The organism is Janthinobacterium sp. GL_088, from assembly GCF_057837845.1.
In genome coordinates this window covers 5478196-5708881 of the sequence record NZ_CM174453.1, presented here as the reverse complement: position 1 = coordinate 5708881, position 230686 = coordinate 5478196, and the positions used below count along the sequence as shown (strand labels likewise).

The following is a 230686-nucleotide window of genomic DNA, read 5'->3' as shown; positions in this document are numbered from 1 at the left end:
CAGTCGCTGGACGCCTTATCGGATGCGCAGCGCATCGACATGGTGGTCAACCTGGCCGGCGCGCGCATCGTCGGAAAGCGCTGGACGGACGCGCGCAAGGCGGCCCTGCGCCGCAGCAGAGTGGCGCTGACGCAGGACCTGGTGGCGTGGATCGCCCGCGCGCAGCACAAGCCACGGGTGCTGCTGTCGGCATCGGCCATCGGCTATTACGGCGTGCAGCCGCAGGACGATCCGACGCAATTGGCTGAAGACAGCGCGCCGCAGCCTATCTTCATGTCGCAGCTGTGCCAGGAGTGGGAAGCGGCCGCGCGCCAGGCGGAGCAATTTGGCGTGCAGGTGGGCTGCATGCGCTTTGGCCTCGTTTTCGGCCACCAGGGTTCGCTGCCGCAGATGCTGCTGCCGATACGCTTCGGCGTGGGCGGCCCGCTGGGCAGCGGCAAGCAGTGGGTCACGTGGGTGCATGTGCGCGACGTGATCCGCGGCATCGCCCACCTGGCGCGCCGCAGCGAAGCACAGGCAGTGGGCGGCGCGTATAACTTCTGCGCGCCGGAAGCCATCGCGCAGCGTCGCTTCGCCCAGGTGGCGGGCGCCGTGCTGCACCGCCCCAGCGTCATGCCCACGCCGGCCTTCCTCATGCGCGCCTTGCTGGGCGAGCAGGCGGACTTGCTGGTGGAAGGCCAAAGGGTCGCGCCGCGCCGTTTGCTGGCCGACGGCTTTGTCTTCCGCTATCCGCAGCTGGAAGGCGCGCTGCGCAGCCTGTAGCCTGGCGTAGAATGGGCCATTGGGATGCCTTGGAGCACAATCTATGCCCCGCTTCAGCCATACGATAGACAGCCATGTTTACCAGTTCGCCAGCCTGAAAGAGCTGCTGGCGAAGGCCACGCCGCCCCGTTCGGGCGATGTGCTGGCCGGTATGGCGGCATCGAACGCGCGCGAGCGGGTGGCGGCGCAGCTGGCGTTGGCGGACGTGCCGCTGTTGACCTTTCTCAATGAGGCGCTGGTACCGTACGAGGACGATGAAGTCACGCGCCTGATCATCGATAGCCATGATCGCGCCGCGTTTTCCCCCATCGCGCACCTGTGCGTGGGCGACTTTCGCGACTGGCTGCTCGATGACGCGACGGATACGCAAACACTGTCCCAGGTCGCCGCCGGCATCACGCCGGAAATGGCAGCCGCCGTCTCAAAAATCATGCGCCTGCAGGATCTGGTGCTGGTGGCCCGCAAGTGCCAGGTCGTCACGGCCTTTCGCAATACCCAGGGCCTGGCGAGCCGTCTGTCCACGCGACTGCAGCCGAATCATCCGACGGACGACGCCACGGGGATTGCCGCCTCCATCCTCGATGGCCTGCTGCTGGGCAGCGGCGACGCCGTGATCGGCATCAATCCGGCCACCGACAATGTGGCGCAGGTGGTCTCGCTGCTGCACCTGCTCGACGCCGTCATTGATCAATATCAGATTCCCACCCAGTCATGCGTGCTCACGCACATCACCAATACCATCGAGGCGATACGCCGCGGCGCGCCCGTCGACCTGGTGTTCCAGTCGGTGGCGGGCACGCAGGCGGCCAACCGCAGCTTCGGCATCGACCTGGCGCTGCTGGCTGAGGGCCAGGCGGCGGCGCTGTCGCTGGGGCGCGGCACGGTGGGCAACAACGTCATGTATTTCGAGACGGGGCAGGGCAGCGCGCTGTCGGCCGGCGCCCACCACGGCATGGACCAGCAGACGTGCGAGGCGCGCGCGTATGCGGTGGCGCGCGCGCATCAGCCGCTGCTGGTCAATTCCGTCGTCGGTTTCATCGGCCCCGAGTACCTGTATGACGGCAAGCAGATCATGCGCGCGGGGCTGGAAGACCATTTCTGCGCCAAGCTGCTTGGGCTGCCCATGGGCTGCGACGTGTGCTACACCAACCATGCGGAAGCGGACCAGGACGACATGGATGCCTTGCTGACCATGCTGGGCGTGGCCGGATGCAATTTCATCATGGGCGTGCCGGGCGCGGACGACATCATGCTTGGCTACCAGAGCACTTCGTTTCACGACGCGCTGTATGCGCGCCGCGTGCTGGGCCTGCGCCCGGCGCCCGAATTCGAAGCCTGGCTGGCGCGCATGCGGATCACGGATGCGCAGGGCCGCTTGAGCGAAGCGCTGGCGCCGGCCTTCCAGGCGGCCCTGCTGCGCCTGGACGACTAGGAGGACGCATGGACGGGAACCATCCTTGGCAGGCGCTGCGCGCGCATACGGCAGCGCGCATCGCGCTCGGGCGCCGCGGCGTCAGCGTGCCGACCAGCGCGCAACTGGCGTTCCAGCTGGCCCACGCGCAGGCGCGCGACGCCGTGCACCTGGAACTCGATGGCGAGGTCCTGGCGCGCGCCTTGGCCGCGCAGGGGCAAGGCTGCGTGCCGCTGCACAGCGAGGCCGCCACGCGCGCCGAGTATCTGCAACGGCCCGACCTTGGGCGCCGGCTGGACGACGCTTCACGCGCGCGGCTGGCCGGAGGTAGCAAGGGAGTCGACCTGGCGCTGGTGGCGGCCGATGGCCTGTCGGCGCTGGCCGTGCAGCGCCACGCGGCGCCGTTCCTGGCCGCCTTGCGCGAGCGACTGGCGCGGGAAGCGTGGACGCTGTCGCCGCTGCACATCGTGGCGCAGGGACGGGTGGCCATCGGTGACGAGGTGGGGCAATTGCTGCAGGCGAAGGCCGTGCTGGTGCTGATCGGCGAGCGGCCGGGCCTCAGTTCTCCGGACAGCCTGGGCCTGTACCTGACGTGGGCGCCCAAGGTGGGGCTGCTGGACGAGCGCCGCAACTGCATTTCGAATGTGCGCCCCGAGGGGCTGGCGTATGCGCAGGCGGCATACCGGCTGCACTACCTGCTGTCGCAGGCGTTCAGCCGGCAGTTGTCGGGCGTGGCATTGAAGGATGAAACGGTGGAAGAGGGCGCGGCCCTGGCGGGGGCGCGCAATTTCCTGCTGGAGTGATCAGACTTCGCGGATTTCGTCCAGCGGCCAGCGCGGGCGCACATTGAACGAGTAATCGTGCTTGGCGGCGTCGGGATTGATCTGCAGGCGCATGGCGCCGGCAAAGGCGATCATGGCGCCGTTATCGGTACAGAATTCCAGCTCCGGGTAATACACTTTAAAACGCTTCTTGGCGGCCGCCGCGTTGAGCGAGGCGCGCAGTTGCGCGTTGGCGCCCACGCCGCCGGCGATCACCAGGCGTTTCAGGCCCGTGTGCTTGAGGGCAGCCACGCATTTGGCCGTCAGCACGTCGACGATGGCGTCGACGAAGCCGCGCGCGATATTCGCCTTGTCCTGTTCGCAGATGTTCGCGATGACTTTTTCTTCATGGTTCTTGACCACCGTCAGCACGGCCGTCTTCAAACCGGAGAAACTGAAATTGAAATCCTTCGAGTGCAGCATCGGGCGTGGCAGTTTATACGCGAGCGGGTCGCCGAATTCGGCCAGGCGCGAAATGGCGGGGCCGCCAGGATAACCGAGTCCCAGCAGCTTGGCCGACTTGTCGAACGCTTCGCCGGCCGCATCATCGAGGGTTTCGCCCAGCATCGTGTACTGGCCCACGCCATCGACGCGCATCAGCTGCGTATGGCCGCCCGACACCAGCAGGGCGATGAAGGGGAATTCCGGCGGCTCGGACGCCAGCAATGGCGACAGCAGATGGCCTTCCAGGTGATGGATGCCCAGCACCGGCTTGTTGATGGCCAGGCCCAGGCTGCAGGCGACCGAGGAACCGACCAGCAGCGCGCCGGCAAGGCCCGGGCCTTGCGTGTAGGCGATGGCGTCGATTTCGGGCAGGGTGATGCCGGCCTTGGTCAGCGTTTCTTCCAGCAGCGGGATGGCGCGGCGGATATGGTCGCGCGACGCCAGTTCCGGCACCACGCCGCCATATTGCTCGTGCATGGCGACTTGCGAATAGAGGGCGTGCGACAGCAGGCCGCGTTGCGTGTCGTACAAGGCCAGGCCGGTTTCGTCACAGGAGGATTCGACGCCAAGAACAATCATGAAGGTGCTAAATAGGGAGGAGTAATCCGCCATTGTAAAGGAAAGCCGGCCAGTCCACCGTGCGGCCGGCGCACCATTTCGGCGGCAGTGTGCACTTGCGCAGTGCGCCGCGGTGCCGTTTTTCCCGGATGTCGGCCATTTTTCGCCTGCATCGGCACTGGCACCGCTCTTGCTTAGACAGGCGTGTGCCTTTCTCAAGGGAGCTAGCGATGTCGGAACAATGGAAAATGATTTGCCGCCTGAAGGATATGCCGCTGGCGGGCGCGCGCATGGTGCAGCGGGGACTGGCGTGGCAGGACTTGCCGGGCGTGGCGCTGTTCCGCGCGACGGACGATACGGTGTACGCGCTGCTCGACACGGTGCCTTGCCTGGGCGGCCCGCTGGCGCAAGGGGTGCTGATGGAGAAAAACCTGATGGGGCCGAAGAACAGCTGGATCATCGAGCTCGATTCGGGCCGTCTGGTGGCGCCCGTGCAGGGCATGGCGCGCACGTACGCCGTGCGCATCCTGGACGGGCGCATCTACCTGGACGTCAATGAACTCAATATCCCGGCCAGCAAGGCGGAACAGGCGCTGGCGGGATCGTACGCCGTGCTGCCGCATGTGCAGATGGCATAGGTGTTTGGGGTCAGACCCTCAATGCCGCTAACGCCAGGTTCAGCGCCAACGCAAGAGGGGGTCTGACCCCAGCTGTTTACTTCGGGCGGTTCAGCAGGTGCGCATGCGCGTCGCGCAGCATGGTGGCCGTCGTGTCCCAGTCGATGCAGCCGTCGGTGACGGAGCAGCCGTAGGTCAGTTGCGACAGGTCTTGCGGGATCTTCTGGTTGCCGCTGACGATGTTCGATTCGATCATCACGCCCACCAGCGAGCGGTTGCCCTGGCGGATCTGATTGACCACGTCGGCCATCACCAGCGGTTGCAGTTCCGGCTTCTTGTAGCTGTTCGCGTGCGAGCAGTCGACCACCAGGTTGGCGGGCAGCTTGGCCTTGGCCAGCGCCTGTTCGGCGATGGCGATCGAGACCGAATCGTAGTTCGGACGGCCGTCGCCGCCGCGCAGCACGACGTGGCCATACGCGTTGCCGCGCGTGCGCACGATGGCGACGTTGCCTTCGCCGTTGATGCCCAGGAAAGAGTGCGGGTGCGCCGACGACAGGATGGCGTTGACGGCGATGCTGATGTCGCCATCGGTGCCGTTCTTGAAGCCGACTGGCGTCGACAGGCCCGACGACATTTCGCGGTGCGTCTGCGATTCCGTCGTGCGTGCGCCGATGGCGGTCCAGGCGATCAGGTCGCCCAGGTACTGCGGCGAGATCGGGTCCAGCGCTTCGGTGGCGGTGGGCAGGCCCAGTTCGCACACGTCGAGCAGGAACTGGCGCGCCTTTTCCATGCCTTCGTTGACCTTGAACGAGTCGTCCATGTACGGGTCGTTGATATAGCCCTTCCAGCCCGTGGTGGTACGCGGTTTTTCGAAATACACGCGCATCACCAGCAGTATCGTGTCCTTGACTTCCTCTTGCAGCGCTTTCAGGCGGCGCGCGTAATCGAGGCCGGCGACGGGGTCGTGGATCGAGCACGGACCGACGACGACGAACAGGCGCTGGTCCTTGCGGTCGATGATGTTGCGCAGCGCTTCGCGGCCGCGGCTGACGGTGTCGAAGGCGCTTTCCGACAGGGGCAGCTTGGCGTGCAGTTCGGCCGGTGTCGGCATGGGCGCGAAGGAGGTGACGTTGATATTTTCGATGTCTGGCGTATTCATGATTCTGGCTCGGCTTTCGCTATTGCGTTCTTTAAGAGGCAATAGTGTAGCGGAAATGCGGCCTGGCGGCGGGGATGGGGCCAAAACGGGAATGCATCAGTTGTTTTTATGGCAGTGCCGGCGCGCCACCGGCCCCTTGCTGCCGGACGCTCAATGACCGCCGCCCAGGCTGGCGCCAACGCCGTAGCGGGCGATGCGCTGGTCGTTGCCAGCCAGCTCGGGCGGCCGGGGGAGGCCGGGATTGCGCCGCACGTGCGCGAGGATGGCGCTTTCGTGCTGGCGTATCTGTGCGTCCAGGCAGGCGATTTGCCGGCCCAGCAGGGCGTGCAGCGCCTGCTGGCCAGCCCGCAAGTGCGCATCGAGGCGCGCCGATTCCTGCTGGCGCACGCCTTGCATGGCGTGCAGGCGGCGCAGCCACAGGCGCAGTTCCACGTAGGCGGGCGAAGGCGGCGTCCACCGTGCGGGGCGCCTGTGCTGGCAGTAGTTGGCCAGCACCACGGCGCTGTGCGCCGCGTCTCCGGGCAAGCCATGGCCACGCAGATAGTCTTCCAGCTGCGCGGGCTGGGCGTCGCAGACCAGCATGCCCATCTCGGCCAGCATGCGGGCCGGCGCCTCGCTGTACGGCATATCGAGGCGCATGCAGACGCGTAAGCCCATGACGGGCACGTCGTTCCTTTGCAGCCAGCTGCGCAGCCAGCGGTAGCCGGCCACGTCGTTTTCCAGCACCTTGCACAGCATTTCGCCGCCCGAAAGCAGCACGGCTTTCAGCTGCAGCTTGCTCGTTTCGATGCCGACGAAGGCAGTTTCCTGTTTGACCGCGTGTTCCATGATGAGTTCCCCCTGTGCAGTCTTATACGCAGCGGTGGCGCCTTTGGATGCAGGCGCGCAGCAAATTCGTGAAAATAGCTGGAAAGATTGTTGCATCGGCGCCTATGGCATCCGCCAGCCCCTCTGCAAGGGGAAAATTCCGTGTAAGCTGGCGCCATGACGACTGTATCCATCCCCCATACCGATGTGGCCGGTGAGCCATTCCCCGCAGCACGTTTCATCAAAGAAATAGGACGCGGCAAGAACGGCGCGCGCAGCATGACGCGTGATGATGCCCGCGCCCTGTACCGCGCCATGCTCGAGGGCCGCGTGTCGGACTTGGAACTGGGCGGTATTTTGTTGTCGATGCGCATCAAGGGCGAATCGGTCGACGAAATCGCCGGCTTCCTCGACGCCGCCGAAGCATCGTTCAGCCCGCTGGCCGCGCCGGCCGGCGAATTTGCCCCGATCATCATTCCCAGCTACAACGGCGCCCGCAAGATGGCCAACCTGACGGCCTTGCTGGCGCTGCTGCTGGCGCGCGCCGGGGCACCCGTGCTCGTGCATGGCGTGACCAGCGATCCGGGCCGCATCACGACGGCCGAAGTGCTGGCCGCGCTGGATGTGCCCGCTTCGCTCGACCATGCGCAAGCCGAGGCCGCCATGGCGCGCGGGCAAGCGGCCTTCCTGCCTATCGAAGCGCTGGCGCCGCGCCTGGCGCACATGCTGTCGTTGCGGCGCGTGCTGGGCGTGCGCAATTCCACGCATACCCTGGTGAAAATCATGCAGCCGTTCGCCGGTCCCGCCCTGCGCCTGGTGTCGTATACGCATCCGGAATATCTGGAAATGCTCGGCGAATATTTCCTGACGGCATCTCCGGCAGGGCGCGGCGCCGCTTTCCTGATGCGCGGCACGGAGGGCGAAACGGTGGCCAACGCCAACAAGGCGCAGCAGATCGACTGGTTCCACGGGAGCGAACGCACGGTGCTGGTGGAAAAACAGTTGCTTGTCGAAGAGTTGCCGCATTTGCCGGCCGAGCGCGATGCGGCCACCACGGCGGCCTGGATCGCCGCCGTGCTGCGCGGCGAGGTGCCCGTGCCGCCATCGATCGCCGAACAGGTGGCGCAATGCCTGATGGCATCGCGGCAGATTGCAGCACGGCCGCGCTAGCCGCGTCGCCGCAGTTTACAATGGCGTCTTTGTAATCAGCGGTGACCGGAATTCTTATGGCAAAACAATTTGATGTGGCAGTGATCGGCGCGGGCGCGGCCGGCATGATGTGTGCGGCTGTTGCCGCCCAGCAAGGCAAGCGCGTGGTGTTGATCGATCACGCGGCCAAACTGGCCGAAAAGATCCGCATCTCCGGTGGTGGACGGTGTAATTTTACCAATATTAACGCCACCCCGCAAAATTTCCTCTCGGAAAACCCGCATTTCTGCAAGAGCGCATTGTCGCGCTACACGCCGCAGGATTTCCTCGCGCTGGTGAAAAAATACCGGATCGGCTACCACGAGAAGCACAAGGGCCAGCAATTCTGCAATGAGTCGGCCGAGCAGATCATCGAGATGCTCAAGGACGAGTGCGCCGCTGGGGGCGTGCACTGGCGCATGCCGTGCAAGATCGACAATGTTGTCCAGCAAGATGACGGTGGCTTCGTGCTGCAGACCGATAGCGGCGACATCGAGACGGCCAGCATCGTCATCGCCACGGGCGGCCTGTCGATCCCGAAGATCGGCGCCACAGATTTTGCCTACCGCATCGCCAAACAATTCGACTTGACGATGGTCGAACCGCGTCCGGCCCTGGTGCCGCTGACGTTCGATGCGACCAGCTGGGCGCCGTTCGCGGAATTGTCCGGCATCGCGCTGGAAGTGGATGTGGAAACGGGCAGCCTGAAAGGCCGCAAGACAACGGGCGCGCGTTTCCGCGAAGATTTGCTGTTCACGCATCGCGGCCTGTCGGGTCCGGCAATTTTGCAGATTTCCAGCTACTGGCTGCCGGGCGAACCCATCGTCATCAATCTGCTGCCGGAAGTGGACGTGGCGCAGACCTTGATTGAAGGCAAGGGCACCCTGAAGAAGCAGCTGGGCAATATCGTCGCGCAATGGCTGCCGCAGCGCCTGGCCGACTGCCTGCTGGCCGTCAACGGCCTGGCGCCGGACGCGCGCATCGCCGATATGCCGGACGCGCAGCTGCGCAAGCTGGGGCTGGCCATCAATGCCTGGTCCATCGTGCCGAACGGTTCCGAAGGCTACCGCAAGGCCGAAGTGACGCGCGGCGGCATCGACACGCGCGAGCTGTCGCAGCAGACCATGATGGCCAACAAGGTGCCTGGCCTGTATTTCATCGGTGAAGCGGTTGACGTGACGGGCTGGCTGGGCGGCTACAACTTCCAGTGGGCCTGGGCTTCCGGCGTGGCGGCAGGTATTGCCTTGCAGTAAGCAAGTCTGTAGGATGGGGTTCTGGCGCCCGGTGCGCCGGTCCCGGTGCGTGGTTTACGCCACATTCCGGCAGCGACCGCAGGCTGCATGCCGCACGCAAGTGGGGGAGGGGCTTCCCTTTCCGAATAAAAGCTGCTACTATCTATCTCTTCCTATACACCACCTCAACGGTTTGAATTTTACATGACCACTATTCGCCTTAAAGAAAACGAGCCGTTCGAAGTCGCAATGCGTCGCTTCAAACGCACCATCGAAAAAACGGGTCTGCTGACCGAATTGCGCGCACGCGAATTCTACGAAAAGCCAACAGCTGAGCGCAAGCGCAAGCTGGCAGCTGCTGTAAAGCGTCATTACAAACGCATCCGCAGCCAACAACTGCCGAAAAAATTATTCTAAGACTGTTCAGTCAGAACCAACCCGGGTAGTTCGGCGCATTGTTCGCCACGGGTTTTGTTTTGATTCGCCTGGAGTGATACTTCAGATGAGTCGCATACCCGCTCCGGTTCGCCGCAGCGGGTTTTCGCTTTTGTGGCCCGCTGATGCTAGCCGCGCACGAGCACCCACCTACTGACCAACGAGGATTGCCATGAGCTTGAAAGAACAAATTACCGAAGACATGAAAAACGCCATGCGCGCCAAGGAAGCGGGCAAGCTGGGTACGATTCGCCTGTTGCTGGCGGAAATCAAGCGCAAGGAAGTCGACGAGCGCATCGAATTGACGGATGCCCAAGTGACGGCCATCGTGGAAAAGATGATCAAGCAGCGCAAGGATTCGATCACCCAGTTCGAAGCCGGTGGCCGTGCCGACCTGGCCGACATCGAAAAAGCCGAACTGGTGCACCTGGCGGGCTACATGCCTGCCGGCCTGTCGGACGAAGAAGTGGCGGCCGAAGTGGCTGCCGCCGTGGCCGCCTCGGGCGCCGCCGGTCCGCAAGACATGGGCAAGGTCATGGCCATCGTCAAGCCGAAGCTGGCTGGCCGCGCCGACATGACGGTGGTGTCCGCTCTGGTCAAGAAAGCCTTGACGCCGGCAGCGTAAGCATACAATAGTAGCAAGGGCTGCCCGCCGTCGCGCTGGCAGCCTGTTAACAGCCCACACGTTGACCTGGCTCAACCTCAGGCCACGTGCGGTAGTATAGTCTGACCTATAACAAGACCCGCCCTAGCCAGTGATACCTCAATCCTTCATTTCCGATTTGCTCAACCGCGTCGATATCGTCGATGTCGTGGGCCGCTATGTGCAACTGAAAAAAGGTGGCGCCAATTTCATGGGCTTGTGCCCGTTCCACAGTGAAAAATCGCCTAGCTTTACCGTCAGCCCCACCAAGCAGTTCTATCACTGCTTCGGCTGTGGCGCGCATGGCACCTCGATCGGCTTCCTGATCGAGTACTCGGGCATGGGTTTTGTCGACGCCGTCAAGGACCTGGCGCAGAACGTGGGCATGGTCGTGCCGGAAGCGGACGACAAGATCCCGCCGGCCCAGCGCGCGCAGATCCAGGCGCAAAGCATGGCCCTGTCCGACGCCATGACGCAGGCCTGCGATTATTATCGTGGGCAATTGCGCCACGCGCCGGAAGCCATCGCCTACCTGAAGAACCGGGGCTTGACGGGCGAAGTGGCCGCTCGCTTCGGCATGGGTTTCGCGCCCGGCGGCTGGGACAATCTGCGTTCCGTCTTCCCCGATTACGACGTGGTGGCCCTGGCCGAAGCTGGTCTCGTGATCGACAAGGTCGATGAAGAGGGCAATAACCGCAAGCGCTACGACCGTTTCCGCGAACGCATCATGTTCCCGATTCGCAATACCAAGGGGCAAGTGATCGCCTTTGGCGGCCGCGTGCTCGACCATGGCGAACCGAAATACCTGAACTCGCCGGAAACCCCCTTGTTTTCCAAGGGTTTTGAACTATATGGGCTGTTCGAGGCGCGCCAGGCCATCCGCGACGCCGGCTACGTGCTGGTGACGGAGGGTTATATGGATGTGGTTGCCTTGGCGCAAATGGGTTTCCCGCAAGCAGTAGCCACCTTGGGCACGGCGTGCACGCCCACCCACGTGCAAAAACTGCTGCGCCAGACGGATAACGTGATTTTCAGCTTCGACGGCGACAAGGCCGGCCGCCGCGCCGCCCGCCGCGCGCTGGAAGCGAGCCTGGCCCACGTGTCGGACAATAAAACCATCAAATTCCTGTTCCTGCCGTCGGAACACGATCCGGACAGCTATATCCGCGAATTCGGCGCCGAAGGGTTTGAACAGCAAGTGCATGAAGCCATGCCGCTGTCGCAGTTCTTGCTGAAGGAAGTGTCGGGCGAGCATGATCTGTCGGAACCGGAAGGGCGCGCCCGCGTGCAGTTCGACGCCAAGCCGCTGCTGCAACTGATGGCGCCGTCGTCTTTGCGCCTGCAGATCGTGCGCGGGCTGGCCCAGCTGACGCAGTCCACGCCGGCCGAGATCGAAGCCCTGTTCGAGCTGGCGAAACCGGTTGCCGTGGCGCGCCGCGCGCCGCCGAAGTCGGGCCGCCCCGTGCCTGTCGGCCTGGAGTTGAAGATCATGCGCATGCTGGTGGCGCATCCGCCGCTGACGATGCGCATCGACGAGGCCGCCTTGGCCGCCTTCCAGCACCTGGGGCCGGATGCCGCGCACAGCCTGGGGCAGCTGGTGGCTGTGGGCCAGGCCTTGGGCGAGCACGGCAGTTTTGCCGCGCTGGCGCAGCAGTTGAAGGAGCTGGGCAGCGAATACGACGAGATCATCGGCGAGATAGCGGCCGGCACGGAATCCGATTACGACAGCGAATTGTCGTGGCTGGTGAGCACCATCCGCGAGATCAAATTGAATGCCTTGAAGGCGGAATTGCAGCAATTGTTTGCGTCGGGTTTGCCATCCGAGAAAATTGGTGTACGCTACCGCGAAATCATGCAGGAGCAGGGGGCGCTGGAACGCGAGCGCGATGCCGAGTTGGTGAATCGCTAACCTTGTCTTGAGGGTATGGCGCGCACTGGAAAAACATTTTTCGCGTGCTATAATTAAATGCTAAGTATTGTGTGCTTTGGCAAGCTAGTTCTGTTTCGTAAATAGTATTTGTTTTCAGTAAGTTAGGCTCTTGATCGGCGCGGTGGATCGTGTCGGCAGCCAGGGCCAACTGGCGTTTTCGGCGTTGCGGGCAAGGCTCGCAGACGCTGGCAAGCCGCGCCAGGCTCTCGCTCCCAACGCGGTCGATGCAGGAATTTTTGCCGAGACGGCTGGCAACAGCCGGTGGACAGGAATTGCTGCGCTTCCCGCGGATCGTGGCCGATGAGGTGTAAGTAACGTAACAGTGTCGAATTTGCGTAGTCGGCAGGTTCGAAGATGGTGGTTCCCGCAGGTAGACAGGGAACTGGCAGCAAACTTTATCCTAATCCACCGTAAAGCAAGTCGTTGTGTAATCGAAAGCGCCTGTGCCAATCAAGAAACCCGAATCCAAAGCGGCTGTAAAGCCCACTAAAGTTACCACGAAAGCCGAAAAGGCGCTCGACCGGCCAGAAGCGCGCGTCACCAGCGCGCCTGTGGTCAGCCAGACCACCGACGCTGCCACCCTGGCCGCGATCGATACGTCCGGTTATGTCTTGCCGTCGGTAAAAGTGCCAGGCCGCCGCGGCCGCAAGCCAAAAGAATTCCAGCCAGAAAATGATGAAGTCGCCGCCCTGAACGCCGTCGAGCGGGCCGAACTGAAGGCCGTCGACAAGGCCAAGGCCAAGGACCGCAAGGCGAAAGAGCGCGCGCTGCTGAAGGATGCGTTCTCGTCCGACACGGAAGCGAGCGAGGAAGAACTCGAGCGCCGGCGCCAGAAACTCAAGACACTGATCAAGTTCGGCAAGGAACGCGGTTTCCTGACCTACGCGGAAATCAACGATCACTTGCCCGAAAACATCGTCGATCCGGAAGCCATCGAAGGCATCATCGGTACCTTCAATGACATGGGTATCGCCGTCTACGAGCACGCGCCCGATGCGGAAACGTTGTTGCTGTCCGATAACGTTGCCGTCGTCACCAGCGATGACGAGGCGGAAGCGGCAGCCGAGGCGGCATTGTCGACCGTCGACTCCGATTTCGGCCGCACCACCGATCCCGTGCGCATGTACATGCGCGAAATGGGCTCGGTCGAGTTGCTGACGCGCGAAGGCGAGATCGAGATTGCCAAGCGCATCGAAGATGGCTTGAAAGACATGATCCAGGCCATTTCCGCCTGTCCCGTGACGATCGCCGAGATCATCGCCGCCGCCGACCGCATCGCCAACGAAGAGATCAAGATCGACGAAATCGTCGACGGCCTCGTCGATGAAAACGAGCCGGTCGCCGCAGCCCCTGTCGTGGCCGCACCCGTCGAAGAAGACGAGGAAGAAGGCGAAGCGGAAGAGGAGGAAGTCGAAGAAGAGGAAGAGGCGAGCGCTTCCGGTGCGGCCGGTTTCTCGGCTGAACAGCTGGAAACCCTGAAACGCACGGCGCTGGAAAAATTCGCCATCATTTCGCAGCAATTCGACAAGATGCGCCGCGCCTTCGAGAAAGAAGGCTACAACTCGAAACCCTATGCCAAGGCGCAGGAAGCCATTTCGCAAGAGTTGCTGGGCATCCGCTTCACGGCCAAGGTCGTGGAAAAGCTGTGCGACACCCTGCGCGGCCAGGTCGACGAAGTGCGCCATATCGAGAAGCAGATCCTCGACGTGGCCGTGAACCGCTGCGGCATGCCGCGCGCCCACTTCATCAAGGTCTTCCCGGGCAATGAAACCAACCTCGACTGGGTCGATGGCGAAGTCAACGCAGGACACGCGTACAGTGCCATCCTGGGCCGCAACATTCCGACCGTCAAGGAACTGCAGCAGCGCCTGATCGACCTGCAGGCGAGGGTCGTCTTGCCGCTGCCGGACTTGCGCAACATCAACCGCCAGATGGCGGCCGGTGAAATGAAGGCGCGCAAGGCCAAGCGTGAAATGACGGAGGCCAACTTGCGCCTGGTCATTTCGATCGCCAAGAAATACACGAACCGCGGCCTGCAATTCCTCGATTTGATCCAGGAAGGCAATATCGGCCTGATGAAGGCCGTCGACAAGTTTGAGTACCGCCGCGGCTACAAGTTCTCGACGTATGCCACCTGGTGGATACGCCAGGCCATCACGCGCTCGATCGCCGACCAGGCGCGCACGATCCGCATTCCCGTGCACATGATCGAGACGATCAACAAGATGAACCGCATCTCTCGCCAGATCCTGCAGGAAACGGGCGCGGAACCCGATCCGGCCACCCTGGCGATCAAGATGGAAATGCCCGAGGATAAGATCCGCAAGATCATGAAAATCGCCAAGGAACCGATCTCGATGGAAACGCCGATCGGCGACGACGACGATTCCCACCTGGGCGACTTCATCGAGGACAACAACACCCTGGCACCGGCCGACGCGGCCCTGCACGCGTCCATGCGCGGCGTGGTCAAGGACGTGCTCGATTCCCTGACACCACGCGAAGCGAAAGTGCTGCGCATGCGTTTCGGCATTGAGATGTCCACCGACCACACGCTGGAAGAAGTGGGCAAGCAATTTGACGTGACGCGCGAGCGCATCCGCCAGATCGAAGCCAAGGCGCTGCGCAAGCTGCGCCACCCATCGCGCTCCGACAAGCTCAAAAGCTTCTTGGAAGGCAACTAGAAGCCAATAGGGCTTGACGTGCGCCCCTGATACCCCTATCCTCGCGTGTCCGTTTCCAAAACGGCCGCGCGAGGCGGGCATCAACAGCGCCGCCACGCCGCAGTCCCCCGGGCCTCTAGCTCATGCTTGGTTAGAGCAGCGGACTCATAATCCGTTGGTGCCGTGTTCGACTCACGGGAGGCCCACCAGAATTTGCAGCAATAGATCAAGCCCCGGCGGGCCACTGCCGGGGCTTTTTTCGTGCTGTCGTACAATCGCGGCATTGCGATTGATGAGGGATGGAACGAGATGACGGCTGAAGTGAAGATTGACGATATCGTCGTCGGTGATGGCAAGGCGGCGGTGCGTGGTGCGCTGATCACGGCCCACTACCGGGGCTGGCTGGAAGATGGCACGGAGTTTGACTCGTCGCACAAGCGGGGTGAGCCTTTCCGCTGTGTGTTGAGCAATAACAAGGTCATCCAGGGCTGGATTCTGGGTTTGCACGGCATGCAGGTGGGTGGCACGCGCAAGTTGTGGGTGCCGGCGCATCTGGCGTATGGCGAGCGGCAAATGGGTTTGATACCGCCACATTCCAATTTGATCTTCGAGATTGAGTTGCTGGAAGTGCTGACGCGCGATTGATGTTTGGATGGTGTCATCAGGCCGATACGACGCCGGCTTTTTTCAGCAGCAATTGCTCGACATCGGCGCGCAGCGCCTGCTGCGTAGGGAAGTTCGCATAGCGCAAGGTGACGTAGCCGGCCAGCCTGAGCATCGCGTCGCGCTCCCTGTCCTGGCGCTCGCGGCCGTTGTGGCTGCTGTCGTCGAGCTCGATGACGGCGAGCACATTCAGTTGCTTGCTGCACAGAACAAAATCGGCCACCTTGCGGTCGAAACGGTTTCTGTTGGCCCATCCTTTCGCCGTCACCAGCGCGGAAAACGCCACTTGCGCCAGCACCGTGCATTCCGGCAATGCCGTCTGCAGCAAGTGGTACATCTGCTGTTCGCGCGCCGTCATCACGGGTTTTCTGTGCAGGCGCAGCGGCCTGCGCGACTTGGCCGTCTGGCGCGTGGCCAGCATGGCAAAGAACAGGATCAAGGCCGCGATGGCGAGCAGGACTGTGAAGGGCGGCATGGGCTGGCATCAGGATGGACGAGTCCTGATGGTACGCGAACAGCGGCATGTTTCGTGCCGCTGCCAGCGTATTTCAGGTGGTGCGCTTGTGGAAGATCAAGCCTGTTTCAAGTTCACCTGCATCACGTCCAGTGCAGGCACGATATCGTGCAGGCTGCTCACTTCACAGGTGGGGATGGCGGCCGAGGTATTGGCCATGCTGTCCGGGTTGAACCAGCAGCTGGCTATGCCGTAGCGGTTGGCGCCGAGGATGTCGGCGTCCAGGCGGTCGCCGATGATGATGGTTGTATCCTTGCTGAATGCGCGCGCCATGTTGGCGGCATATTCGAAGAAGCGCACGTCCGGCTTGGCGTGGCCGCACGCTTCGGAAGTGGCGACGAAGGAGATGTAGTCGCTCAGGCCGGAGGCGGCGATGCGGCGGTTCTGGATGGACTCGACGCCGTTGGTGATGATGCCCACTTCGCCGATGCGCGACAGCGTTTCGCACACTTGTTTGGCGCCATCGATGAGCACGACCGTGTCCGGCAGCGATTCCAGATACAGACGGCTGGCCAGTTCCGAATCGATGGCGATGCCGTTCAGCGCAAACGTCTTGCGGAAGCGTTCCACTTTCAGGAAATCCTTGGTGACGTCACCCGTCTCGAAACGTCTCCACAGGTCGACGTTGATCGCCTGGTATTGGGAAAACAGCGCGTCGATGCCGTCGCGCAAGCCCAGTTCGTGCATGGTGTGCAGGAAGGAGCGTTTTTCGGACGCCCGGAAGTCGAGCAGGGTATCGTCCAGGTCAAACAGGAATAGCTGGTAGGTCATGGTATGTATTGAAAGGAACTTGTCTTGCATCGTAGCACGTAGCGATGAGTTCGGTTGGCCGTGCCCTGCGCGGGCGATCCGCTACAATCGCTGCCAGACTCGTCACTTTCACTTCGCCCTCCCATGACCCAGCTTTCCGTCAACGTCAATAAAATCGCCCTGCTGCGCAATTCGCGCGGCCGCAACTTCCCCGATTTGCTGGCATTTTCCACGCGCTTTCTCGACTTGGGCGCCGCCGGCATCACCTTGCACCCGCGTCCGGACCAGCGCCATGCGCGCTACGATGATGTTGCCCCGTTGCAGCGCCTGTGTGCGGAGCGGGGACGCGAGCTGAATGTGGAGGGCTATCCGGCGGCGGAATTTCTGCAAGTCGTAAAAAGCGCGCGCCCCGCGCAATGCACCCTGGTGCCTGACATGCCGGGGCAATTGACTTCCGATCACGGCTGGGACATTGAACAGCACGCAACGCTGTTGCGTCCCGTCATTGCGGAATTGAACGACCTGGGCATCCGCGTCAGTCTGTTTGTCGATGCCGATTACCCGGCGCTGGAATGGGCGCGCGAGGTGGGGGCGGCACGGGTTGAGCTGTACACGGAGCGGTTTGCGGAGAGTTATGGCGGCGCGCAGGCCGATGCCGTGTTTGATACATATCTGCAGGCGGCGCGGCGGGCGCAGGCGCTGGGACTGGGCGTGAATGCGGGGCATGACCTCGATTTGCACAACCTGGCGCGCTTCCTGGACATTCCCGGCATCCTGGAAGTGTCGATCGGCCATGCGCTGGTGGTCGAATGCATCGAACTGGGCATGGACAAGGTGCTGGGCCGCTACCTTGAGATATGTCAATCGTAGGGGACTTGGGTGGCGCCGCTGGCCGGCCGCTGCAGCCTGAGCCGGACTGGCCCTTCTTCGATGCCGACTTTGCCGTCACGGCACAGACGCTGGCGCAGGTGCAAGCGCTGACGTCCGATGCGGCGGCGCAACTGTGGACGCGCCATGTGTCGGCCCATCCCGACGAGACGCACCCCATGCAGTTGCGTGAGGGGCATCGCCTGCAGACTACGGTGTCGGGGCCGGACTGGCTGGCCGAGTTCGATGCCGTTTCCAGCGAACACTTGGCACAGGATGGATGCGTGGCAAGGTTTCTCTCTTCCCATTTTCACGCTGCCGAGGCGGCGCCCGTCTTTTTCATGGCCAGCCGGGCGCGCGCCTATGCGCTGACATCGGCCGCGCTTGCCGCATGCTGGCCTTGCTTGCTGGCCATTTCTGACGAGGGCCCCTTGCTGTACCAGCCTGTCACGGGCAAGTTCGCTTATTTCTCGCCACAGGGGGCGCTGGCGGGTGGTGAGGAAGGTTTGCAGCCTGTTTAACGGGATGCGCCCATCCTGTGGCGATAAGCGCTACGGATGAATGCCAGCCGCGTTGCTTATTTGCACTGAAACCTGACTATTTTTGTTCGCTGTTTAACGGTTGCGACGCACTGTTTGACTCCTGGCAAATCCATGCGCAGGTAGCGCTCGGTAGTGGCATACAGGCAATCCACCTGAAACAGATAGCGTGGGGCATCGAAATTGATATCCCAGCGTTGATACAAGGTACCGGCACTTGTCCACTCCCTGATCGGGGCCAGGATGGGCAAGGCCTCGCCGTCCACCGGCGGCCGATCCGCCGGATAGGACAGCACGCGCACGCTGTCGAGCCTGGCGGCTGGCAGGTTCCAGGTAGAGGGAGCCGCTTGTGGGCAAGAAACGGAGACAACGGGGGCTGCGGCAGCGTACTGCATCGCCATGCCCGCGATGGAAAATGCCAGCAGTGCGAGCGGCTTCATTCGAAAGAGTTCGGAGCGATCAAAGCGAAGAGTCAGTGGCGCCGGTAAGGTGCCTGACCAGAGTGACGCACTCGCCATTTCCTACGATCTCTTTTTGCTTTGCATAGTCGGCACTCGCGATGTAGGGCATGGCATTTCTCTCTGTGGCTGAAGGTAGAGAGAGCGTACGCAAGATGTGGGCAGGTATCTTGATGTGCGCCAGGGCAATACGGGGCATTGACACGTGTCATGGCCCCGTCTGGCGCACGGGCAACCTTACATATCCACCCACCAGTTAAGCAAGGTTTCATCATCATCGTCATCGAGGTTGACGTAGATATTGGCGAAGTACCATTCCACGCCCGTCGCCGCGCGGAAGGCGTCAAAGGGACCGTTGACGTTGTAGATGCCGTGGTGTCCCGGCACGCTGAAGGTGAGGTTGCCCTTGTACTGGCCATCCAGGGTGCCGCCCAGCTGGCTTTGCACGTCGCGTTCGAGTTGCTCCACCGCTTCTTGCGACACATCGTCGGCATAGATCTGGATGCAGAAGTTGCCGCCGCGCTTTAAGACTTCGGCGGGGGCCAGCGGGTCGGCGATGTTGACGATGTCGCCGCGCGCCAGGTTCAGGGTCAGGCCGGGCGAGGCCAGCAGTTCGTAGACGTGCTCGTCGATCTGGCGCGCGGGCAGGGTTTCATACACGGGGCCGTCGGTGTTTTTGCCTGCCAGTACGCGGATATGCGGCAAGCCTTCGCAATTGATGTCTTCCATTCATTCTTTCATAGTGCCGGCGCGATGCGCTATGGGTCGCGCCAGGTTGGGGGTTATGGCAATATTGTACCGGGTACGTGCCAGCTGGCGGGGTACGCAACGGTGCAAACGAGGAGAGGCAATGGAGAATGTGGTGCAAACAGGTGGCTGTTTATGTGGCGTGGTGCGCTTTGAAGTGACAGGCGAGGGCGGCAATCCGCACAGCTGTTCTTGCCGAAATTGCCAACAGCACACGGGCGCGCCGACGGTAGCGTGGGTGGAGTTTGCGCGCGATCAAGTGCGCTGGACGGGTGCGGCCGGTGCGCCGGCCACCTACCGTTCTTCCGAGTATTCCAGCCGGGCCTTTTGCACCGCCTGTGGCAGTTCCATCGGCGCCATCGACGATGCGCCCACGGTGGCTTTGCTGGTCGGCAGTTTTGATGATCCCACCCAGGCGGCCTTTGCGCCCGAATACCACTCGTTTGAAGATGGCAGGCCAGGCTGGTGGCTGGCCGCCGGTGCGGATGTTGAGGCGGCGCGTCCGGTTTGCAGCGGAGCCAACATCCCGGAATGAAAAAAGCACGCCGAAGCGTGCTTGCGCGGATGACTTGGCGCTGAGTACTTAATTGTGTGCGCTGATGCCGCTACGGAACTGTTCGAAACCGGCGCGGGCTGCCTTGTAGCAATTGCCGGCGGCCGCTTCCAGGCCTTCGCGGTCGAGCACTTCGACGGTGCCGCGGCGGTACTGGATCAAGCCTTCGTCCTGCAGCTTGCGGGCCGTGACGGTGACACTTTCGCGGCGCACGCCCAGCATGTTGGCCATGGTGTCTTGCGTCACCTTCAGCTCGTTCGACAGCGAACGGTCGAGGCGGTCAAGCAGCCAGCGGCACAGCTTTTGTTCTATGCTGCAATGGCGGCCGCCCACCACGTTCTGTGCCATTTGCGCAAACATGGCGCTGGTGTAGCGCATCAGCAATTGTGCCAGCGCGCCGCCTTCATTGAACACTTCGCGCAGGAAGGCTGTTTTCAGGCGATAGCCGTAACCGGCCGTTTGCACGATGGCCGTGCAGGTGGCGCGCTCGGCTTCGTACAGCACCACGCCGGCCACGCCTTCGCGGCCGATGACGGCGATCTCGGTGGTGGCGCCGTCTTCCATCACATACAGCAGGGAAACGATGGCGTTGGTGGGGAAGTACGTGTATTCAATCTTGCCGCCACAATCGAACAGGTGCTTGCCGGTAGGCAATGCGACCAGTTCCAGTTGGCAGAACAGGCGCTCCAGGTCGGCGCGCGACAAGGCGCGCAGCAATTCGTTCTGTTGCGCGCCCGTGATGCTGATCATGGGCGTGGCGGGAGCGGCTTGCCAGTTGTGCTGGGCGGCGGCGTGGGTATGCGTGGCTGGTGTCAGGTTGCTATAAGCTTTGTACATGGTAGGGCCTCGTCTTCTGATTTTGTTGGATGGCGCTGCTTTTCTGGCTTGCTAGCGTTGTGCTGAATCTTGTATCCACTATAGAACCAGGGGCCGCGGACGGGCATCGGATGAGCCGACGCGCTTATGTAGGCTAGGAACATTGCCTCGTGTCATCCGACTCCTACGCCTGTTCCTTCATTTTTCCCAGTGGAAACAGCCATGCTTGAATAAAAAAATACGCCACGCTGCCCGCTACCCGCGAACTTTGGCTGAATGCCTTGATCAAACCACTCTGTGTCGTCTTACGACGGTGATAAAATGTTGCATTGCGGAAATTTGACTCGTGTGTCGGGATGAGCCGTTGCCCTTGCTCTCCCTCACTGCTTCCTTCCGCTGCTGCCTGCGATGCCTTCCTTGGTCGCCCCACTGCCCGCGCCGTACCTTTGACTGCGCGTGGCTGTCTTGTCCCGTTGACCCGTTTAATGAAGGAAAGCAACGCATGAAATGGTTTTTTGATCTGAAAATTGCCACCAAGCTGATCTTGTCGTTTGGCGCCGTGCTGCTGTTGACGGCCGCGCTGGGCGTGTCGGCGATCTTTTCCATGGCGCGCATCAATACCGCGTCGACCGACTTGTCTGACAATTGGATGCCCAGCGTGCTGGCGGCTATGTCCATGCGCAGCGACGTCAGCGATTTCCGTCGCTGGGAACTGGCGCACATGCTGGCCGCGCAGGATGCCGACATGGCGCAGAATGAAACGCGCATGACGGAAACCCAGGCCAAGCTGAAGGTAGACGGCGACAAGTATCGCAGCCTGATTTCCGAACCGGGTGAGAAGGAAGTGTTCGAGCGCTTCCTGGCGCTCAACGATGAATTCATGCGCCTGCATGCAGCCATGCTGAGCCTGTCGCGCGACATGAAAAAAGAAGAGGCGCGCGCACTGGCCGTGGGGCCGTCCGCCAAGGTCATGGCGGACATGATGGTGCTCCTCGATAAACTGGTGTCGATTAATACGGATGGCGGCGTGCGCTCGAGCGCCAGCGCCGACGCAACGTATGCGGCCTCGCGCGCCAGCCTGATCGGCTTGGTGGTGGGCATCGTCGTCGTTGGCATGCTGCTGGCGCTGTGGGTGGCACGCAGCGTGGCGCGTCCGCTGATCGCGGCCGTCGGCGTGGCGCGCCAGGTGGCGGCCGGCGATTTGACGGCGCATATTGTTGTGCAATCGCAAGACGAAACGGGGCAATTGATGCAGGCCCTGAAAGACATGAATGCCAGCCTGCAGACGCTGGTGGGCCAGGTGCGCAGCGGCACCGATACCATCGCCACGGCGTCGAGCCAGATTGCCGCCGGCAACCAGGACTTGTCGTCGCGCACGGAAGAGCAGGCCAGTTCGCTGGAAGAAACGGCCTCGTCAATGGAAGAGCTGACGTCGACCGTGAAGCAGAATGCGGACAATGCGCGCCAGGCCAACACCATGGCGCTGACCTCGTCGAGCATCGCCATCGAGGGCGGCAAGGTGGTCGGTGAGGTGGTGGGCACGATGGCGTCGATCAATGCCTCGTCGCGCAAGATCGTCGACATCATCGCCGTCATCGACGGCATTGCCTTCCAGACCAATATCCTGGCCCTGAATGCGGCCGTCGAGGCGGCGCGTGCAGGCGAACAGGGACGCGGCTTTGCCGTCGTGGCCACGGAAGTGCGCAACCTGGCGCAACGTTCGGCCGCGGCGGCCAAGGACATCAAGATCCTGATCGGTGATTCGGTCGAGAAAGTCGAGGCGGGATCGAAACTGGTGGATCAGGCGGGCCGCACGATGGATGACATCGTTGCCAGCATCACCCGCGTGACGGACATCATGAGCGAGATCACGGCCGCCAGCAGCGAGCAGAGCGCCGGTATCGAACAAGTTAACCAGGCCATCGCCCAGATGGACCAGGTGACGCAGCAAAATGCAGCCTTGGTGGAAGAGGCGGCCGCGGCGGCCGAATCGATGCAAGAGCAGGCTGCCAGCCTGAGCGAAGTGGTCAGCATCTTCAAGCTCGACGTTGCCAGCGCCGCAGCAAACCGGCCGCGTGCGCCTGTCAAGGCGGTCAAGGCGCCGGCAGCCGTGACGCCGGCAGCTGCGCCACGTCAACTGGCCGGCACGGCGCGTCGCGCAGCGTCAGTGGATGAGTGGGAAAGCTTTTAATTAGGCGCGCTTACGCGGTTTCTTGACGCCCTGGGTGACGGGCGCGGCAGCGGCTTGCTGGCGCTGCTGCCAGGCTCTCAGGGCGTCTTCGTAAGCGGCCAGGTCTTCCTGGTACATTTCCAGCACGCAAAAGGTGCAGCCGCTGTGGCAGCACTCGTCATTGCCCGGTTTGTTGGGCGGCTGCGGTTGCGGATCGTGGGGCAAGGGCGGGGTGGGCATGGTGAGGGCAGGGGACGGCGGAGCTGGCATCGGAGCACGCATGATACGGCATCCCGGCGTGCCGTTGCTGGAACGCTTTTTGCTCAAAAATCACGGTTTCCGTGTACAGTTGCGGTGAATTAGGGTATCGTTTACAGCACTGATATTGTATCTTCTGCGCGCGATGTTCCGCCGGCGCGATCTCCGCCGCCATCGCAGCACATCTCTTCGACGCTCCCGCATACGCCCTACAGCATGTCCCGGAGCACGGAGGTGCCGCAAGAACAATGATCCATGGCTTGCAAGACGGAGCTGCCTGTGCCCCGAAATGTTGTTTATTGAGAAAGCATGGCTTCCGCAGTGCGGAGGCACACCAGAAAATTTATGTCTGAAACCGAATCGACTCCTACGCCCAGCCCGGCGATTGCCCCTGACGCGGCGCCCGTCGCCGCTGCGCCTGCACCAGTACCTGCCGCACCCGCTGCCCCCAGCCTGACTTTTGCCGACTTTGGCCTCGCGCCTGAAATCCAGCGCGCACTGACCGACCAGGGTTACACCCATCCGACACCGATCCAGGAACAAGCGATTCCCGTCGTGCTGCAAGGCCGCGATGTGATGGGTGCTGCACAAACGGGTACCGGCAAGACGGCCGGTTTTTCCTTGCCGATCATCCAGTTGCTGATGGCGCATGCCAGCAGCAGCATGTCGCCGGCACGCCATCCGGTGCGCGCACTGATCCTGACGCCGACGCGTGAACTGGCGGTGCAGGTGGCCGAAAACGTCAAGGCTTACGCCAAGCATACGCCGCTGCGCTCGACCGTCGTCTTTGGCGGCATGGACATGAAGCCGCAAACCGTCATCCTGCGTGGTGGCGTGGAAATCGTCATCGCTACGCCGGGCCGCTTGCTCGACCATATCGAGCAAAAGAACATCAGCCTGAGCCAGGTGCAGATGCTGGTGATGGATGAAGCCGACCGCATGCTGGACATGGGCTTCCTGCCAGACTTGCAACGCATCATCAACTTGCTGCCTAAGCAACGCCAGAACCTGATGTTCTCGGCCACGTTCTCGCCAGAAATCAAGAAGCTGGCCGCCACCTTCCTCAACGATCCGCTGACGATCGAAGTGGCGCGCAGCAACCAGACGGCCGACAAGGTCACGCAAGTGGTCTACAAGGTGACGGAAGACCAGAAGCATGCCCTGGTCGCCCATCTGTTGCGCCAGCGCGACCTGAAGCAGGTCATCGTGTTTTCGAACACCAAGATTGGCGCCTCGCGCCTGGCCCGCGTGCTGGAACAGGAAGGCATGAGCGCCACGGCGATTCACGGCGACAAGAGCCAGCAGGAACGCATGGCGGCGCTGGAGTCGTTCAAGAAAGGCGAGATCGACGTGCTGGTGGCCACCGACGTGGCGGCGCGCGGCCTGGACATTTCCGACTTGCCTTGCGTCATCAACTTCGACTTGCCGTACAACGCGGAAGACTATGTGCACCGCATCGGCCGCACGGGCCGCGCCGGCGCCTCGGGCGACGCCATTTCGATCTACTCGGATAAAGATGAGCGCTTGCTGGCCGATATCGAGAAACTCATCAAGCAAAGCATCAAGCGCGGCGAATTGACGGGTTTCAACCCGGCTCCTGCTCGCAGCAATGACAGCGAGCGCCGCCCGCCGCGCCGCAGCGAAGGTGGCGAGGCGCGTCCCGCGCGCGCTCCCGAGAGCCGCCATGCCGGCGAGAGCCGCGACAGCCGCTCCGCCGAGCGCGGTGCGCGTCCCGCCTTTGGTCCGGGCGCCCGCCGCGAAAAGGCCGATCCCTGGTTCCTGAAGCCATATGAGCCCGCCAAGGCAGCAGCCCCGGCTGCCGCCAGCATGGCGCCTGCCGCGGCCAAGCCGAAGCAAAAGGTGGCCGCGTTGCTGGGTGGCTTGTTGAAGCAATAGTGGATGACTGATGGTGCCTGTACGCCGGGCATTAACAATATCCTGTATGAAAATGCCGGATATTGTTGAACGGAAATAACCCGATGCAGGGTAACGTTGAACGGCCTGATCGCCTTGTGCGATCAGGCCGTTTTTCATTCTGCAGCACATGCAGCATTCTGGTGCTGCAGTGTGCGAGGAGCGTAATGCCGGCGCGGTGCGCGCTCAATGCCAGCTATGTCGCCGTGCACGTCAGGGAACGGTGCTGGAGAAGGGGCATGGCATCGCCAGGGGCAGGAACACTGCGAGCACGAGCGAGTGAAGTCGTGGCGTAGAGTGGTTGCTGGCAAAAAAATGCCGCTGAGTTATTACTGAGCGGCATCTCGGAAGGCTGGTCGGGCAGATTGATGCCAGACTCAGGTCTTGTTAAACATTTTGCGTCCGAAGATGACGGCCAGGGACAGGATGAAGCCGGCAAACAGGCTGAACAAAATGGTGACCGACAGACGCAAGGACAGATTTTCTGGCAAGCTAGGACCTGCAATGAAGCGGCTTTTTTCCAGGTACTGGCTGATGGCTGTTTGATTGTCGATAGTGATCTGATTAAAGACCTCCTTGACTGTGTCGTCTTCCATGTTCTTGTTTTTGAAGACTTCAACCTTTACCGGTTCCAGGCCGCGCAAGATATCTTCGCCGGATTTCGTATTGTCGACCAAGATTTTTGCCTTGTCGTAATACTCGCGCAACAGCACGTTCTGCTGCTGTTCGCGGCGTGCCTTATGGATTTTTTCGGTCGCTTCCGATGCCAGTACTTCTGTGGTCATCAATTGCGTGACTGGCGGCAGATAGCGCGCTGTTTCATCATTGACCGAAACGATCTGTCGCGAAGCCTGGCCAGCTATTTCTGGATAGCGCGATACAATTTTCTTTAAATCATCACCGCTGCGACGGAAGTACGCAAGGCGCTCATTATTGACAATAATTTCATTTTCCAACGCCGTGATCTTGGCTGTCATTTCGACATGCTTGAAGCGCAGGATATCCGTGTAAATGATATACACAATGGTATCCATCGTGTAGCGGCCCAGCAGTCCAACGATGTTTTGTGCTACTTTCGGATCCTTATCGTCATAGCTGATGCGTAAGCCAATGACGTTGTTGTTGCCGTCCTTGGGATCTTCCAGTAATTCCTTGGCATCAAGTTTGGTAAACGGGAATACCGGATCGATCCACTTTGAAATGCCTTCGCGCGAGGCAAAGGACCGGCGCAATGATTCGGTGCTGGTGCCTTGTTCCAGTTTGTGCTGAGCCAGGAAGTCCGTAAAGCGCTCGTTCGATTTGAACGCCGCAGCATAGCGTTTGTAGTCAGCCAGTTTGATGCCAGGGCTTGGCTCCTTTTCCTTTTCTTTTTCCTTGTCAGTGGTTTTCTTGACCATGGGAATAGCCCCGCCAAACTGGAAGAAGCCTTCACTCTTGTATTCGGAAAATAACATCCGGCCTGCCAGGCCTGCGGCCACAGCAAGCAAGGTAATTGCCAGCAAAGTGCGGCGTCCTTGCCATACGGTCGTCAGCAAATCGGTGACGGGAAGAATATTTTCATCGATCTCATCCCCTTCAATCATTTTTACTTCTTTATGCATAATTTCTCATTTTAATAAATGCTTGCGGCAGGAGTTTCAAGTATGTGGTTTATATTTGGGGCGAGGCCCATGGTGCTGATTCCACCTGAGCTTGCCTTTGTTATGTCGATGCCTGACAGGCAGAGAGTAACGTTGTCATGATGGCTAAACAACGCGCAATTCTCTACATTATAGCGTTTCAATTCTGCTGGGCCGTGCCAAATTGTGACAGTTTGTACAGACTCACTGTCTGGCGCGATCCGGAGTTTGCGCCAGCCAGCCTCGCCAGTGTTACAGCATGACGGATGCGCCAGGGGTCTCCAGCAGTGGACGAGATTGTTGCGTACGCTGCTCCAGCCAGATGAAGTCTTCAATGCCACATTGCGGGGTGTATTCCTTGATGATGGTGCGTAATGAGGCACGTACCCCTTCGTAGTCGAACTGGCTGCAGGCGCGATCCATTTCTTGCAGCATGCCGTGCAATTCGGCCCAGGCAATTTCTGACTCCTGGGCACGCATGATCAGGGGGTGGCTGGTCCCTTCGACATTGTCGCCGATCAGCAATTCCTCATATAGTTTTTCACCTGGGCGCAAACCTACATGTTCAATGGCAATACCATCCGGCGCCGTCTTGCTGCGCACTTCCATGCCGCTGAGATGTATCATCCGTTCCGCAAGGTCGATGATCTTGACCGGTTCGCCCATGTCCAGCACGAAGACATCGCCGCCTTCTCCCATGGCGCCCGCCTGCAATACCAGCTGCGCCGCTTCAGGGATGGTCATGAAGTAGCGCGTGATTTCAGGATGCGTCAAGGTAATGGGGCCGCCCGCCTCGATCTGTTTGCGGAAGAGGGGCACGACGGAGCCGGACGATCCCAGGACGTTGCCGAAACGAACCATGCAGAAGCGGGTGTGCTTCTGGTTGCGGGCGAATGCCTGCAAAATCAGTTCGGCCAGGCGCTTGGTCGAGCCCATGACATTGGTCGGCCGCACAGCCTTGTCGGTGGAAATGAGCACAAAGCATTTGACGCCGCTGGCAATGGCCGCATTGGCGATGCTCAAGGTCCCGAACACATTGTTGCGTACGCCTTCGATCGGGTTGTGCTCGACCAGCGGCACGTGTTTGTAGGCGGCCGCGTGGTACACCGTATCGACGACGTAGGTCGTCATGATTCTCTTGCATTTCTCGGTATCGAGCACGCTACCAAGAAACGGCAGCAAATCAAAATGCAATCCATGGGCCGACTTTATGCCCAGCAATTCCTGTTTGATGGAATACAGGGCAAATTCTGACATTTCCAGCAGGATCAGGCGCGTCGGTCGCAGGGTAACGATCTGACGGCACAGCTCGGAACCGATCGAGCCCCCCGCGCCGCTCACCATGACGCATTTGCCGGTAATGCAGGCGGCGATCAGTGCGGCGTCGGGCGTGACCTGGTCGCGTCCCAACAAGTCTTCAATCTCGATGTTGCGGATATCCTGCAAGCGCAGCTCACCGCTGACCAGGCTTTCCACCGGAGGCGTGACCTTGATATGCACTTTTAAAGGTTCGAGCTTGTCGAGGATGCGCTTTTGCCGGCTTTTCGAAATGGATGGCATGGCCAGCAGAATTTCGCTGATGCTGGTGCGGGCGATCACATCAGCCAAGTCGGAGGTGCCGTACACTTTCATGCCAGAAATGGTAATGCCATTCAGTTCGCTATTGTCGTCAATGAAGGCCACCGGCAGGTAGTCATGGCCAGCACGCAAGGCGCTGGCCAGTTGTGTGCCAGCCCGGCCGGCGCCATAGATGGCCACCCGCACCATGCCTTGGCGTTTGCTTGGATGCAACAGGAAGCCGCGCGCCAGGAAGCGGCTGGCTACCACGTAAGCGATGGCACTGATCCAGTAAATGCCGAACACGCCGCGCGACATGCCGACCATGTGGGTCATGAAGGCCGCCAGTGCGACCAGCAGGGCTACTGAAATCGTGACGCCGAGAATGACCGAGAAAATGATTTTCTGATCGATGAAGCGTATCACCGCGCGGTACAGTCCCAGTCGTATGAATATGGGCAGGGAAACGAGCGGCACGGCGACGATCAGGTAAAGATAACTCATGAACAGAGCCGTATTGACCGAATCGTAGCGCAGCAGGATGGCGATGCAGAACGTAATCGGCAGAAGAATTAAATCTGCCGTTGCCGCAATCATCTGCTTATGGAACCGAGATAAATCAAGAATGGATTTCATTGTTTGGCTAATAATTATTGTGATTCGACTCGATAAGCCTGATTTCTTCTGCGCAATACCTGCACATGGCATATGTCAGAAGTATTATCGATGTAAACATCAAGGTAAGAAAGGGGCGATTCAATTCTCTTGATGTTAAAAAACTTTCAATGAATATTCTTCACCGAATAAATTCAAAAAAAGTATGGTGATTGCAACCAGGCAAGGAAAAATTCTTGCGGCATGTGCAATCACACTGGCGTGCATGTTAATGGAATAGCCGAGGAGATGGCGCGCCTGACTGCTAGCCTGGCGCCTGGCTGCGCACCTTGGCCAGCAACTTGGAGGTCGAGCGGTCATGCTGGAAATCGATCGCCACCGCCTGCCCGCCATAGGCGAGTACTGCCTGCCCTTCGGGAATGGCATCCATCTGGTAATCCCCGCCCTTGACGTAAATATCCGGATGGGCCTCGCAGACGACTTGTAGCGCGGTATCGTCATCGAATGCCACGACCAGGCTGACCGATTCGAGCGCTGCCAGCACCGCCATGCGGTCCGGGCAGGCATTCAGCGGGCGGTCATCTCCCTTGTTCAGGCGCTTGACGGAAGCGTCGGTATTCGCCGCCACGACCAGCGAACCACCCAGGGCCCGTGCCTGCGCCAGATAGGTTACATGTCCGCGGTGCAGGATGTCGAACACACCGTTGGTCATGACGACTGGCTTGGGAAGGGCCGCAACGCGCTGTTTCAGCTGTTCCAGGGAGGCAATTTTATTTTCGAATTCAGGCATGGTAGACAGAGAGCTAAGTTAAAGACACCTGCCGCGCGGAGGCGCAGCAGGTCGTGTCAATGTGTGACGCCGTCGCGTTTGATCACTTTCAGGAACGTCAAAAAGATGATTTTGATATCCAATGCCAGGGACTGCTGTTTCAGGTATGCCACATCGAGTTGCACTTTTTGCGGGATGGGCAAGTCGTCGCGGCCATTGATCTGGGCCCAGCCCGTCAAGCCCGGCAGCAACTGGTCGACGCCGTGCTCCGTGCGCAAGGCGATCAGGTCATCCTGATTGAACAGGGCAGGCCGCGGTCCGACAAAACTCATGTCGTTGACCAGGATGCTCCACAGTTGCGGCAGTTCATCGAGGCTCGACTTGCGCAGGAAGGAACCGACGGGCGTGAGAAATTGCGCAGGATTCTGCAACAGGTGGGTGGCGACGGCCGGTGTGCCGATACGCATCGTGCGAAATTTCGGCATCTTGAAAATACGGTTGCGTTGGCCCACGCGATCCGACCAGTACAGGACGGGACCGGGGGAGGTCAGGCGTACCGTCAGGGCGACGATGAGCAACGGCAATGCGAGGATGACGGTCGCAATCAGGGCCAGCAGGAGGTCGAATAGTCGTTTCATGATGTGTGTGTGTATTCTTTACCAGTTTTAATCAAGGCCTCGGCCGTTGTATAGGGTGCTTGCCATGCCAGCTGCTGCTGTGCCTTGGCGATATCGACAGTCAATCCGGCATCGAGCTTGTCAAGCATCTGGCGCTTGCCAACCAAGGTGCAGGCCAGCGCAAGCAGTGACCTGGGAATGGCCGGCAGGCGCGCGGTCTTGCCCATGCCGATGGCCAGATGGCGGAAAATCTCGGGCAGGGTCACCGTTTGCGCATCCGCTGCCAGAAAAACGTCGTGCAGCGCTTGCGGGCAAGTTGCGCAGGTGCGCAGGAAATCGGCCAGGTTCCACACGCTGATCAGGCTGCGTTTCGACTGCAGGCGCCCGAACGGCAGCGGCCAGCCTTTTGCGGCCAGCTTGAGCAGAGTGCCGAAGTTGCCGGGGGCTTCCGGTCCAAAGACGAGTACTGGCCGTACGATGGCATACTCCATGCCGCATTGTTGCGCCATGTCCTGCACCAGCTGTTCGGCTTCCAGCTTGCTGACGGCATACAGGTCATGCGGCGCTGGCGTGTCCTGTTCCGAAAATGGCGTGATATTGCTGTTGCCGTTGACGCCGATCGAACTGACAAAGACAAAGCGCTTGACGCGCGCATCGGCTGCGCGTTCCAGCAAGCTCCTGGTCAGCCCGACATTCACGCGGCGAAATTCGCCAAGCGGATCGGCGGCGGTGTCGCGCATCACGTGGGCGCGGCCAGCCAGGTGGATCACTGCATCGCACTGTGGCAGCAGCGTATCGAGCGCGTCGAGGCGGGTGAAATCGGCAATGCACACTTCCTGCGCCACGCCAGGGATGGCGCGGCCGCCGGCACGCACCAGGGCGATTACACGGTGGCCATGCCCGGCCAGGTGGCTGCAGAGCCGGCGTCCCACAAAACCCGTGGCGCCGGTCACCAGGATGGTCTGGCTGGCGCTCATGGCGCCACCGAAAAAACGTCGCGCAGCCAGCCATCGATCGAGTATTTGTCATACAGCGCGGCAGGCAGGTCGACATACGGCGTGGTCAGGAATGCCGGATCGACCAGCGGCGTTTCCCTGTCGATCACGGCGATGTTTTCCGGCCGATAAAAATCGTACTTCCTGACATTTTGATTCGTCGTGATCAATTTCTTCCGGGCGCCCACCATTTCGATGGTGCGCATAGTCAGGCCGATCTGATTCGGATGCTGGAAATCAAGAATGACATTCGACTTGGCGATGGCTGCCATCACCTGCGCCTTGTTCATCGGCGTAAAGGAAAATTCGGAGATTTTCGATTTGAAGAAGGCTGGCACGAACAGCTTTTTCAAGCGGTAGATCACGACGCTGGGAATGAACAGGAAAAAGAAATTCGGCTTGTCATTGGGTGGCAGCGCGGCGCTGATCTTCTTCACCAGCGCATAGCGGTCGCTGTGCGCCGTGCCGATAAAGGTGACGTTATAGCCGATGTCCGTGCGCGGCAGATCGCGGTATTCGTTCAGGAAGAACAGCGGCCGCAGGCGGATGCCGGGAATCGTCTGGGCATCCTGGTCATCGAAGGTAAACGCGCTGTCGAACTGCCCCACGGATTGCCTGAAATTGCCATTGTTTTTCAGCGAGTCATACGAATAGTAAATGAACTTGGCTTTCGCATTTTTTTCGCGCAAGGCTTGCAGGATATCGGCCGGCATGCATTCCATCTTGATGATGAACACAAAGTCGTAATTGCCGTGGTTGCTATCGAGCAGAACGGAAAAATAGCGGTGAATCGCCTGCTGTTGCGTACGGGGCATGACACGGATGGCGAACTTCGACCAGGCGCTGGTGGACGGACGATCGTCGTGATAGTCGACGTGCGCGCCCAGCTCTTCGAGGCGTTTCTTTATTTCGCGTTCATACCCAAAGAAAGCCGGGGCGATAAACAGGATTTTTTTCCCGTTAAAAAAATTTTCCACTGTACTTAATCAATCAATTATTTAGATGGGTGCGGCGGGAATGCCGACCACGGTCAAGCCAGATGCCACATCCTTGAGGACCACAGCGTTGGCGCCGACGCGTACGTTGTCACCGAGGACGACGGCGCCGAGCACCTTGGCGCCGGAACCGACGATCACATTGTCGCCGACCACCGGACGCGAAGCGTCGTGGTAGCCAATATCGATTTCCCGGGCGCCAAACGTGACGTTATGGTAAATCGTTGCATTCATGCCGATGCGCAGGGCGCCGATGACCGTGCCCTGCGTATGCGGGAAATACAGGCCTGGACCGATTTCGCAACGGACGGCGATTTCCAGGCCGAAGACGACGAAATTAATCAGGGACACCAGCTTTGCCAGCGGCGACAAACGCTTCTGGAAAAACCAGTGAGACAGGCGAAACAGCACCACCGGCATGAAACGCGGCGAGAAAGACGTCAGCAGCAGGCGTCCGAAAGTCGGTTGCCGGTCCGGCTGGCCGGCATAAAAATATTGCCTGGCCAGATCGGCATACAAGGTGGTGCGCAGACTCATGACATCATCTTACGTTTTTTCAGCTCTTCATTTGCTTTGTCCAGGCCGTCTTCCGGCAAGGGCTGGGAGCTGACCCAGGCAGCGAATTCCTCGATACCGCGCGTCAGCGACACCTGCGGCGTGAAGTTCAAGGTCGCCTTGATCTGGCTCAGATCGGCGTAGCAATGGCGGATGTCGCCCAGGCGATACTGGCCGGTCACTTCCGGACGGACGGTGCCGCCCAGGGCATCGACGAGCAGATTGGCGATGTCGAGCACCGAGGTCGGCTCACCGGCGCCAACGTTGAGCGTGGCGCCGCTGGCGGCGTCGCTTTCCATGGCCAGCTGAATCGCTTGCACGATGTCGTTGACGTGCACGAAATCGCGGCTTTCCAGGCCGTCCTCGAAAATCGGCAAGCTCATGCCGCGGCGGATGCGGGTCGAGAAAATGGACAGGATGCCGGTGTACGGATTGTTCAGCGACTGGCCTGCGCCGTAGACGTTCTGGAAGCGCAGGATGGCGGTGCTGATGCCGAGCGAGTCGCCAGCGATGCGGATCAGGTCTTCCTGTGCGTACTTGGTTGCGGCATAGATGGATGCCGGGCTTGGGCGCGCTGTTTCCGGCGTAGGAATGGCGCGCAATGGGCCATTGCAGGCGGGGCAGAGCGGATCCCACTGGTGGTTTTTCAGCTGTGCCGCACTGCGGGCGCCCGGATAGACCGTGCCATGGGTCGGGCAGGCATACGCGCCTTCGCCATAGATCGAGCGCGACGAAGCGAGGACGATCTTTTTCACCGTATTGGGTTTGTTCGCCAGGATGTCGAGCAATTGCGCGGTCGCCTGCGTATTGACTTCATTGTAGTGGGCGATCTGGTACATCGATTGCGCGGTGCCGGTTTCGGCCGCCAGATGGACGACCGTGTCGACCGTTTGCAAGGCTTGCTCGAGCACGCCGGACTGGCGCACATCGGCGCGAATGAAATGGATGCGGCCGTCGCGCAGCATGGCCTCATCGAGTTGCGGATAGGCGCCGTGAATTTGCGGCGACAGATTGTCCAGCACGGAGATACGATAGCCGTCGGCCAGCAATTTGCGGCTGAGATTGGTGCCAATAAAACCGGCGCCACCGGTGATCAAGATATGTTTGTTCATGCGGACTCCCATTTGCCGTAACCCAGGTTTTTTTCGATCATGGCACAGATGGTGTGCCCGATGAAGATATGTGCTTCTTGAATGCGTGCCGTGACATTGCTTGGCACGATCATCGGAATATCGACCATGCTGGCCAGTTTGCCGCCATCTTTGCCAAGCCAGCCGACGGTTTCAATGCCCATCGACTTTGCCATGTCGACTGCATTCATAACGTTTTGCGAATTACCCGACGTGGAAATACCGATCAGCACATCACCGGGCTGGCCCACGCCGGCCAGTTGCCGCGAAAATACGTGATCATAGCCATAGTCGTTGGCGATACAAGTGAGGGCAGAGGTATCCGTCGTCAGCGAAATTGCCGCCAGCGCACGGCGGTCGTCCACCAGACGTCCGACCAGCTCGGCGGAAATGTGCTGCGCGTCGGCAGCAGAACCACCGTTGCCACAGAAAATGACCTTGCGCTTATTGCTGATGGCCGTGCTGCATACGTCGGCAATCTTGATAATTTCATTCTCAATTTGCGGCAGGCGCTGGAAGAGTTCGATATGTTGTGTTATGAATTTTTGTAACATTTTATTTGAAAAATTTCTTTTGAATTGAATAAAGAATAAAAGGAATCAGGAAAGAATTTTCGAAAATATTCTTCACGATGGATACGGAAAATGGATCGCGGTTGAACGTGAATGTCATGCAGGCACAGATCAAGCTATAGATTACGATTTTCTGAATACTGACGGTTTTCCTGTAATTTCCCATCAAATAGCCAACCGCCGCAAAAAATACGGCGGCGCCTGCGATGCCAAAATTGATCAGTAGTGATACGAAAACATGCAGGCCGCCGAGCGGCATGGCAAAGTCATAGCCAAAATCCAGAGGATTGAGCAGATAGTTAATCTTCCCCGGAAAAATGACCGAAGGAATCAGGTTAATGAAATCACTGATCAGAAACGAGGGGAAATTGATTAATGGAAGCTTTCCGCTGGTTAAGAATGAAAAGGATGAAATAGAGGTGAGCAGCGGTTCTTGCGCAAGATTCAACGCCATGTTGAACAGCGAAAAATCACTGCCTGCCCTCAATACCCCCCACATTGCTGCGCTGCCGATACCTGCCAGCCCCAGCACGAAAAATTCGCTGAGCTTTACTCGCCAGGAAAAATAGGTCGAGAAGAAGATAATTACAGTGAGCATATTGGTTGCAAAATACAGGCGTCCTCCCAGGGAGAGCGCCAGGATGGCAAAGAAATAGTACGCCAGCATGAATGGATCGGTCAGTACAGGCAATATTTTTTGCAAATGCCCATGCTTCATGACAGCGCGCATGAAGGCCATGGAAAACAGAATCGAGGTGGAGGCGATGAATGTTCCACGTGGCAAAGCGTCCTGCACCACACCGTCCTGATAGTTTTCAAATAATGCAGCGTCATAGCCAGTAAAGAAATAATGCTTGATCGGGATGGCCATCAACACTGCCAGGCCAATACCAAGGCAGCTCATGATGGACCAAAAATGTATCGCCCGTTCCGATTTTTGGCTGATCGGCTTGCGCGACGACTTGCCATTGAAGCTTACATAATAAAAAAACAAGAAAATGGCATAAAACAGGAAGGACAATAGCAAGTATATCAGGCTGGTTTCATCGGTAATCGAAACAAAGCGCTCAATGACTATCTGTAATTCTTCCGGCGCCGTCGAACCTAACAAAGACGATAGGAAATAAGGCGTCAGCCAATAGTAGGCATAGCCGACGGAAAAGAAGAAAAATCCGTTCAGGCTGATGGTCCCATTTTTTACGCAAAAAATATAAACTGAAAACAGGATCAATAGATAATTTATCAGGCACAGGACTATGATCATTTGTATATCGCCTTCATGATCGTCGGTGGCAATAAATCATCCATGCATTTTGGTGACGCATAAATGCAGGTATTGCAACGATCTATTATGTGGCCACGCCCGCAGGGACCGCACGCCAGTTCCAGCGAGACTGACTGGCAGCGTTGCCCCCACGCACTGAAACGATGATGGCAGCTGGAGCCAAATATGCCCGTGACATTGATGTTCGACGCTGCCGCGATGTGCATGGCGCCAGAATCATTGCCAATGAAGCGATCACAGTGCCTGAGCAGGGCCGCCATCTGCGCGATGCTCGTCTTGCCGATCATATTGATGACTTTACCGGGGAAATTCGCTTCGAATTGCGCGCCTAAAGCCGTGTCGTCCTTGCCGCCGACGAGCAAAATGGTGAGTTCCCGGTCCTTGTGCTTTTCTTGTAACAGGCAGGCCAGCTCCACATAATACTGCAGTGGCCAGCGCTTCAGGATGGAATAGCCGCCGGACAAGCCCAGGCCGATGAGCATGCTGCCTACGGGGACGTGCTCGTTGAGGAGCTGTTGCGCATAGGCCTCATCCGGCGCGGCACCCCAGAATTCCAGTGCCGTATCGGCCGGCTGAAAGCCCAGGTGGCGCACGATATCGAGATTGCGCTCGACCTCATGCTTCAGGCCAAGCGCAGGCAGGATTTCAGTGTACAGCATGTCAAAGCCGGCATTGAACACCTGCTTGCGTTGCGTCGCTTTTTCCGTATAGGCAATACGCCGCTTTGCCCCGCTGAAGAGGGCGATAAAGCCCGCATGATGATCTTCGTCAAAGCGCGGGACGATGGCAATATCCGGCTGTTGCAAACGGAAGTGGGTCCAGCCGAACTTGAGGCTCAACCAGTGCCGTACCAGCAAGCTTTTCGGCAGCGAACTGCCCCAGTCGTACGTCGCGATATGGTTGACGTACGGGCAATGCTGGACCATCGCCTGGATGCGCGGATGCACGACCAGCGTGATGTCGGCGTCCGGATAGGCATGCCTCAGTTCGCGCAGCAATGGCGAATTCATGGCGCTGTCTCCCAAGGTCTGGTCCAGGCGCACGACGAGCAGACGCAAGCCGGCATGGGGCTGCCGGCGCACCAGCAGCGCCAGGATGCGCGCGCAGAGCAGGCCCAGGAGGACGCTCAAGACCATGAAAGTACGGATAGCGGTATTTTTAATCATCTTTATTGTTGCTCTTCTGCAATTTTCTTAAAAGAATATTTTGAATAAGAAAATTAAGCGATTCCATTGCCAGTATCGAAAACAAGGCGCCATAAGCACCGAAGCGGGGTACCAGCAGCACCATGGCAACGGACAGGAAGGTAAAGTTCCAGACCGCGACCGAGGTGATGAATTTATATTTCCCATGTGCCTGGATGGCAGCGGTACTGATCAAGTTGCCGCACTTGAAAATCAAGATACATCCGGTCACATTCAGCATCGCTTGCGCGGCAGCATATTGTTTAAACGTGTACACCAACAGGACATTCGCCAACACCAGTACCGTCAACAGGGCCAAGCCGGCGTACAGGGCCATGACTTTGCGGTAACGGGCATTCACTGCCGATGCCGCCGCCACCGACGTTTTTAACGATGTGGCGATATGGCCATAGGCATTGACGGCCAATGCACCCGCAATAAATTGAAACGGTTCCACCAGGCGTACGGCAAACGCATAGAGTCCCAGTTCTTCAGCGCTACGGAATTTCTCCAGGAAAAACACATCCATGCGTCCATAGGTAATGCCCAGAATGGTCGCGGCGGCAATCGGCAAGGTCATTTTCAGCAGCTTGAGCATGCCCGGGAAATTCAGGCAGGCCAGGCTGCCGCGCATGACGGGAACCTTGGCAATCAGGAACAGGCCAACCAGGGCTTCGGCCGCAGGAATGGAAAAGAATGCCAGCGCCGGATTGCTGGCAAACGTGAACAAGCCATAAAAAACACCGAGTGACAACAATCCTGCCATGGCCACGAAAGGCGCGATATGGCGCCCACGCATCTTGGCGATAAAAAAATTGATCGGCAAGTTCATCAGCAGCGGCGACATGACCATGAGCGCAAAGGGCAAGGTCGAGCCAAGCTCGCCAGGGCGCAAATGCAGCATGACTGCCATGCTTGCGATGGCCACTAGCAAGCCCAGCACCAGCTTGGCGCTCATCGCCGCACCTATCGTCTGACGCAGCACCGCCTTGTTGCGATGCGATGCGTACTCGCGCATGGTGTACGTGTCGATGCCGAAGTCGGCCAGCAGGCGTCCAATTTCGGCAACCGTAAAGAACAGGGCAATAGTGGCAAAATATGCCGGTTCCGAATAGCGTGCCGCAATCAGGAGAGCGAATATCCGCACGCCGAATGAGGCACCCCGTATTAATGCTGTGAGTATCGAGTTTTTTAGTATATTCTTTAGCAAGATAATCTCATCGGGCGTGCAGCCAGTTCCGGATGTACCGGCTCACTCCCTCCGAGACGGAGTAGAACGGCGCGTCATAGCCGGCTGCCCGCAGGCGCGAGATATCTGCCTGGGTAAAGGATTGATACTTGCCGATCAATGCATCGGGAAACTTGATGTATTCCAGCATGCCTTGTGCGACCATTTCCTCACGGGTCAGTGGTGCCAGCGCATCGAGTTCGCGGCAAGTGTTGACAGCCGCGACGGCGATGTCGTTGAACGGTTGCGATTGGCCGGTACCCAGATTGAAAATGCCCGACTGTTGCGGATGGTCCAGGAACCACAGATTCACCTTGACGACATCCTCGACGGAGACGAAGTCGCGCAACTGCCCGCCATCGGCATAGCCATCGCGGCCTTCAAACAGCTTGACCTTGCCATGTTCGCGGTATTGATGGTAATGGTGGAATGCCACCGATGCCATGCGTTGCTTGTGCTCCTCGCGGGGGCCATAGACGTTAAAGTAGCGGAATCCGACCACCTGGGAAGTCAGGCTGGCCATGCGTTCACGTACGATCTGGTCAAACAGGAATTTCGAATAGCCATAGATATTCAACGGCTTTTCAAACTCGCGCTCTTCCTTGAAGATGCTGCCCGTACCATACACCGAGGCGCTGGAGGCATACAGGAAGGGAACTTTATTTTCCTGGCAATAATCGAGCAGGGCCAGCGAATAACGGAAATTGTTTTCCATCATGTATTTGCCGTCGGTCTCCATGGTGTCGGAACACGCACCCTGGTGAAAGACGGCGCTGATCTTTCCTGCGTACTCAGGGCTGGCCAGCTTGCTCAAGAACTCGGTCTTGTCGATGTAGTCGCTGATATCGCAATCGACCAGATTGCGGAATTTATCGCCGCGCGTCAAGTTATCGACCGCGATGATCTGGCGATGGCCACGCGCATTGAGCGCTTTGACGATATTGGAACCAATGAGTCCTGCGGCACCTGTTACAACGATATACATACTTTCTCCTAGCAGAACAGTTCTTCTTGGCTTACCACTGCCGTGCCCAGCTTGCCGACGACGATGCCGGCCGCGCGGTTGGCGATGCTGATAGCTTCTTCATAGTCATACCCGGCCGCCAGCATCAGGCCGAGCGTGCCGATCACGGTATCTCCGGCGCCGGAAACGTCAAAGACCTGGCGCGCAACCGTGGGCTGGTGCAAGACCTCGTCCTTCTGGTAGAGGGACATGCCTTCTTCGCTGCGCGTCACCAGCAGCGCATCGAGCTGGAGCTCCTGGCGCAGCGCCTGGGCTTTTTGGGTCAGCGCGGCTTCGTCGGACCAGCTGCCCGCCACGGCCTGGAATTCCATGCGGTTAGGCGTGAGCAGTGTCGCTCCCTTGTAATGGCTATAGTCGCTACCCTTGGGGTCGACGAGGACCGGCTTGCCCAGCGCACGCGCGGCAACAATCATTTTTTCCGCATAGCGCAGGCATCCCTTGCCATAGTCGGACAGAATCACCAGATCATGTTCGCTAACCAGCTTGGAGTAGATTTCGAGCTTGTTCGTCAAAATCTCGTCCGTAGGAATTTCCTCGAAATCAATGCGCAGCAATTGCTGTTGACGAGACAGCACGCGCAATTTCACGGTTGTGGAAATATTGCTATCCCGATATAGCTGTGTATTAACGCCATTTTCTTTGAGTAAGCTTTCCAAGGCGTCGCCTGCCTCGTCCTGGCCAATGACTGAAAGTAACGTTGCCTGGCCGCCCAGGCTGGAAATATTACGCGCCACGTTGGCCGCGCCGCCCGCACGGTCTTCGCGATGGGAAATCTTCGCGATGGGAACCGGTGCTTCCGGGGAAATGCGATTGACTTGTCCAAACCAGTAGCGGTCGAGCATGACATCGCCGACGACTAGAATCTTTGCTTTGGATAAATTGTCTTTATAGCTATGGTTAACCATGATATGAGTAATTGGAGTATGCGATGCCGGAGGCCGCTGAGCCGACGAGCGGCAGGCAGGGGCAGAATCAGGATTGACACAACCTTAAAGCGGCATCCCATTGCGGTAAGGGGCCAAAGCGGTCGATCAGCTTGGCGCAAGAGAGCAAGGAATACATGGGGCGCTTGGCGGGCAAGGGATAATCGGCCGTGGCGATGGCTTGAACGTGTACGGGGGTGGCTGGCGGGGTGTTGCGCAGGATTTCTTCCGTGAAGCCGGCCCAGGAGGTGCTGCCTTGCGACGTTAGGTGATACAGTCCGCCATTGTCGCGCCACCAGCCATGGTCGCCGGTACGCGACTGGCTGACGATGTGCGCAGTCACGTCGGCAATCGTGCGGCACCAGGTGGGCGAACCGGTTTGGTCGCCGACAATGCGCAGTTCGCTGCGGTCCTGCGCCAGACGTTGAACGGTCAACAGGAAGTTCTTGCCGCGCATGCCATATACCCAGCTGGTACGCAAGATCAGGTGCGCTGCGCCCGAGGCGGCGATGGCTTGTTCGCCTGCTAACTTGCTCTTGCCATAGACGTTGAGCGGATTGGTGGCAGCCGTTTCGACATAGGGTGTCGTGGCCGTGCCGTCAAACACATAGTCGGTACTGTAATGGATGAGGGCTGCACCCAGCCGTGCGGCTTCCTCCGCCATGATGCCTGGCGCCTGCGCGTTCACGCGCATGGCCAATTCCTCGTCGGTCTCGGCCTTGTCGACAGCCGTGTAGGCGGCAGGATTGATGATCAGGTCTGGCTGGATTTTGCGGATCACGTCGCGTACCTGATCCAGGTCGCTCAAATCCATCTCGCTGCGGTCGACAGCGATAATATGACCGATGCCCTGCAGACTGCGTTCCAGTTCATAGCCGACCTGGCCATTTTTTCCGGTGATGAGGATTTTCACGCGAATACCTCGGCGTCCGCCAGCAGTTTGCCCAGCTGGTCTTTGCCCGACAGCATGGGTTCACCTTCGCCTGGCCAAGTGATGCCCAGGGCCGGATCGTTCCAGAGTATGCTGCGTTCGAATTCAGGTGCCCAGTAATCGGTGGTTTTATAGAGAAACTCGGCCGACTCGCTCAGGACGATGAAACCATGCGCAAAGCCTTCCGGAATCCAGAGCTGGCGCTTGTTCTCGGCCGACAGCGTGACACCGACCCATTGCCCGAATGTGGCCGAGCTGGCGCGCAAGTCCACCGCGACGTCAAAGACTTCGCCTGCGGTAACGCGCACCAGCTTGCCTTGCGGTTGCTGGATCTGATAGTGCAGGCCGCGCAGGACATTCTTGCTGGACTTGGAGTGGTTATCCTGGACGAAATTAGCCGTAATGCCCGTCAAGTCGGCAAAACGCTGCTGGTTGAAGCTTTCGTAAAAAAAGCCCCGGTCATCGCCAAATACTTTGGGTTCGAGGATCAATACGTCGGGAATGGCAGTGGTTTGAATATGCATGGCTTAAAAAATCTTATCATTCAACAGGCGTAATAAATATTGTCCGTAACCGTTCTTTTTCAGCGGTTGGGCCAGTTGTTCCAGCTGGGCGGCAGTGATGTAGCCTTTGCGGTAAGCAATTTCCTCAGGGCAGGCAACTTTCAAGCCCTGGCGGTGTTCGATGGTGGCAATAAATTGGCCGGCTTCGAGCAGCGACTCGTGCGTACCCGTATCGAGCCAGGCCATGCCGCGGCCCATGCGTTCCACCTTCAGCGTGCCGCGGTTCAGATAGACGCGGTTGACATCGGTAATTTCCAGTTCGCCCCGTTCGGACGGCTTGATCGATGCGGCGATGTCGGCAATGTCCTTGTCGTAAAAATACAGACCGGTGACGGCATAATTCGACTTTGGCTGCAAGGGTTTTTCTTCGATGCTGATGGCTTGCTGATTCGCGTCGAATTCCACCACGCCATAGCGCTCCGGATCTTGCACATGATAGGCAAACACGGTCGCGCCTTCCGTGCGCTCGGAAGCGGCAGACAGGCTCGATTCGAAATCATGGCCATAATAAATATTGTCGCCGAGGATTAATGCCGAGGGCGCATCGCCCAGGAACTCGCGGCCTATGAGGAACGCCTGTGCCAGACCATCGGGTGACGGCTGTACCGCATAGCTCAGGTTAATCCCCCATTGGCTGCCGTCACCGAGCAACTCCCGGAAACGGGGCGTATCGGCGGGCGTGGAAATGATCAGGATGTCGCGCATTCCCGCCAGCATCAACGTTGTCAGCGGATAGTAAATCATCGGCTTGTCGTACACGGGCAGCAGTTGCTTCGAGACCGACATGGTCACGGGATACAGTCGTGTGCCCGAACCCCCGGCCAGGATAATGCCCTTGCGGGCCAGTTTGGCTTCCATCAAGCCTCCGTTTTCTGTTCGGCGCGGGCCGTATAGTTTTTTTCCAGCCATGTCATGTAGGCACCGGATTGGACGTCGCGCACCCATGCATCGTTGTCCAGATACCACTGCACCGTCTTGCGGATGCCCGTATCAAAGGTTTCTGCCGGCTTCCAGCCCAGTTCGCGCTCAATTTTGCGCGCATCGATGGCATAGCGCCGATCATGGCCTGGCCTATCGGCAACATAGCTGATTTGTTCGCGATAGCTGCCGCCAGTTGCCTTCGGTTGCAGCTCATCGAGAATATCGCACAGGGTATGGACGACGTCGAGATTGGCTTTTTCGTTCCAGCCGCCGATATTGTAGGTTTCTCCGGTGCGTCCGCTTTCCAGTACCCGGCGAATGGCCGTGCAGTGATCGCTGACATACAACCAGTCGCGCACCTGCTGGCCATCGCCATAGATCGGCAAGGACTTGCCTGCGCGCGCGTTGGCAATAATCAGGGGAATCAGCTTTTCCGGGAAGTGGTACGAGCCATAATTATTCGAGCAATTGGTGGTCAGCGTCGGCAAGCCATACGTGTGATGATAGGAGCGCACCAAATGGTCCGACGCTGCCTTTGTTGCCGAGTAAGGGCTGTTGGGCGCATAAGGCGTGGTTTCTGTAAATGGCGCATCGTCCGGTCCCAGTGTTCCGTACACCTCATCGGTCGAGACATGCAGGAAGCGGAATGCTGCGCGTTCTGCTTCAGGCAGTGCTTGCCAATGGGCGCGCACCGCTTCCAGCAGGCTGAAGGTGCCATTGATATTGGTGCTGATGAATTCTGCTGGCCCATGAATCGAACGATCGACATGGCTCTCCGCCGCGAAATGCACGATGGCGCGTGGCTTATGCTGTGCCAATAACTGTGCCAGCAAGGCGCCGTCATTAATGTCGCCTTTGACAAACAGGTGGCGTGGATCGTTCTGTACTGTCAGCAAGTTATTCAGATTTCCTGCATACGTCAGCTTATCCAGATTAATTACCGGTTCATTACTTTGCGCGAGCCAATCCAGAACGAAATTCGATCCGATAAAGCCTGCGCCACCTGTCACTAAAATCATCTGAGCTTCCTGTGCAAAAAAAATACAAATAAGAGATGCTGCTTAATTCATTTCTTTAATAATAATAGTAGGCAACGAGAATCTGTCTATCCAAGATGCGTATATTTCATGATGTTAATAACTGAAAACATCAATCAATCCTTAACTCTTGATTATAATTCAGAACCCCTTAAATTGCCATGTTTGCAGCAGTTTTGGCGCGTCCTGGTCAACGCTTTCCGCAAGGTATGTTGTTCTTTTCCCATAGGCAAGCGGCATGTGGGCAGGTCGGCATGAAGCCGCCGCCGGTTGAATTTTCCGCATGACTCACTGAGCCAGGGAAAGCTAGTGTTTATGAGAATGGCAAACAAATCCAATATTGTTACATTTGTTTGCTTTTTGAGCCGCCTGGACACTGCCAAGCCTGGCAGAGAAAATGCTGATCAATTGCCAATGTGCAATTGATTTTTTTGAAAGATGTCGCCGGGGAAATGGCGACATCGTAAGCGCATCAAGGCATCGTCTTATCGTAGCAGTTTGGGCAAGACACCTCATACACATATTCCGGCGCCAATTGCTGGCGCGGCGTGACGACGGCGCGGCAGACGAAGCATTGCACGGTTTCCGTCGGTTCCAGTTTCGGGTTCAGCGCCGTGCGGTAGTCGAAGACGAAGCAGTCGCCCGTGTAGTGCTCGCCGCCCACTTCTTCGAAATACTTCAGGATGCCGCCGTCAAGCTGGTACACGCTGTCGTAGCCGATTTCCTTCATGTGGATGGCGGCCTTTTCGCAGCGGATGCCGCCCGTGCAGAAGGTCACGACGGTCTTGCCTTCCAGTTCATCCTTGTGGGCGGCCGCCACGGCCGGGAACTCCGTGAACTTGTCGATGCGGTAATCGAGCGTATTGTTGAACGTACCCACGTCCACTTCAAAAGCGTTGCGCGTTTCCATCATGACCACGGATTTGCCCGCATCGTCGACGCCGGCATCTAACCAGCGCTTGAGCGTGTGCGCGTCGACGGACGGGGCGCGGCCCAGTTCCGGCTTGATCAGCGGCATGCGCATGGTGATGATTTCTTTTTTCAGCTTGACCAGCATGCGCTTGTGCGATTGCTCGTTCGACAAGCTTTCTTTCCACTCGAGGTCGGCCAGACGCTCGTCGCTGCGCACCCAGGCGAGAAAGGCATCGATATGCTCGCGCGTGCCGGACAGGAACATGTTGATGCCTTCCGGCGTCAGCAGGATCGTACCCTTCAGGTCCAGCGCCAGGCATTGCTCCTGATACAAGGGGCGCATGGCTTCCGTATCGGCTAGCGTAATGAATTTATACGCGGCGATATTGACAAACGTGGCGGCGAGCGGGCTGACGGCGGCGGAAACGGCGGGTGTTGCTGGGGTGATGGCTTGCATGATGGCGATCGGGTTAGACTGAACAGCCGATATTATAAGCCCGACAGGCCAGGCGGGATACCCGGCCAGCCACGTTTTGCCGTGCCGGCGGGCTGTGCACGGCAGGAATTTCTTGCCCGCAACCGAGGGCCGCACCGCCGGTCCGCACCCGCGACGCGGTAGAATAGACCCCATTGAATTTTGCACGAAACGGTACACAGGATGGAAATGGTAATGCAAGAGGCCGGCGCTCCGGCAGGTTCACAGCAAGCGATGCAGCCCGGTCCTGCCTTCGTCCACTTGCGCGTGCACTCGGAGTACTCGATCGTCGATGGCCTGGTGCGCATCGACGACGTGGTCAAGGCGGCGGCGAAGGACAAGCAGGTGGCGCTGGCCGTCACCGACCTGTCGAACCTGTTCGGCATGGTCAAGTTCTACAAGGAGGCGCGCGGCAAGGGCATCAAGCCCATCGTCGGCGTCGACGTGTGGATCACGAATGACGACAACCGCGAAAAACCATCGCGCCTGCTGTTGCTGGCGAAGAACCGCATGGGCTATCTGCAACTGTGCGAACTGCTGTCGACGGCCTGGCTGACGAACCAGTACAAGGGGCGCGCCGAGCTGCGCATCGAGTGGCTGCAGGCCCTGGCGACGAATACCTACGACTTGTACCCGGGCGAAAGCGCGGCGAATGGCTTGATCGTGCTGTCGGGCGCGCACTTTGGCGATGTCGGCATCGCTATCGAGAATGGCAACCTGGCCCTGGCCGAGCGCAACGCCCAGCGCTGGGCCGAGATTTTCCCTGGCCATTTCTATGTCGAGATCCAGCGCGGCGGCCAGGCCAACCAGGAAGCGCAGGTGCGCCATGCGGTGGCCCTGGCGGCCAAGCTGGGTTTGCCCGTGGTGGCCACGCATCCCGTGCAATTTATTTCTCCAGAAGAATTTATTGCCCACGAAGCCCGCACCTGTATCGCCGAAGGCGAAATGCTGGCCAACGCCAAGCGCGTGAAACGCTTTAACGACAGTCAGCGCTTCCTGTCGCAGGCTGACATGGCGGAACTGTTCGCCGACTTGCCGGCCGCGCTGGCCAATTCCGTGGAAATCGCCAAGCGTTGCAACTTGACCCTGACCCTGGGCAAGCCGCAGTTGCCGAATTTCCCCACCCCGCCCGGCATGACGATCGACCAGTTCCTCGTCGCCGAATCGCAGGCCGGCCTGGAAAAACGCTTATTGCAGCTGTATCCCGATGCCGAGCGCCGTGAAAAGGAGCGCCCGCGCTACGAGTCCCGCCTGAAGTTCGAGACGGACACGATTTGCAACATGAAGTTCCCCGGCTACTTCCTGATCGTGGCCGAGTTTATCCAGTGGGCCAAGGAAAACGGCGTGCCTGTCGGTCCGGGCCGCGGTTCGGGTGCGGGTTCGCTGGTGGCGTATTCGCTGCTGATTACCGACCTTGACCCATTGCAGTACAACCTGCTGTTCGAGCGCTTTTTGAATCCCGAGCGCGTCTCGATGCCCGACTTCGATATTGACTTTTGCCAGGAAGGGCGCGACCGCGTCATTCAGCACGTCAAGGATTTGTATGGCAAGGAGGCGGTCTCGCAGATCGCCACCTTCGGTACCATGGCGGCCAAGGGCGCGATCCGCGACGTGGGCCGCGTGATGGACTTCGGCTACAACTTCTGCGACGGCATCTCCAAGCTGATTCCGTTCAAGCCGGGCAAGCCCGTGTCGATCGCCGATGCCATCGAAGAGGAACCATTGCTCAAGGAGCGCCTGGAAAACGAGGAAGAGGTCAAGCAGCTGCTGGACCTGGCGCAGCAGGTCGAAGGCATCACGCGCAATATCGGCATGCACGCGGGGGGCGTCCTGATTGCCCCGGGCAAGCTGACGGATTTCTGCCCGCTGTACACGCAGGGTGGTGACTCGGGCGTCGTGTCGCAGTACGACAAGGATGACGTGGAAGCCGTCGGCCTCGTGAAGTTCGACTTTTTGGGTCTGACGACCCTGACGATTCTCGACCGCGCCGTGCGCTACATCAAGCAGCTCGATCCGGCGCAAGCCAATTTCGATCTGGCAACGTTGCCGCTGAACGATAAGCCATCGTATGACTTGCTGACCAAGGCCAAGACCGTGGCCGTGTTCCAGCTCGAGTCGCGCGGCATGCAGGGCATGCTGAAAGATGCGCGTCCCGACCGCTTTGAAGATATTATCGCGCTGGTGGCCTTGTACCGTCCGGGCCCGATGGACCTGATTCCCGACTTCTGCAAGCGCAAGCACGGCGAACGTTTCGATTATCCCGATCCGCGCACGGAATCGATTCTGTCCGAAACCTACGGCATCATGGTGTATCAGGAGCAGGTGATGCAGATGGCGCAGATCGTCGGCGGCTACTCGCTGGGCGGCGCCGACATGCTGCGCCGCGCCATGGGTAAAAAGAAGGCCGAAGAGATGGCCGAGCACCGCGAAATCTTCCGCGCCGGTGCGGCGAAAGATGGCTTGACGGCGGAAAAGGCCGACGAGATCTTCGACTTGATGGAAAAGTTCGCCGGCTACGGTTTTAATAAATCGCACGCCGCCGCCTACGCCTTGCTGTCGTACCACACGGCTTACCTGAAAGCGCACCATACGGCCGCCTTCATGGCCGCCAACTTGTCGCTGGCCATGGACGACACGGACAAAATCAAGATCCTGGTGGAAGACTCGCTGGAAATCTGCAAGCTGACCTTGTTGCCGCCGGATATCAATGAATCCGATTACCGCTTCATGCCGAGCGGCGCGGCGCCGTCCGTGAGCGGCAAGAAAGTCACGCAGATCCGCTATGGTCTGGGCGCCGTGAAAGGCTCGGGCCAGAACGCCATCGAAGCCATCATCGCCGCGCGCGAGGCGGGCGGGCCATTTACGAGCCTGTTCGATTTCTGCAAGCGCGTGGATAAAAAGCAGATCAACCGCCGCACCATCGAATCCCTGATCCGCAGCGGTGCCTTCGATTGCCTGAAGGTCGACCGCGCCATCCTGCTCGCGTCCGTGGCGTTCGCCATGGAATGCGCCGACCAGGCGGCCAAGGCCGCCAACCAGGTGAGCCTGTTTGGCGGCGACGACAGCGACATGGTGGCGCCGCCCGAGTACGTCAAGGTGCCCGTGTGGAGCGACAAGCAGCGATTGACGGAAGAAAAGATTGCGCTGGGCTTTTACCTGTCCGGCCACCTGTTCGATTCGTATGCGCCCGAGGCGCGCCGTTTTGCGCGCACGAAACTGTCGGAACTGTCGCCGTCGCGCGAACCGCGCATGATGGCTGGCGTCATCACGGGCTTGCGCACGCAGATGACGCAGCGCGGCAAGATCCTCATCGTCACGCTGGACGACAAGAGCGGCACGGTGGAAGTGACGGTGTACGGCGAACTGTTCGACTCGAACCGGAAAATCTTCAAGGAAGATGAATTCCTGGCCGTCGTGGGCAAGGTGTCGGAAGACCGTTTTTCGGGCGGCTTGCGCATCACGGCCGAGAGCGCCTTTGACATCATCTCCGCGCGCGTGCAATATGGCCGCCAGCTGGGCTTGACCTTGCCCACGACGCTGGACATGAAACGCATCAGCGACGTGATCATGCCGCACCGGGCGGCGGACGGACTGCCGATCGCCGCCAAGGTCAGCCCGCAAGGCGTCAGCTGCGTGCTGCAGTTTGGCGACGAATGGAAAGTGGCGCCATCGGATGAATTGCAGATGGCGCTGGAGCAGATGCTGGGCGCGCAAGAAGTGGCGGTCGAATACTGACCGGCACCGCCCGGCGCAGGCAACAAAGCCAAACCGCAGACATGCTGGTTTGGCTTTTTTCGTTTACATGTCTTTCAGGCCTGTGATCGCATAGCCTTTGGCGGCGATCTGCTGGTGCGGCTGTTCGATATGGTAGCTGGGCAAGATCTCGGCATCGTCGGCCACTTCGCTGGCGCGTACTTCCAGCTGCCAGTCAGTATTGGTAACTTCTTCCGGAATGAGCTTTCCTTCCGGCACGGCGAGATAGGAAAAAATGCCGTCGTGCTCGGCCCGGCGGTAGATGTCTACGCGCATGAGTGCCTCCTAGTAAGCGTTGGGGGAACCGGCGCACCGCAGGGCATGCCGATAGTGCTAGCGTAACAGGATTGCGCCGCGCATGGGTTGAAGCGTGTGCCGCAGGAGCGCCATCGCGCGGTGGCCAGGGGACTCAGGCGACAGCGGAGGCGTAGTCGTCGTCATCCAGATCGACCGCTTGCCGTACCTCGTTGGCGGCTGTCGCAGCGCCTGCCGTGGCGACCTGCACCGGGCTGCGATGGGTATCGAGGCCGCTACGCAGGCTGCTGATCATGGCCAGCGTCAGTTCGTGGCGTTTGCGTGCTTCCGAGCGCTTTTTCGAGGGTATGTCTTCCAGGACAGGCAGGGGCAGGTTTTCGCATGGCAGCTCAAAATCGCCATCCTTGCGTGCCTGCGCGCCAAGTTCTTGCCAAAGGGAATTGTAATCGGCGAACAGCCGGCCCTTTTTTGCGGAATGGTGGACGGCGCGGTTGGCGTTGCCTACAAGCACCATATTGCGGCAGCCATGTTCATGTCCCAGCTGGCGCACCAGGCGCACCATCAGGGCCTTGGGGCGCATGCCATGCAGGTCGCGGGTTGCCTCGCGTACGCGGCGCAAGCCTTCCGCGCCGCGCGGACCCTGGATGCAGCCTATGCCCACGCCCATGCTGGCGCGCGCGCGGGAACCGAAAAAGGAAAACGCGACCGAGTAGATCACGTCATCGCCATGCGCCAGTTGCAGGACCATCTCGCCTTCGCGGTCCATCGGTTGTAGCGAACACAGCTGCAGGTGGTAGGGCGCGCCCGATTTTCCCGGTACGGTACCCAGCCGCACGGGCGCGCGCGCCGCCTGCGTCATCAACTTGCCCCAGCCTTGTTGCAGGATGAAATGATAGTGCTCGACCAGCAAGGCGACGCGCTGGCGGCATGACAGGTTCGTGCTCAGGTAAGGGCGGTACACCTTGTGCATCAGGCGCGGGTAGGCTTGCAGCAAGTCCTGGAACACGGGGTGGGAATTGAGCAACTGCAGCCAGATGCGCGTCTGCCTGCGCTGCAGCTGTGCCCGCAATTGCAGCTTGAGCAGCTCGCGTACGCGGGAAATGCCTGGTGGCATATTGCTCAGGCCCGCGTGCAGGGTAATAGCTTGTTTCATCAAAGAGTTTTCATGTGGATGTGGATGGGCCTGGCGCAGGGTGCTGGCTGCGCTTCAGGCCGGCGGCGGCCCGCTCATGCCGTCGGTGTCGGCCAGCAATACCGTGGCGCTGCGCGTGGCGCGCGCCAGTTTGCGCGCCAGCGCACCGGAAAAACGGCGCTGCCAGGGACTATGGCGCAGGGCTGGCAGGACGATTTCGTGGCAACCGAGCAGTTCGGCCGTATCGAGGATCGTAAACAGCAGCTCGCCGGCAAAAATATGCGTGCTGAAGGCGAGTTGAGAGCGGCTCAGATACAGTCCCGCCTCGTGCATCATCTGCTGCGTGGCCAGGTCCAGCGCATGGCATGCGCCGGCGCTGTGCTGGGGCAAGCCATCTGTCCGGCGCGCTGGCGCCGGTGTCACGTGCAGCAGGCTGACGCTGACCTGGATGCCCCATTCCTGCAGGCGCCTGGCGTAGCGCGCACCGTAGATGATGTCGCTGGCGCGCTTGACGGGCAAGAGCAGCAGCAAGGTATCCTGGCCCGGCTTGCCGCAGGCGCCCGCGGCGCTGTCCGGGGCGCGGTGGCGTTGCGGGGCAAGGCGCGATGCATGCATGGAAGGAGTGGCCGTGGTGGAAAAACCAGTTCATCTTATCCATGCCCCCGCGCCCTGTAAATTGGCGAAACAGCGTACGGGTTCCCCTTATGCCGCGCTTGTTTTAATAGCGGTAGGTGACATACACGGCACCGATCGGGGAGGTCTTGCGCTGCACGATGGGGCTCTTGGCCGCGTCACCCAGGCGGCTCTCGACGCCGACCAGGGTATTGATGCCCCAGCGCGCATCGAAGCGGTGCTCCCAGTTGACGGTGGCCTGGGCTTCATAGAAACCACCCTTGGGCGTGTATTGCTTGAACGAGGTATTCGCAGCCTGGGTGGCCGTCACGCCATACATGGTCTGCACGTACTTGCGCTCGCCCCAGCCCAGCTGGCCGCCGATGCTCACGCTGTCCTTTTGCATGCCCTTGGCATCGGACCTGCCGTAGACCTGGCCCGTCGCGCCGAAATGCACATTCGCGCCATTTTCGCGATTCGACAGGGGAATGTCGCTCGACACGCTCAGCGACAGGCCCGGCAAGGGCGAATAGCCCGCGCTGAGCAGGGCGCTGGCGTTGCCCTTGACTTCGCCCATGCCCTTCAGATAATCGCTGCCGCCGAAGCCGTTGATGCCCGTGCGCTTGTGGTCTTCGCGCTTGCCGCGGTAGCCCAGCGCGGCGCTGTAGCTGAAGGGCCCGGCCTGGCCGCCATAACCGAGGCCGCGCGAGGTGCTGATGAACAAGCCATTGGCCATGGCGTAATCAAGGATGATCAGGGGCGAGGCCGACAGCTTGTCGGCACCGGAATAGCTGGACACGGCAGCGACGCCGCCGCCGATGGTGAAGACATTTTCCGCGGCGGGTTCGGCCGCCGCGGCGGCCAGCGGGTTGAGGATCATGCCGCTGGCGAGTGCCAGCGCGGTCAGCAGGGTTGTGGGTGCGTGCATGGTGTTTTCCGTCAGGTGGAGAACCGAGGCCGGAGTGGCTCGATTGACTGCCGACAGTATCCATCCTTGCCATGAAGGAAAAATGAGCCTTTTATTAAGATTGCATGAAGAGCGCTTCTTTACCCATTCTTCAGCTTGCGGTGGTTTAATACTCACCATGAAGATACTGCTGATTGAAGACGATATGGACCTGGGCAATGGCGTGCGGATCGCCCTGCGCGACCAGGGCATGCAAGTGGTCTGGGTGCGCAGCCTGGAGGATGCGGCGCGCAGCATCGAGCACGACAGTTGTGAGCTGGTGTTGCTGGACCTGGGCTTGCCCGACGGCGATGGCCTTGATTTGCTGGCCCGGCTGCGCGCGGCGCGCCTGCCGGTGCTGATCCTCAGCGCCCGCGATACGCTGGAACAGCGCTTGCGGGGCCTGGACGGCGGCGCCGACGATTACCTGGTGAAGCCCTTCGTGCTGGCCGAGCTGTTGTCGCGCGTGCGCGCCCTGGCACGCCGCAGCTATGGCTTCGATGGCGACACCATCGAATTGCGCGGCCTGCTGCTGCAGGTGCCCACGCGCCGGGTCAGCGTGCATGGACGGCCCGTGGAGTTGACGGCCAGTGAATATGCCCTGCTGAAGACCTTGCTGATGCGCGCCAATCGCGTCATCACGCGCCGCGTGCTGGAAGAGCATATCTTGCCCGGCGGGCTGGCGAATGCCAGCAATACCCTGGATGTGCATATGGGCAACCTGCGCCGCAAGATCGGCGAGGGATATATCCGTACCGTGCGCGGTGTCGGCTATGTCATCGACCAGCAGGGCGAGACATCCACTTCGCCCGGTGCCGGCGCATGATGGGGCGTTTCTGGGCCATGCTGCGCCGGCCCACCCTGGTGCGCCGCCTGATGATGGCGCAAATGCTGATGCTGACCGTGCTGTGGAGCCTGGCCGTGGCGTATGTGCTGTTCGAGGGAACGAGCGAAGCGAGTACTGTGAGCCGCGGCGTCTTGCACGCCATTATCAGCGTGGCCGATAACCTGGCGGAGCAGCCGCAGCGCCAGGAACAAAGCTTGCGCGCCATCGACGAAGCCTTGCGCGAGGAATTTGAAATGGGGCAGGTGCCGGAGCTGGCGCCGCGTATCCTCGTCTGGCGCGAAGGCAAGCTGGTCTACAAGTCCCCCGCAGCGCCCAGCGGCATCCGCAGCGCCGGGCCCGAGCAGATGGAGGTGGTGTATATCAAGGGCCAGGCCTGGCGCAGCCGCAGCCTGTCCGAAGGGGCCACGCGCGTGACGGTGCTGGAGGTGGGCGGCGCCTGGCAATTTTTCATCACGATCAATTCACGCGGCTACTACCTGTTGCCGCTGCTGATCAGCCTGCCGTTCCTGCTGGTGCCGGCCTGGCTGTCGATTCGCCTGGCCATGCGCCCATGGCGCAAGGTGGCGCAGGAAGTGGCGGCGCGCGGACCGCAGGATTTGCGGCCGCTGGCCTTCAAGCCGCCGCATGGCGAACTGGCGGCGCTGGTCGACAATATCAATGCCCTGCTGCAGCGGGTCGATGCCAGTGCGGCGCGCGAACGCAGCTTCATCGCCGACGCCACGCATGAGCTGCGCACGCCGCTGGCGGCCATGCGCGTGAATGTCGAAGCCTTGCAGGGGCAGGCGCACGATGCACGCCAGCAAGAGCTGCTGGACGGTATCTTGAACAGCGGCAACCGCGCCACCCGTCTGGTAGGCCAGCTGCTGCAGCTCACGCGCAGCGAAGTGCAGGCGGGCGGGGGAGAGTTGCCGCGGCGGCAGGCGCTCGATACTTTGCTGCAAGACCGCCTGGCGGCTCTGTCCGGCCTGGCCCAGGCGGGCGATATCGAGCTCGAATTGCAAGCCAGCGTCTCGCTCAGCGTAGCCGGACAGCGCGAGAGCCTGGTCTCGCTGATCGACAACCTGGTGGAGAACGCCATCAAGTACAGCCCGCGCGGCAGCAGCGTGACGGTGTCGCTGCATGCGGAGCGGGGCCAGGCCGTGTTGCATGTGGCCGATCAGGGACCGGGCATCGCGCCGGCGCTGTATGAACGCGTATTCGACCGTTTTTTCCGCGCGCCGCAGCAGGCGCAGCCGGGTAGCGGCCTGGGCTTGTCCATTGTCGCGTCCGTCGTGCGCCAGCACGGCGGCACGATTCAGTTGCACAGAGGCAATGGCGGTCTGGGCTTGCTGGTGGAGGTGCGCTTGCCGCTGGCCGAGGCCTGACTGCGCTGGCGCCCCTTGCGGCATTGCATGAAGATTATTTCATGTGCTTATAACGCAAGATGGCATGGCGTGGCGCACGCTTGCGATGCATAATGCGGGACAGTTAAAAAACACCGTTATGCGCCCATTCCTGTCCCGCTACCTGCCGTATCCCGCCTTTGTCGGCCTGTATCTGCTATTTGACTGGGCCACGTATATCGATCCGATGTACGGGCTGAACATTACCCCCTGGAATCCGGATCCCGCGCTGGGCTTGGTATTTTGGCTGATCCACGGCCGCAAGGCGGCGCTGCCGTGGTTTATCGCCCTAGTGGCCGGCGAGGTGCTGGTGCGCGGCATGCCGGCAGGCCTGCCCCTGACCTTGCTCTGTTCGGCGTGGCTGGTGCTCGGCTATGGCGGTATGGGCGCAGTCTTGCGCCGCAGTTTCAGCAGCAGCGACATCTTCGACAACCGGCGCCGCCTGAGCGCCTGGGTTGCCATCGTGCTGCTTGGCACCGTGCTCAATGCGCTCGGCTACATTTCCCTGCTGTCGCTGACGGGACGCATCCCGGCCGGCGAATGGGGGACGGCAGTCTGGCGCTTCGGCATCGGCGACATGGTCGGCATGCTGGTATCGATGCCGCTGATCTGGGTGCTGTTCAGCGAACGGGGGCGTGAGCGCCTGCATGCCGCCGTGTGGCGCTGGGAAACCCTGGCGTATCTGGCCCTCGCCAGTTTCGTGCTGTGGAGCCTTTTCGGTTCCATCGTGCGTTCCGAATACAAGCATTTCTATTTCCTGTTTCTCCCCGTGATCTGGGCCGCCTCGCGCCAGGGCTTGCATGGCGCCGTGCTGGCCGTGTTTGTATTGCAACTGTGCATCATCACCCTGGTGAAATGGACGCATGCGGTCGATATCCAGTTTTATGAATTGCAGCTGCTCGATGCCGTGCTGGCGCTGGTGGGATTTTTTATCGGCATCGTCGTCGATGAAATGCGCCAGGTGGCCGACGAACTGAAACACACGATGCGCCTGGCGGCCGCCGGCGAGATGGCGGCCGCGCTCGCGCATGAGCTGAACCAGCCGCTGACGGCCTTGTCGACCTATGGCAAAGCGTGCGAATACTTGCTGGAACGGGGAGAGACGGGCGCCTTGCTGCAGGGCGCAGTGGGGCACATGATCGTGGAATCGGGACGCGCCGCGGACGTGGTGCGCCGCCTGCGCGACTTTTTCCGCACGGGCGCGATGCAGCTCGAAGCGGTGGAGGCGGGCGCCTTGATCGAGGGCATGGCGCGCCAGTTCACGCCGCTGTTCCATGAGCATGGCATCGAGCTGATGCTGGCGCCGCCGTCGCCGCTGGCCGTCAATGCCGACCGCCTGCAAATCGAGCTGGTGTTGCGTAATTTACTGGCCAATGCGCAGGATGCGGTGATGGGCCAGCCGCGCGGCCGGCGCCGCATCACGGTCTCGGCCGAGCGGCTCGAAGGCGGGCGGCTGCGCCTGTCCGTGGAGGATAGCGGGCCCGGCATTTCCAACAGCCTGGCGGCACGCCTGTTCGAACCGTTTGTCTCGACCAAGGCCAGCGGCCTGGGGTTGGGGCTTGTGCTCAGCCGCAGCATCGTCGAAGCGCATGGCGGCCAGCTATGGGCCGAAGTGGGCAAGCATGGCATTTTTCGTTTTGTCCTGCCCCTGGCGCGCGCCAGTGCGGCCGCTACAGGAGAGTATGGTGACAAGTAATTTGACGGTGTTTATCGTGGATGACGATCCCGCCGTGCGCGATGCGCTGGGTTTGCTGCTGGGCATACGCGGTTACCGCACAGCCCTGTTTTCCTGCGGCGAGGATTTCCTGCACAGCTGGCGGCCAGAGTGGGCCGGCTGCCTGCTGGTCGATATCCGCATGTCGGGCATGGATGGCCTGAGCCTGCAGCGCCGCTTGCTGGAGCTTAAATGCATGCTGCCCGTCATTATTATCACGGGACATGGCGACGTCACTTTGGCGCGCCAGGCTTTCAAGGCGCAGGCCAGCGATTTCCTGGAAAAACCGTTTGACCACGACAAGCTGCTGGCAGCCATTGAGGAAGCGTTTTCGCGCGAGGCGCATGCGCGCGGCCAATTGCTGCGCCAGGTGGAGGGGCAAGCCTTGCTGCGCGCTCTGACGCCACGCGAGCGGGAAGTGATGCAACTGGTGGTGACGGGGCAGCACAACCGCGATATCGCCCCTGCACTGGGCATTTCCGTGCGCACGGTGGAAGTGCACAAGGCGCGCCTGATGGACAAGCTCGGTGTCGATAATGTGGCCGACCTGGTGCGCATCAGCATGCTGGGCAGCGGCTAGCCGCTGCGGCGTGGTCTAGGCGATGGTCTGCAATACCTGATCGACCGAGATCGCCTTGACCCAGTCGCTACGTCGCGCCACCGTGATGACGGTGCTGTTGGCGCTGTCGAACGGCGCCCATTCCGGATTCTTCTTGCGCATCAACGCCACCACGGGCACATGCACGGCGTTCGCCAGGTGCATGATCGACGTTTCCACTGAAATGATCAGGTCGCATTGCGCCAGCATGGCTGGCAGCTGGAAAAAGTTGTCGACAGCGCTGAAAGCTTGCGTGCGCGGCAAGCCATGCGCCTGCACGATGGCATCCACCTTGGCCAGTTCCTGCGGCATGGCATTGATCAGGAAACAGGCATTTGCCCACTTCGGCATCGCCTGCATGCGCGCGATCAGCTCGACGATGCGCTCCAGCGGCCAGCCGCGCTTGTGCGACTTGGCAAATGGGTTCAGGAGTACGAGCGGACCCTGGCGCGGGGCAAAGTTCCAGGCGGCCAGCTGCTCTTGCGCCTGCTGCAGCGCGTGCTCGGGAATATGCACGAAGGGATAGCGTTCGGCCACGGGAATGTCGAGTCCCGTCAATTGATGGAACCAGTCCGCATACACGCTGCTGATATGGTGCTCGCCCGCATCCTGTCCTGCATACGAGGCCAGTACGGCATCGATCTTGCGGTAGGCCAGGTAATGCCAGGGACGTAGCGGGCTGAACGGTTTGCGCGTGCCGATCACCAGCCCGTGCGGGCTGATCGCGCGGGCAAGATCCGCGTACTGCTGTGGCCGTACGTGGGCCAGCGACACGACGACGGGATAGTGTTCCGCCTTGGCTTCGCGCAGTGACTCTTCGTACAGCGCCGGGCTGTAGGTCTTGCGGTATACCTTGGCGAACAGACCCGATTGCTCTACCCAGTCGTACAGCGAATAGGTGCGCAAGCCTTCCCATTGCTTGGCGTCGGACGTGCGGCGGACTTCGTCGACCCACAGGTGGATCTGGATATGCGGATAGGCCGCGGCAAAGGCGCGGAAACCGTTTTGCAGGTAGGTAAAGTCTCCCAGCGCCAGATGGGCGATGAAAAGAATTTTGTCCGACTTTTGTAGAAGTTCGGCGGGAATCAAAGGCGTCATGTATCAGTACGATTTCAGGTATTCATTCGATGGTGTCAAACCACTTGCTGGGAAAATTGCAGGCGATGCAGATTGGCATACGCGCCGTTGGCATCCAATAATTGCTGGTGACTGCCGGTTTCCATTATTTTCCCGTGTGACAATACCACGATACGGTCCGCACGTTCAATTGTTGATAGTCGATGAGCAATAACTAAGGTGGTTTTACCTTGCATCAGGTGCTCCAGTGCCGCCTGCACGGCCCGTTCCGCCTCCGTATCCAGTGCCGAGGTGGCTTCATCGAGGATCAGGATGGGCGCATCCTTGTAGATGGCGCGGGCGATGGCCACGCGCTGGCGCTGGCCGCCGGACAGGCGCGAGCCGTTGTCGCCCAAACGCGTTTCCAGGCCATCGGGCAAGCCGTCGATGACGTCCGACAGGAAGGCGGCCGCGGCGGCCGCTTCGATGCGCTGCCGGTCCGGCGTCGCATCGCCATATGCGATATTCGCGGCCAGGGTATCGTCGAACAGCACCACCTGCTGGCTGACCATGGCGATCTGGCTGCGCAGGCTGGTCAGGGCGATGGCGTCGATATTCTGCCCATCGAGCAAGATTTCGCCACTGCTGGCCGAGTAAAATCCGGGCAGCAGGCTGACCAGGGTCGATTTGCCGCCGCCGGACATGCCGACAAAGGCGATCGTTTGTCCTGGCGCGATGCTCAGATCGATATGCAGCAGGGCCGGCTCCTGATGTCCTGGGTAGGCAAAGCTCACGTCCCTGAATTCGATGCGGCCACTGCAGCGGCCAGCGAGCGGCTTGCCGCCCGTGCGTTCCGGCGTCTTGTCGATCAGCTGGAAGACTTCCTCGGCGGCGGCCATGCCGCGCTGCAGGGGGCCGTTGACTTCGGCCAGCTGTTTTAACGGTGTCAGCAGCATGAGCATGGCCGTGATGAAGGAGACGAAGCCGCCGACCGTGATTTGGCCCTGCTCCGACTGGAACAGGGCCATCACGATGACCAGGGCCACGGCGGCGGCCGTGATTACCTGGGTGATGGGCACGGTGGCGGAAAAGGTCGTGGTCATGCGCATGCTGTAGCGGCGCAATTGCTCGGCACGCTCTTCGAAGCGCGATTTCTCGTAGTCCTGGCCGCCGAAGATCTTGATTACTTGCTGGGCGCGCGTGGTTTCCTCGATGACCTGGGTCAGCTCGGCATTGACGGCCAGCGAGTCGCGGTTGAGTTTTTTCAGGCGCTTGCCCGTGGTGCGCACGACGATGGTCAGCACGGGCAGCAGCACCAGGGTGACCAGGGTCAGCGCCCAGTTCAGATACAGCAGCCATGCCAGCAGGCCCAGCACGGTCAGCGAGGAGCGCACGATCGAAGTGAACACCTTGGTCACCATTTCGATGATCTGCTGCACTTCAAACATGATGGAGTTGATGACTTTGCCCACCGTGTGCGTGTTGTAGAAGTCGATGGGCAGGTTCAGCATGCTGGCGAACATCCTGCGCCGCAACTCGTTGAGAATGCGCGTGGAGACATAGCTCATCAGGTAGCTGCTGGCAAAGGTGGACACGCCGCGCATGGCAAAGATGCCGATGACGATCAGTGGCACCAGCCAGAAGGAAAAATTCACCTTGCCGCCAAAACCATTGTCGAGCAGTAGCTTGAGCGCATATGGCAGCAGCGGTTCCGTGGCCGCCGTGACGACCATCGCCAGCAAGGCCAGGGCCAGGTGTTTCTTATAGGGCGCGTGCAGCGCGGTGAGGCGCTTCAGGTCGGGCGTGAGCATCGGTATGGTTCCTTGCAGGGACAGCAAAAACGGTCAGGCGAAAAACGAGTTCAGGCAATGCGTTCCTGCTGACGCAGCATGGCCCACAGTATCACCATCGGGAAGACCAGCATGATGATGCCGATATTCAGGGTGAGAGAGCTCGTCGTCAGGCCGAAAATCATGTAGCACGTGCATAGCACCACGCCGGCCAGCGCATAGGGCTGGGCCGCAGCGCCACCGCGCCGCAGGGCCCGCGCGAAAAGCGCCAGCGGCACCAGGAACAGGGCCAGCAGGGCCAGTACGCCGGTGATGCCGCGCTTGATCAGCACATCCAGATAATCGTTATGGGCATTCGTGTAGTTACGGATCACGGCGGTCATTTTCCCCTCGTCTGCCAGCGCATATTTTCGCGCCAGGTAGCCCGTGCGTCCCATGCCTGCCCACATATTATGCGCGTCGACCATTTGCACGGTCATGCGCCACATTTCCATGCGTTCCCCGACGGAAGTGTTGATCGTGTCATTGTCGTCGAACTTTTCCAGCTCGCTCATGGCGGTGGTCGCGCGTTCGCGTAATGTCGAGTTCGGCATGAGATACGCTGCGGCCCCCAGGGCAAGCACGAGCGCCAAGGCGCCGCCAAGGTAACGTTGTCCATGTGCCTTGACGTAGTGGACGGTGATGAAGCAGATACAGATGGGCAGGGCGAGCCAGCCGCTACGGCTGCCGCTGATAAGGGAGCCAAGGATGCCTGCCAGGCCGCCAGCGAGCAATAGAAGCGTCCAGACCGTGCGCTGGCTCTGCGCGCGCGCCCAGCCAAGGCCGCATAGTGCAAGCATACCGAACAGCATGCTGACATTCCCGTAATGGATGGCATTGCTGGTGGCGGCCAGAGGACGTTCCATCTGCAGCGCGAACAGCTGCCAGGTCGCCAGCATGACGCCAGCGATGGCACCGATGGACAGGCCGCCCCACCAGGCAGCGGGCGCGGGTGGATAGGCCAGCAGCAGCAGCAGGACCGGCACGGCCAGCAGCGCCCTCAATGGTATGTCGAATTCGCGTCCAGGATCGCCGTGGTACAGCATATTGGCGGTGAAAATAAGGAAGTAGGCCAGCAGGACACCCATCAGCAAATAGTCCTTGCGCTGCAATGCCGAGTTCGGGCGTTTCCACAGCAAGGAGATGCTGGAAAGCAGCAGCACCAGCGCGCCAAGGGAATACCCGCTGTTGACAGCCAGCGCCAATGCCGAAAAGAGAAAAACACAAACAGTGGTCAGGCCGAGCATGTATATCCTTGGTAACGCATGTCGTCGCCATTATGGCAACTGTAGCAACATAAAGTAGGCGTCATTGTAATCGAAGGTGGCAACAAAAACGTTCCAGGAAATTTACTCTTTGATAACTGTATTGGCGATCTCAAGGGGGAAATGAAAAAAACCATGGTTTTTAGTCATGGTTTTTTTGTAAGCAATGGTAACTTGCTGTTATTTTGCCAAGACCGGCAGGCCGGTCATGCGTCTCAGGCGTTGGCTGGCACGCGGGTGGCCACGCCGGTGGCGATGGCCGCTTGCGACACGGCTGGCGCGACCCAGCTGCGCAGGCGCTCGTCGAATGGCGATGGAATCAGTTGCAGCGGCGTCAGCGCGCTGGTGGTATGGCCCGGCAATGGTTCCTTGGCCAGCGCGGCGATGGCGCGCACGCAGGCCAGCTTCATCTCCTCGTTGATGGTGGTGGCGCCCACGTCGAGCGCGCCGCGGAAGATGTACGGGAAGCACAGCACGTTGTTGATCTGGTTCGGATAGTCCGAGCGGCCCGTGGCCACGATGGCGTCGTCGCGCACGGCATGCACTTTTTCCGGGGCGATTTCCGGATGCGGATTGGCCAGGGCGAAGATCAAAGGCTTGGCGGCCATCGATTCGACCATCTGCGCGCTGACCACGCCGCCCTTCGAGACACCGATGAAGATGTCGGCGCCAACCATCGCGTCGGCCAGGTCGCGGTCGCTGGTGTCGTTCGCGTAGCGTGCCTTGTTCTCTTCCATGCTGGCATCGCGGCCCGGGTAGATCACGCCCTGGCTGTCGCATACTTTCAGCAGCGACTTGTTCAGGCCCAGCGAGACGAGCAAGTCCAGGCAGGCGATCGACGCCGCGCCGGCACCCGAGACGGCCACTTTCACATTGCCGATATCCTTGCCCACCAGTTCCAGGCCGTTCAGGATGCCGGCCGCGACGATGATGGCCGTGCCATGCTGGTCGTCGTGGAAGACGGGAATGTTCATGCGCTTGCGCAATTGCTGTTCGATATAGAAGCAGTCCGGCGCCTTGATGTCTTCCAGGTTGATGCCGCCGAAGGTCGGCTCCATGCGCACCACGGTGTCGATAAACAGGTCGGGATCGTTCTCGGCCAGTTCGATGTCGAACACATCGACATCGGCAAATTGCTTGAACAGGCAAGCCTTGCCTTCCATTACCGGTTTGCTGGCCAGCGGACCGATATCGCCCAGGCCCAGCACGGCGGTGCCATTGGTGATCACGGCCACCAGATTGCTGCGCGACGTGTAGATGCCGGCTGTGCGCGGATCTTCCACTATCGCTTCGCAGGCGAAGGCCACGCCTGGCGAGTACGCGAGGGTCAGCGCGCGCGCGTCGCCCAGCGGTTTGGTTGGCGTGACGGAAATCTTGCCTGCACGAGGTTCGGCGTGATAGGCGAGGGCGGCTTCTTTCAGGTTGAAAGTTTCGCCGTTCTGTTCGGCGTGCTTGCTGTGCGAAGTAGACATAAGAATTCTGGGAAGGGCAACCAGGCCCGAGTGGTCAATCCGGGCCATGTTATGCAAGCGTTTGCACGCTGTCAAGGCTGGATTGTACTTAAGAGTCTCAAAACCGCTTTGGGCGACGGTATTATTTCAATGCAAGCGTTTGCTCGGTTTTTGACGGGAAGAGGAATTTTTACGATAAAATCACCACATTGCGATCCGGGAAGCCCATGACAAACAAGAACCCCACCTTAAGCGACGTCGCGCGGGCCAGCGGCGTGCACTTTTCCACCGTCTCGCGTGTGATGAACCCGGCAACGCGGCAAATGGTCAGCGTCGAGGTGGCCGCGCGCGTGCTGGCCGAAGCGGGTCGGCTCGGCTACCGGCCGAATCGCGCCGCCTCCACCCTCGTCACGCGCAAGTCGCGCATCATCGGCGTGGTCTTGCCCGATATTACCAACGCGGTGTTCCCGCCTATCCTGCTGGGCATCGAGGAAGGCTTGCGCAAGCATGGCTACCTGGCCATCGTCGCCAATGTGGGCGCCGACGAGGAAGAGCAGCTGTTCGTCATCAACCGCCTGCTGGGGCAGCAGGTTGATGGCCTGATCCTGGCGACGGCGCGCCGCGACGATCCCGTCATCAAGATGTGCATCGACCAGAACGTGCCCGTCGTCACCGTCAACCGCAGCGACGAGACGGGCGTCGCTTCCTGCGTCGTCAGCGACGACGTGGTCGGCATGCGTTTGGCCGTGGAACACTTGCTGGCGCTGGGCCACCGCCATATCGCGCACATTGCCGGCCCGGAAAACCTGTCCACGGGCCACGTGCGCCGCCTCGGCTTCCTGGCCGCCATCCAGGCCAGCGAACTCGATCCCTCGCAAGCGTTCGTGTTTGAAAGCAGCGGCTATTCGCGCGAATGCGGCAAGGCGGCCCTGCTGGAACTGCTGCGCCAGTCGCCGCGGACGACGGCCGTGGTGACGGGCAGCGACCTGGTGGCCCTCGGCTGCTATGACGCCATCCGCGAACTGGGCATGAGCTGCCCCGAAGATATTTCCGTGGTGGGCCATAACGACATGCCCTACATGGACATGATCCGCCCACCCCTGACCACCATCCGCATCCGCCACCACGGCATCGGCACGGAAGCGGCCAGGCTGATCCTGCAAACCATCGACTCGCCCGATTCCCCGGTGCTCGACGTGCGCCTGAAACCTGAACTGGTGGTGCGCGAATCGACGGCCGTTCCCCGGGGCTGAGGCCGCGCCTGGGGCCGCGCCGCTGCAAGGTGGTACACTGGCGCCCCTCAACGTATTTTGCCCCTCTATCGCCATGACCAAAACCAACACGCCTTCCCCGAAACGCCGCGAAGAGGGCGTCGCCAAGCTGACCGTCAATCCCTTCCTCGACGCCGAGTTTTACGCGCGCATGCGCGACTACACGGAACGCGATGCGGCCATCATCAAGGAACTGAAGGCGATCGCTGAAATTCGCGCCGGCAACAAGCAGCCCGATCCCCGCCTGGCGCCGTCGCTGGAGGCCCTGCGCAGCACCGTCAAGAAAGGCTTGAGCTTTGGCGAGATGCTCGAGCGCATGGCGGCCGGCAAGGAAAAGGGATTGTGGGAGCCGTGGATGACGACCTTCGGCATCGAGATCCGCGCCGTCAACTACGGGGCCGGTCCGCGCAACGCCTGCCTGGTGCTGGACCTGGCCGCGAATGCCCCCGCGCACGCGATGTTCGCCAAGGCGGGCATCCAGAACTGGCGCAGCCTGGCTGCCGACGACTGCTCCGTGGTGCGCTCGGAAAAAGCGACGGAAACGACGCCCCTGAAAGTGTATGCCGTGTTTTACCTGGACCCGCTGCCAGCCTGAACTTCCAGTCCCCGTGCTGCCAATCCGGCCATGTTCCTGGTCTGATTTGCCGCGCAGGGGCGCAGCACCTTCGTCAGCCCATGCGCGCGGCGTCCGCGGTGCTGGCGCCCGACAGGAATAGCTGGTCTACCATGGCCGGGATGCCGACCGTGGCAATCTCGCCTTTTTGCGCCGACTCGGCCGCCGCATACAGCAGGAAGTCATACGCTTTCGCCAGCCATTTGGCCGACATGTCGACGCGAAACACCCCCACCTTCTGGCCATTCAGGAAGTACGCTTCCAGCGCCGCACTGTAGAACGACGGCGTGTAGCCCGTCACTTCATCGTTTTTCGCATCGTGCAAATCGCTCCATAGCGACGCGCTCCAGAACAGATACAACTCCTTGCCTTGCATGACGCCTTCGGTCAGCCTCTGCAGCGCCGCCGCGAAAGGGGCTTCGTCCAGCCTGGCTTTTTCCAGCGCGCTGCGCATATGGTCGCTGGCACGCGTCGCCAGCAGTGCGACGACAGCTTCGCGCGTGGGAGCGATGCGGTACAAGGTGGCCTTGCTGATGCCCGCCAGCGCGGCGAGTTGTTGCAGATTGGCTCGGGGGTGCCGTGCCACCGCCAGCGCCAGGGCGTTGGCCAGTTTGTCGTCGATCACGCCCTGCATGGGCAGGCTTTCCATGGACAAGCTTGATTCATCCTACCGTCCTCCGCTCAAATAGCCATTGTCGCCCAAGACAGACGAAGTCGCAATGCGCCGGAGAATCCAATGCAATCAAAATGAATCGATATTGACTCATTTTGATTTTTATAGGATCATTCATTTCCTGTGCACGCGCAAAGACGCGCGATGTGGGCGTGAATCTTTTGGGAGAAAACAATGATCTGTGTGACGGGAGCGACAGGGCAACTGGGCCGGCTGGTAATAGGGGAGTTGCTCAAAAGTGTGCCTGCAGGCCAAATCGTGGCCGCCGTACGGCGTCCCGCGGCGGCCCGGAACCTGCGGCAACTGGGCATCGTCGTGCACCAAGCCGATTATGCCCAGCCGGGCCATTGGCCGCTGGCGCGCCATGGATTTCCGCCGGCAGTCGCGGCCACTCTGGCCAGTGCCGATGCGGGCGTGGCGCACGGCGATATCCTTGGCGACAGCCGCGATTTGAGCGCATTGATCGGCAGGCCTAGCACCTCGCTGCAGTCCCTAGTGGCGGCAGCGTTGGCGGGCGGAAAGGGGGATGCATGAACAGCTATGTGTATCTGATCCTGGCCATCCTGGGCGAGGTGGGCGCCACCAGCGCCCTGAAGGCATCGCATGGCTTCAGCAAACCGTGGCCATCGCTGGCCTGTGTGCTCGGTTATGGCATCTCATTCTATTTTCTATCACTGACCTTGAAGACCCTGCCGATAGGCATCGCCTATGCCATCTGGGCCGGCGTGGGCATCGTACTGACTGCCGCCATCGGTTATGTTGTCTTTGGCCAGAAACTCGATGTGGCGGCCATGCTGGGTATCGCGCTGATCGTCGCGGGCGTGCTGACGATTCAGCTGTTTTCCGGCGCCGGATCGCACTAGCGGTCTGCGGGGGCGCGGCGCTCAGGCTGCGCTTCTGCCCAGATCAACCAGCAGCGCTGCCGCCAGAACGATCAGCATCACGCCCGATAGCCGTTCCAGTGACGGCAGCGCGCGCGCAAAGCGCTGCCGCAGGGCGCTGCTGCCGATGGCCAGCGCCACCGCCATATCCCACGCCAGCACGGCAAACACCATCCACGCGCCATACGCCGCCATCGCAGCGGGACTCGTCTGCCTGGCGGCCAGCACGGTGGCCAGGCTGACATAGAACAGCGCATTCTTCGGGTTCAGGATGGCCGAGACAAATCCCACCAGCACACCGCCGCGCCAGCGCGCCTTGCCGCTGGAAGGCGCCGCTTCCAGGCTGGTCTTGCCCGCATGGCGCAGGAACAGCCAGCCCAGATACAGCAGATAGGCGCATCCTGCCAGCCGCACCACCATGAATGCCGTACTGCCCGCCCGCAGCACCGACAGTCCGCCAAACGCCGCCACGATGAACACCGCATTGGCTGCGGTAATGCCCATGCACGTGCCGGCGGCACCGCGCCAGCCGTGGGCCAGCGAGGTGCGCGCGATCAGGAAAAAATCGGGACCGGGCGATAGCAGGGAAAGAAAGTGGGCGGCGGCGATGAATAAAAAGTCCTGCATGGCTTGCGCTCCTGAACGATATGGAGGCGAGTATGCAATGGTGCCGCTGGCGCGTATTGAAGAAAATTGCAGGCTAGCGATAGCGTCCCGGCGTGATGCCAGCATGCGCCTTGAAGACGCGTTGCAAATGGCTCTGGTCGGCAAAGCCCAGCTCATGCGCCAGCTGGGCCAGCGCCGTCCCCGCCTGCAAGCGGCTGCGCGCGCGGTTGACGTGGGCATTCAACTGGTAGGCGTGCGGCGTCAGGCCCGTGGCGGCGCGAAAGGCGCGGATCAATTGATAAGGACTCAGGCCTGCCGCTTGCGCCAGTTGTCGCAGGCTGGCCGAGGGCTGCGCCTGCAGCGTTTCGAGCACGGGCGCCAGTTGCTGCGGCAGCGGCTTGCGTTCCGACGGCAGCGGGTCTGCACAGGCGCTGAAGCAAGCGCGCAGAAACGCCAGCAGCGCCGCATTTTTCTCTGCCGCGCCGGCCGTTGAAAACAGCAGCGCATTCATGGTGCAAAACTGCGCGTACAGCAGCGGGCAGTGCAGTACCGCCGCCGTATCGCCATCGAGCCCCGGCGCGTGTGCTTGCAGCCACTGCGCATCGAGATGCAGCATCTGGTAGCTCCACAGGGTGTCGGGCAGGGGATTGCAAGCGTGTACGCAGCCGGCCGGCACCAGCACCAGGCTGCCATTGCCGAGGGCGACCTTGCCGTCTTTGCTGCCCGTAAAGATGCTGCCGCCAGCGTCGACGGCGCCGATGGAAAACGTGGGATGGCTGTGCGGCTTGTAGCACGCCCGGCTGTGGCAGGCGCGCCGGCTCTCCACGTGGGGCATGGCTGGATCGCGCCAGAAGGCAGTGGTGTTATTGCTTGCGTACATAGGCGTCAAGCAGCCGGCGCGGGCGGGCGCAAATACAGCATTTGATGCTGCAGGTCGAACAGCACAGGCATTTGCCTGAAGAAATCCGTGCCCAATATGCCATCTGCCTTGAATTCATCCGGCAACGCCATCAACAGGGGCGAGATGCTTTTTCCTCCCGGCAGCGGCAGTGTGATCGTGCGGCAGGGAAGCCCGGGCCCCAGCTTGAAAGCGCATTTTTCCACGCGAGAAAACGCTTCGGCTGCCGAACTTTTTATAATGGAAATGGAGGCGGCCGTGTCGAGCACCAGGCGATAGGTTTTCTTGCCGTCGGCCAGATGCAGCAGCAAACCTTCATCGATGCGCTCATATGGCACTGCCATCCATCCGGCAGGTGGCGCGGCGCCATCGCTGGCGCTGATCTGCAGAGTGCCTGCTGGCAGGTCGAACACGACCCGCTTGCCAGCAAAAAAATTCAATCCCAGCACGGACATATTTGCCGGCAAGCCCTTTTGCTCGCCCAGCGACAAGCCCCATGGCGTCAGAATGACGCCTTGCATGGCAGCGAATGGCAAGCCGTTGACGGTCAGCGCGGGGACGAGAAATTCGTCCGATGCATGAACCTTGCCAGCCAGGTCGATGCTTTTGCGTTGCCGGCCCGTGTAGGCCAGCCCCGGCAGCGATTGCGCGACCTCCGGCGTCAGGTGCAGGCTGGTGCTTGCACCCGTGTCGAGCACGAACGGCAGCGTCTTGCCGTTCAGGTCCAGTTGCACCACGGGCGTACCCTTGGCGAGGGTGACGGGGAGCGTGGCGTTGGCAGCGGCCAGGGCCGCCGATGCGCACAGCAGCAACAGGCACAGGGCAGCGTTTGTTTTCATGGTCAGCGTGCGCAATGGACTACATCAAAATCACGTCGTATTGCTCCTGGTGGTAGGCATTCTCCACCTGCAGCGAGATTTTCTTGCCGATGAAGTCACCGAGCATGGCCAGGTGCTGCGATTCTTCTTCCAGGAACAGATCCACAACTTCCTGCGAGGCGAGGATGCGGAATTCGCGCGGGTTGAACTGTTTTGCTTCGCGCAGCAGTTCGCGCAGGATTTCATAGCAGATCGTGCGCGAAGTCTTGACCTGTCCTTTGCCGGCGCAGGCGGGGCACGGTTCGCACAGGATGTGGGCCAGCGATTCGCGCGTGCGCTTGCGCGTCATTTCCACCAGGCCCAGTGGCGAGAAATTGCTCACCGAAACCTTGGTGCGGTCGCGCGACAAGGTGCGTTTCAGTTCGGCCAGCACGGCGTTGCGGTGCTCGGCGTTGTCCATGTCGATGAAGTCGAGGATGATGATGCCGCCCAGGTTGCGCAGGCGCAGCTGGCGGGCGATGGCGTGCGCCGCTTCCAGGTTGGTCTTGAAAATCGTGTCGGCGAAATTGCGCCCGCCCACAAAGCCGCCCGTGTTGACGTCGATGGTGGTCATTGCTTCCGTCTGGTCGACGATCAGGTAACCGCCCGATTTCAGGTCGACCCGGCGGCCCAGCGCGCGCAGGATCTCTTCTTCCACGCCATACAGGTCGAACAGCGGGCGCTCGCCCGTGTAGTGCTGCAAGCGCGTCAGCTCGCTGGGCGTGTAGATTTCCGCGAATTCGCGCAATTTCACATAGTTTTCGCGCGAGTCGACCTGGATGGTGGCCGTTTCATCGCCGACGAAGTCGCGCAGCACGCGCTGCGCCAGGCTCAAGTCCTGGTGCAGCAGGCTGGTGGCGGGACGCGTGCGCGCGCCGTGCGTGATGGTGCTCCAGGTTTTTCTCAGGTAGTCGACGTCCGCCTTCAGGTCCGCGTCAGATGCATCCTCGGCCATGGTGCGCACGATGTAGCCGCCCTTTTCGTCGGGCGGCAGCAGGCTTTGCAGGCGCACGCGCAACTGCTCGCGCTCCGCTTCCTTTTCGATTTTCTGTGAGATGCCGATGTGCTTGTCCTGCGGCAGGTACACCAGCATGCGCCCGGCGATGGAAATCTGCGTCGACAAGCGCGCGCCTTTCGTGCCGATCGGGTCCTTGATCACCTGCACCGTCAGCACCTGGCCATCGAAGAGGATTTTTTCGATCGGCGCTGGCGTGGCGTTCTGGCCGTCGTGGCCGCGCGCTTCCCAGATGTCGGCCACGTGCAAAAAGGCGGCGCGTTCCAGGCCGATGTCGATGAAGGCCGACTGCATGCCCGGCAATACGCGCACCACCTTGCCGGAATACACATTGCCGGCCAAGCCGCGCGTGAGCGTGCGCTCGATGTGCAATTCCTGCACGGCGCCCTGCAGGATGAGGGCGACGCGCGTTTCTTGCGGCGTGATATTGATCAGGATGTCTTCGTTCATGGAGGCGCGGGAGTGGAGGCAACGAATGACATCATACTCGGGATCAGGGCAGGGGCAAACCTGCTTCACGCAGCAATTGCGCCGTCTCGTACAGGGGCAGGCCCATGATGCCGGAATGGCTGCCTTCGATGTGCTCGACGAACAGCGCGGCGCTGCCCTGGATGCCGTAGGCGCCGGCCTTGTCGTACGGCTCGGGCGTGGCGCAGTAGGCGGCGATCGAGGCGGGCGAGAGCACGCCGAAGCGCACTTGCGACACCTGCGTGCGCTGCTCGGCGAAATCCTTGTAGTGGACGGCGATCGAGGTGAGCACCTCGTGCGTGCGGCCCGACAGCTGCTGCAGCATCGCCACTGCTTCCGCCCGGTCGGCCGGTTTGCCGAGGATGACGCCGTCGATGGTGACGGTGGTGTCGGCCGCCAGCACGGGGCGCGGGGTCAGGTGGCGGCGGCGCACCAGGTCCCAGGCGAAAGCGGCCTTTTCATTCGATACGCGGGCAACATAGTCGAGCGCCGATTCGCCGGGCAGGACTTCCTCGGTGACGTCGGCGCCGCGCGGGCCGTCGCTGCGCAGCAGCAGCAATTCGAAATCGACGCCGATCTGGCGCAGCAGTTCGCGCCGGCGCGGACTTTTGGAGGCGAGGTAGATCTTGTGATCAGCCGTTTTCATGGGGGAGTTCAGACGCGGTGATAGGGGTGGTTTTGCGTGATCGACCAGGCACGATACAGCTGCTCGGCGAGGATCACGCGCACCACGCCGTGCGGCAGGGTCATGCTGGAAATGCGCAGCATGCCTTCGGCACGTGCCTTGAGTTGCGGATCGAGGCCGTCGGCGCCGCCGATCAGAAATGCGGTGTCGCGGCCATCCTGCTGCCACGTCATCAACTGCTGCGACAGGCCGACACTGGTCAGGTCCTTGCCGCGTTCGTCGAGGGCGATGATGCGCACGCCCTTGGGCAGGACGGCTTCGATGCGTTCGCGTTCCAGCGCCATCGCCGTGGCGGCGGTCTTGCTGCCAGAACGCTCCACCGGCTTGATTTCTTTCAGCACGATGCGCAATTCCGGCGGCATGCGCTTCGCGTATTCCGCGAAGCCCGTCTCTATCCAGGCCGGCATTTTATGGCCGACCGCAGCGATGATGAGCTGCATCGAGGCTTACGCTTCGACTTTTTTGATACGCTTGATCACGGTTTTTGCCGGTGCAGCATCGGCTGCCGGCTTGGCCGCGCGTGGGGCGCGCACTTTTTTCTCTGGCAGCGCTTTCAAGGCTTTGACGGCAGCCGCTTCGGTCTTGGTTGGCGCGACTTTCACGGTCTTGCCGACGGCTTTGGAAGCGGTGGTTTTCTTCGCCGGGGCTTTCTTGGCGGCGGTGGCTGCCGTGGCTTTCTTGGCCGGTGTCTTTTTCTCGATCACGGGCGAAGCTTCCACATTGGCCTTGCTCGCTGCCAGATGGCCGCTGACCTTTTTCGGCTCGTCGCCGGCCGCTTTTTTCGGCGCGCGCTTGGCGGCACCCAGTTTGATCGGGGTGTCGCCCCAGATTTCTTCCAGGCGGTAGTAGGCGCGGATCGGTGCTTGCATGATGTGGACGATCATGTCGCCCAGATCGACCAGCACCCATTCACCGGTGTCCTCGCCTTCCATGCCGATGATGTCGCCGCCGGCGTCCTTGACCTTGTTGCGCACCGAGGCGGCCAGCGCCTTGGTTTGACGGTTCGAGGTACCGGAGACGATCGCGATGCGGTCGAACAGGCTGGTCAGGTGACTCGTTTCGAAGACGGCGATGTCTTGGCCTTTGACGTCTTCAAGGGCGTCAACGACGAGGGTTTGCAGTTTTTTGATGTCCATTTAGCTTTTGTATAAATTATGTTGTTCAATATAGTCTAGCACTAGCGGGGAAACAAGCGAGTTTGCCCGATTCCCCCGTTGTAATGCCGCACGTATTTCGGTGGCGGAGATATCCACCGCGAAGTCCTGTGCCAGATAAGTCAGACCGTGCGGCGTGTTGCGGATGCTGTCCAGTGACCCCAGGCGGCGCGAAAATTCTTCGGCGACCACTTGCGGCACTGCGGTGTCATTCAGCGCGAAGCCGGGGCGGGCCGCGACGCAGATATGCGCGTATTCAAATAATTGCTGCCATTCGCGCCATGTCGCGAGCCGCTGCAGCTGGTCGGCACCCATCAGGAAAACGATGGAAGCGCGCGCTCCCAGCTCGGCGCGTACCTGGCGCAAGGTATCGATGGTGTAGCTGGCCTGGCCAAGTTCGCTGCGCTCGATTTCCTGGCGGTCGATCACGACCGGCAAGGGCAGGCCCGTAAACGCCAGGCCGGCCATCTCGGCGCGCTGCTGGCCGGTGGCGCCCAGATTGCCCTTTTGCCAGGGCGCGCCGGCCGGAATCACGCGCAGTTCATCGGCGTGCAGCAGGCTGGAAAAATGCGTGCCCAGCGCGACATGGCCCATATGCACCGGATCGTAGCTGCCGCCCAGCAGCGCCACGCATGCCCTGCTGCCTGGGTTCACGCCTGAAGCCAGTCGCGATGCACGAGGAAGTCAGTATACAACGCCGCTTCGGGACTGCCCGCTTCCGGGTGCCAGTCGTAGCGCCACTTGACCACGGGCGGCATCGACATCAGGATCGCCTCGGTGCGTCCGCCCGACTGCAGGCCGAACAGGGTGCCGCGGTCGAACACCAGGTTGAACTCGACATAACGTCCGCGCCGGTAGCACTGGAAATCGCGTTCGCGTTCGCCGTAGGGCGTATCCTTGCGGCGCGCCAGGATCGGTACATACGCGTCGATGAAGGCGTCGCCGGCGCTGCGCATCATCGCAAAGCTGTCGTCAAAGCCCAGGGCATTGAAATCGTCGAAGAAAATGCCACCGGCGCCGCGCGCTTCGCGCCGGTGCTTCAGGTAGAAATAATCGTCGCACCACTGCTTGAACTTCGGATGCAGCTCCTCGCCAAATGGCGCCAGCGCATCATGGCACACCTGGTGAAAGTGCTTCACGTCGTCCGCGTCGCCATAATACGGCGTCAGGTCCATGCCGCCACCGAACCACCATACGGGTGCGCCATCGGCATTCACGGTGGTGAAGAACCGTACATTCATGTGCACCGTGGGCGCATACGGATTACGCGGATGCAGCACCAGCGACACGCCCATCGCTTCCCACGCCTTGCCACCCAGTTCAGGGCGCGCGGCCGCTGCCGATGGCGGCAATGCGGCGCCGGTGACGTGCGAAAAATTCACGCCGCCACGCTCGAACACATTGCCTTCCTCGATCAGCCGCGAAATGCCGCCGCCGCCTTCGGGGCGCTGCCAGGCATCGGTCAGGAAGGGCTTGCCGTCCTGCGCTTCGAGCGCCTGCACGATACGGCTTTGCAAATCGAGAAAATAGGCCTTGACGGCCGAAGGAGAGGGAGTTGACGACATCGCGTGGGCCGACGAGGCCGAAATAAAAAAGTAAGGACGGATTGTACCCTGTTACGCGTTTTTGTGATAGGGCGGCGCTTGCGCTGTGCGTTTGTGTTGTGGTTCAGCGCGCGGGCGGCGTGGCGTCGTCCTGCACCACCGTGATGGACAGGTCCGCGCTGGCGCCGGGCAAGCGCGCACTTTCCACTGCGTGCGCGGCGCGCTGCTGCAAGTCGGGCCGCTCTACGCCTTGCCCGGTGACAGGGGCTGCGGCGGGAGAGGGCGCTTGCCTGGCCACGATGGCGCGGCCGGTAAAGGCCAGTACCAGCACCAGCAGCGCGGCCATCACCCACGTTCCCGGACGCGCATAGGCGGGGCGCTCCCGGCGCGCCTGGCGCGCGGCGCCATCGACGATGATGCGTCCCAGCTCCGAGCCGTGCTGGCGCGTGCGCAGTACTTCGAATTGCTGCGCCGTCATGGTACCTTGCCGGAGCATCTCGCGCAGGGCGGCGATCGGCGAGGCAAGCAGGCGGTCCGCGGGCAGGCTGGCGTGGGCGGCGTCGCGCTGCCACTGGTTGATCAGGTCTTCGTCGTACAGGGTGTCGATGGCCTGGCGATTGACCATATTGAGCGCGTCGGCGGCCAGTTGCTGGCGTTCGAGCAGGGCCGCGCCGCCATGTCGGCGCGGCAGATCCTGTACGCGCCGCAGGAAGTCGTCCTGTGGCAGAAGGTCGGTGCGCAGCAGCCATGCCAGTGCCTCGGCGGGACCTGCGCCGGCGGCCAGCCGCGGCATGTCGACGTCGTCTTCCTCGTCCAAGGCGAGGATCTCCAGTTCGTCGGTGGCGTCGTCGAGCTCATTGCCCGTGATCAGGCTGAGTCGGCGCAGTTCGGCGAGGGCAGGATGGAGGTGACCGGTCATGGGCTGAAACTTTGTCTGAAAGGCAAAATCTTAGCGCAAGGTCCGTTTTCCCGGCGCGCCAATCAAAAACAGGGCCGGGGCGGATGTATTCCGCGCCGGCCCTGCCGTTTGCCACCAAGGGGCGTGCTTAGTGCTTCAGGCCGCGCCAGCCGATGTCGCGGCGGTACTGCGCGCCGTCGAAATGGATTTTTTCCACGGTTTCATATGCCTGCTTCTGCGCCATCTTGATGCTGTCGCCCAGGCCCACCACGCACAGCACGCGGCCGCCGTTGGTGACCAGGCGCTCGCCCTCGATGCGGGTGCCCGCATGGAAGGTGACGGAGTCCGGCGTTTCGGCCGGGATGTCGCCGATGGACGTGCCCTTGACGGGATCGTCCGGGTAGCCGGCGGCGGCCATGACGACGCCAACGGCCGTGCGGCGGTCCCATTCCAGTTCCACGGCGTCGAGGGTGCCGTTGACGGCGTGCTCCATGACAGTCACCAGGTCGGTTTTCAGGCGCGCCATGATCGGCTGCGTTTCCGGGTCGCCCATGCGGCAGTTGAATTCCAGCGTCTTCGGCGTGCCCTTGTCGTCGATCATCAGGCCCGCATACAGGAAGCCCGTGAACGTGATGCCATCCTTGGCCATGCCCTGGATGGTCGGCACGATGATTTCGCGCATGACGCGCGCATGCATGGCCGGCGTGACGATCGGCGCCGGCGAATACGCGCCCATGCCGCCCGTGTTCGGGCCCTGGTCGTGATCCTTCAGGCGCTTATGATCCTGGCTGGTGGCCAGCGGCAGGATGTTCTTGCCGTCGCACATGACGATGAAGCTCGCTTCTTCGCCGGCGAGGAATTCCTCGATGACGATGCGCGCGCCAGCGTCGCCAAACTGGTTATCGGCCAGCATATTGTCGACCGCCTGGTGCGCTTCTTCCAGGGTCATGGCGACGACGACACCCTTGCCGGCGGCCAGGCCGTCGGCCTTGATGACGATCGGCGCGCCCATGGCATCGACATAGGCGTGCGCGGGAGCGACGTCGGAAAACGTCTGGTAGGCGGCCGTCGGGATGCCGTGGCGCTGCATGAAGGCCTTGGCGAAGTCCTTCGACGATTCCAGCTGCGCCGCTTCTTTCGTCGGGCCGAAGATTTTCAGGCCGCGCGAGCGGAACAGGTTGACGATGCCCGCTGCCAGTGGCACTTCCGGGCCGACGACGGTCAGGCCGATGTGTTCCTGTTGAACGAAGTCGGCCAGCAATTGCGGGTCGCTGATGTCGAGATTGACCAGGCGCGCATCGCGCGCGGTGCCGCCGTTGCCCGGCGCGACATACACCATCTGTATGCGTTCGGACTGGGCCAGTTTCCAGGCCAAGGCGTGTTCGCGGCCGCCAGAGCCGACTACCAGAATTTTCATAGGGACCGTTCGTTCAATGTGGGTTGCAGGGCGGCGGTGCCGCCCTTGTTTAACATATTGCCTGGCACGCGGTAAAAATGTTCAGGGCAAGGCGCATGGCCGAAGACAGTACGGCTAGTACGGCGAGGCCATGCAACGCCGCCATGGACTTTTTTACCCCGTGCCTAGTTCTCGATCAGGGCGTTGGTAAATACTTCCTGGACATCGTCCAGCAGTTCCAGCGCATCGATCAGCTTTTGCATCTTGATGGCGTCGTCGCCCGAGTACACCGTTTCCGTCGCCGGCTTCATGATGACTTCGGCCACTTCGGCCTTGAATCCTGCCGCTTCCAGCGCTTCCTTGACGGTGGCGAAATCGTGCACGGGAGTGAGCACTTCGAAGCCGCCTTCCTCATCGGCGATGACGTCGTCGGCGCCCGCTTCCAGGGCCGCTTCCATCAGTTTGTCTTCGTCGGTGCCCGGCGCGAACAGCAGCTGGCCGCAGTGCTGGAACATGAAGGCGACCGAGCCTTCGTTGCCCATGTTGCCGCCATTCTTGTTGAAGGCGTTGCGCACCTCGGCCACCGTGCGCACCTTGTTGTCGGTCATGCATTCGACGATGACGGCCGCGCCGCCTACGCCGTAGCCTTCGTAGCGCACTTCTTCATAGTTGGCGCCATCGACGCCGCCGCTGCCGCGGTTGATCGCGCGCTGGACGTTGTCTTTTGGCATGTTCGCATCGGCCGCCTTGTCAACCGCCAGGCGCAGGCGCGGATTGGTGATGGCGTCGGCGCCGCCCATGCGGGCCGCGACCGTGATTTCCTTGATCAGGCGCGTCCAGATTTTGCCGCGCTTGGCATCGGTGGCAGCCTTTTTATGCTTGATATTGGCCCATTTGCTATGTCCTGCCATGTCGAATCTTCCTTAGACGGGTGTTCAATTGTGGCCGACATTTTAGCATATCGGCCCCCTGCGAAGCGGCATGGCCCCGTCATCAGGATGACACAATCTGTTGCTAAAGTGACGCGCTTTCACCATATCGAGGGCGCGACATCATGGCAAGTCAAATGGACAGGCGGCAATTTCTGAAATTGGGCGGCTTTATTACCGTGTCGGTGGCCACCGTCGGCCTCGCCGCGTGCGGCAGCACCGATTACAGCGATCCCGGCGTGCCGCTGGCCTCGGGCAGCGACTGGAAATTCCCGCAAAGCGTGGCCTCGGGCGATCCGCGCGCCGACAGCGCCATGCTGTGGACGCGCGTCGTGCCCGCCAGTTTTGACGCCGTCGCGCCTGCCGTGGCCAGCAAGTCGGACGTGGCCGTGCGCCTGATTGTCAGCGCCAGCGACAATACGGCCGCCCTGGGCGGCAATACGGCCCTGGCCGGCACACCCATCGTCGATGCGAAATTGCCCCTGAAAGCCGATTTCGACAATACCCTGCGCCACAAGGTGACGGGCCTGCAGCCGGGCCAGGTGTATTTTTACCAGTTCATCGCCGGCGACGTGCGCTCGAACGTGGGGCGCTTCAAGACGGCGCCTGCCGCGACCAGCGACGTGTCGCAGCTGCAGTTTGCCTACCTGACGTGCCAGGACTGGAGCATCAACCACTGGGGTGCGCTGTCGCACATCGCCGCCAACGAATCGCTCGATTTCATCGTCCACCTGGGCGATTACATCTATGAAACGGTGGGCGAGGCGTTCCAGAGCGGCGCCGTGGAAAGCCGCCACGACCAGCTGAAATTGCCCGACGGCACGTTCAAAAGCGGCACATCCGGCGCGAAATACGCGACCACCGTGGCCGACTACCGCTACCTGTACAAGAAATACCGCACCGATGCGCGCCTGCAAGCCGTGCACGAGCGCTTTGCCTTCATCGCCGTCTGGGATGACCACGAATTCACGGACGACGCCTGGCAGGACGCTTCCACCTATGAAGGCATCGTGGCGACGGACGGCAGCGATTTGCACCAGCCAGCCCGCCGCCGCAGCGCCAACCAGGCGTGGTTCGAATACATGCCGGCCGACGTCACGTTCGATAGCGCCGCGACGACGTTCCAGAACATCCAGATTTACCGCGATTTCCAGTTCGGCAAACTGATGCAGCTGGTGATGACGGACGAGCGCCTGTACCGCGCCGACCATGCGATCGCCGAGTCGACCATCAATCCTGCCACGGGCAAGCCGCTGGGCAGCATCGGCAGCCGCTACCTGGTGCCGCAAGCGCTGTTCGACAGCGTGGAAGGACAGAAAATGGCGGCCGCCACCAAGGCCGGCGCCGATCCGCTGGCGGCCGTCGGCATGCTGGGCACGACCCAGCGCGACTGGTGGAAAAGCAAGATGAAGGCGGCGACCTCGACCTGGAAGCTGTGGGGCAATGAAGTGTCCCTGCTGCGCATGGGTCTCAATGGCACGGATGCGATCGCCACCTTGCTGGCGCTGAGCGCTATGGCCAACGTGGGCAAGGCCATCGCCAGCACCTTGCCGTTGGTGGGCGGCAGCGTGCCGCTGGCCTCAGGCATCGTGGCCGCTTCGACGGCGGGCGCATCGACGACCGTGGCGCAAGCGGCGGCGATGGCCATTGCCGGCGCCGCAGCCAATGCCGGCGCGCAGGGCGCCGCTGCCGTGGGCGCCGGCTTGAGCGCGGCCCAGGCCGGCATCACGGTGGCTGCCTACAACAGCGGCTCGCCGGCCGCCGCCGCGCAAGTGATCGCCTTCGGCTGGATCAAGCCCGACGTGCAGGCCAAGGGCGCCGCATCGAGTTTTGTCGCCGCTTCCGGCCAGCAGGCGGCACTGGCACCATTCTTTACACGTTTCCTGCTCAATTGCGACCAGTGGGATGGTTACAACAGCGAGCGCAAGAACCTGATGGCGCACCTGAAAACCAATGCCATCGGCAACGTGGTGGCGCTGACCGGCGATATCCACTCGTTTTTTGCGGGTACCGTCAGCGACGACTTTGACGCAGCCGGCGGCGGCACGCCCGTCATGGTCGACCTGGTGTCGGCTGGCGTCAGCTCCGATTCCTTCTTCAGCTACCTGAAGTCGGCTGCCGGCGCCATGGGCGATATCGGCACCCTCGTCAGCTATCCGCTGGCCATCCCCGTCACGGGCCTGGGCACGGTCAATCTCGACGTCAACTTGCTCGACTACACCATGGGTAAGGCGGCGCCCACCGTCGACAGCCTGCTGGAGCAATTGCGGGTGCAGTTGCGCGGCGCCCTGGCCGCCAAGGGCGTGCCGGAAGCGCAACTCGATGCGACGGTAGCAGCCGTGCAGGCTGGCTTGAAAGCGAGCACCGACTTCAGCGTGACCCTGCTGGGCTTGGCGCAGCAATTGTCCGGCCTGGGCAACAACCCTTGGATCAAGCATTTGAATACGGATGCGCAGGGCTACACAGTGGTCACCTTGACGCCGGGCAAGCTGGTGGCGCAGTTCAAGCAGGTGAATAAACTGGTCGGCACGGCCGCGCCGGCGAACGTGATTGCGCGGGTGACGACGGCGACAGTGACGGCGGGTGCGGCGGCGGTGGCGGTCTCGTAATCCGCCGTCGGTTTTATGTGGGGTCGGACGGGGACGCCGGGTCCCGCCGGGTCTGACCCCGGCTTTTGCCTTACAATCTGGGCATGAGCTCCAGTTCCCCGCAAGCCACCCCTCCATCTATTCCCCGTTCCGTCTACCTCGGTGGCCTGGCCATCGCCGTGGGCGGGGCGGTGCTGTTTTCCACCAAGGCCATCGTCGCCAAGCTGCTGTACCGCTACCAGATCGACGCCGTCACTCTGATCGCCTTCAGGATGATCTTTTCGCTGCCCGTGTTCGCCGTCATCGCCTGGTGGAAGATGCGCACGGAGCCGCCGCTATCAAACCGCGACCGCTGGCGCCTCGTCGGGCTGGGGCTCGTCGGCTACTATCTGTCCAGCTATCTGGACTTTCTTGGGCTGCAATACATTTCCGTGGGGCTGGAGCGCTTGATCCTGTTCCTCACACCCACCTTCGTGCTCCTGATTACCACCGTGTACTTCAAGCAGAGCATCAGCCGCTTGCAGTGGCTGGCCTTGCTTACCTCGTATTGCGGCATCGTACTGGTGTTCGTGCACGACTTGCAGGGCGGCGCCAGCAATGTGGCGCTGGGGTCGACGCTCGTGCTGGGCTCGGCCTGTGCGTATGCCGTGTATCTGCTGGGTTCGGGCGAATTGGTGAAACGCATCGGTTCGATGCGGCTCGTTTCCTACGCGATGTGCGTGGCCAGCTTTGCCTGTATCGCCCAATTCTTCATCCTGCGTCCCGTCGAGCTGCTGATCCAGCCCATGCCCGTGTATGGCTTGTCCTTGCTCAATGGTATCTTTTGCACGGTGATGCCCGTCTTCATGACGATGATCGCCGTCGAGCGCATCGGCGCGCCCGTCGCTTCGCAGGCTGGCATGATCGGCCCCGTGTCGACCCTGTTCTTGGGCGCCATGATTCTCGATGAACCGATCACCAACTGGCAACTGGCTGGCACCAGCCTGGTATTGGCCGGGATTTACTTGCTGTCGAAAAAGAAATAATTCCTCCACCTACTGAAAACGTCCTCACCATGAAAACACGCATCGCCCTGATTGCCCACGACAAGAAAAAAGATGACATGATTACCCTGGCGGGCGAATACCTGGACTTTTTGAAGGGTTGCGAACTGTCGGCCACGGGCACCACGGGCGGCCGCCTGATCAATGAGCTGGGCTTGCAGGTGGAACGCAAGCATTCCGGTCCGTTCGGCGGCGACTTGCAGATCGGCTCGCTGCTGGTGGAAGGCTTGATCGATTGCGTGATCTTCCTGCGCGACCCGATGACGCCGCAGCCGCACGAGCCGGACATCAATGCCCTGGTGCGGGCCTGCGACGTGCACAACGTGGCGTGCGCGACAAATCTGTCATCGGCGCACCTGGTGCTGTCGCAACTGCAGGCGCAGGCCAACGCTGCCGCCTGATTCACCGAGACAAGGAGATGAGCATGAGCGCAACGATTACCACCAAGGCCATCCGCGTACAGCGCGTGGGCGGCCCGGAAGTGATGGAGTATGTGGACGTGGAACTGCCGCCGCCCGGCCCCGGCGAGGCGCGCGTCAAACACGAGGCCATCGGCCTCAATTTCATCGACGTGTATTTTCGCACGGGCTTGTATCCGCAGCCGCTGCCCAGTGGCCTCGGTGTCGAGGGGGCGGGCATCGTCGAGGCGGTGGGCGAGGGCGTCACGGAAGTGAAAATCGGTGACCGGGTGGCGTATGCGGCGCGCATCAATGGCGCGTATGCGCAGCAGCGCAACCTGCCAGCGGCCCTGCTGCTGGTGTTGCCCGAGCGCATAGCTTTCGACACGGCCGCCGCCATGATGCTGCAAGGCTTGACGGTGCAATACCTGTTCCACCGCACGGTGGCCCTGAAGGCGGGCGATACCATTCTGTTCCACGCGGCCGCGGGCGGCGTGGGCCTGATCGCCTGCCAGTGGGCGAAAGTGCTGGGCGTGAACCTGATCGGCACGGCCGGTTCCGATGAAAAGGCGGCGCTGGCCAAGGCGCATGGCGCCACCCACGTCATCAACTACAACACGGAAAACTTCGTCGAGCGCGTGCGCGAGATCACGGGCGGCAAGGGCGTCTCCGTCGTCTACGATTCCATCGGCAAGGATACGTTTACGGGTTCGCTCGACTGCCTGGCGCCGCTGGGCATGATGGTCAGCTTCGGCAACGCCTCCGGTCCCGTGCCGGCCTTCACCCTCAGCGAACTGGCCTCGCGCGGTTCCCTGTTCATCACGCGCCCGGCCCTGTTCAGCTATGCGTCGAACCGCGCCAACCTGGAAGAGATGGCGGCCTCGCTGTTCGGCGTCGTCAGCAGCGGCGAAGTGCAGATCGAGATCAACCAGCGCTACAGTCTGGCCCATATCGCCCAGGCGCATGCGGACCTGGAAGGGCGCAAGACGACCGGTTCGACCATCATCGTGCCATGAGCGGCGGCAATGACGGCACGCCGAAGTTCGGCCGCCTGCTGATCGTGCTGTTATTGGCCGTGGCCCTGATCGGCGCGCTCACCTTTGCCGCCGAGGCGTATTATTCGTAGGTGAAAAAAACCGGCTGGTGCATTGCTGCACCAGCCGGTTTTTTTGTATTGCCACCTGATTATTCGATTTTGACTTCGACTTTCCGGGGCACGCCGCTCTGGCCGGGGAAATCGGCAAACGCGCTGGCCACCATGGCCGGCATCACTTGCGACGTGGCGCGCTTGTTGCTCGTCGATTGCACGGTCACGTCGTACAGTTTCTTGCCGTTGCGGTCATTGATCGTCACGCGCAATTCGCGTTCATATTTATGGCGCACGCTTTCTTCCACGTCCATCGGGCCATACCAGTAGGGGTTGTAGCCAAAGCGGCCATAGCCTGGCCATGCGCCGTAGCGGTAGCCGTAGCGGCCAGGCCAGTAGCCAGGGCCATACCAGAATGGATCGGACGCCTGCAGCACGCGCTCAGGATAGTCGACGGTGGAAAACTGCATCGCCACGCGCAAATTGGCTGCCGCCGGGCCGGACGCTTCGCCGAAGCCGTGCTTGGCCAGTTCCGCGCGCACCAGGTTCTGGTAGTTGCGGTATTCCAGCGTGTCGTTTTCCGCCGCTGGCGCTTCAAACGCATACGATTTGTCCTGCAATTGCGCAGGCCACTCGTGGAAGACGGTCACATCGCTGCGTATGGTGGTGGCGCATCCGGTCAGCAACACGGTCAATGCGGCCATCATGATGGTGAGATAACGTTTCATTGCATGACCTCCTGATAGTAGACACAATTCATCGCTTAGTATTATAAGAATAGTTCTATTTGTTTCTATTCATTATTACAGAATGTTACCGAGCATGTCGGCGTGTAAGGGAATCCAACATTCCTGGCCTGAATCGCGACTATCGGGGGCTGGTGTTGGTAAAATAGGCTTTTGCCTCCGCTCCCACCCAAATCCCTATGCGCACAGACAGCCCTCAGACGATTTACCGCAAAGATTACACGCCGCCCAGCTTCCTGGTTGACAGCGTCGAACTTGGTTTCGATCTCGATCCCGCCCGCACAGTGGTGGCGAGCCGGATTCACATGCGCCATAACCCGGCCAGCACCAGCCGCAGCATCGAATTGCACGGCGAACACATCGAACTGGTGCAAGTACGCCTGAACGGCAAGCTGCTGAAACCGTCGCAGTACAAGCTGACGGCCAGCATGCTGAGCATCCCCAAGGCTCCGGACGATGTTACGCTCGATATCGAAACCGTGCTGGCGCCGCAGGACAATACCTCGCTGTCCGGTTTGTACGTGTCGAACTATAATTTCTTCACGCAGTGCGAAGCGGAAGGCTTCCGCCGCATCACCTTCTTCCCGGACCGCCCCGACGTGATGGCCAGGTATACGGTCATGCTGCGCGCCGACAAGGACAAGTATCCGGTGCTGTTGTCGAACGGCAACCTGATCGAAGAAGGCGACCTCGGTGATGGTCGCCATTACGCCAAGTGGGAAGACCCGTTCAAGAAACCTTCCTACCTGTTCGCCCTGGTCGCCGCGCGCCTGGTGTGCCAAGAAGAGCGCTACACCTTGAAATCGGGGCGCGAAGTGCTGCTGCAGGTGTGGGTGGAAGACGGCAACCTCGATAAAACCGACTACGCCATGCAGTCGCTGAAAAATTCGATTCGCTGGGACGAGGAACGTTTTGGCCTGGAACTGGACCTGGACCGCTTCATGATCGTCGCCGTCGGCGACTTCAACATGGGCGCCATGGAAAACAAGGGTTTGAACATCTTCAATACCAAGTATGTGCTGGCCAACTCGCGCGTGGCGACCGACGTCGATTACGCAGGCATCGAAGCGGTGGTGGGCCACGAATACTTCCACAACTGGACCGGCAACCGCGTGACGTGCCGCGACTGGTTCCAGCTGTCGCTGAAGGAAGGTTTGACGGTGTTCCGCGACCAGGAGTTTTCGGCCGACATGATCGGCACGGACACGGGCCGCGCCGTCACGCGTATCGACCAGGTGCGCACCCTGCGCCAGGCGCAGTTCCCGGAAGACGCGGGTCCGATGGCCCATCCCGTGCGTCCCGACTCCTTTGTCGAGATCAATAACTTTTATACGGTCACGATCTACGAAAAAGGCGCCGAAGTGGTGCGCATGTACCAGACCCTCGTGGGCCGTGACGGTTTCCGCAAGGGCATGGACCTGTATTTTGAACGCCACGATGGCCAGGCCGTCCAGTGTGACGACTTCCGCGCCGCGATGGCCGATGCGAATGGCCGCGACTTTACCCAGTTCGAGCGCTGGTACAGCCAGGCCGGCACGCCCATCGTGCAAGCTTCCACGCGCTACGATGCTGACAGCCGGACGTTCGAGCTGACCCTGGCGCAAAGCTGCCCCGCCACGCCGGGCCAGCCGAAGAAACTGCCGTTCCACATTCCCGTCACCGTCGGCTTGCTGGCTGCCGATGGCAGCGACCTGCCGTTGTACGTGGATGGCGTGGCGTCGAACGGCGCCACCAGCGTCGTGCTGGAACTGACGCAAGCGTCGCAGACTTTCCGCTTCACGCAGGTGGCGCAAGCCCCCGTGCCTTCGCTGCTGCGCGACTTTTCCGCGCCCGTGGTGCTGGAGTACGGCTATACCGACGCCGAACTGCTGCACCTGTTCCGCCACGACAGCGATCCCGTCAACCGCTGGGAAGCTGGTCAGCGCCTGGCCATGGAGCGCCTGCTGAAACTGACCGGTGCCGTGGCTGCTGGCGAGACCCTGGTGCTGGACGACACCTTCATCGCAGCGCAGCGCGCCTTGCTGGCTGACGAAGCGCTCGATCCCGCCTTCCGCGAGCTGGCGCTGATCCTGCCGTCGGAAACCATCATCGCCGAGCGCATGGCGCAAGTCGACCCGCAAGCGATCCATGCGGCGCGCCAGTTCATGCGCCGCACCATCGCCACCGCCCTGAAGCCTGAACTGCTGGCGCAATACCACGCCAACCAGACGCCGGGCGAATACAGCCCTAACGCCCTGTCGGCCGGCAAGCGCGCGCTGAAAAACCTGGCGCTGTCGTATCTGCTGATCGCGCCCGAAGCGGCGGAGCTGGACCTGGCGCGGCTGCAGTTCGACAATGCCGGCAACATGACGGACCGCGCCGCGGCGTTGGCGGCGCTGATTCATTCCGGCTCGCAGCCGCATGCGCAGGCGGCCTTGACCAGCTTCTATACCGACTTCGAGAACGAAGCGCTGGTGATCGACAAGTGGTTCGCCATGCAGGCGGCCGCGCCAACGACCGATGTGCAAGCCGTGCGCCAGTTGATGACGCATCCGGCCTTCACCTTGAAAAATCCGAACCGCGCGCGCAGCCTGATCTTCAATTTCACCAACGGCAATCCATCGCAATTCCATGCGGCAGATGGCAGCGGCTACGCCTTCTGGGCCGAGCAAGTGATCGCGCTCGACGCCCTGAACCCGCAAGTGGCGGCCCGCCTGGCGCGTTCCATGGACCGCTGGCGCCGGTACGTGCCTGCGCTGCAAAGCCACATGCGCGAGGCGCTGGAAAAAGTCGCCGGCCAGGCCAGCCTGTCGAATGACGTGATGGAAGTCGTCAGCAAGGCATTGGCCAATTAACACCGCAATAACTCATCAAAACAAAAGGGATTTCATGAAACGCATCAGTCTTACGCAATACCTGGTTGAAGAGCAGCGCTCGAACAACAGCATTCCGGCCGAACTGCGCCTGCTGATCGAAGTCGTCGCGCGCGCCTGCAAAACCATCAGCCACGCCGTCGGCAAGGGCGCGCTCGGCGAAGTGCTGGGCACGGCGGACACGGAAAACGTGCAGGGCGAAGTACAGAAAAAACTCGACATCATCTCCAACGAGATCCTGCTGGAAGCGAACGAATGGGGCGGCCACCTGGCTGCCATGGCGTCGGAAGAGATGGAATCGATCCACCCGATCCCGAACCGCTATCCGAAGGGCGAATACATGCTGCTGTTCGATCCATTGGATGGCTCGTCGAACATCGACGTCAACGTCTCGATCGGTACCATCTTCTCGGTACTGAAGGCGCCGGACGGCATGGGGCAGCCGACCGAGCAGGACTTCATGCAGGCAGGCAGCAAGCAAGTGGCGGCCGGCTACGCCGTGTACGGCCCGCAAACCATGCTGGTGCTGACTTTCGGCAATGGTGTGAACTGTTTCACCCTGGACCGTGAAATGGGTTCGTGGGTGCTCACGCAAAGCAATATGCAGATCCCGCCGACGACGAAGGAATTCGCCATCAACATGTCGAACGCGCGCCACTGGCATCCGCCCGTGAAACGCTATGTCGACGAACTGTTGGCCGGCGACACGGGCCCGCGTGGCACCAACTTCAACATGCGCTGGATCGCCTCGATGGTGGCCGACGTGCACCGCATCCTGAACCGCGGCGGCATCTTCATGTACCCGGCCGACCTGCGCGACACCTCGATGCCGGGCAAGCTGCGTCTGATGTACGAAGCGAACCCGATGGCCTTCATCGTCGAGCAAGCCGGCGGCGCCGCCACCGACGGCCAGCAGCGCATCATGGACATCGCCCCGCACAAGCTGCACCAGCGCGTGCCCGTCTTCCTCGGCTCGAAAGACGAAGTGGCCCGCGTCACGGCTTACCACGCGGAGTAAAAGCCGCACTTTTCCACGATTTTTAGCGGCCCGCAGCCGGGCCGCCAAAAAAATGCAAAAAAGTTCGCGTTGACACTAGCAAATTTTGTGCATTGTTTGTAGAATGTGGGTCTTCGCCGTTGTAGCTCAGTTGGTAGAGCAGCACATTCGTAATGTGAAGGTCGCCAGTTCGATTCCGGCCAACGGCACCAAGTTTCATCAGAAAACCCGCTTGACTTGCAAAAGTCGGCGGGTTTTTTGTTTTTTGTCATCCTTCCGGCTTCATATCCACTGATCGTTCTGCACAGTGCGCTCATCCGCGTCGCCATCGCCCGTATTGACCACGCCGCGCGGCTCGATCAGCAGCAGCCGGGCTTCGGCAAGGGCGCACGGTTTGTGCTCGACGCCACGGGGCACCACCGCCATCTGGCCGGCACGCAGCACGATGGCATGTCCTTCCGCGTAGCCAGGGCCGCGCAGGGCGATGTGCAATTCGCCTTCCAGCACGATGAAGGTTTCGTCCGTGTTGGCATGCCGGTGCCACTGGAATTGACCGAGTACCTTGACGACCTTGAATTGGTAGTCATTCATTTCGGCGATGACGCGCGGTTGCCAGTGCCCGTCGATCAGGGCGATCTTGCCTGCCAGGTCGATGGACTGGCCCTGGCCGCGCGTGGTGGTGGTGACGGTAGTGGTGGTGTCTGGCATGCTGTGCTCCGTTCAAGTGGCGATGCAGCCAGAATACGCAGCTGCTTGCCGGCCGTATTGAACGATCGTGGGTGTTTTCAGCGTGTGCTGGTGCCACCGGCGTAACGCAGCCAGCGGCCAGGCGTGATTCCATGGGTTTTCAGGAAGTGTCGCGTCATGTGGCTCTGGTCGGCAAAGCCCGCGGCCATGGCAGCCGATGCGAGCGTGCTGCCTGCCAGCAGCAGGCGCCGCACCATTTCCAGGCGCCGCATCGTCAGATAGCGGTATGGGCTGGTGCCATAGAAGACGCGAAAGTCGTGCGACAGGCTCCAGCGATCGCGTCCCGTTGCCGCTTCAAGTTCCGCCAGGGTGACGGCGCGCGTGCAGTGCGCCTGCAAGTAGTCGCGCGCGTGCCGCGCCGCCAGGAAATCGCCTTTTGGACGCTGCGCCGGCGTGCCGGCCACCGCCGCCAGCGCATGCGCCAGTTTTGCCAGCGCCTCGCTTTGTTCCAGCGCTTCGAGCGGGTGGCCGTCGTGCGGCAGCAAGGCGCAGGTGGCCGCCGCCAGGCGGGGATCGGTCGACACGCCGCCTTCGATGAAGGGCAGCGCGCTTCCGCCCAGCACGTCCTGGAACAGCGCCGGCTCGATATACAGCATGCGGTAACGGAAGCCGGCGTCGGTGCCCGCCTGGCCATCGTGGGCCTCGTCGGGATGCAGGATCATGGTATTGCCGGGCAGGCTGTTGCGCTGCCCGCGGCGGTAGCTGAAACGCTGCACACCCGCCAGCGTGCGACCGATGGCGTAGGTGTCGTGGCGGTGCATGGCATAGGCCTTGCCCTTGAACCACGCCTCGATGCGTTCGATTCCTTGTACCGGTTCGGCGCACCTGACCCAGTCGCTGAGTGCTGGCGTTGATGCTCGCTTCATGGTGTCTGTTCGCAGATGCCTGCCCTGGTTGACGAATTCAGACTGTACTCGCCGCGCATAGGGCTGTCCACGAAAACCGCGGCTCAGAAGTTGTGCTTCAGAAGTTGTGTTTGATACCCAGCGCCACGCCCGACAAGGTGGCGCCCCTTGTTTCTGCATCGCGTCCGAGGCTATTGATGGCAAAGTCGGCGATGCCGTTGCGGCCGTTGGCCAGGAGCGTGTAGTAGGCATACAGGCTGCTGCGTTTCGACAGCTGGTAGTCGTACCCGGCGGTGGCGTGGGTGGCGCCCGTACCGCTGCCGGCGCGCACGGTGCCGATGGTTTCCAGCGCGCTGCCGGTGGCGCTTTGCGCGTGGGCCAGGCCGAAGCGCAGGCCATGGCGGCCGAACTGGCGCGTGGCGGAGACATACACCGTGCGTCGGCGCAGCTCGCCCGTGGCCGTGGCGTAACGCAGGCTTTCCAGCGCCACCGCCAGTTGCGTGGCGCTGTCTATCCTCCATGCCAGGGCCAGCTTGCTGCCACGGTCGGAGAGTCCCCGTCCCTGGTAGTCGTGGTGTTCTTCCTGCGCCAGGCTGGCATACAGGGAGCCGCCGTCGTAGAGCAGGGCGGCCGACGTCAGTGCGGGATGCGCGCCGTTGGCCGGCCGTTCTTCTGCCATGCCGCGCGCCACGCGCAGCGACCAGCCCTGCCACTGCGGTGTCCAGTAATGCACGCTGTTTTGCTGGCGCCGGTCGAACGAGTACGCGTTGCTGGTATTGCTTTCGGTGGCGCCCGCGCCGTTGCCCATCAGGCTCATGTAGCCGGCCGTGGTGGGGTAGAACGGGTCGAGCGTGGAAGTGGCGCTGTTGTAGGGCAGGGTCCAGTTGCCGGCAAACAGGGTGCCCCACGGGCCGGCTATGCCGGCACGCGTGTCGCGCGCGGCGATGGATCCCGCGCCCGTGTCGGGAGCCAAGGTGCCCTCGACCTGGAACAGCGCCTGCCAGCCGTCACCCAGGTCTTCGCTGCCGCGAAAACCCAGTACCGAACGGTTGTTGGAGACGCGCTGCACGCTGTCGCCGCTGCCGCCACCATGCAGCGCTTCGAGCGCCACGTTCAGGCGGCCATACAGCTGCACATTGTCCTGTGCCGCGGCGGGCATGGCTGCCGCCAGTGCCAGGGCACCGGCGGCGCATGAAAACACGCGCGTCATACGCACCTCAGAACGCAAAGCAGCTGCACCCCAGCGCGCCCCAGAAGCCGGAATGGCTGGAGACGGGCACGGAACTCTTGCGCGCCACGTCGTGCGCGTGGGCGTGCACACCGCAGGCGCCTTGGCACTGGTGCTGCTGCATGACGCTGGCCGTTTGCGGCGGCGCGGCGCGGTAGTGGCCGGCCACGTTTTTCACGGGCGACCAGTCGGGCAATACGGGGATAGGAGGTGGCGCCAGCTTGGTAAATTCCGCCTGGCCGTAGACGATCTTGCCGCCGACGATGGTGAGCACCGATTCGATCGATTTGATCGCCTCTTCATCGATGCTGAAAAAATTCGCGCTCAACACGGCCAGGTCGGCCAGCATGCCTTCCTGGATGCGGCCCTTCTTGCCTTGCTCGCTGGAGAACCAGGCGCTGCCCGCCGTCCACAGTTCCAGCGCCGTGTCGCGCGACAAACGGCTGCCCGCGTCGTACAGGCGCAAGCCGCCCACGGTGCGGCCCGACACCAGCCAGTACAGCGCCGTCCACGGGTTGTAGCTGGCGACCCGGGTGGCATCGGTGCCGCCGCCCACCGGCACGCCCGAGGCAAGCATGCGCGCGATCGGCGGCGTGGCCTTGGCCGCTTCCGCGCCGTAGCGGTCGACAAAGTATTCGCCCTGGAAGGCCATGCGGTGCTGGATGGCGATGCCGCCGCCCAGCGCCTTGACCCGGTCGATGTTTTTCGGTGTGATGGTTTCGCAGTGGTCGAACATCCAGTGCAGGCCGTCGAAAGGGATATCGCGGTTGACCTTTTCAAAGACCGTCAGCATGCGGGCTATCGATTCGTCATAGGTGGCGTGCAGGCGGAAGGGCCAGCGTTTCGACACCAGGTGGCGCACGACCTTTTCCAGTTCGTCGTCCATGCCTGGCGCCAGGTCCGGGCGCGGCTCGAGGAAATCTTCGAAGTCGGCGGCCGAAAACACGAGCATTTCGCCAGCGCCGTTATGGCGGTAGTAATCGTCGCCCTGGCCCGGCGTGACCATCTCCGTCCATTTTTCAAAATCCTCCAGTTCTCGGCCCTTGTTTTGCGTGAACAGGTTGTAGGCGATGCGGATGGTCAGCTGCTCCTTTTGCGCCAGCTCCTCGACCACCGCGTAGTCTTCCGGATAATTCTGGAAGCCGCCGCCCGCGTCGATGGCGCTGGTCAGGCCGAGGCGATTGAGTTCGCGCATGAACTGGCGCGTGGAATTGACTTGCAGTTCGCGCGGCAGGGTCGGACCCTTGGCCAGGGTCGCATATAAAATCATGGCGTTCGGACGCGCGATCAGCATGCCCGTGGGGTTGCCGGCAGCGTCGCGCACGATTTCGCCGCCCGGCGGATTCGGCGTGTTCTTGTCGTAGCCGACCACGCGCAGGGCGGCGCGGTTCAGCAGGGCGCGGTCGTACAGGTGCAGGATGAAGACGGGGGTGTCGGGCGCGGCCGCGTTGATTTCATCGAGGGTCGGCATGCGCTTTTCCGCGAACTGGAATTCGTTCCAGCCGCCGACGACGCGTACCCACTGCGGGTTCGGCGTGCGCAACGCCTGTTCCTTCAGCATGCGCAGGGCGTCTGCCAGTGACGGCACGCCTTCCCAGCGCAATTCCAGGTTGTAGTTCAAGCCGCCGCGGATCAGGTGCAAGTGCGAGTCGTTCAGGCCGGGGATCACGGTGCGGCCACCGAGGTCGATCACGCGGCTGTCGGGCGCGCGGTGGCGCATGACATCATCGGCGTCACCGACGGCAAGGAATTTGCCGTCGGCGATGGCCACCGCGCTCGCTTGCGGGCAGCTTTTATCGACGGTATGAAAACAGCCGTTGAGCAGGATCAAGGGTGCGGTGGCGGGGAGGGTGTGTTCTGGCATGGTGCAGCTCCATGGTTGCAGTGCGGGAGGGCCGGCGTGCGCGGCGCGAAAGTCACGTCGGCCAGTGTAGCGGACGTCCCGCGCCTGAACACGGGCCAAAAGATCAGGTGGAACGTGGCGCACTGGCCGAAGGACGGGGGCGGCGGCCTGCCGCATGGCTTACCATGCAGGCAGCGGCGCCGGGGAGCTGGCGCGTTTTTCGTTTTTAGTGCATTGCACGGTATCAGGAGTCATTCGATGGATCAGCCACCACACACCCGCCTGTTCGGCACCAGTCTGGGATTTTTAGCCGGGTATGTCGATACCCTGGGTTTTATTGCCCTCTTTGGCCTGTTTACGGCCCATGTCACGGGCAACTTCGTGCTGATCGGCGCCGCCCTGGCGGATGCATCGCGCGTGTCCATCCTGCTGAAGTTTCTCGCTTTTCCCGCCTTTATCGCCGGCGTCGCCATCACACGCCTGATGGTGCTGGCCGTCGAGCGCCGCGCCGGCCCGTCGCTGACCCTGGCGATGCTGCTGCAGTGGGCCTTGCTGGCCGGCTTCATGGTGTTTGGCATCCTGGCCGAGCCGATCGGCAAGGATGTCAGTTCCATGGCCATGGCGGCCGGTTTGCTGGGCACGGCCGCCATGGGCGTGCACAGCGCCACCAGCCGGCTGCTGCTGGCACACCTGGCGCCCACTTCCATGATGACGGGGAATGTGACGCAGATCGTCATCGACACCGTCGACGTGCTGCGCGGCGCGGCCGATGCTGCCACCCATGCGCGCTGCGGGAAGTTCTTCTGGCCGTTGCTGGCCTTTGCCCTGGGCGCCATCGCCGCCGCCTTTGCCTACCTGGCCTTCGGTTTCGTGGCGCTGGCCTTGCCGTTGATGCTGCTGGGGGGATTGATCGTCGTGCAGCAGCGTAGCGGCCAGCCGGGCGTGCCGGCGGCCTGAGCGTACTGGCGCGGCTCAGGCGTCGAGGATGCCGCGCCGTAGCGCGATCGTGACGGCGTGGGTGCGGTCACGGGCGCCCAGCTTGGCCAGGATGGTGCTCATGTGCGCCTTGACGGTTTCTTCCTTGATCTGCAGCAGTGCGCCCGTTTCGCGGTTGGAATTGCCTTGCGCAACCTGCTTGAGCACGTCCAGTTCGCGGTTCGACAGCACGTCGCTGCAGGCGTACAGCGCCAGTTCCGCCTCGATCTCGGGCGTGATGTGGCGCCGTCCCGCATGCACGTTCTGTATCGCCGCCAGCAATTCGTGGCGCAGCGCGCTTTTCAGCACATAACCACATGCGCCCGCGCGGATGGCGCGCAGCACTTGCGTGTCGCCCTTGTAGGTGGTCAGCACGATGATGCGCGCCTGCGGATGGCGCGCGCGGATGGTGCCGATGGCGTCAAGGCCGCTCATGACTGGCATCTGCAAATCCATCAGCGTGACATCGGGCTGCAGCGCGTCAAATTGCTGCACCGCCTGCTGGCCATCGGTGGCCTGGCCCACCAGCGCCACGCCGGGAAAGGCGCGCAGCAGGGCCGCGATGCCGTCTAGCAGCAACTGGTGGTCGTCGGCGATGAGGATGCGTATCGGCGCCATATCGCTGCGCATGATGTTGCCTGGCAAAGAGGAGTTATCGATCAAGAGTCGTCGGAACATGGTGAGCAAAAGGTATTTTACCGCAGCGCTCACCGGGCTGCAGGGGGGATTCCCCAGAGGAAAGCTCCATGCCAGCCTATATTTAGATAGTGGTGCGGGCACGCCGCCAGGCATACGATGCACGGCAGTACCCACTCAACCCTGTCTTCATGGATGACATCATGACCAATCCGAAACTGGAAGTCCTTACCCCCGACAATTGCCAGATCATTTTCATCGACCAGCAGCCGCAAATGGCGTTCGGCGTGCAATCGATGGACCGGCAAGCGCTGAAAAACAATACCGTGGGCCTGGCCAAGGCCGCCAAGGTGTTCAACATCCCCACCATCATTACGACCGTCGAAACGGAAAGCTTCTCCGGCCACACCTATCCCGAGCTGCTGGACGTCTTCCCCGGCAAGGATATCCTCGAGCGCAGCTCGATGAATTCCTGGGATGACCAGAAGGTGCGTGATGCGCTGGCCGCCAACGGCAAGAAGAAAGTCGTCGTCTCCGGCCTGTGGACGGAAGTGTGCAACAACAGCTTCGCCCTGTGCGCGATGCTCGAAGGCGACTACGAAATCTACATGGTGGCCGACGCATCCGGCGGCACGTCGAAGGAAGCGCACGACTACGCCATGCAGCGCATGATCCAGGCCGGCGTGGTGCCCGTGACATGGCAGCAGGTGCTGCTGGAATGGCAGCGCGACTGGGCGCACAAGGCAAGCTACGACGCCGTCATGGCCATCGTGCGCGAACATTCGGGCGCCTACGGCATGGGCGTCGACTACGCCTACACGATGGTGCACAAGGCACCGCAGCGCATCCATGGCGAACACGCCACCCTGGCGCCGGTGCCGGCCAGGTAAGCGCCACGCGGCATTGCCATGCGCCGCGCGCCTGAGCGTGCGCGGCGTTTTTTTCATCGAAAGGAATGCGCCATGAAGTTATATGTGATTTCGCTGGCGGTGGGCTTGCTGGTTGGCGTCATTTACGCCGTCCTGCAGGTGCGCTCGCCGGCGCCGCCCGCCATTGCCCTGATCGGCCTGCTGGGCATGCTGATCGGCGAACAGATCGTCCCCGGCGTCAAGCGCCTGATGGCGGGAGAAGCCATCACGGTGTCGTGGCTGCGCAGCGAGTGTGTGCCGAAGATCAGCGGCGTGGAGGCGAAACCAACGCTGGCCAAGGCCGAACCGCAGCAGAAGGACGACAGCGCCGCTTGATACCGTGGCGTCAGAACGCGCCCAGCAAGCCGCGCCGGGCGGCCACCGTGGCCGCTTCGGTGCGGCTTGATACGTTGAGCTTGGTCAAAATGTTATTTACATGAAATTTGACGGTGCCTACCTCGATGCCGGCGTTGCGCGCGATCATCTTGTTGCTCTTGCCTGCGGACAGGTGCAGCAGGATGTCGTGCTCGCGTTTCGACAGGCGATTCGCCTCGATGCGACTGGCTTGCTGCGCCGCCAGTTCCGGCGGCAGGTAGTGCCTGCCGGCGGCCACCTGGCGGATGCACTGCGTCAGTTGCAGGAAGCCGGAATCCTTCAGCAGGTAGCCGCGCGCGCCGGCGTGCAGGGCGCGGTGCACATTGTCTTCGCCCTGGTAGGTGGTGAGGATGATGATCTTCGCTTGCGCGTCGTCTGCGCAGATGCGTTCGATCGCCTCGACGCCATGCATTTCCGGCATGTTCAAATCCATCAGCACCACGTCGGGCCGTAGCTCCCGGTACAGCTCTACGGCGGCGTAGCCCGTGCCGGCCTGGCCCAGCAGGAGGAAACCTGGCAGTGACGCGATCAGCGAGGCCAGTCCCGCCAGGATCAGCGGGTGGTCGTCGGCGATCAGCAGGGTAATCGACGGATCGGCCGGGGGCAGGGTTGTGTGCATGGCTGTGCTCATGGCGCTGACAGGGTGAAGTGGAAAACGCTGCCATGGGGGGCGCCGGGGGCATGCCACAGGCGCCCCCCATGCGCGTCGACGATGCGGCGGCAGATGGCCAGGCCCATGCCCATGCCGTCCGGCTTGCTGGAATACAGGGCGTGGTACAGGCGGCCAGCTGCCTGCGGCGCGATGCCGGCGCCATTGTCGGCGATGCTGAAATGCTGCACTTCCCCATCCAGGCGCGAGGACAGCAGCACCGTGCGCGGCCGGCCGCTGGTGCTCTGCAGGGCTTCGATGGCGTTCATCAGCAGGTTCAGGATGACTTGCCGAAATTGCACCGGGTCGGCGTGCAGCAGCGGGCGGCCCGGCGCCAGCTGCGTTTCCAGGCGGATGGCGTGGCGTTGCAGTGGCGCGCACAGCAGCGGCAGCAGGTCTTGCACGGCGTCGTCGGCCACAAAATGGCCGTGGCTGCCCGGCGCGTTGCAGGCCAGGTCCTGCACGCTGCGCAGCACGGCGCTGGCATGGCTGCCGGCGCTGGCGACCAGGGCCAGCGCCGCGCGCGCCTCGTCGAGGCGGGGCGGATCGTGATTGAGCCAGCGCAGGGCGGCATCGGCATTGAGCGTGATGGCCGCCAGCGGCTGGCGCACCTCGTGCGCGACCGATGCGGCAAATTCGCCCATGCCGCCCATGCCGCCTAAATGATGGGCCTGCGCCAGGCCGGCGTCGTTTTTTTGAAGGGGATAATGCATGCTGGCCATCGCCGTGCTCCTGTCGCTGTCGCGGCGTATGCCGCGCTGCAACAAGTATGCATGGCCCGGCAGGCAAGGCAGTTATACGAATGGGGGAGGCGGGCGTTTTTTTTGCGCGCTGGGGAGAGTGAAACACCGCCGGGCGGGCCGGCGGTGCGGGGAGCGCAGAACGGTCAGGACTTGATAAAGGCTAGCAAGTCGTCGTTCAGTCGGTCCTTGTGGGTGGCCGGCAAGCCGTGCGGCGCGCCTTCATAGACGACCAGCCTGGCGTTCTTGATGAGCTTGGCCGCGGCCTTGCCGGAAGCGTCGATCGGCACGATCTGGTCGTCGCCGCCGTGCACTACCAGGGTCGGCACGGAGATTTTCTTCAGGTCTGCCGTGAAATCCGTCTCGGAAAACTGTTTGATGCAATCGTAGGCGTTCTTGATGCCGCACTGCATGCCCTGCAGCCAGAAGGTGTCGCGCATGCCTTGCGATACCTTGTTGCCGGGACGGTTGGCGCCGAAGAACGGCACGGTCAGATCCTTGAAGAATTGCGAGCGGTCGGCCAGCACGCCGGCGCGGATGCCGTCAAACACCGACATCGGCAAGCCGCCCGGATTCGTCTCCGACTTGACCATCTGCGGCGGCACGGCGCCCACCAGCACAGCCTTGGCCACGCGTTTTTCGCCATGGCGGCCGATGTAGCGCGCCACTTCGCCGCCGCCCGTCGAATGGCCGACCAGGGTCGCGCCCTTGATGTCGAGCGCGTCGAGCAGGGTGGCCAGGTCGTCGGCGTAGGTATCCATGTCATTGCCCTGCCATGGCTGGCTGGACAGGCCGTGGCCGCGGCGGTCGTGCGCGATCACGCGGTAGCCGTGGCTGGCCAGGAACATCATCTGGTCTTCCCAGGCGTCGCCCTGCAATGGCCAGCCGTGGCTGAAGACCACGGGCGTGCCCGTGCCCCAGTCCTTGAAGTGGATGACGGTGCCGTCCTTGACGGTGACGCTATTGACGGTGAGCTTGCCCGGCGCTGCAGCGGCGGCGGCTGGCTTGGCGGCGGCGCTGGCGCCACCGGCGGCCAGCAGGCCCGCGCCGGCGGCCACGCCGGCGACGCTGACGAGCAGCTTGCGGCGGGAGTTGACTTCTTCGGCTTCGATTTTCTTCGGCATGATGCATTTCCTTCGGGGATGGGGGAGGGGCCAGTGATGGCAACAGCGAGTCTAGGCCTTCGCGCGCGCTGGCGCCTCTGCCAAAAGACCAGTCGCGCCGAGTCTCCCGCCTGCCTATGATGGCTGGCAGCGGCGCCCCGCGCCGCCTGGCTTTCCCACTGGAGTAATCATGAAGAAAAACTCGATGGCGGCACTGGCCGGCCCCTTTTTACCCGACGCGGGCTTGCTGTTTGCGCGCGTGGCGGGCGCGCTGCTGGTGCTGCACGTGCATGGCTTGCCGAAGCTGCTGCATTTCTCCGAGGAACTGGCGCACATCGACGACCCGCTGCACCTGGGCCGTGCCGTCACCCTGTACTGCGCCCTGTTCGCGGAAATCGTCTGCCCGCTGCTGGTCGCCGCCGGCTTGCTGACGCGCCTGGCCTGCCTGCCCTTGCTGTTCCTGCTGGGCGTGTCGATGCTGCTCGTGCACCCTGACTGGAGCATCGCCGACGGCCAGTTTGGCTGGCTGCTGATCATCGTCTTCGGCACGATTGCCATCAGCGGCGCGGGCAAGTATTCGGTGGATGCGCGGTCGCGCCGTTAAATGACGAATTCCCGCCGCACGGCAGGCTTGTGCGCCAGCAGCAGTGATAATTTCTTCAATGCGCTGGCCAGGCGCGCGCGGTCGCGGAGGCTGCCCAGCGAGATGCGGATGGCGTTCGGCGCACGGCTGTCGTAGAAGGCGTCGGACGCCGTGACGGCCACGCCCTGGGCGCGGGCCGTGTCGGCCAGTTCGCGCGAGCTCCAGTAACTGGGCAGCGAAAACCACACGTGAATGCCATCGCTGCGCGGGTGAGTGGTGCCCGTCAGGAGGGTGCGGATAATGTCCTGGCGCGCATCCGCTTCGCTGCGTATGCCGGCCAGCAGCGCGTGCGCGGAGCCGTCGTGTATCCATTGCGTCGTCAGCGCCGTCGTCACGGGCGTGGCCATCAGACTGAACGTGCGCAGCGCCTGCAGGAAGCGTTCGCGCAGCTGCGTGTCGGCGATCAGTGTATAGGCCATGCGCAGGCCCGGCGCCAGGCATTTTGACAGGGTGGCGATATGCGACACGTGGGCGGGAGCGTAATGCGCCAGGGGCGGCGGCGCATCGGATGCCAGCAGCCAGTACGGGTCATCCTCGATGATGTGCATGCCGCAGCGCTGGGCCACCTCCGTGATGGCCAGGCGGCGCGCGGCCGGCATGGTGTGCGCCGTGGGGTTTTGCAGGGTAGGGTTCAAATACACGAGGCGCGCGTGGTGCTTGCGGCCAGCCTTTTCCAGCGCCTCGGGCAGCATGCCGTCGGCATCCGTTTCCACGGCGATGGTCTTGCGGTTCAACTGGCCTGCGGCCAGGCGCAAGCCCGGGTACACGGCCGCTTCCGTCAGGATGGCGTCGCCGGGCCGGCTCAGGGTCAAAATCAGCGCCGCCAGCGCCGCCTGCGCGCCGGGGCAGGCCACCACGTGTTCTGCGTCGACATCGCCGAACATGGGCGCGAGCCAGACGGCGCCCGCCGCGCGGTCGGCCTGGCTGCCGCCGCCCAGGTGATAGCTCATCAACAGATCGCTGTCCGTGCGCATCAGCACCTGCGCCACGCCCTGTTTCAGCAGGTCGTCGAAATCCACGCCTACGGGCGGCGGCGGGATGTTCATGCTCAGGTCCAGCATCTGCGTCAATTCCACTTTTGGCGCCGCCACATAGGTGCCGCGCGCGCCATGCCCTTCCAGCAGGTTGCGGCGCTTGGCTTCGTCGTAGGCGCGCGTCACCGTCGTCAGGTCGATCTGGAACAGCGCGGCCAGGCTGCGCTGCGGCGGCAAGCGGTCGCCCGGGCGCAAGCCGCCATCGGACAGCGCGCGCTCGAGCATGTCTGCGATCTGCAGGTAGCGCGGACCGCCGTGCTGCACGAACGGCGTGATCCATGCGCCGGCCTGGCTTTCTTCTTGTATGGATTTTGACTTAGACATTTTATCTATATGTATGGGTATTTATTCATGCAATTATGAGGAAATACCTTGAAAAAATCCATGCATTTGTGGGTGGAGCAGGTTTTATCTTGCGGCAAGGACTATGCATAATGGATCGTTTCCCTGCATCTAGATCAGACTGGCTGGGATTGCTATTTCCAACAGGAATTTAAGTCTGGCCTTCAAGGTGTGGCAGCGCACGGTGGCGCGCGGCTGGCGCGGGTAAGGTAGTGCTAACAGCTTGCTGCTGATCCACTGTTTGATATGGCTCAGCCCGGCAGCGTTTAGCCGCTTCTTTTTCCCCGAAGCGAGGAGAATCATGATTCGGTCACGGCATCGAGCATGGTTGAAATTATTCACTGTTAAAGGAAACCATCATGAACGCGATTGAAAAAACCAGCTCCGATATGAACGGTACCCCCCAGGATACCCGCCAGGAATTGCACCGCACCATCGACAAGGTGGCAAGCCAGGCACAACCCCTGGCCGACAAGGTGGCCACGCGCGCCCATGACGGCGTGGACCAGGTGGGCGACCGCCTGGACCAGGTCAGCGACAGCGTCAACAAGGCATCCGAAACCCTGATGGCGCGCGGCAAGCAATTGGGCGCCGCCTGCCAGCGCGCCGGCGAAACGGGCCGCGATTATGTGCGCGAACGCCCGGCCGTGTCCCTGCTGATCGCGGCAGCGGCCGGTTATGGCCTGTCGAAATTGCTGGGTTCGCGTAAATAAGTTTTGCGCCTTCCTGGAAGTATGTGTCGTGGGCGCTGTTCCCTTCGCTGTCATGGCGGGGCGGGCCGGCGCCCACGCGCACAAGGTAGTAGCAAGCAGTAAAGGAGAGTGATGATGCGCTCCATTTTGTTGTGGTTGATCGGCATACCTATTCCCATCATTATTTTGATTGCCCTGTTCGTGCGCTGAATGAGGGAGTTGTAGCGTTCTCCCGGGGCAAACTACTCACAGGAGACGTAATGGCTACCAACAAGAAATCGCCGTCCACGGACGGTGCGGGTTCCGTCTTGAGCAGCATGTCTGGCCCATCCGACAGCAATGCGCCGCACAGCCTGGGGGCGGACAATGACGTGACCCGCGCGCTGCTGCAAAAGACGGCCGCCGGCCAGCAGCTGGCCGCCGCCATGGCCGTCAATCCGAAAGAGGAAGGCCAGTACGGCGAGGCGGCGCGCACGCCGGCCGAAGGCGTGCATGTGGCAGCTGGCGAGCCGCTGGCCACGGCCAGCACGACGGGCGAAACGATACCCTCTCCGAAGACGGGCGATGGCCAGCCCGCGCTGGGCGAGAATGCGCTGAATAGCTCGCTGGATGGCGCCCGTGCCGACGATAGCGGCTGCGTGCTGACGACCAATCAGGGCGTGCCCGTGGGTGACAATCAGAATTCGCTGAAGGCGGGCTTGCGCGGCCCGACCCTGATGGAAGATTTCATCCTGCGTGAAAAGCTCACGCATTTCGACCATGAGCGCATCCCTGAGCGCGTCGTGCATGCGCGCGGTTCGGCGGCCCACGGTTACTTCGAATGCTACAGGGAGCAAAGCAAGCATACGCGTGCCAAGCTGTTCGCCAAGGCGGGCAAGCGCACGCCCGTCTTCGTGCGTTTTTCCACGGTGGCCGGCGAACGCGGTTCCACCGATACGGCGCGCGACGTGCGCGGCTTTGCCGTGAAGTTTTATACGGACGAGGGCAACTGGGATTTGGTCGGCAATAACATCCCCGTCTTCTTCATCCAGGATGCGATGAAATTCCCCGACCTCGTGCATGCGGTCAAGCCCGAACCGCACAATGGCATGCCGCAGGCGGCCAGCGCGCACGACACCTTCTGGGATTTCGCCTCGCTGTCGCCGGAAATCACGCACATGCTGATGTGGGCCATGTCGGACCGCGCCATCCCGCGCAGTTACCGGATGATGCAGGGCTTCGGCGTGCACACCTTCCGCCTCGTCAATGCCAAGGGCCAGTCCGTGTTCTGCAAATTCCACTGGTCGCCCATGGCCGGCACGCACTCGCTCGTGTGGGACGAAGCCGTCAAGATCAGCGGCGCCGATTCCGATTTCCACCGGCGCGATCTGTGGGAAGCCATCGAGTGCGGCGCGTATCCCGAGTACGAGCTGTCCTTCCAGGTTTTCACGGAAGCGCAGGCGGAAGCGTTCCCCTTCGACGTGCTCGATCCGACCAAGCTGATTCCCGAAGAACTTGTCCCTCTCGTCCCCGTCGGGAAAATGGTCTTGAACCGCAACCCGGACAATTTTTTCGCCGAGACGGAGCAGGTGGCATTCTGCACGGCGCACATCGTGCCAGGCATCGATTTCAGTAACGACCCGCTGCTGCAGGGACGCATCCACTCGTATGTCGACACGCAGATCACGCGGCTGGGCGGCGCCAACTTCCATGAGATCCCCATCAATGCGCCGCTGGCGCCCATGCACAACAACCAGCGCGACGGTATCCACCGCCAGGCCATCAACCGGGGCCGGGTCGCGTATGAACCCAATTCGCTGGCGGGCGGCTGTCCATTCCAGGCGGGCGCGAAGGGCTTCAACAGTTTTCCCGCCTCCGCCGAAGGCGACAAGGTGCGCGGCAAGCCCGAGAAATTCGCTGAGCACTATGGCCAGGCGCGCCTGTTCTGGATCAGCCAGACGCCTATCGAACAAGAGCACATTGTGCATGCATTCCGCTTTGAATTGAGCAAGGTGCAGACGGTGGCTATCCGCCAGCGCATCGTCGCCATGCTGCGCAACGTCGACGAAACCCTGGCGCAGCGCCTGGCCGATGGCCTGGGGCTGGCGCTGCCACCTGTCATGCCGCGCGCCTCGCTGCAGCCGCTGCCGGCATATCCGCCATCGCCGGCGCTGTCGCTCTTTTTCCGCCCCGGCAAGACGGGCATCCATACCCTGCGCGTGGCCATCCTGGTGGGGCCGGGCAGCGATGGCGCGCAGGTGCGCAATATCTATGCCGCGCTGCTGGCCGATGGCGCCGTGCCGCGCCTGGTGGGCAGCCACCTGGGGAAAGTCGACACCATCGGCGGCGCGCCGCTCGACGTGGAAATCTCGTTCGAGGCGGGACCGTCCGTGCTGTTCGACGCCGTCGTGGTGCCGGACGGTCAGGGCGCCGTGCAGCAACTGGGCGACGATGCCAATGCGCTCGACTTCCTGCGCCTGCAATACCGCCACTGCAAGCCGATGCTGGCCATCGGCGCCGGCAAGGACTTGCTGGACAAGGCTGGCGTGCCGGTGACCCTGCCCGATGGCAAGCCGGATCCCGCCATCATCGTCGCGCCTTCTGGCGACGTGGTGAAAGCCGTGGCGGCCTTTAAAAAGGCGCTGGTCGCGCACCGGGCGTTTGCGCGCGAGACGGACCCGTCGCGGGTGTGAGAGGCTGCATCGGCACAGGGGCCGTAACCGCCGGCCCCGTTGCATACGCTGTTTGAGCTGCATGCGCAACGCCATGTAACAATGTAAACAATAAAAACGTCCTGCGGTGATATGCTGCTGACTAGAACTGTTCATTTGCCACTATCTGGTTAGCAGCGGCAAGGAACGGCTTCAGCAAACCGGATCGCGATTACTGCATGGACAAGTACACACCTCGCACCTGGGGGCCGGGCGAACGCCCGACCTTGCCCGGGTCGCCATCGATGCCCGAACATTCGACGCCCAAGCGTGTCGCGTATTTCATCGTCGGCCTGATCGTCGCGCTGACGGGGGGACTGGGCAACGGCCTGGTGACGGCCAATTTGCTGAACCTGCAAGGTTCGCTGGCTGCCTATGCCTACCAGATGCAGTGGCTGCCGGCCGCCTACGTGATGACCATCGTGTCCATGAATCTGCTGCTGGTGAAGTTCCGCCAGCAGTTCGGCCTGCGCCTGTTCACGGAAGCGTTCCTGGTGCTGTATGCGCTGGTGACGTTCGCCCACCTGTATGCGAATACCTTGCCGTCGGCGATCGCCGTGCGCGCCGCGCATGGCATGGTGGGCGGCGCGCTGGGCGTGCTGGGGCTGTACTACACCTTGCAGGCGTTTCCCGCGCGGCACCGCCTGAAAGGCGTGGTGCTGGGCCTGGGTTTTGCTCAGCTGGCGCTGCCGCTGGCGCGCATCTTCACTTCCGAGCTGCTGCAGATCGGCGAATGGCATGGCCTGTACCTGTTCGAACTGGGGCTGGCCCTGCTGGCGCTGGGCTGCGTGCTGGCCCTGAAACTGCCGCCCGGTGACCGCGTGCAGACGTTCGAGCCGCTCGATTTCCTCACTTTCATCCTGTTCGCGCCCGGCGTGGCCCTGCTGTGCGCCGTGCTGGCGCAGGGGCGCACGGCGTGGTGGATGGAGTCCGAGTGGGTGGGCGTGTGCCTGGCATGTTCCATCGTGCTGATCGCCGCCTCGCTGGCCATCGAACATAACCGCGCGCGCCCGCTGCTCAACACGCGCTGGCTCACCACAGGCAAGATCGCCAAGCTGTTTTTATCAGTGCTGCTGTTTCGTATCGTGCTGTCCGAATCGACGGGTGCCGTGGGCTTTCTGCAGGCGCTGGGCTTGAACACGGACCAGATGCAGAATCTGTTTATCGTGGTCCTGCTGGGCAGCGTGGCAGGTTTGGTGGTCAGCGCGCTGACGATCAACCCCGCGACCCTGAACCGTTCGCTGATGTTCGCGCTGTTGCTGATCGCCTTTGGTGCCCTGATCGACGCGCACGCCACCAGCCAGACGCGCCCCGTCAACATGTATGTCAGCCAGTTTCTGCTGGCCTTTGGCGGCACTTATTTCCTCGGTCCCACCATGGTGGCGGGCATGGGCGCCGTGATCGCCGAACCGCGCAACCTGGTGAGTTTTTCCGTGATGTTTACCATGACGCAGAACCTGGGCGGCCTGCTCGGGGCGGCCATCGTCGGCACCATCCAGACGGCGCGCGAAAAATACCATTCCAGCTACCTGGTCGAGCATCTCACCATGCTTGACCCGCAGGTGGCCGCGCGCGTGCAGTCGGGCGCCGCAAGCTATGGCGGCGTGCTGATGGATCCCACCTTGCGCAGCGCCCAGGGCGTGGCGCGCCTGGGCGCCATCGCCACGCGCGAAGCCAATGTGCTGGCCTATAACGACGTTTTTTTGATGATCGCCGGCGTCGCCATCGCCACCTTGATCTGGATGCTGGTCAGCCAGTCCTGGACCCGCATCACCACCGGCGCGCGCCGTCTGGTCGGCCCCGTGCGCGATGCGCAGACGGCCATGGCCATCGTCCCCATTACCAATTCGGAACCGAGCAATGACAGAAAATAACACCACGCCGCCAGTACCGCCCATCGCACCCGCACCCGCCGCCCCTTCCACGGCGCAGCCGGACCGGCGCCACCAATGGCTGTCCGCGCTGGCCTTTGCGGCCGTGGCCCTGGTGGGCGTGCTGATCGTGCTGTACGCGTGGCGGCTGCCGCCGTTCACCAGTCCCATCGTGACGACGGAAAACGCCACCGTACGGGGGCAGGTGACCATCATCGGCACGCAGCTGTCCGGTTATGTGGTGGAGGTGACGGTGCAGGACTTCATGGACGTCAAGGAGGGCCAGCTGCTGGTGCGCATCGATGATCGCATCTACCAGCAGCGCTACGAGCAGGCGCAGGCCCAGCTGGCCGCGCAGCAGGCGGCGCTGTCGAACTGGGCGCAGCAAAAGGCCAGCGCGCAGGCGGGCATTTCCGTCAGCGAGGCCGTGATGGCCAACGCGGAAGCGCAGGCGCGCAAGGCCAGCGCCGACCTCAATCGCGTGGAGCAGCTGGTGGCCGACGGTTCTTTGTCGCAGCGCGAACACGACCAGTCGCGCGCCACGCAGGCGCAGATGGCGGCAGCGCTGGCGCAGGCCAGGGCCAATCTCGACATCGCCCAGCAAAGCGTGCATAGCGTGGTGGTCAACAAGCAGGCCCTGGAAGCGGCCGTGGCGAACGCGCAGGCGGCCGTCAAGGCAGCGAAGATCGACCTCGATAACACGCGCATCGTGGCGCCTTCCGATGGACAATTGGGCCAGGTGACGGTGCGCCAGGGCGCGTACGTGAATTCGGGCGCGCAGCTGATGGCGCTGGTGCCGCGCCAGATGTGGGTGATCGCCAATTTCAAGGAAACGCAGATGAACGGCGTGCAGGAGGGGCAGAGCGCCACCTTCCACGTCGATGCGCTCGACGGCGCCGTGCTGACGGGGCAAGTGGAGCGCATCTCGCCGGCCACGGGTTCCGAGTTTTCCGTGCTGCCGGCCGATAACGCGACGGGTAATTACCTCAAAATCGCCCAGCGTATTCCCGTGCGCATCCGCATCGATGCGGGCCAGGCGAACGCACGCCGCCTCGTGCCCGGCATGTCGGTGGTGGTCAGCGTCGACACGTCGGCCGTGCTGAACGACTCGGCGGAGAATCCCGCGCCGCCGCCTGCAGCGAAGAAGGCCAAGCCATGAAGCGCCGCTTACTGCTGATGGCCGCCACGCTGGCGCTGGCCGGCTGCGCCGCCAACGCGCCACCGCAGCCCGCATCGGCACTGCAGTTGCCATCCGGCTGGCGCGCGCAGGCGGCAGGTGCACCGGCGGCGACTGACGCCCATGTCGAGCAGCTGTGGTGGCAAGCCTTCGGTGATCCGGTCTTGAGCGACCTGGTAGGCGAGGCGCTGGCGCGCAACGGCGACTTGCGCGTGGCGCGCGCCCGCGTGCAGGAATACCGCGCGCGCCTGGCGCAGGCCGATGCAAACCGCGCGCCCAACCTGGCCTTCGACGGCTCGCCCACGCGCACGCGCACCCTGGCCTCCAGCGGCAAGCCGTATGTGACGAATGTCTTCCAGGCAGAACTGCAGGCCAGTTATGAAATCGATGTGTGGGGCCGGCTGGCCAGTCTGAGCGATGCGGCCGGCGAGAGCTACCGCGCCGAGCAGGCCAGCCTCGATGCGGCGGCCCTGTCGATCGCCGCCAGCGTGGCGACGAGTTACCTGAATCTGCGGGGACTCGACGCGCAGCTGGCGCTGACGCAATCGACCTTGCAGCTGCGCGAACAGTCGCGCGAGCTGGCGCGCAAGCAGTTCGAGGTGGGCTACAGCTCGCGCCTGGAATGGCTGCAGGCGCAATCGGAATACCATGCGGCGGCCGAGCAGGTGCCGCAGCTGCAGCGGCAAATCTTCGAGCAGGAAAACGCGCTGGCCATCCTCGTCGGCGGCAATCCCGGCCCCATCGCGCGTGGCTTGCCGCTGGCCGAGCTGGCGGCGCCTGGCGTGCCGGCCGGCCTGCCATCCGAATTGCTGCGCCGGCGGCCCGACATCGCGCGCGCGGAACACAACCTGGCGGCCGCCAACGCCAGCCTGGCCGCCACGCGCGACCAGCTGCTGCCCTCGTTCAAGCTGACGGCCGTCGGCGGCGGGCAAGCGACGACCCTCACCGATTTCCTGCATGCGCCGACGGCCCTGTGGCGCCTGACGGCGCTGGCGGCCGGCCCCCTGTTCGATGGTGGCCGGGTGCAGGCGCAGACGGATGCGGCCGGCGCGCAGCGCGACCAGCTTGTCTACGCATATGAAAACGTGGTGCGCAATGCTTTCGCCGAAACGGAGAACAGCCTGGGCGCCATCTACCGGCTGCGGCAGCAAGCCGTGGAAAACGATGCGCGCCGCGCCACGGCGGCGGACACCCTGCGCATCGCGCATAACCGTTACCGCAATGGCTATGCCTCGTACCTGGAAGAACTCGACGCCCAGCGTACCCTGTACAGCGCCGACGTGGGACTGCTGCAGCTGAAGACGCGCATCCTCGTCGCCTCGGTCGATCTGTACCGGACCATGGGCGGCGGCTGGTCGGCAGCGGCCCGCCCTTAAAGCTTGTTCCAGTCTGTCCGGCAGGCGATGGATTCACCTGCCGGGACAAGCGCTGGTCTTTCTTGCTGCAACATCCAGGCTGTTTGCCTGGATGCTGACGGCGGCGTCCTCCTGCTGCCCTTTCCCAAAAATCCCTGCTTTTCCCCTGTCCGCGACGGCGCGCTGCCGATTTTTGTTGTTGTATTTTAACAACGAAATTTTCACGGTATCTTGCACAAAGAATTTCCACTGGGAATTCTTTTGCGATTTTCGCCGCGCATCTCCTGTGATACCAATAAACATTGTCATTTAAATTATTTTTAGTATCACATGGGAAACACTTTATATTTTGATATGTACGGTAGGGTACATAGTGACACATTGGCTGAAATTGGCATCTTTACCGTCATTTTCTGCCATTCCAAGGGCGTGATGCCAAAAAAACTGTCTTAGTACCAATTTCAATAAATAACAAAATAGACACACTTGTTAGCATGGGCACAAGTGCCTTTGAGGAATTTTTTGATTTCCTTGTCTAATCTCAATTAATTAACTTTTTAATATTTTTATTGATTGTAAAGCATTAAAAAATGCACCAGAATGTCGCAAATCATCAATGTTGCCAAAAATTACACATTGAATATTTGTTGACTTTCGTGCCGCCTTGTCATGCCAGCAGGGTGAAAAAACAGGCTGTTCGCTATTTTTTCTGGGCCGGAAGTGCCGTTGCAGTACACCGCACAACCCCCTGATGACTGCCATGCCTATGTCCTCCTTTTTGCGAACTATCTTCTCCTGTCTGATCTCTTGCAAGCGGGGAGGGCCGCGCGCTCTCCTGCAGCGCTTGCTATGGCTGATCGTCTGTTTCTGTACCCTTGGCGGGGTGGGAACGGCATCGGCGGCGACCATCGACTTATCCGTTTCCGCCTATCTGCAAACGCCGGATCCCGTGCCGCGCGGCGGCAAGGCCAGCTTTTCGGTGGTCGTGACGAACAATGAGGACCTGGTCGATGCGACGGGCACCGTGCGCCTGGCGGTGGAACTGCCTGCCAATGTGAGTTTTGCATCGAGCACGGCGCCGGCCGGTTGCGCCTTCAATCTGGCGGGCAGTCCGCAATTGCTCAATTGCACGCGCAGCGGACTGGGCAAGACAGCGAACTGGACAGTAAACTTCAGCGGCACCGGCTCGGCGGCTTCCGCCGTGGTCACGAAGGCCAGCGTGTCTTTTGCCAACGTGGACACGGACGGCAACAGCTTCAACAACGATTCGATCAAAACGGTCACAGTCATCAAGGGCGCGGACCTGAGCGTGGCCGCCAGCGGCACGACCGGCTTGAGCGGCTGCCCCGCAGCCTGTACGGCAGCGGCTGGCGCAACGGTGGGCTACCAGGTGGACGTGGCGAATGCCGGTCCGGATAGCGCATCGCAATTCAAGGTCACGTACAACTTGCCGGCCAGCGCGGATTTTACCTACGCGTCGGCATCAGGCGCCGGCTGGGCATGCGCCCGTTCGGGCACCGTGCTGACCTGTACTTACAGCGGCGCGGCCATCGGCGTCGGACAGCAGGCTCCCCCAATCACGATCGGCGGACGCATCGTGAAGAGCATCGCCGGCACCATCACCAACGGTGCGTCGGTGGCCTCCAGCGACTTGCAGACCGGTGATCCGGAAGACGGCAATAATGGACCCAGCCAGGTCATCGTCACGGTCAAGCCGGGCACCGACCTCGATGCCAAGGAAACCCTGGTATCGAACGCCAGCGGCCTGAGCTCGTTGACGGCGGGCGAGGCGGTCAGCCTGAACCTGTGGGCTGTCAATAGCGGCACGCAGGATGCCAGCGGCGTCACCGTGAAGACGACGGTGTCCAGCGATTTCACCATCGGCACCTTGCCGGCTGGCTGCGCCAAGGCGGGCCAGACGATTATCTGCAGTATCGGCGCGCTGGCGCATGGCGTCACCTCCTCCAAGTTCCTGATTCCGCTGACCGTCGCCGCAGGTGCGACGGGCGGCGCGAATGTGGTGGACGTGGCGCGCAGCGCCCCGCTCGATGGCTTGAACAATCCCGCCTCGGCCACCTACACCATCGTCGCGCCATTCGCCCACCTGACCCTGACCAAGAGCAAGTCGCCGGGGCTGGTCGCGGCCAATGGCCTGATCAGCAATACCATCACGGTCACCAATGCGAACACCTCCACCAGTGCCGCCAGCGGCACCGTGACCGTAACCGATACCTTGTCGCCGCAAGAAAGCTACGTCAGCGCCAGCGGCGCCGGCTGGACCTGCAGCGTGGCCGGACAACTGGTCACCTGTCACTACACGATCAGCGGCAGCCTGGCGCGCGGCGCAAAACTGCCTGCCCTGGTTCTGACCACGCGCGCGCAAGCCGGTTTTGCTGGCACCTTGAGCAATACTGCCTGTACCGGCATGGCCGCCGGGTCGGCGCACCAGCCGCCGGACAATGCGAGCACGGGCAATTGCGCCACCGCCAGCGTCACATCGACGCCGCTGAACGTCGACCTGGCCATCGTCAAGACGGCGTCCCTGGCCAGCTTGCCGGCCGCGTCGAATACTTTCAGCTATACCCTGGTGGTCAGCAATGCCGGCCCGGACAGCGCTCCGACCGTCAAGGTGGTCGACGCCTTGCCGCATTGGTACAACGGTAGCAGCGGCACCACGGGTGGCAGCGTCGCGCTGGCCGGCAGCGGCGCGGGCGAAAGCTGCAGCTTTGCTTCAACCGTCACTTGCACGCTGCTGAACCTGGGCAGTGGTGCATCGCGCACCATCACCATCACGCTCAACCGCCCATTGAAGGACGGTGCCTTGCTCAATACCGCCACGGTATCGAGTCCCGATGCCATCGACACCAATGCGGCCAATAACAGCTCCGGCGCCACCGTCACCGTCGTGCCGCGGGCCGATGTCGGCGTCACGGCGATGTCCGGTGCGCCGAACCCCGTGCGCGTCGGCGTGCCGCTGGTGTACACCACCTCGATCCGCAACAATGGACCCAGCAGCGCCGCCAATGTGGTACTGCGCCAGGTCATCGATCCGGCGCGCATGAGCTTTGTGGCCGGCTCGGCCAGCATCGCGGGCAGCGCTGCGCAATGCACGCTGGTGCCTGCCTTCACCGGCGCGCCCTATGCGGGACAGTCCGGCATCGAATGCCGGACCTTTGGGCTCGGCGATGGCGAGACGCGCCAGCTGATTTTCTCGGTCATTCCCGTGTTCCCGTACCCCGATGCGCTCGACGCGACCTATGTCAGCAGCGCCACCATCAGCACCACGACCGACGACAGCAATGCGGCCAACGACAGCAGCAGCACCACGGTCACCGTGATCAGCAAGGAGCTGGACCTGAGCGTGTCGGCCGTCGATACGGGCTACGAACAGAGCCCGTTCGGCGATGCGCTGGTGTACCAGGTCAGCGTGCAAAATAATGGCCCTTCGCTGGCCACCGGCCTGAAGCTGGTCGTGGCTCCCGTGCCACCGCCGCAAAACGGCGCGGCCGTGCCGTATACCATGCTGTGGAATGCCGCCGGCAGCACCTTGCCGGCCGGCGCCTCGTGCAGCCAGCCAGGCGGCGCGGGCTCGAACCTGGTGTGCTACCTGGCTAGCTCATCCGCTGGCAGCACCTTGGCCAGTGGCGCCAGCCGCGTGTTCGGCCTGAAATTCGATACGGGTCCCGTCAGCAATGCGCCGCTGGGATCGATCACCTACAAGATCAATGCCAGCGTCGAATCGCTGGAAACGGGGGCGGCGCCGTTTGCCGGCGACAAGCTGGCGACGAACAACGTGGTGGAAGAAACCACCACCGTGCTGCCGAAGACCGATCTGATGCTGGTGTCGAAAACCGTTTCGCCCGCCTCGCCGTTCAGCATCAACCAGCCCTTCACCTACACCCTGGTGGTGGGGAATCTGGGTCCCGCCCTGGCGGCCAGCACGGTCGTCACCGACGTGCTGCCGGCCGGTTTCGTGCTGACGGGCGCGCCGACGGCACGCCTCGGCTCGGGCGCTCCGCTGACCTTGAACAATTGCGTCAGCAGCGGTTCGCCGGTCACCGTGACCTGCACGCTGGGCGTGCTGCCGATTGCATCGGGCGCAGCCGACTCGGCCAATCTGGTCAGCATCACCATCCCCGTGAAGGCGCCATACCCGGCCTATGCGGGACCGTTCGCCAGCAATATCACGAATACGGCCAGCATCGTGCCGACGCCGGGCACCTCGCGCGATCCGAATGCAGGCAACAACAGTTCCAGCGTCGATGTGCAGATCGTCAAGTCGAGCATCGCCGGCTCCGTCTATAACGATGCAAACCGCAGCAACAGCATGGATGCCGGTGAAAAAATCACCAGCAGCGTGACGTTCTCGCTGTACGGCCAGGATTTCTGGGGCAACGATATCGGCACGGCGGGCGCACCGCTGACCCTCGGTACCAGCAGCGGCGACTTCCTGTTTGACCGCCTGCCGCGCTCCGCGGCCGGCGGCTACACCCTCGTCGAGACACAGCCGGCCAGCTACGCCGACCTGTTTGAAGTCGCCGGCACGGCCGGTGGCACGCCGCCACCGGCCAGCTGCGACGGCGGCGCCAACTGTTCCGCCAGCGCGGCGCACAACACCATCGGCCAGATCGTGCTGGCGCCGAATACGGCGGCGACCGGCTACCTGTTCCAGGAATACGCGCATGCGGCCATCAGCGGCTACGTGTACGCCGACAAGAACAATAACGGCGTGCGCGAGGCGGGCGAAAATGGCATCGCCGGCGTGCAGGTGAAGCTCTCCGGCATAACCTTCTGGGGCGCCGACGTGTGCGCCGCGATGGGCAGTGCCTGCACGGCCACCACCGACGCCAATGGCAAATACAGTTTCACCAATGTCCCGCCAAGCCGGCTGGGAGAATCCTACACGGTCACCGAACTGTCCCAGCCTGCCGGCTATGCGGATGGCAAGGAGCAGAACGGTGCCGGCAATGTCGTGGCCAACAGCGCGGGCCGCGCGGCGCCGGAAGGCATCGTCGTCGGCAGCATCGAACCGGGCCTCACCTACACCGAGCGCAATTTCGGCGAACTGGCGTTGGCGTCGATTGCCGGCAGCGTCTACATGGACAACAACCGCGATGCGGTGCGCCAGGGTGGCGAAAGCACGGGCGTGGCCGGCGTCACGCTGACCTTGAGCGGCAACGACCATCTCGGTCATCCAGTCTGTCCAGGCAGTGCAGTGCCGAGCTGTACCTTCCAGACGGGCGCGGATGGCAGTTACCTGATTGCCGGCCTGGCGCCGAGCGACGCCGCCGGCTATGCCGTGACGGTCACGCCGCCGGCCAGCCTGTATCACACGGGTGCGCAGGCTGGCAGCCTGGGTGGCCTGATCGACGGCGCCGTGCGCGTGCCTGGTACCGGCGTGCCGGGTGCGGCGATCCGCACTGCCGGCGCCATCGTGCTGCTGCCCGGTGCCACGGCGACGGGCTACCATTTCGGCCAGGCGCCAGGCGCGGCGGGCGGCGTGGCGCAGTCGCTGTCCGGTTACGTGTATATCGATGCGAACCGCAATGGCCGCAAGGATGCGGGCGAGACGGGCATCGCCGGCGTGACGGTCACGTTGTCGGGCACCACGGCTGACGGCTTCGATGTCTGCAGCGTGATCGTGCCTGCCTTGTGCACGCTGCAAACGGCGGCCGACGGCGGCTATCGCTTCACGGGCCTGCCGCAAAGCGACAGCAACGGCTATGCCGTTGTGGAAATCCAGCCTGCCGCCTACCTCGATGGCGCGGAAAGCGTGGGTACTGTGAACGGTGTCGCGACAGGACGCATCGGCGGCAGCGCGCCCCGCTTCGACCAGTTCAGCGGCGTCGTGCTGCCGAACGGCGGTAGCGCGCGCGATTACAATTTTGGCGAACTGACGGGCAGCATCGCCGGCAAGGTCTACCTCGATGTGGATGGCAATGGTGCGGCCAGCAGCGGCGACACGCCATTGACGGGCGTGACACTGACACTGACCGGCGGTACAGGCGGTCCGGTGACGGTGCTCACCGATGCCAACGGCGCCTACCATTTCGACGGCCTGCTTGCCGGCAGCTATACCGTGACACAGACGCAGCCGGTCAATTACGCCGATGCGGGCCAGGCTGCCGGCAATGGCGGCGGCAATGCCAGCGTGGCCAACGTGGTCAGCGCCATCGCGCTCGCACCGGGCGCACAGTTGACGGGCTACGATTTCTGCGAGAAGACAGGCGCCATCAGCGGCGCCGTCTACGTCGACGCCAACGATAATGGCGTACGCGATGCGGGTGAAACCGCAGGCATCGCCGGCGTTACCATCAGCCTGTCCGGCATCGCCCGCGATGGCGTCACGCCGGTCAAGCGCACGGCCATCACGGCGGCCGACGGCAGCTACAGCTTCCGCGATCTGCCGAACGCGAATGCGGCCGGCTATACGCTGGTGGAAACGCAGCCTACTGCCTATCTGGACGGACGCCAGCGCAAGGGCCTGATCGACGGCGCCGCATCCTGCGCCAATCCTGCCTGTGACATCGGCATGGCCAACGCCATCGCGCGCATTCCATTCGATGCGTCGAAGAGCCATACGCGTTTTGACTTCGGCGAACTGCTGGCGGCGAGTATTTCCGGCCGCGTGTACGGCGATGCGAACGACAACGGCAGCTACGAGAAGGGCGAAGGCTTGCAGGGCGTGAGCCTGACGCTGAGCGGCATCGACGGCCACGGCAAGCCGGTCAATGTCAGCGTCGTCACGGCCGCCGATGGCAGTTACACTTTCCCTGGCCTGTATCCATCGGGTCCGGGCGGCTACACGGTCACTGAAACGCAACCGGCCGGCCTGGGGAATTATCCGGGTGCGACGGGTACTTCTGTCGGCAGCGTCAACGGCAAGCCGGTCGGCAACGGCGTGGTCGATGTCATCAGCGGCATCATCCTGCCGCCACAGGGCAATGGCAGCGGCTATGATTTCCGCGAACAGGTGTCGTCGTTGCGGGGTTTCGTGTATCGCGACCTGAACGACAACGGCGCCATGGACGCGGGTGAAGCAGGCATCGCCGAGATTGAAATCACCTTGCGCGGCGCGAACGGTTTTAGCCGTACGGTGGTGACCGGAACCGATGGCAGCTACCGCTTCGACGGCCTGCCTGCCGGTACCTACAGCCTGCTGGAAAGCCAGCCTGCCGTGTATCTCGACGGCCGCGAAACGGCCGGTAGCGCCGGCGGCAAGGTGAATAACGCCAGCTTCGGCGCGGCGCCAGAACACAACACGATCGGCGACATCGTGCTGCCAGTGGCGACGCAGGCGAGCGGCTATCTGTTTGGCGAACGCCATATGCTGGGCAAGCTCGGTGGCGTGGTGTATGCGGACCTGAATAACGACGGCGTTCGCAACGAAGGCGAGCAAGGCATTGCCGGCGTGACGGTGGTCCTGAGCGGCACTTCCGTCGATGGCAAGCCGGTCAAACTGAGCGTGGTGACCGGTGCCGACGGCAGCTATCTGTTCGATACGGTGCCAGTCAGCGACGCCGCCGGCTACACCCTGACGGAAACGCAGCCGGCCGGCTATGTGGACGGCAAGACGGTAGTGCTGCCAGGGTCGGTTGGTACGGCCAACGCCAGCAAGCCTGTCGGCGTGGGCAACAAGGATACGATCACCGGCATCAAGCTGGCGGCGGGCGACGACATGCGCGGCTATTTGTTCGGCGAGAAGGGCATACCGCAATTGAAGCCGCCCATCATCAACGGCTACGTATGGCTGAACCACGACGGCAGCCGTGTGCGTCCGCTCGACGGCAGCCAGGCTGGCGTGGCTGGCTGGACGGCCGAATTGCACCAGGAAGGCAAATTGATCTGCCGCGCCATCACGGACGAGAAAGGCTTCTACCAGTTCGACAACCTGCATTGCCCCGGCTACGAGGCAAGTGGCTTGCCGACGGGTTCCGGCTATGCGATCACCTTCCTCAAGGATGGCAACAACATGCCGAATGTGCCCGTTTCGACGGGGGGCGAAGGCGAGGTGGTGCCAGGTGGCAGCCGCATCAGCAACCTGACCTTGCGCGACGGCGACCGTGTCGTCGAGCAGAATCTGCCGCTTGATCCTGCCGGCGTGGTGTACGACTCCGTGACGCGCAAGCCGGTGGCTGGCGCCGTGGTGTCGATCAGCGGCCCTGCCGGTTTCGACAGCGCCGCGCACCTGGTCGGTGGGGTAGCCGAGCAGACGCAAACCGTAGGCAGCGACGGCATGTACCAGTTCCTGCTGCAGAACGGCTTCCCCAGCGGCGTGTATACGCTGAGCGTGATAGCTCCGGCGAACTACCTGCTGGCGCCATCCGGCAGCCTGCCGGCCTGCAAGGGACCATTGACAGTGGGCCTGGTGCCCGATCCGGCCTTTATCCAGGCCAGCGAGCTGGCGCCGGCATTGTCGACGAAGATGGAACTCGATCCGAATAACTGCACGGGACTGATCGCCGGAGGCGCCAGGACCACGCAGTATTACCTGAGCTTTGTCATCACGAATGGCGGTTCGGCACCGATCCTGAACAACCATATTCCGCTCGATCCGCTGGGCAGCGACAGCATCATGGTGACGAAGACGACACCGATGCTGAACGTCACGCGCGGCGACCTGGTGCCGTACACGATCACGGCCAGCAATCCCCAGGCGGCGACGCTGGGGGCGATGGAGGTGCGCGATTTGATACCGGCCGGCTTCAAGTACCGCGTCGGCAGTGCTACCCGCAATGGCGTGCCGGCGGAACCTGTCGTCGATGGCCGCAGCCTGCGCTGGAAAGAAAGCGGTTTCGCGCCGAAGGAGAAGAAGACCTACAAGCTGATGCTGATGGTGGGCAGCGGCGTTGGCGATGGCGAATACGTCAACCAGGCCTGGGCAGCGACGGGCGAGACGCGTATTTCCAACCTGGCTACTGCCACGGTGCGCGTGGTGCCGGATGCCACCTTCGATTGTCCCGACATCATCGGCAAGGTGTTCGACGACCAGAACGCGAATGGCTACCAGGATGAAGGCGAAGCGGGCATTGCCGGCGTGCGCATGGCGACGGCGCGCGGCTTGCTGGTGACGACGGATGCGGAAGGACGTTTCCACGTGGCTTGTCCGGCGATTCCGAATGCGGACCGCGGCTCGAACTTCGTCATGAAGCTTGACGACCGCACCCTGCCGAGCGGCTACCGCGTCACCACGGAAAATCCGCGCGATGTGCGCCTGACCCGAGGCAAGGTGGTCAAGCTGAACTTTGGCGCCACGATCCATCGGGTAGTACGTCTTGAGTTGAGCGACGCTGCATTCGTTGCGGGCGAAACGGCCTTGCAGGCGGAATGGGCCGGGCGCATCGAAGGACTGGTGAGCCAGTTGCGCGCCAAGCCGTCGGTACTGCGCATCGCGTATGCCGCTGGCGGCGATGCCGCGCTGGCGGCGCGCCGCAGCAAGGCGATCGAAAGCGAGATGCAGGCGCGCTGGCAGGCACTGCAAAACGAATATCCCCTCGTCATCGAGATCGAGGGCGCACAATGAAACCGAAAATGACCATGAACGTTAGCAATCAAGGCACCCTCAAAGCGGCGGCCAGCCCGGCCCCCAAGCGGCTCGTGTATTTGCTTGGCAGCATAGGCTTTGTGTGTCTGGGCGCGCACGCGCAACAGGCAAATGAGCACGCGCTGCGGGGAAAAATGCTGGACCGGGGCCACAGCATGGGGGCGCAGCAGCCCTCGAGCGGCGAGCAGGAGTCGTCGGCTTTCAGCGGTCTGGCGCCGTCCGGCCTGAGCCGCGCCGAGCGCCGCGTGATCCTGGAAGCGGTGCCGCCGGCCGTGCCGGCGCAGCAGAGCGTGACCTTCGACGACCTGCTGTCGGGCACCAACTTCGAGTCCGGCCGCGATGTGCTGCTGCCGGCCGCGATGGCCCGGCTTGACGCGCTTGCCGCACGTTTGCGCGGCAAGCAGAAGGTGCGCGTGCAGGTGATCGGGCATACGGACAACCAGCGCATCGCTGCCTGGCTGAAGCCGACTTTTCCGACCAACCAGCATCTGTCGGAGGCGCGCGCGCTGGCCGTCACGGCCTATCTGATGCGTGCACTGGACTTGCCGGCAGCGGTCTTTGCCGCCAGTGGCAAGGGCGAGAGCGAAGCAATCGCGTCGAACGCCACGCCGCAAGGCATGGCGCAGAACCGCCGCACGGAAATCCGTGCCTGGTACGAGGAAGCCGTCGAACTGCCGGCTGTCGCCGCCGCAGTGCCGAAGCGCATCGAGACGGAAGTACTGGTCGACGATTGTGCCGTCGCCAGCCAGCTGGCCAACCGCGATGCGGCCTTCTCCATCAGCATTGACGGCGTGGTGCAGGAAACCGATACGCTGCAGCAGGAGGCGGACCGCCAGCGCTGCGTCGACGTGGCGCTGGAACGTTCCGACATCCAGGTCAAGTACGATCCCCTGAACGTTGCGCCGGCCTTGAATGTCTGGCTGGCGGCGCCTCATGCGCAGCGCCAGGCGCCTGTGCGTTTTGGCACCTATACCAACTACGCTTTTTTCCAGCAGCGCGCCGAGATCCGCATTTTCGCCAAGGGACAGAGCACGCAGGAGCAGCCATTTGCCATCGTGCCCGCGACGATGGGCGAAGCCACGGCCTGGCAGGCGCCGGCGGATGCGCCGGAGCAGATCGGCTACCTGCTGCGCGTGTACGACGCCAGCGGCAAGTTCGACGAGACGCGCCTGCAGCCACTGCGCTTGCTCGATGCGGTGCCGGCCGAAGCGCCGGGCAAGAAGGCCGGTGGCGAAGCGTTGGCCGGCTGGGGCGAATCGAGCCTGATCCTGCGCAATATCGATGCATCAGGCGGCAGCGTCACCATCAGCGGCGAGAAGATCAAGCCTGGCCAGCAGGTGACGGCGCTGGGCATGGTCGTGCCGGTCGACGCCAACGGCAAGTTCGCCATGCGCCAGATCATGCGTCCTGGACCGCATACGGTGGAGGTGGCCGTGAAGGATGGCAGCGGAGCCGGCATGACCTTCCGCCGCAACCTGAACATCGCCGACAGCGACTGGTTCTATGTGGCGCTGGCCGACCTGACCATTGGCCGCGACCGCACCAAGGGGCCGGCGGAACTGGTCACGGGCGACACGCAGCACTATAAGAACGAGACCTGGGCCGATGGCCGTGGCGCGTTTTATTTGAAGGGCAAGATCAAGGGCGACTATTTGCTGACGGCCAGCGCCGACACGCGCGAGCAGCCGCTGCGCGACCTGTTCCACAACTTCCAGAGCAAGGATCCGAACTACCTGCTGCGCCGCATCGATCCGGACAAATACTATCCCGTGTACGGCGACGACAGCACCACCGTCGACGATGCGCCAACCCAGGGGCGTTTTTACGTGCGCCTGGAAAAAGGCGATTCTTCCGTCATGTGGGGGAATTTCCAGACCACCTGGAGCGGCTCGGAACTGGCACAGTACAGCCGTGGCCTGTATGGCGCGAACCTGTTGTGGAATGGCGCCGCCAGCACCAGCCATGGCGAAAAGGCCAGCACGGTCAACGCCTTTGCCGCTTCGCCGGGGACCTTGCAGTCGCGCGAGGAATTTCGCGGCACGGGCGGTTCGCAATACTATCTGCGCCACCTGGATCTGACGCAGGGTTCGGAACGCCTGTGGGTGGAAGTGCGCGACAAGGATTCGGGCCTGGTGATCGAACGCATCCAGCTGACGCCGTCGCAGGATTATGAAATCAACTACCTGCAGGGACGCCTGACCTTGCGCTCGCCGCTGTCCTCCGTGGCCGATGGCGGTGCGCTGGTGCAAAGCGCAAGCCTGAGCGGCAATCCCGTGTACCTGGTGGCGACATATGAATACGTGCCGGGCCTGAGCGCCATTTCCGGCACCTCGGTGGGGGTGCGCGCCAGCCACTGGTTCAACGACCATGTACGCATCGGGGCCAGCAATTATCACCAGGGCGAACAGGGTTCGGATCAGACCCTCAAGGAGCTGGACCTGACCTTGCGCTACAAGCCGGGCACCTGGATCAAGGCCGAGGCAGCCCGTTCCAGTGGCGACGCCAGCAGCGTGCTCAGTTCATCGAGCGGCGGTTTTGATTTCAACCAGACGACGGCGGGCGGACGCCCGGCCAACGCGAAGCGTTTCGACGGTGCGCTGGACCTTGCTGACCTGGGCGGCGCGGCGCGTGGCCGTATCGCCGCCTACTGGCAGGACCGCGAAGCGGGCTACGCGGGACCGGGCATGCAGACCCTGAACGGCGAAGCCGTGCGGCAAACGGGCCTGGCTGCGACCTTGCCACTGGGCGAGCGCACGGAAATGTCGCTGAAGGCAGATGACCGCACGGCCACCAGCCAGGATGCGCGCGCGGTGGAAGCGGCACTGCGCCACAAGCTCGATGCGGAGTGGGGCGTGTCGGCAGGCCTGCGGCACGACCGCCGCGACAATGCGATTGGCGGGGACAATGCCAGCGCCATCCTGAGCCAGGATGGCGGGCGTAGCGACGCCGTGCTGCGCGTCGACTATCGGCCATTGCAGGAAGGCCAGCAAGCCCGTGATGGCGTGCTGGAAAGGACGCCGGCGTCGAGCGCCGTACCGCTGCAGCAGGGATTGGAAGGCGGCATCACGGGCCAGCTGGTGACGCAGGGCCGCGAGGCGGGCATGGCTGGCGGTCCGCAGTATGGCCCCGACACCACGCTCGCTTCCGGCGTGGCCTCGGCGCGCGTGGCAGGATTGCTGTATGCGCCGTGGGACATGTACGGTTTCGTGCAGCATACCTTGTCGCGCAGCGGCAATCGCGCCCTGAATGACCGCGCGGGACTCGGTGGCACCTACCAGGTGAGCGAACGCCTGCGCCTCGGGGCCGAAGCGTCGGGCGGCAGCGGCGGCGTGGGCGGCCAGTTGTTCGGCAACATGCAGATGGATGAGCGCAGCAGCGTTTACCTGAACTACCGCATGGAGACGGAAACGCCGGATGTGAACTACAGCGGTCGCCAGTCCACGCTGACGGCGGGCAGCCGCTACCGCCTGAACGACAAGGCCGGCCTGTTTGCGGAAAGCCGCTGGGGCAATGGCGCGGGGCCGCAAAGCCTGACGCACGCGTTCGGCGTGGACCTGGCGCCCACCGAGCGCTGGACCACGGGCATCAAGTTCGAGACGGGCACGCTGTCGAACCCCCTGTCGGGCGACTTGAAGCGCGACGCCATCGGCCTGACGGCGGCGTATGCCTACGAGCGGCTGAAGTTTTCCAGCGCGCTGGAGTTCCGCACCGACCGCACGAAGTCGCTGGGTACGGTCGATGGAAGTTGCGCCACCGTGCCGGCTGACGGCGGCTGCGCCACGGACGCGAACAGCGAACACCGCAAGGTGTGGCTGACACGTAATGCGCTGAGCTACCAGCTGGACCGCGATTGGCGCCTGCTGGGGAAATTCAACCTGTCGCGCAGCAGCTCCACGCGGGGGGCCTTCTACGATGGCGATTACACGGAAGTCGTGACGGGAGCGGCCTATCGCCCGGTCGACAACGACCGCTGGAATACCCTGTTCAAGTACACGTACTTTTACAACCTGCCATCGCCAGGCCAGGTTGACGGCGTCACGGGCGGGGTGCTCGATTACACGCAGAAAAGCCATATCCTGAATGTCGATACGACGTATGACGTCAGGCCATGGCTGTCGGTGGGCGGGAAATTCGGTGTGCGCACGGGCCAGTTGCGGGCGTCGAAGACGCAAGGCGACTGGTTCTCCAGCCGCGCGGAATTGCTGGTGCTGCGCGCCGACATTCATATCGTCAAGGAGTGGGACGCCCTGATCGAGGGGCGCAGGCTGAAGGCGCGCGAGGCGGGCGATGCACGCGCCGGCGCCCTGATCGGCGTCTACCGGCATGTGGCGAAGCACGCCAAGATCGGCATCGGCTACAACTTCACGACCTTCTCGGACGATTTGACGGATTTGTCGTATCGCAGCCGGGGCTGGTTCCTGAACGCCATCAGCACGTTCTGACGCCGATTGACGCGCCAGGAAAGCAGGGCAGTCTCGCGGCTGCCCTGCTTTTTTTTCGCCGTTCGCGTGTCTCCCTGGCGAGCTTGCCGCGGTGGCCGGTGTAATATTGAGCCAGGGAAAGCTGCGGCATGGTGCCAGCGGCTCCCGTCACGAACGAGGTTGCAGCATGACGATTTTTGGCATAGGCATCCACATTCTGATCGCATTGTTTTTTGCGATCCATGTGGTGCGCAACGGGCAGCAGCTGTACTGGCTGCTCATTTTATTCATGTTCCCGCTGTTGGGCAGCGTGGTGTATTTCTTCGCCATCTATTTGCCCAATTCGCGCCTGCCGCAAGGCGCGCGCAAGGTCGCTTCGGTGGCCGTGCAGGTGCTCGATCCGAACCGCGAATTGCGCGAGGCGAAGGCCGCCTTCGAGTACACGCCGACGGCCCAAAACCAGATGCGCCTGGCCAGCGCGCAGCTGGAAGCGGGCGATGCGCAGGAAGCGGCATCGACGTATGAAGCCTGCCTGCGGGGCGCGTTTTCCTCGGACCTGGAAATTCGCCTGGGTGCGGCACGCGCCTACCTGGAGTGCGAGCGGGGTGCCGAAGCGCTAACGCACCTGGAGTTCATTCGCCGCACGGATATCCAATTCCGTCCCGAGATGGTGTCCCTGCTGACGGCGCGTGCGCTGGCGCAAAGCGGGCGCCAGGTGGAAGCGAAGGCGGAATTCGACGACGCGCTGACGCGCTACAACAGCTTCGAATGCCGCGCCGAGTGTGCGATCTGGGCGCTGCAGCAGGGTGACAAGGTATTGTCGGACCGCCTGCTGCTCGATATCGACAGCGCCATGGACCGCTGGAGCAGCCATACGCGTGCCATGTATGCGCCGCTGCTGGTGCGCCTGGAGAAGGCGCGCCGCTGATTTTTTGCCGGTGCCTGGCTCAGACGCCAGGCACCGTGTTCTTGCCCTCGACCAGTTTGTATCCCTTGCCATCGAAGCCATAGCGCGCGTGGCCGTTCAACGGTGTGGCAATGCGCGGCGGGTCTTCATCCGGCTTGACTGTGACGCCGGGCTTGATCTTCTCGGAGGCGCCCTTGAAATCGATCAGCAGGTCGTCGTAGGCGCCGCCATTGCGCGCCGTGGCGAAGCGCCAATTACCGCTGACCATCCAGCACTCGTCCATGTCCGGCGTGCAGGCGCCCATATTGTCCGAGTACAGGTCGATTCCGCCATCAAGCGCGGTCACCTTGCCGTCGCCGATTTCAAACAGGGCCAGTTGCGTGATGGTGTAGCCCTGGCCCGTGTAGCCATGGCGGATCGCCAGTCCCGGCTTGTTCGCGCCCAGCATGACCCAGTGGACTTCGCCGAGTTGGCCCGACGAACCGAGGGCGGCAATGTTTTCCAGCCGTTTCACGACTTGCCACTGGCCGTCTTCCGGCTGGCCCTTGGGCGCGAGGAAAAACACATTCAACAGTCCCGACGAGGCATGCGCCGATTCGGCCGTGCCTTCCGTGTTGGCCGTTTCCGCATTCGCCACCAGGATGGCGCGGCCATCGGGCAGCAGCTTGTGGCTGACGGCGCTGACCACGTAACTGAGTCTGTCGACGTGCTTGTCCGGATCGGACAGGTCGGCCAGCGCATCGTCGCTGTCGCTGCGATAGTCCTTGCCGAAGACGGCGCGCATCATGCCCACTTCGAGTTCGCGCGCCTGCGGCGTGTTCATCGCTTCCGTTCTTGGCGCCGTGGCGGCCGGCGGCGGCACGTGTTCGGCCGATGCGGCATCGTCAGCGGCCGCGGGGACCTCGGTTACGACGTCAGCTGCCACGTCGGCGCTGGCGGGGGCGGTCTTGTCCGAGCAGGCGCCGAGCAGTGCGGATACCAGTAGCAGGACGAGCGGGGTGCGGTAATTCATAGGCAGGGCAGATTGCGTTCATGGAGAATGGGCGCAGTATGCCAGATAGATGGAAGCGAGGGAGCGCGGCCTGACGGCCGGTCCTTCGCTTCCTTGCCCACAGGGGGCGATTTTGCAAACAGTGGCGGCGCTTATTTTTCCAGCGCCACCTTGTCATCGCGCCGCAGCGGCGCCTTCTGGCGGCGCAGTTTCGCCATGCCGCGCTTGAGCAGGTGCTCCAGGTCGTCGATGTAGGTGAACACGGCCGGCACCACCAGCAGGCTGAGTAAGGTCGACGTGATCAGGCCGCCGATCACGGTAATGGCCATCGGCGAACGGAAGCTGGGGTCGGCGCCCCAGCCCAGTGCCAGCGGCATCATGCCGGCGCCCATGGCGATCGTCGTCATCAGGATGGGGCGGCTGCGCTTGTGACAGGCGTCGACCAGCGCATCGAAGCGGTTCATGCCCGCCTGGCGCGCCAGGATCGCATAGTCGACCAGCAGGATCGAGTTCTTGGTGACGATCCCCATCAGCATGATCAGACCGATCATCGACGGCATCGACAGGGCGCTGCCCGTGATCAGCAGCGCCACGAAGGCGCCGCCGATCGACAGCGGCAGCGCCGCCAGGATGGTTACCGGCTGCATGAAGTCCTTGAACAGCAGCACCAGCACACAGTAGATGCACAGCACGCCGATCAGCATGGCCAGGCCGAAGCTGGCGAACAGCGAGGCCATTTCCTGCGCGTCGCCCAGCTCGGCGATCTTCACGGATGGCGGCAGATTCTTCATCGACGGCAGCGCGCGCGCTTCTTCGTTCAGTTCACCGAGGGTGCGCGAACCGAGTTCCACGTCCAGCGTCACGTTGCGGCTGCGGTTCAGGCGGTCGATCTGTGCCGGGCCGCTTTCCATCGTTACCGTGGCCACGTTCGCAAGGCGCACGGGACCATTCTTGCCGGGCACCGTCAGGCGCTCGATGGCGGCCAGGTCGGCGCGCACGCTGTTGGGCAGCTTGACGCGGATCGGCACTTGCCGCTCGGGCAGGTTCATTTTCGTCAGGTCCGTGTCGTAGTCGCCGGCCGTGGCCACGCGCACCGTTTCGCCGATGGCCGCCGCCGTCACGCCCAGGTCGGCCGCCTTGGCGAAATCGGGGCGCACGATGATTTCCGGTCGCACCAGCGAGGCGCTGGAATTGACGTTGCCGATGCCTTTCAGGCCGCGCAGTTCGCGCTCGACTTTTTGCGCCGCCGCCGTCAAAGCCACCGGATCTTCCGAGCGCAGCACCAGCTGCATCTTGACGCCCGTGTCGGGCGGTCCCACCGTGAAGCGGGCGCCGGGAATCGTATCGAGCTTGTTGCGCAACTGCGTTTCCAGGCCAGCCATCGATTCCTTGCGCTCCGTGCGGTGCACGGTGGTCAGGGTCAGCACGGCGCGGCGCGCCTCGGCTGCCGCGCCGGGGGCGAAGGCGTCGCCGCTGGAGCCGCCGCCTATCGAACTGAAGACGCCCTGGATGCCAGGCGTGCGCATGGCCGCATCGCGCGCCAATGCTGCCACGGCCTGCGTTTCACCCAGGGTGGAGCCGGGCGGCAGTTCCAGGTTGATTTGCGTCTGCGCGCGGTCGGCGGCCGGCACGAAACCGGTCGGCAGCAGCGGCACGAGCGCGATGGCGCCGACAAAGAACAGGGCTGCGGCGATGGCCGTGATGCCGCGGTGGTTCAGGCACCAGCGCATGACCGTCAGGTAGCGCGTCATCAGCCAGCCATCCTGCTCTTCCTTGTGCGGCAGCGGTTTCAATATGTAGGCGGCCATCATCGGCGTGAGCAGGCGCGCCACCACCAGAGACGCCAGCACGGCCAGCACGGCCGTCCAGCCGAACTGCTTGAAGAACAGGCCGGGAATGCCGCTCATGAAGGCCGTTGGCAGGAACACGGCCACCAGCGCGAAGGTGGTGGCGATCACCGCCATGCCGATTTCGTCGGCCGCTTCCATGGCCGCTTCCATTGGCGACTTGCCCATGCGCAGATGGCGCTCGATGTTTTCGATTTCCACGATGGCGTCGTCGACCAGCACGCCGACGACCAGGGCCAGCGACAGCAGGGTGACGGTATTGAGCGTGTAGCCGAACCAGTAGATGCCGAGGAAGGCCGGCATCACGGACAGGGGCAGGGCAGCGGCGGCCACCAGGGTGGCGCGCCAGTCGCGCAGGAACCACCACACCACCAGCACGGCCAGCAGCGCGCCTTCGTACAGCAGCTCCATCGAGCCGTCGAAGTTTTCCTCGACGGGGAAGGCATTGTCGATCGACTGCTGCAGTACCACATTCGGGTTTTCCTTCTGCAGGTCGGCGATGGCATCGCGTGCGCCCTTGGCGACGGCCACTTCACTGGCGCCCTTGGTGCGGAACACTTCAAAGGCGACGACCGTCTTGCCATCCTGCTCGGCCAGCGCGCGCGGTTCGGCGATCGTGTCGCGCACGGTGGCCACCTGGTCCAGGCGCACATGGCGGCCGTCCGGCAGCGGTACTTCCACGCGCGACAGTTCATCGGCCGTCTTGACGGTGGCGATGGTGCGCACTGATTGCTCGGCGCCGCTGATGTCGCCCCGGCCGCCAGGCGCTTCGCGCTGCACCAGGCGCAGCTGGCGCGAGACGTCGAGGGCCGACACTTTCAATGCGGCCATGCGCGCTTCATCGAGTTCCACCTGGATCTCGCGGTAGACGCCGCCCACGCGGGTGACGGCGCCCACGCCGGGTACGGTCAAGAGGCGCTTGGCCACCGTATTGTCGACAAACCAGGACAGGTCGGGCGCGTCGAGCGGATTGTCCACGCCCCCTTTCGCCGTGGCGATAAAGGTCAGCACCACGCGCCCGGCCGTGGAAGCCTTGGTGACGGTGGGGTCGCGCAGCTCGGCCGGCATGTCCGCTTTCACGCGCGCGACGGCGTCGCGCACATCGTTGACGGCTTCGGCGATCTGCTTTTCCAGGATGAATTCCACGGTGACCGTGACGACGCCATCGAGCACCTTGGTGTAGATGTTTTTCACGCCTTGCAGGGTGGCGACGGAGTCTTCGATCTTGCGCGCCACTTCCGTTTCCAGCTGGGCCGGCGCGGCGCCGGGCAGCACCGCGCTGACGGTGACGATGGGCAGTTCGATGTCAGGGAAATCCTGTACCGGATTGGCCTTGTAGGCCAGCAGACCGGCCAGGGTCAGCAGCACGAACAGCATGATGGCCGGGATCGGATTCTTGATCGAGAGGGAGGAAAAATTCATGGCCTCTCCTTACTTTTTCGCCGTGGCTGGCTTGGCAGCTGCTGCAACCAGGTTTTGCACATTGCGTACCAGGTCGCCGTCATTGAGGAAGCCGGCGCCGCTGACGACAATCGTCGTGTCGGCCGTGATGCCGCCCAGGATTTCAATGCGGTCGCTCAGGCGCCGTCCGGCCTGCACCTTGATCTGGCTGACCCGCTGGTCGGCATTGAGGCGGAAGACATAACTGAAGCCATCGCGCACGGCAATCGCCTGCTGCGGCACCGTCAGCGCGCCCGAGGTGCCCAGCTCAAATTCGCCGCTGGCGTACATGCCGGCCTTGAACGGTGCATTGTTGCCGGTGCTGGCCGGCAGGTCGACATACACGAGGGCGGAACGCGTCTGCGGGTCGACGGTAGGGGCAATCATGCGCACCTTTCCCGTCAAAGTGCTGCCGTTGGCGGCCTTGACCTGCGCCAGGGTACCCGCTTTCAGGTTCAGTAATTCAGTGGCCGTCACTTCGGCGCGCCATTCGAGGCGGCCCTGGCGGATCATGCGGAACAATTCCGTGCCGGCGCCCACCACCGACCCCACGGTAGCCGAGCGCGAGGAGATGATGCCGCTGTCGGGCGCCACCACCTGCGTGTATTTCAGGCGCAGCTGCTGTGACGCCAACTGCGCCTTGGTCGAGGCGATGCGCGCGTTGGCCGTCTGCTCTGCCGTCAGGTACTGGCTGATCTGCTGCGCGCTGATGGCGCCCGTGCTTTGCAGCGAGCGGGCGCGCTGTGCGTTGGCGGCTGCTTCCGCGGCATTCGCTTCCGCCTCCAGCACGGCGGCCTTCGCCTGCGCCACGTCGGCGTTCACCGTGTCGTTCGAGAACACGGCCAGCACCTGGCCGGCGCGCACGACGTCGCCGACATTCACGCGCACGTCGGTCAGGCGCAAGCCGTTCGATTCGCTGCCGATGACGGCTTCCTGCCAGGCGGCCACGTTGCCGTTCGCCTGCAGCTTGATGGGCAGGTTGGCCGTTTGCGGCTTGGCCGTGGTGACGGTGAGCGCCGGCTTTTGCGCCGCGTTCTTATCCTTGGCGTCATCTGCCGCCGTGGAGGACGGGGAGTACAGGGCCACGCCGGCACCCAGCACAACGCAAAGGGCGGCAAGGGCGAGCGCCATCGGTTTCAAGGTCATTTTTTTCATGTTGTCGTATCCGTCAGAGGGCATTGTTGGCGATGGCGCTGCTGGTCCAGCCGCCGCCGGCGGCGCGGTACAGCGCCACCCAGGCGGCGCTGCGTTCGCGCTCGAGATTGACCACCGTATTTTCGGCGGCCAGGCGCGTGCGGCGCGCGTCTTCCAGTTCGATCAGGCTGGCCAGGCCATTCTTGTAGCGGTCCTCGGTGGCGACAAACGACACGCGGTAGCCTTCCAGGGCCGTCTTGGCGTAGCTGCTGCGCTCGTCCGTGCTGGCCAGGTTGACCAGCGCCTCTTCCACTTCGCGCACGGCCTGGCGCACGCCGGCACGATATTTCACCACGGCTTCGTCGTAGCGCGCCGTGGCCGCATCGACCTGGGCGCGGCGGGTGCCGCCGTCGAAGATGGGCAGGCTGACGGCCAGCGGGCCGATGCTCCAGGTGCTGGCCGTGATGCTGGTGCCGCCGGCGCGGATATTGCCCTTGCCGATGGAGCCGGCAAGGCTCAGGCGCGGGTAGCGCTGCGCCTGCGCGCCGCGCACTTCGAAGCTGGCGGCTGCCACTTCGCGTTCAGCGCTGTAGATGTCGGGACGCTGGCCCAGGGTTTGCGCAGGCAATTCCGCAATCGCCACGGGCGAGGGCGCAACAAAGGGACTGGCCGCCAGCTTCTGGCGCAGCGACGCTTCCGGCATCGCCGACAGGGCCACCAGCGCCTTGACATTCACGTCGCAGGCGGCGCGCTGTTCGATGGCTCGGCTGGCGCCTTCGGCGGCGCTGGCGCGGGCCAGGGCGGCGTTGGCGGGCGGCTGGAAGCCGGCACCGGCGCTCAGCTCCGTCAGGCGTGCCGAATCGCGGCGCGAGACGGCATCCTGATCGGACACGGCCTGCAATTGCTGGCAGGTGCGCAAGGCGTAGTACTGGTTCGCCACTTCGGCGGCCACCGAGACGCGCGCTTCATGCCAGAGCGCGCGGGCGCTGTCGTAGCGCTCCTGCGCCGCATCGCGCGTGGCGCGGTTGGCGCCAAACACGTCGATTTCCCACGACGCCTGAAGCGCAGCCTGCGAGGTGGTGCCGCTCGGCTGCGCCGATTGCTGGCTGGTGCGCACCACGCTGCCCGTTGCATCGAGCTTGGGCGCCAGCGCAGCGCCGCTGGCGATGCTGTCCGCGCGCGCCTGCACGATGCGCGTGCCGGCGGCGGCGATGGTCGGACTGACCTGCTGCGCGTCGTTGATCAGTTCCACCAGCAGGCTGTCGCCCTGGCCCTGCCACCAGCTGGCCAGGTCCGTCAGTTTGCCGTTATGTGGCAGCGGTGCCTGCCACTGAGCGGGGGCACTGGCGGCCACCGCTGCGGGCGGCCCCTGCAGGGCGCAACCGCCCAGTGCCAGCACGATGCTGACAGCCAGGACGCGTTGAACGGTGCATCGAATAGTCGTCATGCTTGTCCTTCTGCTTGTCGTTGAGCGGTACGGTGGGAGGGTGGAATGGCCAGGCGCCGGCGCTCCACCTCGGCCATGGCCAGCGCGTAGTCGGTCATGCGCGCCAGCCAGGTGTCGATCGCGTGCGGCGACTCCAGCAGTTGCGGGCGCAGGGTTTGCAGCACTTCGGTGCCCACCATGTGCTGCAAGGCCAGCGAAGCGATGGAAAACGCCAGGCGGTGCATGTCGTCGCTGTTGTCGGGCGCACCCAGGTGGCGCGCCAGCACGCGCGTGAGCGCCTCGTGCTCGGGGCGGATATTCTGGTCGATCTCGCGCGCCCACAGGCCCGTCGGTTCGAGCATTTCGCGGCACCACAGGCGCATGCAGTCGCGTGCGATGTCGCCCTGCTGCATGGGCGCGAGCAATTGCGCATAAAAGCCTTCCAGGCTTTCGCGCAAGGTGAAATGCGGTTGTTCGTACAGGGCGATATTGTCTTGCGGGCTGGCTGACTGCTGCGCAAAGGCGGCGCGGTACAGGCCAGCCTTGTCGCCAAAATAATAGCTGATGGCGGCCGCGTTCGTGCCGGCCGCCTGCGCCAGTTCGCGCGTGGAGGTCTTGGCGTAACCCTGTTCGGCGAACAGGCGGATGGCGCTATGCAGCAGCCGCTCGCGCGACTGTTCGCCGTCGGAGCGGGGCTTGCGCCCATCGTCGGCGTGGGAAGTGGGGATGGCGTTTTTTTCAATCATGCCGGAGATTTAATCATATATCTCAAGCGATTGATATAACTAAGCCGGTTGATTTAGTTAAGAAAGGATGAAGATGCGTGGAAAACGCAGGCAAAAAAAAGCCCGCGGTTGTATTCGCGGGCTGAATCCAATGTTCGGAGAACGAATTGGAGGAGACAGTTCTACTATAGCGCCGAAAATGGTGCGGTGCAATACCGTAGAACTACTGTATCGGTCTGTCTGGGATGGCAAAAAGCCAGCATTTCATGCTGCGGCGCACAGCAGCTCAGGCCTTGCTGCGCAGGGCCAGGGTAAACGTGCTGCCGGAACCGTAGTCGCTGTTGAAGAACAGGGCGCCGCCGATGGCGTTGGCCAGGTTCTGGCACAGGTACAGGCCCAGTCCCGCCCCTTCCACATGGCGCGTGGAGGTGGAATCGAGCTGCGAGAAGGCCTGGAACAGCTTGGCCTGGTCTTCTTCCTTGATGCCGGCGCCGCTGTCGGCGATGCTCATTTCCGTCACCAGCACGCCGTCTTCGTCGCGCTGGGCAAGGCTGATGCGCACCGTGCCCTGTTCCGTGAACTTGATGGCGTTGTTGAGCAAGTTGATGAGGATTTGCGTCAGTGCGCGGCGATCCGTGTCGATGATGGCGGGCGGCTGGCCCGCTTCTCCCAGCGCCATTTCCAGGGCCAGGCCTTTTTGCTGGGCCAGGGGGCGCAGGGTGTCGGCCACGTCGGCCATCAGTTCCTGGCAGTGCACGGGCTCGATCGACAGGGTCAGCTTGCCCGCCTCGATCTTGGCCACGTCGAGGATGTCGTTGATCAGCGAGAGCAAATGGCGCGCGCTGGCGCGGATGGTATTGAGTTGCTTGTCCTGGTCGGACGTCAGGGGACCGGGCAGTTTCATCAGCAGCGCGCCCGTGAAGCCGATGATGGCGTTGAGCGGCGTGCGCAGTTCATGCGACATGTTGGCGATGAAGGCGGACTTCATGCGGCTCGCTTCGGCCAGTTCCAGGTTTTTCAGGGCGATTTCGCGGTTGATGGTTTCCAGTTCGGCCGCATGGTGCGCCAGGCGCATGTTCAGCTCGATCACCTGGCGTTCGCGCGCCTGCAGTTCGCCGTTCACCTGCACCGCCTGTTCATAGGTCGAGATCAGCAGGTCGAGGATTTGCTGGCGTTCCGCATTGATGAAATGCTTCTGGTCGCCCAGGTACAGGGCGATGCCGATTTCCACGTTCTGGTTCTTGCGCAACTTCTGGTTCATCAGCATGTGGCTGATGCGGTTGAGCAGGTAGTCTTCCGCGTAAGGCTTGCGGATGAAATTGTCGGCGCCGCACTCGATGCCGCGGATGATGTCCTTCGGATCGTTGAGCGAGGTGACGAGGATCACGGGGATGTCGCGCAAGGTCGGATCGGACTTGATGGCGCGGCACAGGTCGTAGCCATTCATTTCAGGCATGACGATATCGGACAGCACCAGGTGCGGTTTGCGCTCGCGGATGGCGGCCAGGGCCAGCTGGCCATTCGCCGCCACGCGGGCGTTATAGTGCAGCGACTGGATCAGGCGGCGCAAGCGCTCCGCCTGAGTCGGGCTGTCCTCGACGATCAGGATCTCGATTTCGTCAGGCTTGATTTGGTTGTTGGAGTCCACAGACCTCTCCTAGAATTTCAGTGTGGTGATGCTGGGCGCGATGAGCGCACAATATCGACATCGTATGACTATATCGGATTTAGGTCTGCAAAAGTAACTTCCAAGTAACTATTTTGACCACAGGGAATGCTGTGGCCGCTTGTCAGTTTTCGCCCTGGAATTGGCCTGCGCGATAGGTGAGCACGAGCGTATCGCGGTGTCCATGCTCGCCGATGGGCTGGATCGGCGTCGATTCGTGGATCACGGCTGCATCGTCGAGCAGCAGCAGCGACCATGGCTCGGTCAGGGTAAAGCGCTTGCCGTTGGGGCCGTCTGCTTCGAAGATGCGCGTCTCGCCGCCCTTGACCTGTTCGCGCCCGATCAGCAGCACGGCGACAAAATCGACACCGTCGCGGTGCGCGCCTTCCGGCGTGGGGCGGCCGATGCCATCGGTCGTATCGATGCGGAACTGGTGCGCCTCGATGAACCACGGCTGGCTGCCCTTGACCTGCGAGCAGGCGTCGCCCAGCGCGCGGATCAGCTGTTGCCAGGCCGCTTGCGCGACGATAGCCGCTTCGACTGGTTCGAACAGGCGGTGCATGCCGCCGTGCAGGGCGTTGTATTCCACCGGTTGCCAGTGCGGACGATGCGCCGTCTGCGTCAGGCGCTCGCCATCCTGCACGAAGCACGAGTGGCGCCGGCGGCGATAGCGGCCGCCATCCTTCAGGTAATTGTCCAGCGGCAAGGTATTCCAGCTTGGTTCCAGCATGCGCAATGCGGCCAGCGGGCAGCCGGCCAGCGCGGCCACGTCCTGCGGGCGCAGGACGGCATAGCCGTCGTCGCGCAAGGCTTCCTTGACGTGGGACGGGTCGGTAAAGATCGGTGCGGAAGTGCTCATGGCGGTGCCGGCCGCAATGCGGCCTGTCTCAGTTTATCCAGCCTGGCATTCTACGACTTCGCGGCGTTTCCTGTGCACTGAGACAGGAATTATTCTTGTTGCGTTAAAAATTCTTTACCAGGGTCAGGCGCAGCGAGCGCGATTCCACCGGATGGAAGTGGATATCGTCGACGGGCTGCGCCTCGCCGGGCAGGCGCGAGGCATAGTAATAGTCGATGGCCGAGTCGCGCCGGTTGGCCAGGTTGTAGCCTTCCAGCTCCACGCGCAAGGTCTTGTCGATCTGGTAGGCGATGCGCCCGTTCAAGCCCACGCTGGCCGCGGAGCGCACGCTGTTGTCTTCCACCAGCGGGCGCGGACCGAAGTAGCGCAGGCGCAAGGAGCCTGACCACGGCCCCGATGGCGTCACCGTCATGGCCAGCTGGGCCACGCCTTCGATGGCGCCGGGGATGAAGTCGCCCGCCGGGTCGCTGCCGCGCGAGCGCGCCCGCGCATATGCGAGGTCCAGGTCCAGCGACAGCCAGCTGGCCGCCTTGTAGTAGCTGGAAAACTCGATGCCGTAGCGGCGGCTGGGGCGGCCCGCCTCGGTGGCGCCCGCGTCGCCGATGAACAGCAGCTCGGAATCGAAGTCCAGGCGGTACAGCGACAGCGAGGTTTGCAGGCCGACGATGGCGGCACTGCGCAAGCCCAGTTCCAGTCCGCGCGAGCGCACCAGGGGTGTGACCTTGTCCGCCGCTTCGCCCGTCTTCGGGTCGAGCGTGATCGTCGTGCCGCGCGCATCGTTGCTGTGAAAGCCATTGCCGATGTTGAAATACGCTTCCGTATCGCGCCAGGGCCCCGCGATCACGCTCAGGCTGGGGCTGAACAAATGGTCGCTGGCCGTGCCCGAATTGGCGGCGCGGTCGCTGCGCACATCGAAGCGGTAGGCGTCCGCGCGCAGGCCGGCCACGGTGCGCAGCCAGCGCGACCAGCGCGTGCTGTTTTCGCCATACACGCCGATACTCGACTCGACGATATGGTCTTGCCGCGTGGTCGACAGGATCTGCCGCTGCCGCGTGTTGTACAGGCCATTGTGGATATTGTCGTTCTGCAGCTGCAGGCCGATGGTGGTGTCGCTGCTGCCCCTGTCCGTGTGGCGGTGCCAGGTATGGCTGGCGTCGAGGCCGGACGTCACGCGCCGGTCGGGCTGGGCGAACTGGTCGCCGTTATCGGGATCATCCATCGCATACGTAAAATTCGAGAACAGGGCCAGGCGGTTGGCGATCACATACGCGCTGACCCTGGACGACATGTCGTCCGTCGTCTGGCGCCAGGCGCCCGACAGGCTGTAGCGCTGCGCCTTGCCGCCGTCGCTGGCATCGATGGCGTCGAAGCGGCCCAAGGTGCCGTCCTGCACGGCCCGCAGCGGAATCTGATCGGTGGCGTTCCAGCTGGCGTCATACGCCATGGCCGTGACATTGAAGCCGTTGTTGGCATAGCCTTCGCTGTAGCGCAGCACGCCATTGAGCTTGCGGTAGCGGTCCGGCTGCGTGAACGGGCCATCGTTGTGCTGCGCTTCGAGCGCGTACAGCAGGCTGCCGTCGCCCGCGTCGAGCGTATCGGCCAGCAGGGCGCGGCGAAAGCCGTTTTGTCCGATGCCCACGCTGGCGACGCCCTGCGTCAGGCGGTTCGCATAGACGACGGACGCCGCGCCCGCCGAGGAAAAATCGCCTTGCGCCGCCGAATATGGCCCCTTTTTGTAATCGAGGCGCATGGCCAGTTCGGGGATCAAAAAGTTCAGGTCCGTCCAGCCCTGTCCGTGGCCATGGCTGCGCTGGTTGACGGGCATCTCGTCGACGGTGGTGCGCAAGTCCGTGCCGTGATCGAGGTTGAAGCCGCGCAGGTAGAACTGGTTGGCCTTGCCCTCGCCGCTATGCTGGCTGACGATCAGTCCCGGCACGGCTTCGAGCAGTTCGCCGGGACGGTAGCTGGTGCGCGCGTCGAGCTGCTTTTGCGTGACGCTGCCCGCGTTGGCCGAATCGGCCACGCCCAGCTGGTTCAGGCGCGAACCATCGACCAGCACGCGCTGGAAGATGTCGTCGGCATGGGCGGCGGTGGCGGAAAACAGGGCGGCGAGGAGGAGGGAAAGAGTGCGTGGCGTCATGGGTGTCTGGTTGTAGCAGGGCTTAGCGGATCGGCAGTTCCGTGTTCTGGCGGTCGAAAATCAGCGTCTGGATGCTGCCGCTGTCCTGCACGTTGAGGGTGTTGCGCTGGCTGGGCAGGAAATCGATCAGCAACTGGTTGTGGATACGCGTGGCGGGGGCCAGGCGCGTGCGTCCGATCTCCTGGAAGATCACCACGTTGTCGGCATTGACTTTCATGCCGACCCAGTTCAGGCGCAGGCGCTTGCCGTCCGGTCCCACGAGGTAGAACTGTTTCTCGACATAGCGGCGCAGGGCCGCTTCGCTGTCTTCCTGACCCAGGTCGAACTGGCGCTGGTACAGGTTCGTCAGGAGCGCCTCGACGTCGTGGCCCGTGTAGGTGTGCACCACTTCCGTGCTGCCGCTGACCGCGTTATAGCTGATGTCGGCGATACCCATGTGGAAATTATGGGCGTTCGCCACCATGCTGGCGCAGGCCAGCGTGGCGCAAGCCAGCGCGCGCCAGCGCTTCACGCCTCGTCGCCCTTGGCCGAGCCGCCGTTCTTGTCTTTCAGCGGCGTATGAAAATCGCGCATCAGGTTGTCCTTGGGCGACTTCTCGCTCTTGAACAGTTCCAGGCGCGATGGCGTGATTTTTCTCGGCCAGCTATTGTTGCTGGTGTCGATGTCGGCCGTTTCCCAGTACGGGTCCTGCACCAGGCCCACCATCGGTTCATCCGTGATGACGACCTTGGTGATTTTCTTCGGCGAGTAGCGCCACACTTCGGCCGGCACGCGCTCGACGTACTTTTTGCCGCTTTTCAGTTCGATTTCGAGGATCAGGGGCATGACCATGCCGCCCACGTTCGACAGGTCGACCAGGTACAAATGCTTGCCCTGTTTCAGCAAGTCCTTTTCCCACGGCTCCAGGGCGGCCAGCGCTTCGGTATAGGCGTTGCGGTCCTTGTTGGTCACCGTGAAATCGTCGTGCTGATTGTAGAAATCCTTCAGCTCCGGATGTGCATCGACCCGGCGCGGCATGCCCTTGTTGGCGCGGCTCGTGACGGATTCCGGCTGGGCCTCCTTTTGCGCTTTTTTCCAGGCCTTTTCCGTTTCGGGATTCTTCGAACTCACGCCGTACTCGCTGATGCCGTCGATGCTGATGTCGACCGGGTCGGTCGTATAAAACCAGCCGCGCCAGAACCAGTCGAGGTCCGTGCCGGAAGCGTCTTCCATGGTGCGGAAAAAGTCGGCCGGTGTGGGGCGCTTGAACTTCCAGCGCTGCGCATATTCCTTGAACGCGTAGTCGAACAGTTCGCGCCCGAGGATGGTCTCGCGCAGGATGTTCAGGCCCGCCGCCGGCTTGGCGTAGGCGTTGTTGCCGAACTGCAGCAAGGATTCGGAATTGGTCATGATCGGCACCTGGTCGCGGCTACGCATGTAGTCGACGATCTCGCGCGGTTCGCCGCGCGAGGCCGGATAGTTTTCTTCCCACGCCTGCTGCGCCAGGTATTGCACGAAGGTGTTGAGGCCTTCATCCATCCACGTCCACTGGCGCTCGTCCGAGTTGATGATCATCGGGTAGTAGTTGTGGCCTACCTCGTGGATGATCACGCCGATCAAACCATATTTGGTGCGCTTCGAGTAGGTCAGCTCGCCCGTCTTCTTGTCTTTCACGGGACGGGGACCGTTGAACGAGATCATCGGATACTCCATGCCGCCCACGGGGCCGTTGACGGAAATCGCCGTCGGGTACGGGTAGGCTATGCTGTACTTGTTGTACTGTTCGATCGTGTGCACGATGGCTTGCGTGCTGTACTTTTCCCACAGCGGATTGCCCTCTTTCGGATAGTAGGACATGGCCATCACATCGCTGCCGCCCTTCTTGTAGCCCTGCGCATCCCAGATGAACTTGCGGCTCGAGGCCCAGGCGAAGTCACGCACGTTGGCCGCTTTGAAGTGCCACGTTTTTTGCGCGCGGCTCACGGATTTCTCGGCCGCTTCCGCTTCCTTTTGCGTGACGATGACGACGGGCTTGTCGCTGCCGCGGGCCTTTGCCAGGCGCTCGCGCTGCGCGGCGGACAGCACCTCCTGCGGGTTTTGCAGCTCGCCCGTGGAGGCGACGATATGGTCGGCTGGCACCGTCAGCTGCACGTCGTATTCGCCAAATTCCAGGGTGAATTCGCCGGAGCCGAGGAATTGCTTGTGCTGCCAGCCGGCTGCGTCGTAGTAGGCCGCCATGCGCGGGAACCACTGCGCCACTTCGAACAGGGCGTTCTTGTCGTCGAAGACTTCATAGCCGGCGCGCCCGCCCAGTACCTTCTGTTCATTGATGCGGTAATCCCAGTCGATCTGGAAGACGAAATCCTGGCCCGGTTTCAAAGGCTGCGGCAGGTCGATGCGCATCATCGTGCGGTTCACAACATATTTCAAAGGCTGGCCATCGCCCCCTTTCAAGGCGCGGATATTGAAGCCGCCCTGGAAGTCGCCGCGTGCCAGGATGCCGCGCAAGCCTTCGAACTTCATCGTGTCTTCGCCCGCCGTCTTGGCCCACGCCTGGCGCGATGGCGCCGTGGCCATGCGGCGCGCGTCGGAATCGGGCTTGTAGATATTCTGGTCCAGCTGCACCCACAGGTAGCCGAGGGTGTCGGGCGACTGGTTATGGTAGGTGACGGTGCCGCTGCCGGCGATTTCTCGTTTGGCTTCATCGAGGGTGGCGCGGATCGTGTAGTCGGCGCGCTGCTGCCAGTAGGCGTGGCCCGGTGCGCCGGAGGCGGTGCGGTAGGTATTCGGGGTGGGCAGCACTTCTTCGAGCTGGCGGAACTTGTCGTCGAAGGGCTCGGCAGCGAAGGCCGACACGGTAAAGCAGAGAGCCAGCGAGGCTACGGAGCCGAAAGGTATGCGCATATTCACCCTGATGTTGTTGTAAGGAAATAGTGGCAACTATTCTATACGCAGGGTGGGGCCATCCTTGTATCGATTTGTAATAAAGAAAGGCTGATTTCGCGCCAGCTTTTGCCTGGCGCTGTCAGGGCAATGCTTTACCTGATTTTGCTCGGAAAAGAAGCGCTTTTACTCACTTTTCATCAGGCTGTCGCGTAACTGGTTCAGTTGTTGTTTCATGTCCACAACCTGCTCCACGCTGCAGTGGCTGGCCGTCAGGATGGCTTCTGGCAGCAGGGCCGCCTCGTGGCGCAACTGGTCGCCCTGTTCCGTGAGGGAAATGATGACTTGCCGCTCGTCGCTGGCGGCGCGCGTGCGCGTCAACAGGCCCGATTGCTCCATGCGCTTGAGAAGGGGCGTCAGTGTGGCCGAGTCGAGGAACAGGCGCTCGCCCACTTCCGACACTGTCAGGCCATCGCGCTCCCACAACACCATCATCACCAGATATTGCGAATAGGTGAGGCCGAGCTTGCGCAGCAGCTTGCGATACAGCTTGTTCATGGCAAGCGAGGTCGAGTACAGCGCAAAGCACAGCTGGCCGTCCAGGCGCGGCACCTGGTGCAAGGGGTTGGGGGCGGTAGTGGTATCCATGGAGACAGTATATATAGCGCACTACCTAATTGCAATGAGCGCGGGCGCCTACCCGGCGTAACGCGCGCGCAGCAGTTCGAGCATCGCGACGTTCTGTTCCCACGCGTCGCTCACGGGCTGCTGCGTGTATGGCAAGGTTTGCGTGTATGGGGCGGGGCCGAATTCCGGCGTGAACGTCATGCGTTCGGCGCCGGCCGCGCGGCGCAGGGCGACGATGGCGTCCCACCACGCCAGGTGAGCGTCGAGCGCCTGTTTCGCTTCCGGCGCGCGGAAGTCGGCTACCTGCGGTCCTTGCGCATGACCGACGCGCGCGTGCACGTGGCGCACCAGCGGCAGTACTTGCGCCAGGGTATGCGGCTGGTCTTCCAGCAGGGATTCGCAGGCGCAGCACCAGTGCGACAGGTCGGCCGTCAAGGGCAGCTCGGGATACTGCTGCAGATACGGCAGCAGCAACATCGGGTGGCCGGAAAAGCGGCTGCGGTGGATTTCATGCACGATGGGCACGCCGTGTTTTGCGGAGATAGCGGCGGCCAGGTCGAGCAGCTGCGCGTTCTGCGCCTGGCTGTAGTAATCCTTGCCCGTGTGCGTGTTGACCAGCACGGGGCGCGCCAGGCAGGCGTTTTCCAGCAGTTCCGCCAGGGCGGCGCGGTGCTGTTCGAAGTCGCTGTGGAACACGGTTTCCCACTGCGCGGCGATCAGTTGCAGTCCCGCCCTGGCGATGCGGTCCGTCCATTCCTCGCGCAGTGCCGCGTCCAGCGGCAGCGACATTTCGATGCCGTCGAAACCGGCCGCCAGCACTTTGTCGATGAAGACGTCGGGCGGCAGCTCGTTATTGCCCCAGTGGGCGGCGAAAACCTCGATGCGCATCAGACGAAGCCCCGCACGGGGAAGGACTCGTCGCGCTGGATCCAGTTGTGGGCCGCGTATTGCGTCTGGCCGTCCGTGGCGTGCAAGGTGTAGGCGTGGCGCGAGACGGGCGAGCGGTTCGGCGCGCTGTAATGGGGCAGCAAGCCGTGGAAGCAGACGAGGGCGCCCGCCTTGACTTCCAGTGGCACGGCCGTGCTGTCGTCGGGCCACGGTGTGCTATCGAGTTTTTCCACGCGCACGGCGTCGCCGTTGCGGATGAAGCGTTCGCGCAGCGGGCCGCGATGGCCGCCCGGTTCGGCCCACAGGCAGCCGTTGTCCAGGGTCGCATCTTCCAGCGCGAACCAGAAGGTGGTCACGCTGACCGGCGTGGTCTCGAAATACGTGGCGTCCTGGTGCCAGCGCACTTCGCCGCCGATGCCGGGCTGCTTGAAGATGTACATCGATTGCCAGACCTGTGCATCGGCCAGGCCCAGGTCGCGCGCCACTGCGGCCAGTTTCGGATCGGCCGAAAAGCTGCGGAAGACGGGGTCCAGGTCATGCATGGCGTGGCCGATCTTGTTGATCGACAGGGATTTGGCCTGCTTCAACTGGCCATCCGGACCGAACGCTTCTTCCTCGAAGAAGCAGCGGATGGTGTTGTCGGACGCGAGAAAATAATCGTTGGTGTTCTTCGCCTGGTCGCGCGTGGTGAAGATCGACTGGCTGACGCTGGGATCGAATTCGTTGACAATCTGCTCGGCGCGCGCGCGCAGGGCGGCGATTTCGTCCGCACCTTTGAAATCGGGCAGGATGAGGTAGCCGTCGCGTTGGTATTGTTCTTGTTGTGAGATTGTCAGCATGGCGGCGGCTCCGGAGGTCAATGGAAAACGCCATTGTAGGATGGGCGAGGGCGGCAAACAATCGCCCCGCGGTTGACAGATTGTCGCCAAAGCGAAGACAATCTTTGACATGGATCAACTAAAAGCGATGGAAATCTTTGTCGAAGTGGCGCGCCAGCGCAGCTTTACGGTGGCGGGACAGCGCCTGGGCCTGACGCGGGCCATGGTCAGCAAGACCATCATGCAGCTGGAAGAGCGCCTGCATGCGCGCCTGCTGCACCGCTCCACGCGCGAAGTGAGTCTGACGGACGCGGGCCGCGCCTATCTGGCGCCGTGCATGGCCACCGTCAGCCAGGCGCAGGAAGCGGCGCGCATGGTGGCGCACGTGGCGCAGGCGGGAGCGGGGGCGGAGCTGGCCGGGCCGCTGCGCATCCAGGCGCCATCGAGCTTCGGCAGCGCGTGGCTGGCCGACGCCGTCGCCCGTTTCAGCCTGCTGCACCCGCAGGTGCAAGCCGAGTTGTTTGTCGACGACGCGCTGCTCGACCCGATACGCCACGGTTTTGACTTGACCATCCGCGTGGGCGGCATTCCGGACAGCAGCGCGCTAGCCATGCGCCCGCTGGCGCCGTGCCGCGCCGTGCTGTGCGCCAGCCCAGCCTACCTGGCGCAATGGGGTGTGCCGCGCACGCCGCAGGATTTATTGCAGCACCAGTGCCTGCATTTCAGCCACCTGACCGATGGCACGAACTGGCATTTTCAGCGTGGAGCAGGGGAGCAGAGGGAGGACGTGAGCGTGCGCGTGCAGGCGGGCTTCACGGCGAATAACGGCCTGGTGCTGCACCAGGCGGCGCAGCGGGGTCTCGGCATCGTCTACAGCACCACGTTTCTCGCCTGGCGCAACCTGCTCGATGGCATCCTGGTGCCCGTGCTGTCCGGCTGGGACCTGCCGCTGAATCACTTGAGCGCCCTGTACCCGGCCAGCCGCCAGCCGTCGCCCAAGGTGCGCGCGCTGATCGACTTCCTGGTGGCCGAATACCAGCCCGTGCCGCCGTGGGACCGGGAACTGGAAGCGGCGGGGTTTTTCAGCTGAAAGCGACGGCTTCCACGATCCACGCGCCATCCGCGTATACGCGCTCGTCGTCGAGGTAGACGGCTTCGGTGACGGCGAAGATGTCGACGTGGTAGCGCGCATCCTTGCGCTTGAATTGCGGCTTGGTGTAGACGCCGTGCTTGGCGCCCAGCGACAGGTGGATGCCGCACATGCGTTCATACGTGCCGATGTCGTTGACCAGCTGTTCGCGCGAAAAGGCGCGGTTCATGCCGAAGCCCAGTTCGCGCACCCACACTTCGCCTTCATGCGCGCGGATGATCTCCAGCATGGCGGTAAATTCCGGCGTGGCGTTTTCCGTGCCGGTGACTCTGCCCTTTTCGATGATCAGGGTGATCGGCGTGTCGGGGCGGTTGACCATGAAGTGCGTATCGCCAAAGACGAAAATGCGCACGCGCCCGTTCACGGCTTCCAGGTCCTGCGATTCCGTAAACACTTCGCCCAGCGGGAACTGGCCGCCGATATTGTTCATGCCGCTGTAGTCGCCGATATTGAGCTTGGCCGATTCGAACGGCGAGGCGAAGACCAGCTGTTCACCGCCGCTGTCGACCATGCCGTGGCGGGCTTTGTTGATGCGCGCCTTCAGCGCGTGGCCGACGCCCCGGTAGTAGGCGGGGTCGTAGGCCAGCGAAGCGATGTAGTGCAAGCCCTGCACGCCGGGCATGCGCGACAGGTGCACGTGTTCGATCACTTTCAGGCCCCGCTTGAACAGCTCGATGCGGATGCGGAACGTTTCCAGGCGGAAGCTGGTCGACTGGATCAGCACGACGAGGCTGCCGGCCGGCAGTTCGGCAAACGCGGCCAGCACGGCATCGGGCGTGACCTCGTCGAAATCGATGAAGGTGGCGTCCGGCAAGGCCTGGCGATACGCTTCCGTCAGCACGACGTTGAGCCAGCTGCGCTTGTCGCAGACGATCAGGGCCGGTTCGTCGGGGTGGTGGCAGATGGCCATGGCCAGCAGGTCGGCCACGTTTTGCGCGGCCACTTCGGTGGCGGCGGCGCTGATGGCGTCGAGCCGGCTGGTGTCATTCTCGGGAAGCGTCATGGTGCGAAGGTGGGGGACGTGAAGTAATCGCAGCATTATAAGGTGATTGCTGCTGGCCACACCATTCCCCATCCGGCGGAGGGCAGGCGGCAGCCGCGCCCCTGATTATCTTGTGTAGTGCTTTCCGGCAATGTATTATTTGATAAATGGTATTGCAGGGCATGGCAGCGAGCCTGGGAGTGGCCCGGCGCAGCGGCAAACGCACGCATGCGCACGGCGGCACGCTTTCAGTGATGCAGGGACAACAAGCCAACAGGCGATGATTAAGAGTGTGAAGTGATGAGCATAATCGGACAAGATATTCCCATGGAGCGGCCGGATACGGATGGGCGCGCCGCCGTCTTCGTTCCCGTCACGGGCGTCAAGGAAGATGTCCTGTTGACCATACGTAAGGGTGCGGCCATCGTCGGCTTTGCCAACCACGACCGTACCATCACCGTGTATTTTGAAAGCAATCGCTTTGACGATCCCGTGCTGGCCAAGTGGGAACACAAGGCGCGCAAGGCCTACGACCGCCTGGTCGACAATGCGCCCACCGTATCGAAACTGACCACCAGCCCCGCCAATTTCGAGCAGATCGGCTATATCAATGGCAAGGGCATCACCATCCGCCGCATGGAGAGCCTGCAGCGCTGGCTTGCGTATTCGGAGGCGATGGATACTTGTCCGGTAACGGATATCATTCCGCGCACGCTTATCGCCAAGCCCGAAAGCGTTAAAGTTTAAGGGCGGGTGATACAACACCCTCGGTGTTGTTGCCTGCCCTGCATTTACCTTACTGTACTGAAGTACTGTCTTCGGGGCGGCGCCTAGCCCTGAGCATTTTCTCAGCCGCTCCTGGTGTGCATACGGGAGCCAACGATGTTGTCGGATTACGCAGGGCTTTGCCCCGCCTCGGCGGCCCCGCTAATCCGACCTGTGCGACCTAAGCCTGACCTCGCTCACGCCTCCCCTCACACCACGACGATATTCGCCTGCGCCTTGAGCGGGCAGGGCAGGGTGTCGTCGAAGGTGATTTCGATGGCGCTGGCGACGAACATGCCGCCGATGTGCTGGGCGGCGATTTCCGGCGGCGTGCCGGGCTTGGTCAGGTTGACGTCCTGGGCGAAGACGAAGACTCTCCAGGTGCCGTAGACCTTCTGGTCGTATTGCAGCAGGGTGCGGTAAGCCCGCTTCAAGTCCAGGCTGCCTGCGTAGACGCCATCATTGGCGCCCGGGTCGAAGCCCAGGCCGTTGTCGGTCAGCGATTCCACGAAATACAGTCCCTGCGGCGCCTGGAACAGCACGAACGCATACAGCTCCGTGCCGCGGAAGACATTGCCATTGTCGCGCTTGAAGCTGGCGCGTATCCACAGCGGTTCGTAGGCTTGCACGACGGCGGGCGTATCCGTTTCCACGGGCCCCGCCACGTGGATGTTGACTTGCGTTTCGGTGACGGCATGCTGGTAGGTGGCGCCCGTGGTGAAGCGTTCGTACTGCCAGCTGATGTCGGCCGTGTAGGGCAGGCCCGCGTTCGGCGCTTCGGGTAACACCCATTTCGCCACCACGCGCTCGGCCAGGGTCAGTTCGCCGGCGGCCGGTGGTGTTGCTTCCTGGCCACGCCAGAACGGGTCCGCGATATCGGAGCAGGCGACGGCGATGGCGCCCGAGGCGATGGCCGAGGCCACGCCCGCCACCGTGAATTCGGGCTGGCCCGAGCCGGCCCCTTCCAGCGAGCAGCAATCGACGCTGGGATCGGTCTCCTCGAACGTGCCGCCCACGCTGAAGCTGGCCTTGCCGGAACCGAGCGCGGCTGAAATGATGGCGACCAGCGCGGCGATGATGGCAATGATGATGGCGAGAACCTTCCACCACGGGTCGGAAAACGGCAGCTCCCCATGCGTGCCCGCGTAGGCAGGATTCGGCGTCCAGACGAGGGTCATGCCGGTCGGCACGATCGGCCCCAGGCCGGGCGGGCAGCGGCACTCTTTTCCATCCTTCCCCGTGCTGCCCCAGCGCTTGCCCGGCAAGTGGCCTTGCGGCTTGGACAATTCCAGGGTGCCTTCTTCGACCGTGCATGTGTAGGTATTGGTGACGCTGTCGAAGCGCGTTTGCGAGACGAAGATCTGCTGGATCGAGCGGTACGGCGTGTAGCCGTCCGCCTTGGCGACAAAGCTGACCAGGCGCTTGCCGGGCGTAGCATGCTGGAAGTCGGCATCCCACATCACCAGCATGGCCGCGCCGGCGGGAATGCTGGCAAAAAAGAAGGTGCGTGCCACGGGCACGATGCCGGGATCGCCCACGCTTTCCAGGTACACAGTGACATTATTCAGAGCGCTGCCGGACATGTTGGTGACGTGGGCGGCGATGCGCAAGCCATAGATGGCATTGTCGAAGATGCCATCGGGCAGCATGATATTGGTGACGGGCTCGATCGCGAACGGCCGCGTCAGCACCTGCAGGGGGGTATCGCTCATGATGCTTGCTCCTCGGGGCTGTGCTGCTCTTGCGCCTGCTCTTGAGTTTGCTCTTTCTCGAGATCGGTGACGATATACGTGATGCCGCCCATGACCTTGCCCTCCTGGCTTTCCAGCACGCGCAGCAGCGCATACTGGCGTGGCGGCAAGGCTTCGGCGCGCACGCTCAGGTATACCGCCTGCGCCTGGCCGCGCGGCACCTCCAGCGCCAGTTTTTGCTCGCCGGGGGCATCGCCATTGCAATGGGGCGTGCGCGCCAGGCCCGCTACCAGGCGCGCTTCCTTGGCCGGCTGCCATCGCTCAAGCCCCAGGGTGGCCAGCAGGCGCTCGGGCAGCTCGCCGCCCTGCTCAATGTGCAGTTCCACTTTTTTCGTTGCGCGGGGCAGGGCCGCCACCGCGATGGACAGCAATTGTGCGCGCCGTGCCGCCAGCACCACGGTGACGTTGCGCTGGGCGATCTGCTCGTGCTGCTTGGGCAGGAAGGGAAAGCCGTTGGGCAGGGGATCGGGCAGCGGGTTGATGTCGCCCGGGCCGTGGGCCACGGCCAGCAGGCATTCGTGCCCTCCATTGACGATGACGGGGACCCAGGGCACCAGGCACAGCACTTCCTGCGTGGCGCCCGGTGGCAAGTCGGCAAACGCGGAGCCGATCTGCGTGGCGGCGCCGACGGCGATCTGGCCGGAGGGGTCGGCCCAGTAAAAATCCACGCGCACGCCGTTCGAGGCGCTGTTGCCCGTGTTGTGCACGCGGCCCCACAGGTAGTTGCTGGTGCCGGCGATGGGCGCGCCGGGCGGGCCATTCGGATCATTGCCCGGCACGACCCAGATATCGGCGCTGTCCCACCACGAGGGCTGGCCGTCTTCGATGATCAGGTGGGCTGGCATGGCGTTCTCCTTGTCCTTGGCCGGTGCCTATAGCTTAGGACGCGGCGGCGGATGCTTTTTGATCGGTATCAAGGCCACGGAACTCGGCGCCGGTGCGCCGTTGCCATGCTTGCGTAAGGTAATATTGCGGCAGAACGCAGTGGAATGACTCCAGGAAAAGGTTGGAATGTGCTTGAAACAGTGAATGACGTTTGCATCAACGCCGCTTGCGGCCGGACCTTGCCGCTGCGCGTGGCGCATTGCCCGTTTTGCGGAGCGCGCCAGATAGCGCAAGCACCTGTTCTGGAGAAAGCCGTGGCGCCGCCGCCCGTGCCCGTGCCCGTCGCTCCGCCTATTCCTGTGCCCACTCCGGCGCCGCAGCCCGCGCTCAAGCCAGTTGTCACTCCCAAGCCCGTCCCGCCAGCACCTGCCGCACCGGTTGCTGCGCCGTCCAAGGCGCCGCCCGCGAAACCGGCCGTCAAGGGTTCGGTACCGCCGCCGCGCCCGCCCGTGCGCTTGCGCACGTGGATCGCGGCGGCAGTGGTGCTGACGGGTATCTGGTTCTATAACAAGCCGGCTGACAAGCCGGCCAGCGTGGCAGAGCAGGTCGAGGCCGCCACGGCTTTGGCGGCGCAGTGCGACCTGGACGGTGCGCGCAGCGCGCTGGCCGTGCTGAAAAGCGCCAAGGCGCCCGCTGCGCAGATCAAACGCTTGCAGACGAACATCACCAAGTCCACCACTGCCTGCGACAAGCAACAGCAGCGGGCACAGGTGTGGACGGCGCTGCAGGACAGCGTCAACCAGGCCCTCGACGGGGGCAAGCCGGAGCTGGCCGCCACGCGCCTGGCCATCTACGTGAAACGCTGGGGCGACGATCCCGACACGCTGGAACTCGATGCCAAGGTGAAGGTGGCGCAGGCGAGCGTCCAGCTCGATGCTGCCGACGCCTGTCTGGCCAAGGGCGACCGGGTTTGCCTGGAAAGCAGCTTGATCGCTGCCGAACGCTACAAGCGGCCGGAACTGGCGGCGCGCACGCAGACGCTGCGCACGGCGCTGTCGCAATTGCTCGAACGTTCGCTGTTGGATACGGCACCGGGCCAGTAGCGCCAACCGGTCAAACGCCCGCCGCGGTCACACCGGGCGGGCGCATTCGACGCAGCCTTACTCTTGCGGCACCAGCGCCAGCGCCGCGCTGAAGTCGCCCATGGGCTTGCCGCCGTTGGCCACCAGCGCCTTGTCGCGCGTGCTCAAGCCGTCGAGCACTGGCAGGGCAAAGCGGTGCGTGATGGCGCGCAGGATGGACGCCGAATCGTATTGCGTATGATCAACTAATCCCTTTTTCACATAGGGCGAAACGAGGATGGCCGGCACGCGCGTGCCTGGACCCCAGCGGTCGCCCTTCGGCGGCGCCGCGTGATCGTAGAAGCCGCCGTTTTCATCGTAGGTGACGATGACCAGCATGTTCTTCCACTGCGGACTTTTCTTCAGCTGGGCGATGACGCTGGCGATGTGCGCGTCGCCATCGGCCACGCTGGCGTAGCCCGCGTGCTGGTTCAAATTGCCCTGCGGCTTGTAGAAGGCGACGGGCGGCAGCTTGCCGGCGCCCGCGTCGGCCAGGAACTGGCTGTCGAAGTCGCGCAGGTGGGCGGCGCGGTAGGCGGGCGCCTTCACCGGGTCCATGTTGGCAAAGTAGTTGAAGGGCTGGTGGTGGAACTGGAAGTTGGGCGGATTCGGGAAACTGCCGGCGCGCGCGCTGGCCGTGGCCAGGGCCGTCGTGTCCTTCCAGGCGCCCGCATACCAGGCCCAGTCGATGTTCTTGCCAGAGAGTAAATCGCCGATATTCGTCTGCGTTTGCGGCGGCAGGGTGTTGGCCTTGCCCGTGTCCGCATACAGCTTGCCGCTGTCGCCCGACGCCGGCGCGTTGCTGCTGGGCTGGAATGGCGGCTGCATGGTGTTGACGGCGTAGAACATGCCCGTGCTGTCGGCCGGCGTCAACGCGCCATCGTTGGCATAGGCGGGCGCACCATTCAGCACCGTGGCTGGCGCCGTGGCGGATGGCGTCAGGCGCACAAAGTTGCCCTTGGCGTCGACGTCGATCTTCGCGATCGAACCCTTGGCCACCGACGTGTCCGCGTTCGGATACGTGGGCGCGCAGGCGCAGATCAGGTACTGGTGCGTGAGGAAGGAGCCGCCGAAGGCGCCGATGAACAGGTTGTCGGCCAGCGCATATTGTCTGGCGATGTCCCACAGCTGCATCTTGCTGCCGTCGTAATAGCCCATGCTCAAACCGCCCGCGTCGGAATACGCGGCGAACTTGTCGTTTGCGCCACCGTTGATCTGCATCTGGTTGTTGTAGAAGCGGTGCACCAGGTCGCGCGTGATCACCGATTGCGGCAGGTACAGGGGGCTATTGGCATCATCGATCTGGAACGGCTTGTTGGGCAGGTTGGCCGATTGCGCCTGGGTGATGACGGTGCTCTGGCCGGCCGCCGTCATGCCGCCCCAGGTGGGCGGCATGACGGGCAGGGTGCTGCCGTCGATGTCTTTCTGCGGCACGTAGGCGGATGTCGACGAGGGGTTCACGCCCGGCACGCCATTCGCGCCCGGGAACAGGCCGTACAGATTATCGAAGCCGCGGTTTTCCGCGTAGATGACGACGATGGTCTGGATATTGTTCAGCGCCAGGGCGCTGTTCAGGGCGGCCAGCGCGTCGGCGGGGGCCGTCTGCGTGCTGGCGCTGGCGATCAAGCTCGTCACGCTGGCGTTTTCCGCCTTCAGTTTCGCCAGCTCGTCGCCGCTGGCCTTGTTGAAGTCCGATGCCAGGCCCGCTTCGGATACGCCCAGGCGCGCGGCCAGCTTGCCGCTGGCGGCGGCAAAGTCGCCGCCGTTGCCATCCATGACTAGCGCCAGCTCCGTCGACAGGGCGCTGACGAAGGCGCCGTGCCCGGCGGGAGCGCGCAGCAGCAGTTTTTGCGTGACCTTGCTGCCCGTGTCGCCGATGGCTTCATGGCGGATGGCATCCGTGCCGATGGTCACCAGCACGGCGCCCTGGCCGTCCAAGGTGTAGCTGCCGTCGGCCGCCGTGCGCACGACGGCGGAGGCGCTGTCGCACGTGAGTTTGGCGGTGGCGCTTTCCAGGCACACCTGGGCGTTTTCATAGTAGCTGCCGATCACCTGGCCCGTGGTGCTGGGCGTGATTGCATAGTCGCTGCCGCAGGCGGCCAGGCCCAGCGTCAGTAACAACGGCAGGGGCCGTAACGAAGTTTTTGCGTGCAAGTTCATTTTCATGCCTTCTGGGTGGAAAACGTCGCATGCTAGGCAGGCAATATGTCAGCTGCGTGACATGTCAGCGCCTGTTACATGACGTAATGTACGGACTTGATACATTAGGTTTTGCAGGGTTTTGTCACGCAGCTGTCACATGCCGTTGCTACGCTGCCAGCCCATGATGAAAACGATACCCGCCGTGCTGCTTGCCATTTGCGCGCTGTCCGCCTGCCAGCCCGCGCCGCAGAAAGAAGTCCAGACCGCTCCTGCGGCCGCCTATCTGGCCGGAGCCTACGCGCCCACCCTGCAACGCCAGCCTTCGGTGGCGGCAATGACGGCCATGGGCCGGGCCATGTTTTTCGAGCCCAGCCTGTCTGTCTCAGGAAAAATGTCCTGCGCCAGCTGTCACAGTCCCGAACATGCGTATGGCCCGCCGAATGGCCTGGCAGTGCAGCTGGGCGGTCCGGAGCTGAAGGATGCGGGCACGCGGGCCGCCCCTTCGCTGCGCTACCTGCAGACGGCGCCCGCCTTTACCGAACATTTTCATGACGATGATGGCGACGACAGCGTCGACGCGGGTCCCACGGGCGGACGCAACTGGGATGGGCGCGCCCAGTCCGGCCACGAACAGGCCCTGGCGCCGTTGTTGTCGCCGCGCGAGATGGGCAACCGCGATGCGGCCGCCGTCGTTGCCAAGCTGCAGGCTGGCCCCCTGGCGGCGCAGTTTCGCCAGACGTATGGCGCGGATATCTTCGAGCAGCCGGGTCAGGCGCTGCGCTGGGCGCTGATGTCGCTGGAAGTGTTCCAGGAAAGCCCGTTGGACTTCTATCCGTACACGAGCAAGTACGACGCCGTGCTGCGCAAGCAGGCCGTTTTGAGCCCGCAGGAAGCGCGCGGCCTGGCCCTGTTCAACGATGAGCGCAAGGGCAATTGCGCCTCCTGCCATATCAGCCAGGTCACTTCCGGCGGCGCCTTCCCGCAATTTACGGACTATGGCTTGATCAATATCGGTGTGCCGCGCAATGGCAAGCTGCCCGTCAATGCGGACCCGGCGTTCTTTGACATGGGACTGTGCGGCCCGGACCGCACCGACTTGAGGGAGCACAAGGAGTACTGCGGCAGCTTCAAGACGCCATCCCTGCGCAATGTTGCCTTGCGCAAGGTGTTTTTCCACAATGGCAGTTTTGACAGCCTGGAGCAGGTGCTGCGTTTTTACGTGCAGCGCGATACGGCGCCGCAAAAGTGGTATCCGATAGATAAACACGGCAAGGTGCGCAAATACGATGACTTGCCGCCGGGCCTGGCGGCGAACGTGAATGTGGAAGCGCCGTTCGACCGCCAGCCGGGCCAGGCGCCCGCCCTGAACGACGCGGAGATCGCCGACGTGATCGCCTTCCTGCACACCCTGACGGATGGTTATCTGGCACCCCGCCCGCCAGAGCGAAAACATGGCTAAAAGATATCAATATACCATTGCTTACAACTACGCCACAAAAGCCTGTTTTTATGTGCGTTAGCGCACGCTAGAAAATTTTAGGCAGGTGTATATTGCGAACTGATCTGTGTCTTTTGATAACAATGAAAGGGAATATCATGAAAGTAAGCAAAAATTGGATGACCGTGTGCGCCGCCGGGATGATGGTCGTGGCACTGGCTGCGTGCCAGAAGAAGGATGATGTCGCTGCCGGTCCTGCGGAACAAGCTGGCCAGAAAATCGATGCGGCCGCTGCCAAGGCTGAAGCCGACATCAAGGCCGCCGCTACCAAAGCCGACGCTGCCGTGAGCCAGGCCGCTGCCGATACGGGCGCCAAGATGGACCAGGTCGCCGCTGACGCCGACAAGAAAATGAGCGAAGCGGCCGATGCCGTGGGCAAGAAAGTGGAAAAAGCCGGCGAAAAGATGCAGGACGCCGCGCACAAGTAATCTCGCCAGGGCCGACCATCGCTGGCCCGGTCCCCGCAGCTGCCGTCAGGTGATGGCAGCTGCGGCGACGCCATCGCTGGCTTGGCCTCCTTGCGTCACCGTCTTTTCCACCCCGTCCGTTCCCCCCAGCACCACGCTCAAATCGACAAAGCCGTCGCGCCACGCGCGTTCCAGGTCTTGCTCCACCGCTTCCAGGGTCGTTCTTTCCACCTGCTGAAAACCGCGCAAGCCATACGCCCGGTTGCGCCCGTGCGCCTTGGCCAGGTAGAGCGCCATGTCGATCAGGTTGACGCTGCGTTCCCACGTGAGCGGGCGTCCCAGCGGCGCCAGCGGATAGGGTGCAAAGCCGACGGACACGTGTACCTGAATGGCCTGTCCCTGGTAGTGGATGCTTTGCGCCGCCATGCCGTTGAGGATGCGCCGCGCAATATCGTCGAGTCCGTCGCGCGCGACAGCCGGCAGGAAGGCGAGGAATTCCTCACCGCCCCAGCGCACGATCATGTCCGTTTCGCGCAACACCTCGTGCAAGGTTTCGGCGATCGTCGTCAGCACGAGGTCGCCCGCCGCATGGCCGTAACGGTCGTTGATATGCTTGAAATGGTCGACGTCGAGCAGGAACAGCGCACCGACGACATTGGCGCCGCCGTAGGCCGGCTGCGGCTTGCCTGCATGGCTGCGCATGAATTCCTGGAAATGGCGGCGGTTGTACAGGGCCGTCAGCGGGTCGCGCGAGCTCTGGCGCTTGAGTTCCTGGTTTTTCACCTTCAGCTGCACGTTCGCGTGGCGTACCTTGCGGTACAGCAAGCCAACGATGGCGGACGCCATGGCCAGTACCAGCGCCAGCAGCCACCATACGCGCTGCTGCAGGCGGCGGTTGTCGATTTCCGTGCTCTTCAGCTGATTCTCGCGGCTCAGCAGCTCGATCTGGCGCTGCTTCTTTTCCGCCTCATACTTTTCTTGCAGCTCATACACGGCTTTTTGCCGCTGTTTCTCGAACAGCTGGTTCGAGATGCCCCGCTCGCGGTGATACGCCGTCACGGCACCGCGCATGTCACCCGCCTTTTCCAGCGCCATGCCGTATTCCAGCAGCACGGCCTGCATTTCTGGCTGGTTGGCCGTGCGTTCATAGTAGGCCAGGCCCGTGGCCACGCTTTGCTTGCCTTCCTGCAGCCGTCCCTGGCCGATCAGCGCCTGGCCGATGTTCAGGCGCGCCGTCGCCTCCACCTGTTCATTGTTGACCAGGCGCCCCGCCGTGATGGCTTCATTCGCAAAGCGCAGGGCGCGCACGTAATCGCCTTCCTTCAGGTAACTGTCCGACAGATTGACGAGGGTAACGGCCACCATGCCGCGCGCGCCCAGCTGGCGTTCCAGCGCCAGGGCCGCCAGCAGGGCGCGCTGGCCCCGCTGTGGCTGTTGCGCGTCGAGCGCCAGCCCGTATTCCGTATTCTTCGCCTGCGCCATGCGGCCCGGCGATTCCAGCGTGCCGGAGACGGCCAGCAATTCATCGAGTACCTCGAAGCCCTTGTCGTATTCGCGCATCTGCGTGTACAGCAGGGTGAGGGCATTCAGGGCGGCGGCCAGGCTGGAAGGGGAATGGCTCTGGCGCGCCAGGTCGACTGCCGCCTGCAGCTTGGCCAGCGCAAACGGGAAATTGCCTTCCTCGGCCCACGACTGGCCCGCGCTGATGGTGGCCTGCACGCGCACGGGCAAGTCGTCCGTGCGGTTGGCGATGCGTTCCGCCTCGAAGGCCAGCAGGTGCGAGGCGCGGCGCTCGTTCATGGCGAACGTGACATAGGCCTTGCAGAGGATGCCTTTCGCCAGCGCCACGTCGCTCTTGTTCAGGCGGGCGTAGGCGATCAGCTCCTCGGCCAGCTGCATGGCGAGGTCGTTCTGCCCCAGGCGCATGCGCACCGTACTCAGCTGTGTCAGGAATTCCGCGCGCACCAGCAGGGGCGCGCTACGCGCCTGCGTTTCCACCTCCTGCAGGCGCTGCAGGGCGCGCGCGGGCACGAAGCGGCCATCCTCGCGCACGGCGGCGATGTGTTGTTCCAGCTTGCTGACCTGGGCATGGGTGGCGGGCGGCAGCAAGCAGGCCAGTACCAGCAGCCAATGCGCCTTTCGCCATGATGCCCGTCTCTGTCTGCCTGCCAACGTCCCGCTCCCGCAATGACTACCTGTCTGTAACAGATTATATTCTGTTGCAATCAAGAAATATCATGCGGGGCGCAGAAATTTGCGAAAGTGCACACTGCGGGCATTGACAAGGCGCGCTTACTGCGCCAGCTGCTGCAGCAGGTACAGGCGCTGGTACAAGCCGCCTTCGATCTGCATCAGGGCATCGTGCGGCCCCGCTTCCGTGATGCGGCCGTGGTTCAGCACGATGATACGGTCGGCTTCGCGGATGGTCGACAGGCGGTGGGCGATGGCGATGATGGTCACCTTGCCGCGCAACTCGTTAAGGGCCAGCTGCACGATCTGCTCCGTCTGGCTATCGATGCGCGACGTCGCTTCGTCCAGCAGCAAAATGCGCGGCTGGCCGGCCAGCGCGCGGGCAATCGCGATCAGCTGCTTTTGCCCTGACGACAGGCGCGAGCCGCCTTCGCCCAGCGGCGTGTCGTAGCCATGCTCCAGCGCGGCGATGAAGTCGTGCGCATGCGCGGCGCGCGCGGCCGTCTCGATCTGCGCCTGCGTGTAGCCGCGGCCCATGTCGATGTTTTCGCGCGCCGAGGCGGCCAGCAGGAAGGGGTCTTGCGGCACCAGGCCCACGTCGGCGCGGAAGTGCTCGTTGTCGATGCTGTCGAGGGCGACGCCATTGATGGCGATGCTGCCTTGCGTGACGGGGTAAAAGCGCAGTAGCAAGGACAGCAAGGTCGACTTGCCGCTGCCCGTGTGGCCGACGATGCCAAAGAAGGCGCCTTGCGGAATCGTCAGCGACAGGTCGTGCAGCACGGGCTGGTTTTCCACGTAGGCGAACGTCAGGTTCTGGATGTCGACGGCGGGCAGGTCGCTGCCCGCTTTCGCCTGCCGCAGGGCCGGTGTTTCCCTGCCCTGTGCATGTTCGAGCGCCTGCGCTTCGTCTAGCAGGGCCGAGACGCGCGCCGTCGCCACCACCGACTGCTGCAGCTGGCTGAACTGCATGGTGATCTGGATCAAGGGTTCGATCACGCGGGCGATGTAGCTGATGAACGCGTACAGCACGCCCACTTCCACGGCGCCCATCTCGCGCCGGCCGAAGCTGAAGATGACGACAGCCAGCAGCACGATATTGAGCATGTCGAGCGCGGGGCGCAGCAGCCAGGCGTTGGCGCGCAATTCCTGCATGCGCGCCGTGTAGTGATCCTGGTTGATGCCCGTGAAGCGCGCGCCGAAGCGCTTTTCCGCGTTATTCGCCTGCAGCACGCTCATGCCGCCGATCGATTCGGCGATCTGCCCGTTGATCTCGCTGCGCAGGGCGCGCGCGCGCGTGACGGCCGGCGCGCTCCAGCGCTGGTACAGGAAGACGATGACCAGCACGGCCGGCAGCAGGGCCAGCACGATCAGCATCAGCCGCCAGTCGAGAAAGGCCATGGCGGCCATGGTGCCGACCAGGACGATGGAGCTGTCGAGGATGACGAACAGCACCTGCACGTACAGCGATTTCACCGCTTCCGTGTCGTTGGTGACGCGGCTGACCAGTTGCCCCGTGATGGCGCGGTCAAAGAAGGCCATGGGCAGGCGCAGCACGTGCTGGTAGACGGTTTCGCGCAGGCGCTGCACCGAGCGCATGGCCAGGCCGGACAGGCGCACCAGCTGCAAATAGCGCAGGCCGGAAGCGACCCAGCCTGTCAGCAGGCAGCCGCCCAGCAGCAATGACATGCGCGTCCAATCCAGGTTGCGCGGCAGCAGATGCTGGTCGATCAGGGCCTTGCCCAGGATGGGTCCCGTCACTTCCAGGGCGGCGGCGAGGATCAGCCAGAACGTGGCCCAGTATAAATGGCGCAGGTCGGGTGCGGCGGCGCGGCGCAGCAGGCCGATGGCTTGCGCGGCCTGGCGGCGCACGGATTGCGTGGCGTTGGCTTGGTCGGTCTTAGATGGCATCGAGGCTGGCTTCCAGTTGTTGATAGCGCCACTGGCTGGCATACCAGCCGTCGCGCTGCATCAGCGCGTCGTGGTTGCCCGTTTCCGTGACGTGACCGTCGCGCAGGACCAAAATCAGGTCGGCGTTGACGACGGCGCTCAGGCGGTGGCTGGCGATGATGGCGCTGCGCTCGGGACGGCGCGCGCGCAGTTCTTCCAGGTGCTGCAGGATGCGCGTTTCCGTGCCCGTGTCGACGGCGGACAGCGCATCATCGAGCAGCAGCAAGCCGTTGTCGGCCAGCAGTGCGCGCGCGATGGCCACGCGCTGGCGCTGGCCGCCCGACAGGGTGATGCCCTTTTCGCCCACGTGCGTCTGATAACCGTCCGGGAATTGCAGGATGTCCGCATGGATGTCGGCCAGCTGCGCCGCCCGCTCCACTTCCTCGCGCGTGGCGCCGGGACGGGCCAGCGCGATATTGTCGGCGATGGTGGCGGAAAACAGGAACGATTCCTGCGGCACCCAGCTGATGGCAGCGCGCAGCGCGTGCAGGGTGTAGGCGTCGAGCGCCTGGCCATTCCACGTGGCCGTGCCCGATTGCGGCGTGACCTGGCGCAGCAGCACGCGCAGCAGGGTCGACTTGCCGCTGCCTGTCGGACCGACCAGACCCAGGGTCTGGCCCGGCTGCAGGCGCAGCGAGATGCCCGACAGCGCGGGCGCCGTCTGGCCCGCGTAGGCAAAGCCGATGTCCTGCAATTGCAGGGGGCCGGGCGTCAGCGTATCGATCGTGCCGTGGTCGTCGATGGCCAGTGGGGCATCTAACATGGGTTGCAGCCGCTGCCAGGCGGCGCGCCCCCGTTCGATCAGGGAGAGTACCCAGCCGGCGGCGAACATGGGCCAGATCAGCTGGCCCAGGTACATGGAAAAGCTCGTCAGCGCGCCGATGGTCAGCTGGTCTTGCCACACGAGGTAGCCGCCCAGGCCCAGGGTCAGCGCCGTGGCGGCCGTCAGGGTCAGGCCGACGGCCGGCTCATACGCCGCTTCCCAGCGCTGCGCCGTCAGGCTGGCATTGGCCGCGTGGCCGGCCAGGGTGGAGAACTGCTTGCTGCTGCGCTCTTCCAGGCCCAGCGCGCGCAGGGTGCGCACGCCCGACAAGGACTCTTGCACATGGTCGTTCAGCGCCGAAAAGCGCTTTAATGAATCCGTCGACGCCGTGTGGATATGGCTGGAAATGCGCCAGAAGGCCAGTCCCATCAGCGGGAAGGGCAGCAAGGCGATGCAGGCCAGGCGCCAGTCCACGCCCAGCAGCATGATGCCCAGCACCATCAGCAAGGTCAAAGTGCCGTCGAAGCCGGCCAGCATGGCTTCGCCGGCGGCCATTTCGATGGCGTCGATGTCGTTCGTCGCCAGCGCCATCAGGTCGCCCGTGCGCTGGTTCTGGTAGAACGACGCACCCTGCTGCGACATGCGCGTGTAGAAGCGCGTGCGCAGCATCACGCCCAGCTGGTAGGCGGCCTTGAACAGGGTGATGCGCCAGCCCACGCGCAGGAAGTAGATGACGACGCCGACGGCGAGCAGGGTCAGCAGCTCAAGCCACAGTTCGGCCGCCGTCATGCGGTGCGCGGCCAGTGCGTCGATGATGGCGCCCACGCGGCGCGGGATCCAGACGGTCAGTGTTGCCACGCCTGTCAGCATGACGGCAGCGGCGGCATACGCCGGCCAATGCTGACGCACGAAGCCGGCGATGAGCCTCGATAAACTCATGGTTACCTTTTGTTTTTAGTAATGGGGTGTCGCGGGGCGGAAGGACGGGCACGCGGACGGAAAGTACGCGTAGGATACAACAAGGTAGAAAATCGCGCTGTGGACGGGCAAGCAAAAAACGGGCCGTAGCCCGTTGTTTTGCTGCGTCAGTGGCGTGCGCGAGGCTTACTTGCGGCCGCTGCCGCTGCCTTTGCCTCCGCCCAGCATGTCGAGCTGTTTCGATGGCGTGCTCTTGGGCGCAACCTTGGCTGCCGGCTTGGCGGCTGGCGCAGGGGCCGGCTTTACGGCAACCTTGGCCACGGTCTTGCCGGCGGCGCTGGCCGGCTTGGCGACCGGTTTGCTGACAGGAAATGGTTTCGCTGCCGGCTTGGCCGGTGCTGGCGCGGCGGCTTTCGCTGGCGCAGGTGCAGGTGCGGCGGCAGGTGCGGACTTGGCCGCTTCCGGCTTGGCGGCTGGCTTGGCTTCGGCCGTTTTCACTGCAGACTTGTCGGCAACCTTCTCGGCAACCTTGGCAGGCGTTGCAACAGGGGCGGGGGCGGGCGCTGCCTTGGCGACAGGCTTGGCCACTTCGGCAGGCTTGGCGGCAACGGGGGCAGGTGCTGGCGCAGGCGCTGGTGCAACAGCAGGCGCAGCGGTCAGCGCTGGCTTGGCTGCGGCAGCGACAGGAGCTGGGGCGGCAACAGGGGCGGCCGCATCGAGGCGGGCCTTGGCCGAGGCTAGCAATTCAGCCTGGGTGCTCGAGGCGATGCCGAACAGCTGGCGGCTGTAAGCCAGCACGCTTTCGATATTCGGCTGCGCCTGGCTGCTGCTGTAGCTGAAGAAGTCGCGCGGGTCCTGCGTTTCCAGCAGGTGCTGCGCCGTTTCCGCCGTGTGCGAGATGGCGGCCTTGCCGGCGTTCAGGTTCAGCGCGATGATTTTCTCGGCGCTTTCAAAGACTTTGCTGGTGAGGGTGCTGAAGATTTGCAGCTGGTTTTCCAGTTGCGACTTGGCGGCACTGGAAATTTGTTCAGGAAGCGGGAACATATTTACTCCTTTGTACGGATTAAAATGCTGGCAAAACGCTCTGCAAAATCCCGAAAACCAGAGTTGGCCGCGTTTTGTAAAGTAGGTAGCGCGCTAAAAGCTGATCATGGACTTTTTATGATGCAACGCAATATGAATATTCTAGCGGTGATTCGAGTTAGTTGAAAGCTATTTTCTCAAGGGCGTGCGCCGCGTGTTTTCTGCATGCTCGCTGTATTCATGCGCCCGGCAGCATTTGCGGGAAGTTTGCGCGCGCGCAAAGCGTTGTCATGAAATCTATGGCTACGCTTTTGCCAGTGACTATATTCTTGCACTGCAGCATCCTTGAGGAAGATAAGAGGACAATGCACTGGAAGCATCAGGTACCGTAGTCAACCGAAGGAGTGTCCGCATGGACCTTGTCATCCGCAATGCCAGCCTGCCCGACGGGCGCCGCGCCATCGATATCGCCATCGAGGGTGGTCGCATCGCCGCCGTCGGCCCCGTCTTGCCCGTGCAGGGCGCGCAAGAGATCGACGCCGCCGGCGACCTGGTCACGCCGCCGTTCGTCGACGCCCACTTCCACATGGACGCCACGCTCAGCTACGGCTTGCCGCGCGTGAACGCGTCTGGCACCCTGCTCGAAGGCATCGCCCTGTGGGGCGAGCTGAAACCGCAACTGACGCAGGACGCGCTGGTGCAACGCGCCCTGCAGTATTGCGACTGGGCCGTGGCGCGCGGCTTGCTGGCCATCCGCTCGCACGTGGATATCTGCGACCCGCGCCTGCTGGCCGTCGAAGCGCTGCTCGACGTGAAACGCCAGGTGGCGCCGTATCTTGACCTGCAACTGGTGGCCTTTCCGCAGGATGGCATCCTGCGCAGTCCCGGCGCCTTCGATAATCTGAAGCGCGCGATTGCCATGGGCGTCGACGTGGTGGGCGGCATCCCGCATTTCGAGCGCACCATGGCCGACGGCGCGGAATCCGTGCGCCTGCTGTGCGAATTTGCCTGCGAGCGTGGCTTGATGGTCGACATGCATTGCGACGAGTCGGACGACCCGCTGTCGCGCCACATCGAAACACTGGCCTTCCACAGCCAGCGCCTGGGCATGCAGGGCAGGGTGACGGGTTCGCACCTGACATCGATGCATTCGATGGACAACTATTATGTGAGCAAGCTCCTGCCGCTGATCCGCGAGGCGGGCGTGGCGGCCATCGCCAACCCCCTCATCAACATCACCCTGCAGGCGCGCCACGATACGTATCCGAAGCGGCGCGGCATGACGCGCGTGCCCGAGATGCTGGCTGTCGGCATTCCCGTCGCCTTTGGCCACGACTGCGTGATGGATCCGTGGTACAGCCTCGGTTCGGGCGACATGCTGGAAGTGGCGCACATGGGGCTGCACGTGGCGCAGATGACGGGCCAGCAAGCGATGCACGAGTGCTTCCTGGCCGTGACGCAGACGCCGGCGACCATCCTGGGCCTCGATGGCTACGGCATCGCTCCCGGCTGCCATGCGGATCTGGTAATCCTCGATAGCAGCTCCACGGTGGAAGCGTTGCGCCTGCGCGCGGCGCGGCGCCTGGTGCTGCGCCGCGGGAAAGTCGTCAGCGAGGCGCCCCGTGCGCAATCGCGCCTGCACCTGCCGGGGCGGCCCGATAGCGTGAATTTCCGCCTGGGGCGCTGATACAATCAGCCATCACTTGTTATCGGGAGCACCGCCTTGAAAGAAATTGACATCCGCCCGGCCAGCGAAGCCGACTTCGACGCCATGTGGGAAATCTTCCACACCCTGGTGGCCGCCGGCGACACCTATACCTTCCCCGCCGACACGACGCGCGAAGCATGCCATGCCTACTGGTTCGGCCCCGGTGTGCAAAGCTTTGTCGCCGTGATGGGCAGCGAGCGGCTGCTTGGCATGTACAAGCTGGTGGCGAACCAGCCGGGCCATGGATCGCACGTGGCCAATGCCTCGTTCATGGTCGATCCGGCCGCGCAGGGCGTGGGCGTGGGCCGCCTGCTGGGCGTGCACTGCATGGAAGAAGCGCGCCGCGCGGGCTACCTGGCGATGCAGTTCAACTTTGTCGTCAGCACCAACCTTGCCGCCGTCACCCTGTGGAAAAAGCTGGGCTTTACGGTCGTCGCCACCCTGCCGCTGGCTTACCGCCACGCGCAACTGGGCTATGTGGACGCCTACGTGATGTACCAGCTGCTGACCGATCCGATGCAGTGGCCGGCATGAGCGGCGCCGCGACAGAGTCGATGACCGTCATCGATACGCCCCGCTTGCGCCTGCGCACCGTCACGCCCGACGATGCGGCGTTCTATCTGGCGCTGGTCAACGAGCCGTCATGGATCGCCCATATCGGCCAGCGCAACCTGCACACCGTGGAGGCGGCCCGCGCGGCGCTGGAGACGGGAGCGATAGCGCAGTTTCGGCAGCATGGCTATGCCTTCTGCATCGTCGAACGGCGCGGCGACGGCGTCGCCATGGGCATCTGCGGCCTGATCCTGCGCGCCAGCCTGCCCGGTCCCGATATCGGCTACGCCCTGCTGCCCGCATATTGGGGCCAGGGCTATGCCTGGGAGGCGGCTGCCGCCATCATGCACCATGCGCAGCACGTGCTGCGCCTGCCCACCGTGTACGGCATCACTTCGCAGCAGAACCAGACGTCGATCAATCTGCTCAACAAGCTGGGCCTGCGCTTCGAGCGTTTTTCGCGCCTGCCGCCCGATGGCAAGGACACGAATGTCTACCGCAAGGATTTTCGCCTGGATTGAGGCGGAAAATGCGTATCAGTGAAGTGAAAAAAAGTATTTAGAAACCCGCGCCTTTTGTAGTGGTGGCGCGCGGTCTTTGTTTTTATAGTTGGCATACCGGTGGAAAACCGCCGGACTATAAAAATGGAGACGTGTTATGAAAATCATGACTGCTGTTGCATGGGGCGCCCTCATGTCCGCCGGGTTCGCAGACGCCTCGGCGCAAAGCTGCTCGGTGCCCGTGCTCAAGGTGCTGGCGCAAAAAAGCCTGGGTCTGACGGTGATGGAAAAGACCCTTGCCGAGTATGAAAAGAAAAGCGGCACCAAGGTACAAATCAGCTATTTCGGCGAAAACGACCGCCGCTCGAAAGCCCGCCTCGACGCCTCCACCAAGGCCGGCTCCTACCAGATCTACTACATCGATGAAGCCAACGTGGCCGAATTTGCCACGGCAGGCTGGGTCGTCCCGCTGCTCAAATACCTGCCCAAGGAGGCCGACTACGACGACTTCCTGCCGGGCCGCCGCGCCGTCGCCTCGTACAGGGGCGTGGCGTACTTCGCGCCCCTGATCGGCGGCAGCGACTTCCTGTTCTACCGCCGTGACCTGCTGGAAAAGGCCGGCATCGCCGTGCCGAAGACGCTCGACGAACTGGTCGCCGCCGTCAAGAAAATGAACAGCCCGCCGAATGTGTACGGCTGGGCGGCGCGGGGCCAGCGCGGCTCGGGCATGAATGTGTGGCGCTGGTCGCCGTTCATGCTGGCCGCCGGCGGCAAGTGGGAAAAGGATGGCGTGCCCACCTTCAATTCGCCGCAGGCAGTCAAAGCGACGACCCTGTACCGCGACCTGTTCAAGTATTCTCCGCCTGGCGGCGCCACCTACGACTGGAGCAATGCGCTCGAAGCGTTCAGGTCGGGCAAGGTGGCCTTCATGATCGAGTCGACACCCTTCGCCGACTGGATGGAAGACCCGAAAAAATCCTCGGTGGTCGACAAGGTGGGCTATGTGCGCCCGCCCGCGCCGCTGGCATCTGCCGCCTACGGCCATGGCCTGGCCATCTCCGCCGCGGGCGCCAGGGATGAATGCACGCGCCAGGCGGCCGGCAAGTTCATCGCTTTCGCCACGGGCAAGGAGCAGGAGCAGGCGCGCCTGAAGGACAACGTCTTCAGCGACTACAACCGCACCAGCACCATCAACAGCGACTACTTCCGCAAGCACGTCAAGCCGCAGATCCAGGCGGGCCTGACGGACACCACGCCTGTCTCGCGCGTCACCATCTGGCCTAGTCCCGAGTGGCCGGATATCGGCGACAACCTGGGCGTGGTGCTGGAGGAAGTGTTTACGGGCACGCGCGGCGACGTGCAAAGCGCGCTCGATGAAGCGAATGAGTATGCGACGGAAGTGATGCAGCGGGCCAGCAAGCGCAAATAGAGACATCTGACCAAACCTACTGCGCGTCGGTATAGGCGGCCTGCGATGCTCACTGTGCATAAAGCACAGTTCCGCTTCTCGGCCACCTCTACCTTCCGCTCGCTACGGTTTTGTCAGGTGTCGTGACGCAGCCTGTTTGCTTGTCCGTTCTCGTTTGAAAGCCATCACCATGCCGCATTCCATCCGTAAAAAACGCCACACCTGGCTACCGGCCGTGTTCCTTACACTGCCGCTGCTGGTCCTGCTGATACTGGGCATGGTGCCCAGCATCGCCGCCATCAACCTGGCCCTGCAAAACCGCGTGCTGCGCTACAGCGACAGCGAGTATGTCGGTTTTGTCAATTTCATCCGCCTGTTCGGCGACCGCCGATTCGTCAATGCCGTGCAGGTGTCGGCCATCTGGGAAGTGGTCACCGTGGCCGGCTCGCTGATCGTCGGCGTGCTGCTGGCCGTGTTCCTGTTCGAGAAGGTGAAGGGACGCACGCGTGACGTCATCGCGTTGCTGCTGATCGTGCCCGTGCTGCTGCCGCGCGTCTCGGCCGCCTTCATCTGGAAGTTCATGTATTCACCGCTGATGGGCATCCTCAACTGGATGCTCGAATGCGTGGGCCTGGGCGGCACGGCCTTGCTGTCCGATCCCGCCACGGCCCTGTACGCGGTGGCGCTGGTCGACATCTGGCAGTGGGGCCTGTTCTTCGGCGCCGTGATCCTGAAGCTGCTGGAAACCCTGCCCGGCGAACCGCTGGAAGCGGCGCGCCTCGATTACGCCAGCACGCTCCAGGTGTATGCGTACATCGCGCTGCCGATGCTGAAGGTGCCCATCATGAGCCTCGTGTTCATCAAGATGGTCGAGTCGCTGCGCTCGTTCGACCTGATCTACGTGATGACCAAGGGCGGCCCCGGCATCTCCACCGAAACCCTGGACATGTACGCGTATGCGCAAGGCATCGGCCTGATGGGCAAGGTGTCGTATGCGTCCAGCATGGCCGTGCTGATGATGCTGGCCACGACTGTTATTTTCACCTTACTCTGGAAGCGGGTCGCCAAATGGGAAAACTGACTAAGAACACCCTAACCAAACCTACTGCGCAGCGCGATTTGCGGCCTCCGATGCTCACTGTGCATGCGCACAGCTCCGCTTCTCAGCCACAACTCACATCTGCTCGCAACGGTTTTGTCAGGTGTCTTAGGGTGCTGCGCACCCCGGGCGGTGCCAGCGCCATCACCACCACCGCCATCACCACCCTGATTATTCTGGTGGCGCTGTTCCCGATCCTGTGGGCCGTGCTCAATTCCTTCAAGGAGCTGATGGATATCGTCACGCCTGTGCCGCGCTTTTTCTTCAGCCCGACCCTGGCCAACTACAAACAGGTGCTGGCCAGCCCCGAAGTGCTGACGGGACTGGGCAACAGCGTGGCCATCGTCGGCGTGGCCGTGTTGCTGGGCGCCGTGCTGGGCGTGCCGGCCGCGTATGCGATCGCCCGCTATCCGGTCCCGGCCAAGAAGGATATCCAGTTCTTCCTGCTGTCCCTGCGTTTTTTGCCACCCGTCGCCGTCGCCATTCCCCTGATCTCGATCTGGATCGACCTGGGTCTGTACGACTCGCGCCTGTCGATGGTGGTGACGTATCTGCTGGTGACCCTGTCGACCATCATCTGGCTGTCGATTCCCGCGTTTGCGCGCATCCCGAAAGAGATCGAGGAAGCGGCCGCGCTGGACGGCTATGGCCCGTACCAGGTGTTCTGGCACGTGGCCCTGCCGGTGGCGTCGAAGACCCTGATGGGTGGCATCGTCTTCAGCTTCGTGCTGGTCTGGAATGAACTGATGATCGCGCTGGCGCTCACCTCGTCGAAAAGCATGACCTTGCCCGTGGTGGCATCGGCCTTCACATCGATGGGCCAGGAAGTGCCGTGGGGCGTGGTGAACGCCTCCACCGTGCTGCTGGCGCTGCCGCCGCTGCTGTTCGTCGGCATCCTGGGACGGCTGCTCAACTCCATGCTCAAACACAAATAAAAGGAATTCATCATGCAAGCACTCGTACTGGAACAAGCGCATTCCATCACCTTGCGCGACATCGACATGCCGCTCGCCGTCGGTCCGCGCGATGTGAAAATCAAGATTCATACCGTGGGCATCTGCGGCAGCGACGTGCATTACTTCAAGCATGGCAAGATCGGTCCCTTCGCCGTCGAAGCACCGATGGTGCTCGGTCATGAGGCGTCCGGCGTCGTGGCCGAAGTGGGAGATGAGGTGACGCACCTGAAAGTGGGCGACCGTGTCTGCATGGAGCCGGGCGTGCCGCAGTTCGATTCTCCCGCCACCATGCGCGGCCTGTACAACCTCGATCCCGCCGTGCGCTTTTGGGCCACGCCGCCCATCCACGGCTGCCTCACGCCATATGTCGTGCATCCGGCCTCGTTCACATTCAAGCTGCCCGACAACGTCAGCTTCGGCGAAGGCGCCATCGTCGAACCGCTGGCCATTGGCTTGCAGGCGGCGAAAAAGGCGGCCATCAAGCCGGGTGACGTGGCCGTGGTGATCGGCGCCGGCACCATCGGCGCCATGAACACGCTGGCGGCGCTGGCGGGCGGCTGCTCGCGCGTGATCCTGGCAGACCTGGTGCCGGAAAAGCTGGCCCTGTTCGCCGGCAATCCGGCAGTGACCACGGTCGATGTCCGCCAGGCCAGCCTGGCGGACACGGTGCGCGACTTGACGGACGGCTGGGGCGCCGACATCGTTTTTGAGGCCAGCGGCAGCATGCGCGCCTACGACAACATCGTCGAGCTGCTGTGCCCGAACGGCTGCCTGGTGCTGGTCGGCATGCCGACCGAGAACGTGCCTTTCGATATCGTCGCCATCCAGGCCAGGGAAGTGCGCATCGAATCGGTGTTCCGCTACGCGAACATCTTCCCGCGCGCGATCGCCTTGCTGGCCTCGGGCAAGATCGACGTCAAGCCTTTCATTTCGCGCACCTTCGGCTTTGCCGACGGTGTGCAGGCGTTCGAGGAAGCGGCCAAGGGCCATCCGCGCGACGTCAAGATCCAGATTGAACTGGCAGGAGACTGATCATGGCAAACATCACTTGCAGGCAGCTGCGCAAGACGTATGACGAGAAGACGGCCGTGCTGCAGCCGTTCGACCTGGAAATCGATGACGGCGAGTTCATCGTCCTGCTGGGGCCATCGGGTTGCGGCAAATCGACCCTGCTGCGCATGATCGCGGGCCTGGAAGACATCAGCGGCGGCGAGCTGTTGATCGGTGGCGCCGTCGTCAACGATTTGCCGCCCCGCGCGCGCAATGTGGCGATGGTATTCCAGAATTATGCGCTGTACCCGCACATGACGGTGTATGACAATATCGCCTTCGGCCTGCGCCGCCTGAAGGTGCCGCACGACGAGATCGAGCGCCGCGTGCGCGAGGTGGCGGCCATCCTCAGCCTGGACAGCCTGCTGGAACGCAAGCCGCGCGCCATGTCGGGCGGCCAGCAGCAGCGCACGGCCATTGCGCGCGCCATGATCAAGACGCCGCAAGTGTTCCTGTTCGATGAACCGCTGTCGAACCTGGACGCCAAGCTGCGCGCGCAGCTGCGCGCCGACATCAAGCGCTTGCACCGCCGCCTGCGCACCACCACCTTGTACGTCACGCACGACCAGCTCGAGGCGATGACCCTGGCCGACAGGGTGGTGCTGATGAAGGGCGGACATATCGAGCAGATCGGCACGCCGGCGGAACTGTACAACCATCCGCGCACCCTGTTCGCGGCCGGCTTCATCGGCACGCCGGCCATGAACTTCATCGATGGTGTCGTCGAAAAAGACGGCGGCCAGACGGTGCTCGTCTGCGCCGGCTACCGCTGGCCATTGATATCGCCCCGCTTCGCCGCGTTGCAGGCGGGTGCGCGGGTGGTCTTCGGCCTGCGCCCGAATCATTTGCGCGCGGCGCTGCCGCAGGAGCAAGCGGGCACGCATGGCCTGGCGTGCGCGATCGACCTGGTCGAGCTGCTGGGGGCGGAGGCGCTGATCAGCTTTCAGTGTGGCGCCCTGACCTTGTCGGCCCTGCTGCCGGCAAATGCGGCCAACAGCGCGGCGCAGGTAGGGCAGACCCTGGCGCTGGCCTTCGACGAAGAGCACATGCATCTGTTCGACGCCGACAGCGGGCTGGCAGTGGCGCCCGGTGGTCAGTAAGTGGTTAGAATAGGGTGACCAAGACCGTGCAAGGGAACTGCCGTGACGCCTGACCTGGAACTGATCCACAAACCGATCCACGAATCGTTTCGCGCGTGGGCGCACGGCTTTCCGCACACCGTGGCGAAATGGCATTTTCATCCCGAGTATGAACTGCACTTCATCATTACATCGAATGGCAAATTTTTTATCGGCGACCATATCGGCAGTTACGGGGCGGGCAATCTGATCCTGACAGGGCCGAACCTGCCGCATAACTGGGTCAGCGAACTGCCGGAAGGCGTGGTCCTGCCCGAGCGCGACCTGGTGCTGCAGTTTTCCAGCGACTTCATCGAACGCTGCGCGCTGCTGTTCCCGGAAATGGCGCCCCTGAAAGCCCTGCTGGGCGAGGCAGGCAGGGGTCTGCAATTTCCCGATGCGCTGGGCCTGCGCCTGGTGCCGCTGATGAAGGAATTGACGACGGCGCAGGGCTTGCGCCGCGTCGAACTGTTTACGCGCCTGTTCGGCGAGCTGTGCGACTGCCGCGAGCGGCGCCCGCTGGCCAGCGTCACCTACCTGGCGCAGGCGGGCCGCTACATGTCGTCGACCATCAACCTGGTGCTGGCTTATATCAAGCAGAACATCACGCTCGATTTTTGCGAGCAGGACGTGGCCGACGTGGCGGAAATGAATACCTTGAAATTCACGCGCTTCTTCCGCAAGCATACGGGCACCTCGTTCATTCAATACGTCAACCAGGAGCGCATCGCGCTGGCCTGCGAGCTGCTGATGAACACGGACATGAAGGTCACCGATATCTGCTACCGCACGGGCTTCAACAACCTCTCCAATTTCAACCGCCAGTTTTTGGCCCACAAGCAGATGTCGCCGTCGAAATTCCGCTCCTGCCTGCTGATGAACATGCCCGAGCCGTCAGGCGACGGCCATTCTTAACTTTATTCTGGAATCAAATGACATATCTCGGTATCGATATCGGCACTTCCGAAGTCAAGGCCATCCTCACCGATGACGCCCAGGCCATCCTTGCCAGCGCCGGCGTGGCCTTGCGCGTGTCCAGTCCCCATCCCGGCTGGTCGGAACAGAATCCCGAGGACTGGTGGCACGCCACCCTGGACGTCATCGCGGCCATCCGCGCCGCCCAGCCGGTGGCGTTTTCCGGCTTGCGCGGCATCGCCCTGTCGGGCCAGATGCATGGCGCGACCCTGCTCGACAAGCAGCAGCACGTGCTGCGCGCGGCCATCCTGTGGAACGACACGCGCGCGTTTGCCGAATGCGTGGAACTCGAGGCGCTGGTGCCCGAGTCGCGCGCCATCACGGGCAACCAGGCCATGCCGGGCTTCACGGCGCCCAAGCTGCTGTGGCTGCAAAAGTACGAGCCGTCGCTGTTCCGCGCCACGGCCAAGGTCTTGCTGCCCAAGGATTACGTGGCGCTGCGCCTGACGGGCGAGTATGTGTCCGACATGTCCGACGCTTCCGGCACCCTGTGGCTGGACGTGGCCAAACGTGACTGGTCCGAGCGCATGCTGGCGGCGACCGGTTTGACGCGCGAACACATGCCGCGCCTGGTCGAAGGCAGCGCCGCCGCTGCGCAGGTGCGCCCGTCCCTGTGCCAGGAATGGGGCATCGCGCACACGGTGCTGCTGGCCGGCGGCGCGGGAGATAATGCTGCCGCCGCCGTGGGCCTGGGTGTAGTGGAGCCGGGCGCCGGCCTGCTGTCGCTGGGCACGTCCGGCGTGCTGTTCGCCGGCAGCGACGGTTTTGCGCCGAATCCAGGCCAGGGCGTGCACGCGTTCTGCCATTGCCTGCCCGAGCGCTGGCACCAGATGAGCGTGATCCTCAGCGCCGCGTCCAGCCTCAGTTGGGTGGCGCGGCTGACGCAGTCGAGCGACATCGGCGAACTGGTAAAGCTGGCGGAAAACGTCGAGGCGCGCACGGCGCCCATCTTCCTGCCGTATTTGAGCGGCGAGCGCACGCCGCATAACGATGCCTGCGCGCGCGGCGTGTTTTTCGGCTTGTCGACGGAACACGGGCGCGCCGAACTGGCCTATAGCGTGATGGAAGGCGTGGCCTTTGCCATGGCCGACGGCAATGCGGCCCTGCGCAGCGCCGGCACGCATCTGGAAGAAGCGTCGTTCGTCGGCGGCGGTTCGCGCAGCCGCTTCTGGGCGCAGCTGTGCGCGAATGCCTCCGGCTTGAACGTGCTGCGCCACGACCACGGCGTGGCCGGCGGCACCATGGGCGCCGCACGCCTGGCGCAGATGGCGGTGACGGGCTTGCCGCCCGCGCAAGTGTGCACGCGTCCGGCCGTGCAGGAGACAATCGCGCCACAAGCGTCCGCCGTGCTGGACGAGCGCCTGGCGCGCTACCGGCGACTGTACCCGCTGCTGCGCGCGGAGTTCGCCGGCGCGCCAGGCGAAGGCGTGGCCGGATAGTCAACTTTCCATTGTAATTTGTTGTTTCTATGTTGAAAGTGTTTCTCTAGCGAAAGCGCTGCTTGGTTTTTCCCGGGGCGCGCCCCATGATTTCCCCATTTGGTGAGAATTGGATAGTTTCGGTGGCGCCTTTGTTGCCATCCTGTTCTTGCTGCCGGGAGAAATACATGCAACTTGCGAATCTGAAAATCTCCATCCGCCTGGGTCTGTTGGGCGCCTTCTTCTTTCTTGCGCTGGTGTTCGTTGGCGCGCGTGGCTGGAGCGCGCTCGACGCGGCCAGTGTGCGCAGCGCGGACGCCATGCAGCGTTCCGTCGCCCTGACGGAGGCGGTCGACGCGGCGCGCAGCGCGCAAGTGGAATTCAAGATCCAGGTGCAGGAATGGAAAAACATCCTGCTGCGCGGCGGCGATGCGGCCGCCTTCCAGCGTTACCGCGATGCGTTTGTCGCCAGCGGCGCGCAGACGCGCAAGGAATTGAAAAGCCTGCAGGCGATGATGGCCGCGCTGCAGCTCGACACGACACCCGTGGAGCATGCGCTGCAGGCGCACGGCGCGTTGGGCGTAAGCTACCTGGCGGCGCTGCAAAAGTTTGATGGCGCGCGCGCCGACAGTGCCCACACTGTCGATGCGCTGGTCAAGGGCATGGACCGTGAACCGACGCGCCAGATCGACGCCATCGTCGCCGCCATCGGCAAGCAGTCGCACGCCCTGATGACGCAGATGAAGGAGCAGGATGCGGCCGCGCACCGCAGCGCCAGCATCGCCATGCTGGCCACCGTGCTGGTGACCCTGGTCGTCGGTACTGTCACCGTGTGGTGGCTGATCCGCAGTATCACGGTGCCGCTGGGCGCTGCCGTCGGCATCGCCCAGCAAGTGGCGGCCGGCGACTTGCGCGCCGTGGTGGCCGATGGCAGCCGCGATGAAATCGGCGACCTGCTGCGCGCCTTGAAAGCGATGAGCGGCAACCTGGCCGCCATCGTGGGACGGGTGCGCACCGGCACGGACGCCATCGCCACGGCGTCCGCTGAAATCGCCAGCGGCAATATGGACCTGTCGTCGCGCACGGAGGAGCAAGCCAGCTCGCTGGAAGAGACGGCCGCCTCGATGATCGAGCTGACGTCCACCGTGCGGCAGAATAACGACAACGCGGACCAGGCGCGCCAGCTGGCCGGCGGCGCGGCCGACGTGGCGCAGCGCGGTGGCGAGGCCGTGGCGCAGGTGGTGCAGACCATGAGCCATATCAATGCCTCGTCCAAGCGCATCGTCGACATCATCGCCGTCATCGACGGCATCGCCTTCCAGACGAATATCCTGGCCCTGAATGCGGCCGTGGAAGCGGCGCGCTCGGGCGAGCAGGGACGCGGCTTTGCCGTCGTGGCGACGGAAGTGCGCAACCTGGCGCAGAGGTCAAGCGCGGCGGCCATGGAAATCAAGCAGTTGATCGGCGCATCCGTGCGCACGGTGGAAGAGGGCAGCGTGCTGGCTGGCCAGGCGGGGCGCACGATGGACGACGTGGTGAGCAGCGTGCAGCGCGTGAACGCCATCATCGGCGAAATCGCCGTAGCCAGCGTGGAGCAGCGCGACGGCATCGAGCAGATCAGTATCGCCATCAGCCAGATGGATGGCGTGACGCAGCAGAACGCGGCCCTGGTGGAGCAGGCTGCCGCCGCCGCGGACGCGCTGCAGCAGCAGGCGGCCAGCCTGGCCGACGCCGTCAGCATCTTCAAGCTGCATGCGGCGCCGGCACTGGCGCCGCATGCGGAACTGAAACCGGGCCGGCTGGCGCTGGCTTAGAACGTGTACTTCGCCGTCAGCACGGCGCTGCGCGGATCGCCGAATGCATTGCCGCTGTCGATGCTGCTGATGGCCTGGTAGTAGCTGCGGTCGAAGACGTTGGTCACGCTCAGGCGCACGTCGAGCTGGCGGTTCACTTGCCAGCCCGCGTTCAGGTCGGCCACCGCGTAGCCGCCCTGGCGGATGGCGCTGTTGGTCTTGTAGATCTGGTTCTGCGCCCGCAGTGCGCCGCCGATGCGCCACGCATCGGACAGGCGATAGCTGGTGGACAGGCGCAACAGGCGGCTGGGGCGCTCGGCCGCATAACGCGCGCCTGCGGCATTGCTGCCCTGTGCCTTGGCGTACTCGGCCGTGTTGTAGGTAAAGCCCGCGCTCATCTGCCAGCGCGGCGTCAACGCGCCGGACACGCTCAGCTCGAATCCATCGCTGCGTACTTCACCGGCCGCCTCGGAGCACGACAGCAGGCCGGGGCCGCACTGCGTCAGCGGCAGCGCTGTCGCCAGGTTCTTTTGCACGATGCGGAACACGGCCGCCGAGGCGTTCAGCGCGCCGCCGAAGTATTCGCCCTTCACGCCCGCTTCCATGTTGATGCCCGTGACGGGATCGAGCAGCACGCCATTCCTGTCGACGGCGCTCTGCGGATTGAAGATGCTGGTCCAGCTGCCGTACAGCGAATGGCGGGTGTCGATGTCGTACACCAGGCCCGCATATGGCGTGACTTCCCGGCTCACCTTGTAGCCAGAGCGTGCACCCGTAAACGTATTGATGGCGCGGTAGTCGTACCAGTCGACGCGGCCTCCCACCAGCAGGGCCAGCGGATCGGCCAGGCTGAAGCGGGCCGTCGTGTAGACGCCCGTCTGTTTCGTCTTGCTGTCCTGGCCATAGTAGAAGGTACCTATTGCCGGTTTCACAGGCGCGCCCGTATCCCAGTTCACGAGGTTGAAGGTGTAGCTGTAGTCGGGCACCGACTTGTAGCCCTTGTCCTCGGTATCGCGCGTGCGGTAGCTGGCGCCGAAGACGATTTCATGGCGGCGGCCCAGCAGGCTGAAAGGACCGGCTGCCTGCGCATCGACAATGCGTTGCTGGCGGTCGTAGACAAAGGCGTTGGCCGCGCTGAGGCGGAACAGATTTGTTTTCGGTACGCGGGCGATGCCCGTGACGACGGAGTCGAGTTCGTCCTGCAGTGCCTGCGCCGCCAGTTTGACCTTCCAGCCGTTGCCCAACCGGTGTTCGAGTTCGGCGAACAGGCGCGTGTTTTTCTTGTTCCAGAAGGTCCAGTCGGGCGCGTTGCTGGCCGAGCGGTCGAGCGGCAGGAAACTGCCATCGAGCGCCGTCGGCAAACCGTACCACGTGGAGCCGGGATTACGCTCGTCGTTGACGTGGAAGCCCACGCTCAGGGTCGTGTCGCGCGACAGGTCGGCATCGGCGGTGGCGTAGAGCAGGGCGCGCTTGTGGCGGTAGTTCGAGATGAACGTGTCGGTATCCTGGTAGGCGGCCACGGCGCGCCCGCGCAGGCTGCCCGCCTGGTTCAGCGCGCCGCGCGCATCGACTTCGCCGCGGTAGTCGTGGTAGCGGCCGATGCTGCCCGTGAGCGACACTTCGTTCTCCGCCGTAGGGCGTTTGCGCACGAAATTCATCGTGCCCGACGGGTTGCCCACGCCATTCATCATGCCGGCCGCGCCGCGCAGGATTTCGACCCGGTCGTACATGGCCAGGGTGGCGAAACCCAGGGTGTCGCCGTCGGCCGACATGGTCAGACCGTCTTCCGTGAAATTGCTGATCGAGAAACCGCGTGAATAAAAGCTGGCGCGCTCGGTGGCGCCCTTGTTCAGGCTCAGACCCGGCGTGATATTGGCGATGTCCTCGACCGAGCGGATATTCATGTCGTCCATTTGCTGGCGTGTGACGACGCTGACCGATTGCGGCGTCTCGCGCACGGACAGGTTCAGGCGTGTGGCCGCGGTCATGCTGCCGCTGGTGTAGGAGCCGCTGCCTTCGGTGGTGGCGGAGGCGGCCTGCGCGTTGACGCGCACTTCGGGCAGATTCTGTTCCTGCTGCTGCGCCTGGCTATGGGCCGGTGCACCCAAGGTGCCGAGAATGGCCGCGGCCATGAGGGTCGGCGCCAATGCGGCGGCCTTTCGCTGTGCGCTGTGGTTTGTCATTGACTGCTCCCGGTGTCGCGATGATGTGGTGGATGAAGCAGGCGGATGCCTGTTTCACAATATGCGTCGCTGGGGGAGTGTTGCGCCTGGCTTGCCTGGCCATGCCGCTGCTGTCCTGGCCTGGGCGCAGGGACTCAGATGAATGGAGTGAATCTCAATAATGAGAATCATTCTCATTTTAGTGCGACGCAGCAATTGTTGCAATAATTGGTGAGATTGTCTGTGGGAGGATTGCAACAGTGATCACGCCTCGCCGTGATTGACACCAGTCAAGCGGCGCCCGATCAGGCAAAAATCGCGCCGAAATTCTTATACTATTTCCTTTCCGCATGGTTCTGCGCCCGGCCGCATGGCGCGCGTTGCAAAGGAAAAGCATGTCTTCCATCTCTTGCCTGACGGGTGACGCATGATGGCGCTGCTGCTGGCGCTGTGCCTGACCCTCGCCGTGATGCTGAGCGTGCTGCTGGCCTGCCAGTGGCAGGCGGCGCGCACGTGGCGCTTGCGCCATACGACGGGCGTGGTGCTGCAGGCGGCGCAGGCGCAACGCATGGCAGAGGCGCTGGCGCTGCTGCACGCATTGCCGGCGGCCGTCGTCGGCACCGACCATGCTGGCGTGGTGCGCTATCTGAATCCTCGCGCCAGCGCCATGGGCGGGCTGCTGGGCGACGATGGCCTGGGCCAGCCCGTGACGCAGCTGCTGCCCCTGTTCCATGACGGCACGCCCGTCGATGCGGCGCGCCAGGTGCGCGATTGCGTGGCGCAGCAGGAAGTGCTGGAAGTGGCGCGCGGCGCCATGCTGCTGCGCCACCTTGACGGCAAGCGCATCGACGTGCAGTACAGCTGCGCGCCGCTGGCGCAGGGCGGCGCGGTGCTGCTGCTGCACGATGTGTCGGCGCGCCGGCGCGCCGAGCAGCAGCTGGAATTCATCGCCCACCACGATGGCTTGACGGGGCTGCCGAACCGGCTGCATTTCCAGATCCGCTTCGAGCACGGCATCGCCTACGCGCGCCGCCACCAGGCATTGCTGGCCGTGCTGTTCGTCGATATCGACCGCTTCAAATCCATTAACGACAGTCTGGGGCACGACGTGGGCGACCAGGTGCTGACGGAGTTCGCGCGCCGGGTGCAGCAGTGCGTGCGCAAGGTCGACACGGTGGCGCGCCAGGGCGGCGACGAATTCATCATCCTGCTGACGGAACTGCGCACGGCGCACGATGCCGAGCGGGTGGCCGAGAAAATCGTCGGCGCCATCGCCGCGCCCTTCGTCATCGGCGAATACAGCCTGTCGGTGGCAGCCAGCGTGGGCGTGGCCCTGTATCCGGACGATGACGACGACGTCAATGCGCTGATCGAAAAGGCCGACCTGGCCATGTATGCGGCCAAGCGCCACGCGCCCGGTACCTGCCTGCGTTACGCGCCGCGCATGCAGACGCAGTCGTATTCGCGCACCATCCTCGAGACGGCCCTGCGCCACGCGCTCGAACGCAACGAGTTCGCGCTGTTCTACCAGCCGCGCATGGACTTGAAGACGCGCACGATCACGGGCGTGAAGGCACTGCTGCGCTGGAAGCACCCGGAGCTGGGCCTGATGATGCCGCTCGATTTCCTGCCGGTGCTGGAAGAAAGCGCCCTGATCCTGCCGGTGGGAGCGTGGGTGATGGCCACGGCGGTGGAACAGGCACGCAGCTGGATTGTGCAGGGGCAGAGGCTGACGGTGTCCGTCAGCCTGTCGGCGCGCCAGTTCTACCAGCGCGATATCGCACGCAATTTCGGCGCCGCGCTGGAGGCGGCCGGCGTGCCGGGCCATTGCATCGAACTGGAAATCGCTGCCGGTATTCTGATCGACCGCAACCAGAACTGCGAACTGATACTGCGCCAGTTCCGCCAGCTGGGCATGGCGATCGCCATCAGCGATTTCGGCACGGGCGACGCTTCGCTCAACTACCTGAAACGCTTTCCCACGGATGCCGTGAAGATTGAAAAGTGTTTTGTCGACGACGTGGGCAAGCCGGGCGGCGACGGCGCCATGGTGCGCGCCATCGTGGCGATGGCGCGCACCTTGGGACTGCGCACCATTGCCGGCGGCGTGGAAAGCGGCGAGCAGCTGGAACTGCTGGCCGAGATGGGCTGCGACGAGGCGTTTGGCTACTATCTGGGCCGCGCCATGGCGCCCGAGGGCATCGAGGCGCTGCTCAAAAGCAGCGAAGCCGTTCAGAACTGATAGCGCAGCGACAGCATGGCGTTGCGCGGATCGCCGTAGTAGCCGCCCATGCCAGTCGAGTAGTACTGCTTGTCGAAGACATTGTTGACGTTCAGGGTCGCCAACAGTTGCTTGCTGACCTGGTACTGCGCCATGAGTCCCGCCACTGCATACGCCTTCTGCGCGAAGCGTTCGCCGTTCGGTCCGCGGTCGTCCGTGTAGATATCGCTCTGCCAGTTCACGCCGCCGCCCAGCACCAGGCCCGGCACACCTTGCCCCAGGCGCCAGGTGGTCCACAGCTTGGCCATGCTTTGCGGCTGGTTGGTCTGGATGCGTGCGCCGGCGGCATTGCGGATGCGGCTATAGGCATAGCTGGCCGTCAGTTGCCAGTCGGGACGCAGCTGGCCCGACACTTCCGCCTCGAAGCCACGCGTGGTGGCACCCTTGACCGTGTGGTAGGCGTAGGAGCCGCCGCCCGTGCCGATGATCCAGACATTGCCAGGATCGGCTTCGGCCAGGTTTTCCTGCTTCAGCTGGAAGAGGGCGGCGCTGGTGGTGAGCTTGCCGCCGAAAAATTCGCCCTTCGCGCCCACTTCGTAGTTCTTGCCTTCCAGCGGCGCCAGGAAGCGGCTGTTGACGTCGCGCTGGCTTTGCGGCGTGAAGATGCTGGTGTAGCTGGCGTAGGCCGACCAGTGCCGGCCCAGGTCGTAGACCAGGCCCGCATACGGCGTGATCTTGCCGTTTTCGCGCATGGCGTCATACAGGTCCGTGCCGTTGAAAAAATCGCTGCGAATGTCGCGCTTCCAGTACGACAGGCGCGCGCCCAAAATCACCGACAGCGCGTCCGTCGGGCGCAGGCGCAAGGTCGAATACAGGCCGCTTTCGCGCTCCTTGTCGTACGCGCTGCCCCGGCGCGTGCCGCTGTAGTCGGGCACCGGCATGGCGCCGTTCCAGGCGTGAATATCCGGCACCGTATGGTCATAGCCATCGAGGCGCCAGTTCGGATAGAGGGGGCTATTCGTCTTCAGTTCCGAAGCGCTCACGCCCAGCACCAGTTCGTGCTGGCGGCCGAAGGCCTGGAACGGGCCGCTGACGTAGGCATCGAGCGAGGTCTGTTGCGGCTTGCTGTGCCAGTTGGCCAGCCACAGCCGCATGCCGCCGCCCGTCACGCGGTCCGGGTAGCCATTGCCGGAAAAACCCTGCAAGGCGTCGTACTGGTTGCTGCTGCGGCTGATGGCCACCCTGGCGATCCAGTCGTTGTCGAAATAGTGGTCGAGCGTGGCGAACAGCATGCTCTGTTCGCGCTCATACGTGCTCCACGCCGCCGTGCCGTTCATCGAGCGGGGAAAATGGGTTTGCGAGCCGTCGGCGTAGAACATGGGGAATTCGCGGCCCGCGCCCTTGAGCTTTTCCTGCTGGTAGTTGATGCCGGCGCCGAGCACCGTCGATGGCGTCAGGTCCGCTTCGACGATGGTGTACAGCACGTCCTTTTTCTGCTGGTAGCGGTCGATGAACGAGCGCTGGTCTTCATGCGCTGCGACGAGGCGCGCACGCACCTTGCCGTCCGCCGTCAAGGGCGTCGAGACATCGCCTTCGATGCGGTAGCGGTCCCACGAACCGAGCTGCGCGCCGGCCGTGGCGGCAAAGCTGCGGCCCGGACGTTTGCGCACCAGGTTGACGGCGGCCGACGGGCTGCCCGTGCCGCTGATCAGGCCAGTGGCGCCGCGGATGATTTCGACGCGATCGTAGATCGCCATGTCGTAGGTGCGCGCTTCCAGGCTCTTGCTGGTCGGGATGCCGTCGAACATGTACGAGGTGACTTCGAAGCCGCGTGAAAACACCTGGTCGTATTCGCGCGTGCTCGAGGAATGGTCGACCGTGATGCCGGGCGCCTGCACCAGCACGTCCTGCAAGGTGCGCAAGCCCTGGTCCTCGATCTGCTGGCGCGTGATGACGCTGACGGCTTGCGGTGTTTCGCGCAGCGACAGGTTCAGGCGCGTGGCGCTGGTCAGGCCCGCGTAGCCGCGCTTGCCTTCCGTGGTGCCGTCGCGCAGGGCGCTGGAACTGACGGCCACTTCGCCCAAGGTCGCGGCAATCGGCGCGGCGGGCGATGCCGTGCCTGCCTTGCGCAGCACGTAGCTGCGTTCCCCGCTGGGCAGTGCGTCGAGGCCCGTGCCTGCCAGCAGGCGGGCCAGCGCCTGCGGCACCGTGTAGCTGCCACTCAAGCCCGGCGTGCGCACGCCTTGCAGCAGTTCGGCCGCCGCGCCCACGCTCACCTTGGCCTCGATGGCAAAGCCGGCGATGGCGGCGGACAGGTCGCCCGCCGGCACGTGGAAGGCCGTTTGCGCGGTGGCTGGCACGGTGGCATCGGCGGCCATGGCCGGCGCCTGCGACAGCGACAGCAGGATCACGGCGCTGCCGATGGCGCGCGCGAGGGGAGTCAAACGGGGTGGTTGCATGGTCTGGCCTTTCCGGTAAGTGTCGTTGTAATACCGTCAGGACAGGTCACGGCGAAAAAAAGGGCCAATTCTTAATCATTATTTTTTGCGGGCCGCGATGGTGACCCAGTACGAGGAGCGGTACAGCATGTCGACGGGCAGCATGCGCGCCAGACTGTCCAGCACGGCGTCCGTGTCGTCGAGCTGGAAGGCGCCCGTCAGGCGCAAGCCTGCCACTTGCGGTTCCACGCGCAGCAGGCCGGGGCGATAGCGTGACAGCTCGAAGGCGAAGGCATCGAGGCGCATGTCCTGCGCCGCCAGCATGCCGCGCGTCCACGCATCGGCTTGCAGCGGCGCCGGCGTGGGCAGGCCGGCGTGGCTGGCGTCGAAGCGGCTTTGCTGTCCCGCCATGAGCGTGCGGACGGTGGCCGACGGCGCGCGCGGCGTGATTTCCACCGCGTCTTCGAGTACCGTCACGCGGCTGCTGTCGTCGTCGACGCGCACGGTAAAGCGCGTGCCCAGGGCGCGGATGCGGCCATGGCAGGTGGCGACGATGAAAGGGCGGCTGCCTGCATGATCGGGGCGCGTCTGCACCAGCACTTCGCCGCGGCGCAGGGTCAGCAGCCGTTCACCGGCGCCATACGCCACATCGACGGCGCTGTCCGTGTTGAGTACCAGGATGCCGCCATCGGGCAAGGACACCTCGCGCCGCTGGCCCACGCCGCTGCGGTAATCGGCCAGCATCTCGTGGCGCACCAGCAGCCAGGCGGCGGGCGCCGCCATCAGCGCCAGCAGCACTTGCACGGCCATGCGGCGCTGCGGCCGGCGCAGCACGGGCACGGCCAGCTCCGGCGGCAGCAAATTCGCCGTCTGGCTCACCTGCTGCACCCTGTTCCAGGCGCGCGCATGTTCCGGGTGACGTGCGCGCCAGTGTGCGCTGGCGGCCAGGTCGTCCGGCGTGGCCTGGCCCGACTGCTCCAGTAAATACCATTCGACGGCCTGGCGCGCCACCTTGCGCGACAGCGGAGGAGATGGCGAAGCGGCCGCGCTCATGCCGGCAAATCCTGCGCCAGCAGCACGCATTCGGTCAGCGCCTCGGCCATGTAGCGCTTCACGGAGCGTTCGCCGATGCCCAGCTGCGCGGCGATGTCCGCATAGGCATGGCCTTCGATCTGCGCCAGGATGAAGACGGCGCGCACCTTCGGTTTCAGGCCGTCGAGCATGGCATCGACCGCTTGCAGCGCCTGCAGGATTTCCGCGCGCTGCTCGGTCGATGGCACATGCTGTTCGGGCAGGGCGGCCAGCGCGGCCAGCCACGCGCGTTCCAGCGACTGGCGCCGCAAGTGGTTGATCAGCAGATGTTTGGCGACGGTCGCCAGGTAAGCCTTGGGCGCGCGCAGGGCCGGCGTTTGCGGCTGCATGGGCGCGCCGGCCAGCAGGCGCGCGAAGGTGTCCTGCATCAGGTCGGCCGCCTCGGCGGCATTGCCCAGGCGCCGTTGCAGCCAGTGCACCAGCCAGCCGTGGTGTGCGCGGTAATGGCTTTCCAGCTGCGTGGACAGCAGGGGTGGCAGGGCCATGATCGTTACCGTACTGCCAGCGCGACGGCGGCCAGCACGGATGCCACGCCAATGACGCGCGCCAGGCGCATGGCCTGGTGCGGCGCATACGGCAGCAGCCAGATCAGCAGCAAGCCGCAGCCCGTCAGGCTGCCGACCCAGTAGACGAGGCCGTAGCCGCCGCCGGTGATGTGCATGGCCCAGGCCAGGCCGGCCGCCAGCGCCAGCCAGCCGGACCACTGCAGGCGGCGGCGCAGCGGCGCGGGCGGTTCGGCGCCGCGTCCGTGCAGGTCGGCGTAATGGCGGTCCATCGCCAGGCACAGCGAGGACAGGCCCGCATAGCACAGCGCGAAGACGAGGAAATTGGCTAACAGTTCCATCACGCGGCCTCCATCGTGGTTGCCGGCTTGGCCGGTGCTGCCTTGGCCGCCTTTACGGGCAGCGGTTTCAATTTGTACGCCGCATACGCAAGACCGAGGCCCAGCACCAGCACCACCAGGTCGAAAGCGGCTACCGCCACGGGGCCGCGGCCCAGGAACAGGGTCACGCCCAGGTGCGAATTGGTCGTGAAGACGTTCAGCACGGGCAGCGACGCCAGCAGGAAGGCGCCGGCGGCCAGCTGCATGCGCCACATGGCGCGCGAGGGGCGCAGCTGGGCGATGATGGCGGCCAGGGCCCAGGCGCCGAAGAAGCAGGCGATTTCCTCTTTTGGCCGGTCTTCCATCGTCACCGACAGCAGGCGGTTGGCCCAGAAGTAGGCGCCGAAGGCGATCGGAATGCCGGCGATGGCGCCGATGTTGAGCGCTTCGACCAGGCGCAGGCCGAAGCTGGCGCGCTTGCCGGCGGCCAGCGCCTTGGCTTGCTTCTGGCGCGTCTTGACGGCCCACAGCAGGGCGCCCGTGGCGACCATGGCGCAGCCGGCCAGACCGGAAAGGAAGAACAGGGCGCGCAGCAGCGGGCCGCCGAAATGCGCGACGTGCAGTCCAACCATCACGCCTTGCGTGGCGGCCGCGCCGGGCTGTGCCTCGCCGTCGCTCGACAATAGCTTGCCGGACACGCCATCGAATTCCATCGACGGCTGCTTCGACGACATGTCGCGTCCGCCGGCGCGCGTCAGCGAAATGGTGGCGTTGGCGTCGCCCGGGTGATTGACGGAGATGCGCTCGACCTTGCCGCCGCCCCAGTGCTGTTCCGCCTGGCGCACGAGGGGCGCCAGCGACGTCAGCGGCGCGGCCACGCCGGCCGGCTTGCTGTCGCCCGAGCGGCCGGGGAAGGCTTCGGCAAAGAAGGCATCCTGGTCGCCCTTGTAGGCGGCCGTGACGCCGGAAGGCATGTACAGGAACATCAGGGTGACGAGGCCCGTGTAGGTGATCATGATGTGGTAGGGCAGGGCCAGCACAGCCGTCACGTTGTGCGCGTCCAGCCACGAGCGCTGGCCTTTTTTCGGCCGGAAGGTAAACAGGTCCTTGAAGATGCGCTTGTGCGTGACGATGCCGCTGATGATGGAAACGAACATGAACATGGCGCAGAAACCCACGATCCAGCGAGCCCAGATGGCCGGCATGTAGTGCAGGTCGAAATGCAGGCGGTAGAGGAATTCGCCGCCCCGCGTCTCGCGCGGCTTCGATAGCACCTCGCCCGTGGCCGGGTCGGCTTTTTCGCTATGAAAATTGCCGCGCCGTCCGCGTTTCTTTTCGCCGGGTTGCGCCGGTTTGCTCCAGCCCAGCTGGGTAGCGGGATTGCGCTCGCCGGGCAGGCTGATGAACCAGCGCGTGGCGCCCGTGGCCCGCTCTTCCATCGCTTGTTGCGCGACCTTGGCCGCCACTTCCGTCGACACCTGGCTGGTGGCGGCGCCGTGCAGTTCGGGCTGCATCCACAGGGTGATTTCATTGCGGTAGTAGCTGGCCGTGCCGGCGCAAAACACCAGCAGCAAGATCCAGCAGACGAGCAGACCGGACCAGGTGTGCAGCCATGCCATCGACTGGCGGAAACCTTCTTTCATGCGAGACTCCAGGATAGTGCGTCCATCCACTGCAGGATGGCGGCGATGACGGCGGCCGGCATCAGAAGGCCCAGCCAGGCGCGCAGGGCGTTGCGCGTGGCGAAGACCCACATCACGGCGCAGGTATAGATGGCAAACGACAGAAGGGTGGCCGTCATGACGGCTTCGGAGCGGGCCATGGGCAGGCTCACCGACAGCAGCATGGTGACCAGCGCGGCCAGCACGTAGCCGCCAACGATGGCCGCCACGCTGCGCGACGCCACGCCGAGGCGGTAGATCGCGCCGGCGGACAGGCGCAGGCGCGCGATTTTAATGATGGCTGGCGCTGGCATGGTCAGTCGTGATCCTTGCTCGGTGGCAGGGCCGGACCGGCCGGCAGCGGCGTCACGCCTTGCGGCTGCACCAGGCTCAGGGTCGTCACGAACATGGCCTTGTCATAGGCTTGCGTGCCGCGCTGACCAGCCGTCTTGTCCGTGTGCTGCACTTCCAGCACATAGGTGCCTTTCCATGGCAGCGGGAAGCTGACCAGGCCTTGCGCATCGCTCCACGCTTCCTTGCCCCAGCCCGACTGCACCACGGCGTTGACCTTGGCTTGCGCCAGCGGCTTGCCCTGGTAGCTGACCTGGAACTGGCCCGCTTTGCCGGTCGGCACGAGGTCCAGGGTCAGCGCGGGCGTTTGCGCCTTGCCGTCGGCGACCAGGCGCGCGGCCGGGACCCACACGGTGCGCGTGGCCTTGCCATCCTTTTTCTCTTCCCACGACGGGTAGTTGTCTTCCTCGACGATGATGCTTTCGCCGGCACCCACCTTGCCATTCAGGATGAAGGCGCCGGCCGTCTTGCTCGCCTGCAGCGGTTGCGCGCCCTTGGCGGACACCCACGTCACGTTCCTGATGCTGAACTTGTCCAGCAGGCCGGGCGACGCTTCGCGCAGGTTGTCGCCGAATTCGCCGAAGTACACGCTGGCCGCCTTGCCGTCCTGCTGCAGCCAGATCTGGTGCGCACTGGCCGTGCCGGAAACGAGGGCCGCGCCCAGCAGGGCTGTGGCGAGGGCGCCGAGGCGCGCGATGGAAGTGAGGTGCATGGTGTATGCCTTAGTTTGTGGTGAGAAACGTGGTTGTCGCAGCGGTGCAACATACCGGAAAGTGGCGGCGGCAGCGCCGGCCAGCGAACCTGCTCGCGCCATGAAACTACCTTTTTGCGTTATTGATACGGGAAGGCTTGCTTGGCAGGGATGCCTGGCTGGCGCAGCGTGTCATCCAGCTGCGCATCAGCCACGCCGTCCTGGCCGGTCGATGGCGGGCGGGAATGCGGGATGCGGACTCCGAACGGAATCCAAATGTGAATGAGAACTATTCTTATTATAGTGTGAGGTTGCGAGACATGCAAGAGTGCGATGTTGTAAACGAGCACGGCCACCGTACTGACGCGGTGGCCGTGCAAGCGCGCAAGCGCAGGCGTTACAGCTGGCCGCGCAGGGTCAGCATGGCATTGCGTGGTTCGCCATAGAAGTTGGAGCCATAAGCGGCCCACACGCGCGTGTAGTATTTTTTGTCGAACAGGTTGTTCACCGTCAGCGACAGCTCCAGCTTGGGACTGAGGCGGTAGCCAGCCTGCAAGCCCACCGTGGTGACGGGTCCCTGCTCGAATTTCACGGGGCCGTTCAGGCGGTACATGCTGCTGACGCTGCGCAAGCCGCCGCCCACGCTGACTTTATCGAGCGCGCCGGCCAGCCGGTAATTGGTCCACAGATTGAAATTATGGCGTGGCGCGATGAAGGTGTACAGCTGGGCCTTCTGCTCATCGCTGCCTTCGAGGGTGCGTGTGCTGGTGTAGGAGTAGCCGCTCGTGATGTTCCAGCCCGGCAGGGGGCTGCCGCTCAGCTCGGCTTCCACGCCCTGGTTGCGCATCTTGCCGGCGCCGATGGAAAACAGCGGGTTGGCCGGATCGGGCATGGCGCGGTTCTCGTCTTCCATGCGGAACAGGGCCGCATGCGCATTGACGTTCTTGTCGAACAGTTCCGCCTTCAATCCCAGCTCGAATTGCTGGCCCGTGCGCGGCTTCAGGGGCTGGCCAGCAGCGTCCGTGGTGATCTGGGGCGAGAAGATGCGCGTGTAGCTGCCGTAGGCCGAGACCTGCTTGTCGAGTTCATAGACCAGGCCCGCATACGGCGTGAATTTCGCATTGATGGTGTTGCTGACATCGGTGAACTGGTTGAAATAGGCATTGCGGTTGACGGTATGGTTGTTCCGGTGCGTCAGGCGCCCGCCCAGGTTGACGGCGAGCCGGTCCGTCGCTTGCAGGCGGGTGCGCGCGTACAGGCCGAACTGCTTGGTGCGGTTGTCGTTGCCGTTGGAAAAGGTGTAGCTGGGCCGGGCGATATTGTTATCCGGGTGGAAGATATTGATCGGCGCAGTGTCGCCGCCACCATACTGGAAATTCTTGTGCACCTGGCGGTAGTCGGCGCCCACGATCAGGTCGTGGCTGCGACCGAACGCCTGGAACGGCGTCGCCAGCCAGGCATCGAGTCCTTGCGTCTTCCAGTGGCTGCGGTAGGTCCAGCTGATCAGGCAGCTCTCGCCCGTGACAGGGTCTGCCGAACAATCGGGCCAGCCGAAATGGCGCGATGGTTCGTCCTGTTCGCGGTACAGGGCGGTCACCTTGAACTGGCCGCCGTTGTCCAGTTTGTGATCGAGTTCGGCAAAATATTCCGTAACTTTTTCCGTGATGTGGTTCCAGGCCGGGTCCAGGTACGTGGAGCGGGGCACGTCGAGCAGGCGCCCGTCTTCATAGGCGGGCAGGCCGAAGGCGGGACGGCCCTTGTATTCCTGATAGGTGACGCCGCCCGTCAGCACGGTGCCCGGCGCCACATCGACGGCAACGGTGCCGTACAGCAGCGGTTTTTCCGCATACACATGATCGACGAAGGAGCGCCGGTGTTCGTAGGCGGCCACCAGGCGGCCGCGCACCTTGCCGTCCGCGCTCAAGGGGCCCGTGACGTCCGCTTCCGCATAGTAGCGGTCCCAGGAACCTGCGCTGAGCACGCCGCTGGCGGTGTAGGTGTCGCGCGCCCGCTTGCGCACCAGGTTGATGCTGCCGCCCGGGTCGCCCGCGCCCTGGAACAGGCCGTCCGGTCCGCGCAGCACTTCCACCCGGTCATAGATGGCCAGGCCGAAGCCGGCCGACAGGTCGTTGCCCGTGCTGGCCGGTGTCATCACGCCATCGACCTGTACCGAGTCCAGCGCATGGCCGCGCGAATAAAAATTGCCGTGGTTGCCGCCCGTGCTGCTCGCTTCGACGGTGATGCCCGTCACGCCGCGCATGGCGTCGTCCAGGTTCAGCAAATTCTGGTCGTTCAGTTGCTGGCGCGTCAGTACGGAGACGGACTGGGGAATCTCGCGCAGGCTTTGCCGGCCCTTGCCGATGCTCACTGCCTGTGCCGCATACGACTTCGTCAGCTCGGTATCCGTCGTCGCCTCCTGGCGCGCGCTGACGGTGATTTCCGCCAGGGTCGCCACCTTGCCCGTGGTGGCGGGCGCCGGGCGGATGATGACGCTGTTGCCGTCGATGGCAGCTGCCAGGCCGCTGCCGGCCAGCAGGCGTTCCAGGCTCTCGGCCACGCTGAGCGTGCCGCTGACGGCGGGCGCCGTCTTGCCGGCCACCAGTCCCGGTGCAAACAGCAGTTGCAAATTGGCTTGCCGCGCCAGCTCATTCAGGGCTTGCCCCAGAGGCTGGGCGGCGATGGCTAGTTTGACGGATGACAAGGTTTGCGCGTGTGCCAAGGGGATGCTGCCCAGGGCCAGCATGGCGGCCAGGGCGAAGGGGGCGGGTGTCAGATTGAGGCGGGGGGACCACATGTTGCATTTCTCCAGGTTAATTTATTGTCGATTAACCTGGTAGACGCGGCAGCGGGCAAAACCCTCACCTGCGAATGCGAACTATTTTCATTTATTTTTTGGGAGTTGCATGGCCGGTGCCTGCGCAGCGGCTTTCGGCGCCATGCCGATGGTGCTGACGGTGCCGCTGCGCACGACTTGTACGGGCAAGAGTTGCGGCAAGGCGGCGGCGAAGCGGTCGAGCTGGGTCAGACTGAAGCTGCCGCCGATGCGCAACCGCGCGACGGCGGGATCGCGCACGACGAAGCCCGTGTCGCCATAGCGCTCGAATTCGGCCAGTGCTGCGCCCAGCGGCACATTGTCGAAGGTGACCCTGCCGTTGCGCCATGGCGCCACGCTGCCCGGGGCCAGGCTGGCGACGGCGGACAGGCGGCCGCTGGCATCGCTGCTGACGCCCTGGCCGGCCCGCAGGTCGACCAGCTCTTGTCCTGCGCCCGCCACGCGCACCTGGCCATGCTGCACGGCCACGCGCAGCTGGCCGTCGTGCGCCAGCGTGTTACGCACGGAAAATTGCGTGCCCACCACCGTCACTGTCAAGGGACCGCTGAGCACGTCGAATGCTTGTCCTTGTTTCGATTGCACCTGGAACAGCGCTTCGCCGTGCGCCAGGCGCACTTCGCGCCGCTGGCGGTACAGGGTGACGTGCAATTGCGTGGCTGTATCGAGCTGCACCTGGCTGCCGTCGGGCAAGGACACGGCCAGGCGCTGGCCGCGCATGGTGGCATACGACTGGCTGAACGTGGGTTGCTGCCACCACTGGTAGCCGCCCGCGCCCACGCCGAGCAGCAGCATGGCGGCGGCCGCATACGGCAGCATGCGCAGGGAGCGCAGAAGCGGGCGGCGGAGAAATGGCGCTGGCGCTGCCTGGGGCACGGCCCAGCGCGCGGCGACCTGCGCGGGAATCCGGCGTGCCGTGCGGTGGGTCTGTTGCAGCTGCGCATATGCTTGCGCGTGCAGTGCATCGGCCGCCAGCCAGGCGGCAAACTCGGCCTGTTGCTGCGCATCGAAGTTGCCGCGCCGGCTGAACCAGGTGGCGGCAGCCAATGCCACGCCGTCTTGCGTGGCGGCAAAGTCGGCGTACTCGCGCAAGTCCGCCTGCTCCTGGGCGGAGGGGCCGAAATCATGGCGGGTCGGGTGGGCGGTCATGGACGGCATTATGCGCATTCCCGCAGAGAACGCAACTGCGCCTGGCAACTGAGCATGCCGCGCGCGATATGTTTTTCCACCATGCTCACGGAAATGCCCATGCGTGCGGCGATTTGCGCGTGCGGCAATTCCTCGAAGACGTGCAGCACGAAGGCGTCGCGGCAGCGGGGCGGCAAGGCGTCGATGGCGGCCACGCAGGCTTGCCAGTCCTGGCTGCTTTCGAGCGCCTGTTCCGGCTGCAAATGACGGGGCCCTGCCGGATGCGCGGCCTCCGGCAGGGCGTCGAGTTCCTCGTGCTGGCGCACGGCGGCGCGGCGGTGCTGGTCGACCAGCAGGTTGCGCGCCGTGTGGTACAGCAGCGCGCGCGGTTCGCGCACGGCCGCCTCGCCCAGCACGCGCGCATAGCTTTCCTGCACCAGGTCGGCCGCAGCCTCGCGGTTGCGCAAGCTGCGCCAGCAAAAGTTCAACAGTTCTTGGTAATAGCGTGCAACCACGGCGTCCGATGTATGAGTCCGCAGCCAGGAATGCCGCATATGAGAATGATTCTCATTATATGGCATGCCGCGATGTCGTGTTAAGCGGCTTGGCGCACCGTGGCAGACGTACAACGCTTTGCCGCTTGCCTGGCCTGCGTTACCATCGGAAATTGATAGGGAGGCAAGATGACTATTCAAATCATCAATACGGCACCGATGGCCGGCCAGCGGCCTGGCACCTCGGGCTTGCGCAAGAAGGTGGCTGTCTTCAGCGCACCGCAATACCTGGAAAACTTCGTGCAGAGCGTTTTTGACACGCTGGGCGACTGCCGCGGCCAGACCCTGGTGCTGGGCGGCGACGGACGTTACTACAACCGCGCGGCCATCCAGACGGTGCTGCGCATGGCGGCCGCGCATGGCTACGCGCGCGTGCTGCTGGGGCAGGGCGGCATTTTGTCGACGCCGGCAGTCAGCTGCGTGATCCGCAAGCATGGCGCCAGCGGCGGCCTCATCCTGTCGGCCAGCCATAATCCGGGCGGCCCCGATGGCGATTTCGGCATCAAGTACAACATCGCCAATGGCGGCCCGGCACCTGAAAAGGTCACCGAGGCCATGTTTGCGCGCACGCAAACGATCACCGAATACCGCATCAGCGACGCTGCCGACATCGACCTCGACACCCTGGGAGTGGCGCGCATCGAGCAGATGACGGTCGAAGTGATCGATCCGGTGCTTGATTACGCGGAACTGATGCAGCAGCTGTTCGACTTCGACGCCATCCGTGCCCTGGTCGCGGGCGGCCTGCGTATCTGCTTTGACGGCATGCACGCCGTTTCCGGCCCTTATGCGACGGCCATCCTGGAAGGCATGCTGGGCGCGCCTAAGGGCAGCGTCATCAACGGCGTGCCCCTCGAAGACTTCGGCGGCGGCCATCCGGACCCGAACCCCGTCAACGCGCAGGAATTGATTACGCGCATGGCCAGCGACGATGCCCCGGACTTCGGCGCCGCCTCGGACGGCGATGGCGACCGCAACATGATCGTCGGCCGGCGCTTCGACGTGACGCCCTCGGACAGCCTGGCCATCCTGGCTGCCAACGCCAGCGTGGCGCCCGGCTACCGCGACGGTTTGACGGGCATCGCCCGCTCCATGCCCACGTCGGGCGCGGCCGACCGGGTCGCTAGCGCGCTGGGCATACCGTGCCACGAGACGCCGACGGGCTGGAAGTTCTTCGGCACCCTGCTCGACGCGGGCATGGCCACCCTGTGCGGTGAAGAAAGCTACGGTACGGGCTCGAACCACGTGCGCGAAAAGGATGGCCTGTGGGCCGTGCTGTTCTGGCTCAACCTGCTGGCAGCGAAAAAACAATCGGTGGAAGAGATCGTGCGCGCGCACTGGGCGGAATATGGCCGCAACTATTACTCGCGCCACGATTACGAAGACATCGACAGCGCCGGCGCGGCGCAGCTGATGGAGGCCATGCGCGGCCAGCTGGCCGCCTTGCCAGGCCAGGCAGCCAATGGCTACACGGTGGCGCTGGCCGACGATTTCAGCTATACGGACCCCGTCGACGGCTCCGTGGCGACGCAGCAGGGCATCCGCATCATCATGACGGACGGCGCGCGCATCGTGCTGCGCCTGTCCGGCACGGGCACCGAAGGCGCGACCCTGCGCCTGTACCTGGAGCGCTACGAAGCCGATCCGGCCCGGCATGCCATCCCGACCCAGGAAGCGCTGGCGGGGCTGATTGCCGTGGCCGGGCAGCTGGCGCAGATCCGTGAGCGCACGGGGCGCGATGGGCCGACGGTGACGACGTAAAAAAAGGGCGCCCGAGGGCGCCCTTCTTGATTGCGGCAGATCAAACCGGCATCATGCTTTCGCCGGGATCACCGCCTGGCGGTAGTTGTCCACCATCTTGTAGCGCTTCGCATACAGGCCGAAGGCCAGCATGGCCACGGCGGCGAAGGCGGCGAAGAAGAACATCTGGAAGGCTGTCACGCTGATGCCGCTTTCGGCGATCTTGCCGATCACGCCTTCGTTCATGACGCTGCGGTTGACGATCAGCACCCACAGGTTGCCCACCGTGGTCGACAGATTCCAGAAGCTCATGATGGCGCCCTTCATCGACACGGGCGCCTGGCTGTAGGCAAACTCCAGTCCCGTCGCCGAGACCAGCACTTCGCCGAACGTCAGCAGGGCGTATGGCAGGATCTGCCACATGATGGAGACGGCATTGCCGCTGTCGAGGGCCAGTTGCAGCAGACCGATGACGATCCACGCCAGCGAGGAAAAGCCGATACCGGCCGTCATGCGGCGCAGGGCCGTCGCTTCCAGGCCGAAGCGGTTCAGCATCGGGTACAGCACCAGGTTGTTGAACGGGATCAGCAACATCACCAGCATCGGGTTCAGCGCCTGCATCTGCGCCGGCAGGAACCAGCTTGGTTTTTCCATGGTGTTCGCTTGCACGATCCACGTCGATGCCTTCTGGTCGAACAGCGAGAAGAAGGGCGTGACGAGGGCGAAGATGACGAGGATGCGCAGTACGGCGCGCACGCCTTCGACGGCTTCGTCGGGGTGGATGCCGCGTGCGCGTTCCAGCTGCATGGCCGTGCCGATGCTGCCGAAGGCCAGCAGCAATACCAGCGCGGTACACGCCGCAATCACGAAGCCCCATTCGGGAATGCTGTAGAACGCATACAGGGCGCCGATGACGCCGACGTAGGCCACGTACAGGCCGGGACGCGAACCGCCATCGACGCGGGCCAGCAGGGCCGTGCGGGCCACGCGGGTGAACGAATCGGGATTCGGTGGCGCCGGCGGCACATGCACGTATTTTTTGGCGCCCATCCAGAAGACGATGGTGGCGGCCAGCATCATGATGCCGGGGATGCCGAAGGCGATCGACGGACCGTAGTCGCGCAGGAACATCGGCATCAGCAGCGACGCGAAGAAGGAGCCGAAGTTGATGATCCAGTAGAACAGGTCGAATACCAGCTTGGCCTTGTGCTTGTTGGTCTGGTCGAACTGGTCGCCGACAAACGAAGCCACCAGCGGCTTGATGCCGCCGGAACCGAAGGCGATCAGGAACAGGCCGAAATAGAAGCCGTTGACGCTGTTTTCAAACAGGGCCAGGCAGGCATGGCCGGCGCAATACACGAGGCTGAGCCAGAAGATGGTGTTGTACTTGCCGAAGAAACGGTCGGCCAGCCAGCCGCCCAGCAGCGGGAAGAAATACACGCCGATGACGAAGGTGTGGAACACGTGCTTGGCTTCGCCCGTGCGCTGGTCGATCGGGATCAGCAGCAGCAAGGTGCTGATGAGGAATGGCGTCAGGATGTTGCGCATGCCATAAAAGCTGAAGCGTTCGCAGCCTTCGTTGGCGATGATGTACGGTATTTGCCGCGGCATTTTGCCCGTGGCGGTTTGTGTCTCGGCCGATGACATTGGCTCTCCCCCAAGTTTTTTTTGTAAGCCGCGATGCTAAGGCCTGCCGCGTTTGCTTGCAACAGAAAAAACGGCCTGTCCGCTATTTCGCAGGGATTTGTAAGGTATTGATTTTCATAAAGACATTACTTTCGGCACTTGCACTGGCACTTGCACGAACCGGGCGGGGCAGCAACAGCTGCATATGCAGCATGCCATCCGCTGCGGGACAGTCCTCCAGGGTAAAGCCGCAGTCCAGGTACAGGGTCAATGCGGCGTGGTTGTCCTGCGCCACGGCCAGGCGCACGCGGGCCAGTTCGGGCACGCTGCAGGCGTGTGCAATGGCCGCCTGCACCAGTTGCCGTCCCGCGCCACACCCGCGCGCCTGCGGCGCCACGTACACGCTCCACAGACTGGCCTTGTCATGCACGACGGCAATCGGCTCGCGGCGCAGGCCGGCCATGGCGATCAATTGTTCTTCATTGAAAGCGCCAAATATTATTTGGTGGGAAGTGGCGTGCAAGCGCTCGGCTATCTGTGCCAGCGGCAAGCCGCTTTCCGCCGCATGCGTGGTGCAGAAGGCGGTGGGCAGTTCGGCGATGCCTGCCAGGCGCAGCGCGCGGTAGGCGCTGGCGTCGTCTGGCGTGAGGGGGCGGATAGTGATGGCGGGCATGTGGGCGAGTATCGGGCGTTGATGCCAGAAAGTAAAGCTTGCGCTACAACGCCGACGTAGTTACTGCGTGGCGACGCGTTGCATGGGCGCGTTGTCCTTGCGCCATTGTTCCAGGCTGATCAGGTCGCCGCTGACGATGTCGTCGACGAGGATGCGCTTGCCGTCGGGCGTCACGACAAAGCTTTCCCAGCGGTGCGCCGCATCGGGCGTGCTTTCGAAAAAGCTCAGCTGGTAGCTGGCGACGCCATCGACGAGGCGCGTCTCGGGCGACGTTTCCATCACGGCGCCGTGCGCGCGGCCGCCCGAAGCCTTTTCGATATGCGCCGACCAGGCCTTGATTTCCGGCAAAGCCAGCAAGGCATCGACGGCGCGCGCGTTCTGCTCTGGCGCCGCCGTGTTGCTGCTCGCGGCCGGGGCATTGCCCTCGTGCGGCGCGGACTGCTGGTGCAGGTAGAAAGCGACTAGCCCGGCGGCCAGCAAGCCGGCCAGGATGCCGGCGATGATGGTGGTTTTGGAAGAGGAGGCGCGTGGCGGCATGATGGTGGGTGTGAGAAAGAGGGATGATGGCGGCCATGCTAAAGCAAAATGCACAGGCCGGCAATCGCGGGGCTTGCCAAATCAACAGGCCAACAGGCGAAAAAAAAGCTACCTTCCGTAGAAGATAGCTTTTCGGGGCTGGCGGGGAAGAACAAGCAGCTTTTGGTCTGCTGTTTCTCCCCGGCGTATGCATCCCTGCGCGCCGTCGCCTGCGCGCGGGGATGCCGGACATTACATCATGCCGTCCATGCCGCCCATGCCGCCCATACCACCCATACCACCCATGCCGCCGCCCATGCCGCCGCCTGCTTTGTCGTCAGCGATTTCGCAGACCATGCAGTCGGTCGTCAGCATCAGCGAAGCGATCGAAGCGGCGTTTTGCAGCGCCGAACGGGTCACTTTGGCTGGGTCCAGGACGCCCATTTCAACCATGTCGCCATACGTGCCGTTGGCAGCGTTGTAGCCGTAGTTGCCCGTGCCAGCCAGTACGGCTGCCACGACGACCGAAGCTTCTTCGCCAGCGTTTTGCACGATCATGCGCAGTGGTTCTTCCATTGCGCGCAGGACGATCTTGATACCAGCGTCTTGATCAGGATTGTCGCCCTTGACCGTGATGTTGGCGCGTGCGCGCAGCAGGGCTACGCCGCCGCCTGGCACGATGCCTTCTTCCACGGCAGCGCGGGTCGCGTGCAGTGCATCTTCAACGCGGGCTTTTTTCTCTTTCATTTCGACTTCGGTGGCTGCGCCAACCTTGATCACGGCAACGCCGCCAGCCAGTTTGGCTACGCGCTCTTGCAGTTTTTCACGGTCGTAGTCCGAGGTCGCTTCTTCGATCTGTACACGCACTTGTTTTACGCGTGCTTCGATCGAGGCAGCTTCGCCGGCGCCATCGATAACGATGGTGTTTTCCTTGCCCACTTCGATGCGTTTCGCTTGGCCCAGTTCGGCCAGGGTCACTTTTTCCAGGGTCAGGCCGACTTCTTCAGCGATCACTTGGCCGCCGGTCAGGACAGCGATGTCTTCCAGCATGGCTTTGCGGCGGTCGCCGAAGCCAGGGGCTTTCACTGCGCAAGTTTTCAGGATGCCGCGGATGTTGTTCACAACCAGGGTTGCCAGTGCTTCGCCTTCGATGTCTTCTGCGATGATCAGCAGTGGACGGCCAGCTTTTGCGACTTGTTCCAGTACCGGCAGCAGGTCACGGATGTTCGAGATTTTCTTGTCGCACAGCAGGACGAATGGGCTGTCCAGTACGGCAACTTGTTTCTCTGGGTTGTTGATGAAGTATGGCGACAGGTAGCCGCGGTCGAACTGCATGCCTTCAACGATGTCCAGCTCGTCGTTCAGCGACTTGCCGTCTTCAACGGTGATCACGCCTTCTTTGCCGACTTTTTCCATCGCTTCAGCGATACGCTCGCCGATCGAGTAGTCCGAGTTCGCCGAGATCGCGCCAACTTGGGCGATTTCCTTGGTCGTGGTGCAAGGACGGGCGATTTTCGCCAGTTCTTCGACGGTCGCTGCAACAGCTTTGTCGATACCGCGCTTCAGGTCCATCGGGTTCATGCCGGCGGCAACGAACTTCATGCCTTCGCGCACGATGGCTTGTGCCAGCACGGTCGCGGTGGTGGTGCCGTCGCCGGCGTTGTCGCTGGTGCGGGAAGCAACTTCCTTGACCATTTGCGCGCCCATGTTCATGAGCTTGTCTTTGAGTTCAACTTCTTTCGCTACCGATACACCATCCTTGGTGACGGTAGGGGCGCCGAACGAGCGCTCCAGGACCACGTTGCGGCCTTTCGGGCCCAGCGTTACTTTGACTGCGTTGGCGAGGATGTTGACGCCTTCGACCATCTTGGCGCGCGCTGCGTCGCCGAATACTACTTCTTTAGCTGCCATGTTCAATTCTCCTGAGTTTCGGGATGTATCTGTCTACAACGTGGAAACAATTACTTGACGACGATCGCCATGATGTCTTCTTCGCGCATGACCAGCAGCTCATCGCCGTCAACTTTGACGGTTTGGCCGGCGTACTTGCCGAACAGGACGCGGTCGCCCACTTTGACATCCAGAGGACGGACTTTGCCGTCGTCGAGAATCTTGCCATTGCCTACGGCAAGGACTTCGCCTTGATCCGGTTTTTCAGCAGCTGCATCAGGAATGATGAGGCCGGACGCAGTCTTGGTTTCCTGGTCGAGGCGTTTGACGATGACGCGATCGTTCAATGGGCGCAGATTCATACAAAACTCCTTAAAGTTCAATGGATAGGTGTTGCTAAATGAATACATTCCTGGCACAGCGCCAGGCCTGCTTTCAGTGACCGCCGTTGAAAGCAGCCCGCAACGGTCAAGCAAACCCCATGTCATCCTGTCCTTGCCTGTATCCGGCAGTGGTGCATCGCGGCGTCGCCCGCCGCGTAGCGTTCCCTGCAGTGGTCTGGCAAGCACCATCAGTCCTGAGGATTGCTACGAAAGAGTTTGTTAGCACTCTCTACTAACGAGTGCTAATTATAGGGACGGTAGGGGGCTTATTCAAGGGCTTATTCTCCGGGAAGATAAGCATAGACGTTCTGCGCAGCCTGCATTTACGCAGGGTTTGCGCTGGCGCAAGCCTCGTTCCCGGGCGTCAGCAACAGGCGCGACTCTAGCATGCCGTCCGGAGAGGGGGCGTTCCTGTACGCACAGGAAACAGAGTTTGACTATGAAATTTGATAAGATGATTGCAATTGCATATCAATATCGCCTCAGATCACCACTTGCATCAGAAAGCACACCATGCCATTCCCGACTTCCCGTCCCGCCCTGCGCCTGCTGGGCGCCACCGTCATCGGCCTCGCCTGTCTGGGTAATGCCGCTGCGCAAACGCCCACCATCGCCGACGAAATCACCGTGGCGACCCTGACGCCGCAGGAAAAGGAGATGCTGCTGGGCGATTTGTTCAACGACTTGAACAAGGACGACGACGACCAGGAAGCCCATGTGTGGGACAACGGCGGCGACAGCGGTGTGCTGGTGAAAGTCACGTATAACTTTAGCAACTCGGGCATGACGGAGCACAGCCTGAAGGCGCATGTCTGCCGCGACCTGAAATTCGTCGTCACGGCGGGCGGCAAGTCGCAGGACCTGAGCCGCCGCACCTGTTCGCAGAACAGCGGGAAATGGGATGTGCAGGGCAAGGACCCGGCGCCCGTCGTGTATCCGCCGTTCCTGTCCGACGTCACCATCGCCAAGCTGAATGCAAAAGAACAAGCATCGTTGCTGAAGGCCGCCGTGCGCACCTTGAAAGATGAAGAGGATGGCAAGAGCCGCCAGTGGAGCAACAAGGGACTGGGCAATGCGGTGCCGCTGGCAGTGCGACTGACGCCCTCGCGGACGGACGCCAAACCTGGCAGCTACAGCCGTACTTGCCGCGACTTGACGATGGTGCTTGACGGCAAGGGCGGAGAACAGACGCTGACGCGCCGCTCTTGCGAAAACCGCTATGGCGGCCTCGATATCGAACCCGATTACGTCGACGAGTAAAACGTTGCCATCGCGGCGCTGGCGGATGCGTGCACTTGGCGAAAAGCGCCGGAAAAAGCGTGTATTGTCCGCCAACTGCCCTGCATTGATGTAAATATGTGTGACAGCGGCGTGATTCGATTGACGCCCATGGAGCGTCCGCCCTATAGTGGCGGGATGATTTCCGAATTCAACGAATTATCCGACAAAATAGGCCTGCTGGCCGAAATGACCCATGCGCTGCGCCGTGAAAACGCGCAACTGCGCAAGGACAATGCCGCGCTGGCCGCAGATAACGCGCAGTATGTGCAACGCATGCGCGAGGCGCAGGAGCGGGTGGAAGCGTTGCTGGAAAAAATTCCCGAACTGGTGCAAGCTGGCCTGGAGCAAGCCGCTTCGGAAGCGGGCGCCTATATTGCCGAGAACGAGAAGGAAGCGTAATGCCGCGTGTCGATGTCAATATCATGGGCCAGTCCTACAGCATGGTGTGCCGCGACGGCGAAGAGCGCGCGCTGCGCGAAGCGGCGATCTATCTCGATAGCAAAATGAAGGCCATCCGCGACGCGGGCAAGGTCAAGGGCAACGACCGCATCGCCGTGCTGGCCGCCCTGGGCGTGGCCGCTGAATTCCTTTCCGTGAAGTCGCCGCAAGGTCCGCTGTCGGAATTGACGATACTGGAAGTGAAGCAGAAAATCTCGGCCATGCACACGGTATTGGATAGCGCTCTGACGCCCCAGGAAAACCTTTTTTAAGCGTGCACGCGACGATTTGTCTTTGCGATGCGCGAGCAAAGGAGTAAACTTGGGTCTACCCTGCGGTGTTCGCGATTGCCATATATTCCTTGAACCATTTATGCGCATCGGTTGCGAATTTTGTTTGATGGGAGTGAGCGTCGCTCGTTCGACGAACCCGAAATTGAACTAACGTGACCACCTTGAACCGTTTGGTTCGGGATGCCGGCATAGCGGCACAGGCGGGGCCCAATTTGCAGTACAAAGAAAACGGTTGCAGCATCGATGCGCAACCGTTTTTTTACGCCTGTTGCTTTTGATAGGGAGTGAACATGAAACAATACTGGCTGATGAAATCCGAACCCGATGAAGTGAGCATCGACGACCTGATGGCGGCGCCGCAGCACACCATGCCCTGGTTTGGCGTGCGCAACTACCAGGCGCGCAACTTCATGCGCGATGGCATGCAGCCGGGCGATGGCGTGCTGTTCTATCACTCGAGCTGCCCGCAGCCGGGCGTGGCGGGCGTGGCCGAAGTGGCCAGCGGCGCCTATCCCGATCACAGCCAGTTTGAAGAGGGCGGCAAATACTTCGACCCGAAAGCCACGCCAGAACAGCCGCGCTGGATCAGCGTCGACGTGCGCGGCGTGAAGAAGACGGCGCTGCTGCCCCTGTCCGAGATGCGCCAGATGCCGGAGCTGGAAGACATGCTGCTGCTCAAGAAGGGCAGCCGGCTGTCGATCACGCCCGTGACGCCGGCGCAATGGAAAGTCATTACCGGCAAGCTGACAAGTTAGCCTTCGACCCGGTTGCGACCATTCTGCTTGGCCCGGTACAGGGCCTGGTCGGCAGAGGCCAGCAATTGCTCCGGCGTCTGTCCTGCGTCATTCAGGGCCAGGCCGATGCTGGCCGTCACCAGGCCGCCGCGCGACGGCGCGTGGACGATGGCGGCCGCAGCGATCGCTTCCTGCATCTTGTGCGCCACGGCCAGCGCGCCCACGCGATCGGTGGCGGGCAGGATGGCGGCAAACTCCTCGCCGCCGAAGCGGGCCGCCAGGTCGCTGGCGCGCGGCAGCGCGGAATGCAGGGCGGCCGCGATCTGCACCAGGCAGGCGTCGCCATACGGGTGGCCGAAGCCGTCGTTGAGGCTTTTGAAGAAATCGATGTCGATGATCAGCAGCGCCAGCGCTTGATTGTTGCGTGCGGCGCGCTGCCACTCCAGCTGCAGGGTCTGGTCGAAGCAGCGCCGGTTGGCGATGCCCGTCAAGCCATCCGTCAGCGACAGCTTTTCCAGCTTGTCATGCGCCGCGCGCAAGGCCAGTTCGCTTTGCATGTAGCGGCTTTGCAGGGTGGCCGAGCGCAGCGCGTGGACCAGCAGCGCGACGAACAGCGATGCCGCCGCCAGGTAGAAATGCGCGCGCATGACGGCAAAGCCCAGGCCCAGCAAGGCGGCCGTAAAAAAGATGGGACTGAAATTGTCGATCAGCAGGGTCAGCTTTTGCGGGGTCCGCTGCGCCTGTGCGGTTTCCGTCCCCGTCTGCGCCGCCGTGACACGCGTGGACAGCAGCACCAGCAGCAGGAACGGCAGGCCCGGCAGCACCTCGCTCCAGGCCTCGGTCACGCCATGCAAGGTCAGATAGTTATATGCTGCCGCGCAGCCCGCATAGCACCATAAAAATACCGTCAGCAACAGATAAAAGCGGCCTTGCCCGCCATCGCGGCGGTGCGCCAGCAGGCGCAGCGAGGCGCAACAGGCCAGGGCCAGGTTTTCCACGTTGTAGGTCAGCACCAGCAGGCTGGCGGGAATCGGCGCGATCGAGCGCTGCTCGAAGGGCGACACGGAAAAGATGGCCGTATAGGCCAGGTAGGCTGCCAGCAGCACTTGCACGGCATCGAGCCACTGCAGGGTGCGCGAGGGATGCTCGTGCGCCACGGACGACATGGCCAGTAACAGGGGCGCGCCATACATGAAATAGGCGAAATCGGAAAAATACGTGGCGTCGGAGGCCACTTGTCCGCTCAGGTCTTGCCAGGCCGACAATATCATGCCCGAGCTCCAGAACAGCATGGCCACGGCGAACAGGGCCCAGCCTGTCCTGGCGGCGCCTGCCGCGCTGACATAGGCGCAGCGGCAACAGGCGGCCAGCGCCAGCAGGGGCGAGACAATGCTGAACGCATAGCTGACCCAGGGGGCGTGCGAGCCGGCCCAGGCCGTCAAGGTCAGCTGGGCCAGCACATAGCCGGCGCCCAGCGCGATCGAGCATGTCAGTTTTTGCCCGGCAGGCGGCATGGCAAGGCACTCCCCGGTGGCGGCACGTGCAAACGATGATACCCAGATGTCAACAGCAAGTCCATTCCATACGGAAATCTTGCTGTTTTTAGGGAAATGTTGCCAGAGGAGGGGAGGGTGGCGCGCCTGCCTGGCGCGCCACCGGGGAACAGCGGATTACGTGTTGGCCGGGCGTGCCTTGGTGGGCGGCGTGCCCATTACCTGGCTTTTATACGCCCACACCAGCAGCGCGATGGCGCCGACGATCATCGGCAGGGACAGCATCTGGCCCGAGGTGATCGGCACGCCCAGCCACACGACTTCCCAGTCCGGCGTGCGGAAGTATTCCGTGAAGAAGCGCGCGCAGCCGTACAACAGGGTGAACATGGCGCCGACGGCCATGCGCGGACGCTGCTTGCGCGCAAACAGCCACAGGATGATGAAGACCAGGATGCCGTCGATCAGCATCTGGTAGAGCGGCGACGGGTGCACGGGATACGGAATGCCTGGCCACTGCATCGCCCACGGCAGGGTGTCCGGCGCGATGCGGCCCGGCAGTTCTGCATTGATGAAATTGCCCAGGCGGCCGGCCGCGTAGCCGAGCGGCACCAGCGGGGCGATGAAGTCGAGCACGTCGAACAGGTTGCGGCCCGCCTTACGGCTCCACAGGTACATGGCCAGGATGACGCCGAGGAAGCCGCCATGGAAGGACATGCCGCCATGCCAGACCATGAAGATCTCGAGCGGATTGTGCATGAAGTATTCGGGGCGGTAGAACAGCACTTCGCCCAGGCGCCCGCCGATCACCACGCCCAGCATGCCGTAGAACAGCATGTCATCGAGGTCTTCCTTCTTCCAGCCCAGCACGGCGATATGCGGCTGCTTGATGCGCACGCGGCCCAGGATAATAAACAGGGCGAAGGCCAGCACATACATCAGGCCGTACCAGTGCACGGCGAGCGGGCCGATCTGGATGGCTATCGGGTCGGGCATCGGGTGTATCAGCATGGGGTTTCTTTCTTTGTTTAAAGCCAAGGTTGCGTAGTATGGGGGCGCTGGCGGTTTTTTGCCTTAGCGGCTACTTAATTTAATCGGCGGTCGCGCCGAACTGCTTGCGCAGCAGCGCCAGGAAACCTTGCAGTACGGCGGACGGATTGTCGCGGCGCCAGGCCAGGCCCGTTTCCACCAGCGGCGTGGCGTCCTGCAGCGGCCTGTATTCTACGCCCGGGCGCATCAGATTCGATACCGATTGTGGCACAAGCGCGATGCCCATGCCAGCCGAGACGAGGCTGACGATGGTTTGCATCTGGATCGCTTCCTGGCCGATCTGCGGCGTGATGCCGGCCGCGCGGAACACGCCGAGGATGGCGTCGTGCAGGGCGGGAGAAATGGCGCGCGGGAAAATGATCAAAGGCAGCGACGGCAGGTCGCGCAGGCGCACGGGGCCCGGCGTAATGAGTATGTCGAGGCCGGACGGCGCGGCCAGCACCAGCGGTTCGGCCAGTACGGGCAGGTAGTCGAGCGCCCCTTTCGCCTTTTCTGGCAAGGGCGGGATCAACAGGCCCGCATCCGTGCGCCCGGCCAGCAATTCATCGAGCTGCAGGTCGGAGGTGGCTTCCTGCAGCGCGATCTGCACTTGCGGATAGGCCGTCTGGTAAGCGCGCAGCAGCGGCGGCAGCACGCTGTAGTCGGCCGAGGAAACGAAGGCCAGGCTCAGACGCCCTGCCTCGCCCTGCGCGGCCCGCTGCACCAGCGCGGGTAAATCCTGCGCCTGGGCCAGCAGGCGGCGCGCCTCGGGCAGCAGGGCCGTGCCGGCCGGCGTCAGCTGCACCTCGCGCCGCGTGCGCACGAACAGCGGGGCGCCCAGCAATTCTTCCAGGGCCATGATGGTTTGCGACAGGGGCGGCTGCGTCATGTGCAGCCGCGCGGCGGCGCGGCCGAAGTGCAATTCCTCGGCGACGGTGACAAAGTAGCGCAGCTGGCGCAGTTCAAGGTTCATATGCGTTTCCATGTGGAATAAGTCCTGTGATATGAAAATCGACTCACAGACACGTGCATCATATATTTGACAGTGGGACGCGCGCAAGGCAATCTGACGTACCCCCACTGCATGCAGGGTTTTACTGCAAACCCGCACAGTCAGGCATCAACACTTTTGGAAGGTCCATCATGCCGCAATACCGCTCCCGCACCACCACCCACGGCCGCAACATGGCTGGCGCCCGCGCCCTGTGGCGCGCCACCGGCATGAAGGACGGCGACTTCGACAAGCCGATCATCGCCGTCGTCAACTCGTTCACCCAGTTCGTGCCCGGTCACGTGCACCTGAAGGACCTGGGACAGATGGTGGCGCGCGAAATCGAAGCGGCCGGCGGCGTGGCCAAGGAATTCAATACCATCGCCGTCGATGACGGCATCGCCATGGGCCACGGCGGCATGCTGTATTCGCTGCCGTCGCGCGACCTGATCGCCGACTCCGTCGAATACATGGTCAACGCCCACTGCGCCGACGCCATGGTATGCATCTCGAACTGCGACAAGATCACGCCGGGCATGCTGATGGCCGCCATGCGCATCAATATCCCCGTCGTCTTCATCTCGGGCGGGCCGATGGAAGCGGGCAAGGTCGTCAAGGTGGTCAACGGCACGCAGAAGATCATCAAGCTGGACCTGGTCGACGCGATGATCAAGGCGGGCGACAGCACCGTATCCGACGCCGACGTGGCGGAAATCGAACGCTCGGCCTGTCCGACCTGCGGCTCGTGTTCCGGCATGTTTACGGCCAACTCGATGAACTGTTTGACCGAGGCGCTGGGCCTGGCCCTGCCCGGCAACGGCACCATCCTGGCCACGCACTCGGACCGCCAGCAGCTGTTCCTGCGCGCGGGCCGCCTGATCGTGGAACTGGCCAAGCGCCATTATGAACAGGACGATTATTCCGTGCTGCCACGCTCGATCGCCACCAAGGCCGCGTTTGAAAACGCCATGGCGCTCGACGTCTCCATGGGCGGCTCGACGAATACCGTGCTGCACTTGCTGGCCGCCGCGCACGAGGCGGAAGTGGAATTCACGATGGCCGACATCGATCGCATCTCGCGCAAGGTACCGTGCCTGTGCAAGGTCGCGCCGATGACGGACAAATACCATATCGAAGACGTGCACCGCGCCGGCGGCATCGTGGGCATCCTGGGCGAACTGGCGCGCGCCGGCCTGCTCAACACCACCCTGCCGACCATCCACGCGCCGACTTTGGCCGACGCCATTGCGCAAAACGACATCATGTGCACCGACAATCCGGCCGTGCATGAATTGTTCCGCGCCGCACCGGGCGGCGTGCCGACGCAGACGGCGTTCTCGCAGTCCGAGCGTTTCGCGGCTGTCGACACGGATCGCAGCACGGGCTGCATCCGCGACAAGGCGCATGCCTATTCGCAGGATGGCGGCCTGGCCGTCTTGTACGGCAACCTGGCCGAAAAGGGCTGCATCGTCAAGACGGCAGGCGTGGATGAAAGCATCTTGAAATTCTCGGGCAAGGCGCGCGTGTTCGAAAGCCAGGACGCGGCCGTCGCTGCCATCCTGGAAGATACCGTGCATGAAGGCGACGTCGTCATCATCCGCTACGAAGGCCCGAAAGGCGGTCCCGGCATGCAGGAAATGCTGTACCCGACTTCGTACATCAAGTCCAAGGGCCTGGGCAAGGCGTGCGCGCTGTTCACGGACGGGCGCTTCTCGGGCGGTTCCTCGGGCCTGGTGATCGGCCACGCCTCGCCGGAAGCGGCTGAAGGCGGCGCCATCGGCCTGGTGGAAGAGGGCGACTTTATCGACATCGACATCCCCGAGCGCACGATCAACCTGCGCGTCACGGATGCGCAGCTGGCCGCGCGCCGCGCCGCCATGGAAGCGAAGGGCGATGCAGCCTGGCTGCCCGTCAACCGCGAGCGCTATGTGTCGCAGGCGCTGCAGGCCTATGCAGCCCTGACGACGTCGGCCGACCGGGGCGCCGTGCGCGATCTGTCGCAGTTGAAGAAACGCTGATTTGTTGCGCAGGTAAGACAGCCGGCCCCGATCCACTGCGCGGGGCCGGCTGTCGTTACATCGCCTTACAAACAACATGGTCATGCGCGTGCAGTTGGGGCAGAATGTGAGTGCCTGATACAAGGACATTGCGTTACTACATTGAAACGCTTGATCTGGGCTCGTGGTGCATCTGCGGAAACACAGTAAAATGCCGCAGGAAGTAACTTTGGAGAAAAGACAATGAAACGTTTTATGTTGGTGAGTGTATTGACCGTATCGGCTCTGGCATCGCAAGCAGCGTTGGCCAATCCGGATCTGGCGAAAGCAAAGAACTGCATGGCTTGCCACGCGGTGAGCACGAAACTGGTGGGCCCTGCGTTCAAGGACGTGGCTGCCAAGTACGCTGGTCAGAAAGACGCGGAAAACAAGCTCGTGGCGAAAGTCATGAAAGGCGGTTCCGGCACCTGGGGAGCGATCCCGATGCCAGCGAACCCGCAAGTGAGCGATGCTGAAGCCCACACCCTGGTCAAATGGGTGCTGGCACAGAAATAATCTGTGCCGTAGTACCTGCAATCAGCGCGCCGGCAATCCCGGCGCATTTTTTTTGCCCGCTGCCTTTTGCAGATTCCCCATGCCCTCCAATGTCGCCCGCACGGCCTCGTCGAGCGGCGTATGCGGCTCCTGGCCCAGCACGGCCAGCAGCCGCGCATTCTCCATGGATAGAGGCGTTTGCCACAGATAGCGCATCTCGCGCATTTCGCGCAGGGTTGCCACGAACGGCGACGCCAGCGTCATGAGCCACCATGGAAAGCGCCGGATGACGGGCGCAGCTCCTGTCGCCTGTTTTACCACGCGGGCAATCGCTCCCGTCATTTGCCTGCCGTCGTGGTCCCAGTGCCCGGCCAGGTGAAAGCGTGAGAATGCGGGCAAGGTGGCGCGCATGGCCAGCAATTGCAACATCGTGCGCGCCACGTCGGGCAGGTAGGACCACTGGTGACCCACGCCGGGCGCGCCCGGATACAGCACACTGCGCACGGGCTGGCCCGGTTTCACCAGACCCTGTGAAAACCAGTTGTTGCCGGCGCGGGGGCCGAAGAAGTCGCCCGCGCGCACGATGATGACCCTGGCGCCCTGCGTGCTGGCCCGTTCCAGCCGCGCTTCCAGTTCCACGCGGATGGCGCCCTTGCGCGTGAGCGGATGCTGCGGCGCGTCTTCCGCCAAGACTGGAAAGGCGTCGGGACCGAAGTTGTACACGGTGCCCGGCAGCACGATGGTGGCGTTTTCGGCGATGGCCGCGGCAATCGTATTGTCGAGCATGGGCAGCACCAGCTGGCCCCAGTGGCGGTAGCCGGGCGGGTTGACGGCGTGCACGATGACGGCGCAGCCCCTGGCAGCGGCCAGTACGTCCGTACGCGACAGCGCGTCGCCGCGCAGCCATTCAATGCCGTCGCCGCGTGGCGATGGCAGCTCTCCCCGTGTCAAGGCGCGCACCTGCCAGCCCGCCGCCAGGAGCTGGCGCACCATCTCGCCGCCGATGCCGCCCGTGGCGCCCAGTACCAATACTGTTTTGTCCATATTGTCCTCCGTGTGGTTGATTGAGCCAGTATCTGCCGCGCAGGGCTAATTGGGAATTGACGAACATCGAGTACGGGCTATACATTTATGTATGACTACTTCCATTGCCTGGGAATACTACCGTTCGCTGCTGGCCGTGCTGAAGCACGGCTCGCTGTCCGGCGCGGCACGCGCGCTGGCCATCACGCAACCCACCGTCGGCCGGCATATCGCCGCGCTGGAGCAGGCGCTGGGTGCGACCCTGTTTACGCGCTCCCAACTGGGCTTGCTCCCCACGGAAGTGGCGCTGGCGCTGCGGCCCCATGCGGAAACCATGGAGCACACGGCGGCCCTGATGGAGCGCGCCGCCAGCAGCCAGGGGCAGGGCGTGGCCGGTGTCGTGCGCATCGCGGCCAGCGAAGTGGTGGGCGTGGAAGTGCTGCCGCCGATCCTGGCCCGCCTGCGCGCGCGCCATCCGGGCTTGACCATTGAATTGGTATTGAGCAACAAGGTGCAGGATTTGCTGCGCCGGGAAGCGGACATCGCCGTGCGCATGTTGCGGCCCCGCCAGGAGCAGCTGGTGGCGCGCAAGGTGGGCGAGATCGAACTGGGCCTGCATGCGCACGCGGATTACCTGGCGCGGCACGGCACGCCGCTGGCACTGGCCGACCTGGCGCAACATGCCGTCATCGGCTACGACGAGGCGAGCCCCTTCGTGCGCAACGCGGGCGCGGCTTTCAACGGATTTACGCGGGAAAATTTTGCCTGGCGCAGCGACAGCGACCTGGCGCAACTGGCCCTGATACGGGCGGGCGCAGGCATCGGCGTGTGCCAGGCGGGGCTGGCGGCGCGCAATCCGGCCCTGCGGCGCGTGTTGCCGCAAGCGTTTTCGCTACCGATGGAAACCTGGGTCACCATGCATGAAGACTTGCGCGGCAGCCTGCGCTGCCGCGCCACCTTCGACGCGCTGGCCGAAGGCTTGCAGGCTTATGTGGCGACGCAGCCGCTTACTTGACCACTTCCATTTTTGTCTTCTTGCCATCACGATACGTGAACAAGGTCAGCGCGCCGTCCTTGATGTCGCCGTTGGCATCGAACGAGATCGGGCCCGTCACGCCCTGGTAGTGCACCTTGGCCAGGAAAGGCAGGTAGACGGACGGTTTCGACGATTTCGCGTCGGCCATGGCGGTGGCCATGGTCATCACGGCATCGTAGACGTATGGCGCGTACAGTTGCACTTCCATGTTGTACTTTTGCTTGTAGCGGGCGCGGAAATCGTCCATGCCTTTTTGCTGCGCGCCCGTCACGCCGCCCGCTTCCGCGCAGGTGACCATGTCTTCGCCCACGGCGTCGCCCGCCAACTTGCCCAGCGGTTCCGTGCACAAGCCGTCGCCGCCCATGAACTTGGCCTTGATGCCCAGCGCCTTCATCTGGCGCAGCATGGGGCCGCCCACGGAATCCATGCCGCCAAAGAAGATCAGGTCAGGATTTTTCGACTTGATGCTGGTCAAAATGGCGTTGAAGTCCGTCGCGTTGGCATTGGTAAATTCCTTGCCGACGATTTGCACGCCAGGCGCTGCTTTCTTGGCACCCTTGACGAACTGTTCCGCAACGCCCTGGCCGTAGGCCGTGCGGTCGTCGATGACGGCGATTTTCTTCGCTTGCAGCTTGCCCACGGCATACGCGCCCAGGGTGCCGCCCAGTTTGTTGTCATTGGCCACGACGCGGAAGGCTGTGTTGAATTTCTGCTGGGTGTACGTCGGGTTGGTGGCGGCCGGTGAAATCTGCGGGATGCCGGCATTGAAGTAAATGCGCGAGGCGGGAATCGTCGTGCCCGAGTTCAGGTGGCCGACGACGCCGTTGACCTTGGCATCGACCAGCTTTTGCGCCACGGCCGTGCCCTGCTTGGGATCGGCTGCATCATCTTCGGGCACCAGCACGAATTTCACGGCTTTGCCGTCGATCTTGAAGCCTTTGGCGTTCAAATCCTCGATGGCCATCTTGGCCGCGTTCTCGTTATCCTTGCCCAGGTGGGAGCTGGCGCCAGAGACCGGGGCGACGTGGCCGATCTTGATGATTTCCTGTGCGCCCGCATGGCCGGCAAAGGCGAGGGCGAGGGCGAGAGGAAGGACTTTGGTCTTGAGCAGCATAAACATTCTCCAATGGATAAAGATACGGCGGCGTCTCGTGAAAACCGCTTCGAGGGGCGGTACGTGTGGAGAAAGGTACAACAAAAAACAGGCGGCGCAAAGCCGCATTTCGGGCTTTTTACATTTTGTCGCAACAATCACCAAAGTGAGGCGCGATGCACCGATTTCGCAGGCGCGAGCGCACCAAAGAATGGCGTTGGAAGGAAGAATAGGGTAGGTCGGGTTGGCGCGCAGCGCGTAACCCGATTGCTCAGGACTGTGCGGGAGGGTGCAAATGCCCGAGCTCGTGGCTCACCGCATGGGCCACGATCTGTTCCAGCGACTGCTGCAAATCTTCGCGCAGGGCGCCGCGCATGCCGATCAGGGCGTTTTGCAGGGCTGTTTGCAGGACGTGGGCGATGCGCTCTTCCAGCAGATGGTCGATCTTGCCCTGCACCTGGTGCAGGATGCGCTGCGTCAGCCGCTGTTCGATGGCGTCCCAGTCAGGCTGGACTACGCCAGGTGGCAACGCCGGCGCTGCCTCGATAGCAGGCTCGGCTGGCATGGCGGGGGCCACCTCATCCACCTCCGGCCCCAGCAGCACCTCCGTCAGCAGGGGGATGCCCTGGTCGAATGGCTGCTGGCTCATGCTTTACCCGCCACAAAGTGGGTCGGTTGCACGTTTTGCTGGCGGTAGTGCAGGAAGCGTTGGCGGCCCGCCTGCGCATCTTGCTCATCCACGGAGACGATCTCGAAGACGCGCTGGAACTGTGCGTAATTGGCGGGCGGCAACTGCGACAGGTTGACGAGGATGTCGTGATGCGGCACCTCCGCCGCCGGGTCATCGGTCAGGATGATCGGCGTTTGCGCCGCCAGCGGATCGCCGGCCAGCACGTGCGGCAGGAAATCCGTGGCGGAAATGGTCCACATGGCGCTGTTCAAGGCGTCGAGCTGGGCGCCGTCTTGCGCCAGCACGACGACCTTGTTGCCGGCCATATAGGCCTTGCGCGCCAGGCGGCAGGCGTAGGCCAGCTTGTCCGGCACGTTGCTGTGAAAATCGACGCGGCTCATGGCGATCAAGCGGCCATGCCGCTGTGGCGCAGCAGGGCGTCGATCGACGGTTCGCGGCCGCGGAAGGCCGTGAACGATTCCAGCGCAGGGCGCGAGCCGCCGACGGACAGGATTTCCTGCAGGTAACGCTTGCCTGCTTGCGCGGTGGCGGCCGGTCCCAGCGCCCTGGCTTCTTCAAACGCCGCATAGGCGTCGGCGGACAGCACTTCGGCCCATTTGTAGCTGTAGTAGCCGGCCGCGTAGCCGCCGGCGAAGATGTGCCCGAAGGCATTCTGGAAGCGGTTGAACGGGGGCGGGATGAGCAGCGAAAACTGGGCGCGCACGCCGTCGATCAGCTGCTGCACGCTCTGGCCCGTGCTGGCGTCGTAGTCATAGTGCAAATGCATGTCCAGCAAGGAGAACTCTACCTGGCGCAGGGTTTGCAGGCCGGACTGGAAATTCTTGGCGGCCAGCATCTTGTCGTACAGCGCGCGTGGCAGCGGTTCGCCCGTGACGGCGTGCGCCGTCATGTGTTCGAGCACTTCCCATTCCCAACAGAAGTTTTCCATGAATTGCGATGGCAGTTCCACGGCATCCCATTCGACGCCGGAAATGCCCGACACGCCCAGCTCGTCAACGACGGTCAGCATATGGTGCAAGCCGTGGCCGAACTCGTGGAACAGGGTGATCACTTCATCGTGCGTGAACAGGGCAGGCTGGGCTTGGCCAGCTACCACGGCCGGTTCCGTGAAGTTGCAGGTCAGGTAGGCGATCGGCGTTTGCACGTGTTGTGCATCGGCACGGCGGCCGCGCGCGTCGTCCATCCAGGCGCCGCCGCTCTTGCCGGCGCGCGCATACAGGTCCAGATAGAACTGGCCCACCAGCTTGCCGTCGCGTTCGATGCGGTAGAAGCGCACGTCCTGGTGCCAGACGGGCGCCGTATCGGGCTTGATCTCGACGTTGAACAGGTTCTGGATCTGACGGAACAGGCCGTCGATCACCTTGTGTTCAGGGAAATACTGTTTGACTTCCTGGGCCGAGAACGCGTAGCGGCGTTCCTGCAGCTTTTCGGAGGCGTAAGGCACGTCCCACGCCTGCAGCTCGGCGATGCCCAGTTCTTCGCGGGCGAATTGTTTCAGTTCTGCCAGGTCCTTCTCGGCGAACGGACGCGCGCGTTTGGCCAGGTCTTCCAGGAAAGCGATGACTTGCGCGGGCGAGGTGGCCATTTTGGAGACGAGCGACACTTCGGCGAAATTGGCGTAGCCCAGCAGTTGCGCCTCTTCGTTGCGCAGCCGCAACAAGGTGACGATGTTGTGCGTATTGTCCCAGTCTTCTTTCTTGCTGAAGACCTCGCCCTGGTCCGACGCCTTGGTGGCGTTGGCGCGATAGATGGTTTCGCGCAGCGCGCGATTGTCGGCAAATTGCAGGATCGGGTAATACGACGGGAAATGCAGCGAGAATTCATAGCCCTGCTTGCCCGCTTTTTCGGCGGCGGCGCGCGCGGCGGCCTTCACGTCGTCGGGCAGGCCGGCCAGGTCAAGCTCGTTCTCGACCAGCAACTTATAGTCATTGGTAGCGTCGAGCACGTTTTCGGAAAAACGCGTCGAGACGGCCGCGTGTTCTTCCTGGATGGCGCCAAAGCGCTCTTTCTTGTCCTCGGGCAACTCGGCGCCGCCGAGGCGGAAGTCGCGCACGGCGTTGTCGACGATGCGACGGCGCGACGGCGACAGGCTGGCGAAATCGGCGCGGGCCTGCAATTGCTTGTATTTGCCGAACAGGATTTCGTTCTGGCCCAGCTCGGTCCAGAATTCCGTCACCTTGGGCTGGTTCGCATTGTAGGCGGCGCGCAGCTCGGGCGTATCGACCACGCTATTCAAGTGGTTGACGATGCTCCAGGCGCGGCCCAGGGTTTCGGCGATCTGGTCCTGGGGCGCGACGAAGTTTTCCCAGCTCACTTCTTCCATGGGCGCTTCCAGCTGCGCCACCGTGGCGCGCGCCTGGGCCAAGAGGGTATCGATGGCAGGCGTGACATGCTCGTGCGTGATCGCGTCGAAGCGTGGCAGTCCGGAAAAATCAAGCAGGGGATTGGTATTCATCGTCGGTTCGTCCATTCTGTCTTCATATGTGGAGCGCCTGAAAAACGTTCAGGGCAAGGCGCGGTGCCGAAGGCAGTACGAATAGTACGGCGAGGCACTGCAACGCAGCCATGGACGTTTTTTCAGGTGCTCCTCTTAAATGCGCTCGGCGGCTTCGACCGTGTTCATCAGCAGCATGGTAATCGTCATCGGACCCACGCCACCCGGTACGGGGGTGATGTGGGAGGCGACTTCTTTCACGCCGGCAAAATCCACGTCACCGCACAGCTTGCCTTCATCGTCGCGGTTCATGCCCACGTCGATAACGATGGCGCCCGGCTTGACCATGTCGGCCGTCAGGGTGTTGCGGCGGCCGACGGCGGCCACGACCACATCCGCCTGGCGCGTGTACAGGCCCAGGTCCGGCGTCGCACTATGGCAGATGGTGACGGTAGCGTTCGCTTGCAAGAGCAGCAGGGCCATCGGCTTGCCGACCGTGTTGCTGCGGCCGATGACGACGGCGTGCTTGCCGCGCAAGTCGACGCCCGTGCTTTCGATCAGTTTCATGCAGCCATACGGTGTGCACGGGCGGAAGCCGGGCAAGCCCGTCATCAGTTCGCCTGCGCTCAGGACGGAATAGCCGTCCACGTCTTTCGTCGTGGCGATCGCTTCGATGACCTTGTGCGGGTTGATGTGTTTAGGCAAGGGCATTTGCACGAGGATGCCGTGGATGGCAGGGTCGGTATTCAGGCTGGCGATACGCGCCAGCAAGTCCGCTTCGGACAGATCCGCTTCATATTTCTCCAGCACCGAGTGGAAACCCACGTCGCCGCACGCCTTGACCTTGTTGCGGACGTACACCTGGCTGGCCGGGTCTTCGCCGACGAGAATCACGGCCAGGCCGGGCTGGGTGCCCTTGGCCGTGAGGGCGGCGGCGCGCGTGGCGATCTCGCTGCGCAGTTTTTGGGAGAGGGCGATTCCGTCGATCAGTTGTGCTGGCATGGTAGGAGGCTGTGTGGGAGGGAAAAGACAGATTATAAAGCCGGGCGGTGCAAAGGGGCGGTTTTGGCGCCAAGCCGTTATGTTAAAAAGCGGGCCAGAGACGCGAGCCGGAGAAAATGCCGATGGCGGCGTTGCAGCTCCTTGCCGTACTGACGTACTGTCTGTGTCGCCGCGCCTTGCCCTCGACATTTTTCAGGCCCGCCTGGCCCGGCATAAAAGCGGGCCAGAGACGCGGGCCTGAGAAAATGCCGATGGCGGCGTTGCAGCTCCTTGCCGTACTGGCGTACTGTCTGCGTCGCCGCGCCTTGCCCTCGACATTTTTCAGGCCCGCTTGGCCCGGTATGCCTGTGCGGGCGACCAGGGTGTACATTCGTTTTGCTGCGTGCACATTCTAATTTCCGAACAGAATTTGCGGCAGTGCAGCATAAATTTCATAGGGCAATTTCATAATATGAAATGCTATATCGTAATTTGAAAAATAGTAAATACGCTGTTAGAATCCCCACACTAAACCGACTTAATAGTAAATAATCAGCGAAATACCGTCCGACAGCGATCCGGAAAATCGGGGTGGGGCGTTCACAAAGGAGACTCAACAGATGTCAGCTCAACTGAACCAGGTAACGACACAGATCGGCACCGACCCGGATATGCAGGAAACCAAGGAGTGGCTGGACGCGCTCGAAGCCGTTCTGGAAAATGAAGGCCCGGAACGCGCGCATTACCTGATGGAGCGCATGGTTGACCTGGCCCGCCGCCGCGGCGCCCAGATCCCGTTCTCCAGCACCACCGCCTACGTCAATACCATCCCCACCAAGCAAGAAGCACACTGTCCCGGCAACCTAGAATACGAAGAGCGCCTGCGTTCGTGGATGCGCTGGAATGCCATGGCCATGGTCGTCAAGGCCAACCGCGCTGACGGCGATCTGGGTGGCCACTTGTCCTCGTTCGCTTCGCTGGCGAACATGCTGGGCATCGGTTTCAACCACTTCTGGCACGCGCCAACGGCCGACCACGGCGGCGACCTGCTGTACATCCAGGGCCACTCCTCGCCCGGCGTCTACGCGCGCGCCTTCCTCGAAGGCCGCCTGACGGAAGAGCAAATGCTGAACTTCCGCAAGGAAGTCGACGGCAAGGGCCTGTCCTCGTACCCGCATCCTAAATTGATGCCTGACTTCTGGCAGTTCCCGACCGTGTCGATGGGCCTGGGCCCGCACATGGCGATTTACCAGGCGCGCTTCCTGAAATACCTGCACGCACGCGGCATCGCGAAAACCGACAACCGCAAGATCTGGGCCTTCTGCGGCGATGGCGAGATGGACGAGCCGGAATCCCTGGGCGCGATCGGCCTGGCCGCACGCGACATGCTCGACAACCTGGTCATCGTGGTCAACTGCAACCTGCAGCGCCTGGACGGCCCTGTGCGCGGCAACACCAAGATCATCCAGGAACTCGAAGGCGAATTCCGTGGCGCCGGCTGGAACGTCGTCAAGGTCATCTGGGGTCCGGGCTGGGACGCCCTGCTGGCGCAAGATAAAGAAGGCATCCTGCAGCGCGTGATGATGGAAACCGTCGACGGCGAATACCAGAACTATAAGGCCAAGGATGGCGCCTACGTGCGCAAGCACTTCTTCGGCAAGCATCCGAAGCTGCTGGAAATGGTTGCCAACATGACGGACGACGACATCTGGCGCCTGACCCGTGGCGGCCACGATCCGCACAAGATCTACGCGGCATTCAAGATCGCCCAGGAACACAAGGGCCAGCCTACCGTCCTGCTGGTGAAAACCATCAAGGGTTACGGCATGGGCAAGTCGGGCGAAGCGCGCAACACGGCGCACCAGACGAAAAAACTCGACGACGAAGCCATCCGCGAAATGCGCGACCGCTTCTCGCTGCCTATCCCTGATGACAAGCTGGCCGACATCCCGTTCTTCAAGCCAGCCGACGACGCGCCGGAAATGGTCTACCTGCACGAGCGCCGCAAGGCCCTGGGTGGCTACCTGCCGCAGCGCCGCCAGAAGTCGGAAGAAACCCTGCCGGTGCCTGGCCTGGACGCCTTTAAAAACGTGCTGGAAGCGACGCCGGAAGGCCGCGAAATCTCGACCACGCAAGCGTTCGTGCGCGTCATCTCGACCCTGCTGAAAGACCCGAACCTGGGCCAGCGCGTGGTGCCTATCCTGGTCGATGAATCGCGTACCTTCGGCATGGAAGGCCTGTTCCGCCAGATCGGCATCTACAACCCGAAAGGTCAGTTGTACGAGCCGGTCGACAAAGACCAGGTCATGTACTACCGCGAAGACAAGGCTGGCCAGATCCTGCAAGAGGGCATCAACGAAGCGGGCGGCATGAGCTCGTGGATCGCCGCAGCGACGTCGTACTCGACCAACGACCGCATCATGATCCCGTTCTACACCTTCTACTCGATGTTCGGCTTCCAGCGCATCGGCGACCAGGTATGGGCTTCGGCCGACATGCGCGCCCGTGGCTTCCTGATGGGTGGCACGGCTGGCCGTACGACCCTGAACGGCGAAGGCTTGCAGCACGAAGATGGCCACAGCCATATCTTTGCCGCGACCATCCCGACCTGCATGCCGTACGATCCGACCTTCAGCCATGAAGTCGCCGTCATCATCCAGGACGGCCTGCGCCGCATGATCGCCAACCAGGAAGATGTGTTCTACTACATCACGATCATGAACGAGAACTACGCCCAGCCAGGCATCAAGCCAGGCCAGGAAGAAGGCATCCTGAAAGGCATGTACAAGCTGCAGGAAGGCCAGGCGGACGCCAAGCTGCGCGTACAACTGATCGGTTGCGGCACCATCCTGCGCGAATCGATCTTCGCCGCCGAGCTGTTGCAAAACGACTGGGGCGTGGCAGCGGACGTGTGGTCGGCGCCGTCGCTGACCCTGGTGGCCCGCGATGGCCAGGATGCGGAACGCTGGAACATGGTCAACCCGTCGAAAGAGCAGCGCGTGCCTTACGTGACGTCGCTGATGCAGGACACGGACGGCCCGATCGTCGCCACGACCGACTACATGCGCGCGTTTGCAGAACAGATCCGCGCCTTCATGCCGAAGGGCCGCACTTATAAAGTGCTTGGTACCGATGGCTTTGGCCGCTCGGACAGCCGCGCCAAGCTGCGCGAGTTCTTCGAAGTGAACCGTTATTATGTCACCGTGGCCGCGCTCAAATCGCTGGCTGACGAAGGCAAGATCGACGTGTCGGTGGTGGAGCAGGCGATTGCCAAGTACGGCATCGACGCGAACAAACCGAATCCGGTGACCCAGTAATCGTTGTGCGGACCCGATGATGCCAGGGCGGTGCGAAAGTGCCGCCCTGGCGTGTGTGCGGGTCCATCTGACAAATAAAATAACGGAGCAAGCTATGAGCATTGTGGAAGTCAAAGTCCCGGATATCGGCGATTTCAAGGAAGTCGAGATCATTGAACTGATGGTCAAGCCAGGCGATACGGTCAAGGTTGACCAGTCCCTGATCACGGTCGAATCGGACAAGGCCAGCATGGAAATTCCATCGAGCCACGCCGGTGTCGTCAAGGAATTGAAAGTCAACGTGGGCGACAAGATCGCCGAAGGTTCGCTGGTCCTGCTGCTGGAAGTGGCGGACGATGCGTCGGCGCCTGCGCCTGCGCCAGCCGCCGCCGCACCAGCTGCCGCACCTGTCGCTGAAGCCGCCCCCGCCGCGGCCGTGCCAGCAGCTGCCCCTTCCGGCGCGTCGGCCCTGGTGGAAGTGACCGTGCCCGATATCGGCGACTTCAAGGAAGTCGAAGTCATCGAACTGATGGTCAAGGTCGGCGACAGCATCAAGGTCGACCAGTCGCTGCTGACGGTCGAATCGGACAAGGCCAGCATGGAAATCCCATCGAGCCATGCCGGTATCGTCAAGGAATTGAAAGTCAAGGTCGGCGACAAGGTTGCCAAGGGTTCGCTGGTACTGGTCGTGGAAACGACGGGCGGCGCTGCCCCTGCCGCTGCTGCACCAGCCGCCGCGCCAGCGCAAGCTGCCGTCGCACCAGTGGCCGCCGTCGCTTCGGCGCCGGTCGCCGCTGCTGCACCAGCTCCTGCTGCTGCCGCGGCTCCTGCCGTGAATGGCAAGCTGGCGCACGCCTCGCCGTCGATCCGCAAGTTCGCGCGCGAACTGGGCGTGGACCTGACCCGCGTGGGCGGTTCCGGTCCGAAGGGCCGCATCACCCAGGAAGACGTGCAGAACTTCGTCAAGGGCGTGATGTCGGGCGCTGTCGCCGCGCCAAATGCGCCGGTCGCCAAGGCCGGTTCGGGCGTGGGCCTGGATCTGCTGCCATGGCCGTCGCTGGACTTCAGCAAATTCGGCACGACCGAATTGCTGCCGCTGTCGCGCATCAAGAAAATCTCGGGTCCTAACCTGCACCGCAACTGGGTCATGATCCCGCACGTCACGCAGTTCGACGAAGCGGACGTGACGGACCTGGAAGCGTTCCGCGTCGACACCAACGCGGCCAATGCGAAGAACAAGGATGCGGCCAAGCTGACCATGCTGGCTTTCGTCATCAAGGCGTCCGTCGCCGCGCTGAAGAAATTCCCCGCGTTTAACGCTTCCCTCGACGCCAAGGGCGAAAACCTGATCCTCAAGCAGTACTACAACATCGGCTTCGCGGCAGACACGCCGAATGGCCTGGTGGTACCCGTGATCAAGGGCGCGGACCAGAAGTCGGTGTCGCAGATCGCCCGCGAAATGACGGAACTCTCCTTGCAGGCGCGCGAAGGCAAGCTGAAACCGGCCGACATGCAGGGCGCCAGCTTCACGATTTCGTCCCTGGGCGGCATCGGCGGCACGCACTTCACGCCTATCGTGAATGCGCCGGAAGTCGCGATCCTGGGCCTGTCGAAAGCCTCGATCAAGCCGGTATGGGATGGCAAGACCTTCCAGCCACGCCTGATGATGGGCACCTCGCTGTCCTACGACCACCGCGTGGTCGATGGCGCGATGGGCGCGCGATTCTCCGTGTACCTCGGCGAAGTCCTGGCCGACATGCGCAAAATTCTGCTGTAAGGAGCGATTGATGAGCACAGTAGAGGTAAAAGTACCGAATATCGGCGATTTCAAGGAAGTCGAAGTCATCGAACTGATGGTCAAGGTCGGCGACACAATCAAGGTGGACCAGTCCCTGATCACGGTCGAATCGGACAAGGCCAGCATGGAGATTCCATCGACCCACGCGGGTGTCGTCAAGGAGTTGAAAGTCAAGGTCGGCGACAAGATCGCCGAAGGCAGCGCATTGCTGGTGGTGGAAGCGTCGGAAGGTGCTGCAGCTCCCGCAGCCGCACCGGCGGCCGCTCCTGCGCCTGCAGCGGCACCGGCTCCTGCAGCGGCGGCACCAGCTGCAGCCGTTGCCGCCATCCCGGCCGGCAATTACAGCGGCCAGGTTGACATCGATGTCGACATGATGGTGTTGGGCGGCGGTCCTGGCGGCTATTCGGCGGCGTTCCGCGCGGCCGACCTGGGCATGTCGACGGTCATCGTCGAGCGCTACGCCACCCTGGGCGGCGTGTGCCTGAACGTGGGCTGCATCCCGTCGAAGGCGTTGTTGCACGTCGCTTCCGTTATCGATGAAACGGCGCACATGTCCAATACGGGCGTGACGTTCGCCAAGCCGACCATCGACATCGACCAGGTACGCAAGTACAAGGAAGGCGTCATCTCGAACATGACGGGCGGTCTGGCCGGCATGGCCAAGGCGCGCAAGACGCAAGTCGTCACGGGCGTGGGCCAGTTCCTCTCCGCGAACCACATCGAAGTGACGGCAGGCGACGGTTCGAAAAAAGTCGTGCAGTTCAAGCAAGCCATCATCGCCGCCGGTTCGTCCGTGGTGAAACTGCCCTTCGTGCCGGAAGACCCGCGCATCGTCGATTCGACGGGCGCGCTGGAGTTGCGCCAGATCCCGAAACGCATGCTGGTCATCGGCGGCGGCATCATCGGCCTGGAAATGGCGACGGTCTATTCGACCTTCGGCGCACGCATTGACGTGGTCGAAATGATGGATGGCCTGATGCAGGGTGCGGACCGTGACGCCGTCAAGGTGTGGCAGAAGTTCAACGAGAAGCGCTTCGACAACATCATGACCAAGACCAAGACGGTAGCCGTCGAGGCACTGCCGGAAGGCATCAAGGTCACGTTCGAAGCGGCCGAAGCGGGTGCCACGGCGCCGGCGCCACAGATCTACGACCTGGTACTCGTCGCCGTGGGCCGCAGCCCGAACGGCAAGAAGCTGGCCGCCGACAAGGCCGGCGTGCAGGTCACGGACCGCGGTTTCATCAACGTCGACAGCCAGATGCGCACCAACGTGCCGAACATCTTCGCCATCGGCGATTTGGTCGGTCAGCCGATGCTGGCGCACAAGGCCGTGCATGAAGGCCACGTGGCCGCGGAAGCGGCTTCCGGCCAGAAGTCGCACTTCGACGTCAAGGTGATTCCATCGGTCGCCTACACGGATCCGGAAGTGGCATGGGCCGGCATTACGGAAGACGAAGCGAAAGCCAAGGGTATCAAGGTCGAGAAGGGCCACTTCCCTTGGGCCGCTTCCGGCCGCGCCGTGGCCAATGGCCGCGCCGAAGGCTTCACCAAGCTGCTGTTCGACGCTGAAACGCACCGCATCATCGGCGGCACCATCGTCGGCACGCATGCAGGCGACATGATCGGTGAAATCGCGCTGGCCATCGAAATGGGCTGCGACGGCACCGACATCGGCAAGACCATCCATCCGCATCCGACCCTGGGTGAGTCGATCGGTATGGCCGCCGAAGTGTACGAAGGCGTGTGCACGGACTTGCCGCCACCGCGCAAGCGTTGATGTTGTAGCGCTGTGTCGTAACACTAAAAACCCCGCAAGCGATTGCGGGGTTTTTTATTATCCAACTACGATTGAAAGCCTTTAGTCGGCCCGCACGCGGGCGACAGGTGAACGATGAAGCGGTGAAATCGCACTGGCCATCGAAATGGGCTGCGACGGCACCGACATCGGCAAGACCATCCATCCTCACCCGACCCTGGGTGAGTCGATCGGCAGGTTGGCAAAAGCGCGCCGAAGCAGGCGTGTGCACGGACTTGCCGCCACCGCGCAAGCGTTGATGGCTTAGTCGCACGTTGTAGCACTCAAAAACCCGCAAGCGATTGTGGGTTTTTTTATATCCCTTGATCTCGGCAGCATAAACCGCAGACAGCCTGTGGCAGATCCGCCTGATGTGAACATTGGTGAGTATTGCCGTGTGGAAAAAGTGGCAGAATGGAGGTCTGTCACCATGTTCTTCTTTTTGCTTCAATGGAAGCGTGTGATTTTTCCAGGAATGTTGCCAGCGTGGGGTTCGGTCAAATTCCGCTGTACTGAAAGAGTTTTGCAACAATGAAAAAATTTACCGCCCTTCATATTGCCGATGTCCGTTTGCGCCGGGCCGATGAGCAAGAGCAAGCCGTGATGCTGCATGCCTTGTACCAGGATGTGGCCGCCATCCTGGCGGCGGGCAAGAAGATCGATGCGATTTTCTTCACGGGCCAGCTGGTCGCGCTGGACGCCTGTGCCGGCACGACGCCCGTGTACGTCTACGAATACTTCCTGCGCCCCTTGCTGCAGGCGGCCAGCTTGCCCGGCGCGCGCTTCTACCTGGTGCCGGGCAGCCGCGCGCAGGGTGTCGCGGCGGCGGCGCTGGGCAATGCCGGCTTCAGTTTTTTCTCCGCCGACGAGCACGCCAGTGCCGAGCAGCGTGCACACTACAAGAATATCCACGCCGTGTTCCATGGCCACCAGCATACGGGCGATGCCAGTTCGCTGATGAAATCGCTGGGCATCTTGTTCAAGAGCAATCCCGGCAGCCTGTACGGTGCGCATGGCCAGATGGCGGCGTTCGCCGTGCTCGAGTTTGGCGCGGACGCGGTCGCCACCGATGGCGGCGCGGCAGGCTCGCAGTGGACGGTGTCCCTGCGCGAGTTCGATGACGTGAGCAAGAACTTCGCCCTGTCGGTACTGTACACGCCGAATGGCCAGGAAACGGGGCAGATGGATGCCGAGTATGTGTTTGCCACCTTGTTGCCGCAGCTGGCAGGCGAGCGCGCCTATCTCGATGGCTTGCTGGGCAAGGCGGGCGCGCCGCAGCGCGTGGGTGCCGGCGAGGCAGCCGATGCGCGCGAATTCCTGATGGAGCTGGCGTTCGTGATGTTCGAAGCCAAGACCGTCTTCCTCAGCGCGGCGGAGCTCGAACGCTTTGCCAGCGACTATTGTGGCGTGAAGGGTTGGAACATGACGGCCGGGGATTGGCTGGCGCCGTTGTATGCGCATGGCTTGCTGCTGGGGGCCGATGGTCAGGTGGCGTTTTCCTTCGATTACTTCCGCACGTATTTCCTGGCGCAGCGCTTTGAAACCTCGTTCGACCTGATGCGTTATGGCCCGGACCGTTACGACGGAAGTGAGTATTCACTCAGTCTTGATGGCGCGTCGGCGGCCCAGCCTTTTCTGCGTGCGCTGGGCTTGAGCGATGAACACGCCGAAGCGGCGGTGCCGGAAGACTGCCGCCGCCCTGGCTGATTTTCCCGGCCAGCTGTCCCGCGTCAGTCCGCCAGCGGCTGGCGCAAGGTGCCGTGCAGGAACAGGTCGAGACTGATCGCCACCTTGGCGCGCAATTGCGCCACGTCCGGTTGCGCCTGTGGTGGAAACAGCAGGCGCGACATCTGGTCGCCCAACAGGCAATTGAGCAGGTGCAGCGCCAGGATGGATGGCGTCAATTCCGCGCGAAACAGGGGCGCGATGTCGGGGCGGCTGAAAAACTTGGTCAGCATCTCGCGCGTCTGTCCCGGTCCCACCTTGTAAAACGTTTCCGCCAGTTCCGGATGCGTGGCCGCTTCGGCCACGACCATGCGATTGAGGCGAATCGCCGCCGGCATGGTGACGAGCTGCACGAACAGCAGGCCGAACTCGCCGAGGATGGCGGGCAGGGGGCGCATATCCGTTTCCAGCGCCGGCATGGTTGAGAAGTAAGAGGCGCGGCGCAATTCCACCACGGCATTGAACAAGCCCGACTTGCCGCCAAACTTCACATAAATCGTGCGCACGGCCACATGGGCTTCGCGGGCGATCATTTCCAGACTCACCTTCCCATATCCCTTTTCCAGAAACAGGCAGCCGGCCGTGTGCAGCAGGTTTTCCATGCGCGCTTCCATGTCGGCCGCGCGTGGACGGCCGGCAGGCTTGCCGCAGCAGGAAAGGTCCTGGGCGGCGGCGTCGGATTCTTTATCGGTTGGCAAGGTATCGCTGAGGCCGGGATCGGGCATGGTCTGGGTCTCTTTATAAGGTGGAAGGTAAGTGATGGCTCACACTGTAGTGCAAATTAAAATGAAATGCAATCGTTTCATTTCTTGACTTTGGCTTTTCTTTCCCCAATAATGAACCTACATCATTTCATTTCCGGAGCGAGTATGTCCAACCAGCCAGGCCAAGCAGAGCACAAGGTGCTGAGCGCCGTCCCACCCGTGGCCCCGGCCGCCCCTTCCGCGCCTGCCGCTGCCGCCAGCTCCGCCCCACCGAACAACCGCGTGAAAATCATCGCCGGCCTGATCGTGCTCGTGGCGCTGGGTGCCGGTGCCCGCATGTGGTACCGCAGCCACTATTTCGTGGAAACGGAAAACGCCTACGTGGCCGGCCACGTGCACCCTGTTTCGGCGCGCATTTCCGGCGTCGTCACCAAGGTTTTCATCGACGACAATCAAATCGTGAAAGAGGGCGACGTGATCGCCGAACTCGACCCGTTCGACCAGCGCGTGAAAACCGAACAGATCGCCGCGCAGATCGCCAGCGCCGAGCAGCAAGTGCTGCAAGCGGACGCGCAGATCGCCCAAGTGCAGGCGCAAGCCAGTGGCGCCCAGGCGCAAGTGGCGCAAGCGGACGCGCAATTGCTGCGCGCGAAACAGGATGCCGAGCGCTATGGCCAGCTGTACACGAGCCAGATGAAAGCCGTCTCGAAAGCGGAACTCGATGCGGCCAATGCGGCCCGCTCGAGCGCCGTGGCCGACCTGGCCGCCCGCCGCGACAGCGCTTCCGCCGCCAAGGCACAGATCGGTGCCGCGCAAGCTGCGCGCGACGTGGCCAAGGCGCAAGTGGCCGTGCTGCGCGTGCAATTGAAGGACGCGGAACAGCAGCTGCAATACAACCGCATCCTGGCCCCCGTCGCCGGCCGCATCGGCAAGCGCAACGTGGAAACGGGCATGCGCGTGCAGCCTGGCCAGCAATTGACGGCCATCGTGCAGGACAACGTCTGGGTCACCGCCAACTTCAAGGAAACGCAGCTGGCCGACCTGCACCGCGGCCAAAGCGTGCACGTGAGCATTGACGCCATGCCGGGCAAGAAACTGGTGGGTACCGTGGACAGCTTCGCCCCTGCCTCGGGCGCGCAATTCGCGCTGCTGCCGGCCGATAACGCCACCGGCAACTTCACCAAGATCGTCCAGCGCGTGCCCGTGAAAATCGTCTTCCAGCCGGAAGACATCAAGGCCATGAATGGCCGCCTGGTGCCGGGCATGTCAGTGATCGCCGAAGTGGAAGTGAACCAGCCCGCATCGGCCCAGGACAAGGCCGAGGCCGCGCGCCACGCCGCCGCGCCAGCTGCTCCCGTCGCCCAGACCACCACGCGCTAAGCTTCCATGAGCAGCCCCTCCACCACGCTGGCGAAGCCGCCAGCGTTTCCCGTGATCGACGAGAAAGTCTCCGGGCGCACCTGGCTGGCGGTCGCCGCCGGCATGCTGGGCGCCTTCATGGCGGTGCTCGACATCCAGATCACGAATTCATCGCTCAAGGACATCCTTGGCTCGCTGTCGGCCACCCAGGAAGAGGGCTCGTGGATTTCCACGGCCTACCTGGTCGCCGAAATTATCGTCATTCCCCTCACCGCGCTGCTGGCGCGCGTGTTCGGACTGCGCACCTACATGATCGGCACCACCGCTTTCTTCCTACTGTTCTCCACCCTGTGCGGCGCGGCCTGGAATCTGGAAAGCATGATCGTTTTCCGCATGCTGCAGGGATTCACCGGCGGCGCGCTGATCCCGATGGCGTTCACCCTGGTGATGCTCAAGCTGCCGGCGTCGAAGCGCGCCGTCGGCATGGCCATCTTCGGCTTGACGGCCACCCTGGCGCCGGCCATGGGCCCGACCCTGGGCGGCTATCTCTCCGAACTGTATGGCTGGCCCTCGATCTTTTACATCAACTGGGTGCCGGGCGTGCTGCTGATCGCCGGCATGATCTATGGCCTGGACAAGGAGCCGATGCAGCTCAAATTGTTCTGGAAAGCAGACTGGCTGGGCATCTTCTTCATGGCCCTGGGCCTCGGTTGCCTGACCATCTTCCTAGAAGAGGGCAACTCGAAGGACTGGTTCGACTCGGGCTTCATCATCGCCTTTGCCGCGCTGGCCCTGACGGGCATCCTGGGCTGGGTCGTCACCAGCGCCACGCGCGCCGAGCCGTTCGTCAACCTGGGTCTGTATGGTCAGCGCAATTTTCTCGTCGCCACGGTGCTGTCGGCCGTGACGGGCATGGGCCTGTATGGCTCGGCCTTTTTGCTGCCCCTGTTCCTGGGCCAGATCGCCGGCTATTCGCCGATGCAGATCGGTGAAGTCATCATGTGGGTGGGCTTGCCGCAGCTGTTCATCATGCCCTTCGTCGCCAAGCTGTCGTCCGTGGTGGATAACCGCATCCTGTGTTCGATCGGCCTCTTGCTGTTTGGCGGCTCGTGCATGATGAATGCCTACATGGACGCTTCCACCGGCTACGACCAACTGCTGTGGTCGCAGGTGGTGCGCGCGCTGGGCCAGCCCTTCGTCATGCTGACCCTGTCGAACTTCGCCATGAAGGGCATCGCGCCGAAAGACATGGCGTCCGCTTCGAGCCTGTTCAACATGACGCGCAACCTGGGCGGCTCGATCGGCATCGCCCTGCTGGCCACGGCCCTGAGCACGCGCGAGCACTTCCACTCGCAGCGCCTGGGCGAAGCGATCAATGCGTATTCGAGCGCCACGCAACTGCGCATCGACCAGCTGACGTCATCGTTCATGGCCAAGGGCTATGACGCCGTCACGGCCGGCAACCAGGCCTTGCAGGCGATCGACGGCATCGTGCGCCGCGAAGCGTATGTGATGGCCTATAACGACGGCTTCTTCCTCGTCGGCGCCATCCTGCTGGCCTGCATCGTGCCCCTGTGGCTGGCCGACAAACTCAAAGCTCCCGGTGGCGGTGGCGGCGGTCATTGACCGCGCACAGTCCGTACGTGCAGCACCTCAAGAACAAGAAGGTATAAATCATGCAAACAGTATTGACGAAAATCGCGCTGGCCGCTTCCCTTGCCGTGGTGCTGTCCGCCTGCGGCACCGTGGGCCAGGATTTCACCGCCCCGGCGAACGTCGCCGGCAGCGACACCTTCCGCCACGGCGCGGCCGCGGCGGATGCGGCCCAGCTGCCCAAAGAGTGGTGGAGCATCTACGGCGACGCCACCCTGAACCGCCTGGAACAGAGCGCGCTGCAGGACAACCCCGGCGTCAAAGCGGCTGGCGAACGCCTGCTGCAGGCGCTGGCGCAAAGCGGCACGGCGCGCGCCAACCAGGGCCCGAGCGTGAACGTCAGCACGGGTATCTCGAACTCGCGCACCTCGGCCAACACCTCGCAGGGCCTGGCCCTGGGCAACCGCTCCATCAGCGGCAACAATTTTTCCGTGGGCGGCACGCTGTCGTATGAAGTCGACTTGCTGGGTCGCGTCAAACGCATGGTCGAAGCGGCCGATTCGCAGGCGCTGGCGGCGCAGGCCGACCGCGACGGCGTGCTGCTGATGCTGTCGGCGCAAGTGGCCAGCAATTACTGGCAGCTGCGCGGCCTCGATGCGGAAATGGCGATCCTGAATGGTGCGCTCGATACGCGCCGCGAATCGGCCCAGCTGGTCGAGGCGCGCTTCAACGCGGGCTTGACGAATGAGCTGGACCTGGCGCGTGCGAAAGTCGAACTGTCGAATGCGCAGTCCGACCTGCATGAAGTCAAGCGCCAGCGCAACCAGCTGGAAAACAGCCTGGCCACCCTGACGGGCAAGCCGCCGTCGGCGCTGCAGTTGCCGGTGGCTGCCGATCCCTCGGCCTTGCCGCTGCCGCCAGGTATCCCTGTCGGCCTGCCGGCCAGCCTGCTGTCGCACCGCCCGGACCTCGTTTCCAGCGTGGCGGGCCTGCGCGCGGCGAATGCGCAAGTGGGCGTGGCTGAAGGCGCGTTTTATCCGACGCTGCAACTGACGGGCAATTTCGGCTACGCCTCGGAAAAGCTGCGCGACCTGGCGCAGGGCGGTTCGCGCCAGTTCAGCTTTGGTCCGCTGGCCCTGTCCTTGCCGATCTTCGACGGCGGCCGCAACCAGGCAAACCTGGATTTGAGCAAGGCGCGCTATGCGGAAGCCGTGGCGAACCATGAAACCAAGCTGCTGACGGCCTTGCGCGAAGTGGAAGATGCGCTGTCCGACGTGGAGCAGCGCCAGTTGCAGGGCGACGCGCAAGCCTTGTCGCAGGCAGCGGCGGCGCGCGCCTACCTGGTGGCGCGCACGCGCTACGAGCGCGGCATCTCGACCTACCTGGACGTGACGGATGCGCAGCGCAGTTCCCTGGCGGCGGACCGCGCCGCCGCGCAGATCAAGACCCAGCGCCTGCTGGCCACCGTTGCCGTGGCCCGTTCTTTAGGTGCCGGCTGGCAGCCGGACGGCGAGTTGGCCAAGCTGGCTTCCGCGCCATCGACCGTCAAGTCGAACTAAGTACGACGATTACGTGAGCGTGGCCGGCGGCGGTGTCGCCGCCGGCCCGTAGCGTTCCAGCAGAAAATCGATGAAGGTCGTCAGCTTCGGCGTGGGCTGGCGGTCGCGCGCATACACGAGGTGCATGGGGCGCGGCGCCGGCACGTAGTCGGCCAGCAGCGGCACCAGCGTGCCGGCGGCGATATCGCTGGCCATCAGGATCTCCGCCTGCATGACGATGCCGAAGCCGTGCAAGGCCGCCACGCGCAGCGCCTGCCCATTGTTCGAGCGGAAGCGGCTCTCGCGCACGGGGCTGCCATCGTCATCGCCGCTCCTGGCCAGGCGCCAGCGCACATGGCGCGTCCACTGCATGAAATCGAGGCATTCGTGGCGCGCCAGGTCGGCCGGCGTGCGCGGCGTGCCGTGTCTGGCCAGGTAGGCGGGCGCGGCGCAGATGACCATCGCATACGGCCGCAGCGCGCGCGCCACCATGCCGGAGTCTTCCAGCTTGCCGATGCGGATGGCCGCATCAAACCCTTCCTCCACCAGGTCCACCGTCCTGTCGTTCAGGTTCAATTCCAGGCTCACTTCCGGATAGGCATCGAGGTAGTCGGCCAGCAGCGGCGCGATGCATTCGCTGCCGAAGGACACGGGCGCCGTGATCTTCAGCTTGCCGCGCGGCGCCGTGCGCATAGCTTCCGCGCCCCGTTCGGCCGCGTGGATGCTGGCGAGGATCTGGCGGCACTGTTCCACATACTGCTGGCCGATTTCCGTCAGGCTTTGCCGGCGCGTCGTGCGCGCCAGCAGCCGCGCGCCCAGCCGTTCTTCCAGGTATTTGATGTGCTTGCCCACCATCACGGGCGAAATCTGGAACGTCTCGGCGGCGGACGTGAAACTGCCCGCATCGACGACGGCGACAAAGATCTCCATGCTGCGCAATTTATCCATGGCGCCTTGATTGCAAACTCTGAGTTGGTAATCTTGTAAATTCTAGCGTATTTATTCCTTTTTGTAAGCGGCGCATACTGGCTTCATCGTTCAACCCATACAAGGAAGCATCATGAAAATCGTCATCATTGGCGCCAGCGGCACCATCGGCAAGGCCGTCACCACACAACTGGCGCAACGCCATGAAATCATCGAAGTGGGCAGCCGCAGCGGCACGCACCAGGCCGACATGGGCGACATCGCGCAAGTGCGCGCCCTGTTCAAGCGCATCGGCAAGGTCGACGCCGTCATCGTCACGGCCGGCAAGCTGCATTTCGGCCCCCTGGCCGATTTCACGCCCGAGCAATTCCAGCTGGGCCTGGAAAGCAAGCTGATGGGCCAGGTCAACGTGGCGCTGGTGGCGCAGGAATACCTGAATGACGGCGGCTCGATCACCCTCACCAGCGGCATCGTGGCCGAGCAGCCTATCCGCTTTGGCACGGCTGCCACCATGACCAACGCGGCCGTGGAAGGTTTTGCAAGGGGCGCCGCCATCGAGTTGCAGCGCGGCGTGCGCATCAATGTCGTCAGCCCGACGGTGCTGGAAGAATCGCTGGAGGCATATGGCCCCTTCTTCTACGGCTTCGAGCCGGCCGCCGCCAGCAGAGTGGCGCTCGCTTACAGCCGCAGCGTGGAAGGGGCGCAGACGGGGCAGGTGTACAAGGTCTGGTAAGTCGCTTGCCATGCCATGGGGGCAGGTGGGACAATCGCAGGCTGAACAAGGAAGCGGACGCGCAGTAACAGCGCGGGGCGCTTTCTTGCTGTGAACCATACACCGAGGCCCCATGAAAAACATCCTGATTCCCCTGCTGATGGCCGCCGCCGTCGGCAGCGCTTGCGCCGCAACGCCAGCCGCCCCCGCTACGGCGCAACAATTGACCAGCATGAGCGCCCGCTATGCGCCCGTCGCGCTGACTGCCGATGTCACGCACCTGTCTGCGGGCGACCGGCAGGCCATCGCCAAGCTGGTCGAAGCGGCCAAACTGGTCGACGTGCTGCAGCTGCGCCAGCGCTGGTCCGGCAACGAAGCGCTGTGGGCGGCCCTGAAGAAAGACAAGTCGGCCCTGGGTCAGGCCCGTTTGAACTATTTCTGGATCAACAAGGGGCCATGGTCGGTGCTTGACGCGCACGCCTCGTTCATGCCCGCCAGCTATGCGGGCATCGCCATTCCCGCGCACAAGCCGGAAGCGGGCAATTTCTATCCGCAGGGCGCCACCAAGGCCAGCCTGGAAACGTGGATGAATGGCTTGCCGGCGGACGACAAGCAGCAGGCGCAATGGTTCTTCACGACGATTCGCGCTGGCAAGGATGGCAAATATCAGACCGTCAAGTACTCGGATGAATACAAGGTGGAACTCAAGCAACTGGCCAAGCTGCTCGACGAAGCGGCCGCCGCCACGGACAGCGCCTCGCTGAAGAAATTTTTGACCTTGCGCGCCAAGGCTTTCCTCGACAATGACTACCTGCCGTCCGACTTCGCCTGGATGGACCTCGATTCGCCCGTCGACATCACCATCGGCCCGTATGAAACGTACAACGACGAGCTGTTCGGCTACAAGGCCGCGTTCGAGGCATACGTGAACATCCGTGACCAGGCGGAGACGCAAAAGCTGAACTTCTTTGCCAAGCACATGCAGGAACTGGAAGACAACTTGCCGCTCGACGCCCAGTACCGCAACCCGAAAGTGGGCGCGCTGGCGCCGATGGTGGTGGTCAACCAGGTGTATGGCGCCGGCGATGGCAACATGGCCGTGCAGACGGCCGCCTACAACCTGCCGAACGACGAGCGCATCATCAGCGCGCGCGGCTCCAAGCGCGTGATGCTGAAAAACGTGCAGGAAGCCAAGTTCAAGGCCACCCTGACGCCGATCTCGAAACTGGTGCTCACGCCCGAAGCGCAGCAGGACGTGGATTTCAATTCCTTCTTCACGCACATCCTCGCGCATGAAATCATGCACGGCCTGGGCCCGCACGCCACCGTGGTCGACGGCAAGCCATCGACGCCGCGCCAGGACTTGAAGGAAGCCTACTCGACCATCGAGGAAGCCAAGGCCGACATCACGGGCCTGTTCGCGCTGCGCTACATGATGGACAAGGGGCAACTGAACGATACCCTGGGCCAGGGCGACGTGGCCGAGCGCAAGCTGTACAACACTTTCCTCGCTTCCGGTTTCCGCACCCTGCATTTCGGCCTGACGGATTCGCACGCGCGCGGCATGGCCATCCAGATGAATTACATCCTCGACAAGGGTGGTTTTGTCTCGCTGGGCGATGGCAGGTTCGGCGTTGATTTTACGAAGATCAAACAGGCCGTGATCGACCTGGACCGTGAATTCTTGACCATCGAGGCGACGGGCGACTATGCGCGCGCGAAAGACCTGATGACCAAATACGTGGTGATCCGCCCTGAAGTGCAAGTGGCGCTCGACAAGATGAAGGCCGTACCGAACGATATCCGCCCGGAATTCGTCACGGCCCGCGCGCTGGACAAGGCGGCGAAGAAATAGACCCGAGCCTGACTACAGTCTGAAAAGCCGGCGCCTGCGCCGGTTTTTTTTCGTCTTTATTTAGGAAAAGTTGCCAGTTTTTCCTTGTGGGAATATCCTCGCCGCTTACTCTGCAATGGTGGCTTTCCTTTCTTCCCGTTGATCCCATGTTGAAACTGTTCTCGCTGTTGAGTTTGCTTATTGCCGTGCCTGCCATTGCGCAGGCCCAGCTCACCGATCTGGAAACCCGCTGGCTGCAGGCGGGCCAAGCCGTCATCGCATTTGCGCGTGGGCAAGGTTTGCCCATCGACATCATCGTGCAGCCGCAGCAGGCGCCCGGCGCCGTGCCGCTGGCGCTGGGCTACGCAGCAGGGCGCTGCAAGCTGGTGCTGTCCTTGCGCGGCAATGCGCAGGCGGACAGCATCTTGCGGGGTGTGCCATTGGCGCGTCACGGTGTCATGATCGAAGCGATGACGGCGCATGAGATCGGCCACTGCCAGCGCTATGCGCAGGGCGACTGGCATGCCTTGCCACGCGGCTTTGTCGAGCCGCGCAGCAGGCAGCAGGGTAAATTGACACCGTTGGCACAGGAGCTGCGCGAGACGCGCCGGGAAGAGGGTTATGCGGACCTGGTAGCCCTGGCCTGGATACATGGACGTCACCCCGGGCAGTACCAGGAGGTGCTGGCCTGGATGCGCGGCGTGCGCGCGGCTGGCGAGGTTGCAAGCGGTTCGCACGCCACGCAGGCCTGGCTGGCGCTGGCCGATGGCGCTGATGCATTTGATGAGTCCGCTTCACCATTTGAACAGGCGCAAGTATTGTGGCGGAAGGGCTTGAGCGGCGACAAATAAACGCTGATTATTATGCGAATGGCCTGTCAGCGTGTGCTGTCGCACGGAGCTTTGCGCGCGGCAGGGGTCTAATCTGGGCATCAACTAACCAGAGAGGAACCATCATGAACAAAATGATCGCACTCATGCTGGCCGCCAGTGCCAGCGCCCTGCTTGCCGCCACGCCCGCGTATGCGCAGGATGCCTCATACAAGAGTTTGACGGACAAGGCATCCAGTGATTACAAACAGGCCAAGGCCGCCTGCGATAGCCACAGCGGCAACGCGAAAAAAGTCTGCGTGGAAGAAGCCAAGGTGGCGCGCGCCAAGGCCGATTCGGACGCCGTGGCCCAGTACCGCAACACGCCGCGGGAACTGGGCAAGGCCCGCAAGGACGTCGCCAATGCCGAGTATGACCTGGCCAAGGCCAAGTGCGGCGACCGCACGGGCGCCGACAAAACCACATGCATGAACGATGCCAAGGCGGCGAAAACGGCTGCGCTGGCCGATGCCAACACGGGCGCCCGGGCCGGCACCAATGTGGCGCAAAATCCGCCCGCCACGACGAAGGAAAACTGCGACGCCATGGATGCGACGGCCAAGGCCGCCTGCGTGACGCGCAATGCGGCCGGCAGCACCAAGGTGGCAGTGGAAGACTCCGTCATCACCACCAAGATCAAGGCGGATCTCGTCAAGGACAGTGACTTGAAAGCGCTTGATGTGCACGTGGAAACGGTGAACGGCGTCGTCATGCTCAGCGGCTTCGTGCCTTCCCAGGCGCAAGTGAAAAAAGCTGCCGACCTGGCCCGTGGCGTGGAAGGCGTGACGGACGTGAAAAATGGCTTGAAGGTGAAATAAGTACATTTTGCATCGGCATTCAAGCCAGGACTGGAGCGGCAAGTAACAGTGTCGCTCCAGTTTTTTGATTGTATAAATTACGATCATAATATAACATGAGAAAAATCCCGCCCGCTGGTGCTGGCCGGTATCCACTTTTTCTCATGAGGACTGCATGCTTTCCTATCCTTTTTCGCAATGGCTGGCGCGGCGCGGCATCCACTTTGCCTGGGTCATCGTTGCCATCACGTTCCTCACAGCATTAACCTCGTCCGCCGCGCTGGGCTTGCCGGGTGCGCTGATGCAGCCCCTGAGCCGCGAATTCGGCTGGGATGCCGAGCAGATTTCCTCGGCCCTGGCCGTGCGCTTCGTGCTGTTTGGCCTGATGGGGCCGTTTGCCGCCATCCTGATGGAACGCTTCGGCTTGCGCAATGTCATCTGCGTGGCGCTGGGCCTGATCGCTGCCGGCATGCTGCTGGCCACGCGCATGACGCAGTTCTGGCACCTGGTGGCCTTGTGGGGCATCCTGCTGGGTCTCGGTTCGGGCATGACGGCGCTGGTCTTGAGCGCCGTGGTGGCAAACCGCTGGTTCGAGACGCACCGGGGCCTGGTGGTGGGCGTGCTGACGGCCAGCTCGGCCACGGGTCAGCTGTTGTTCCTGCCCGTGGGCGCCTGGCTGATCGAGCACTACGGCTGGCGTACGGCCGTCATGCCTGTGTTTGCCGCCTGCGCCATCGTCGCCGTGCTGGCCTTCCTGTGCATGCGCAACCGTCCCCAGGAGGTGGCCTTGCGTCCGTATGGCGCCGACCCGGCCACGCCGCTGGTGGCGCCGCCTGCGGCAAAGATGACGTTTGCCACGCCGTTCGTGATTTTGCGCAGCGTGGCGGCGAACCGTACCTTCTGGATACTGTTCGGCACCTTTTTCATCTGCGGCCTCAGCACCAACGGCCTGATCCAGACGCATTTCATTTCCCTGTGCGGCGACTCGGGCCTGTCCGCCGTGCCGGCCGCGTCCGTGCTGGCCATGATGGGCGCGTTCGACCTGTTCGGCACGATCTTGTCCGGCTGGCTGTCGGACCGCTATGACAACCGCAAACTGCTGTTCTGGTATTACGGCTTGCGGGGGCTGTCCTTGTTCTGGCTGCCGTATTCGGAATTCACCCTGTACGGCCTGTCGCTGTTCGCCATGTTTTACGGCCTGGACTGGATCGCCACCGTGCCGCCCACCGTGAAACTGGTGGGGGCCACGTTCGGGCGGGAGCGGGCGGGCATGGTGTTCGGCTGGATCTTTGCCGGCCATCAGCTGGGCGCCGCCGTGGCCGCATATGGGGCGGGCCGCATCCGCACCCTGATGCTGACCTACAACCCGGCCCTGTTCGCGGCCGGCGCCGCCTGCCTCGTCGCCGCGCTGATGGTGTTGGCGATCCAGCGCCAGAAAGCGGCCGTAGCCGCTGTCCAGCCAGCATGAAAAAAGCCAGGCCCGCGTGAGCGGAGCCTGGCTTTTCAAGAAACGTGTAGCAGGATTATTTCAAATACCTTGCCAGCCAGCCCTCAACTTCGCTATAGAAGAAACGGCTGTTCTCGCCCTTCAAGATCCAGTGGTTTTCGTCCGGGAAGACCAGCAATTTCGCCGGCACGTTCAGGCGTTGTTGCACCGCAAAGTTCATCAAGGCATTGTTGGCCGGCACGCGGTAATCGAGCTCGCCCACGGTGATCAGGATCGGGGTCGTGAAACCCGTGCCTTTTTCGTGATTACCCGCTTGCATGACCGGGCTTTGATCGCGCCACACGGGCAGGTTCGACCAGACGGGGCCGCCTGCATTCGTTTCACGGCCGAAGCCGCCGTCGCTGGTGCCCCATTGCATGATCAAGTCCATTTCGCCCGCGTGCGAGACGATGGCCTTGTAGCGCGTCGTGGTCGCTTGCAGCCAGTTGGCCAGGTGACCGCCATAACTGGCGCCGCCGGCGGCCAGTTTCGTGCTATCGATAAATGGATATTTCTTGATGGCTTCATCGACGCCCTGGTTGACCTCGTCGCCCGGACCCTTCAAGGGGTCAAACTGGATAGAGCGCGAGAATTCCTCGCCATAGCCGGTCGAGCCTTTGTAGTCGGTCAGCAGCACGACATAGCCGGGCTTGGCCAGCAAATGATAGTTCCAGCGCAGCACGAACTGGTCGCGCCACATGCTGGCCGCGCCGCCGTGGATGACGGTAAACAGCGGGTATTTCTTGTTCGGATCGAAATTGGCCGGCTTGACGAGCATATTGTGGATATGGCGGCCGTCGGCCGTGGTGAACCAGAAGTGCTCGGGCGCCTGCCAGTCGATCTTGCTGGCCTTGTCCGTGTTGAAGGCCGTCAGGCGCTTCGGCTGCTTGCCGTTGAAGGCATAGATTTCCGGTGGGTTGATGGCGGATTCCCACACGCCGACCAAAGCCTTGCCGCCGCTGCTCAGCGAGTTGATGGTACCCGTCGGCAAGGATGGCTCCTCGCGCACGTCGCCACCCCTGGCGTCGATCGAGTACAGCTTTTCCAGGCCAGCATGTTCATAGCTGAAGAGGACGCGCTTGCCGCCTTCGGGCAGCACGTAGCGGGAAACCGAACGGTCCAGCTTGGCCGTCAAAATCGTTGGCGCAGGGTTGTTCATCGGCCAGGCAAAACTGGCCAGGCGTTTCACGTCATATACTTTGCCTGGCGTTTGCGCGTCGCTCAAGGCGAACAGGGTCTTGCCGTCGGCCGCGAATTTCAGGCTGCCATAGCTGTGCTTATCCTGCGTCAAACGCTGCGCTTCACCGCCGGCCACGGGCAGCAGATACAGTTGCGAATAGACGGCTTCGCGCTGGGCCGCATCGCGGTTGGCGGCCGCGTTGAAGACGACAGCCTTGCCATCCGGCGTCCAGACGGCGTCCAGCGATTGCCCCTCGTCGCCCTGGCTGCCGCCAAAGCCCGGCAGGGTGACCAGTTGCGTGCCCGACAGGATGTCGCGCGCTGTGTTCTCACCCTTGGCGTCAGGCTGCGCATCGACGACGAACAGGCGCACTTGCTTGTCGGTCAGCCATTTGTCGAAATAGCGGGGCGCCGTCGTTTCATACGAGCGGGCGCTGTATTTACGGTCCTTGCGCTCTTTCGCGCTTTGCTTGACGTCGGCTTCCGTTTTGTTGCCTGGATAGATGTCGCTGATGAACAGCAATTGCTTGCCGTCCGGGCTCCATTTCGGCATGCGCGCGCCCATGGTGAGCGAGGTCAGGCGTTGCGCTTCCCCGCCGGCGGCCACGTCGAGGCGGTAAATCTGGCCCGCTTCATCTCCGTCGCGCTTGGCAACGAAGACCAGCTGGCGGCTGTCCGGCGACCAGGCTACGGCGCTTTCGCCGCCTTTGGAAGAGGTCAGGCGGCGCGCGGGGCTGTCGTCAAGCAGCGACTTGATCCACAGGTCCGACGATTGGTCTTGGCTAGAGTAGGCGCTGTCGACCACGGAAAACACGGCCCACTTTCCATCCGGGCTGGCGACGGGCGCGCCCACACGTTTCATCAGCCACACATCTTCATGCGTGATGGCGTGTTTGGCTTGCATTTGCGTGGCGGCAACTGGGGTGGTGGCCTTGGTGTCGGCGGCGTGGACGGTCGTTGCCAGCGAGGCGCAGGCCGCTGCGATCAGCAGGGAGCCGAGGGAACGGCGAAGACGGGGTGAGGTCATGGGCGTGGTCCGGAGTAGTGAAAAAAGTACAGCGGGCAACATTATTGCCCATCGATTCGAGCACTGCCAAGGCTGGGTACCGTTACTTACCAGGCGGGATGGCTGTGTATCGGGCGGGCAGCGCGTATCCGATCAGTTAAACTTGCCGCTTTACTCACGCTGGCGCTGCTTGAACATGAAAATTAGTCTACCCTTATTGAAAACGCTATTGCTGGGCGCGAACTGCCTGCTGGCCGTCCCGGTTTTTGCCGTTGCCGCCGCACCGTACCCGAATACCAGCGCCATGGGCGTGGGTCACGCGGAAAGCACAGCCTGGTATGTGGCTTGCCTGAAGGTCAAGGATGCGGCGCCGCCGCCCGCCGACCTGCCGGCCCCGTCCGCCGTGGCATCGTTGCAGCAATGCCAGGCAACAGACTTGTATTACGATACCAAGAGTATGTCCTCGCCCAAGCCGGTCGACTGGCGTCCCACGCGCCATTGCTCCATGGCCACGCAAAACAGCGCCGTCTTGATGATGCTGTACCAGAATGGACAGGGCGTGCAGAAAGACCCATTACTGGCGCTCAAATATGCGTGCAGCATCGACGCAGCGCCGGCCGAAATGCGGGGCCGCATCGAACACTTGCAGCAGATCAATGCCAGCGGACGCGGCATGATCGATTTATGCGACGACATCACCAGCGGCTACATGATGGGCGTGTGCAGCGCCATCGATGCACGCCAGAAACAAAGAGTGCGTACGCAGGCAACGGGCAAGGTCAGCGCAAGCATGCCTGCGGTGGCGCAAGCGTCGCTGCAAAAGCTGCAGGAGGCGGCAAGCAAGTTCGCCGATGCGCGCGCGGCGAATGAAACGGATTTGAGCGGCACGGCGCGCGCCGCACTGAGCATCGCCGCACGCACGGCCGAGCTCGATCTGCTGGCGCACGATCTGCGTGACTACGAAGCGGGCAAACTGCCGGCCAGCATGACGAAGGAACAGGCGGCGGCGCTCGACAAGGAGCTTAACGCCATCTACGGCAAGCTCATGAAAAAGCCGGCGGAAACCCATGCGGGCGCCGTGGGCAAGGATGGCATCCGCGCCACCCAGCGTCTGTGGCTGGCGTACCGTGATGCCTAGATGAACTTTGGCGCCGTGCGCTATCCATCCGTGACGAGCGAAACCTGGGCCGGCCGGCTGACGTCGCGGCGCAATGTGCAACTGCAAGATTTGCTGGAGAATTGAAGCATGCGGGAAGCGTACTACCACGAAGATGATTTTTGCCGGATTGAACTGTTGCCGCTGGATAACTTGCAGCACTGTGTGACGCAGATGGGCGAGCAGCAGGCGTTCGCCGACGCGCACCGCAGCGGCGCCGGCTGGACGGACATGTATGTGATCAAGGCGGCCCCGTCCCTACTATCCACCCTGGGCATGACGGCGGAACAGCTGCGCCTGGCGCTAGGGGATGCCTTGCCGCCGTACGACGCCGTGTACACGGGGTACAGCACTTACCGCGTCGAGTGCAAGAACGAGCTGGCCTTTGGCGGCGACAAGACGGAAACCCTGTTTGCCAGCCTGAACGATAACGGCATCGTCAGCCACCTGTGGTGCAGCGATAGCATGTCGCAATTGCTGCTGTTGCCCTTGAAAGAGCAGTTGCTGCTGGCCGACTGGGGTGCAGGGTTTGCGTGTCCGCTGGCCGATGGTGACTTGTTTGCCCGCTATCTGCAGGAATACGAGCTGGATTGATTACTCGCAGGCGATGGCGTTC

Annotated in this window: 190 protein-coding genes, 2 tRNA genes, 1 other RNA gene and 3 pseudogenes (2 of these 196 running past the window's edge); 85 read left to right on the top strand and 111 right to left on the bottom strand. The window is 62.8% G+C overall.

The window, feature by feature from the left end; all coding sequences use genetic code 11:
* The 3 genes in view from AC3IQ7_RS25455 to eutC are tightly spaced (at most 43 nt apart) and all read left to right on the top strand, a layout consistent with a single transcriptional unit that may run on beyond the window.
* A protein-coding gene (locus AC3IQ7_RS25455; RefSeq protein ID WP_489207659.1) for a TIGR01777 family oxidoreductase crosses the window boundary here: on the top strand, positions 1-762 show its 3' portion. Its footprint begins 702 nt before the window's first position; the window shows 762 of its 1464 coding nt (coding positions 703-1464); the start codon falls outside the window, past its left edge; it ends in the stop codon at positions 760-762.
* A gap of 43 nt (positions 763-805) precedes the next feature.
* On the top strand, positions 806-2194 hold the full coding sequence (locus AC3IQ7_RS25450; RefSeq protein WP_489207658.1) for an ethanolamine ammonia-lyase subunit EutB: 1389 nt from the start codon (positions 806-808) through the stop codon (positions 2192-2194).
* Positions 2195-2202: 8 nt separating this feature from the next.
* A complete protein-coding gene (gene eutC / locus AC3IQ7_RS25445) occupies positions 2203-2976 on the top strand; it encodes an ethanolamine ammonia-lyase subunit EutC (RefSeq protein WP_489207657.1) in 774 nt (257 codons plus the stop codon).
* Here eutC and tsaD read toward each other — a convergent pair whose 3' ends face one another.
* Positions 2977-4017 carry a tRNA (adenosine(37)-N6)-threonylcarbamoyltransferase complex transferase subunit TsaD gene (gene tsaD / locus AC3IQ7_RS25440; RefSeq protein WP_035821911.1) on the bottom strand — a complete coding sequence of 347 codons (1041 nt, stop codon included), beginning with the start codon at positions 4015-4017 and terminating at the stop codon, positions 2977-2979.
* Positions 4018-4226: 209 nt separating this feature from the next.
* Here tsaD and AC3IQ7_RS25435 point away from each other — a divergent pair, with 209 nt between their 5' ends.
* A complete protein-coding gene (locus tag AC3IQ7_RS25435) occupies positions 4227-4634 on the top strand; it encodes a nitrite reductase (NAD(P)H) small subunit (RefSeq protein WP_158301084.1) in 408 nt (135 codons plus the stop codon).
* Between the two features lie 76 nt (positions 4635-4710).
* Here AC3IQ7_RS25435 and AC3IQ7_RS25430 read toward each other — a convergent pair whose 3' ends face one another.
* Positions 4711-5772 (bottom strand): 3-deoxy-7-phosphoheptulonate synthase, encoded by a 1062-nt coding sequence (locus tag AC3IQ7_RS25430; protein WP_489207656.1) that lies wholly within the window; start codon positions 5770-5772, stop codon positions 4711-4713.
* 150 nt (positions 5773-5922) lie between these two features.
* The gene (locus AC3IQ7_RS25425) at positions 5923-6600 is read right to left on the bottom strand and encodes a hypothetical protein (RefSeq protein WP_489207655.1); all 678 of its coding nucleotides are present in this window, start codon (positions 6598-6600) and stop codon (positions 5923-5925) included.
* Between the two features lie 156 nt (positions 6601-6756).
* Here AC3IQ7_RS25425 and ybiB point away from each other — a divergent pair, with 156 nt between their 5' ends.
* The 8 genes from ybiB (at position 6757) to AC3IQ7_RS25385 (ending at position 15315) form a co-directional block, all read left to right on the top strand.
* Positions 6757-7749 carry a DNA-binding protein YbiB gene (gene ybiB / locus AC3IQ7_RS25420; protein ID WP_489207654.1) on the top strand — a complete coding sequence of 331 codons (993 nt, stop codon included), beginning with the start codon at positions 6757-6759 and terminating at the stop codon, positions 7747-7749.
* A gap of 56 nt (positions 7750-7805) precedes the next feature.
* The gene (locus AC3IQ7_RS25415) at positions 7806-9020 is read left to right on the top strand and encodes a BaiN/RdsA family NAD(P)/FAD-dependent oxidoreductase (protein ID WP_489207653.1); all 1215 of its coding nucleotides are present in this window, start codon (positions 7806-7808) and stop codon (positions 9018-9020) included.
* Between the two features lie 183 nt (positions 9021-9203).
* On the top strand, positions 9204-9416 hold the full coding sequence (rpsU, locus tag AC3IQ7_RS25410; protein ID WP_008451879.1) for a 30S ribosomal protein S21: 213 nt from the start codon (positions 9204-9206) through the stop codon (positions 9414-9416).
* 190 nt (positions 9417-9606) lie between these two features.
* Complete coding sequence (locus AC3IQ7_RS25405) at positions 9607-10059, top strand: GatB/YqeY domain-containing protein (protein ID WP_489207652.1); 453 nt, start codon at positions 9607-9609, stop codon at positions 10057-10059.
* 130 nt (positions 10060-10189) lie between these two features.
* Positions 10190-11986, top strand: a complete 1797-nt coding sequence (gene dnaG / locus AC3IQ7_RS25400; protein ID WP_099376654.1) for a DNA primase — start codon at positions 10190-10192, stop codon at positions 11984-11986.
* Positions 11987-12450: 464 nt separating this feature from the next.
* A complete protein-coding gene (gene rpoD / locus AC3IQ7_RS25395) occupies positions 12451-14691 on the top strand; it encodes an RNA polymerase sigma factor RpoD (protein WP_034779848.1) in 2241 nt (746 codons plus the stop codon).
* A gap of 109 nt (positions 14692-14800) precedes the next feature.
* Positions 14801-14879: transfer RNA gene (locus AC3IQ7_RS25390), tRNA-Ile, on the top strand.
* A 100-nt stretch (positions 14880-14979) separates the two neighbouring features.
* The gene (locus tag AC3IQ7_RS25385) at positions 14980-15315 is read left to right on the top strand and encodes an FKBP-type peptidyl-prolyl cis-trans isomerase (RefSeq protein ID WP_489207651.1); all 336 of its coding nucleotides are present in this window, start codon (positions 14980-14982) and stop codon (positions 15313-15315) included.
* 16 nt (positions 15316-15331) lie between these two features.
* On the opposite strand, the gene AC3IQ7_RS25380 is transcribed toward AC3IQ7_RS25385, so the two are convergent.
* Positions 15332-15808: a DUF2726 domain-containing protein gene (locus tag AC3IQ7_RS25380; RefSeq protein WP_489207650.1), complete on the bottom strand. Its 477-nt coding sequence runs from the start codon at positions 15806-15808 to the stop codon at positions 15332-15334.
* Between the two features lie 96 nt (positions 15809-15904).
* Positions 15905-16618, bottom strand: a complete 714-nt coding sequence (locus tag AC3IQ7_RS25375) for a YjjG family noncanonical pyrimidine nucleotidase (protein ID WP_489207649.1) — start codon at positions 16616-16618, stop codon at positions 15905-15907.
* Positions 16619-16741: 123 nt separating this feature from the next.
* Between AC3IQ7_RS25375 and AC3IQ7_RS25370 the strand changes: the two genes are divergently transcribed.
* Complete coding sequence (locus AC3IQ7_RS25370) at positions 16742-17467, top strand: pyridoxine 5'-phosphate synthase (RefSeq protein WP_489207648.1); 726 nt, start codon at positions 16742-16744, stop codon at positions 17465-17467.
* Positions 17455-17985: a DUF2947 family protein gene (locus AC3IQ7_RS25365; RefSeq protein ID WP_489207647.1), complete on the top strand. Its 531-nt coding sequence runs from the start codon at positions 17455-17457 to the stop codon at positions 17983-17985. Before AC3IQ7_RS25370 ends, AC3IQ7_RS25365 begins: the two co-directional genes overlap by 13 nt.
* A gap of 56 nt (positions 17986-18041) precedes the next feature.
* On the opposite strand, the gene AC3IQ7_RS25360 is transcribed toward AC3IQ7_RS25365, so the two are convergent.
* The gene (locus AC3IQ7_RS25360; RefSeq protein WP_489207646.1) at positions 18042-18443 is read right to left on the bottom strand and encodes a hypothetical protein; all 402 of its coding nucleotides are present in this window, start codon (positions 18441-18443) and stop codon (positions 18042-18044) included.
* 255 nt (positions 18444-18698) lie between these two features.
* Positions 18699-19190, bottom strand: coding sequence for a DUF4265 domain-containing protein (locus AC3IQ7_RS25355; protein WP_489207645.1), 492 nt, complete (start codon positions 19188-19190; stop codon positions 18699-18701).
* 121 nt (positions 19191-19311) lie between these two features.
* Between AC3IQ7_RS25355 and AC3IQ7_RS25350 the strand changes: the two genes are divergently transcribed.
* Positions 19312-19743 carry a GFA family protein gene (locus AC3IQ7_RS25350; RefSeq protein ID WP_489207644.1) on the top strand — a complete coding sequence of 144 codons (432 nt, stop codon included), beginning with the start codon at positions 19312-19314 and terminating at the stop codon, positions 19741-19743.
* A 48-nt stretch (positions 19744-19791) separates the two neighbouring features.
* On the opposite strand, the gene AC3IQ7_RS25345 is transcribed toward AC3IQ7_RS25350, so the two are convergent.
* Positions 19792-20511 carry a Crp/Fnr family transcriptional regulator gene (locus AC3IQ7_RS25345; protein WP_489210524.1) on the bottom strand — a complete coding sequence of 240 codons (720 nt, stop codon included), beginning with the start codon at positions 20509-20511 and terminating at the stop codon, positions 19792-19794.
* A 568-nt stretch (positions 20512-21079) separates the two neighbouring features.
* On the opposite strand from AC3IQ7_RS25345, the gene AC3IQ7_RS25340 reads away from it, so the two are divergent.
* Positions 21080-22768: a methyl-accepting chemotaxis protein gene (locus AC3IQ7_RS25340; protein WP_489207643.1), complete on the top strand. Its 1689-nt coding sequence runs from the start codon at positions 21080-21082 to the stop codon at positions 22766-22768.
* Here the strand turns inward: AC3IQ7_RS25340 and AC3IQ7_RS25335 are convergent, their stop codons facing one another.
* A complete protein-coding gene (locus tag AC3IQ7_RS25335) occupies positions 22769-23029 on the bottom strand; it encodes an oxidoreductase-like domain-containing protein (protein WP_322426224.1) in 261 nt (86 codons plus the stop codon).
* A 321-nt stretch (positions 23030-23350) separates the two neighbouring features.
* Between AC3IQ7_RS25335 and AC3IQ7_RS25330 the strand changes: the two genes are divergently transcribed.
* The gene (locus tag AC3IQ7_RS25330) at positions 23351-24901 is read left to right on the top strand and encodes a DEAD/DEAH box helicase (RefSeq protein ID WP_489207642.1); all 1551 of its coding nucleotides are present in this window, start codon (positions 23351-23353) and stop codon (positions 24899-24901) included.
* A 395-nt stretch (positions 24902-25296) separates the two neighbouring features.
* Here the strand turns inward: AC3IQ7_RS25330 and AC3IQ7_RS25325 are convergent, their stop codons facing one another.
* The 19 genes from AC3IQ7_RS25325 to AC3IQ7_RS25235 form a co-directional block, all read right to left on the bottom strand.
* Positions 25297-26520, bottom strand: a complete 1224-nt coding sequence (locus AC3IQ7_RS25325; RefSeq protein ID WP_489207641.1) for a lipopolysaccharide biosynthesis protein — start codon at positions 26518-26520, stop codon at positions 25297-25299.
* A 270-nt stretch (positions 26521-26790) separates the two neighbouring features.
* On the bottom strand, positions 26791-28731 hold the full coding sequence (locus AC3IQ7_RS25320) for a polysaccharide biosynthesis protein (protein WP_489207640.1): 1941 nt from the start codon (positions 28729-28731) through the stop codon (positions 26791-26793).
* A gap of 283 nt (positions 28732-29014) precedes the next feature.
* Positions 29015-29500 (bottom strand): D-glycero-beta-D-manno-heptose 1-phosphate adenylyltransferase, encoded by a 486-nt coding sequence (gene rfaE2, locus AC3IQ7_RS25315; protein WP_489207639.1) that lies wholly within the window; start codon positions 29498-29500, stop codon positions 29015-29017.
* 56 nt (positions 29501-29556) lie between these two features.
* Complete coding sequence (locus AC3IQ7_RS25310; RefSeq protein WP_070281463.1) at positions 29557-30117, bottom strand: sugar transferase; 561 nt, start codon at positions 30115-30117, stop codon at positions 29557-29559.
* On the bottom strand, positions 30114-31073 hold the full coding sequence (locus AC3IQ7_RS25305) for an NAD-dependent epimerase/dehydratase family protein (protein ID WP_489207637.1): 960 nt from the start codon (positions 31071-31073) through the stop codon (positions 30114-30116). The genes AC3IQ7_RS25310 and AC3IQ7_RS25305 overlap by 4 nt, the downstream gene beginning before the upstream one ends.
* Positions 31070-32068 carry a WaaS/CpsH family glycosyltransferase gene (locus tag AC3IQ7_RS25300; protein ID WP_489207636.1) on the bottom strand — a complete coding sequence of 333 codons (999 nt, stop codon included), beginning with the start codon at positions 32066-32068 and terminating at the stop codon, positions 31070-31072. Before AC3IQ7_RS25300 ends, AC3IQ7_RS25305 begins: the two co-directional genes overlap by 4 nt.
* A gap of 21 nt (positions 32069-32089) precedes the next feature.
* On the bottom strand, positions 32090-32623 hold the full coding sequence (locus AC3IQ7_RS25295; RefSeq protein ID WP_035821856.1) for a serine O-acetyltransferase: 534 nt from the start codon (positions 32621-32623) through the stop codon (positions 32090-32092).
* The gene (locus AC3IQ7_RS25290) at positions 32620-33753 is read right to left on the bottom strand and encodes an NAD-dependent epimerase/dehydratase family protein (RefSeq protein ID WP_489207635.1); all 1134 of its coding nucleotides are present in this window, start codon (positions 33751-33753) and stop codon (positions 32620-32622) included. The genes AC3IQ7_RS25295 and AC3IQ7_RS25290 overlap by 4 nt, the downstream gene beginning before the upstream one ends.
* A complete protein-coding gene (locus tag AC3IQ7_RS25285; protein WP_489207634.1) occupies positions 33750-34325 on the bottom strand; it encodes a D-sedoheptulose-7-phosphate isomerase in 576 nt (191 codons plus the stop codon). The genes AC3IQ7_RS25290 and AC3IQ7_RS25285 overlap by 4 nt, the downstream gene beginning before the upstream one ends.
* Before the next feature lies 1 nt (position 34326).
* A complete protein-coding gene (locus AC3IQ7_RS25280; RefSeq protein WP_489207633.1) occupies positions 34327-35607 on the bottom strand; it encodes a hypothetical protein in 1281 nt (426 codons plus the stop codon).
* Complete coding sequence (locus AC3IQ7_RS25275) at positions 35604-36794, bottom strand: glycosyltransferase family 9 protein (protein WP_489207632.1); 1191 nt, start codon at positions 36792-36794, stop codon at positions 35604-35606. Before AC3IQ7_RS25275 ends, AC3IQ7_RS25280 begins: the two co-directional genes overlap by 4 nt.
* Positions 36787-38022 (bottom strand): oligosaccharide flippase family protein, encoded by a 1236-nt coding sequence (locus AC3IQ7_RS25270; RefSeq protein WP_489207631.1) that lies wholly within the window; start codon positions 38020-38022, stop codon positions 36787-36789. Before AC3IQ7_RS25270 ends, AC3IQ7_RS25275 begins: the two co-directional genes overlap by 8 nt.
* Positions 38023-38029: 7 nt before the next feature.
* On the bottom strand, positions 38030-39025 hold the full coding sequence (gene rfaD, locus AC3IQ7_RS25265) for an ADP-glyceromanno-heptose 6-epimerase (protein WP_489207630.1): 996 nt from the start codon (positions 39023-39025) through the stop codon (positions 38030-38032).
* Positions 39026-39033: 8 nt separating this feature from the next.
* Positions 39034-39969, bottom strand: coding sequence for a D-glycero-beta-D-manno-heptose-7-phosphate kinase (gene rfaE1 / locus AC3IQ7_RS25260; RefSeq protein ID WP_489207629.1), 936 nt, complete (start codon positions 39967-39969; stop codon positions 39034-39036).
* Between the two features lie 67 nt (positions 39970-40036).
* On the bottom strand, positions 40037-40900 hold the full coding sequence (gene rfbD, locus AC3IQ7_RS25255; RefSeq protein ID WP_489207628.1) for a dTDP-4-dehydrorhamnose reductase: 864 nt from the start codon (positions 40898-40900) through the stop codon (positions 40037-40039).
* Positions 40897-41442, bottom strand: coding sequence for a dTDP-4-dehydrorhamnose 3,5-epimerase (gene rfbC, locus AC3IQ7_RS25250; protein ID WP_489207627.1), 546 nt, complete (start codon positions 41440-41442; stop codon positions 40897-40899). Before rfbC ends, rfbD begins: the two co-directional genes overlap by 4 nt.
* Before the next feature lie 3 nt (positions 41443-41445).
* Positions 41446-42339, bottom strand: coding sequence for a glucose-1-phosphate thymidylyltransferase RfbA (gene rfbA / locus AC3IQ7_RS25245; RefSeq protein WP_489207626.1), 894 nt, complete (start codon positions 42337-42339; stop codon positions 41446-41448).
* A complete protein-coding gene (gene rfbB, locus AC3IQ7_RS25240) occupies positions 42339-43421 on the bottom strand; it encodes a dTDP-glucose 4,6-dehydratase (RefSeq protein WP_489207625.1) in 1083 nt (360 codons plus the stop codon). Before rfbB ends, rfbA begins: the two co-directional genes overlap by 1 nt.
* A 490-nt stretch (positions 43422-43911) precedes the next feature.
* The gene (locus AC3IQ7_RS25235; protein ID WP_489207624.1) at positions 43912-44808 is read right to left on the bottom strand and encodes a sulfurtransferase; all 897 of its coding nucleotides are present in this window, start codon (positions 44806-44808) and stop codon (positions 43912-43914) included.
* Positions 44809-45021: 213 nt separating this feature from the next.
* On the opposite strand from AC3IQ7_RS25235, the gene dnaE reads away from it, so the two are divergent.
* Positions 45022-48561 (top strand): DNA polymerase III subunit alpha, encoded by a 3540-nt coding sequence (dnaE, locus tag AC3IQ7_RS25230; protein WP_489207623.1) that lies wholly within the window; start codon positions 45022-45024, stop codon positions 48559-48561.
* Between the two features lie 63 nt (positions 48562-48624).
* On the opposite strand, the gene AC3IQ7_RS25225 is transcribed toward dnaE, so the two are convergent.
* From AC3IQ7_RS25225 to AC3IQ7_RS25210, 4 genes are all read right to left on the bottom strand, one after another.
* Entirely contained in the window at positions 48625-48855 is a 231-nt protein-coding gene (locus AC3IQ7_RS25225) for a DUF6139 family protein (RefSeq protein WP_099378145.1), read from the bottom strand.
* A 133-nt stretch (positions 48856-48988) separates the two neighbouring features.
* Positions 48989-49987, bottom strand: coding sequence for a VirK/YbjX family protein (locus AC3IQ7_RS25220; protein WP_489207622.1), 999 nt, complete (start codon positions 49985-49987; stop codon positions 48989-48991).
* 54 nt (positions 49988-50041) lie between these two features.
* The gene (locus tag AC3IQ7_RS25215; RefSeq protein ID WP_099378143.1) at positions 50042-50581 is read right to left on the bottom strand and encodes a universal stress protein; all 540 of its coding nucleotides are present in this window, start codon (positions 50579-50581) and stop codon (positions 50042-50044) included.
* A 103-nt stretch (positions 50582-50684) separates the two neighbouring features.
* Positions 50685-51506, bottom strand: coding sequence for a MipA/OmpV family protein (locus tag AC3IQ7_RS25210; protein ID WP_489207621.1), 822 nt, complete (start codon positions 51504-51506; stop codon positions 50685-50687).
* Between the two features lie 157 nt (positions 51507-51663).
* Between AC3IQ7_RS25210 and AC3IQ7_RS25205 the strand changes: the two genes are divergently transcribed.
* The 4 genes from AC3IQ7_RS25205 to AC3IQ7_RS25190 all read left to right on the top strand — a co-directional run bounded on the left by AC3IQ7_RS25205 (position 51664) and on the right by AC3IQ7_RS25190 (position 56047).
* Positions 51664-52350 (top strand): response regulator, encoded by a 687-nt coding sequence (locus tag AC3IQ7_RS25205; RefSeq protein ID WP_099378199.1) that lies wholly within the window; start codon positions 51664-51666, stop codon positions 52348-52350.
* A complete protein-coding gene (locus AC3IQ7_RS25200) occupies positions 52347-53735 on the top strand; it encodes an ATP-binding protein (RefSeq protein ID WP_099378141.1) in 1389 nt (462 codons plus the stop codon). The genes AC3IQ7_RS25205 and AC3IQ7_RS25200 overlap by 4 nt, the downstream gene beginning before the upstream one ends.
* Before the next feature lie 118 nt (positions 53736-53853).
* Positions 53854-55449 (top strand): ATP-binding protein, encoded by a 1596-nt coding sequence (locus tag AC3IQ7_RS25195; RefSeq protein WP_489207620.1) that lies wholly within the window; start codon positions 53854-53856, stop codon positions 55447-55449.
* On the top strand, positions 55436-56047 hold the full coding sequence (locus AC3IQ7_RS25190) for a response regulator transcription factor (RefSeq protein ID WP_489207619.1): 612 nt from the start codon (positions 55436-55438) through the stop codon (positions 56045-56047). The genes AC3IQ7_RS25195 and AC3IQ7_RS25190 overlap by 14 nt, the downstream gene beginning before the upstream one ends.
* A 15-nt stretch (positions 56048-56062) precedes the next feature.
* On the opposite strand, the gene AC3IQ7_RS25185 is transcribed toward AC3IQ7_RS25190, so the two are convergent.
* The 4 genes and pseudogenes from AC3IQ7_RS25185 to AC3IQ7_RS25170 form a co-directional block, all read right to left on the bottom strand.
* Positions 56063-57163: a glycosyltransferase family 9 protein gene (locus tag AC3IQ7_RS25185; protein ID WP_489207618.1), complete on the bottom strand. Its 1101-nt coding sequence runs from the start codon at positions 57161-57163 to the stop codon at positions 56063-56065.
* 35 nt (positions 57164-57198) lie between these two features.
* Positions 57199-58932 carry a lipid A export permease/ATP-binding protein MsbA gene (gene msbA / locus AC3IQ7_RS25180; protein ID WP_489207617.1) on the bottom strand — a complete coding sequence of 578 codons (1734 nt, stop codon included), beginning with the start codon at positions 58930-58932 and terminating at the stop codon, positions 57199-57201.
* A 50-nt stretch (positions 58933-58982) separates the two neighbouring features.
* On the bottom strand, positions 58983-60197 hold the full coding sequence (locus AC3IQ7_RS25175) for an O-antigen ligase family protein (RefSeq protein WP_489207616.1): 1215 nt from the start codon (positions 60195-60197) through the stop codon (positions 58983-58985).
* 251 nt (positions 60198-60448) lie between these two features.
* Positions 60449-61687: pseudogene (locus tag AC3IQ7_RS25170) on the bottom strand (malic enzyme-like NAD(P)-binding protein); the annotation flags it as partial.
* Positions 61688-61893: 206 nt separating this feature from the next.
* Here AC3IQ7_RS25170 and AC3IQ7_RS25165 point away from each other — a divergent pair.
* A complete protein-coding gene (locus tag AC3IQ7_RS25165) occupies positions 61894-62919 on the top strand; it encodes a LacI family DNA-binding transcriptional regulator (protein ID WP_489207615.1) in 1026 nt (341 codons plus the stop codon).
* A 73-nt stretch (positions 62920-62992) separates the two neighbouring features.
* The gene (locus AC3IQ7_RS25160) at positions 62993-63532 is read left to right on the top strand and encodes a hypothetical protein (RefSeq protein ID WP_077408222.1); all 540 of its coding nucleotides are present in this window, start codon (positions 62993-62995) and stop codon (positions 63530-63532) included.
* Positions 63533-63605: 73 nt separating this feature from the next.
* Here AC3IQ7_RS25160 and AC3IQ7_RS25155 read toward each other — a convergent pair whose 3' ends face one another.
* A complete protein-coding gene (locus AC3IQ7_RS25155; RefSeq protein WP_489207614.1) occupies positions 63606-64199 on the bottom strand; it encodes a TetR/AcrR family transcriptional regulator in 594 nt (197 codons plus the stop codon).
* A 198-nt stretch (positions 64200-64397) separates the two neighbouring features.
* Between AC3IQ7_RS25155 and AC3IQ7_RS25150 the strand changes: the two are divergent.
* Both AC3IQ7_RS25150 and AC3IQ7_RS25145 read left to right on the top strand, forming a co-directional pair.
* Positions 64398-64565 (top strand): annotated as a pseudogene (locus AC3IQ7_RS25150) (SDR family oxidoreductase); the annotation flags it as partial.
* Between the two features lie 188 nt (positions 64566-64753).
* Positions 64754-65086 (top strand): DMT family transporter, encoded by a 333-nt coding sequence (locus AC3IQ7_RS25145; RefSeq protein WP_099378133.1) that lies wholly within the window; start codon positions 64754-64756, stop codon positions 65084-65086.
* Between the two features lie 21 nt (positions 65087-65107).
* On the opposite strand, the gene AC3IQ7_RS25140 is transcribed toward AC3IQ7_RS25145, so the two are convergent.
* The 12 genes from AC3IQ7_RS25140 to AC3IQ7_RS25085 all read right to left on the bottom strand — a co-directional run bounded on the left by AC3IQ7_RS25140 (position 65108) and on the right by AC3IQ7_RS25085 (position 75536).
* On the bottom strand, positions 65108-65731 hold the full coding sequence (locus AC3IQ7_RS25140; RefSeq protein WP_489207613.1) for a LysE family translocator: 624 nt from the start codon (positions 65729-65731) through the stop codon (positions 65108-65110).
* Between the two features lie 73 nt (positions 65732-65804).
* On the bottom strand, positions 65805-66590 hold the full coding sequence (locus AC3IQ7_RS25135) for an AraC family transcriptional regulator (RefSeq protein ID WP_489207612.1): 786 nt from the start codon (positions 66588-66590) through the stop codon (positions 65805-65807).
* A 5-nt stretch (positions 66591-66595) separates the two neighbouring features.
* A complete protein-coding gene (locus AC3IQ7_RS25130; protein ID WP_489207611.1) occupies positions 66596-67447 on the bottom strand; it encodes a retropepsin-like aspartic protease in 852 nt (283 codons plus the stop codon).
* A 19-nt stretch (positions 67448-67466) separates the two neighbouring features.
* A complete protein-coding gene (gene rng, locus AC3IQ7_RS25125; protein ID WP_034747098.1) occupies positions 67467-68930 on the bottom strand; it encodes a ribonuclease G in 1464 nt (487 codons plus the stop codon).
* A gap of 43 nt (positions 68931-68973) precedes the next feature.
* Complete coding sequence (locus tag AC3IQ7_RS25120; RefSeq protein WP_219307816.1) at positions 68974-69594, bottom strand: Maf family protein; 621 nt, start codon at positions 69592-69594, stop codon at positions 68974-68976.
* 8 nt (positions 69595-69602) lie between these two features.
* Positions 69603-70073, bottom strand: a complete 471-nt coding sequence (rlmH, locus tag AC3IQ7_RS25115) for a 23S rRNA (pseudouridine(1915)-N(3))-methyltransferase RlmH (protein ID WP_035821794.1) — start codon at positions 70071-70073, stop codon at positions 69603-69605.
* A gap of 6 nt (positions 70074-70079) precedes the next feature.
* Positions 70080-70769, bottom strand: a complete 690-nt coding sequence (rsfS, locus tag AC3IQ7_RS25110; RefSeq protein WP_099378127.1) for a ribosome silencing factor — start codon at positions 70767-70769, stop codon at positions 70080-70082.
* Positions 70770-71417, bottom strand: a complete 648-nt coding sequence (gene nadD / locus AC3IQ7_RS25105) for a nicotinate (nicotinamide) nucleotide adenylyltransferase (protein WP_489207610.1) — start codon at positions 71415-71417, stop codon at positions 70770-70772. It abuts the gene before it with no gap.
* A gap of 20 nt (positions 71418-71437) precedes the next feature.
* Entirely contained in the window at positions 71438-72352 is a 915-nt protein-coding gene (gene hemF / locus AC3IQ7_RS25100; protein ID WP_489207609.1) for an oxygen-dependent coproporphyrinogen oxidase, read from the bottom strand.
* 103 nt (positions 72353-72455) lie between these two features.
* A complete protein-coding gene (locus AC3IQ7_RS25095) occupies positions 72456-73250 on the bottom strand; it encodes a hypothetical protein (protein WP_489207608.1) in 795 nt (264 codons plus the stop codon).
* 127 nt (positions 73251-73377) lie between these two features.
* On the bottom strand, positions 73378-74646 hold the full coding sequence (purD, locus tag AC3IQ7_RS25090) for a phosphoribosylamine--glycine ligase (protein ID WP_099378123.1): 1269 nt from the start codon (positions 74644-74646) through the stop codon (positions 73378-73380).
* A 164-nt stretch (positions 74647-74810) separates the two neighbouring features.
* Positions 74811-75536 carry a YebC/PmpR family DNA-binding transcriptional regulator gene (locus AC3IQ7_RS25085; RefSeq protein ID WP_099378122.1) on the bottom strand — a complete coding sequence of 242 codons (726 nt, stop codon included), beginning with the start codon at positions 75534-75536 and terminating at the stop codon, positions 74811-74813.
* Between the two features lie 143 nt (positions 75537-75679).
* Between AC3IQ7_RS25085 and AC3IQ7_RS25080 the strand changes: the two genes are divergently transcribed.
* The 4 genes from AC3IQ7_RS25080 to AC3IQ7_RS25065 all read left to right on the top strand — a co-directional run bounded on the left by AC3IQ7_RS25080 (position 75680) and on the right by AC3IQ7_RS25065 (position 80599).
* Positions 75680-78163, top strand: coding sequence for an alkaline phosphatase D family protein (locus tag AC3IQ7_RS25080; protein WP_489207607.1), 2484 nt, complete (start codon positions 75680-75682; stop codon positions 78161-78163).
* Between the two features lie 83 nt (positions 78164-78246).
* Positions 78247-79167, top strand: a complete 921-nt coding sequence (locus AC3IQ7_RS25075; RefSeq protein WP_099378120.1) for a DMT family transporter — start codon at positions 78247-78249, stop codon at positions 79165-79167.
* A gap of 29 nt (positions 79168-79196) precedes the next feature.
* On the top strand, positions 79197-79586 hold the full coding sequence (locus AC3IQ7_RS25070) for a methylglyoxal synthase (protein ID WP_099378119.1): 390 nt from the start codon (positions 79197-79199) through the stop codon (positions 79584-79586).
* A 23-nt stretch (positions 79587-79609) separates the two neighbouring features.
* Positions 79610-80599, top strand: a complete 990-nt coding sequence (locus AC3IQ7_RS25065; RefSeq protein WP_489207606.1) for a quinone oxidoreductase family protein — start codon at positions 79610-79612, stop codon at positions 80597-80599.
* Between the two features lie 169 nt (positions 80600-80768).
* Here the strand turns inward: AC3IQ7_RS25065 and AC3IQ7_RS25060 are convergent, their stop codons facing one another.
* On the bottom strand, positions 80769-81398 hold the full coding sequence (locus tag AC3IQ7_RS25060) for a DUF4136 domain-containing protein (protein WP_099378117.1): 630 nt from the start codon (positions 81396-81398) through the stop codon (positions 80769-80771).
* Between the two features lie 197 nt (positions 81399-81595).
* Here AC3IQ7_RS25060 and pepN point away from each other — a divergent pair, with 197 nt between their 5' ends.
* From pepN to AC3IQ7_RS25045, 3 genes are all read left to right on the top strand, one after another.
* On the top strand, positions 81596-84250 hold the full coding sequence (gene pepN / locus AC3IQ7_RS25055; protein ID WP_489207605.1) for an aminopeptidase N: 2655 nt from the start codon (positions 81596-81598) through the stop codon (positions 84248-84250).
* A gap of 34 nt (positions 84251-84284) precedes the next feature.
* Complete coding sequence (locus AC3IQ7_RS25050; protein ID WP_034747152.1) at positions 84285-85286, top strand: class 1 fructose-bisphosphatase; 1002 nt, start codon at positions 84285-84287, stop codon at positions 85284-85286.
* A 115-nt stretch (positions 85287-85401) separates the two neighbouring features.
* Positions 85402-85477, top strand: a tRNA-Thr gene (locus tag AC3IQ7_RS25045).
* Between the two features lie 70 nt (positions 85478-85547).
* Here AC3IQ7_RS25045 and AC3IQ7_RS25040 read toward each other — a convergent pair.
* From AC3IQ7_RS25040 to AC3IQ7_RS25025, 4 genes are all read right to left on the bottom strand, one after another.
* Positions 85548-85973 (bottom strand): cupin domain-containing protein, encoded by a 426-nt coding sequence (locus AC3IQ7_RS25040; RefSeq protein WP_489207604.1) that lies wholly within the window; start codon positions 85971-85973, stop codon positions 85548-85550.
* A gap of 77 nt (positions 85974-86050) precedes the next feature.
* A complete protein-coding gene (locus AC3IQ7_RS25035; protein WP_489207603.1) occupies positions 86051-86878 on the bottom strand; it encodes an AraC family transcriptional regulator in 828 nt (275 codons plus the stop codon).
* Between the two features lie 97 nt (positions 86879-86975).
* A complete protein-coding gene (locus AC3IQ7_RS25030; RefSeq protein WP_489207602.1) occupies positions 86976-88067 on the bottom strand; it encodes a porin in 1092 nt (363 codons plus the stop codon).
* A 7-nt stretch (positions 88068-88074) separates the two neighbouring features.
* Positions 88075-89949: an amidohydrolase gene (locus tag AC3IQ7_RS25025; RefSeq protein ID WP_489207601.1), complete on the bottom strand. Its 1875-nt coding sequence runs from the start codon at positions 89947-89949 to the stop codon at positions 88075-88077.
* A 237-nt stretch (positions 89950-90186) separates the two neighbouring features.
* Between AC3IQ7_RS25025 and AC3IQ7_RS25020 the strand changes: the two genes are divergently transcribed.
* On the top strand, positions 90187-90885 hold the full coding sequence (locus AC3IQ7_RS25020; RefSeq protein WP_489207600.1) for a YoaK family protein: 699 nt from the start codon (positions 90187-90189) through the stop codon (positions 90883-90885).
* A gap of 15 nt (positions 90886-90900) precedes the next feature.
* Here AC3IQ7_RS25020 and AC3IQ7_RS25015 read toward each other — a convergent pair whose 3' ends face one another.
* Entirely contained in the window at positions 90901-91533 is a 633-nt protein-coding gene (locus AC3IQ7_RS25015) for a response regulator (RefSeq protein WP_099378110.1), read from the bottom strand.
* 209 nt (positions 91534-91742) lie between these two features.
* Here AC3IQ7_RS25015 and AC3IQ7_RS25010 point away from each other — a divergent pair, with 209 nt between their 5' ends.
* Complete coding sequence (locus tag AC3IQ7_RS25010) at positions 91743-92429, top strand: hydrolase (protein ID WP_322426272.1); 687 nt, start codon at positions 91743-91745, stop codon at positions 92427-92429.
* A 72-nt stretch (positions 92430-92501) separates the two neighbouring features.
* Positions 92502-92783 carry a XapX domain-containing protein gene (locus tag AC3IQ7_RS25005; protein WP_099378109.1) on the top strand — a complete coding sequence of 94 codons (282 nt, stop codon included), beginning with the start codon at positions 92502-92504 and terminating at the stop codon, positions 92781-92783.
* A 10-nt stretch (positions 92784-92793) separates the two neighbouring features.
* On the opposite strand, the gene AC3IQ7_RS25000 is transcribed toward AC3IQ7_RS25005, so the two are convergent.
* The 3 genes from AC3IQ7_RS25000 to AC3IQ7_RS24990 all read right to left on the bottom strand — a co-directional run bounded on the left by AC3IQ7_RS25000 (position 92794) and on the right by AC3IQ7_RS24990 (position 95335).
* Positions 92794-93441: a response regulator gene (locus AC3IQ7_RS25000; protein ID WP_489207599.1), complete on the bottom strand. Its 648-nt coding sequence runs from the start codon at positions 93439-93441 to the stop codon at positions 92794-92796.
* A gap of 8 nt (positions 93442-93449) precedes the next feature.
* Positions 93450-94184, bottom strand: a complete 735-nt coding sequence (locus AC3IQ7_RS24995; protein WP_489207598.1) for a sensor histidine kinase — start codon at positions 94182-94184, stop codon at positions 93450-93452.
* A 173-nt stretch (positions 94185-94357) separates the two neighbouring features.
* On the bottom strand, positions 94358-95335 hold the full coding sequence (locus AC3IQ7_RS24990; RefSeq protein WP_489207597.1) for an alpha/beta fold hydrolase: 978 nt from the start codon (positions 95333-95335) through the stop codon (positions 94358-94360).
* A gap of 169 nt (positions 95336-95504) precedes the next feature.
* Between AC3IQ7_RS24990 and AC3IQ7_RS24985 the strand changes: the two genes are divergently transcribed.
* Positions 95505-95918, top strand: a complete 414-nt coding sequence (locus AC3IQ7_RS24985; protein WP_489207596.1) for a DoxX family protein — start codon at positions 95505-95507, stop codon at positions 95916-95918.
* Here the strand turns inward: AC3IQ7_RS24985 and AC3IQ7_RS24980 are convergent.
* Positions 95915-97315, bottom strand: a complete 1401-nt coding sequence (locus AC3IQ7_RS24980) for an aminotransferase-like domain-containing protein (RefSeq protein WP_489207595.1) — start codon at positions 97313-97315, stop codon at positions 95915-95917. The genes AC3IQ7_RS24985 and AC3IQ7_RS24980 overlap by 4 nt on opposite strands.
* Positions 97316-97692: 377 nt before the next feature.
* On the opposite strand from AC3IQ7_RS24980, the gene AC3IQ7_RS24975 reads away from it, so the two are divergent.
* From AC3IQ7_RS24975 to AC3IQ7_RS24955, 5 genes are all read left to right on the top strand, one after another.
* A complete protein-coding gene (locus AC3IQ7_RS24975) occupies positions 97693-98046 on the top strand; it encodes an ElaB/YgaM/YqjD family protein (protein ID WP_099378105.1) in 354 nt (117 codons plus the stop codon).
* Positions 98047-98285: 239 nt separating this feature from the next.
* Complete coding sequence (locus tag AC3IQ7_RS24970) at positions 98286-100697, top strand: catalase (RefSeq protein WP_489207593.1); 2412 nt, start codon at positions 98286-98288, stop codon at positions 100695-100697.
* A gap of 197 nt (positions 100698-100894) precedes the next feature.
* The gene (locus tag AC3IQ7_RS24965) at positions 100895-102589 is read left to right on the top strand and encodes an MFS transporter (RefSeq protein WP_489207592.1); all 1695 of its coding nucleotides are present in this window, start codon (positions 100895-100897) and stop codon (positions 102587-102589) included.
* On the top strand, positions 102576-103745 hold the full coding sequence (locus tag AC3IQ7_RS24960; protein WP_322426275.1) for an HlyD family secretion protein: 1170 nt from the start codon (positions 102576-102578) through the stop codon (positions 103743-103745). The genes AC3IQ7_RS24965 and AC3IQ7_RS24960 overlap by 14 nt, the downstream gene beginning before the upstream one ends.
* Positions 103742-105139, top strand: coding sequence for an efflux transporter outer membrane subunit (locus AC3IQ7_RS24955; protein WP_489207591.1), 1398 nt, complete (start codon positions 103742-103744; stop codon positions 105137-105139). Before AC3IQ7_RS24960 ends, AC3IQ7_RS24955 begins: the two co-directional genes overlap by 4 nt.
* Before the next feature lie 33 nt (positions 105140-105172).
* Here AC3IQ7_RS24955 and AC3IQ7_RS24950 read toward each other — a convergent pair whose 3' ends face one another.
* Positions 105173-105427 (bottom strand): hypothetical protein, encoded by a 255-nt coding sequence (locus AC3IQ7_RS24950; RefSeq protein ID WP_489207590.1) that lies wholly within the window; start codon positions 105425-105427, stop codon positions 105173-105175.
* 574 nt (positions 105428-106001) lie between these two features.
* Here AC3IQ7_RS24950 and AC3IQ7_RS24945 point away from each other — a divergent pair.
* The 3 genes from AC3IQ7_RS24945 to AC3IQ7_RS24935 all read left to right on the top strand — a co-directional run bounded on the left by AC3IQ7_RS24945 (position 106002) and on the right by AC3IQ7_RS24935 (position 120011).
* The gene (locus AC3IQ7_RS24945; RefSeq protein WP_489207589.1) at positions 106002-114641 is read left to right on the top strand and encodes an SdrD B-like domain-containing protein; all 8640 of its coding nucleotides are present in this window, start codon (positions 106002-106004) and stop codon (positions 114639-114641) included.
* A 14-nt stretch (positions 114642-114655) separates the two neighbouring features.
* Complete coding sequence (locus tag AC3IQ7_RS24940) at positions 114656-119104, top strand: OmpA family protein (protein ID WP_489207588.1); 4449 nt, start codon at positions 114656-114658, stop codon at positions 119102-119104.
* A 166-nt stretch (positions 119105-119270) separates the two neighbouring features.
* Positions 119271-120011: a hypothetical protein gene (locus tag AC3IQ7_RS24935; protein WP_489207587.1), complete on the top strand. Its 741-nt coding sequence runs from the start codon at positions 119271-119273 to the stop codon at positions 120009-120011.
* A 19-nt stretch (positions 120012-120030) separates the two neighbouring features.
* Here the strand turns inward: AC3IQ7_RS24935 and AC3IQ7_RS24930 are convergent, their stop codons facing one another.
* From AC3IQ7_RS24930 to AC3IQ7_RS24870, 13 genes are all read right to left on the bottom strand, one after another.
* Entirely contained in the window at positions 120031-121002 is a 972-nt protein-coding gene (locus AC3IQ7_RS24930; RefSeq protein ID WP_322426280.1) for a hypothetical protein, read from the bottom strand.
* Between the two features lie 131 nt (positions 121003-121133).
* Positions 121134-124250: an efflux RND transporter permease subunit gene (locus tag AC3IQ7_RS24925; protein ID WP_099378096.1), complete on the bottom strand. Its 3117-nt coding sequence runs from the start codon at positions 124248-124250 to the stop codon at positions 121134-121136.
* A gap of 9 nt (positions 124251-124259) precedes the next feature.
* Positions 124260-125423, bottom strand: a complete 1164-nt coding sequence (locus AC3IQ7_RS24920) for an efflux RND transporter periplasmic adaptor subunit (RefSeq protein WP_099378095.1) — start codon at positions 125421-125423, stop codon at positions 124260-124262.
* A gap of 13 nt (positions 125424-125436) precedes the next feature.
* On the bottom strand, positions 125437-126849 hold the full coding sequence (locus AC3IQ7_RS24915; RefSeq protein WP_233516137.1) for an efflux transporter outer membrane subunit: 1413 nt from the start codon (positions 126847-126849) through the stop codon (positions 125437-125439).
* Positions 126846-127574 carry a CerR family C-terminal domain-containing protein gene (locus AC3IQ7_RS24910; protein ID WP_489207586.1) on the bottom strand — a complete coding sequence of 243 codons (729 nt, stop codon included), beginning with the start codon at positions 127572-127574 and terminating at the stop codon, positions 126846-126848. Before AC3IQ7_RS24910 ends, AC3IQ7_RS24915 begins: the two co-directional genes overlap by 4 nt.
* Before the next feature lie 265 nt (positions 127575-127839).
* Positions 127840-129201: a hybrid sensor histidine kinase/response regulator gene (locus AC3IQ7_RS24905; protein WP_099378093.1), complete on the bottom strand. Its 1362-nt coding sequence runs from the start codon at positions 129199-129201 to the stop codon at positions 127840-127842.
* A gap of 142 nt (positions 129202-129343) precedes the next feature.
* Complete coding sequence (locus AC3IQ7_RS24900) at positions 129344-130078, bottom strand: 2OG-Fe dioxygenase family protein (protein WP_489207585.1); 735 nt, start codon at positions 130076-130078, stop codon at positions 129344-129346.
* Between the two features lie 103 nt (positions 130079-130181).
* Positions 130182-132218 carry a TonB-dependent receptor gene (locus tag AC3IQ7_RS24895; RefSeq protein WP_489207584.1) on the bottom strand — a complete coding sequence of 679 codons (2037 nt, stop codon included), beginning with the start codon at positions 132216-132218 and terminating at the stop codon, positions 130182-130184.
* A gap of 22 nt (positions 132219-132240) precedes the next feature.
* A complete protein-coding gene (locus AC3IQ7_RS24890; protein WP_489207583.1) occupies positions 132241-132729 on the bottom strand; it encodes a DUF6702 family protein in 489 nt (162 codons plus the stop codon).
* Complete coding sequence (locus AC3IQ7_RS24885) at positions 132726-135101, bottom strand: M1 family metallopeptidase (protein WP_489207582.1); 2376 nt, start codon at positions 135099-135101, stop codon at positions 132726-132728. Before AC3IQ7_RS24885 ends, AC3IQ7_RS24890 begins: the two co-directional genes overlap by 4 nt.
* Before the next feature lie 165 nt (positions 135102-135266).
* The gene (locus AC3IQ7_RS24880) at positions 135267-135728 is read right to left on the bottom strand and encodes a MarR family winged helix-turn-helix transcriptional regulator (protein ID WP_099378088.1); all 462 of its coding nucleotides are present in this window, start codon (positions 135726-135728) and stop codon (positions 135267-135269) included.
* Positions 135729-135776: 48 nt separating this feature from the next.
* Positions 135777-136595, bottom strand: coding sequence for a sugar phosphate isomerase/epimerase family protein (locus tag AC3IQ7_RS24875; RefSeq protein WP_489207581.1), 819 nt, complete (start codon positions 136593-136595; stop codon positions 135777-135779).
* Positions 136595-137434: a phytanoyl-CoA dioxygenase family protein gene (locus AC3IQ7_RS24870; protein ID WP_489207580.1), complete on the bottom strand. Its 840-nt coding sequence runs from the start codon at positions 137432-137434 to the stop codon at positions 136595-136597. The genes AC3IQ7_RS24875 and AC3IQ7_RS24870 overlap by 1 nt, the downstream gene beginning before the upstream one ends.
* Positions 137435-137543: 109 nt before the next feature.
* Between AC3IQ7_RS24870 and AC3IQ7_RS24865 the strand changes: the two genes are divergently transcribed.
* Positions 137544-138503 (top strand): LysR family transcriptional regulator, encoded by a 960-nt coding sequence (locus AC3IQ7_RS24865; protein WP_489207579.1) that lies wholly within the window; start codon positions 137544-137546, stop codon positions 138501-138503.
* On the opposite strand, the gene AC3IQ7_RS24860 is transcribed toward AC3IQ7_RS24865, so the two are convergent.
* Positions 138496-139566, bottom strand: a complete 1071-nt coding sequence (locus AC3IQ7_RS24860) for a M29 family metallopeptidase (protein WP_489207578.1) — start codon at positions 139564-139566, stop codon at positions 138496-138498. The genes AC3IQ7_RS24865 and AC3IQ7_RS24860 overlap by 8 nt on opposite strands.
* A gap of 306 nt (positions 139567-139872) precedes the next feature.
* On the opposite strand from AC3IQ7_RS24860, the gene AC3IQ7_RS24855 reads away from it, so the two are divergent.
* Positions 139873-140292, top strand: coding sequence for a hypothetical protein (locus tag AC3IQ7_RS24855; protein ID WP_099378083.1), 420 nt, complete (start codon positions 139873-139875; stop codon positions 140290-140292).
* A gap of 227 nt (positions 140293-140519) precedes the next feature.
* Here the strand turns inward: AC3IQ7_RS24855 and AC3IQ7_RS24850 are convergent, their stop codons facing one another.
* Both AC3IQ7_RS24850 and AC3IQ7_RS24845 read right to left on the bottom strand, forming a co-directional pair.
* Entirely contained in the window at positions 140520-142022 is a 1503-nt protein-coding gene (locus AC3IQ7_RS24850; protein WP_489207577.1) for a hypothetical protein, read from the bottom strand.
* Entirely contained in the window at positions 142019-142906 is an 888-nt protein-coding gene (locus AC3IQ7_RS24845; protein WP_489207576.1) for a hypothetical protein, read from the bottom strand. The genes AC3IQ7_RS24850 and AC3IQ7_RS24845 overlap by 4 nt, the downstream gene beginning before the upstream one ends.
* Before the next feature lie 168 nt (positions 142907-143074).
* Between AC3IQ7_RS24845 and AC3IQ7_RS24840 the strand changes: the two genes are divergently transcribed.
* Positions 143075-143989 (top strand): hypothetical protein, encoded by a 915-nt coding sequence (locus AC3IQ7_RS24840; RefSeq protein WP_489207575.1) that lies wholly within the window; start codon positions 143075-143077, stop codon positions 143987-143989.
* 57 nt (positions 143990-144046) lie between these two features.
* Here the strand turns inward: AC3IQ7_RS24840 and acpA are convergent, their stop codons facing one another.
* Positions 144047-146167 carry an acid phosphatase gene (gene acpA, locus AC3IQ7_RS24835; protein WP_489207574.1) on the bottom strand — a complete coding sequence of 707 codons (2121 nt, stop codon included), beginning with the start codon at positions 146165-146167 and terminating at the stop codon, positions 144047-144049.
* 166 nt (positions 146168-146333) lie between these two features.
* Here acpA and AC3IQ7_RS24830 point away from each other — a divergent pair, with 166 nt between their 5' ends.
* A complete protein-coding gene (locus tag AC3IQ7_RS24830; protein ID WP_489210522.1) occupies positions 146334-147608 on the top strand; it encodes a cytochrome-c peroxidase in 1275 nt (424 codons plus the stop codon).
* Positions 147609-147745: 137 nt separating this feature from the next.
* Positions 147746-148075: a hypothetical protein gene (locus AC3IQ7_RS24825; protein ID WP_035821678.1), complete on the top strand. Its 330-nt coding sequence runs from the start codon at positions 147746-147748 to the stop codon at positions 148073-148075.
* Between the two features lie 45 nt (positions 148076-148120).
* On the opposite strand, the gene AC3IQ7_RS24820 is transcribed toward AC3IQ7_RS24825, so the two are convergent.
* From AC3IQ7_RS24820 to AC3IQ7_RS24805, 4 genes are all read right to left on the bottom strand, one after another.
* Positions 148121-150163 (bottom strand): sensor domain-containing diguanylate cyclase, encoded by a 2043-nt coding sequence (locus AC3IQ7_RS24820; RefSeq protein ID WP_489207573.1) that lies wholly within the window; start codon positions 150161-150163, stop codon positions 148121-148123.
* Positions 150164-150346: 183 nt separating this feature from the next.
* The gene (locus AC3IQ7_RS24815) at positions 150347-152152 is read right to left on the bottom strand and encodes an ABC transporter ATP-binding protein (RefSeq protein ID WP_099378078.1); all 1806 of its coding nucleotides are present in this window, start codon (positions 152150-152152) and stop codon (positions 150347-150349) included.
* Positions 152142-153893, bottom strand: a complete 1752-nt coding sequence (locus AC3IQ7_RS24810) for an ABC transporter ATP-binding protein (protein ID WP_489207572.1) — start codon at positions 153891-153893, stop codon at positions 152142-152144. The genes AC3IQ7_RS24815 and AC3IQ7_RS24810 overlap by 11 nt, the downstream gene beginning before the upstream one ends.
* 165 nt (positions 153894-154058) lie before the next feature.
* Complete coding sequence (locus AC3IQ7_RS24805) at positions 154059-154916, bottom strand: phasin family protein (RefSeq protein WP_099378076.1); 858 nt, start codon at positions 154914-154916, stop codon at positions 154059-154061.
* A 391-nt stretch (positions 154917-155307) separates the two neighbouring features.
* On the opposite strand from AC3IQ7_RS24805, the gene AC3IQ7_RS24800 reads away from it, so the two are divergent.
* From AC3IQ7_RS24800 to AC3IQ7_RS24750, 11 genes and pseudogenes are all read left to right on the top strand, one after another.
* Positions 155308-156582 (top strand): amidohydrolase family protein, encoded by a 1275-nt coding sequence (locus AC3IQ7_RS24800; protein ID WP_099378075.1) that lies wholly within the window; start codon positions 155308-155310, stop codon positions 156580-156582.
* 36 nt (positions 156583-156618) lie between these two features.
* Positions 156619-157137 carry a GNAT family N-acetyltransferase gene (locus AC3IQ7_RS24795; RefSeq protein ID WP_099378074.1) on the top strand — a complete coding sequence of 173 codons (519 nt, stop codon included), beginning with the start codon at positions 156619-156621 and terminating at the stop codon, positions 157135-157137.
* Entirely contained in the window at positions 157134-157676 is a 543-nt protein-coding gene (locus AC3IQ7_RS24790; RefSeq protein ID WP_099378073.1) for a GNAT family N-acetyltransferase, read from the top strand. Before AC3IQ7_RS24795 ends, AC3IQ7_RS24790 begins: the two co-directional genes overlap by 4 nt.
* A 136-nt stretch (positions 157677-157812) precedes the next feature.
* A complete protein-coding gene (locus AC3IQ7_RS24785; RefSeq protein WP_489207571.1) occupies positions 157813-159084 on the top strand; it encodes an ABC transporter substrate-binding protein in 1272 nt (423 codons plus the stop codon).
* A gap of 169 nt (positions 159085-159253) precedes the next feature.
* The gene (locus tag AC3IQ7_RS24780) at positions 159254-160144 is read left to right on the top strand and encodes a carbohydrate ABC transporter permease (protein ID WP_489207570.1); all 891 of its coding nucleotides are present in this window, start codon (positions 159254-159256) and stop codon (positions 160142-160144) included.
* A 134-nt stretch (positions 160145-160278) separates the two neighbouring features.
* On the top strand, positions 160279-161097 hold the full coding sequence (locus tag AC3IQ7_RS24775) for a carbohydrate ABC transporter permease (RefSeq protein ID WP_489210520.1): 819 nt from the start codon (positions 160279-160281) through the stop codon (positions 161095-161097).
* A gap of 12 nt (positions 161098-161109) precedes the next feature.
* Positions 161110-162150 (top strand): NAD(P)-dependent alcohol dehydrogenase, encoded by a 1041-nt coding sequence (locus AC3IQ7_RS24770; protein WP_489207569.1) that lies wholly within the window; start codon positions 161110-161112, stop codon positions 162148-162150.
* Between the two features lie 2 nt (positions 162151-162152).
* A pseudogene (locus AC3IQ7_RS24765) lies at positions 162153-163241 on the top strand (ABC transporter ATP-binding protein); the annotation flags it as partial.
* Positions 163242-163310: 69 nt separating this feature from the next.
* Positions 163311-164201: an AraC family transcriptional regulator gene (locus tag AC3IQ7_RS24760; RefSeq protein WP_099378068.1), complete on the top strand. Its 891-nt coding sequence runs from the start codon at positions 163311-163313 to the stop codon at positions 164199-164201.
* Positions 164202-164218: 17 nt separating this feature from the next.
* A complete protein-coding gene (gene xylB, locus AC3IQ7_RS24755) occupies positions 164219-165700 on the top strand; it encodes a xylulokinase (protein WP_489207568.1) in 1482 nt (493 codons plus the stop codon).
* Between the two features lie 167 nt (positions 165701-165867).
* Positions 165868-167493 (top strand): methyl-accepting chemotaxis protein, encoded by a 1626-nt coding sequence (locus AC3IQ7_RS24750; protein WP_489207567.1) that lies wholly within the window; start codon positions 165868-165870, stop codon positions 167491-167493.
* Here AC3IQ7_RS24750 and AC3IQ7_RS24745 read toward each other — a convergent pair.
* Positions 167490-169655: a TonB-dependent siderophore receptor gene (locus tag AC3IQ7_RS24745; protein WP_489207566.1), complete on the bottom strand. Its 2166-nt coding sequence runs from the start codon at positions 169653-169655 to the stop codon at positions 167490-167492. The genes AC3IQ7_RS24750 and AC3IQ7_RS24745 overlap by 4 nt on opposite strands.
* A gap of 406 nt (positions 169656-170061) precedes the next feature.
* Between AC3IQ7_RS24745 and AC3IQ7_RS24740 the strand changes: the two genes are divergently transcribed.
* Positions 170062-171876 (top strand): putative bifunctional diguanylate cyclase/phosphodiesterase, encoded by a 1815-nt coding sequence (locus AC3IQ7_RS24740; protein ID WP_489207565.1) that lies wholly within the window; start codon positions 170062-170064, stop codon positions 171874-171876.
* On the opposite strand, the gene AC3IQ7_RS24735 is transcribed toward AC3IQ7_RS24740, so the two are convergent.
* The 10 genes from AC3IQ7_RS24735 to AC3IQ7_RS24690 all read right to left on the bottom strand — a co-directional run bounded on the left by AC3IQ7_RS24735 (position 171867) and on the right by AC3IQ7_RS24690 (position 183384).
* Positions 171867-174314 (bottom strand): TonB-dependent siderophore receptor, encoded by a 2448-nt coding sequence (locus tag AC3IQ7_RS24735; protein WP_489207564.1) that lies wholly within the window; start codon positions 174312-174314, stop codon positions 171867-171869. The two genes, AC3IQ7_RS24740 and AC3IQ7_RS24735, sit on opposite strands and share 10 nt — an antisense overlap.
* Before the next feature lie 78 nt (positions 174315-174392).
* Positions 174393-175346 carry a FecR domain-containing protein gene (locus AC3IQ7_RS24730; RefSeq protein ID WP_489207563.1) on the bottom strand — a complete coding sequence of 318 codons (954 nt, stop codon included), beginning with the start codon at positions 175344-175346 and terminating at the stop codon, positions 174393-174395.
* Entirely contained in the window at positions 175343-175870 is a 528-nt protein-coding gene (locus AC3IQ7_RS24725; RefSeq protein WP_489207562.1) for a sigma-70 family RNA polymerase sigma factor, read from the bottom strand. Before AC3IQ7_RS24725 ends, AC3IQ7_RS24730 begins: the two co-directional genes overlap by 4 nt.
* A gap of 5 nt (positions 175871-175875) precedes the next feature.
* Entirely contained in the window at positions 175876-176229 is a 354-nt protein-coding gene (locus tag AC3IQ7_RS24720) for a DUF3325 domain-containing protein (RefSeq protein WP_489210518.1), read from the bottom strand.
* Entirely contained in the window at positions 176229-177851 is a 1623-nt protein-coding gene (locus tag AC3IQ7_RS24715; protein ID WP_489207561.1) for a PepSY-associated TM helix domain-containing protein, read from the bottom strand. Before AC3IQ7_RS24715 ends, AC3IQ7_RS24720 begins: the two co-directional genes overlap by 1 nt.
* Positions 177848-178183, bottom strand: a complete 336-nt coding sequence (locus tag AC3IQ7_RS24710; RefSeq protein ID WP_489207560.1) for a DUF3649 domain-containing protein — start codon at positions 178181-178183, stop codon at positions 177848-177850. The genes AC3IQ7_RS24715 and AC3IQ7_RS24710 overlap by 4 nt, the downstream gene beginning before the upstream one ends.
* Positions 178184-178185: 2 nt before the next feature.
* Positions 178186-178932 carry a DUF4198 domain-containing protein gene (locus tag AC3IQ7_RS24705; protein WP_489207559.1) on the bottom strand — a complete coding sequence of 249 codons (747 nt, stop codon included), beginning with the start codon at positions 178930-178932 and terminating at the stop codon, positions 178186-178188.
* Positions 178933-179308: 376 nt separating this feature from the next.
* Complete coding sequence (locus AC3IQ7_RS24700) at positions 179309-181705, bottom strand: TonB-dependent siderophore receptor (protein WP_322426312.1); 2397 nt, start codon at positions 181703-181705, stop codon at positions 179309-179311.
* Between the two features lie 87 nt (positions 181706-181792).
* Positions 181793-182899, bottom strand: coding sequence for a FecR family protein (locus AC3IQ7_RS24695; protein ID WP_489207558.1), 1107 nt, complete (start codon positions 182897-182899; stop codon positions 181793-181795).
* On the bottom strand, positions 182899-183384 hold the full coding sequence (locus AC3IQ7_RS24690; protein WP_199534347.1) for a sigma-70 family RNA polymerase sigma factor: 486 nt from the start codon (positions 183382-183384) through the stop codon (positions 182899-182901). Before AC3IQ7_RS24690 ends, AC3IQ7_RS24695 begins: the two co-directional genes overlap by 1 nt.
* Positions 183385-183552: 168 nt before the next feature.
* Here AC3IQ7_RS24690 and AC3IQ7_RS24685 point away from each other — a divergent pair, with 168 nt between their 5' ends.
* Positions 183553-185184, top strand: a complete 1632-nt coding sequence (locus tag AC3IQ7_RS24685; RefSeq protein WP_489207557.1) for an alpha-D-glucose phosphate-specific phosphoglucomutase — start codon at positions 183553-183555, stop codon at positions 185182-185184.
* Positions 185185-185235: 51 nt separating this feature from the next.
* Here AC3IQ7_RS24685 and AC3IQ7_RS24680 read toward each other — a convergent pair whose 3' ends face one another.
* From AC3IQ7_RS24680 to groES, 5 genes are all read right to left on the bottom strand, one after another.
* Positions 185236-186810 (bottom strand): POT-type proton-dependent oligopeptide transporter, encoded by a 1575-nt coding sequence (locus tag AC3IQ7_RS24680; RefSeq protein WP_489207556.1) that lies wholly within the window; start codon positions 186808-186810, stop codon positions 185236-185238.
* A gap of 82 nt (positions 186811-186892) precedes the next feature.
* The gene (locus tag AC3IQ7_RS24675; protein WP_489207555.1) at positions 186893-187462 is read right to left on the bottom strand and encodes a GNAT family N-acetyltransferase; all 570 of its coding nucleotides are present in this window, start codon (positions 187460-187462) and stop codon (positions 186893-186895) included.
* 60 nt (positions 187463-187522) lie between these two features.
* Positions 187523-187999: a hypothetical protein gene (locus AC3IQ7_RS24670; protein WP_322426316.1), complete on the bottom strand. Its 477-nt coding sequence runs from the start codon at positions 187997-187999 to the stop codon at positions 187523-187525.
* Between the two features lie 231 nt (positions 188000-188230).
* The gene (gene groL / locus AC3IQ7_RS24665; RefSeq protein ID WP_489207554.1) at positions 188231-189889 is read right to left on the bottom strand and encodes a chaperonin GroEL; all 1659 of its coding nucleotides are present in this window, start codon (positions 189887-189889) and stop codon (positions 188231-188233) included.
* 50 nt (positions 189890-189939) lie between these two features.
* Positions 189940-190230 (bottom strand): co-chaperone GroES, encoded by a 291-nt coding sequence (groES, locus tag AC3IQ7_RS24660; RefSeq protein ID WP_010400979.1) that lies wholly within the window; start codon positions 190228-190230, stop codon positions 189940-189942.
* Positions 190231-190764: 534 nt separating this feature from the next.
* Here groES and AC3IQ7_RS24655 point away from each other — a divergent pair.
* The 5 genes from AC3IQ7_RS24655 to AC3IQ7_RS24635 all read left to right on the top strand — a co-directional run bounded on the left by AC3IQ7_RS24655 (position 190765) and on the right by AC3IQ7_RS24635 (position 193018).
* Entirely contained in the window at positions 190765-191511 is a 747-nt protein-coding gene (locus AC3IQ7_RS24655; RefSeq protein ID WP_489207553.1) for a hypothetical protein, read from the top strand.
* A 156-nt stretch (positions 191512-191667) separates the two neighbouring features.
* Positions 191668-191931, top strand: coding sequence for a DUF904 domain-containing protein (locus tag AC3IQ7_RS24650; protein WP_099378049.1), 264 nt, complete (start codon positions 191668-191670; stop codon positions 191929-191931).
* Entirely contained in the window at positions 191931-192242 is a 312-nt protein-coding gene (locus AC3IQ7_RS24645; RefSeq protein WP_034747344.1) for a cell division protein ZapA, read from the top strand. The genes AC3IQ7_RS24650 and AC3IQ7_RS24645 overlap by 1 nt, the downstream gene beginning before the upstream one ends.
* 54 nt (positions 192243-192296) lie before the next feature.
* Positions 192297-192474: non-coding RNA, 6S RNA (ssrS, locus tag AC3IQ7_RS24640), on the top strand.
* Positions 192475-192553: 79 nt separating this feature from the next.
* Positions 192554-193018 carry an EVE domain-containing protein gene (locus AC3IQ7_RS24635; RefSeq protein WP_322426318.1) on the top strand — a complete coding sequence of 155 codons (465 nt, stop codon included), beginning with the start codon at positions 192554-192556 and terminating at the stop codon, positions 193016-193018.
* Here AC3IQ7_RS24635 and AC3IQ7_RS24630 read toward each other — a convergent pair.
* From AC3IQ7_RS24630 to AC3IQ7_RS24620, 3 genes are all read right to left on the bottom strand, one after another.
* On the bottom strand, positions 193015-194511 hold the full coding sequence (locus AC3IQ7_RS24630) for a GGDEF domain-containing protein (RefSeq protein ID WP_099378047.1): 1497 nt from the start codon (positions 194509-194511) through the stop codon (positions 193015-193017). The two genes, AC3IQ7_RS24635 and AC3IQ7_RS24630, sit on opposite strands and share 4 nt — an antisense overlap.
* 156 nt (positions 194512-194667) lie before the next feature.
* On the bottom strand, positions 194668-195498 hold the full coding sequence (gene lgt / locus AC3IQ7_RS24625) for a prolipoprotein diacylglyceryl transferase (RefSeq protein WP_489207552.1): 831 nt from the start codon (positions 195496-195498) through the stop codon (positions 194668-194670).
* 79 nt (positions 195499-195577) lie between these two features.
* A complete protein-coding gene (locus AC3IQ7_RS24620) occupies positions 195578-196489 on the bottom strand; it encodes a LysR family transcriptional regulator (RefSeq protein WP_489207551.1) in 912 nt (303 codons plus the stop codon).
* Positions 196490-196659: 170 nt separating this feature from the next.
* Between AC3IQ7_RS24620 and ilvD the strand changes: the two genes are divergently transcribed.
* Together ilvD and AC3IQ7_RS24610 are read left to right on the top strand one after the other, a co-directional pair.
* Positions 196660-198525, top strand: a complete 1866-nt coding sequence (gene ilvD, locus AC3IQ7_RS24615; protein WP_099378044.1) for a dihydroxy-acid dehydratase — start codon at positions 196660-196662, stop codon at positions 198523-198525.
* A gap of 222 nt (positions 198526-198747) precedes the next feature.
* Positions 198748-199059 carry a c-type cytochrome gene (locus AC3IQ7_RS24610; protein WP_034747381.1) on the top strand — a complete coding sequence of 104 codons (312 nt, stop codon included), beginning with the start codon at positions 198748-198750 and terminating at the stop codon, positions 199057-199059.
* A gap of 21 nt (positions 199060-199080) precedes the next feature.
* Here the strand turns inward: AC3IQ7_RS24610 and AC3IQ7_RS24605 are convergent, their stop codons facing one another.
* On the bottom strand, positions 199081-200082 hold the full coding sequence (locus AC3IQ7_RS24605; RefSeq protein ID WP_489207550.1) for an NAD-dependent epimerase/dehydratase family protein: 1002 nt from the start codon (positions 200080-200082) through the stop codon (positions 199081-199083).
* Between the two features lie 91 nt (positions 200083-200173).
* On the opposite strand from AC3IQ7_RS24605, the gene AC3IQ7_RS24600 reads away from it, so the two are divergent.
* Positions 200174-201076, top strand: a complete 903-nt coding sequence (locus tag AC3IQ7_RS24600) for a LysR family transcriptional regulator (protein WP_489207549.1) — start codon at positions 200174-200176, stop codon at positions 201074-201076.
* Here the strand turns inward: AC3IQ7_RS24600 and AC3IQ7_RS24595 are convergent.
* From AC3IQ7_RS24595 to AC3IQ7_RS24570, 6 genes are all read right to left on the bottom strand, one after another.
* Complete coding sequence (locus AC3IQ7_RS24595; RefSeq protein WP_070301412.1) at positions 201069-202211, bottom strand: branched-chain amino acid ABC transporter substrate-binding protein; 1143 nt, start codon at positions 202209-202211, stop codon at positions 201069-201071. The two genes, AC3IQ7_RS24600 and AC3IQ7_RS24595, sit on opposite strands and share 8 nt — an antisense overlap.
* A gap of 250 nt (positions 202212-202461) precedes the next feature.
* Positions 202462-202839: a DUF2486 family protein gene (locus AC3IQ7_RS24590; RefSeq protein ID WP_489207548.1), complete on the bottom strand. Its 378-nt coding sequence runs from the start codon at positions 202837-202839 to the stop codon at positions 202462-202464.
* Positions 202836-203261, bottom strand: coding sequence for a DNA polymerase III subunit chi (locus AC3IQ7_RS24585; RefSeq protein WP_489207547.1), 426 nt, complete (start codon positions 203259-203261; stop codon positions 202836-202838). The genes AC3IQ7_RS24590 and AC3IQ7_RS24585 overlap by 4 nt, the downstream gene beginning before the upstream one ends.
* Positions 203262-203266: 5 nt before the next feature.
* Entirely contained in the window at positions 203267-205351 is a 2085-nt protein-coding gene (locus AC3IQ7_RS24580; protein WP_489207546.1) for a M3 family metallopeptidase, read from the bottom strand.
* 120 nt (positions 205352-205471) lie between these two features.
* Positions 205472-206317: a bifunctional methylenetetrahydrofolate dehydrogenase/methenyltetrahydrofolate cyclohydrolase FolD gene (gene folD / locus AC3IQ7_RS24575; RefSeq protein WP_034747393.1), complete on the bottom strand. Its 846-nt coding sequence runs from the start codon at positions 206315-206317 to the stop codon at positions 205472-205474.
* An 82-nt stretch (positions 206318-206399) separates the two neighbouring features.
* On the bottom strand, positions 206400-206687 hold the full coding sequence (locus AC3IQ7_RS24570; protein ID WP_489207545.1) for a hypothetical protein: 288 nt from the start codon (positions 206685-206687) through the stop codon (positions 206400-206402).
* Positions 206688-206916: 229 nt separating this feature from the next.
* On the opposite strand from AC3IQ7_RS24570, the gene aceE reads away from it, so the two are divergent.
* The 4 genes from aceE (at position 206917) to AC3IQ7_RS24550 (ending at position 214892) form a co-directional block, all read left to right on the top strand.
* Positions 206917-209613, top strand: a complete 2697-nt coding sequence (gene aceE, locus AC3IQ7_RS24565) for a pyruvate dehydrogenase (acetyl-transferring), homodimeric type (RefSeq protein WP_101482508.1) — start codon at positions 206917-206919, stop codon at positions 209611-209613.
* 94 nt (positions 209614-209707) lie between these two features.
* On the top strand, positions 209708-211369 hold the full coding sequence (aceF, locus tag AC3IQ7_RS24560; RefSeq protein ID WP_489207544.1) for a dihydrolipoyllysine-residue acetyltransferase: 1662 nt from the start codon (positions 209708-209710) through the stop codon (positions 211367-211369).
* A 10-nt stretch (positions 211370-211379) separates the two neighbouring features.
* The gene (gene lpdA, locus AC3IQ7_RS24555) at positions 211380-213167 is read left to right on the top strand and encodes a dihydrolipoyl dehydrogenase (RefSeq protein ID WP_489207543.1); all 1788 of its coding nucleotides are present in this window, start codon (positions 211380-211382) and stop codon (positions 213165-213167) included.
* A 549-nt stretch (positions 213168-213716) separates the two neighbouring features.
* Positions 213717-214892, top strand: a complete 1176-nt coding sequence (locus tag AC3IQ7_RS24550) for a hypothetical protein (protein ID WP_489207542.1) — start codon at positions 213717-213719, stop codon at positions 214890-214892.
* Between the two features lie 23 nt (positions 214893-214915).
* Here AC3IQ7_RS24550 and AC3IQ7_RS24545 read toward each other — a convergent pair whose 3' ends face one another.
* Positions 214916-215635 carry a TetR/AcrR family transcriptional regulator gene (locus AC3IQ7_RS24545; RefSeq protein WP_489207540.1) on the bottom strand — a complete coding sequence of 240 codons (720 nt, stop codon included), beginning with the start codon at positions 215633-215635 and terminating at the stop codon, positions 214916-214918.
* Between the two features lie 144 nt (positions 215636-215779).
* On the opposite strand from AC3IQ7_RS24545, the gene AC3IQ7_RS24540 reads away from it, so the two are divergent.
* From AC3IQ7_RS24540 to AC3IQ7_RS24530, 3 genes are read left to right on the top strand one after another with little or no spacing between them, the layout of a single operon-like run.
* Positions 215780-216994 carry an HlyD family secretion protein gene (locus AC3IQ7_RS24540; protein ID WP_489207539.1) on the top strand — a complete coding sequence of 405 codons (1215 nt, stop codon included), beginning with the start codon at positions 215780-215782 and terminating at the stop codon, positions 216992-216994.
* A 6-nt stretch (positions 216995-217000) separates the two neighbouring features.
* Positions 217001-218599: a DHA2 family efflux MFS transporter permease subunit gene (locus AC3IQ7_RS24535; RefSeq protein ID WP_489207538.1), complete on the top strand. Its 1599-nt coding sequence runs from the start codon at positions 217001-217003 to the stop codon at positions 218597-218599.
* Positions 218600-218649: 50 nt separating this feature from the next.
* The gene (locus AC3IQ7_RS24530) at positions 218650-220125 is read left to right on the top strand and encodes an efflux transporter outer membrane subunit (RefSeq protein WP_489207536.1); all 1476 of its coding nucleotides are present in this window, start codon (positions 218650-218652) and stop codon (positions 220123-220125) included.
* Positions 220126-220134: 9 nt separating this feature from the next.
* On the opposite strand, the gene AC3IQ7_RS24525 is transcribed toward AC3IQ7_RS24530, so the two are convergent.
* Positions 220135-221052: a LysR family transcriptional regulator gene (locus AC3IQ7_RS24525; RefSeq protein WP_099378031.1), complete on the bottom strand. Its 918-nt coding sequence runs from the start codon at positions 221050-221052 to the stop codon at positions 220135-220137.
* A gap of 112 nt (positions 221053-221164) precedes the next feature.
* Between AC3IQ7_RS24525 and AC3IQ7_RS24520 the strand changes: the two genes are divergently transcribed.
* The 5 genes from AC3IQ7_RS24520 to AC3IQ7_RS24500 all read left to right on the top strand — a co-directional run bounded on the left by AC3IQ7_RS24520 (position 221165) and on the right by AC3IQ7_RS24500 (position 226711).
* Positions 221165-221764, top strand: coding sequence for a short chain dehydrogenase (locus tag AC3IQ7_RS24520; RefSeq protein ID WP_489207535.1), 600 nt, complete (start codon positions 221165-221167; stop codon positions 221762-221764).
* A gap of 112 nt (positions 221765-221876) precedes the next feature.
* Positions 221877-223598 carry a dipeptidyl-peptidase 3 family protein gene (locus tag AC3IQ7_RS24515; protein WP_489207534.1) on the top strand — a complete coding sequence of 574 codons (1722 nt, stop codon included), beginning with the start codon at positions 221877-221879 and terminating at the stop codon, positions 223596-223598.
* Between the two features lie 146 nt (positions 223599-223744).
* On the top strand, positions 223745-224428 hold the full coding sequence (locus tag AC3IQ7_RS24510) for a hypothetical protein (RefSeq protein WP_099378028.1): 684 nt from the start codon (positions 223745-223747) through the stop codon (positions 224426-224428).
* A gap of 104 nt (positions 224429-224532) precedes the next feature.
* Positions 224533-225264: a BON domain-containing protein gene (locus AC3IQ7_RS24505; RefSeq protein ID WP_322426334.1), complete on the top strand. Its 732-nt coding sequence runs from the start codon at positions 224533-224535 to the stop codon at positions 225262-225264.
* Positions 225265-225418: 154 nt separating this feature from the next.
* Complete coding sequence (locus AC3IQ7_RS24500; protein WP_489207533.1) at positions 225419-226711, top strand: MFS transporter; 1293 nt, start codon at positions 225419-225421, stop codon at positions 226709-226711.
* Positions 226712-226766: 55 nt separating this feature from the next.
* Here AC3IQ7_RS24500 and AC3IQ7_RS24495 read toward each other — a convergent pair whose 3' ends face one another.
* Complete coding sequence (locus tag AC3IQ7_RS24495) at positions 226767-228935, bottom strand: prolyl oligopeptidase family serine peptidase (protein WP_489207532.1); 2169 nt, start codon at positions 228933-228935, stop codon at positions 226767-226769.
* A gap of 175 nt (positions 228936-229110) precedes the next feature.
* Between AC3IQ7_RS24495 and AC3IQ7_RS24490 the strand changes: the two genes are divergently transcribed.
* Both AC3IQ7_RS24490 and AC3IQ7_RS24485 read left to right on the top strand, forming a co-directional pair.
* A complete protein-coding gene (locus AC3IQ7_RS24490) occupies positions 229111-230052 on the top strand; it encodes a lysozyme inhibitor LprI family protein (RefSeq protein ID WP_489207531.1) in 942 nt (313 codons plus the stop codon).
* A 108-nt stretch (positions 230053-230160) separates the two neighbouring features.
* The gene (locus AC3IQ7_RS24485; RefSeq protein WP_099378024.1) at positions 230161-230664 is read left to right on the top strand and encodes a hypothetical protein; all 504 of its coding nucleotides are present in this window, start codon (positions 230161-230163) and stop codon (positions 230662-230664) included.
* On the opposite strand, the gene AC3IQ7_RS24480 is transcribed toward AC3IQ7_RS24485, so the two are convergent.
* Positions 230665-230686 carry the final stretch of a hypothetical protein gene (locus AC3IQ7_RS24480; protein ID WP_158301193.1) on the bottom strand. Its footprint extends 383 nt past the window's final position, so only the last 22 of its 405 coding nucleotides appear in the window; its start codon lies beyond the right edge, outside the window; its stop codon occupies positions 230665-230667.

Excerpts from the sequence above, each read along its gene's own strand:
- AC3IQ7_RS25450 (WP_489207658.1), top strand. The coding sequence starts at position 806 with ATGCCCCGCTTCAGCCATACGATAGACAGCCATGTTTACCAGTTCGCC.
- eutC (WP_489207657.1), top strand. The coding sequence starts at position 2,203 with ATGGACGGGAACCATCCTTGGCAGGCGCTGCGCGCGCATACGGCAGCG.
- tsaD (WP_035821911.1), bottom strand. The coding sequence starts at position 4,017 with ATGATTGTTCTTGGCGTCGAATCCTCCTGTGACGAAACCGGCCTGGCC.
- AC3IQ7_RS25435 (WP_158301084.1), top strand. The coding sequence starts at position 4,227 with ATGTCGGAACAATGGAAAATGATTTGCCGCCTGAAGGATATGCCGCTG.
- AC3IQ7_RS25430 (WP_489207656.1), bottom strand. The coding sequence starts at position 5,772 with ATGAATACGCCAGACATCGAAAATATCAACGTCACCTCCTTCGCGCCC.
- AC3IQ7_RS25425 (WP_489207655.1), bottom strand. The coding sequence starts at position 6,600 with ATGGAACACGCGGTCAAACAGGAAACTGCCTTCGTCGGCATCGAAACG.
- ybiB (WP_489207654.1), top strand. The coding sequence starts at position 6,757 with ATGACGACTGTATCCATCCCCCATACCGATGTGGCCGGTGAGCCATTC.
- AC3IQ7_RS25415 (WP_489207653.1), top strand. The coding sequence starts at position 7,806 with ATGGCAAAACAATTTGATGTGGCAGTGATCGGCGCGGGCGCGGCCGGC.
- rpsU (WP_008451879.1), top strand. The coding sequence starts at position 9,204 with ATGACCACTATTCGCCTTAAAGAAAACGAGCCGTTCGAAGTCGCAATG.
- AC3IQ7_RS25405 (WP_489207652.1), top strand. The coding sequence starts at position 9,607 with ATGAGCTTGAAAGAACAAATTACCGAAGACATGAAAAACGCCATGCGC.
- AC3IQ7_RS25385 (WP_489207651.1), top strand. The coding sequence starts at position 14,980 with ATGACGGCTGAAGTGAAGATTGACGATATCGTCGTCGGTGATGGCAAG.
- AC3IQ7_RS25380 (WP_489207650.1), bottom strand. The coding sequence starts at position 15,808 with ATGCCGCCCTTCACAGTCCTGCTCGCCATCGCGGCCTTGATCCTGTTC.
- AC3IQ7_RS25375 (WP_489207649.1), bottom strand. The coding sequence starts at position 16,618 with ATGACCTACCAGCTATTCCTGTTTGACCTGGACGATACCCTGCTCGAC.
- AC3IQ7_RS25370 (WP_489207648.1), top strand. The coding sequence starts at position 16,742 with ATGACCCAGCTTTCCGTCAACGTCAATAAAATCGCCCTGCTGCGCAAT.
- AC3IQ7_RS25365 (WP_489207647.1), top strand. The coding sequence starts at position 17,455 with ATGTCAATCGTAGGGGACTTGGGTGGCGCCGCTGGCCGGCCGCTGCAG.
- AC3IQ7_RS25360 (WP_489207646.1), bottom strand. The coding sequence starts at position 18,443 with ATGAAGCCGCTCGCACTGCTGGCATTTTCCATCGCGGGCATGGCGATG.
- AC3IQ7_RS25355 (WP_489207645.1), bottom strand. The coding sequence starts at position 19,190 with ATGGAAGACATCAATTGCGAAGGCTTGCCGCATATCCGCGTACTGGCA.
- AC3IQ7_RS25350 (WP_489207644.1), top strand. The coding sequence starts at position 19,312 with ATGGAGAATGTGGTGCAAACAGGTGGCTGTTTATGTGGCGTGGTGCGC.
- AC3IQ7_RS25345 (WP_489210524.1), bottom strand. The coding sequence starts at position 20,511 with ATGATCAGCATCACGGGCGCGCAACAGAACGAATTGCTGCGCGCCTTG.
- AC3IQ7_RS25340 (WP_489207643.1), top strand. The coding sequence starts at position 21,080 with ATGAAATGGTTTTTTGATCTGAAAATTGCCACCAAGCTGATCTTGTCG.
- AC3IQ7_RS25335 (WP_322426224.1), bottom strand. The coding sequence starts at position 23,029 with ATGCGTGCTCCGATGCCAGCTCCGCCGTCCCCTGCCCTCACCATGCCC.
- AC3IQ7_RS25330 (WP_489207642.1), top strand. The coding sequence starts at position 23,351 with ATGTCTGAAACCGAATCGACTCCTACGCCCAGCCCGGCGATTGCCCCT.
- AC3IQ7_RS25325 (WP_489207641.1), bottom strand. The coding sequence starts at position 26,520 with ATGCATAAAGAAGTAAAAATGATTGAAGGGGATGAGATCGATGAAAAT.
- AC3IQ7_RS25320 (WP_489207640.1), bottom strand. The coding sequence starts at position 28,731 with ATGAAATCCATTCTTGATTTATCTCGGTTCCATAAGCAGATGATTGCG.
- rfaE2 (WP_489207639.1), bottom strand. The coding sequence starts at position 29,500 with ATGCCTGAATTCGAAAATAAAATTGCCTCCCTGGAACAGCTGAAACAG.
- AC3IQ7_RS25310 (WP_070281463.1), bottom strand. The coding sequence starts at position 30,117 with ATGAAACGACTATTCGACCTCCTGCTGGCCCTGATTGCGACCGTCATC.
- AC3IQ7_RS25305 (WP_489207637.1), bottom strand. The coding sequence starts at position 31,073 with ATGAGCGCCAGCCAGACCATCCTGGTGACCGGCGCCACGGGTTTTGTG.
- AC3IQ7_RS25295 (WP_035821856.1), bottom strand. The coding sequence starts at position 32,623 with ATGAGTCTGCGCACCACCTTGTATGCCGATCTGGCCAGGCAATATTTT.
- AC3IQ7_RS25290 (WP_489207635.1), bottom strand. The coding sequence starts at position 33,753 with ATGAACAAACATATCTTGATCACCGGTGGCGCCGGTTTTATTGGCACC.
- AC3IQ7_RS25285 (WP_489207634.1), bottom strand. The coding sequence starts at position 34,325 with ATGTTACAAAAATTCATAACACAACATATCGAACTCTTCCAGCGCCTG.
- AC3IQ7_RS25280 (WP_489207633.1), bottom strand. The coding sequence starts at position 35,607 with ATGATCATAGTCCTGTGCCTGATAAATTATCTATTGATCCTGTTTTCA.
- AC3IQ7_RS25275 (WP_489207632.1), bottom strand. The coding sequence starts at position 36,794 with ATGATTAAAAATACCGCTATCCGTACTTTCATGGTCTTGAGCGTCCTC.
- rfaD (WP_489207630.1), bottom strand. The coding sequence starts at position 39,025 with ATGTATATCGTTGTAACAGGTGCCGCAGGACTCATTGGTTCCAATATC.
- rfaE1 (WP_489207629.1), bottom strand. The coding sequence starts at position 39,969 with ATGGTTAACCATAGCTATAAAGACAATTTATCCAAAGCAAAGATTCTA.
- rfbC (WP_489207627.1), bottom strand. The coding sequence starts at position 41,442 with ATGCATATTCAAACCACTGCCATTCCCGACGTATTGATCCTCGAACCC.
- rfbA (WP_489207626.1), bottom strand. The coding sequence starts at position 42,339 with ATGGAAGCCAAACTGGCCCGCAAGGGCATTATCCTGGCCGGGGGTTCG.
- rfbB (WP_489207625.1), bottom strand. The coding sequence starts at position 43,421 with ATGATTTTAGTGACAGGTGGCGCAGGCTTTATCGGATCGAATTTCGTT.
- AC3IQ7_RS25235 (WP_489207624.1), bottom strand. The coding sequence starts at position 44,808 with ATGCAAGCCATCACCCCAGCAACACCCGCCGTTTCCGCCGCCGTCAGC.
- dnaE (WP_489207623.1), top strand. The coding sequence starts at position 45,022 with ATGCAAGAGGCCGGCGCTCCGGCAGGTTCACAGCAAGCGATGCAGCCC.
- AC3IQ7_RS25225 (WP_099378145.1), bottom strand. The coding sequence starts at position 48,855 with ATGCGCGTAGACATCTACCGCCGGGCCGAGCACGACGGCATTTTTTCC.
- AC3IQ7_RS25220 (WP_489207622.1), bottom strand. The coding sequence starts at position 49,987 with ATGAAACAAGCTATTACCCTGCACGCGGGCCTGAGCAATATGCCACCA.
- AC3IQ7_RS25215 (WP_099378143.1), bottom strand. The coding sequence starts at position 50,581 with ATGCATGCATCGCGCCTTGCCCCGCAACGCCACCGCGCCCCGGACAGC.
- AC3IQ7_RS25210 (WP_489207621.1), bottom strand. The coding sequence starts at position 51,506 with ATGCACGCACCCACAACCCTGCTGACCGCGCTGGCACTCGCCAGCGGC.
- AC3IQ7_RS25205 (WP_099378199.1), top strand. The coding sequence starts at position 51,664 with ATGAAGATACTGCTGATTGAAGACGATATGGACCTGGGCAATGGCGTG.
- AC3IQ7_RS25200 (WP_099378141.1), top strand. The coding sequence starts at position 52,347 with ATGATGGGGCGTTTCTGGGCCATGCTGCGCCGGCCCACCCTGGTGCGC.
- AC3IQ7_RS25195 (WP_489207620.1), top strand. The coding sequence starts at position 53,854 with ATGCGCCCATTCCTGTCCCGCTACCTGCCGTATCCCGCCTTTGTCGGC.
- AC3IQ7_RS25190 (WP_489207619.1), top strand. The coding sequence starts at position 55,436 with ATGGTGACAAGTAATTTGACGGTGTTTATCGTGGATGACGATCCCGCC.
- AC3IQ7_RS25185 (WP_489207618.1), bottom strand. The coding sequence starts at position 57,163 with ATGACGCCTTTGATTCCCGCCGAACTTCTACAAAAGTCGGACAAAATT.
- msbA (WP_489207617.1), bottom strand. The coding sequence starts at position 58,932 with ATGCTCACGCCCGACCTGAAGCGCCTCACCGCGCTGCACGCGCCCTAT.
- AC3IQ7_RS25175 (WP_489207616.1), bottom strand. The coding sequence starts at position 60,197 with ATGCTCGGCCTGACCACTGTTTGTGTTTTTCTCTTTTCGGCATTGGCG.
- AC3IQ7_RS25165 (WP_489207615.1), top strand. The coding sequence starts at position 61,894 with ATGACAAACAAGAACCCCACCTTAAGCGACGTCGCGCGGGCCAGCGGC.
- AC3IQ7_RS25160 (WP_077408222.1), top strand. The coding sequence starts at position 62,993 with ATGACCAAAACCAACACGCCTTCCCCGAAACGCCGCGAAGAGGGCGTC.
- AC3IQ7_RS25155 (WP_489207614.1), bottom strand. The coding sequence starts at position 64,199 with ATGGAAAGCCTGCCCATGCAGGGCGTGATCGACGACAAACTGGCCAAC.
- AC3IQ7_RS25145 (WP_099378133.1), top strand. The coding sequence starts at position 64,754 with ATGAACAGCTATGTGTATCTGATCCTGGCCATCCTGGGCGAGGTGGGC.
- AC3IQ7_RS25140 (WP_489207613.1), bottom strand. The coding sequence starts at position 65,731 with ATGCAGGACTTTTTATTCATCGCCGCCGCCCACTTTCTTTCCCTGCTA.
- AC3IQ7_RS25135 (WP_489207612.1), bottom strand. The coding sequence starts at position 66,590 with ATGTACGCAAGCAATAACACCACTGCCTTCTGGCGCGATCCAGCCATG.
- AC3IQ7_RS25130 (WP_489207611.1), bottom strand. The coding sequence starts at position 67,447 with ATGAAAACAAACGCTGCCCTGTGCCTGTTGCTGCTGTGCGCATCGGCG.
- rng (WP_034747098.1), bottom strand. The coding sequence starts at position 68,930 with ATGAACGAAGACATCCTGATCAATATCACGCCGCAAGAAACGCGCGTC.
- AC3IQ7_RS25120 (WP_219307816.1), bottom strand. The coding sequence starts at position 69,594 with ATGAAAACGGCTGATCACAAGATCTACCTCGCCTCCAAAAGTCCGCGC.
- rlmH (WP_035821794.1), bottom strand. The coding sequence starts at position 70,073 with ATGCAGCTCATCATCGCTGCGGTCGGCCATAAAATGCCGGCCTGGATA.
- rsfS (WP_099378127.1), bottom strand. The coding sequence starts at position 70,769 with ATGGACATCAAAAAACTGCAAACCCTCGTCGTTGACGCCCTTGAAGAC.
- hemF (WP_489207609.1), bottom strand. The coding sequence starts at position 72,352 with ATGTCGTCAACTCCCTCTCCTTCGGCCGTCAAGGCCTATTTTCTCGAT.
- AC3IQ7_RS25095 (WP_489207608.1), bottom strand. The coding sequence starts at position 73,250 with ATGACCGGTCACCTCCATCCTGCCCTCGCCGAACTGCGCCGACTCAGC.
- purD (WP_099378123.1), bottom strand. The coding sequence starts at position 74,646 with ATGAAAATTCTGGTAGTCGGCTCTGGCGGCCGCGAACACGCCTTGGCC.
- AC3IQ7_RS25085 (WP_099378122.1), bottom strand. The coding sequence starts at position 75,536 with ATGGCAGGACATAGCAAATGGGCCAATATCAAGCATAAAAAGGCTGCC.
- AC3IQ7_RS25080 (WP_489207607.1), top strand. The coding sequence starts at position 75,680 with ATGGCAAGTCAAATGGACAGGCGGCAATTTCTGAAATTGGGCGGCTTT.
- AC3IQ7_RS25075 (WP_099378120.1), top strand. The coding sequence starts at position 78,247 with ATGAGCTCCAGTTCCCCGCAAGCCACCCCTCCATCTATTCCCCGTTCC.
- AC3IQ7_RS25070 (WP_099378119.1), top strand. The coding sequence starts at position 79,197 with ATGAAAACACGCATCGCCCTGATTGCCCACGACAAGAAAAAAGATGAC.
- AC3IQ7_RS25065 (WP_489207606.1), top strand. The coding sequence starts at position 79,610 with ATGAGCGCAACGATTACCACCAAGGCCATCCGCGTACAGCGCGTGGGC.
- AC3IQ7_RS25060 (WP_099378117.1), bottom strand. The coding sequence starts at position 81,398 with ATGAAACGTTATCTCACCATCATGATGGCCGCATTGACCGTGTTGCTG.
- pepN (WP_489207605.1), top strand. The coding sequence starts at position 81,596 with ATGCGCACAGACAGCCCTCAGACGATTTACCGCAAAGATTACACGCCG.
- AC3IQ7_RS25050 (WP_034747152.1), top strand. The coding sequence starts at position 84,285 with ATGAAACGCATCAGTCTTACGCAATACCTGGTTGAAGAGCAGCGCTCG.
- AC3IQ7_RS25040 (WP_489207604.1), bottom strand. The coding sequence starts at position 85,973 with ATGCCAGACACCACCACTACCGTCACCACCACCACGCGCGGCCAGGGC.
- AC3IQ7_RS25035 (WP_489207603.1), bottom strand. The coding sequence starts at position 86,878 with ATGAAGCGAGCATCAACGCCAGCACTCAGCGACTGGGTCAGGTGCGCC.
- AC3IQ7_RS25030 (WP_489207602.1), bottom strand. The coding sequence starts at position 88,067 with ATGACGCGCGTGTTTTCATGCGCCGCCGGTGCCCTGGCACTGGCGGCA.
- AC3IQ7_RS25025 (WP_489207601.1), bottom strand. The coding sequence starts at position 89,949 with ATGCCAGAACACACCCTCCCCGCCACCGCACCCTTGATCCTGCTCAAC.
- AC3IQ7_RS25020 (WP_489207600.1), top strand. The coding sequence starts at position 90,187 with ATGGATCAGCCACCACACACCCGCCTGTTCGGCACCAGTCTGGGATTT.
- AC3IQ7_RS25015 (WP_099378110.1), bottom strand. The coding sequence starts at position 91,533 with ATGCGCAGCGATATGGCGCCGATACGCATCCTCATCGCCGACGACCAC.
- AC3IQ7_RS25010 (WP_322426272.1), top strand. The coding sequence starts at position 91,743 with ATGACCAATCCGAAACTGGAAGTCCTTACCCCCGACAATTGCCAGATC.
- AC3IQ7_RS25005 (WP_099378109.1), top strand. The coding sequence starts at position 92,502 with ATGAAGTTATATGTGATTTCGCTGGCGGTGGGCTTGCTGGTTGGCGTC.
- AC3IQ7_RS25000 (WP_489207599.1), bottom strand. The coding sequence starts at position 93,441 with ATGCACACAACCCTGCCCCCGGCCGATCCGTCGATTACCCTGCTGATC.
- AC3IQ7_RS24995 (WP_489207598.1), bottom strand. The coding sequence starts at position 94,184 with ATGCATTATCCCCTTCAAAAAAACGACGCCGGCCTGGCGCAGGCCCAT.
- AC3IQ7_RS24990 (WP_489207597.1), bottom strand. The coding sequence starts at position 95,335 with ATGCCGAAGAAAATCGAAGCCGAAGAAGTCAACTCCCGCCGCAAGCTG.
- AC3IQ7_RS24985 (WP_489207596.1), top strand. The coding sequence starts at position 95,505 with ATGAAGAAAAACTCGATGGCGGCACTGGCCGGCCCCTTTTTACCCGAC.
- AC3IQ7_RS24980 (WP_489207595.1), bottom strand. The coding sequence starts at position 97,315 with ATGTCTAAGTCAAAATCCATACAAGAAGAAAGCCAGGCCGGCGCATGG.
- AC3IQ7_RS24975 (WP_099378105.1), top strand. The coding sequence starts at position 97,693 with ATGAACGCGATTGAAAAAACCAGCTCCGATATGAACGGTACCCCCCAG.
- AC3IQ7_RS24970 (WP_489207593.1), top strand. The coding sequence starts at position 98,286 with ATGGCTACCAACAAGAAATCGCCGTCCACGGACGGTGCGGGTTCCGTC.
- AC3IQ7_RS24965 (WP_489207592.1), top strand. The coding sequence starts at position 100,895 with ATGGACAAGTACACACCTCGCACCTGGGGGCCGGGCGAACGCCCGACC.
- AC3IQ7_RS24960 (WP_322426275.1), top strand. The coding sequence starts at position 102,576 with ATGACAGAAAATAACACCACGCCGCCAGTACCGCCCATCGCACCCGCA.
- AC3IQ7_RS24955 (WP_489207591.1), top strand. The coding sequence starts at position 103,742 with ATGAAGCGCCGCTTACTGCTGATGGCCGCCACGCTGGCGCTGGCCGGC.
- AC3IQ7_RS24950 (WP_489207590.1), bottom strand. The coding sequence starts at position 105,427 with ATGACAATGTTTATTGGTATCACAGGAGATGCGCGGCGAAAATCGCAA.
- AC3IQ7_RS24940 (WP_489207588.1), top strand. The coding sequence starts at position 114,656 with ATGAACGTTAGCAATCAAGGCACCCTCAAAGCGGCGGCCAGCCCGGCC.
- AC3IQ7_RS24935 (WP_489207587.1), top strand. The coding sequence starts at position 119,271 with ATGACGATTTTTGGCATAGGCATCCACATTCTGATCGCATTGTTTTTT.
- AC3IQ7_RS24930 (WP_322426280.1), bottom strand. The coding sequence starts at position 121,002 with ATGAATTACCGCACCCCGCTCGTCCTGCTACTGGTATCCGCACTGCTC.
- AC3IQ7_RS24925 (WP_099378096.1), bottom strand. The coding sequence starts at position 124,250 with ATGAATTTTTCCTCCCTCTCGATCAAGAATCCGATCCCGGCCATCATG.
- AC3IQ7_RS24920 (WP_099378095.1), bottom strand. The coding sequence starts at position 125,423 with ATGAAAAAAATGACCTTGAAACCGATGGCGCTCGCCCTTGCCGCCCTT.
- AC3IQ7_RS24915 (WP_233516137.1), bottom strand. The coding sequence starts at position 126,849 with ATGACGACTATTCGATGCACCGTTCAACGCGTCCTGGCTGTCAGCATC.
- AC3IQ7_RS24910 (WP_489207586.1), bottom strand. The coding sequence starts at position 127,574 with ATGATTGAAAAAAACGCCATCCCCACTTCCCACGCCGACGATGGGCGC.
- AC3IQ7_RS24900 (WP_489207585.1), bottom strand. The coding sequence starts at position 130,078 with ATGAGCACTTCCGCACCGATCTTTACCGACCCGTCCCACGTCAAGGAA.
- AC3IQ7_RS24895 (WP_489207584.1), bottom strand. The coding sequence starts at position 132,218 with ATGACGCCACGCACTCTTTCCCTCCTCCTCGCCGCCCTGTTTTCCGCC.
- AC3IQ7_RS24885 (WP_489207582.1), bottom strand. The coding sequence starts at position 135,101 with ATGCGCATACCTTTCGGCTCCGTAGCCTCGCTGGCTCTCTGCTTTACC.
- AC3IQ7_RS24880 (WP_099378088.1), bottom strand. The coding sequence starts at position 135,728 with ATGGATACCACTACCGCCCCCAACCCCTTGCACCAGGTGCCGCGCCTG.
- AC3IQ7_RS24875 (WP_489207581.1), bottom strand. The coding sequence starts at position 136,595 with ATGCGCATCGAGGTTTTCGCCGCCCACTGGGGCAATAACGAGCTGCCG.
- AC3IQ7_RS24870 (WP_489207580.1), bottom strand. The coding sequence starts at position 137,434 with ATGCTGACAATCTCACAACAAGAACAATACCAACGCGACGGCTACCTC.
- AC3IQ7_RS24865 (WP_489207579.1), top strand. The coding sequence starts at position 137,544 with ATGGATCAACTAAAAGCGATGGAAATCTTTGTCGAAGTGGCGCGCCAG.
- AC3IQ7_RS24860 (WP_489207578.1), bottom strand. The coding sequence starts at position 139,566 with ATGACGCTTCCCGAGAATGACACCAGCCGGCTCGACGCCATCAGCGCC.
- AC3IQ7_RS24855 (WP_099378083.1), top strand. The coding sequence starts at position 139,873 with ATGGAGCGGCCGGATACGGATGGGCGCGCCGCCGTCTTCGTTCCCGTC.
- AC3IQ7_RS24850 (WP_489207577.1), bottom strand. The coding sequence starts at position 142,022 with ATGAGCGATACCCCCCTGCAGGTGCTGACGCGGCCGTTCGCGATCGAG.
- AC3IQ7_RS24845 (WP_489207576.1), bottom strand. The coding sequence starts at position 142,906 with ATGCCAGCCCACCTGATCATCGAAGACGGCCAGCCCTCGTGGTGGGAC.
- acpA (WP_489207574.1), bottom strand. The coding sequence starts at position 146,167 with ATGAACTTGCACGCAAAAACTTCGTTACGGCCCCTGCCGTTGTTACTG.
- AC3IQ7_RS24830 (WP_489210522.1), top strand. The coding sequence starts at position 146,334 with ATGAAAACGATACCCGCCGTGCTGCTTGCCATTTGCGCGCTGTCCGCC.
- AC3IQ7_RS24825 (WP_035821678.1), top strand. The coding sequence starts at position 147,746 with ATGAAAGTAAGCAAAAATTGGATGACCGTGTGCGCCGCCGGGATGATG.
- AC3IQ7_RS24815 (WP_099378078.1), bottom strand. The coding sequence starts at position 152,152 with ATGCCATCTAAGACCGACCAAGCCAACGCCACGCAATCCGTGCGCCGC.
- AC3IQ7_RS24810 (WP_489207572.1), bottom strand. The coding sequence starts at position 153,893 with ATGAGTTTATCGAGGCTCATCGCCGGCTTCGTGCGTCAGCATTGGCCG.
- AC3IQ7_RS24805 (WP_099378076.1), bottom strand. The coding sequence starts at position 154,916 with ATGTTCCCGCTTCCTGAACAAATTTCCAGTGCCGCCAAGTCGCAACTG.
- AC3IQ7_RS24800 (WP_099378075.1), top strand. The coding sequence starts at position 155,308 with ATGGACCTTGTCATCCGCAATGCCAGCCTGCCCGACGGGCGCCGCGCC.
- AC3IQ7_RS24790 (WP_099378073.1), top strand. The coding sequence starts at position 157,134 with ATGAGCGGCGCCGCGACAGAGTCGATGACCGTCATCGATACGCCCCGC.
- AC3IQ7_RS24785 (WP_489207571.1), top strand. The coding sequence starts at position 157,813 with ATGAAAATCATGACTGCTGTTGCATGGGGCGCCCTCATGTCCGCCGGG.
- AC3IQ7_RS24780 (WP_489207570.1), top strand. The coding sequence starts at position 159,254 with ATGCCGCATTCCATCCGTAAAAAACGCCACACCTGGCTACCGGCCGTG.
- AC3IQ7_RS24770 (WP_489207569.1), top strand. The coding sequence starts at position 161,110 with ATGCAAGCACTCGTACTGGAACAAGCGCATTCCATCACCTTGCGCGAC.
- xylB (WP_489207568.1), top strand. The coding sequence starts at position 164,219 with ATGACATATCTCGGTATCGATATCGGCACTTCCGAAGTCAAGGCCATC.
- AC3IQ7_RS24750 (WP_489207567.1), top strand. The coding sequence starts at position 165,868 with ATGCAACTTGCGAATCTGAAAATCTCCATCCGCCTGGGTCTGTTGGGC.
- AC3IQ7_RS24745 (WP_489207566.1), bottom strand. The coding sequence starts at position 169,655 with ATGACAAACCACAGCGCACAGCGAAAGGCCGCCGCATTGGCGCCGACC.
- AC3IQ7_RS24740 (WP_489207565.1), top strand. The coding sequence starts at position 170,062 with ATGATGGCGCTGCTGCTGGCGCTGTGCCTGACCCTCGCCGTGATGCTG.
- AC3IQ7_RS24735 (WP_489207564.1), bottom strand. The coding sequence starts at position 174,314 with ATGCAACCACCCCGTTTGACTCCCCTCGCGCGCGCCATCGGCAGCGCC.
- AC3IQ7_RS24730 (WP_489207563.1), bottom strand. The coding sequence starts at position 175,346 with ATGAGCGCGGCCGCTTCGCCATCTCCTCCGCTGTCGCGCAAGGTGGCG.
- AC3IQ7_RS24725 (WP_489207562.1), bottom strand. The coding sequence starts at position 175,870 with ATGGCCCTGCCACCCCTGCTGTCCACGCAGCTGGAAAGCCATTACCGC.
- AC3IQ7_RS24720 (WP_489210518.1), bottom strand. The coding sequence starts at position 176,229 with ATGGAACTGTTAGCCAATTTCCTCGTCTTCGCGCTGTGCTATGCGGGC.
- AC3IQ7_RS24715 (WP_489207561.1), bottom strand. The coding sequence starts at position 177,851 with ATGAAAGAAGGTTTCCGCCAGTCGATGGCATGGCTGCACACCTGGTCC.
- AC3IQ7_RS24710 (WP_489207560.1), bottom strand. The coding sequence starts at position 178,183 with ATGCCAGCGCCAGCCATCATTAAAATCGCGCGCCTGCGCCTGTCCGCC.
- AC3IQ7_RS24705 (WP_489207559.1), bottom strand. The coding sequence starts at position 178,932 with ATGCACCTCACTTCCATCGCGCGCCTCGGCGCCCTCGCCACAGCCCTG.
- AC3IQ7_RS24700 (WP_322426312.1), bottom strand. The coding sequence starts at position 181,705 with ATGTGGTCCCCCCGCCTCAATCTGACACCCGCCCCCTTCGCCCTGGCC.
- AC3IQ7_RS24695 (WP_489207558.1), bottom strand. The coding sequence starts at position 182,899 with ATGCCGTCCATGACCGCCCACCCGACCCGCCATGATTTCGGCCCCTCC.
- AC3IQ7_RS24685 (WP_489207557.1), top strand. The coding sequence starts at position 183,553 with ATGACTATTCAAATCATCAATACGGCACCGATGGCCGGCCAGCGGCCT.
- AC3IQ7_RS24680 (WP_489207556.1), bottom strand. The coding sequence starts at position 186,810 with ATGTCATCGGCCGAGACACAAACCGCCACGGGCAAAATGCCGCGGCAA.
- AC3IQ7_RS24675 (WP_489207555.1), bottom strand. The coding sequence starts at position 187,462 with ATGCCCGCCATCACTATCCGCCCCCTCACGCCAGACGACGCCAGCGCC.
- AC3IQ7_RS24670 (WP_322426316.1), bottom strand. The coding sequence starts at position 187,999 with ATGCCGCCACGCGCCTCCTCTTCCAAAACCACCATCATCGCCGGCATC.
- groL (WP_489207554.1), bottom strand. The coding sequence starts at position 189,889 with ATGGCAGCTAAAGAAGTAGTATTCGGCGACGCAGCGCGCGCCAAGATG.
- groES (WP_010400979.1), bottom strand. The coding sequence starts at position 190,230 with ATGAATCTGCGCCCATTGAACGATCGCGTCATCGTCAAACGCCTCGAC.
- AC3IQ7_RS24655 (WP_489207553.1), top strand. The coding sequence starts at position 190,765 with ATGCCATTCCCGACTTCCCGTCCCGCCCTGCGCCTGCTGGGCGCCACC.
- AC3IQ7_RS24650 (WP_099378049.1), top strand. The coding sequence starts at position 191,668 with ATGATTTCCGAATTCAACGAATTATCCGACAAAATAGGCCTGCTGGCC.
- AC3IQ7_RS24645 (WP_034747344.1), top strand. The coding sequence starts at position 191,931 with ATGCCGCGTGTCGATGTCAATATCATGGGCCAGTCCTACAGCATGGTG.
- AC3IQ7_RS24635 (WP_322426318.1), top strand. The coding sequence starts at position 192,554 with ATGAAACAATACTGGCTGATGAAATCCGAACCCGATGAAGTGAGCATC.
- AC3IQ7_RS24630 (WP_099378047.1), bottom strand. The coding sequence starts at position 194,511 with ATGCCGCCTGCCGGGCAAAAACTGACATGCTCGATCGCGCTGGGCGCC.
- lgt (WP_489207552.1), bottom strand. The coding sequence starts at position 195,498 with ATGCTGATACACCCGATGCCCGACCCGATAGCCATCCAGATCGGCCCG.
- AC3IQ7_RS24620 (WP_489207551.1), bottom strand. The coding sequence starts at position 196,489 with ATGAACCTTGAACTGCGCCAGCTGCGCTACTTTGTCACCGTCGCCGAG.
- ilvD (WP_099378044.1), top strand. The coding sequence starts at position 196,660 with ATGCCGCAATACCGCTCCCGCACCACCACCCACGGCCGCAACATGGCT.
- AC3IQ7_RS24610 (WP_034747381.1), top strand. The coding sequence starts at position 198,748 with ATGAAACGTTTTATGTTGGTGAGTGTATTGACCGTATCGGCTCTGGCA.
- AC3IQ7_RS24605 (WP_489207550.1), bottom strand. The coding sequence starts at position 200,082 with ATGGACAAAACAGTATTGGTACTGGGCGCCACGGGCGGCATCGGCGGC.
- AC3IQ7_RS24600 (WP_489207549.1), top strand. The coding sequence starts at position 200,174 with ATGACTACTTCCATTGCCTGGGAATACTACCGTTCGCTGCTGGCCGTG.
- AC3IQ7_RS24595 (WP_070301412.1), bottom strand. The coding sequence starts at position 202,211 with ATGCTGCTCAAGACCAAAGTCCTTCCTCTCGCCCTCGCCCTCGCCTTT.
- AC3IQ7_RS24590 (WP_489207548.1), bottom strand. The coding sequence starts at position 202,839 with ATGAGCCAGCAGCCATTCGACCAGGGCATCCCCCTGCTGACGGAGGTG.
- AC3IQ7_RS24585 (WP_489207547.1), bottom strand. The coding sequence starts at position 203,261 with ATGAGCCGCGTCGATTTTCACAGCAACGTGCCGGACAAGCTGGCCTAC.
- AC3IQ7_RS24580 (WP_489207546.1), bottom strand. The coding sequence starts at position 205,351 with ATGGACGAACCGACGATGAATACCAATCCCCTGCTTGATTTTTCCGGA.
- folD (WP_034747393.1), bottom strand. The coding sequence starts at position 206,317 with ATGCCAGCACAACTGATCGACGGAATCGCCCTCTCCCAAAAACTGCGC.
- AC3IQ7_RS24570 (WP_489207545.1), bottom strand. The coding sequence starts at position 206,687 with ATGTACACCCTGGTCGCCCGCACAGGCATACCGGGCCAAGCGGGCCTG.
- aceE (WP_101482508.1), top strand. The coding sequence starts at position 206,917 with ATGTCAGCTCAACTGAACCAGGTAACGACACAGATCGGCACCGACCCG.
- aceF (WP_489207544.1), top strand. The coding sequence starts at position 209,708 with ATGAGCATTGTGGAAGTCAAAGTCCCGGATATCGGCGATTTCAAGGAA.
- lpdA (WP_489207543.1), top strand. The coding sequence starts at position 211,380 with ATGAGCACAGTAGAGGTAAAAGTACCGAATATCGGCGATTTCAAGGAA.
- AC3IQ7_RS24550 (WP_489207542.1), top strand. The coding sequence starts at position 213,717 with ATGAAAAAATTTACCGCCCTTCATATTGCCGATGTCCGTTTGCGCCGG.
- AC3IQ7_RS24545 (WP_489207540.1), bottom strand. The coding sequence starts at position 215,635 with ATGCCCGATCCCGGCCTCAGCGATACCTTGCCAACCGATAAAGAATCC.
- AC3IQ7_RS24540 (WP_489207539.1), top strand. The coding sequence starts at position 215,780 with ATGTCCAACCAGCCAGGCCAAGCAGAGCACAAGGTGCTGAGCGCCGTC.
- AC3IQ7_RS24535 (WP_489207538.1), top strand. The coding sequence starts at position 217,001 with ATGAGCAGCCCCTCCACCACGCTGGCGAAGCCGCCAGCGTTTCCCGTG.
- AC3IQ7_RS24530 (WP_489207536.1), top strand. The coding sequence starts at position 218,650 with ATGCAAACAGTATTGACGAAAATCGCGCTGGCCGCTTCCCTTGCCGTG.
- AC3IQ7_RS24525 (WP_099378031.1), bottom strand. The coding sequence starts at position 221,052 with ATGGATAAATTGCGCAGCATGGAGATCTTTGTCGCCGTCGTCGATGCG.
- AC3IQ7_RS24520 (WP_489207535.1), top strand. The coding sequence starts at position 221,165 with ATGAAAATCGTCATCATTGGCGCCAGCGGCACCATCGGCAAGGCCGTC.
- AC3IQ7_RS24515 (WP_489207534.1), top strand. The coding sequence starts at position 221,877 with ATGAAAAACATCCTGATTCCCCTGCTGATGGCCGCCGCCGTCGGCAGC.
- AC3IQ7_RS24510 (WP_099378028.1), top strand. The coding sequence starts at position 223,745 with ATGTTGAAACTGTTCTCGCTGTTGAGTTTGCTTATTGCCGTGCCTGCC.
- AC3IQ7_RS24505 (WP_322426334.1), top strand. The coding sequence starts at position 224,533 with ATGAACAAAATGATCGCACTCATGCTGGCCGCCAGTGCCAGCGCCCTG.
- AC3IQ7_RS24500 (WP_489207533.1), top strand. The coding sequence starts at position 225,419 with ATGCTTTCCTATCCTTTTTCGCAATGGCTGGCGCGGCGCGGCATCCAC.
- AC3IQ7_RS24495 (WP_489207532.1), bottom strand. The coding sequence starts at position 228,935 with ATGACCTCACCCCGTCTTCGCCGTTCCCTCGGCTCCCTGCTGATCGCA.
- AC3IQ7_RS24490 (WP_489207531.1), top strand. The coding sequence starts at position 229,111 with ATGAAAATTAGTCTACCCTTATTGAAAACGCTATTGCTGGGCGCGAAC.
- AC3IQ7_RS24485 (WP_099378024.1), top strand. The coding sequence starts at position 230,161 with ATGCGGGAAGCGTACTACCACGAAGATGATTTTTGCCGGATTGAACTG.